Raw genomic sequence first — 230,686 nt, 5'->3', positions numbered from 1 at the left:
CTTCGATGGCGTCGGCGATGGTGGTCAGGGCCTCTTCATCGACCTCCCCCTGAATCAACAGGGCGAAGCGGGTGCCGCCAAATCGGTACAGCACAATGGGACGCTCTGGCAGGCTCAGCGGGTTGAGGGCCCGGCTCAGGCGCTGCGCGGTGGTCTGGATAATGGTGTCGCCAGCCTGGAACCCCACCTGTGAGGTGACCTGGTGAAAGCGGTTCAGGTTAAGCAGCCCCAGCGTCAGAGGACGCTCCGGATGCTGACGAATCATCTGCTGACCGTCCTGATCAAACTGCTGGCGATTGGGCAGCACGGTGAGCTGGTCGTGGGTCGCCCGGTGGCGCAACTCCGCTTCTGCCCGAATGGCAGCGGTGATGTCGCGCAGATGCACCTGGACCTGCTTAAGGTCCGCCAACATGACTGCCCGGGCCGTCAGGTGTCGTCGGCCCAATGCGTACTCCCAATCGTAATCGCTCTTGTGTTCCATCAGCATGGTGCCGAGATGGCGGGTCAGATCCGGGATCAGGTTGGCGGGCTCCGGAGTGACGCTGAGCGCTTTAGCCAGCTGCTCGGCAGCGGGATTCAGGGAGAGCAGTTGGCCCTGCAGCGTGACACTGAGGATTGGATCTGGATTTCGTTCGGCAAACGCGGAAAGACGGCGGCGTTCGGTGCGCTCTGCCAGCAGCCGGGAGGCCACCAGACCCGTGCTCATTGAGACCACCACAATCAGAAGCGCAAACAGCAGGGCAAAGGTGGTGCTGGCCCGGGTGCTGCTCTGAGTCTCTATCAGGCCTTGAGTTGCGCGCTGGTTGAGCTGCTGCTCCAGTTGGGTAAGCAGGGGAGCCAGTTGCAGGTGCAGATTACTGATCTGGCTCAACAGGCGCCGCGTCTGTTCCCAGTCGACGGGCGTTTCCGATAAAGCCTGATCAAAACGCTGAGCCAGTTGATGGATTTCAGTCTGAAGATGATCAATCTGCGCCACATTGGGGTGGCCGGGAAGCCGCCTGTCCAGATTGCTGATGACCTGAGCGATTCGGTGCTGGATAAGGTAATAGCTGGTGAGGTAACGCTCCCGCTCCTGCTCCGCATAGTACTCGTAGAGCAGCCGCTCTGTTGCCAGATGCTCCTCTCGCAGGGTGCGGATATCCACCAGTTCGGCAAGCCGCTCCGTAACGGTCGCTTCGGCGATCGAGTTGGTCAGTTGGCCACTGCTGTAGACCTGCCAGGCAAAGGCGGCGCTGGCGATGAGCATCAGGGATTGAGCCAGTAAAAGGCGCGCGCGAAAGGGGGGCCACAGCATATCGATCAATGTCCTTATCTTACGAGTGCACGGCGAAAAATTGTCTTACTGCTTACAACATAGGGATCGTGGCAGGAACTGCAAGAGGCAAGTAGGCAATCGAGTCAACGGGGTTGGTTTGTCGCCTCTCCGATGCATTGAGTTATACCTACTAGCTAGGGTTGCTCAAGTCGTGTGAGCTGGAGGCAGTATGTTGAAGCACGGGCGCTGGCAGTGGTTGGCCGCTCCTCTACGATGGGGACTGGTCGTAATTGGGTTGCTGGGGGGCGTCAGTATGACCGCCTGCAGCGAGCAGTCGAGCAGCGATACGGCACCGGATCCTGCTCCGGACCCAGACCCCGCACCAGACCCGGCTCCGGACCCAACGCCGGACCCGGACCCTGAGCCTGAGCCAGACCCCGATCCTGAACCCGAGCCGGATCCTGGTCCTGGCCCGCTTCCGCCGCCGGATCCCTCTCCCGACCCGACGCCACCGCCGGACCCCGAACCTGACCCTGAGCCAACACCGACGCCGGACCCGGATCCAGACCCGATCCCACCGCCGGTGCCCGATCCAGACCCGGATCCGACACCAGAGCCAGACCCTGAGCCAGAACCAGAACCAGAACCAGAACCAGAACCGACTCCGGACTGTCCACCTTTGGCCAGCGGCGAACTGCCCATCGTGCCCTGCAAAGTGGGGTTTGGTATGGACACGCCGGCGGGCAGTGGGCGCAACTTGAACCCTCCCAAAACCACGGTGCATCGGGTCACCAACCTGGAGGCAAGTGGCAGCGGCACGCTGAAATCCTGCATTGATGCGTCCGGGCCCAGAGTGTGCGTGTTTGAGGTCAGCGGCACCATCGATATGACGGCGCTTGGGATGGTCTCCATCAATAACGATTACCTGACTATCGCTGGCCAGACCGCCCCAAGCCCGGGGGTCATGATCCGCGGTGCCTCGATTCGGATTGAAGCCAGTGATGTGCTGATTCAGCACATCCGGATACGGACCGGAGATGCGATAGAGGGACGAACCCCCGGGGATCGGGATGGGATCTACGCCATCGGCAAATCGGATGATCCCAACCGTCAGCCCCATAACGTGGTGTTTGACCATATCTCGGTGAGTTGGGGTATCGACGAAACCTTCACCGTTAAAGACACCGCGAAAAACGTGACGATTCTCGACAGCATTGTCAGTGAAGGACTCTGGTACAACATGCACCCGAAGGGGGGCCACTCCAAGGGCCTGATGATGTCCGCCGAGAACATGCTGGTACAGGGCAACCTGATTGCCCACCACGATGACCGAGCGCCGCTTGAGACCACGCCCAGCGCCATTACGGTCAACAACGTCACCTACAACACCCGGCAGGTTGGGATGCGGCTCTCTCCGCTCTCCAATAACGCCAATCATGACGGGAAAGTGCGTACGACAACGATTGCCGGCAATGTCCGATTGACCGGGCCAAGCTCTGATCCCAACCGGGATTCCGCCTGGGTGGTGGTGAACGAAGACCGGGACGGCTCAAAGATCTACATCGAGGATAATCTTTGCGATGGCTGGGAAAACCCGGATTGGCCCTGTGTGAGGGTGGACTCCAGTAAAGGCAGCAGTTTCCGGGTGAAAGAGCCGCCGCTCTGGATTGAGGGGCTGCATGTACTGCCAGCGGTCCAGACTTTGGATTCTGTGCTGGCCAACGCCGGAGCCTGGCCAGCGGATCGGGATCCGGTGGATGCCAGGATTGTTGCCGATGTGGCTGACCGGACCGGCACCATCGTCAACTGCGTCGGACCGGGCACCATCTACTATCCAGTGGCCCAGGTTGACAGTGCAGGCAGTCGCTCGGTCACCGGGGGGATCCCCGATTGCGACAGCAGCAAGAGCGCCTACGTAGGCCGAACGGTGGAGATCTTTGAGGGCACAGGCTCTGGTCAGAAACGAGAGGTCGGCAGTCAAAGCTGCAGTGGCAATACGGTCACCCTGAACGTGACCACCGATTGGGACACCCGACCGGACAGCCAGGCCCAATTCCGGATCCACATCCCTTGTGACATTAACGCCGGAGGGTGGCCGGATATGGCCGTCAACAAACGGGCGCTGACCCTGCCGGAGAACCCTAACTCATTGACCGAGTCCGGCTATACCGAATTGGAGCTTTGGTTACACCAGAAGGCCAGGGAGATCGAGTAGTCCCGGAGGGCGACAGAGGGAAAGGAATTGCTCTGTCGCCCCGATAGAACCTTGCTATACCTTAAGACTAGCCAAACGGCAGGTGTGCGACGGGCGGGTGAATTCCCGGGAGGCAGTATGACGTGGCGCGATTGGCTTAGCCTTGGAAAAACCGGACTGAAGGTGCTGTTGCTAGCCCTTCCTATTTTTGCACTGACATCGGTCAACACCGGATGCAGTGAGCAATCCTCTTCCTCGCCAGAGCCCACTCCGGACCCTGACCCGGATCCCGATCCGAATCCGGACCCTGATCCGGATCCAGACCCGGATCCGGATCCTGACCCCGATCCCACACCGGATCCGGACCCAGACCCGGATCCGGGACCGACACCGGATTGCCCGGCACCGAGTAACGGTGAGTTGCCCATCGTTCCCTGTAACGTCGGATTCGGCATGACCACCCCGGCAGGAAGCGGCCGTAACCTGAGCCCACCAAGCACCACGGTTTACCGGGTGACCAACCTCAACGCCAGTGGCGAAGGCTCTCTTAAAGCCTGTATTGATGCTTCCGGTCCACGCACCTGCGTGTTTGAGACCAGCGGCACCATCGACCTGACCGATTTGGGGATGATCTCCATCAACAACGATTACATCACCATTGCCGGTCAGACAGCCCCGGCACCGGGGATCATGCTGAGAGGCGCTTCAATACGTATCGAAGCGAGCGATGTGTTGATTCAGCATATTCGGGTTCGAACTGGCGATGCGGTTGAGGGACGAACACCGGGGGATCGAGATGGGCTTTACGCCATTGGTAAATCGGATGACCCCGACCGTCAGCCCCATAACGTGGTGTTTGACCATGTCTCAGTCAGTTGGGGCATCGACGAGACCTTCACCGTGAAGGACACTGCGGAAAACGTGACAATTCTCGACAGCATCGTCAGCGAGGGGCTGTGGTACAACATGCACCCGAAAGGGGGGCACTCCAAAGGCCTGATGGTCTCCGCTGACAATATGCTGCTCAGGGGCAACCTGATTGCCCATCACGACGACCGAGCGCCGCTGGAGACTACGCCCAGCGCCATTACGGTCAATAACGTCACCTACAACACCCGGCAAGTGGGGATGCGGCTCTCTCCGCTCTCCAATAACGCCAACCACGATGGCAAGGTGCGTACAACCACGGTGGCCGGGAATGTTCGCCTCAAGGGGCCAGACTCCGACCCGGATCGGGATTCTGCCTGGGCGGTGGTCAATGAAGATCGCGACGGCTCCAAGATCTACATCGAAGACAACCTCTGTGATGGCTGGGAAAACCCCGAATGGCCCTGTGTTCGTGTGGACAGTGAAAAGGGCGCCAGCTTCCGGGTGAAAGAGCCACCGTTGTGGATCGAAGGGTTGGTGGTGCTGCCAGCCAGCCAGACCCTGGACTTCGTGCTGAAAAATGCCGGGGCCTGGCCCAAGCAGCGGGATGAAGTGGACAGCCGAATCATCGACGACGTCATCAACCGGACCGGGCACATCATCAACTGCGTCGGATCGGAGGATTTCGAGTATGACGGCAGAAAGATCGATTGCTCCATCAATGCGGGAGGGTGGCCGGATATGGCCGTGAATACCCACACCCTGACGCTGCCGGAAGAGCTCAATGCCCTGGATGACTCCGGGTACACCAACCTGGAAGTGTGGCTGCACCAAAAAGCCAGCGCTATCGAATAAGGAGAGAGGCATGAAACACCCCATTCGAGTGTTTATCGCTGGCGTCGTCGGCCTGATTTTTGCCCTGGTGGGCCCCGGTGCGATCCCCAGCGCCGGGGCAGCCAAGCCGGATAAGCCGCCGGGACAGGAGAAGCCGCCGAAGGAGAAGCCGGAAAAACCCGGGAAGCCGGACCCGGATCCTGATCCGGATCCAACACCAGACCCGGACCCCGACCCGGATCCAACACCGGACCCGGACCCCGACCCGGATCCAACACCGGACCCGGACCCCGACCCGGATCCAACACCTGACCCGGACCCTGACCCGGATCCAACACCGGACCCGGACCCTGATCCCGATCCTGGCCCAGGTCCTGACTGTCCGGATCGGCCAGACGGAAAACTGCCCATCATCCCTTGTACCGAAGGGTTTGGTATCACCACACCGGCGGGCAGCGGCCGTAACCTGAGCACGCCCAAAACCACCGTCTATCGGGTGACCAGCCTGAATGCCTCCGGCTCAGGCACCCTAAAAGCCTGCACCGACGCATCGGGGCCCAGGGTGTGCGTGTTCGAAGTCAGTGGCGTTATCGACCTGACAGAGCTGGGGATGCTCTCCATCAACAACGATTACATCACCATTGCCGGACAAACGGCACCGAGTCCGGGCATCACTTTGCGGGGGGCCTCCATCCGCATTGAAGCCAATGATGTGCTGATGCAGCACATCCGCATCCGTACCGGTGACGCCCTGCAGGGGAGAACCCCGGGAGACCGGGATGGGCTCTATGTGATCGGTAAGAGTGATGACCCGAATCGTCAGCCCTACAACCTGGTGTTTGATCATATCTCGGTCAGCTGGGGCATCGATGAAACCTTTACGGTGAAAGACACCGGGCGGGATGTCAGCATCCTCAACAGCATTGTCAGCGAGGGGCTCTGGTACAACATGCATCCCAAGGGGGGGCACTCTAAGGGACTGATGATCTCGGCGCCCAATATGCTGGTACAGGGCAACCTGATTGCCCACCACGATGACCGGGCACCGTTGGAAACCACCCCCAGCGCTATCGTGGTCAATAACGTCACCTACAACACCCGTCAGGTGGGGATGCGGTTGTCGCCGCTTTCCAATAACTCAGCCCATGACGGCAAGGTGCGCACCACCACAGTGGCAGGGAATGTCAGGCTGAACGGTCCGGATTCCGACCGGGATTCCCCCTGGCTGGTGATCAGTGAGTCGCGCAGCGGCTCCAAGATCTACGCCGAGGACAACCTGTGTGAAGGGTTCGACAACCCCGACTGGCCCTGCGTCAAACCGGACAGCAGCTCGGCAGAGAGCTTCAGGGTGAGTTCGCCGCCGCTGTGGCTGGAAGGGCTCAAGGTCCTGCCAGCCTCCCAGACCCTGGACTATGTGCTGGACAATGCCGGAGCACGGCCAGGCGATCGGGATGAAGTGGACAGTCGCATCATCGACGAAGTGGCCAACCGGACCGGAACCATCGTCAACTGCGTTGAACAGGGCACCATTCTCTACCCGTCTGCGCAGGTCTCCAGTGCAGGCAGTTCAAGAGTGGCGGGCGAGATCCCGGATTGCGACAGCAGTAAAACCGCCTACGTTGGGCGTACCGTCGAGATCTATGAAGGCAAAGGCGCGGGGCAGGACCGTAAAGTCACCAGCCAGAGCTGCAGCGGGGATACCGTTACACTCAACGTGAACAGCAACTGGGGCACCGTTCCCGACAGCAGTTCCCGCTTCCGCATTCACATCCCCTGCGACATCAATGCGGGCGGCTGGCCCGATATGGCGGAGAACACCCGCAAGCTGACTCTGCCGTCAGACCCTAACGGCATCAGCGAATCCGGCTACACCAACCTGGAAGTCTGGCTGCACCAGATGGCCAAAGCGGTGGAATAGCCCACCCCGAAAACCAAAAAAGCCCATCCTTTCGGATGGGCTTTTCAAACGCGTTTGGTGGAGTCGGCGGGAGTTGAACCCGCGTCCGAAATACCTACACCGTCGGTCCTACATGCTTAGCCATCTCATTTAGTTAACCCGTACGACGCCGAGTGGCAGGCTTCGCTAGGGCGAGTCCGATTAGTTTTAACGCTTCACCTACGGACAAAGGTTCCACGCGATCCTACAGGGTTTGACTGCCTTGAATCCTCAGCCAGCAGGCGGGGCTTTGGAGGCAGGCTCTCTACTGCTTATTAGGCAGCGAGTGCGTAGTTTTCGTCGTTTGCGACTATTTTTTTGCGGCTTTTTACGTGGCCAACCGCCCCACGGCATGCACCTTGGGCTTTAATATCCCGTCGAATCCTAAATCGACCCCAAGTACGGCAACAGTCTAACACGCCCGGCGCGAGGGCGCCAAGCGATAACTGGATAGATAACCAGCGCTCAGCGCATCGAGCCTTTCATAACGCGGGCTTTCTCACGCTGCCAGTCACGCTCTTTGCTGTCCTGGCGCTTGTCGTGCGTTTGCTTACCCTGAGCCAGGGCGATCTCAAGCTTGGCGAACGACTTCTTCCAGTACAGGGCTACTGGCACGATGGTCAGGCCCTTCTGCTCCACCTGACCGATCAGACGGTCCAGTTCACGTCGGTTCAGCAGGAGCTTGCGCGGGCGCATAGGCTCACACACCACGTGGGTGGAAGCAGTATTGAGCGGGGTGATGTTGCAGGCCACGAGGTAGGCCTCACCACGCTGGATGATCACATAGCAGTCGGTCAGGTTAACTTTACCTGCCCGCATCGATTTGACTTCCCAGCCCTGTAGGGCCAGACCCGCCTCAAACTTCTCCAGAAACTTGTATTCGTGCTTGGCTTTTTTGTTCAGCGCGATGGTGGAGGAAGTGGACGTGGATTTCTTTGCGTTTTTCTTTGCCATAGGCGCAGCATTATACCTGTCCAATGGCATTTTGGTATCGTCTTCGCTGTGGCAAAATAGCGCGATTCTGAATTTGGGAGAGGTAAGATGCCCGAGATCAATCGCAGCGCTCTGGTGCGCTTCAGTGCGACGCAGATGTACGCTCTGGTGAATGACGTGGCGGCGTACCCCCAGTTCCTGCCGGGCTGTGTGGGTTCTGAAGTGCATCACGCGGATGAGAGCGAGATGCGGGCGTCCGTGTCGGTGCGCAAAGCCGGTATCGCTCAGACCTTTACCACCCGCAATTCGCTGGTGACCGACTCTGAGATTGCCATGGCGCTGGAGTCCGGCCCCTTCAAGGAGCTTCAAGGGGTTTGGCGTTTCCTGCCCCTGCGTGAAGACGCCTGCAAAGTGGAGTTGAGCCTGAACTTTGAGTTCTCCAATGCGCTGGTCGAGAAGGCGTTTGGCAAGGTGTTCAACGACCTGGCGCAAAACATGGTGCAAGCGTTCTCCGAGCGGGCCAAGGAGGTCTACCGTGGTTGATGTGATGCAGGTCGAGGTGGTGTACGCCCTGCCGGGAGAAGCCTTTGTCCGCAAGTTGGCGGTGCCGACGGGCAGCACAGCGGAGGCGGCCATTGAGGCGTCCGGTGTGTTGGAGCGTTACCCGGAGATCGATCTGGGCCAGCAGAAGATTGGGATCTTCAGCCGTACCGTTAAGCTGAGCCAGGTGCTGGAAGCCGGGGATCGGGTGGAGATCTATCGTCCCCTGATCGCGGACCCCCGCGAGGTTCGCAAGCGCCGCGCCGAAAAAGCCAAAGCGGAGGGGCGGGCGGATAAGGTGACTGGCGGTAAGCCTAATCCGTTGCGGGCCAAGCCGGAGTAACGGTTTCTATCCCCAACAGCAAAAAGGGCGGCCAGAGGCCGCCCTTTTTCAATTCTGTCCAGTTCAGGGACGTCCGCTTTGCAGCGGCGTGTAGAACTCGGCGCTCAGTTCATAGTCACCCTCGATGGAGACCACGGCATCATCGGTGAAACGCACCACCAGCTCTTTGCGGGTGAGTTCGTTGGTGCGGCCGTTTTTGAACTGGTAAACGTAGTACCAGGTATCGGAAGCGAAGCTGTCACGCAGTACCGGGCGACCCAGAACAAACTCCACCTGTTCCCGGTTCATGCCGATACGCAGCTTTTCCACCTGGTTTTGCTCGATAAAGTTCCCTTGGGGAATGTCGATCTTGTAGACCATCCAATCGAAGACCGAGCAACCGGTGACACCGGCACTGAGTGCGGCGGCCACCATCAGCATCCTGAACTGCTTCATCCTAATCTCTGCGTTACCTTGGCGTTAAAGAGGCATCATAACCAAGCCGGGGGGACAAAAAAAGCTCCCCGAGGGGAGCTTTTCCTTGTCGTGATGCTTACATGGCAGCCTGGAAGATGGCGCAGATCTCCTCATGGGAGGCCTGTTTGGGGTTGGTCAGGCCGCAGGCATCGTTGAGGGCGTTGGTTGCCAGCGTGGGAATGTCTTCTGCCTTAACGCCCAGTTCGGTCAGGTTGGCCGGGATCTGGATGTCGGCGGAGAGTTTGCGGATGGCATCCAGCGCTGCTTGTGCCGCTTGCGCTTCGTTCATGCCCTGAATATCGACGCCCATGCAGCGGGCGACACCGGCCAGTTGGCGTGCGGCGACATCGGCATTATAGGCCTGGACATGGGGCAGCAGGATGGCGTTGCAGACGCCGTGTGGCAGGTCATAGAAACCACCCAACTGGTGCGCCATGGCGTGCACATAGCCAAGGCTGGCGTTATTAAAGGCCATGCCTGCCAGGAACTGGGCGTAGGCCATCTGTTCGCGGGCTTCCAGGTCGCTGCCATCTTCAACAGCACGGCGCAGATACTGGCTGATCAGGGCGATCGCTTTCTCAGCACAGGCGTCGGTGATGGGGGTGGCGGCGATAGAGACGTAGGCCTCAACCGCGTGGGTCAGTGCATCCATCCCGGTGGCGGCGGTCAGCGCTTTGGGTTTGGCCAGCATCAACTCCGGATCGTTTACGGAGAGGATAGGGGTGGTGTGCTTGTCGACGATCGCCATTTTGATGTGGCGGGATTCGTCGGTGATGATGCAGAAGCGGGTCATTTCGGAGGCGGTACCCGCGGTGGTGTTGATGGCCACCAGCGGCGCCTGGGGCTTGCTGGAGCGATCCACCCCTTCGTAGTCACGGATGTCACCGCCGTTGGTGGCGACCAGTGCGATGCCCTTGGCGCAATCGTGGGGAGAGCCACCGCCAAAAGAGATGACAAAATCGCACTGATGCTGGCGCCACAGAGCGAGCCCTGACTCGACGTTGCCGGTAGTGGGGTTGGGCTGCACGCCATCAAACACTACGGACCCAATACCCTTCTCACCCAGTGCTTCGGTGAGCTTGCCAACTAACCCCAGTTCAACCAGAGGCTTATCGGTAACCACCAGGCCTTTGGTAAAGCCCAGGCTGGCGATGTCGTTAATGGCATCGTCCAGTGCGCCTTGGCCTAAGGTGTTGACAGAAGGGATAAAAAACTTAGTTGCGGACATGGCGTCCTCCTAGTTTTAAGCTTGAAAAAATCGGGTTCAAACTGGCTTCATGGAGGTAACGCTAGCATTCGGATAATGGCGCCGGCGTGATCCGGATCAGGCTTTCGGGCTAGGAGGCCCAATCCAGATCACAACCGACTCCAACCGGTTAATCTGTGTCCAGCACCAGCAGCTCCCGGGCGTTGGCCAGGGTGTTGTCGGTGATGGTGTCGCCACCCAGCAGTCGGGCAAGCTCCTGCAATCGCGCCTCGCCGAGCAGGGCCGTCATCCGGGTTTCGGTGCTCTTACCCTGGCTCTGCTTGGCCACAAACATGTGGTTATGGCCATTGCCAGCCACCTGGGGAAGGTGGGTCACGCAGAAGACCTGAGTGGACTGGCCCAATTGGCGCAACATGCGCCCAACCACCGCAGCGGTGGGGCCGGAGATGCCTACGTCCACTTCGTCGAAAATCAGGGTCGGAGTGGCGACCTTCTTGGCGGTGATCACCTGGATTGCCAGACCGATTCGGGAGAGTTCACCGCCGGATGCGGACTTGGCGATGGGCTGCAATGGCTGGCCCGGGTTGGTGGTGACCAGGAACTGCACCCGGTCGCCGCCGCTGGGACTGATGGCATCGGCCCGGTGTTCGACATTGATCTGGAAGCGGGCGTGGGGCATCGCCAGCGCTTTGAGGTTTTCGGTTACCAACTTATCCAGTTCACGGGCATAACGCTGACGGCTCTTGTTGAGCTTAAGGGCGTGCTCCGCCAACTGTGCGTGTGCGGCTTCCCGGCTTTGCTCCAGCTGTTCAATCTGCTCGTCGCTGCTGGCCAGGTCCGCCAACTCTTCCGCCAGGTTCTGGTGATGCTCGGCCAGTTCGTTGGCAGGCACCATATGCTTACGGGCGAGGCTCATGGCCCTGGAGAGTCGGTTTTCCAGTTCGGTAAAGCGCTCCGGATCCATCTCCAGCCGGTCGCGGTAGCGCTCCAGTTCACTGCTGCTCTCCTGCACCTGGATCAGCCCTTCATGCAGCATATTGGTGATGTCGCCCAGCGCTGGGTCCTCTTCTGCAAGGGCTTCCACCTGGCTGATCGCCTGCTGCAACAGAGACTGAACATTGACCTCATCCCCATCGCTGAGCAGATAGAGGGCGCGCTGGCTCTGTTCCAGCAGGGTGCCGCAGTTGGCCAAGCGACGGTGTTCCACCTCGATCGCTTCAAACTCACCGGGTTGCAGCGCGAACTCGTCCAATTCCTGAACCTGATACTCCAGCAACTGGGCGCGAGCCACTCGCTGGGCCTGCTGTTCACGCAGTTGCTTAAGCTGAAGGTCAATGGAGCGCCACTGCTGGTAGGCGTCCTGGCAGCCCTGCAGCAGCCTGTGATGGCCGGCGTACTGATCCAGCAGCGTAAGCTGAGTGTCGCTGTGCAGCATGCCGTGGTGGGCGTGTTGGCCGTGGATGCTGATCAGGTTTTCTCCCAGGGCTTTCAACTGGGAGAGAGGGACAGGATTGCCGTTGATCCAGGCGCGGGAGCGCCCTTCTGCACCGATGCTGCGTCGGAGGATGCACTCCTCCTCTTCGTCCAGTGCATTGCTGCGCAGCCAGTCGATGGCAGCGGGGATCTGGCTGACATCGAACCGTGCAGAAATCTCTGCACGCTCTGCGCCCGGGCGCACCATGGCTGCTTCTCCCCGACCGCCAAGACAGAGGCTCAGTGCATCAATGGCAATGGATTTACCGGCACCGGTTTCCCCGGTGATGGTGGTCATGCCGGGGGCAAAGTCCAGTTCCAGAAATTTTACGATGGCAAAGTTGGCAACCGTCAGTTGAGTGAGCATGGCGCATCCCTGTGTGGATAAACAGCACTGTACGGGAATACAGTATATGCAGATTTTTTGTCCGGTAAAGCAGCAGGAAAAGAAAATCGTGCACACACTGAGAATTTGCCCGAGAGGAGTGGGGAGATGAGTGCCGTCGCCGTGGTCACTGGCGCCAATCGGGGGATCGGTTGGCATACCGCTCAACAGTTGGCGTTACTGGGTTACCAGGTGGTGCTGACCGCCCGCTCAGCGGCGGCCGCAGAGCGGGCGGCGGCCCAATTGAGAGAACAGGGGGGCAGGGCATGGCCCTTTGAGCTGGATGTGCGGGATTCGGTGGGGGCAGCCAGACTGGCCGCCTGGCTTGGCAATCATCTGGGCCGGGTCGATCTGCTGATCAACAACGCCGGCGTGTTTCTGGATGACGCCGTTTCTTTACTGGATCTGGACGATGCCACCCTGCACACCACGCTGAACACCAATCTTCTCGGCCCCATCTACCTTTGTCGGGCGCTGGTGCCTATGATGCTGGCGCAAAACTATGGCCGAATAGTGAACCTTTCCTCCGGTTATGGAGCGCTCAATGATATGGGGCCCAATATCGCCGCCTACCGCATCTCCAAGGCGGGGCTTAACGCGCTGACTGCGGTGTTGGCGGCTGAGCTGACCGGCACCAATGTGAAGGTCAATTCCGTCTGTCCGGGGTGGGTGAGAACCGATATGGGCGGGCCAAAGGCCAATCGTGATCCAGCGGAGGCTGCTGCGGATGTGGTTTGGGCCGCCACCCTGGACGATGACGGCCCCAGCGGGGCGTTTCTGCGCTACCGGGAGCGCATCCCCTGGTAGTTCAGAACAGTTTGCTGCCCCAGCCCAGCTTGCTTCGCAGCACCTGGAAGTAGCTGTGTCCTTTGGGGTGGATCAGACGCAGCGCGTGGTCCGCCTTACGAATGACGATTTCATCCCCCGGCAGTGCGGACAGGGTGATGTGCCCGTCGCAACTGACCTCCAGTGGCCGGTCCTTCATATCTGGAGATGCGATCAGCTTCACCTCGCTGTCGCCGTCCACCACGATGGGGCGGCCGGACAGGGTATGGGGGAACATGGGCACCAGAATCACCGCGTTGAGGTTAGGGGTCAGAATGGCGCCGCCGGCAGAGAGCGAATAGGCAGTAGAACCGGTCGGGCTGGAAACGATCATGCCGTCAGCGCGCTGGCTGTACATAAAATGCCCGTCGATGTAGACCTCAAACTCGATCATATGGGCCACTTTGCCGGGGTGCAGAACCGCTTCGTTGACTGCGGTGTTGGAGGCTTTGAGTTCGCCATGGCGGTAGACTTCCGCCTGCAGCAGGAATCGACGCTCCGCGTCGAACTCTCCGGCCAGCACCCGCTCCAGCGGGCCCTCGAAGTGCTCTGGGTCCAGGTCGGTCAGAAAGCCCAGGTTGCCTCGGTTTACACCGATCACCGCCACATCGAAGCGGGACAACACCCGGGCCGCGCCCAGCATGTTGCCGTCACCGCCGACGACGATGGCCAGGTCGCAGCGTTGGCCCAGTTCAATCAGGTCTACCCGCTCCGCTTTGTCGCAGCCGAGTTGCTTCGCCACCCGCTTTTCCAGCAGTACCTCGTAGCCCTGCTTACGCAGCCAGTAGAACAGCCGGGTCAGGGTCTGGTTGGCACCGTCGTGATCCGGTTTGCCAATCAGGCCGATGGTATGGAAGGGATTGGTCATGATGATGTTGGCACTAGCCCTTGAAGTGGCAGAGTTCGTCCCCATAATAGGCTCAGTGATTTATTGAATAAAGTGGTTTTGCCTGGAGTTGAGATGGCTGACAAGCAGGAAAAAGTAGCGCCGAATGAGGAAATTGAAGCAACTGAAGCCCAAGCGGTAGAAAACGCCGCAGAGGATCAGGTGCAGGCTGAAGACGCTGCCGCTGAACGCATTGCCGAGTTGGAAGCGGAGCTGGTCAAGGCACAGGACACCATCGTCGGGCAGAAAGACAGCGTCGTCCGCGCTGCCGCTGAGGTGGAAAACATCCGCCGTCGCACTGCCCTGGATGTGGAGAAGGCACACAAGTTTGCCCTGGAGAAGTTCGCCAACGAACTGCTGCCCGTGATCGACAGTCTTGAGCGCGCTCTTGAGGTGTCTAACACCGAAGATGAGGCGATTAAGCCGATGCTGGAAGGGGTCGAACTGACGCTGAAGAGCATGCTGGCGGCCGTAGCCAAGTTTGGTATTGAGGTGGTTAACCCGGTGGGTGAAGCCTTCAATCCGGAGCTGCATCAGGCGATCTCCATGCTGCCGAGCGAAGAGTTTGCGGCCAACACTGTGATCTCCGTGATGCAGAAAGGCTACGCTCTGAACGGTCGTCTGCTGCGACCGGCAATGGTGATTGTCTCCCGCGGTTCCGATACGCCGTCCGTAGACACCCAGGCCTGAGCCAGACTGATATGAAAAAGCCGCCCCCTGGGCGGCTTTTTTTGTACCTTGCGCCCGGATTAGGGCAAAGAAAAAGCCTCCCGGATGGGAGGCTTTGCAGGGAATGATGACTTAATTGGCGGCGTCTGTTCAGCCTTTCTTGTGCTCGGCAACCACACCGTCAGCGCGCATCTCTTTGTAGAGTACGTCAGCCAGTTTCAGGTAGTTGGCCCAGCTGGCGGACAGCTTGGTAAAGCCGGTTGCCGCGTAGCTGCCGGTGTCGCCGGTGGCGGGCAGGTCCTGAATATCGAACATGGAGCCGCCTTCAACAATGTGGGCTTCCAGTGCATCAAACATCACGTTGAAACCGATGCGAGCCGGCTCCTCGTAACCGATGGACTGGTACTTGGACTGGCGGTAGAACTTCTTCAGAGACGCGTCGGTGATCTGAGCTTTCTCATCCGCGAAGATCTCGTCGTAGTAAACGTCGACGATCTGCTGAGTCTTGGTGTCCACCACAAAGCGCAGCATGGCGGTCAGGCCGGTCCACTTGCCCTTCTCATCCAGCAGTTTCTCAGCCTGCTGATAGAACTTCATGGTGGTGCCTTCGGCGTTGATGCGGCTGTGGATCTTGGCGGTCAGCGGCACCATGGACTGCTGAATGGAGTTGGAGGCGCCAGCGACGATATCCAGTCCCAGGTACTTGATGCGGTTGGGCTCTTTCAGCTTGTTGGCCAGCTTGGGATCCCAGTCGGGGTTGAGTTCGAAGGTCAGCTTGTCCTCTTCCACCATCAGGCGCTCCATGGTCAGAGAGGATTGAACCCAGGCGGTGCCCTTCTTCTTACCCATGGAGAAATTGTACTCGGACATGCGCTTCGGCACGCCCTGATACAAACGGGTGTAGTAGTTGGGGCGGCCTTCCTCGTTAAACTCGGCGAAGATCACGTCATCCGGGTTATTGCTGTTCAGAACCACGGTCATGGAGCCCATGTGGCCCTGACGGAAGCGGGCTTCCTCGTAGTAGTAATCGCCTTTGAGCAGACCCAGCTGGGGCTGAATAGACCACTTCAGCTTGAACTCTTCCTCACCGCCCTGCTTGGCACCAACAGTCTGGTACTCCGGCTTGGAGCCATCCGCACGGGGCAGGTCATTAACGGCGCGCAGAATGCCGTTGGAGGAGACGGTGGCACCGGAAACGGCATCGATCCCTTCATGGCCGTTGTTGGCCACGATTTGGGGCAGCAGACGCTCGGCATTGAGGAACAGGGATTCGGTCTCGTTGTGAGACTTGGTCTTGATCTCCTGGATCTTGCCCTCTTCAACAACGACGGTCAGCACGATCTCGCTCTTTTTGCCTCTGGCAGACACTTCATGAGTGCCATCGACGTATTTGCCAGCGGGGGCAGTAGAGGCGCAGCCGGAGATGGCCACAGCCACAGCGGAGCTCACCAGGCACAGCTTAATGCGTTTAAAGTGGTTCACGTTCTCACCCATAAGTCTTTTTAATGACGATTTGTTATGAGTGAGGATAGGGATCCTCGCGCGAGGAACAATTGCGGAAAACCACTATATACGGGGGGGATATATCAAAATTGTGATCCCGATCCTCCTATATTTTGTGGGGTCGAAATTTTTTGGCTGTGCTAAAATGCATCACCTAACTTTTTCAAAGAGTGGTCTGATGAAAATCAAAACAATTGCGGTTGCATTAGCACTGCTACTTCCCACCTTTCATGCTTATTCGAACACGGATGCGATAGCTGATAAATTGCCTGGCAAAGTTGACCCGGATAAAGGCATGGACAGCCAATGCAAACAGGATGGAATAATCCAGATTGGTGATGATTACAGTAGTCTCACCACTCTGAAATATTTTGGCACCTCCATCTCCATCCATATCTATGACGCAGGCGACAGCGATGTGGAAAAGGCGTTGTGCGAGAGTCTTGGTATCGTCAAAAGGCTGCACCACCTGGGCTCGGACTACCAGACCTATGAAGGGGTGGTGAACATTCGCTCCATCAATAATGCGCCGACAGAGCAGCACAAAATCGACCCTGAGTTGGTGGAGTTAATCCAGGCAGGCATCGATTGGCACCGCATCTCCAAGGGCTACTTCAACATTGCTGTGGGGCCTGTTGTGCAGGAGTGGCGACGTCAACGTAATGCCTGCGCGGCTCCGACAGAGGCCGACAATGGCTGCAGTCTGCCCAGTAAGGAAGCACTAGCTGAAGCCTCAAAACACATTGATATCAGCAAGATAGAACTCGACGCCAAGGCGGGCACCATCACCATGGCAGAGGGGATGAGCCTGGACCTGGGTGGCATTGCCAAGGGCTGGATGGCAGAGAAGGTGCTGGATCATCTGGTGGAGGCGGGCGTGCGCTCCTTTGTCATTAACGCCGGTGGCAACATCCGGCACTGGGGTCTGCATCCCGAGGGGCGCGATTTTGTGACCGCGATTGAGGATCCGATCTGCAAGAAGTATGACTTTGAGCGCCCGGGCTGTGACCAGATAGATGGCCAGTTTCATGAAATTGTTGCCGGAGAAAACCTCACCATTGTTTCCAGTGGGAATTATCTGAAATATTACCGCGTCGGTGATAAAGAGTATCATCACATTATCAATCCCAATACAGGCGCTCCAAAAACGGAAGGCGTTTCTGTGTCGGTCGTGATGAATGACCAGCATATTTATGCTGATGTACTCTCTACTACGCTGTTTTTGATGCCCGAAGCGGAAGCCATGAAAATGGCGGAAGAGTTACCTTATCTGGAAGCGGTCTGGTATCTGGATGAACAAGGCAATAAGGTAATGACCAGCGGCTTTGAAAAGTATCGGGTTAAATTGAACTAAACTTTAAAAAGGTGTTCCAGGTGAACACCTTTTTATTTTTTGTCTTTATAAACAAAAGCCCCGAATTAAACGGGGCTTTTTCATTGTTCAGATTCAGAACCGAAAACTCAGAACTGGTACTTCAAACCAACAGCGACGATATCATCATCGAACTCGCTGTAATCATCGATACGGTATTGGCCCAACTCAGTGTGCATGGTCAGCTGTCGCGCCATTTTGTATTCGGCGCCCAGAGCCCATTGGGTCATGGAGGGGGCGTCACCGCCGGTAAAGGCGCCCGCTTTGTAGATCTCGTTTACCACTCGGCCGGTGCCGGAATCATCCTGACCAAACTGCGCTTTGAACTTCCAGTTGTTGTGCTGGTATACCGCGTTGACGATATAGCCAAAACCTTCCCGATCTTCGTAGTGGGTGGTGTCTTTGTTGAAGCCTTCCAGTGCCTGGGTGTCCTGCACAATCAGGCCCAGCTTCAGGTTGTTCAGTTTGTACTGAGCCACACCGCGGATCGCTTCGATCCCCTCAATGCCATCGCCGTAGGCTGCAGCCAGGTACAGGTTGCTGTTGGAGAACTGCTTGTCGCCGTAAGTGATTGCCACCTGGTAGTTGCTGTCATAGGGGCTGTCGGCGTCGTCTTTCAGAATCACACTGGCACCAAGGTGAATATTGTTCCATTTGGCAGAGCGGTACTCCAAGGAGTCGCCATGGCGTTTGTTACCGGCAAATACGCGGTCCATGGTCATGGTAGTCAGACCGAAGATGTCGGCACCGCCTTTGATCATCTTCAGTACCGGGTCGATGCGACCGAAGGAGATGGCACCCGCAACGTCGTGCTTCAGGCCCACGTAGGTGGGACGGGAGGAGAAGGTGTTGCTGCTGTCGTCAGCGTTCAGGCCCACTTCTGCACGGTAGAAGAACTCAGTGCTTTCGGAGATCTTCTCGGAGCCGCGCAGACCCAGACGAGTGAAGTTGTTTTCCAGCAACCAGCCTTCCTGACCGGTCTGCTGAGTACCCACGCCCGCCGAGCTGTAGGTCAGGGAGTAATCCAGGGTGCCATAGAACGTCGGCATGTCCGCCTGGGCGGAAGCGGAGAGCATCAGGGCGGCGCTGCAAGCCGCGGCGAGAGTGGAGCGTTTGATAGTGTTCATCGGTTATCCCAGTGTGTCGGGCTCTTTGTGGCCCATATTCCATCTGGGTGCCGTGCAGAGTGTTGCGCTTGTAGGCACCCGCCGAGAGATTGCTGCCCCGAGGGGCGGTATTGACGGGATGGATTACACCTGAGCGGGGTTTGAACCGGATATAGTGGTTTTCCGAAGCCCCCTGTGCGCAGTGAGGCGGGTCACGGGAGTTGCGCAAAACAAGCGAAAGAATCGGTCACGGAAGGAGAGCGGATTGGTGAAGCGGGTCACATTACGGGCGGGGATAGCGCGAACGGTGTTCTGCATCCCGGGTTGACGGCTCTCGGCTCGCAGCCGCCAGTTCAGGCTGACTAGTGGTTTTCCGCAATTGGCGGTTGAATGTGACCTTAATGGGATACGAACGGGTGAAAATGGGTGAAAATACGGGCTCATTCAAAGCGTGAATCGGGATAGAGACACCGTACCGATGAGTCCGGTTGGGAGCTGACGTTGCCGTTGATCAAATTGTGCTGTTATCGCGCCTTGCGAGGCTTTCGGAGTGTTTTGGGGCTGCTTGCCCTGATCCTCTCCTGTCCGCTGTTGGCGTCAACTGAGGTGTCTGTGGCGGTGGCCTCCTTTGACCGACCCGAGGCGGTACAGCAGCGCTGGCAGCCCACGCTGGATTACCTGAACCAGGGCCAGTCCCAATATCACTTCGTTCTTCGGGCCATGCCGCCGGCTGAGCTGGAAGCGGCAATGGAGCGTGGTCAGATCCACTTTATGATCCAGAACTCCGTGAAGACGGTGCAGTTCAAGGAGAAGTTTGGTGCCAGCCAGTTGTTGACAGCGGCGCCGCTTTGGACCGATTCCGCCGACAAAGCCATTGGCTCCGCTGTGGTGATGCGTGCTGGAGAGGCGATCTCCTCGATTGAGCAATTGGCCTCTCTGCGAGTGGTTTCCACCTCCCCCCATGCCTTTGGTGGCTACCTTGCTTACTTGCGGGAGCTGGCGGACAGGGGCTTCAGCCCAACCTCCTTTTTTGATGACCTGCAGTTTGTTGGCTTCCCCCAGCGCCAGTTGCTTCAGCGTCTGTTGGATGGCACCGCCGATGTGGCGATCCTGCCAAGCTGTCTGATGGAAAGCGCCGAAGTGGAGGGCCGGATCCCCGTTGGTGCCCTCACTGTGGCGTTGGATCGTCGCCCGGCGGATTTCCCGTGTGGTGTTAGCAGCGCGCTCTATCCCTATTTCACCCTCTCTATGCTCAGTCCTGCAGACAGCGAAACCGCCACTTATCTGGTGCGACGATTGCTAGAGTTGGCGCCGGATGACCCGGCAGCTCAACGGGGGCGTTATCAGGGCTGGACCGTCCCGATGGACGACCGCGAGGTGTATGCCCTGCTGAAATCCATCGGCCTGTGGCCATTTGAAACGGACTGGCACTACCTGGCGGGACGGGCAATGCCCTTTGCTATTGGTCTGGCACTGCTGCTGTTGGCGGGCTATTTCCACCATTTGAGGGTTAAGGCCCTGGTGGCTCGCCGCACCACGGAACTGCGGGAAGAGATGGCGGAGCATGAGCAGACACAACGCCGCCTGACCGAGCAGGAGCGCGCATTCTATAAGGCGCAACGCGTATTGCTCACCGGAGAGATGGCAGCGGGGATCGCTCACGAACTGAATCAGCCGCTGGCCAGCATCCGTTACCTGGCACAGGGCTGCGGCTACCGCCTGGAGAAGGGCGCTGACTCGGCCGAGCTGAAAGAGGGGTTGGGACGCATTGGCCGACAGACGGAAAAAGCCCAGGGAATCATTCAACGCTTGAAGAGCTTCTGCGCCCGGCCCATGACCAACGAGTCGGTCGCGCTCGATTCGCTGATCGAGGAAACTCTGGAGCTGATGGCTACGGATTTCCGGCGCTTCGACTGTCAGCCCGAGGTCACACTGCCCCGGCAGGGCGGGATGACGGTTCCGGGCGATGGGGTGCTGATCCAGCAGGTGCTGGTTAACCTTATCCGCAATGGCCTGGATGCGATGGAAGCGCTGATCCCCTCTCAACGCCAGCTCTCTATTGCGCTGGCCCCGGAGGCGGATGGCTGGCTGGTGACGATTCGGGACCACGGCTGTGGGCTGTCGGACGAAGCGCTGGACCGGCTGTTCTTCCCATTTGAAAGCAGCAAGCCGGATGGGCTGGGGCTGGGAATGATGATCTGCAAACGGATCATTGATGAGCACCAGGGTTGGATCCAGGCCCGCAATGCGGAGCCGGGACTGGAGATAAGAGTATGGCTACCAGGGGAGCGCCATTGATGGATGCGATCTTTGTCATTGATGATGAAGCGGATGTACGGGAGGCCCTCAGCTGGATGTTGGAGGGGTGTGGCTACCAGGCCCGCTGTTTTGCCTCCGGCCCGGAATTTCTGGCGGCGCTGGAACCGGGCACGACCGGAGTGGCCATCATCGACATTAAGATGCCGGGGATGGATGGGCTGGCGTTGCAGGCCGTCCTGAATGAACAGGGCTGCCTGTTGAGTCAGATCTTCCTGACCGGCAACGCCACGGTGCCGAAGGCGGTACAGGCGCTGCAGAATGGCGCACTGGACTTCCTCGAAAAGCCGGTGGACGGCGATAAGTTGATTGGCTTGATCGAGCAGGGACTGACCCGCTCCAACCAGCTGGCGGAAACCACCCGTCAGCGGGCGGACCTGGAGCAGCGCCTGGCGTCACTGACGCCGAGAGAGCGCGACCTGATGGAGCGTGTGGTGGCGGGCAAAGCCAATAAGGTGATCGCCGCCGAACTCTTTATTGCTCAGCGTACGGTGGAGATCCACCGCCACAATCTGTTTGAAAAGATGGGGGTCAGCAACGCCGCCGAACTGGCGCTGCTGTTGGGGCGGCATCAGGCTCAGGGCTGAAGCTGTACCGTATCCTGCTGGGCCATCTCGGCTTCCACCCGGGGCGCCGGAGCCACGTAGTCCGGGCTCAGTTGGGCCAGGCTGGTTTCGATCTCGGCATACTTGTGGGCCACCCAGCGGGGCAGGCCAAAGGGGACGGAGAGCGCATCCTGGCGTGGGTCACGGGGGCTGATCACCACTTCAATATTTTCCAGGCCGATATCGTGGGCCAGCACGAACAGCTCTTCAATGTAGCGGTCACCCATGGCCAGACAGCCCTGGGAGACATCGCTGCCATGGATAAAGATGTTGCCGCCCAGGTCTCCCCGTTGCTCCAGGGCGCCGTAGTGGCGGTCCATGGCGTTGGGGTAGTCAATTCTCAGTGAGAGGTGGTATTGGCTGTTGGGGTTGGCGGCATCGATCCGATACACCCCTTCCGGCACCTGGAAATCCCCCTGGCGCATCTTGGGCCGCAGACTGCCGCTGGCCTCAAGAATCGGGTAGGTACGCAGTTCCTGCCAATCCCCTTCAGAACCCTGCAGCCAAATCTCGAGACGACGGTCGGCTTTGATCGCCACCAGCTTCATCGCTACGGGGGTGAAGTCGTCGGGAAGAATGGCAAAAAAGGGCGCCAGGCGAACGCGGGCATCGGGGCCGTATGTGGACAAAACCTGCTCTACGGTGCGCTCACTGGTGCGGCCAAAGGCGGGCAGAGCCAGGAGCAAACAAAGCAGTATGGTCAGCAGGATTTGAAACACAGAGCCTCCTAAGGTCAATTGGCGCAGGAGTGTTTCACAGCTTGCAAGACGAATCAATTGGTCAAACGGCCCCCAATACTGAAAAGAATTGCACAAAAAAGCCCGCTTTGGCGGGCTTTTTTCTTGTGATTAAGGCGCTTACGGCTGTTGGCGGGTGGTGGCCAGCACGATCTCGCGAATGCAGACATTTTGCGGTTGGGCGTAGGCGTATTGGATGGCGTTTGCCACATCCTGAGCAGCCAGCACACCCCCCATGTCGGTTTTCCAGTCGTCGTAGCCCGCCTTGATGGCGTCACTGGTGGTGTGGCTCAGCAGTTCAGTCTCAACCGCACCGGGAGCGATGGTGATCACCCGGACATCATCCAGAGCTACCTCTTCGCGAATGTTTTCGGAGATGGCGTGGACGGCGAACTTAGTGCCGCAGTAGGCCGCGTGGTTCGGGAAGGTCTTGCGGCCAGCAATGGAGCTGACATTGATGATGGTGCCATGTTTGCGGGCGCGCATATCGGCCAGTACGGCATGGATGCCGTTGAGCAGGCCCATCACGTTCACATCAAACATCTGCTGCCATTCGTTCGGGTTCTGTTCATGAGCCATGCCCAGCAGCATAACGCCGGCGTTATTGATCAGGGCATCCACCGGACCAAACTGAGCTTCCGCTTCGGCAATGGCGGCGGCCATCGCTTTGCCGTCGGTGATGTCCACCTTACGACACAGGGTGTTGGGCAGACCCAGCGCCTCAAGGCGATCCAGGCGGCGGGCAATCAGCAGCAGCGGGTGACCCGCAGCGGACAGGGTACGGGCGGTAGCTTCACCGATGCCGGAGCTGGCGCCGGTAATCACGATCAAAGGCTTGGACATGGGGGTCTCCAAAGGACGTTAAGGGGCGGTTGATTCCGCGATGACGCGCACTATAGAGAGCTTAGACATTGGGATAAAATATTATCTTTCTGGATCAGAGATAGGTTTTACCTATGGATTTGCGCCGCCTTCGCGCCTTTGTGGCCGTGTTTGAAACCGGCAATATGACGGTCGCCGCCGAGCGTTGTTTTGTCACTCAACCCTCCCTGTCGAGCGCCATCAAACAGCTGGAGGAGGAGTTGGGCACCACCCTGTTTCTCCGCCACAAGCGTGGCGTGGACCTGACCGACAGCGCGCATCAACTCTACCCCCTGGCCCGGCAGGTGCTGGCTCAGGCGGAGCAGTTGCCCGTCCTGTTTCAGGCCCGCCAGACCCGCCTGAAACTGGGGATTGCCAACTTTCATGACATCAGTCCCCGTCGGCTGGCAGAGTTTTTGCGCCGGGCCCAGACGGCGGAGCCCCGACTGGAGTTATCACTGCTGGACCATGACGCCTCCGGTTGGGATGCCCGAATCACCCTTGATGTGTTTAAGCGACCTCAGGATCTGTTTCTGCCGTTATGGGAGGAGGACTACCGCCTCTGTGTGCCGCTGGAACACCCGCTGGCGGCCAAGTCCGAGGTCAGCATCGCCGATCTGAACGATTACCCCTTTATTGAGTGTGCTGCCTGTGAAGCCCATCAGCAGACACTGAGTTTGCTGGCCAGCGCCGGGTTCTCTGTGGACCTGGTGGCCAAGGCCACGCACAAAACCCAGGTTAGGCACCTGGTGGAAGCGGGGATTGGGATCTCATTCCTGCCCAGCGGCGTGTTGGAGGGGAGCGCGGTGTTGAAGGCGGTGCCATTGGCGGCGCCAAGGATGTTCCGTCGTATCGGACTCTGTGTGGAAGCGGACAGAGCGGACAGCGAGGGGCTGGCCGCTCTGTTGGCGGTGGCTCGCCAGGCTTAACCGGCGCTGCGGCTGGGGGCGAGGCGGGCGATCAGCTTCGGCCCCAGTTGCTGGACCAACAAGCCACAAACGATCAGCGCCAGACCCATAAAGGTGGCGGGGACGATCGTCTCGCCCAGGAAGGTGGAGATAAAGAACAGGGAGAGGAACGGACCCAGAAACACCAGGTTGGTGAGCGGGGCCGTCTGCTCCGCCGTGCGCATCGCCTTGAGCCACAGTACGAAGGTGAAGCCCATCTCAAACAGGCCGACGTAGGTGGCGCCCGCCAGTCCCTGCCAACTGGGCAGCGACAGCTCGCCGCGCCAGGCGCACACCGCCAGAATGCACGGCAGGCCGATCAGGAAACTCAGCAGCAGACTGATCACCGGATCCCCCTTATCCCGGGTGTTGACGATCCAGTAGAGTGACCACAGCAGAGTGGAAAGCAGCGCCAGCGCCACCCCCATCGGACGTTCAAACTCCAGTGCCATCAGGTCGCCGCCGGTGGCGATCACCACCACACCGAAATAGGCCAGCAATGCCGCGCCAACGTCCCAGCTTCTGAGCTTCTGTCCCAGCATCGGCACTGCGAGAAGACTCAGCAGAATGGCCCAGGTGTAATTCAGAGGCTGCGCCTGTTGCGCCGGCAGCATGTCGTAGGCGGCAAACAGCACAAGGTAATAGAGGAAGGGATTCAGCAACCCGCTCTGCACGTACACCAGCGGATTGGAGAGAAACTGGCCCTTAAGTCGCGACAGTTTGCCCTGCACACCCAGAATAAGGGCCAGCACCACGGTGGACGCCAGGGAAGCAAACAGCAATAGCTGGGCAGGGGTCATCTCCGCCAGAGACAGCTTGAAGGCGGTGGCCACAGTGGACCACAGCAAAACGGCACCGATGCCGTAAGTCATCGCGCGGGCTTGGTTTTTAACCATTTCGAACCGCTCACTCGAACAACGTGGTGGGAATTGTAGAAAGTATACTATTTCAACAATGTGGACTCGAGACGAAATTTTAATGAAAGCCCCTTGAAAATGTGCGCCACCTCCCCCATTTCGCATTCCAGTTGCGGGGCATCCAAAAAAATTTGGATCCGGCCCCTTGAAAGGGGGTCCCCCTGGCCCCAAATCCCAGTTAACAGTGAATAACCGCATCGGTTTCAAGTTTTATTGGAGGCTCTACGATGGGCAAGATCATCGGTATTGACCTGGGTACCACCAACTCTTGTGTGGCCATTCTGGATGGTGACAAACCTCGCGTAATTGAAAACGCTGAGGGTGATCGCACCACCCCTTCTATTATCGCGTACACCGATAACGAAACCCTGGTGGGTCAGCCTGCCAAGCGTCAGGCCGTGACTAACCCCCACAACACCCTGTTCGCCATCAAGCGTCTGATCGGCCGTCGTTTCAAAGACGAAGTGGTTCAGCGCGACATCGGCATCATGCCGTTCAAGATTGTTGAAGCGGACAACGGTGACGCCTGGGTAGAAGCTAAAGGCCAGAAAATGGCGGCACCGCAGGTGTCTGCTGAAGTGCTGAAGAAGATGAAGAAAACCGCCGAGGATTACCTGGGCGAAGAAGTGACCGAAGCGGTAATTACCGTTCCGGCCTACTTCAACGACTCTCAGCGTCAGGCCACCAAAGACGCAGGCCGCATCGCCGGTCTGAATGTTAAGCGCATTATCAACGAGCCGACCGCCGCTGCACTGGCGTACGGCATGGATAAGCGCCAGGGCGACAATGTGATCGCGGTATACGACCTGGGTGGCGGTACCTTCGACATCTCCATCATCGAGATCGATGAAGTGGATGGCGAGCACACCTTTGAAGTACTGGCCACCAACGGTGACACCCACCTGGGTGGTGAAGACTTCGACAACCGCCTGATCAACTACCTGGTTGAAGAGTTTAAGAAAGAGCAGGGCATTGACCTGAAAAACGATCCGTTGGCGATGCAGCGTCTGAAAGAAGCCGCTGAAAAAGCCAAGATCGAGCTGTCCTCTGCTCAGCAGACCGAAGTGAACCTGCCGTACGTTACTGCAGACGCTACCGGTCCGAAGCACATGAACATCAAGGTTACCCGTGCCAAGTTGGAAGCTCTGGTTGAGGATCTGATCCTGCGCTCCCTGGAGCCGCTGAAAGTGGCCCTGCAGGACGCGGACCTGTCCGTATCCGACATCAACGACGTGATTCTGGTGGGTGGTCAAACCCGTATGCCGAAAGTACAGCAAGCCGTTGCTGACTTCTTTGGCAAAGAGCCGCGTAAAGACGTCAACCCGGATGAAGCTGTCGCCATGGGCGCCGCTATCCAGGGTGGTGTACTGTCTGGTGACGTGAAAGACGTACTGCTGCTGGATGTGACTCCGCTGTCCCTGGGCATCGAAACCATGGGCGGTGTGATGACCGCGCTGATCGAGAAGAACACCACCATCCCGACTAAGAAGTCTCAGGTGTTCTCCACTGCGGAAGACAACCAGTCTGCGGTAACCATTCACGTGCTGCAGGGTGAGCGTAAGCAAGCCAATGCCAACAAGTCTCTGGGTCAGTTCAACCTGGAAGGCATCCAGCCGGCTCCGCGTGGTCTGCCGCAGATTGAAGTGGCGTTCGACATCGATGCCGACGGCATTCTGCACGTGTCCGCAACCGACAAGAACACTGGCAAAGAGCAGAAGATCACCATCCAGGCCTCTTCCGGTCTGTCTGATGATGAGATCAGCAAGATGGTGAACGAAGCCGAAGCGCACGCTGAGGAAGACAAGAAGTTCGAAGAACTGGTGCAGGCCCGCAACCAGGCTGACGGTCTGGCTCACGCCACCCGCAAGCAGGTTGAGGAAGCGGGCGAAGCCCTGCCGGCCGAAGACAAAGCCAAGATCGAAGAAGCGATCGCGGCGGTGGAAGAGGCGACCAAGGGCAACGACAAAGACGCCATCGAAGCCAAGACCCAGGAGCTGATCCAAGCCTCTGCTAAGCTGATGGAAATTGCTCAGCAGCAAGCTCAGGCTCAAGGCCAGGCTGAGGGCGGTGCCCAGCAGCAGAAATCCGCGGATGACGTGGTTGATGCTGAGTTCGAAGAAGTGAAAGACGACAAGAAGTAAGTCTGAACACTGAAACTGCACTGCAAGCGGGCGACCGGCCATCCCGGCCGCCCGCTTTCGTATTAAAAAAGAAGACGGCGATCTGACATGTCAAAACGCGATTACTACGAAGTGCTGGGAGTGGGCCGGGACGCCAGCGAGCGGGACATCAAAAAGGCCTATAAGCGCCTGGCGATGAAGTACCACCCGGACCGCAACCCCGGTGATGCTGCTGCGGAAGCCTCCTTTAAAGAGGTGAAAGAGGCTTACGAGATCCTGACTGACGACCAGAAACGGGCAGCCTACGATCAGTTTGGCCACGCGGGTGTGGATCCAAACCGTGGTGGCGGCGGCTTTGGTGGCGGCGCGGACTTCGGTGACATCTTCGGCGACGTGTTTGGCGACATCTTTGGTGGCCGCCGCGGTGGTCGTCAGCAGGCGCGCAGTGGCGCGGATCTGCGTTACAACCTGGAGCTGTCTCTGGAAGAGGCGGTGAAGGGCTGTAAGAAAGAGCTTAAGATCCCCTCTCTGGCCTCCTGTGATACCTGCCATGGCAGTGGCGCCAAACCGGGCACCAGTGCCAACACCTGTGGTACCTGTCACGGTACGGGTCAGGTTCAGATGCGTCAGGGCTTTTTCGCGGTTCAGCAAACCTGTCCGAGCTGTGGTGGCCGAGGTAAGGTGATCACCGATCCCTGCACCAGCTGTCGCGGTCAGGGCCGGGTTGAGAAGACCAAGACCCTATCCGTGACCATCCCGGCCGGGGTGGATACCGGTGACCGCATCCGTCTGGCCGGTGAAGGTGAAGCGGGTGAGATGGGCGCTCCAGCAGGTGACCTGTACGTACAGGTGCACATCAAAGAGCACCCGATTTTTGTCCGTGATGGCAATAACCTCTACTGCGAAGTGCCGATCTCCTTTGCCAATGCGGCGCTGGGTGGCGAAATTGAAGTGCCGACCCTGGATGGCCGAGTGGCGCTGAAAGTGCCTGCGGAAACCCAGACAGGCCGTATGTTCCGCCTGCGTGGTAAGGGCGTGAAGTCGGTGCGCAGTCATGCGGTGGGCGATCTGGTGTGTAAGGTGATCATCGAAACTCCGGTAAACCTGACCGAGCGTCAGAAAGAGTTGCTGCGGGAGTTGGATGAAACCTGTGCCGCGTCTGCCAAGCGCCACAAACCTAAGGCGGAAGGCTTCTTTGATGGTGTGAAGAAGTTCTTTGATGACCTGACCAGCTAAGCGTCATCGGTTGCCAAAAACGCGTCCCTGAGGGGCGCGTTTTTTTATGAGCCCTTCAAGCAACATCGCCATCCTCAAACGTAAAGCTGTGCAAATTTGAGGGATTTTGTTCACCATTGCGAATGAAAGTGATTCGCATTACATTGGTTTCTGATACGCTTCCCGCTTCAATTTCTGTGTATTGATTAAGGAAACCAAATGGCAGCGTTACGCTGGCTCCACCGCTGGGTGGGACTGGTCACCGGAGTGGCTTTTACGATTTTGACCCTCACCGGCGTTTATCTGGGTGCGGAGGAGTGGTGGCGTCAGATCACGGCCCATGGCCAGTCCTTCCAGCCGCAGACTCTGTTGCAGCAAGGACAGACCCTGGATCGCCTTAGTGAAGTCAGGGAGGCAGCGGGGGAAACGGTCACCGGTCTGGCGGTGCCAACGTCGCAGTACCCCTTCTACCGGATCACTGCCGGTCGCAGTCAATATGACTACGCCGCGAGCGATGATGCGTTGCTGGCGCACAGCGAACGTGGCCAGGGCGGGTTGGGCTCGGTGATGATGGATCTGCACCGCACCTTTATGCTGGGACGGGACCCTGTACTGGGCACACTGACGGGTCCGGACCTGGCCGCCATCATCACCTTGATCGGTGCAGGGCTGGGCCTGATTGGTTTGGTTCTCTGGTGGCCGTTGCGCCGAGGGTTCCGCTGGCGGACTGCGGTTATCCCAAGAAATACCCGTCGAGGGGAGCTGTTTAAGAACCACGTCCATGGCGCTACTCTGCTGAGCCTGCCCCTGCTGCTGCTCTGCATCACCGGTGCGGCGGTGACCTACCGGTCCCAACTGGTTCAGTGGCTGGATGCCAAAGAGGTGGAGTATCGCTATCTGCTGGATACCCCGGTTCCCGCTGGCGACACCTGGACTGAACGCCTGGCGGCGGCGCAGCGCCTGATCCCAGATGGAGAGTTTCAGCGAGTCAGTTGGCCCCGCTTTCGTGGTGAGCCCAAGCCCCGGGAGGGCGTCGACCTGACTCACACGGTACAACTGGCCTTTGCGACCCCGGAGGATTGGTTTGGTGTGCCAAACAGTCGGGTGTTTCTCGATCTCAACAGTGGGCAGATACAGGCGGCTTATCGTTTTGACCAACTGAGCCTGGGGCAGAAGCTCTACCGTTTTATTGTGCCTCTGCACAGCGGCCGTCTGATGCCCAGCGGCTACACCCTGACCATCACCCTGCTGTGTGCCTGGATGAGTTGGGTGATGATCACCGGGATGGTCGCGATGATTCAGGGGATGTGGCCAAAACGGCGTCGAGCCCCTCGAGTCGCTAAAGCGTAAATCCAGCCAGAAAAACTGAACCAAGCTCAGAAAAAGCCGCCTCTTTGGTGGCTTTTTCTTTTGTTATCGCTCTGTTAGTTTCAGGGCTTGTGACCAAGGAGGGACAAAATTATGAAGCCATGGATATCGGCTTTTCTCCTGCTGTTCAGTGTGGCCACCTGGGCTAAGCCAGCAGACATCACGGCGTTCAGTCGAGCCGACCAGTATACCGAAGTAAAGATCTCACCGGATGGCGCGCATCTGGCGATCAAGATGCCGATCGACGGCAAACAGGTACTGGCCATTCTTGACGCGAAGACCAAAGAAACCCGCCACATTGCTCGCTTTAGTGGGGAGAAGCAGGTTGGTGCCTTCGATTGGGGAAACGATGAACGCCTGATTGTTCAGCTCGACTATTTTCGCGGTCTGCTGGAGCGCCCCGTTACTGCGGGTGAGTGGTTCGCGTTTAACCTGGACGGAAAACGCACCAGAAATATCTTCGGTTACCGCGCCGGAGGCCCGGAAACCGGAACCCGAATCCGTAATGGGCAATCGATCAAGGGCTATGGGGAGATTGTGGACCTCCTTCGGGATGACGATGACGAGATCCTGATCAGCTCTACCCCGTTTGATCAAGTCGCCGATGCCAGCCCTTTTCTTTACCGCCTGAACATCTACAACGGCAGAACCCGAAAGGTGACTCGCTCGCCCGTTCCTGAGGCCACCTTCCTGATCGACCACCAGGGACGTGCCCGGTTTGTTTCGGGGATCAGCGAGAAAGGCGTCAGCCAGATCTATTACCGCAATGACGAGGACAGCGACTGGGAGTTGCTCCGAGAAAATGCGAAAGCGGACCTGGATTTGCGTCCGTTGGCGTTTGCCGGTGACAACGAAGTCTATGTTCGAGCCTCAGCAGATGCCGATCTGACCGGGGTGTACAAGCTGAATATGACCAATGGTGAGAGCCAGTTGCTGTTCCGGGATAAGGTGGCCGACCCCAGTCATTTTTGGCTGAGTGCGGATGGCCGACATCTCTATGCCCTGGAGGTGGAGGCGGATTACCCCGAATATGTGTTTATCGATAAGGCTCGCCCGGAAACGCAAATGCTGAAAGACCTGCTGGCGGCATTTCCCGGTAAGCAGGTGCGTATTGTCAGCCAGACGCAAGACGGCAGTAAATCGGTTGTCCTTGCCTTCAGCGATCGGGATCCCGGCGGATTTTACCTCTATGACGACAAGGCAAAAGCACTGAGCAAGTTGGTGAGTCGCCGTCCCTGGGTAGACCCCTCGCAGTCGGCAGAGATGAAGCCAATTGAGTTCACCGCCCGGGACGGGCAATTGATTCGAGGTTTTCTGACTCTGCCTCCCGGCCAGGAAGTGAAAAATCTGCCACTGGTGGTGAACCCTCATGGTGGCCCTTATCAGGCGAGAGACTGGTGGGAATACCGTTCAGAAACGCAGCTGTTGGCCAGTCGTGGTATGGCGGTGTTGCAGGTGAACTTCCGGGGTAGCCCGGGTTTTGGTAAAGCTTTCCAGCAGGCGGGCTACCGCCAGTGGGGCGGGACAATCCAGCATGACATCATCGATGGTACCCGCTACCTGATTGAGCAGGGGATTGTTGATAAGGAGCGTATCTGCATCTTTGGCGCCAGCTTTGGCGGTTATTCGGCGATGCAGAGCGCCATTCTGGAACCGGACCTGTTTGCCTGCGCCATCGGATTTATGGGGGTTTACGATCTGCCGCTGATGTTCGAGGAGGGGGACGTTCCGGATAGCCAATATGGCGAGAACTATCTTCAGCGGGTACTGGGTGAGGACATGGCGCAACTAAAAGCGTTCAGCCCGGTCTATCAGGTGGAGAAACTCAAAGCGCCGGTTCTGTTGATCCATGGCGACAAGGATGAGCGGGCGCCCATTGAGCATGCGGAGCGGCTGAAAGCGGCACTGGAAGCCAGAAAGCACCCGGTGCAATATGTGGCGATGGATAAAGAGGGGCATGTCTTCTACAACGAGCAGAACCGTGCCGAGATTTACGAAACCCTGCTGGGCTTTTTGGAGACCCACCTGAAGCTCTGAGCAGTTAAGAGGCGTTATAGGTAATCGATATGCGTTCATTGGCGGTTGTAGCCGTGGTGCTGGCGCTGGCCGGGTGCACCAATCAGTCCCCCACCGGACGGGGGCAAACTCTGCTGTTCTCTCAGGAGCAGATGCGGGAGATGGGAGCGCAGTCATTCGCGCAGATAAAGCAGCAGGAGAAGGCCTCCACCGATAAGGCGATCAACGCCTACGTTCGCTGTGTTGCCGATGCGGTGACGGATCCGGCTCTGCTGGCCACCATCGACCCAAACCAGAAGGAAACCTGGGAGGTGGTGGTGTTTGAGTCGGATCAGGTCAACGCCTTTGCGCTGCCCGGTGGCCATATTGGCGTCTATACCGGGCTGCTTAAAGTGGCGAAAACCCCGGATCAGCTGGCGACGGTACTGGGCCACGAAGTGGCGCACGTACTGGCTGACCACGGTAACGAGCAGGTGTCCCGGGCGCAGATGACCAATGCGGGCCTGGAGATTGTTCAGATCGCACTGGGGGCCAGTGGCACAGAAAACCAGGATCTGATCATGGCGGGCCTGGGTTTGGGCGCTCAGGTTGGGATCGCCTTGCCGTTTGGCCGACAGCAGGAGAGTGAAGCGGATGTGGTGGGGCTGGAGTTGATGGCCAAAGCGGGCTTTGACCCGGCCGCCAGTGTCGAGTTGTGGCGCAATATGGCCAAAGCCAGTGGCGGCGCGCCACCGGAGCTGCTCTCCACCCACCCTTCGCACAGCACCCGAATCCAGGATCTGCAGCAGATGCAGGCACAGGCTCAGGGCTGGTATCAGCAGGCGAAGGGGCAGGGAAGGCACCCTGGCTGTCGAGTCCCACGTTGAAGGGTGGTACACTGCCCGCTCTTTACCGCGACAAAAAACGCAGGAACGCACAATGACCTTTGACTCTGTTGAACAGAAAGTGAGCTACGGTGTAGGCCGTCAGATGGGCGAGCAACTGGCTGGTAACAGCTTCGATGGCGTAGACATCGCTGCCGTCCAGGCTGGCCTGGCCGACGCCTTTGCTGGTCAGCCCAGCGCCGTACCGGGCCCGGAGCTGCAGGAAGCTTTTGCCGTGATCTCTCAGCGCCTGGCTGAAGCTCAGGAAGCCAAAGCCAAAGCGGCTGCTGCTGAAGGCGAAGCGTTCCTGGCTGACAACGCCAAGCGTGAAGGCGTTCAGGTGACCGCTTCTGGCCTGCAGTACGAAGTCCTGGCCGAAGGCGAAGGCGACAAGCCGGGTCTGCAGGACACCGTGCGTTGCCACTACCACGGCATGTTTATCGATGGCCGTGTGTTTGACAGCTCTGTTGAGCGTGGCGAGCCGGCTGAGTTCCCGGTGAGCGGCGTTATCGCTGGTTGGACTGAAGCGCTGCAGCTGATGAGCCCCGGCACCAAGCTGAAGCTCTACATCCCGCACCAGCTGGCCTACGGCGAGCGCGGTGCTGGCGGCGCTATCCCGCCGTTCTCCGCCCTGGTATTCGAGGTGGAGCTGCTGGCCATCGCCTAAGGCCGCAAACCCATAACCAAAAGGAAGCTTCGGCTTCCTTTTTTGTTGCCCGCAAAGCCGATATAGTGCGGAGCGTCACACTGAGTTAGAGAAAGGAGTACCGCCGTGCACGCGATTCGAGTGGCCATTACCGGAGCCAGTGGCCGAATGGGCCGAACCCTCATTGAAGCCGCCATCGACAACGAGGGAATTGAGCTGGGTGCGGCCATCGAACGGCCCGGTTCCTCCCTGATCGGAGTGGATGCCGGCGAACTGGTGGCGCGTGGTCGCCTTGATGTGGCGCTGGTGGACGATGTGGCGGCGGTGATGGACCAGTTTGACGTTCTGGTGGATTTCACTTCGCCGGAATCCAGCCTGGCGTTTCTTGAGTTGTGTCAGGCCAATGGCAAAGCGATGGTGATTGGCACTACCGGCTTCAGCGATGAGCAGAAGGCGCGCATCGCGGAAGTGGCGCAATCCCTGCCAGTGGTGCTGGCACCCAATATGGCGGTTGGGGTTAACCTCCTGTTTAAGCTGCTGGAAGTGGCGTCCGAGGTGATGGGCCACTACACCGACATTGAGATCATCGAAGGACACCACCGCTACAAAAAAGACGCGCCTTCCGGCACCGCCCTGAAGATGGGCGAGGTGATTGCCGAGACGCTGGGGCGTGATCTGAAAAGCTGTGCCATCTATGGCCGTGAAGGTATCACCGGCGAGCGCGACCGGGAGACCATCGCCTTCTCGACCATCCGGGCAGGCGACATTGTGGGCGAGCACACCGCCCTGTTTGCCGATATTGGGGAGCGTCTGGAGATCACCCATAAAGCCTCCAGCCGCATGACCTTTGCTAATGGCGCGATGCGGGCAGCCCGTTTTCTGGCCCAGCAGCCCCATGGTCTGTACGACATGCAGCAGGTCCTGGGATTGAAGGCGTGAAACAAAAAGGCCCGCAATATGCGGGCCTTTTTGTTGAGGAAATCTGTAGTCAAAACCGGATCCGACTGGTATACTGCGCGGAATTTGCCAAAAATTCCTATTTTAGGGGTTCCGGCAAGCGACCCTACAGCCATAAATGGCTAAGAATTAACAACTTATAATTATTTCTGGTGGGAGGTCAAGTTGAATAAAACTGCCCTGTTAGTGCTCCAGGATGGCACCGTTTTCCGTGGTAAATCCATTGGGGCGAACGGTTCATCCGTCGGAGAAGTCGTTTTTAACACTTCCATGACCGGCTATCAAGAAATCCTGACTGATCCCTCCTATTCCCGACAAATCGTCACCCTCACTTATCCTCACATTGGCAACACCGGCACCAACGCCGAAGACACCGAATCCTCCGCGATTCATGCCATGGGCCTCGTGATCCGCGATCTTCCCGTCCTGGCTTCCAACTTCCGAAACGAAGAATCCCTCTCTGATTACCTCAAGCGCCACAACATTGTGGGCATCGCTGATATCGACACCCGCAAGTTGACCCGCATCCTGCGCGAGAAAGGCGCACAGGCTGGCTGCATCCTGGTGGGCGAAGATTCCGAAGCCAACATCGCTGATGCGCTGGCTCAGGCTCAGGCATTCCCCGGCCTGAAAGGGATGGATCTGGCGAAGGAAGTGACCGTGTCCGATTGCTACAGCTGGCGTAACGGCAGCTGGAAGCTGGTGGGTGGTCTGCCCTCTGATACCCCCGCCGAGGAGCTGAAATACAAAGTGGTGGCGTACGACTACGGCGTGAAGCAGAACATTCTGCGCATGCTGGTGGATCGTGGTTGCGATGTGACGGTTGTACCGGCTCAGACGCCGGCGGCTGATGTCCTGGCGATGAAGCCGGACGGCGTGTTCCTGTCCAACGGCCCGGGTGACCCGGAGCCTTGTGACTATGCCATTGAGGCGATCACCGAGATTCTGAAAACCGAAACCCCGGTATTCGGTATCTGCCTGGGCCACCAACTGCTGGCTCTGGCCTCAGGCGCCCAGACCGTGAAGATGAAGTTTGGTCACCACGGTGGTAACCACCCGGTTCAGGACCTGGACCGCAGCACCGTGATGATCACCGCTCAGAACCACGGCTTTGCCGTGGACGAAGCGACCCTGCCGGCCAACCTTCGTGCCACCCACAAGAGCCTGTTTGATGGTTCTTTGCAGGGCATTCACCGCACCGATAAGCCGGCGTTCTCCTTCCAGGGTCACCCGGAAGCGAGCCCCGGTCCGCACGATGCCGCCCCCCTGTTCGATCACTTTATCGAACTGATGGATGAGTTTAAGGCCCAGTAAGCACAGAGAAGAATAACGATGCCGAAACGTACAGACATTCAAAGCATTCTCATCCTGGGCGCTGGCCCGATTGTAATTGGCCAGGCCTGTGAGTTTGACTACTCCGGCGCTCAGGCCTGTAAGGCGCTGCGCGAAGAGGGTTACCGGGTTATCCTGGTGAACTCCAACCCGGCCACCATCATGACCGACCCGGAGATGGCCGACGCCACCTACATCGAGCCGATCCACTGGGAAGTGGTACGCAACATCATCGCCAAAGAGCGTCCCGACGCTATCCTGCCCACTATGGGCGGCCAGACCGCACTGAACTGTGCCCTGGAGCTGGAGAAGCAGGGCGTACTGGAAGAGTTTGGTGTAGAGATGATCGGCGCTACCGCCGACGCCATCGACAAAGCGGAAGACCGTGCCCGCTTTGACAAAGCGATGAAATCCATCGGCCTGGAGTGCCCCCGTGCCGGGATCGCTCACTCCATGGAAGACGCGCACAAGGTGCTGGATCAAGTGGGCTTCCCCTGCATCATCCGCCCCTCTTTCACCATGGGCGGCACCGGCGGCGGTATCGCTTACAACATCGAAGAGTTCGAAGAGATCTGTACCCGTGGTCTGGACCTGTCCCCGACCAACGAACTGCTTATCGACGAATCCCTGATCGGTTGGAAAGAGTACGAGATGGAAGTGGTTCGCGATAAGGCGGACAACTGCATCATCGTTTGTGCCATCGAAAACTTCGACGCGATGGGGGTTCACACCGGTGACTCCATCACCGTGGCGCCGGCTCAGACCCTGACCGACAAGGAATACCAGCTGATGCGTAACGCCTCCATGGCGGTACTGCGTGAAATCGGCGTGGAGACCGGCGGTTCCAACGTACAGTTCGGCGTGAATCCGAAAGATGGTCGCATGGTGATCATCGAGATGAACCCGCGGGTGTCTCGTTCCTCTGCTCTGGCCTCCAAGGCGACCGGCTTCCCGATCGCCAAGATCGCCGCCAAGCTGGCAGTGGGCTTTACCCTGGATGAGCTGTCCAACGACATCACCGGCGGTGCGACTCCGGCCTCCTTTGAGCCCTCCATCGACTACGTGGTCACCAAGATCCCGCGCTTCAACTTTGAAAAGTTCGCGGGCGCCAACGACCGTCTGACCACTCAGATGAAGTCCGTGGGTGAAGTGATGGCCATCGGCCGTACCTTCCAGGAGTCCATGCAGAAAGCGCTGCGCGGTCTGGAAACCGGCAAAACCGGCTTCGACCCCATCGTTGATGTGAATGAGCCGGAAGCGCTGGCCAAGATCCGCTACGAACTGCAGGATGTGGGCGCTGAGCGTCCCTGGTACATCGCTGACGCCTTCCGCGCCGGCCTGTCCATGGAAGCGGTGTTCAAGATCACCAACATCGACCCCTGGTTCCTGGTTCAGATTGAAGAGCTGGTGAAGCTGGAAGAGAAAGTGAAAGAGGGCGGCTGGACCTGCCTGACCGCTGACTTCCTGCGTACCCTGAAGCGCAAAGGGTTCTCCGATGCCCGTCTGGCCACCCTGCTGGGCGTGTCCGAGGGCGAAGTGCGCAAACTGCGCCACAAGTTTGAGCTGTTCCCGGTGTACAAGCGGGTTGATACCTGCGCCGCCGAGTTCTCTACCGACACCGCCTACATGTACTCCACCTACGAGGATGAGTGTGAGGCGAACCCGTCTGACAAAGACAAGATCATGGTGATCGGTGGTGGCCCGAACCGCATCGGTCAGGGCATCGAGTTTGACTACTGCTGTGTACACGCGGCACTGGCGATGCGCGAAGACGGTTACGAGACCATCATGGTTAACTGTAACCCGGAAACCGTGTCCACCGACTACGACACTTCCGACCGTCTCTACTTTGAGCCGGTAACCCTGGAAGACGTGCTGGAGATTGTCCGCGTTGAGCAGCCCAAGGGTGTCATCGTTCAGTATGGCGGTCAGACCCCGCTGAAACTGGCACGTGCTCTGGAAGCCGCTGGCGTGCCGATCATCGGTACCTCCCCGGACGCCATTGACCGCGCCGAAGACCGTGAGCGCTTCCAGCAAGCGGTTGAGCGTCTGGGCCTGAAGCAGCCGGAAAACAGCACCGTTACCGCGCTGGAGCAGGCGGTTCGCGATGCGGAGCGCATCGGTTACCCGCTGGTGGTTCGCCCCTCCTACGTACTGGGTGGTCGCGCTATGGAGATCGTTTACGACGAGCAGGATCTGCGCCGTTACTTCAACGAAGCGGTGAGCGTGTCCAACGAGTCTCCGGTACTGCTGGACCGCTTCTTGGATGACGCGACCGAAGTGGACGTGGACGCGGTATGCGATGGCACCGACGTGGTTATCGGCGGCATCATGGAGCACATCGAGCAGGCTGGGGTTCACTCCGGTGACTCCGGTTGCTCACTGCCTCCCTACACCCTGAGCGCTGCCATTCAGGACGAGATGCGCGAGCAGGTTCGCAAGCTGGCACTGGAGCTGGGCGTAATTGGCCTGATGAACGTACAGTTCGCGGTGAAAGACAACGTGATCTACCTCATCGAGGTGAACCCGCGTGCCGCCCGTACCGTGCCGTTCGTGTCCAAAGCCACCGGTGTACCGCTGGCCAAGATTGCAGCCCGCGTTATGGCTGGTAAGAGCCTGCAGGAGCAGAACTTTACCCAGGAAGTGATTCCGCCGTACTACTCCGTCAAAGAAGTGGTGCTGCCGTTCAACAAATTCCCGGGTGTGGATCCGCTGCTGGGCCCTGAGATGCGCTCCACCGGTGAGGTGATGGGTGTGGGAGACACCTTTGCCGAGGCTTACGCCAAGGCGCAACTGGGTGCCATCAAGGATGTGCCGAAGAATGGCCGTGCACTGCTCTCCGTGCGTAACGGTGACAAGCGTCGCGCGGTAGACCTGGCTCAGAAGCTGGTTGAGCTGGGCTACGAGCTGGACGCCACTCATGGCACTGCGGTAGCACTGGGCGAAGCGGGCATCAACCCGCGCCTGGTGAACAAGGTGCATGAAGGCCGTCCGCACATTCTGGACCGCATCAAGAACGGCGAGTACAGCTACATCGTGAACACCACAGAAGGTCGTCAGGCCATCGAGGATTCCCGTCAGCTTCGTCGCGGGGCGCTTCAGCACAAGGTGAACTACACCACCACCATGAACGCCGCCTTCGCCTCCTGCATGGCCCACACTGCGGACGACCGCAGCACGGTGACTTCTGTGCAGGAGCTGCATAAGCGCAGCCTGGGTTAAACTCCGATAGTGGGGCAGGGGGGCCCAATGCCCCGCCTGAACCCCAACAGAACAAAACGCCGGACGGGATGACCCGCCGGCGTTTTGCTATTACAATCTGGGGCAAAGGTGACATTCCCCCATTTTCAAAACGCGCCCGAAGCGTCCGGCAATGCCTGGACGGGGCGTGTTTTTGCTGGAGAAAACGAAGACTATGAGTCAGGTACCGATGACTGTCCGCGGCGCAGAGATGCTGCGTGAAGAGCTGGACCATCTGAAACACACCCGACGCCCCAAGATCACTGAAGCGATCGCGGCGGCTCGTGAACTGGGTGATTTGAAAGAGAACGCGGAATACCACGCCGCTCGTGAAGAGCAGGGGCTGACCGAAGCGCGCATTCGCGATATCGAGAGCAAGCTGTCGGTTGCGCAGATCATCGACATTACCAAGATCCCCAACAACGGCCGTGTGATCTTTGGTGCCACCGTGACGCTGCTGAATGTCGAAACCGACCAGGAAGTGACCTACCGCATTGTTGGCGACGATGAAGCCAACCTGAAAGAGGGTCTGATCTCCGTGAACTCCCCCATCGCCCGTGCCATGATCGGCAAGGAGCTGGATGACGTTCTGGTGGTGAAGGCGCCCTCTGGCGACATCGAATATGAAGTGGTCGAGGTAAAGTACCTCTGATCCCTTAGGCCACAAAAAAGCCGCCCCGGGGGCGGCTTTTTTGATGGCTTACCGTGCTTTCGGGAGCTCGATTTTCGAGTCCTTGGTAGGACGGTACAGCACCTGGATGTGGCCAATAACCTGAACCTCGGTGGCTCCGGTTTCGCGAACGATGGCGTCCATGATGGCACGCTTCATTTCGCGGTCTTCACTGGCGGCTTTCACCTTGATCAGTTCGTGGTGATCCAGCGCCTGTTCAATCTCGGCCAGAACCCCTTCGGTCAGGCCATTGGCGCCAAGCAGAACTACCGGGCGCAGATTGTGGGCCAGCCCTTTCAGGTACTGCTTTTGCTTGTTGCTCAGTTGAGTCATCAGGCACTCTTTTTGACGTGGTGGACTTGAAAAGCGCGTATTCTAACGCCATCTATAGCCTATTACTAATGGTAGCGGTCGTAAATTCGGCCGTCTGCCCGGATTACTCGGAGACGTTCCCGGCGGCATGACAAAGAAAAAACACAGTGCCAGTTCCAAACGCTGGTTGACCGAGCACTTTGACGACCAGTACGTAAAGAAAGCCCAGAAGCAGGGACTGCGCTCCCGGGCGGTGTTCAAGCTGGAGGAGATCCAGGGCAAGGACCGCTTGCTCAAAGCCGGCATGAAAGTCGTTGACCTGGGCGCGGCACCCGGCGGCTGGTCTCAGTACGCGGTGGAGCAGGTCGGGCAGTCCGGCATGGTGATCGCGTGTGACATTTTGCCGATGGACCCAATCGCTGGTGTCGACTTCCTGCAGGGTGACTTTCGGGAAGAGGCGGTGCTTAATGCACTATTGACGCACATTGGTGACGACAAGGTCGATGTGGTGATGTCCGATATGGCGCCCAACTTCTCCGGTGCGGGCGCGGTGGACCAACCCCGTGCCATGTATCTGGTCGAGTTGGCGTTCGATATGTGCCATCAGGTGTTGAAGAAAAACGGCGCGTTTGTCGTGAAGGTTTTCCAGGGCGAAGGGTTCGATCAATACCTTCAGGAAGTCCGTTCCTGCTTCACCAACGTAAAGATCCGTAAACCCGACAGCTCGCGGGCGCGTTCGCGAGAGGTCTACATTGTGGCAAGCGGTTACAAAGGGTAAGCTAGCCCAGATAAACCAAGGAATATGCGAGGTCCCATACCTTGAGTGACATGGCAAAAAATTTGATCCTGTGGCTGGTGATTGCCGTGGTGCTGATGACGGTTTTCCAGGGGTATTCCCCCTCGTCCCGCACCAACAATGCCATGGATTACGGCACCTTCATCAGTGCCATCAATGACGGACAGGTCGGCTCCGTAGAGTTCCAGCCCGATGGCACCACCATCAAAGGCCAGACTCGTGGCGGCGAAAAGTTCGTTACCTACATGCCTATCTATGACGAAGATCTGCTCAACGACCTGTACAAGCAGAACGTTCAGATTAAGAGCTTGCCGCCGGAGCAACCCAGCGTGCTGGCGCAGATCTTCATCTCCTGGTTCCCCATGCTCCTGCTTATCGGCGTGTGGATCTTCTTTATGCGTCAGATGCAGGGCGGCGGTGGCAAGGGCGCGATGTCCTTCGGCAAGAGCAAGGCCCGCCTGATGAGCGAAGACCAGATTAAAACCACCTTTGCCGACGTGGCCGGTTGCGACGAAGCCAAGGAAGAGGTGGCGGAGCTGGTGGATTACCTGCGTGACCCGAGCAAGTTCCAGAAGCTGGGCGGTAAGATCCCTACCGGTGTGCTGATGGTGGGCCCGCCGGGTACTGGTAAAACCCTGCTGGCGAAAGCCATTGCCGGTGAGGCGAAAGTGCCGTTCTTTACCATCTCCGGCTCCGACTTCGTTGAGATGTTCGTGGGTGTGGGTGCATCCCGTGTTCGTGACATGTTTGAACAGGCCAAGAAGTCTGCCCCCTGCATCATCTTTATCGATGAGATCGATGCGGTAGGCCGTCAGCGTGGTGCGGGTTTGGGTGGTGGTCACGATGAGCGTGAGCAGACCCTGAACCAGATGCTGGTTGAGATGGATGGCTTCGAGGGTAACGAAGGCATCATCGTCATTGCCGCCACCAACCGTCCGGATGTACTGGACCCGGCTCTGCTGCGTCCTGGCCGTTTCGACCGTCAGGTGACCGTCGGCCTTCCGGACGTGCGTGGCCGAGAGCAGATCCTTAAGGTGCACATGCGTAAAGTGCCCCTGGCGGAAGGTGTGGACGCCGCGCTAATCGCACGTGGTACGCCGGGCTTTTCCGGCGCGGACTTGGCCAACCTGGTGAACGAAGCGGCGCTGTTTGCTGCGCGTGCTTCCAAGCGCCTGGTGGCGATGGAAGAGTTCGAGAAAGCCAAGGACAAGATCATGATGGGTGCCGAGCGTCGCTCCATGGTGATGTCTGAGGACGAGAAGAAGATGACCGCCTACCATGAGGCTGGCCACGCCATTGTGGGCCGCATGGTGCCGGAACATGACCCGGTTTATAAGGTGTCCATCATTCCTCGTGGCCGTGCTCTGGGTGTCACCATGTACCTGCCGGAGCAGGATCGTTGGAGCCACTCCAAGCAGCATCTGGAATCGATGATCTCCAGCTTGTATGGCGGTCGTATCGCAGAGCAGTTGATCTACGGCGATGATAAGGTGACCACCGGTGCCTCCAACGACATCGAGCGTGCTACTGAGATTGCCCGTAAGATGGTGACGCAGTGGGGTCTGTCCGAGAAGCTGGGACCGATGAACTACGCCGAAGAGGATGGTGAGGTGTTCCTGGGTCGCTCCATGGCCAAGGCCAGCCACATGTCCGATGAAACGGCGAAGATGATCGATGAAGAGGTGAAGGACTTCATCGACCGCAACTACCAGCGGGCGCGCACCATCCTTATCGAGAACATGGATATTCTGCATTCCATGACCGATGCGCTGATGAAGTACGAGACCATCGATGCCAAACAGATTGATGATCTGATGGAGCGTCGCGATGTACGCCCGCCGGCTGACTGGAGCGACGACGACGCGGGTAACGATACCCCGTCCGGTGGCGCCAAGGCGGATGACACTGATGCACAGGTTGAACCGGTAGCAGTGAAAGCCGACGCCAGCGCGGACAAGGGCAGCGAAGCCCCGGCCAAGTAAGGCTGACCTATCTGAAAACCCCGCCTGGCGGGGTTTTTTGTTTGAGGAAGAATCAAAAATGAAGATGCAATGCGGTCAGCGGGTGCTGGATCTCTCCGAGCCCCGCATTATGGGCATCGTCAATGTGACCCCCGACTCCTTCTCCGATGGCGGACACCATCATCAGACCGACGCGGCCATCGCCCACGGCCTGAAGTTGGTGGAGGAGGGCGCCGCCATTCTGGATATCGGCGGTGAGTCCACCCGCCCGGGGGCGGCCGATGTCCGGCTTGAAGAGGAATTGGCCCGCACCATTCCGGTTATCCGCGGGCTGCGCGCACAGCTGAGCGACGACATCCTTATCTCCATCGACACCTCGAAGGCGGAAGTGATGCGTCAGGCGGTAGCGGCAGGCGCCGATATCATCAATGATGTGCGTGCGCTGAGAGAGCCGGGTGCGGTGGAGGCGGCAGCTCAAACCGATGCACTGATCTGTCTGATGCACATGCAGGGCCAGCCACGCTCTATGCAGGATGATCCCCATTACCAGGATCTGTTTGGGGAGATTGGTTCCTTCCTGTCAGAGCGAGTGGCAGCATGTGAGGCACAGGGGATTGCCAGAAATCGGCTGATTCTGGACCCCGGGTTTGGCTTTGGCAAAACCCTTGAACACAACTATCGTCTGTTGGCGGATCTGGCCCCCCTCCAGGCGCTGGGCTTGCCGTTGTTGATCGGCCTGTCACGAAAGCGGATGATTGGCGACCTGCTCGGCCGCGCCGTTGAGGAGCGGGTTGTGGGCAGTGTGACAGCATCGCTACTGGCGGCTCAGCAGGGCGCGCAGATACTTCGGGTGCATGACGTGGCTGCGATGCGTGATGCCCTGATGGTGTGGCAGGCGGTGCGGGGCCATCGTTAAGGGCCCCCTCTTACCGTTTTAGAAGGGAGCGGGTGAGCCTGCTCCCGTCATTGGGTTCAAAAGCGGGGGAATTTCACCCGCATTGCATAATGTTTCAGCGAACAAGCCATCAAGACAGGAAATCTTAACGCTGGCTCTTGTCACTGAAAGATCAGTTCGATATTATCTCGCCCGCTTTCGAAGGAGATGCGTATGGCCTTGAGACGCCCTATGGTGGCTGCCAACTGGAAAATGGATGGTAGTCTACAACTGGCGACAGAGCTGTTTGACAAGTTTCAACAGCTTAAGGACGATTCCGTTGAGGTGGTCCTGTGTCCGCCAAGCATCTACTTGGATGGCGTGCAGAAACAGTACGAAGCCAGCCGGGAAACGCTTTCCGACTGCATGATTCGTCTGGGTGGCCAGAATCTGAGCCACCACGAATTCGGCGCTTATACCGGCGAAATCTCCGGTAAAATGCTTAAAGAATTCGGCTGCAGCTATGTTATCATCGGTCACTCCGAACGCCGTCGTATGTACGGAGAGACCAGCGATATCGTGGCGGATAAATTCGCCATGGCACAGAAGATGGGATTAACTCCGATTCTCTGTGTTGGGGAGTCCCTCCCGGCTCGCGAAGCGAACCGCACCTTTGAGGTGATTGCCGGAGAGTTGGACGCCGTGATTAAAAAACACGGTACCCTGGCTTTCGATAACGCGGTGATTGCCTATGAGCCTCTCTGGGCCATTGGTACCGGTAAGAGCGCCACCCCTGAGCAAGCTCAGGAAGTGCACGCTTTCATCCGTCGGCGTTTGTCTGAAGTGTCGCCCTATATCGGTGAGAACATTCGGATCCTGTACGGTGGCAGTGTTAAAGCCAGCAATGCGGCTGACCTGTTCTCCCAGCCGGATGTCGACGGTGGATTAGTCGGCGGTGCGAGTTTGAATGCCAGCGAGTTTACTACGCTGTGTCGCATCGCCTCAGAAGCGGAATGAGCGAAGATGTTCGAGATTCTGATGGTTGTTTACCTGTTGGTGGCGCTGGGCATTATTGGCCTGGTACTGATTCAGCAGGGCCAGGGTGCCAGCATGGGAGCCTCTTTTGGCGCCGGTGCATCTGCCACTCTGTTTGGTTCCAGTGGTTCAGGTAACTTCCTGACCCGTGCGACCGCCATTTTGGCGACCGCATTCTTCGTACTGAGCCTGGTGCTGGGTCGCATGTCTGCCCACTCTGCCAAGCCGGCCGAAGATTGGAACGAAATCAATGTTCCCGTTGTGGAACAGCCTGCCGATGTACCGGCTGGCGACGTGCCTAACTGAGCACATTAAAAAACAGTTAACTCTGTGCCGAGGTGGTGGAATTGGTAGACACGCCATCTTGAGGGGGTGGTGAGCATTGCTCGTGCGGGTTCAAGTCCCGCTCTCGGCACCATTTTTCGAAAGCTGGAACGTCCGGTTTTCAGTCAAAATATTGCGTCAGGATAGCCATCTGGGTATACTGGTCGCCGACTTTGACGCGGGGTGGAGCAGCCTGGTAGCTCGTCGGGCTCATAACCCGAAGGTCGTCGGTTCAAATCCGGCCCCCGCAACCACTTTCCGATAGCGCCTTAGGCGCAACGCGCTCCAAACGCTGCTCAATTGGAGTCCGAATTGGAATCTTCCGGTATCAAAACCTGACTGCCCGGTTCTGATGCCGCCTCGTGGCCGATGGCCTTGTCGAATCGACAAAGAAACCGTGGCGAGGACGGTGGTGGTCTCAAGGGACTGCCGATGTGCATGGCGCATCGAACAGGGTTCAGTCATCCTAAAGCCCCGTTTCAAACCGGGGTTTTTTGTTATCTGTACTCTTCGGTTTGGCTATCCTAGATAGTCGGGTGACTGGGCTTTTTAGCCCTTTTTTTGTTTTAGAGGGGAAACCCATGTCAACAATGGAACAGCGCCTGACTGAGATGCTGAGAGAGCCCGTTGAGGCCCTTGGCTACGAGCTGTGGGGTATCCAGTACGTGCGTGCTGGCAACCACTCTACGTTGCGCTTGTTTATCGAACATCAAAACGGCATCACAGTTGATGACTGTGCTGCCGTCAGCCGCCAGGTTGGCGCGGTGCTGGATGTGGAAGATCCCATCACCACCGAATACAACCTGGAGGTTTCTTCTCCCGGGCTGGATCGGCCTCTGTTTACCGCCGAACACTACCAACGCTACATGGGTAGTGAGGCGGTCGTGGTGCTGAATATGCCCATGGAAGGAAAGCGGAAGTGGCAGGGAGAGATTGTTGCTGTTGAAGGCGACATGGTGACACTGCGACACAATGAGAATGATCAGGTAGTGGCCCTGCCCAATGTGCAGAAAGCCCATGTGATCCATAAGTTTTAATGATTTCAGGGTGAAACGAGGCTGACAATGAGCAAAGAGATCCTGTTAGTTGCCGAGGCGGTGTCCAACGAGAAGGCCGTGCCCCGGGAGAAAATTTTTGAGGCGCTGGAGTTTGCCCTGGCGACCGCAACCAAGAAAAAGCACGAGATCGAGATCGACGTTCGCGTTGCCATCGATCAGAAGACCGGTGAATTCGACACCTTCCGTCGTTGGGAAGTGATCGAAGACGACGCCGAGATGGAGGTTCCGACCCGGCAGGTGTACCTGTCCTCTGCTCGTGCCATGGAAGAGGATGAGTCCATCCAGGTGGGCGATTTTGTTGAAGAGCAGATCGAATCCATCACCTTCGACCGCATCACTACCCAGACCGCGAAGCAGGTTATCGTGCAGAAAGTGCGCGAGGCTGAGCGTGCCCAGGTCGTTGAGCAGTTCAAGGATAAAGAGGGTGAGCTGGTTACCGGTGTCGTGAAAAAGGTAAACCGCGATTCCATCATCGTGGACCTGGGCAACAACGCCGATGCCATCCTGTTCCGTGAAGAGATGCTGCCTCGTGAGAACTTCCGTCCGGGTGACCGCGTTCGCGCGCTGCTGCACTCCGTACGTCTGGAGTCCCGCGGCTCTCAGCTGTTCCTGTCCCGTACCCGTCCTGAGATGCTGATCGAACTGTTCCGCATCGAGGTGCCGGAGATCGGTGAAGAGATGATCGAGATTGTGGGCGCTGCTCGCGATCCGGGTTCCCGCGCCAAGATCGCGGTGAAGAGCAATGACAAGCGCATCGATCCGGTCGGCGCTTGTGTAGGTATGCGCGGTGCCCGAGTTCAGGCCGTTTCCGGCGAACTCGGTGGCGAGCGTATCGATATCGTGCTGTGGAATGACAACACTGCGCAGTACGTGATCAACGCCATGGCCCCGGCGGACGTTTCCTCTATCGTGGTAGATGAAGACGCCAGGTCCATGGATGTTGCGGTAGAGAAAGACAGCCTGGCTCAGGCTATCGGCCGCAACGGTCAAAACGTACGTCTGGCTTCCCAGGTAACCGGTTGGGAACTGAACGTCATGACCACCGAAGAGATGCAGGAGAAGCATCAGGCGGAATCCACCAAGCTGGTCACCCAGTTCGTTGAGTCCCTGGACATCGACGAAGAGTTCGCCGGTGTTCTGGTGGACGAAGGCTTCACCAGCCTGGAAGAGATCGCCTACGTACCGGTTAACGAACTGCTGGAGATTGAGGGTCTGGACGAAGATATCGTTGAAGCACTGCGTGAGCGTGCTAAAGCGGCATTGACCACTCGTGCTCTGGCTTCTGAAGAGGCCCTGGACGGCGCCGAGCCGGCAGAGGACCTGCTGAACCTTGAGGGGATGGAGCGCCACCTGGCCTACGTACTGGCCAGCCGCGGTGTGGTGACTCTCGAAGATCTGGCGGATCAGGGCATTGACGATCTGAGCGATATCGAAGAACTGAGCGAAGAGAAAGCGGGCGAGCTGATCATGGCCGCACGTAACATCTGCTGGTTCGGAGACGAAGCCTGATTCGATCAACGGAGGAATAGTAAGAATGACAGCGAAAACGGTAGAAGCGCTGGCAGCCGAAGTTGGCAAGCCGGTTGATCGCCTTCTGGCCCAGTTTGCCGAAGCAGGGGTCAGCAAAAAAGCCGGTGACGCAGTCAGCGAGGATGAGAAGCAGACACTGCTGACTCACCTCTCTGAGCAACACGGCGGCAAATCCGAGCCCACTCGTATGACCCTGCAGCGCAAGACCCGCTCAACCCTGAGCGTGGCCAGCGGCGGTGGCAAGAGCAAGTCCGTACAGGTAGAGGTGCGTAAGAAGCGCACCTACGTCAAGCGTAGCGCGCTGGACGATGAGCAGGCGAAGCGTGAGGCCGAAGAACTGGCCCAGCGTGAAGCTGAAGAACAGGCGAAGCGTGAGGCTGAAGAAAAAGCCAAGCGTGACGCGGAACAACAAGCGAAGCGCGAGGCTGAAGAAAAAGCCAAGCGTGACGCGGCCGAAAAAGCCAAGCGCGACGCTGAAGCGAAGCGTGCGGCGGACGAGGCAAAAGCCGACCCGGCCACCAAGGCCGCGGAAGAGCAAGCCAAGAAAGAGGCAGAAGCATTGTTAAAAGCCCAAGAAGCCGAAGCAGCACGTAAGGCTGAAGAGCTGGCCCAGGCCAAGGCCGAAGAGGCCAAGCGTCTGGCGGAAGAAAACGCCCAGCGCTGGGCCGAAGAGGAAGCCAAGCGTAAGGAGCTGGAGAGCGCGGATTACCATGTAACCACCTCTGCGGCTGCTCGTGCGGCGGAAGACCAGCAGGACGCTCGTGCCGAGCGTAGCGGTCCTCGTCGTAAGAAGAAAGCCGCTGGCGACAAAGGCCCGGGTGGTCGTAATGACCGTCGTGGCGGCCGTGGCAAGCGTGGCGTTAAAGCCCCGTCCACCATGCAGCACGGCTTCCAGAAGCCCGCTGACAAAGTGGTTCGCGATGTCGTGATTGGCGAGACCATCACCGTGGCCGAGCTGGCCAACAAGATGGCCGTAAAAGCGACCGAAGTGATCAAGACCATGATGAAGATGGGCACCATGGTGACCATCAACCAGGTGATTGATCAGGAAACCGCTCAGCTGGTGGCTGAGGAGATGGGTCACAAGGTGGTTCTGCGCAACGAGAACGAACTCGAAGATGCGCTGATGGCCGATCGTGACACCGAGGCGGATACCGTTGAGCGTGCACCGGTAGTGACCATCATGGGTCACGTTGACCACGGTAAAACCTCTCTGCTGGACTACATCCGTCGTGCCAAGGTTGCTGCTGGCGAAGCCGGTGGTATTACCCAGCACATCGGTGCCTACCACGTAGAAACCGATACCGGCATGATCACCTTCCTGGATACCCCTGGTCACGCTGCGTTTACCAGCATGCGTGCTCGTGGTGCTCAGGCCACTGACATCGTGGTACTGGTTGTGGCGGCCGATGACGGCGTAATGCCGCAGACCATCGAAGCGATTCAGCACGCCAAAGCCGCGGGTGTACCGCTGGTTGTGGCCGTGAACAAGATGGATAAGGAAGCGGCGGATCCGGATCGTGTTAAGAACGAACTGGCTCAGCACGAAGTGATCCCGGAAGACTGGGGTGGTGAACACATGTTTGTTCACGTATCCGCCAAGTCCGGTATGGGCATCGACGAACTGCTGGAAGGCATCCTGCTGCAATCCGAAGTTCTGGAACTGACCGCCCGCAAAGAGGGCATGGCCCGTGGCGTCGTGATCGAGTCCCGTTTGGACAAAGGTCGCGGTCCGGTTGCTTCCGTACTGGTTCAGGAAGGTACTCTGCGTCAGGGTGACATCGTTCTGTGTGGTCTGGAGTATGGCCGCGTTCGTGCCATGCGCGATGAGAACGGTCAGTCCATCGAAGAAGCTGGCCCGTCCATTCCGGTTGAAATCCTGGGTCTGTCCGGTGTTCCGGCAGCCGGTGACGAAGCCACCGTGGTACGTGACGAGAAGAAAGCTCGCGAAGTGGCACTGCACCGTCAGGGCAAGTTCCGCGAAGTGAAGCTGGCGCGTCAGCAGAAGGCCAAGCTGGAGAACATGTTCACCAACATGACCGAAGGCGATGTGTCCGAACTGAACGTGGTACTGAAAGCCGACGTACAGGGCTCTCTGGAAGCGATTGCCGACTCCCTGCTGAAGCTGTCCACCGACGAAGTGAAGGTGAACATCATCGGCCGTGGTGTGGGTGGTATCACCGAAACCGACGCCTCTCTGGCTGCGGCTTCCAACGCCATCATCGTGGGCTTCAACGTCCGTGCTGACTCTGTTGCCCGTAAGACCGTGGACAACGAGAATCTGGACCTGCGCTACTACAGCGTGATCTATGATTTGATCGACGAAGTGAAGCAGGCGATGAGCGGTATGCTGGCGCCTGAGTTCAAGCAGGAGATCATCGGTCTGGCCGAAGTACGTGACGTGTTCAAGTCTCCGAAGATCGGCGCGGTTGCCGGCTGTATGGTGACTGAGGGTGTGGTTAAGCGTAACGCCCCCATCCGCGTACTGCGTGACAACGTGGTTATCTATGAAGGCGAGCTGGAGTCCCTGCGTCGCTTTAAGGATGACGTCGCGGATGTCCGTAACGGCATGGAATGTGGTATCGGCGTGAAGAACTACAACGACGTTCGCGTAGGCGACCAGATTGAAGTGTTCGAAACCGTCGAAGTGAAACGCACCCTGTAAGGTGAATAAGAGGGGCTCCGGCCCCTCTTTTTGGTGGAAGATTATGGCAAGAGAATTCAGTCGTACCCGCCGTGTCGGCCAGCAACTTCAGCGTGAACTGGCGATGATCATGCAGCGCGAGATCCGCGATGAGCGCCTCGGCATGGTGACGGTAAACGAAGTGGAAGTGTCCCGCGATATGGGATACGCCAAAGTGTTTGTCACCTTCCTGGACGACAGTCCGGAAGCGGTCAAACGCCAGATGGAAGCGCTGCTGGAACTGACGCCTCAGATCCGCATGCTGACCGCCTCTCGCGTAAAAATGCGCGTGATGCCGGAGCTGCGCTTCACCTACGACAAGTCCCTGGTTGAGGGTATCCGCATGGCCAGCCTGGTAAGTCAGGCTCGCAGTGAGGATGACGCCAAGGCAGACAAATTCGGCAAAGACGAGGAGGAGCAGTAATGGCTCGTCGTCGTGCTCGCGGCCGTCCCGTTGATGGCGTTCTGCTGCTGGATAAGCCGGCTGGCATCAGCTCCAACGATGCCTTGCAGAAGGTGAAGCGGATCTACAACGCCGCGAAAGCCGGTCACACCGGCGCTCTGGACCCTCTGGCGACCGGCATGCTGCCGATCTGCCTGGGGGAAGCCACCAAGTTCTCTCAGTACTTGCTGGATGCGGATAAGCGCTACACCGTTGTGGCCAAGCTTGGCGTTCGCACCACCACCTCCGATGCGGACGGTGAAGTGGTGTCCGAGCGTCCGGTTAATGTCACTCTGGAGCAGTTGAACCAGGCACTGGAAGGCTTCCGTGGTGAAACCATGCAGGTGCCTTCCATGTATTCGGCGCTGAAGTACCAGGGCCAACCCCTGTACAAGTACGCCCGTGAAGGCATCGAAGTGCCTCGCGAAGCTCGCCCGATCAACGTCTATGAGCTGGAGCTGCTCCGCTTTGACGGCGACGAGGTGGAGCTGGATGTGCACTGTTCCAAGGGCACCTACATCCGGACCATCGTTGATGACCTGGGTGAGGTACTGGGCTGTGGCGCCCATGTGATCTTCCTGCGTCGTACCCAGGTGGCCGGTTACCCCTATGCCCGCATGGTGACGCTGGAGCAGATCCAGAACCTGCTGGACCAGGCGCTGGATCAGGATCGCAAACCCAAGGAGCTGCTGGACCCGCTGCTGCTGCCGATGGACACCGCCGTGGCAACCCTGCCCGAGGTGAACATGAACGAGCTGGTGGCCAGCTACCTGCTGCAGGGTCAGCCGGTGCAGATCCCTGGCGCCCCTCAGGAGGGCTCCGTTCGCCTGACTGTGGGCGAGCAACGGGCGTTTATCGGCCTCGGCGCCATCGACGACGATGGCCTGGTGGCACCGAAACGCCTGATCAATTTGCAGCAGGGTTGAGCCGGACCGGCTAACCCGCTACAATCCCCCGCCTCCGTGCTGAGTTAGTGATCGGCCGGAGGCCATTTACGTTTTTTTGGAGATATGACTATGTCACTAAGCGCAGAAGCTAAAGCTAAGATCCTGGCTGAATTCGGCCGCGGCGAGAACGACACCGGTTCCCCGGAAGTTCAGGTTGCCCTGCTGACCGCCCAGATCAACCACCTGCAAGGCCACTTCAAGCAGCACATCCACGACCACCACAGCCGTCGCGGTCTGCTGCGTATGGTTGCCCAGCGTCGTAACATGCTGGACTACCTGAAGCGCAAAGATGTTGCTCGCTACCAAGAGCTGATTGCCAAGCTGGGTCTGCGTCGCTAAGTCGAAGCCAAGTTTGGGAAAAGGGCGCCTCCGGGCGCCCTTTTCTTTTGCCTGTACAAACGCTGAAGGGGACGGGCAAAACTCGCCTATCTTTCGGCGGTGTTTGAAGTATACTAACGGGCGAATTTCAAGGTAAAAAACGCATTAAGGAATCGACAGTGAATCCCGTTATTAAGAGCTTCCCTTACGGCCAGCATACGGTCACCCTGGAAACCGGCGTCATTGCCCGTCAGGCAGACGCAGCCGTTCTCGCCAGCATGGGCGACACCACTGTTCTGGTAACTGTGGTCGGTAAGAAAAGTGTTCAGCCTGGTCAGGACTTCTTCCCTCTGACCGTGAACTACCAGGAAAAGACCTACGCTGCCGGCAAGATCCCGGGTGGTTTCTTCAAGCGTGAAGGTCGTCCGAGCGAAGGTGAGACTCTGACCGCGCGTCTGATCGACCGTCCGATCCGCCCGCTGTTCCCGAAAGGCTTCATGAACGAAGTCCAGGTGATCGCCACTGTCGTTTCCGTTGAGCCTGCCGTTTCTCCGGATGTGGTTGCGATGATCGGTACTTCCGCTGCTCTGGCCCTGTCTGGTATCCCGTTCAACGGCCCGATTGGCTGTGCCCGCGTAGGTTACCGTGACGGCGAGTACCTGCTGAACCCGTCCGTTGAAGAGCTGAAAACCTCCAAGCTGGACCTGGTTGTTGCCGGTACTGAAAGCGCCGTACTGATGGTGGAATCTGAAGCTGAAGTACTGTCTGAAGAAGTGATGCTGGGTGCCGTGATGTTTGGTCACCAGGCGCAACAGACCGTGATTCAAGCCATCAACGAACTGAAAGCCGAAGCTGGCAAGCCCACTTGGGATTGGACCGCTCCGGTTAAGAACGAAACTCTGGCTGCCAAGGTCGCTGAGCTGGCTCAGGCCGGTCTGGGTGACGCCTACCGCATCACTGAAAAAGTGGCTCGTCTGGAAAAGGTTAACGCCGTTAAGGCTGACGCTAAGGCCGCCATCCTGGCCGAGAACCCGGAGCAGGACGAGCAGGAGCTGTCCAACCTGCTGAGCAGCCTGGAGAAGTCCGTTGTTCGTAGCCGCATCATCGGTGGTGAGCCGCGCATCGACGGCCGTGACACCAAGATGGTCCGTGCCCTGTCCGTACTGCCGGGCGTTCTGCCCCGTACTCACGGTTCCGCCCTGTTTACCCGTGGTGAAACTCAGGCGCTGGTTGCGGCCACCCTGGGCACCGAGCGTGACGGTCAGATCATCGACGAACTGATCGGCGAGCGTACCGACCGCTTCATGCTGCACTACAACTTCCCTCCGTTCTGTGTGGGTGAAACCGGCTTTATCGGCTCTCCGAAGCGTCGCGAAATCGGCCACGGTAAGCTGGCTAAGCGTGGTGTTCAGGCCGTAATGCCGACCGCCGAAGAGTTCCCCTACACCGTGCGTGTGGTTTCCGAGATCACCGAGTCCAACGGTTCCTCCTCCATGGCTTCCGTGTGTGGTACCTCTCTGGCTCTGATGGACGCGGGTGTGCCGATCAAGGCTTCCGTTGCCGGTATCGCCATGGGTCTGGTGAAAGAGGGTGAAGACTTCGTGGTTCTGTCTGACATCCTGGGCGACGAAGACCACCTGGGTGACATGGACTTCAAAGTGGCCGGTACCCGTGAAGGTGTGACCGCACTGCAGATGGACATCAAGATCGAAGGCATCACTCAGGAGATCATGCAGATCGCTCTGAAGCAGGCCAACGAAGCTCGTGTTCACATCCTGGGTGTGATGGACGAAGCTCTGCCGGCTCCGCGCTCTGAGCTGTCCATGCATGCGCCGCGCATCACCACCATCAAGATCCACCCGGACAAGATCCGCGAAGTGATCGGTAAAGGTGGCGCCACCATCCGTGCACTGACCGAAGAGACCGGCACCACCATCGAGATCGAAGATGACGGTACTGTGAAGGTGGCTTCCACCGACGGTGCTGCTGCTGCCGAAGCGATCCGTCGCATCGAAGAGATCACCTCCGATGTGGAAGAGGGTCGCATCTACAAAGGTAAAGTGGTTCGCATCGTAGACTTCGGTGCCTTCGTTAACATCCTGCCGGGCAAAGATGGCCTGGTACACATCTCCCAGATCTGCGAAGAGCGCGTGAACAACGTCTCCGACCACCTGGAGATGGGTCAGGAAGTGGACGTTAAGGTGATTGAAGTGGACCGTCAGGGCCGCATCCGTCTGTCCATGAAGGAAGCTGCTGCCAAGCCGGCCGCAGAGTAATCCTGAAAAGACTGAAAAAAAGGGAGCCTTGGGCTCCCTTTTTATTCAGCCTTCTGGGTTAGACTGGAAGGCAATCTGGTCCAGGTAAGGAACCAAACACTATGACCCAAAAACGATGGATACCGCTGGTCGCTGCATTGAGCCTGGTTCTGGGTGGTTGTGCCACTACCGGCAACGGCGTGGATGGTGGATCCGCAGTGCTGCCGCTGGTCACGCCGCAACAGCCGGACCAACAGCTCGAAATTGCATTGGCCAAGTTGACGGAGCTGCTTCAGGTCCCTGACCTTACGGATGACCAACGTGCCCGCTTTCTCTATGAGCGCGCGATTAGCTACGACCGTGTTGGGCTGCGCACCCTGGCCCGAATCGATTTTACCCGAGCCCTGCAGTTGCGGCCGGACATTCCGGATATCTACAACTTCATGGGGATCTATTACACCCAGTCCCAGGAGTTTGATCAGGCCTATGAGGCCTTTGATGCCGTACTGGAGTTGGACCCGGCCTACAGCTACGCCTACCTGAACCGGGGTATCGCCCTCTATTACGGTGGCCGCCCCGCTTTGGCGGTGTCGGATCTGGAAACCTTCTACCTGGATGACCAGAACGACCCCTACCGGGTAATCTGGCTCTATCTGGCTGAGTTGAAGACCGATCCCGAGGGGGCCCAGGCCCGGCTCAGCTACAATCGGACTCAACTGGAAGACAGTGACTGGGCAACCGGTCTGGTGGATCTCTTCCTGAACCGGATCGAACCCAATGCCCTGCTGGCCAGCAGCCGGCAAGGGGTCGAAAGCCAGCGGGCTTTTGCCGAGCGCCTGTGCGAAGCCTATTTCTATCTGGGCAAGAAAGCGCGTCAGGAGGGTCGCCCGCAAGAGGCGGTGAACCTCTATAAACTGGCGCTGGCCACCAACATCTACGAGTTTGTGGAGCACCGCTACGCCCTGGTCGAGATGCGGGAGATTGCTGAGGAAGCGATGCAGTCGGCAGAGCCAGCCGCAGAGTAAGTTCCGGCCCATTGAAGAACGCCACCCCAAGGGGTGGCGTTTTCCGTTGTGGTCAGCAAAAAACCATTCTGTTTACTATGTTTAGGGGTCATCACCGGGTGCACTTAGGAGGCGCCATGACTCCCTCTCCAGACAACCGTCAGATTGAGCGTGAGGTGATTGAAGCGCTCATCAAGTTTGGCCTGATTCTGATCCTGCTAATCTGGTGTTTTCAGATCATTCGCCCCTTCTTTATGCCGGTATTGTGGGGGGCGATCCTGGCCGTTGCCCTTTACCCCCTGCATCTCAAACTTTCCGTCCAATTGGGGGGCAAACCAAAGTGGTCGGCAACCCTGATCACGCTGCTGGCCCTCTCCATCCTGTTGGTGCCTACCTTCTTTGTGGCAGGCGCCATGCTGGGCGGGGCCAGTGATGTGGCTCAACAGCTGGAGGCGGAGACCTTTACCGTTCCTCCGCCCACCACTCAGGTTCGCGAGTGGCCTTTGGTTGGTGAGAAAGCGTTTGAGGCCTGGCAGCTGGCATCGCATAACCTGGAGCGGTTCCTTAGTGCCCATGCCGAATCGCTTAAGCAACATCTGACCACCGTACTCCAGACCTTCGGTGGGGTGCTTTCCACTGTCGCCATGTTTACGTTTTCGATCCTGATCAGTGGTGTCTTTATGGCTACCGGGCCCGCCTGTGGCAAGGGGGTTCAGTTGATGGCCGATCGGGTGACCGGACACCCCAACTCCCCTCTGCCGGAGATGGCGGCGAAGACGGTCCGCAGCGTGGCCCAGGGCGTCTTGGGTGTGGCCTTTATTCAGGCGATGGCGGCGGGACTGGGTATGGCGCTGATGGGCGTCCCCTTTACCGGGCTGTGGACTCTGCTGATCCTGATTCTCGCCATTGCACAACTGCCCCCCATTCTGGTGCTGGGACCGGTGATCGCCTACGTATTTTCGGTTTCCTCCGGCATGCCTGCCATCCTGTTTACCGTTTGGGCCATTCTGGTCAGTGCCAGTGACGGACTGCTCAAGCCGCTGCTGCTTGGTAAGGGCCTGAACGTGCCGACACTGGTGATTCTGCTGGGTGCCATCGGCGGCATGATGCTGTCCGGCATTATTGGCCTGTTTGTTGGGGCCGTAGTATTGGCGCTCGGCTACACCCTGCTAGAAGCCTGGCTCACCGGAGCGGGGCTTGCCGTCGAATCGGAAGCCCCTGCTGAAGGGGAGCGCCCCGATGAGTGAAAAACCGAAAACCGACCACGACGTTGAGAGCCCAGCCCCTGAAAGTGATGCGTCTGCGGGCAAACTGGTGCGCAACACCTCCCTGACGTTGCTGCTGCTTTGCGCTCTCATCTTTGCCTGGTATCTGGGGGCGGAGCGCTACACACCCAGTACTGACAATGCCCGGGTCAGGGCCTATGTGTTGCCGGTTGCCAGTCAGGTTGCCGGGCGCATTGATGAAATACTGGTGGTCAACAACCAGGTGGTGGAGCAGGGGGAGGTGTTGCTGCGCATCGAGCGCGAGCGCTACCAGTTGGCGGTGCGAAAAGCGGAGGCAGAGCTGGCTCTGGCGGGACAGGAGGTGGGCGCGGGCACGGCCAATGTGGCCTCTGCTCAGGCCCGTCTGATTGAAGCGGTCACCAACCTGAATAACATCAAGGCCGATGTGGCACGAATACTGGCGGTTGCGGAGGAGGGCTACGTCTCCCAGACCGATGTGGATAGGGCCCGGGCTCAGTTGAGTAATGCGCAGGCTGGCGTGGATAAAGCGCAGGCGGACCTGGAGGTGGCCAAGCAGCAGGCGGGCATCGACGATGAACGCAACCCGAAAGTGCAGCGGGCGCTGACCGCGCTGGGCCAGGCCAGACTGGACCTGGAAAACACCGAAATCAAAGCGCCCCGCCTTGGGCTGGTTTCCAACCTGCGTTACGACGTCGGGTATTACGCCAATCCCGGCCAGCCCCTGATGACCTTTATCTCGACCCGGGATGTGTGGGTGGAGGCCTATCTGCGGGAAAACAACCTGGAGCATATTGAGCCTGGCAACGAAGTGGAGATGGTGCTGGATGCCGCCCCGGGACGGGTGATCAAAGGGGAAGTGGTGTCCGTCAGCTACGGTGTTCAGTTTGAAACCGGCAGTAGCGTGGGCACTCTGCAGGATCCGGTAACCACCACCGGCTGGCTGCGTGACCCGGAGCGGTTTCCGGTTCTGATTCGCTTTGCCGATGAGGAGAGCCGGGGTTTTCAGCGGGAAGGGGGGCAGGCGGATGTCATCGTTTACACCGAGTCATCGGGCTTTCTCTACTGGATAGGTAAGGCCTGGATCCGTTTGTTGAGCCTGATCAGCTATGTCTACTGACACTCTGGTTGAACAGCACGGCCCGGGCTACTGGCGTCAGCGTGCCATCTTTCGGTTTGGCACCGGTGTGGCGACGGCGATGATATTGGCGGCGAGCTTTGAGTGGAGCCTGTCGATGATCACCCCGATCTTTGTCGCCATGCTGCTGGGGCCCCCCGGTGTGCGTCTTCCTCATGGGGCCTACTCCAAACTTCTGCTCGCTGTCGCGTTTACTTTCGCGGTTGGTATTGGGCTGGTGGCGCTGCTGCCCTATGCCCTGATGTTTGTTCCATTGCAGACACTGCTGCTGTTCCTCACTTTTTATCGGGCGGAGCGGGGGATGAATCCGCTGATTGTGGTGATGCTGCTGATCGCCATTCTGATGTTTCCCTCGCTGGGGCTGATGGGGCGAAACCTGGCCATTGGGTTTGCCTTGGGTTTTCTTGGTTCCCTCGCCATCGCGCTGGCGCTCTGCGCGCTGTTTTATGCCTGGATCCCCTCCGGTCCGGCGCCGAAGCCGACGCCTCCGGTGCTGCCTTCGGAAGCGGAGGCCTACCGCAATGCCTGGCTCAGCACCCTGCTGGTGCTGCCGCTGCTGCTGTTTTTCTATCTGACCGATCGCTCCGGGGATCTGCTGGTATTGATTCTTGTGGCCATTCTCAGTCAGAGCCCCGGACTGGCGGCGGGCAGCAAAGCGGGTCTGGGGATGATTGTGGCGAACCTGGTTGGCGGGGCCGCGGCGATGCTGTTCTACAACCTGCTGGTGGCCGTCCCCACGTGGATCTTCTTTGTCCTGCTGATGTGGCTGACGGCGCTGCTGTTTGGCCAGGCGATCTTTACCTCGCCGAAGGGCAAGGTGTTTGCCACCGGTTTTACCACCCTGTTGATCCTGATCGGCTCCACCACCTTTTCCGGTGGCGGCGAGGCCAGTACCAAGCTGATTCTGCGAATCGGGCAGATGCTGATGGCCACCGGATACCTGGCTTTGGGGGCCTGGGTGATGGGGGCGTTGGGCTGGATCCCGCGTTCGTCGGACTAGGTCCCTTTTTCTACACTCTCCGTGACGCTATAATGCGCGGTCTTTTCCGCCATCAGGCCCTTCAACCAGATTAAGTGATCCAATGAGTCAACACGCCCAGGAAGTGGCGAAGCGCCGGACCTTCGCCATCATCTCTCACCCGGACGCCGGTAAGACCACCATCACCGAGAAGGTGCTGCTGTTCGGACACGCGCTGCAGAAAGCCGGTACCGTTAAGGGCCGTGGTTCAGGTCAGCATGCCAAATCCGACTGGATGGAGATGGAGAAGGAGCGTGGTATCTCCGTGACCACCTCCGTGATGCAGTTCCCCTACAACGAGGCGCTGGTCAACCTGCTGGATACCCCCGGACACGAAGACTTCTCCGAAGACACCTACCGCACCCTGACGGCGGTGGATTCCTGTCTGATGGTGATCGACGCCGCCAAGGGTGTGGAAGATCGTACCCGCAAGCTGATGGAAGTGACCCGTCTGCGCGACACGCCCATCCTCACCTTTATGAACAAGCTGGACCGGGACATCCGTGACCCGATGGAGCTGTTGGACGAGGTGGAGAACGAGCTCAAGATCATGTGTGCGCCCATCACCTGGCCCATCGGCTGCGGTAAAGAGTTCAAGGGCGTGTACCACCTGTACCGTGATGAAACCATCCTGTACCAGACCGGCCAGGGTCACACCATTCAGGAAGTGCGCATCATCAAGGGCCTGGACAACCCGGAGCTGGATCAGGTGGTCAGCGACGAGTTGGCGGCACAGCTGCGTGATGAGCTGGAGCTGGTGCGCGGCGCGTCCAACGAGTTTGATCTGGAGCTGTTCCTGTCCGGTGATCTGACTCCGGTCTTTTTCGGTACCGCACTGGGTAACTTCGGCGTGGACCACATGCTGGATGGCCTGACCGAGTGGGCACCGGCACCGCAGCCCCGTACGACCGATGAGCGTGAGGTGGAAGCGAACGAAGAGAAGTTCTCCGGCTTCGTGTTTAAGATCCAGGCCAATATGGATCCCAAGCACCGTGACCGCATCGCCTTTATGCGCATCTGCTCCGGCAAATACACCAAGGGCATGAAGATGCACCATGTGCGTCTGGGTAAAGACGTCAGCATCTCCGATGCGGTGACCTTTATGGCGGGCGACCGTTCCCACGCGGAGGAAGCCTTCCCGGGCGACATCATCGGTCTGCACAACCACGGCACCATCCAGATTGGTGACACCTTCTCTCAGGGTGAAAAGTTCAAGTTCACCGGGATCCCGAACTTTGCGCCGGAGATGTTCCGTCGTATCCGTCTGAAGGATCCGCTGAAGCAGAAGCAGCTGCTTAAAGGTCTGGTACAGCTCTCTGAAGAGGGTGCAGTGCAGGTCTTCCGTCCCATCGACAACAACGACCTGATCGTTGGCGCGGTTGGGGTGCTGCAGTTTGACGTGGTAGTGGCCCGTCTAAAGTCCGAGTACAAGGTGGAAGCGGTGTACGAGCCGATCAACGTGGCGACCGCCCGTTGGGTGGAGTGCAGCGATGCCAAGAAGCTGGACGAGTTCCGCCGTAAAGCGTCTACCAACCTGGCTCTGGACGGTGGTGACAACCTCACCTACATCGCCCCGACCATGGTGAACCTCAACCTGACCCAGGAGCGCTACCCGGATATCGTCTTCCATAAGACCCGGGAGCATTAATTGCCGTCGGTATGAGCAGAGAGAAGGGCGCAGTCGCGCCCTTTTTTGTGTCCTGTCACTCTGGTTTTACGCTTTTCCGATCGTTATCTGCTTCTCCGGCCCTTGAGCTATTCTCCGACTCTCTCTAAATTGGTTTCATCTGAAACTAGTTTCAAGGATGATGGCGATGGCCGAGTTGCACTACCTCCACGGTTTTGGCAATGAGCACGAAACCGAAGCCCTGACCGGTGCTCTGCCGGTGGGGCAGTTCAGTCCCCAGCGATGCCCCTACAACCTGTATGCGGAGCAGCTGACCTCCACCGCGTTTACGGCACCCCGCGCCGCCAATCGCCGAACCTGGATGTACCGGTTACGCCCCTCCGTGGCGATGGGGGAGTTTGCGCCCCGGCACCACGAGATGTGGAAGACCGCCCCGCAAAACGTGCCGACACCGCCAAACCCGATGCGCTGGGATCCGCTGCCTTTGCCGGAGAGCCCAACCGACTTCATCGATGGCCTGGTGACGGTCGCGGTTAATGGAGACGCCAAAGCGCAGCATGGCATGGGGATCCACGTCTATCGTGCCAATGCGGATATGGGCAATCGGGTGTTCTACAACGCCGACGGCGAACTGCTCTTTATCCCCCAACTGGGTGCACTGCGGGCGGAAACCGAGCTGGGCATTCTTGAGGTCGGCCCCGGGGAGATCCTGGTGATCCCCAGAGGCATCAAGTTCCGAATCCGTCCGCTGGATGGGCCGATCCGCGGTTACCTGTGCGAGAACTACGGCGCCCCGTTTATCCTGCCGGAACGCGGCCCGGTGGGCGCCAACGGTTACGCCAATGACCGGGACTTTCAGTACCCCGTCGCCTGGTTCGAAGACCGGGAGGGGGAGTTTGAGTTACTGGCCAAATTCTGTGGCGGCTTGTTTGCTGCGCCCGTCAGCCACTCACCGCTGGATGTGGTGGCCTGGACCGGCAACAGCGCGCCCTATAAGTACGACCTCTCCCGCTTCAACGTGATGAACACGGTGAGCTTCGACCACCCCGACCCGTCCATCTTTACGGTACTGACCAGCCCCAGTGACACTGAAGGTTGGGCCAATGCGGACTTTGTGATCTTCCCGCCACGCTGGATGGTGGCAGAGCACACCTTCCGACCGCCCTGGTATCACCGCAACATCATGAGCGAGTTTATGGGGCTGATTGAGGGGGTCTATGATGCCAAGGAGACCGGCTTTGTGCCCGGCGGCATGAGTCTGCACAACGCCATGACGCCTCACGGCCCGGAAGCGGAAGTGTTCGATAAGGCAAGCAGCGCACAGCTTCAGCCCCAGCGCTACCAGGACACCATGGCTTTTATGCTTGAGTCCCGTTATGTCATCGAGCCCACCCGTTTTGCTCTGGACACCGAGCTGCGGCAACGGGATTATCAGCAGTGCTGGAACGGACTGACTAAGCATTTCAATGGAGAGCGCTAAGACGCTCAACAGTAAGGGAACCACCATGCATACATTGAACGAAACCCACGATCTGGCCCTGACCAGTTGGGTCGACAGCGCCAATCGCCCGGGTTGCGATTTCCCCATTCAGAATCTGCCTTTTGCCAGTGTGCGTCGTCGTGGCAGTGACGAGTCGTTCCGCGGTGCCGTCGCGATCGGCGACGTTGCCCTGGATCTGGCCGCCGTCCGTGATGCCCAGGTGTTTGGCGGTGAGATTGCCGAACTGGTGGCGCTGGCGGCGCAACCAAAGCTCAATGGGTTTATGGCGAAGGGCGCTGCGGCCTGGTCGTCACTGCGCCTGGCGTTGTCCCGTGCTCTGCGTTCCAACTCGGTGGAGCAGGGGGCTTTGGAAGCTTGCCTGATCCCGCTGGCAGAACTGGAGTATGACCTGGCGATGAACATCGGTGATTACACCGATTTCTACACCTCCATTCATCATGCAACGGCCGTTGGCTCCCTGTTCCGCCCGGACAACCCGTTGCTGCCCAACTATAAGTGGGTGCCCATCGGCTACCACGGCCGGGCGTCTTCCATCGGCGTGTCGGGTCAGGCGTTTCATCGTCCCAAGGGCCAACTCAAGGCCCCGGATGCTACAGAGCCCAGCTTTGGCCCCTGCAAGCGCCTCGATTATGAGCTGGAGGTGGGTATCGTTATCGGTCAGGGCAATGCGCTGGGCGAGCCGATCAGCATTGAGCAGGCGGAGCAGCATGTGTTTGGCCTGTGTCTGCTGAACGACTGGTCTGCCCGTGATATTCAGGCCTGGGAATACCAGCCGCTGGGGCCGTTCCTCTCCAAGAGCTTTGCGTCCACCCTCTCCCCCTGGATCGTGACTCTGGAAGCGTTGGCCCCCTACCGTGCCGCATTTACCCGCCCGGAGAGTGACCCACAACCCTTGCCCTACCTGACAGCGGAAGCCAACAGTGCTGGCGGAGCGGTGGATATGCAGCTGGAGTGCCTGATCCAGACTCCGGCCATGGCGGAGCCGGTACGCCTGTCTCGTTCCAACTTCCGAGACTCTTACTGGACCATCGCTCAGATGGTGACTCACCATACGGTGAACGGCTGCAATCTCCAGGCTGGTGATCTCTTCGGCTCCGGCACCCAGTCCGGGCCCAATCATGAAGAGGCGGGCTCACTGCTGGAGCTGAGTCGCGGTGGCAAGACCCCCATTACTCTGGCGGGTGGCGAAACCCGCACCTTCCTTGAGGATGGGGACACCATCATCATGAAAGCGGTGTGCGAGAAGCCGGGTGCGCCCCGTATCGGATTTGGCGAGGTGCGCAGCACCGTACTGCCGGCACGATAAGACGAAGACAGAAAAAAGCCCCGCATTGCGGGGCTTTTTTGATCCTTCAGTTCGCTTCCAGTTTGTCCAGCAGGGCCAGCAGTTGGGCTCGCTCCTGCTTATCCAGTGCCCCTAACCGCTGCTGCTCCCAATCCAGTGCATGAGGCACCAGTTGCTCATACAGGGCCACACCCGCTTCGGTCAGATGTAGGTGGGCCTGCCTCTGGTCCTGACTGTCTCGTTCCCGGACCAGCAGACCCCGCTCTCCCAGTCGCTGCACCGCCCGGGATATCTTGGTTTTGTCCATTCCAGTGCGCTCCGCCAGTCCCTTGCTGGTCAGCGGCGCGTGCTCTGCCAGTTGCGCCAGGATCCGCCACTCCGGAATGGTAATGGCAAAGGGCGCTTCGGCGTAGATGGCGGACAGCTCCTGACTGAGCCGGTGCGCCAGATCCGCCAGACGGTAAGGGATAAAATGCTGAAGCTTCAAAGTGGACTGGGCGCTGCTCATGGTCTGGAATCGGGATACACAGGGCCCTCTATCATCTCGGTTCAGGCTGCCTCCCGCAACCCGCTTTGCCACGGTTGTTGAGTACACCGGTTGTGCACTTCCTGATACAGTGAGGCCAGCTGATAGATCCAAGGAGTTGCTGATGAAGTGGTTACGTCACTGGTGGCAAAAGTACTGCGCGTTTCTGGACAGCCTGGGATTCACCCCGGAAAACAAACGCTGTTGTGTGCCCCTGTCTGAGCGGGCGCAAGAGGCGATAAAGCGGGGCGAGCGTGCTGATTGACAGCCACTGCCATCTCGACCTCCCCGCCTTTGACGAAGATCGCGACGCGGTACTGACGCGAGCGAAGAAGGGGGGCGTCGGTGCCCTCATCGTGCCAGCGGTGGACCGCCATAACTGGGATGCTGTAACCGCGCTGGCTGGGCAGAGGCAGGGAGTTCGTATCGGTACAGCACTGGGATTACACCCCTGTTTTACCCATCAGGCGGAAGACATCGAGGCGCTGGCAGAACGGCTGGCGAGTCAACCGGAGCTGGTCGCCGTAGGGGAGTGTGGTCTTGATGCGGTATCCGGCGCAGCTCCGATGCCGGAGCAACTCCGCCTCTGCGAGGCTCAGCTGGCACTGGCGCGTCAGCATCAACTGCCGGTGATCCTTCATGTGCGCAAAGCCCATAACGAGATGCTGACTCTGTTGGCCAGGCACCCCCTGCTGGCGGGAGGCGTGGTGCATGGATTCAGTGGCAGCCTGGTTCAGGCCCAGCAATATTGGCGTCGAGGTTTTCATCTGGGGGTTGGGGGCGTGATCACCTACCCAAGAGCCAACAAAACCCGGCAGGCACTCGCTCAGGTTCCGGTAGAGGCGCTGTTGCTGGAAACCGACAGTCCCGATATGCCGCTCAACGGCTATCAGGGGCAGCGTAACGAGCCAGCCCGTGTCGCTTCGGTACTGACGGTATTGGCAGAACTTCGTCAATGCGACGCCCCGGCTCTTGGGCACCAGCTAACCCTTAATGCAGAACGGCTTTTTTTCCTCCCTTGAAATTAACCTCCTATTAACTTAAATCCACATGCGGCTGCTATGGTTATCCCTATCTCCCCGATTTACGGATGGCCGTTGTGAACCTTGGCAAAGTTATTTTTGTTAAATTTCATCACTATCCGTTACAAAGATCCCTTTTTTGCAGGAATGGTGGGGATTTCTTTCCCCTTTGCCCTTATAATCGGCGCCGAATTTTCTTCAAATTACAATAATGTAATAAAAGTCCAGAACACGAGGTTTACAGGTTAATGAATATCGTGATGAGTCTGGTGGGGATCCTAACCCTGCTGCTGATTGCCTTCGGGCTGTCCAACAACCGCAAAGCCATCAACTGGCGTACCGTGGGTGGCGCTTTTGCCATTCAGGCCAGCTTGGGGGCTTTCGTTCTTTACGTTCCAGTCGGTAAAGATATCCTGGGTGGTATCTCTGGGGCGGTATCCAGCGTTATTGGCTACGCCAACGACGGCATCAGTTTCCTGTTTGGTGACTTGGCCAAGTTCAAGGTGGGGTTCATCTTCGCCATTAATGTTCTGCCGGTTATCGTCTTCTTCTCCTCTCTGATTGCGGTGCTCTACTACCTGGGCGTGATGCAGTGGATCATCCGTATCATCGGTGGTGCTCTGCAGAAAGCGCTGGGCACCAGTCAGCCGGAGTCCATGTCTGCTACCGCTAACATCTTCGTGGGCCAGACTGAAGCGCCGCTGGTGGTTCGTCCCTTTATCCCGACCATGACTCAGTCTGAACTGTTCGCCATCATGGTGGGTGGTCTGGCGTCCGTTGCCGGTTCCGTACTGGCCGGATACGCCGGTCTGGGTGTGCCGCTGGAGTACCTGATTGCCGCGTCCTTTATGGCGGCACCGGGTGGTCTGCTGATGGCCAAGATGATGCATCCTGAGACTGAAGAGCCGAAGCAGCACATGGAAGACATCGGTGAGCCTGAGGACAAGCCTGCCAACGTACTGGATGCCGCTGCTGCGGGTGCCTCTTCCGGTATGCAGCTGGCCCTGAACGTGGGTGCGATGCTGCTGGCTTTCATCGGCTTGATCGCGCTGGTCAACGGTCTGATCGGCTGGGCCGGTGGTCTGCTGGGCTGGGGTGACGCTGCCGTGACCCAAACCTTTATGGCCCTGCAACAGGTTGCGGGTTCTACCCCGGCCTTTGCCGAATTTGCCAATGGCCTGGCTGCCCAGGCTGAGCAGCCTGTTGCCGAGATCGGTAGCTGGATTGCCGGTGTTGACCGTGACGTGCTGATCAACGCTCTGAACGGCCTGACTCTGGATGGCAACCAAGCCGGTGCTGTGCAGGCGGTACTGGGTGCGGCCCAGTCCAACCTGACTCTCGAACTGATCCTGGGTTACGTCTTCGCGCCGCTGGCATTCCTGATGGGTGTGCCGTGGGAAGAAGCTACCGTAGCGGGTTCCTTTATCGGTCAGAAGATCGTGGTAAACGAGTTCGTGGCTTACGTGAACTTTGCCCCGTACCTCACCGGTGACCTGCTGATCAACGGCGCGGTAATGACCGACCGCACTCAGGCGATCATCGCGTTTGCGCTGTGTGGTTTTGCCAACCTCTCCTCCATCGCGATTCTGCTGGGCGGTCTGGGTGCCATGGCGCCGAACCGTCGCCATGATCTGGCTCGTCTGGGTCTGCGTGCCGTGGTGGCAGGTTCACTCTCCAACCTGATGAGTGCGACCCTGGCCGGTTTGTTCCTCTCCCTCTAATTGTTGGGCAGGTTCACAAAAGGCGACCCTTGGGGTCGCCTTTTTGTTGGCTCATGGCAGGGGGTGAAGACGATTCAGATAAAAGCGTCTACTATGGCGTTGCGAAAGTGTGATCAATCGCACACCGATTGAGCGTTTGCTCCTTGCTTTCGCCTGCGCATGTTGCGCAAAAGCGACAAGTGGATACAATGCGCGTGCCTGCATGGATAGTGGGTCCTAGACAAAAAAACGATCTGTAAAACACAGGGGTTAATGATGAACAAGTTCACTTCTCTGGCTGTTGCGGGCGCTGCCGCTCTGGCCATCTCCGCTCCGGCTTCCGCCGAGCAGTACTACGGTTTTGCTACTGCTTCCGTAAACTACCTGGATTGGACCGATAAAGCGGAAGACCGCGCTTCCTTCGGTGGTAAGAAAGATTTCTACTACATCGAAGTTGAAGGCGGCGCTGGCTTCTCCTGGGGTGACGTATACGGCTTCTTCGACATCGAAAACCCGCACGCTCTGGGTGACGAAGATGCAGGTGCCCGTGGCTTCCGTCTGGCCACCAAAGGCTCCATCGCTGTAAACCTGGGCTCCTCCAACTGGAACCTGTACAGCCACGTTTACCACTTCGAAGACACTGGCTTCTCCGACACCAACCTGGTAATCGGTACCAGCTACGACTACTTCACTGACTTCGGTTTCTGGTTCAAGCCCTTCATCGGTGCTCACATCGAAAACCAAACCTTCGCGGGCAACGGCTTCAACGGCTACATGGCTGGCTGGGTACTGGGCTACGACTTCGAGATGGGTGGTCAGAAGTTCTCCATCTCCAACTGGCACGAAACTGAATTCGGTCGTAAAGACCAGTTCCGTAACGGCGCTGACGGCCGCGAGCTGGACAGCTACGGCCAGAACGGTGCGGTTGCCCTGTGGTGGCACCTGCCGAACAGCAAAGTTACCACCGGTATCCAGTACCGCTACTACGATCAGAAGCTGGGCGATGCCAACTACGGCGACGCTCTGATCTACACCCTGAAGTACAACTTCTAAGTTGCTTCTCAGGTGAAAAAAGGGTCTGCCAACGGCAGACCCTTTTTGTTATCATCGCCGTGTATTTTGCGGGAAAAAGGATTTTTCGCGAAAGTTGGTGTTCCCCCTTCCGGGCTCCGCTTAAGTCTTCAAGGAACCAAGTCCGCGTCGCCTTTGCTGTGACGAGTGCTGGTTCGTCGTACCCCCATTCCGGGCCGGTATCACAAAACGACCTCACACTGTCCCTGCTGGGCGAGGGAAGTTATCTATACTGCGTACAATCAACCGGAACTGGGAGTTTTCCATGAGCGATTTGACCGCTGCTGCCCTGCGCGCCCTGTCCCTAATGGACTTGACCACTTTGAATGACGACGACACCGACGAGAAGGTGATCAAGCTTTGTCATGACGCTAAGTCCCCGGCTGGCAACACTGCCGCAATCTGCATCTACCCCCGTTTTATCCCCATTGCTCGTAAGACGCTGAACGCCATCGGTGCCCCTGAAATTCAGATCGCCACCGTGACCAACTTCCCCCACGGTAATGACGACATCGATATCGCTGTAGCTGAAACCAAAGCCGCAGTCGCTTACGGTGCGGATGAAGTGGATGTGGTGTTCCCCTATCGCGCTCTGATGGCTGGCAACGAGACCGTGGGTTTCGACCTGGTTAAGGCCTGTAAAGCCGCTTGCGGTGACCAGGTGCTGCTGAAGGTGATCATCGAAACCGGTGAACTGAAAGAGGAAGCGCTGATCCGTCGTGCCTCTGAGATCAGCATCGACGCGGGTGCGGACTTCATCAAAACCTCCACGGGCAAGGTGCCGGTTAACGCTACCCTGGAATCCGCCCGCATCATGATGGAAGTGATCAACGCGAAAGACACCTCCGTGGGCTTCAAGCCGGCGGGTGGCGTTCGCAACGCGGAACAGGCTGCTGAATACCTGGCTCTGGCCGAGTCCATCCTGGGCCCGGACTGGGTATCTCCCCGCACCTTCCGTTTTGGCGCCTCCAGCCTGTTGGCCAGTCTGCTTCAGACCCTGGGCCACGGTGAAGGTCCTGCGGACAGCAACGCTTACTGATCCTACCGGGGCCGCCTCGCGGCCCCACTCTGACGTGGGGAGCAAAGGATGTTTCTACCGCAAGAGATCATTCGTAAGAAGCGCGACGGCCACGAGCTGAGCGCTGAAGAGATCCGATTTTTCGTTAATGGGATCGCCGATAACAGTGTCAGTGAAGGGCAGATCGCCGCGTTTGCGATGGCAGTGTTCTTCAATGACATGACCATGGCGGAGCGGGTCGCCCTGACTACCGGCATGCGCGATTCCGGTACCGTTCTCTCCTGGGACCACCTCAATCTGGATGGCCCCATTCTCGATAAGCATTCCACCGGTGGGGTAGGGGATGTGGTGTCCCTGATGTTGGGGCCCATGATTGCCGCCTGCGGTGCGTATGTTCCGATGATTTCCGGCCGGGGCCTGGGCCACACCGGTGGCACCCTGGATAAGCTGGAATCGATCCCCGGCTACGACATCATGCCGGACAACAAACGCTTCGGTGAGGTGGTAAAATCCGCTGGTGTGGCCATCATCGGTCAGACCGGGGAACTGGCCCCCGCCGACAAGCGTTTCTACGCCACCCGCGACATCACCGCGACCGTTGACTCCATCTCCCTGATCACCGCCTCTATTCTCTCCAAGAAGCTGGCCGCTGGCCTGGATGCGCTGGTGATGGATGTGAAAGTGGGCAGCGGGGCGTTTATGCCCACCTACGAGGCGTCTGAGCAGTTGGCTCAGTGCATTGTGGAAGTGGCTAATGGCGCCGGTGTGCCCACCTCCGCTCTGCTTACCGACATGAACCAGGTGCTGGCCTCCAGCGCCGGTAATGCGGTAGAAGTGCGCGAGGCGGTGAATTTCCTGACAGGCGCCCACCGCAATTCCCGTTTGCACCGGGTAACGCTCTCTCTGGGGGCGGAACTGCTGGTGCTGGGCAAACTGGCCCGGGATCCGGAGCACGCCTGGCAGATGCTGGAGCACACCCTGTCCAGCGGCGCCGCTGCCGAGCATTTCGGCAAGATGGTGGCCGGGCTGGGTGGCCCTGCCGATTTTATGGATAGCCCCGATCGCTACCTGCCCAAGGCAAAGGTAGTGCGTCCGGTTTATCCTGAGCATAAAGGGATCGTTACCGCGATGGACACCCGCGCCATTGGTATGGCCGTGGTGAACCTGGGCGGGGGCCGTAAAGTGGCCAGCGATCTCATCGACCATAAGGTCGGCTTTGACAATCTCTGCGCCCTTCGCCAGGAGGTGGATAGCCACACCCCGCTGGCAGTACTGCACGCCAATGATGACGCGCAGTGGGAGGCCGGGGCTCAGGCCCTGCGCGAGGCCATCACCCTCGGTGACAAGGCCCCTGCGGCAGATCCGGAAGTGTATCGGCTGGTTCGTAACGAGAACCGCTGACAGGAGGAATCATGACTCGAGCCATTGTGCTTATGATGGATTCATTTGGCGTAGGCGCCACCGCCGACGCCGCCAAGTTTGGCGATGAGGGGGCCGATACCTTTGGCCACATCGCTCAGGTGTGCGCCGAAGGTGGCGCAGAAGTGGGCCGTTCCGGTCCGCTGCACCTGCCGCACCTGACCCAGTTGGGTCTGGCTCGGTTGGCCTTTGACAGCACCGGTTCCGTGCCTGCAGGTTTTAACCTGGAAGCGGAAGTGACCGGCGCCTACGGTTACGCGGCAGAGCTCTCTTCCGGTAAGGACACGCCCAGTGGTCACTGGGAGATGGCGGGTGTGCCGGTTCTGTTCGAGTGGGGCTACTTCCTGGATAAGGAGAACAGCTTCCCGAAGGAACTGACCGACAAGATTCTGGCCCGTGCCGGCCTCGACAGCTTCCTGGGCAACTGCCACGCTTCCGGCACCACCATTCTGGAGCGCTTGGGCGAAGAGCACATGCGCACTGGCGCGCCGATCTTCTACACCTCTGCCGACAGCGTGTTCCAGATCGCCTGTCACGAGGAAACCTTTGGTCTGGAGCGCCTCTATGAGCTGTGCCAGATCGCCCGCGAGGAGTTGGAGCCCTACAACATCGGTCGTGTGATTGCCCGTCCGTTTGTGGGCAACGGCGCCATGGAGTTCGCTCGCACCGGCAACCGTCGCGACTACGCGGTAGAGCCGCCGTCACCGACCGTTCTGGATAAGCTCAAAGCCGCTGGCGGCGAAGTGATCTCCGTGGGCAAGATCTCCGACATCTACGCGCACTGTGGCATCACTCAGAAGCGCAAAGGCACGGGTCTTGAGGCACTGTGGGATGAAACCCTGGCCGCCGTAGACGATGCGGAAGACCGCAGCCTCATCTTCACCAACTTTGTCGATTTCGACTCCTCCTATGGCCACCGCCGGGACATCACCGGTTACGCCGCTGCGCTGGAGTATTTTGACACCCGACTGCCGGAACTGATGTCCCGACTGCAGCCGGGCGACGTGGTGTTTATTACCGCCGACCATGGCTGTGATCCGACCTGGACAGGGACCGATCACACCCGTGAGCACGTGCCGGTGATCGTTTTCGGACCCGGAATCAAACCCGGTTCCCTCGGCAAGCGAGAGACTTTTGCCGATATTGGCCAGTCCCTGGCCAGCCACTTCGGGCTGGAACCCATGGATTATGGCAAATCCTTTCTATAACAACGGAATAATGGGGTCATTTCATGGCAACGCCGCACATTAACGCACCCGCTGGTGCATTCGCTGAAACCGTTCTGTTCCCGGGCGATCCTCTGCGTGCCAAGTACATCGCAGAAACCTTCCTGGAGAATGTAGAGCAGGTTACTGACGTTCGTAACATGCTGGGCTTTACCGGCACCTACAAGGGCAAGAAAGTGTCCGTAATGGGTTCCGGCATGGGCATCCCGTCCTGCTCCATCTACGCCAAGGAGCTGATCACCGAGTACGGTGTGAAGAACCTGATCCGCGTAGGCAGCTGTGGCGCTATCTCCACTGACGTGAAGGTTCGCGATGTGATCGTGGCCATGGGCGCCTGCACCGACTCCAAGGTGAACCGCATCCGCTTCAAGGACAACGACTTTGCCGCCATCGCCGATTTCGGCCTGCTGCGTAATGTTGTGGACGCGGCTGAGAAAGCTCAGATCCCGGTTCGCATCGGTAACGTGTTCTCCGCTGACCTGTTCTACACTCCGGACCCGGAGATGTTTGACGTGATGGAGAAGATGGGTGTTCTGGGTGTCGAGATGGAAGCGGCCGGCCTGTACGGCGTTGCTCACGAGTACGGCGCCAACGCGCTGTGTGTTGTGACCGTATCCGACCACATCCGCACCGGTGAAGCCACTACCGCGGAAGAGCGTCAGACCACCTTCAACGACATGATCACCATGACGTTGGACTCCCTGCTGTAATCCCAGCAGAGAAGAGAAAAGAAAAGGGGACGCTTGAGCGTCCCTTTTTTTGTGCCTTTAAACGGTACGGAAGCGTTGGATCAGTGTCGACAGGTTGACCGCCAACTGGCTCAGCTCGCCGCTGGACTGGGACACCTGCGCTGTCCCCTTGCTGACCTGTATCGCCGCATCGTTGATGTTGGTGATGTTGTGACTGAGCTCTTCGGTGACAGCGGTTTGCTGGTCGGTCGCGCTGGCCACCTGTATCGCCATATCATTGATCTGGCTGATGGCGCTGGTGATCTCCCGGATGGCACTGCTGGCTTGCTGTGCCTGCTCGACACTGGTCAGCATCTTGTCACGGCTGGCCTGCATCACCACTCCGGCGGCCTGAGCCCGCTGTTGCAACTGGTCGATGGTGCTCTTGATCTCCTGAGCGGAATCCTGAGTGCGGTGGGCCAGGGTGCGGACTTCGTCAGCCACCACCGCAAAGCCCCGGCCCTGATCCCCCGCCCGGGCCGCTTCGATGGCGGCATTGAGCGCCAGCAGGTTGGTTTGCTCGGTGATGTTGGCGATCACTTCGACGATCAGAGAGATGTTCGCGGTGTCCTGCTGCAGTTGCTGGATCACCTCGTTGGCGGCCTGGATCTCCGACTCCGACTGGTGGATCGCCGCCACCGTGGCGTCGACAATTCGGCTGCCTTCGTCCGCCGCCTGAACGCTGAGGCGGGCCTGCTCGGCGGTTTGTGCAGTGCTTCGGGCGATTTCACCGATGGAGCTTTGCATCTCGGTCATTGCGGTGGCCACCTGATCCACTTCCCGGTGCTGATTCTTCATGCCGGTAGCGGAATCGTTGGCAATGTAGCTGACCTCTTCCACCGCTGCGGCCAGCTGTACGGAAGCAGCGCTGATTTGGCCAATCATATCGTTGAGTTGGTCACGCATGGCCACCAGCACCTGAGCCACCTGCGCAAACTCACGGCTATTGAAACGGTGTTGCTCGATGGACACCGTCAGGTCACCGTTGGCGATGGCGGAGAGGGCCTCTGCCGTGGCGTTGAGGGGGCGTAGGATACGGCGCAGCAGGAACAGGGCGCTCAATACCAGGCCCAGTATCATCAGCACCGACACCGCGATCACGACCCGCTCCTGCTGTGCCATGGCCAGGCCAGCGGCCACCTTGGCCTCGGCCACTTTCTGGTTCTCCAGCTCGATAAGCTGAATGACGCCCTGTTCAACCCGGTTGTAGATCTCCCACGAGGCCATGGCGCTGAGCATGGCGGCGGCGTCGACGGCGTTGGGGTTGGAGATAAAGTCCCGATGCAGTTGAGCGAAGTTGGCCAGAGCCGGGGCCATGGGGTTCAGCAGTGCCAGAGCATCCGCTGAGGCAATCTCACTGAGCCGGGTGGTCTGCTCATTGATCAGAACAACCTGCTCGTTAAGCCAGTTGCGGGAGGCGTCGCTGGTGGGCAGATGTTGCACCTGGCGCAAGCTGAAGCCCAACTGCTCCCGGCGCAGTCCGGAAACGGTATTCAGCAACTCAGAGGCGAGGGTGCTGGTGTGATAGAGCTGTTCCAGATGATGGATCTGGCGCTGAACCTGGTTGCTGAAGTGGTAAACCAGGGCCAAAGAGGCGCTGAACAGGATCAGCAGCCCCAGAAACAGCGCGATTAGCAGCTGCTTGATAGAGAGAATTCGGTGTTTCACAGGGGGTCCAAAGAAGCGGTTTGAAAAACGCTGTCAGTGTATCAGCGGACCGGCCCAAAACTGTGACGAGAAGAGAATTCGAGCAGAAAAAATCTTTCTAAATCATTAGGATGGGTGCGTTGTTTCTTTGGCGGAGTCACGCTCTTGACGCGCTTTTTGGGCCTGTCGACGTGCCTTTACCCGGCTCTTTCGTTGCGCTTGCTGGTAAGCGTAACTGGCGCGCTTAAAGGAGAGTGCCCGGGCCAGCAGTACCCCCACCAGACCCGCCAACAACAGCATCAATTGCTGTTGGTTGTGATGCTCCTGATGAAGTGTCCGGTTGTCCCGGAAAAACAGGGAGCGATTGATGCGGATCCGAAGATAGCCCAGTACCTCATCCTCCTGGCGGACCGTGGCCGTCAGCGGAGCGAAGCGATTGAGAGCGGATTGCAGCGTCTCCTCATCCGGCAGTTGCGCCTCCGGGAACAGGGATTGGCTGAACGCCAGACGCTGCCCTTCATGGCTGAACACCGTGGCTGAGATCACCCGGGGATCCGCGACCAGGGACTCGACCAGCCAGCTCAGTTGCTCCGGTTCATCCACCTTGAGCGCGGTTGCCGCGGCGTGAGCCGCCTGACGAACCAGGCTGTCCGCCAGTTGATCGGTCTGACGGGCCAGGAGATTGTGGGTCTGGCGCTCACTGCTTACCCAGATCTGCAGGATAGCTACGATCAGGATCAGTGCGATACCAACCTGAAAAAACCGCCAAACCCGCATTCGATTGCGCCACAGCATTCCTGAACCGATCCATTTCCATCTCAATATCTCTCTTTATAATGGGTAGCGACCAAGAACAGAAGAGATACAAGGATTTATCATGCCCGGTCTTGCTCCAGATACTCCGCTGTTGCCGCAACTGGCGACCGACCTGCTTCCCTGGCAACCGGGCTTGCCCACCTTGATGCTGATTGGACGCAACCTAACCCAATCACACGCTGATGCGGTGTTGAACCACTGTGGCCCGTTAGCGGTGGTGGTCGCCGAGCCCCTGCCCGGAGGGCTTGAGCGCGTGGGTTGGCAGGGAGAAGCCCGGCCAGGCTTACCCAACCTGGAGGGGGAGTGTGAACTGCAGTGGCTGCCCGCCAACCTGCCTTCACTCCGTCAGCCCGGTTTGCTGGTGATGGACATGGACTCTACCGCCATTACCATCGAGTGCATCGACGAAATCGCCCGACAGGGCGGGGTGTACCAAGAGGTGGCCTCAGTCACGGCGGAGGCGATGGCTGGCGGACTGGATTTTGCCGAATCACTGCGCCGCCGTGTGGCGATGCTGAAAGGGATCCCCCGCTCGGTGCTGACCAACATCGCCGCTGAGCCTCCACTGATGCCGGGGTTGCTGACCCTGTGTCAGACGCTGAAGCGACATAACTGGCGATTGGGGCTGGCCTCCGGTGGCTTTAACGAGGTGGCCGCAGCGGTTGCCGAGGCCGCGGGCATCGATGTGTTTGAGGCCAATGCCCTGGCGCTGGAGGGGGAGCGTTTCTGCGGAGAGGTGGACGGTCCCATCGTGGACGGTGCCCGCAAAGCGGCCATTCTGGCTGAGCTGGGCGAAGCCTGGGGCATAGCACCCGACCAGTGGGTTGCGATGGGAGATGGCGCCAACGATCTGCCGATGCTGGGGCGGGCGGCGTTGGGGGTTGGCGTACACGCCAAGCCCAAGGTGGCAGCCCAGGCGGATGCGTCGATCCAACGACTGGGCCTTGAGGCGGTATTGGGTCTGCTGCGCCCTTAATTCAGCTGAAAGCGGCAGAGGATCTCATCGGTGATGTCGATCAACTGGCCACAGCCCTGAACCTGCCAAAGCATGTCTTCCAACTCCCGGGCACGGTGCAGGGCGTGAGTACTGATGGCGGCGAGATCCTGCTGCAGGTAATCCAGATCGGGACGATTGGCAGCAAATACCCGGGCTCTAAGGGCAATAAACCGCCCCTGCTCCAAGGCGGGCTCGATAAAGTAGCGCACATCATCCGCATCCAGCCCCGTTGTCAGTCGCAGCACTTCGCCCGCGTTCCCCTCCGCCGGTAACTTCACCAGACACTCCCACAACGGGCTGGGGTCCGCATCCGGACGCTTGAGTTCACTCAGCAGGGCATTCAGGCCACCCTGCTCCCAGAGCCAATCCAGATTTTCCGGCAATTGTGGCGCCAGGCGGCTGAGCAGGGCATTGCCAGCGATCGCCTGACCCACCATATCCCAGGCCTGCCGGCCGTGACGTTTGTGAGCAAAAACGGGCAGACAGTGCAGCCGTTTCAGCATCAGGCTATTGAGCGCGTCTGTGATCTGCCGGTGCTGACGGGCACTGCCAACCTCCGACAGCTTGGCGCGGTTCTGGCTCAGCAGATGGGAGAGGAACACCACGCCGGTATGCCCGGTACTGCCCTCCGCTTTGATGTGCAGTGTGCGGCCATCTTTTTGTGCCCGCACCAACCGGTAGGGCATCCCCTTCAGCTTCAGTTTTCCCGCCAGGGGTTGAAGCTTGGGCAGTTCCAGTTCGAGTTTGGTGTCACGTTCCAGCGCGATGGTCAGAGGCTGGGCCAACTGCAGTTTGATCCCCCGGGGTGAGACATCCAGTGTCATGGCGGCAAAGGTTTTGCGGCCCGTGGTCACCAGAGCCTGGGTGCGAAGGCCAAACCGCGCCTCCCGACGCAACTCCTTGTGCTGAAGGGGAAGAACACGAACCGGGTCTTTACTCAGGCGAGCCATCCCAAAGCGTCGCAGCGCATTGGCATCCTCTCCAGCCGGGCGCTGGCGGTATCGCTCTACCGCGTCAACAGAGGTGATATCCTCCAGCGTCAGTGCCAGGCAGACCTCCTTCAACTGCTGCTGCACCAGCGGGTCCGCAGGCCGTCCTGAAAGGGGGCAGCGCAGCGCCAGCTCTCTGTCTTCGGAGGAGAGTGAGTGGGCGCTCATTCGATGCACCCGGAAGCTGCTCCGTTGCGACGCCACCGCGAGGAAGGGATCAAGGAGTTCACTCTGCTCAAGCTCATGCAGGGTGGCGCTGAAAAACAGTACCTGCTCCTGCTGGATGTGCTTAAAGCTGAACAGCAACCGATGGGCCGGGTTGTCCGGCTCCTGCAGCAGGCGGGAGAGCCTCAGAGTGCCCAGTGAGGCACTTAACTGACCCACGCCACGTTCATCCTGCCAATAGCCAAGACGGTCCTGGTTCTCTTCACTGACCAGGGTGAACATCGGCGCCAGCTGTTGGTCCGTCATTTTGAAAAACAGTGGCAGAGCCGTGAGCTTGGGCAGGTAGTGGCGTTCATAGCCGTGGCTGCGGGTGGTGGCGATCAGGTGATTGATCTCCGGCGTGGTCCGCAGACTACACGCTTGTATCACCCGGCTTAGCTCCTGCTCCGTCCCGTCAGCCGAGTCCTGTCGCTTGAGTCGGACGTACTGGTAGCCCTTGCGACGCTGAATCTTAAGGATCTGGTAGGGTAAACCCTCGGTAATGGCAGGAGCGAGAAACTCCTGCCCTAGAGCGGTAAAGGCCACCATCAGAGGCAGTTTGGGGTCCAGGCGGTACCCCTCGGGCAGACGAACCTGGCAACCACCGACGGAGATATCCAACGTCAGCCCCTCGGTACCGGCCTGGCCACCCTGATGCACACGGATCGCGGTCGTGAAGGTGCGACGGGTTTCCCCCCGTGTGATGTAATGTCCGAGCAGTTGAGGCACGGTATGTCCGACGGGCAGCACCGATGAGGCTGGTGCTTTTGGGGTGTCGGGCTGATGCCGTGTGGGTTTGATGTCGTTGAGCAGGGTTTCAATCGCACCCACCGTCAACCGGTTGCCGTAAAGCCGCATCAACTCTTCCAGGCGGCTGGCTGCGGCGTCGGTCAGGAAGTGCGTGATGCCACCAAGTTCATGCTCCCGGCAGCCGCTGACGCGATCCCGAAGGTCGAGCACCTGGCGACTGGTTTGATTCAGTCGCTGCATCTCCATCTTCACCAGAAACCGCTCAGAGCTGGGCAGATCCTGGCAGAGTCGCTGAAACATCTGGTCAAAATCAGCCTCTTGCAGAAGGGGCTTGAGTTGCTCAATCAGTGCCTGGTGCTTGTCCATCGGTCTTCGGTCTTGTCCCATTATTCACCGCGCATTGTAACCCTGAACGACCATCGGTGATAATGGCCGCCATCGTCCAGAATATTGAAATTGCTATGGCAAAAGCAAAATCCGCCTATGTCTGTAATGACTGTGGCTCTGACCACCCCCGATGGCAGGGGCAATGTAATGCCTGCGGTGCCTGGAACACCCTGACTGAGGTGCGCCTCGGAACCGCCAAGGCGGCCCGAACCGAGCGCTACAGCGGCTATGCTGGCGCGGGATCCAGTCAGGTGCAGACCCTGTCGGAAATTGATCTCTCTGAAGTGCCGCGGTTTGGCAGCGGCTACTCCGAGCTTGATCGGGTGCTGGGTGGCGGTGTGGTGCCCGGTGCGGCCATTTTGATTGGTGGTAACCCCGGTGCCGGTAAGTCCACCCTTTTGCTGCAGGTGATGTGTCAGCTCTCCCAGCAAATGGGCGCCCTCTATGTGACCGGTGAGGAATCTCTGCAGCAGGTGGCGATGCGTGCCAACCGCCTGTCACTGCCCACGGACAAGCTGAAGATGCTGTCGGAAACCTCGGTGGAGCAGATCTGCCTGGTGGCGGAGCGGGAGAAGCCCGCCATCATGGTGATCGACTCCATTCAGGTAATGCATATGGCGGATGTGCAGTCTGCGCCGGGCTCGGTGGCCCAGGTGCGGGAGAGTGCCGCCTACCTGACCCGCTTTGCCAAGCAGAACAACGTGGCGATCTTTATGGTTGGCCATGTGACCAAAGACGGCACCCTGGCGGGCCCCAAGGTGCTGGAACACTGCATCGATTGCTCCATCCTTCTGGATGGCAATGGCGACAGCCGTTACCGCACCCTGCGCAGCCACAAAAACCGTTTCGGTGCGGTCAATGAGCTGGGGGTGTTCGCCATGACCGGTTCCGGGCTGAAGGAGGTTGCCAACCCCTCCGCCATCTTCCTCTCACGGGGGGAGGAGCAGGCTCCGGGTTCGGTGGTGATGGTGGTGTGGGAAGGCACCCGACCGCTGCTGGTGGAACTGCAGGCGCTGGTGGACCACAGTCAGCTGGCCAATCCCCGCCGGGTGGCGGTGGGTCTGGAGCAAAACCGTCTGGCGATGTTGCTGGCGGTACTGCACCGCCACGGCGGCATGATGATGTCGGATCAGGACGTGTTCGCCAACGTGGTGGGCGGCGTTAAGGTGGCGGAAACCGGTGCTGATCTGGCGCTGCTGGTCTCCATGGTGTCCAGTTTCCGGGACCACACTCTGAACCGGGATCTGGTGGTGTTTGGCGAGGTGGGCTTGTCCGGAGAGATCCGCCCCGTCACCAACGGTCAGGAGCGACTGGCGGAAGCGGCCAAGCATGGTTTCCGTCGTGCCATCGTCCCCAAGGGGAATGCGCCCCGCCAGCACATTGAGGGGATGGAAGTGATTGCCGTCAGCAAGCTGACCGAAGCGCTGGAAGCGATCTGAATCTGTGCCATAGCTCCGGATTGCAGCAATGATACTGGCCTCATCATGGCGACATGATGGGGCCGTTTTTAAAGGGAAGGAAGAGTTGGATGTTTAAGAAGTTATTGGCTTCTGTCGGCATTGGGGCAGCCAAGGTGGACACCCTGATCCTGAGTGAGCACCTGGTACCGGGTGGCGTGCTGAAGATTGAGATTCAGATTGCAGGTGGTGATGTGGCTCAGACCATCAACGGGTTGGACCTGCGGCTGATGACCATGGCCGAGGTGGAGCACCAGGATGGTGAGAGCCAGCAGGCGTTGCAACTGCATCACTGGCATCTGGATGAGACCTTCATCATCGGCGAAGGGGAGCAACTCAGTGACCAGTTTGAACTGACACTGCCGCTGGAAACCCCGTTGACGGCGCTGAACTGCCGCCGAAACCAGACCCAGGTATGGCTGGAGACCGGACTCGACATCGCTCAGGGCCTGGATGGCCGGGACCGGGATGCACTGCGCATTGGGCCGACCCGGGAGATGGTAACGGTACTGGAGGCGGTGGCTGAGTGTGGGTTTTCGCTCTACAGCGCTGACGTAGAGAAGGGCCAGCTGCGCGGTCCCGATTTTGCGTCCAGTGTGGGTTGCTATCAGGAGCTGGAGTTCCGCCCCGCTGGCTTTGGTTCGGTCCGCTTTAAAGAGGTCGAGGTCTCCTTCGTGGCCCAGCACGGTATCACCCATGTGATGCTGGAGGTGGATCGCCGCTTTGGCGGTGACGCGCTGCGCTGCTTCAGCGTGCCGGATGGGGAAAGCCCGCAGCGTATCGACGCTGAAGTGCGTCGTATCCTGGGCTGAGGTCCCGGCTTCACAGAAAAAAGGCCGCCCATTGGGCGGCCTTTTTGCGATTTATTGACTCGGCTGTCGCCAGCGCCAGGCCAGGAACAGCAGAGTCAGCGCGATAAGATAGAGCGGGCGCTGACCATACTGTCGGAACGGCGTATCGGCCTGTTCCAGAGCGACGGTTTCTCGCAATACGCCGGTTTCAAACTGGGGCAGCTGCGCCAGGATCTGGCCATGCAGATCAACGATGGCGGTGATGCCATTGTTGGTCACCCGCAGCAGGGGACGGCCCAGCTCCAGCGCCCGCATCCGGGCGATGGCCATATGCTGATGAGGCCCGATGGAGTTGCCAAACCAGGCGTCATTGGAGACGGTCAGCAGCAGATCGGTATCGGCGTGCACATTGGCCCGAACCAGCTCAGGGAAAGCGATCTCGTAGCAGATTGCGGGCGTCAGGTGCCGGTTGGCCGCAGTCAGGTTGGGCTGAACAAACCCGCCCCGGCTGAAGGAGGACATCGGCAGATTGAAGAAGGGTGCCAGAGGACGCAACCAGTCCTCCATCGGCACAAACTCCCCAATCGGCAGAAGCTGATGTTTGTGGTAGCGGTTGGGGTCATTGGGGCTGAACTCACCCTGATGCTCTTCCGGTCCCAACACCAGCAGGGAGTTATAAAAGTGCTTATCGGCATCCATGCTGATGATGCCGGTGATCACCTCGGTCTCCCGAAACGCCACCGCCCGCTCAAACTGATGCAGGAACTCGCTGACCATCGCTTCCGGCGCCGGAACTGCCGCTTCTGGCCAGATAACCAGGTCGGCGTCCATATGGGGACGGCTCAGGTCCTGGTATTTCAACAGCGTGGGCCACAGCATCTCCGGTCGCCACTTCATGCTCTGTTGGATGTTGCCCTGCACCAGGGCGACGTCCAGCGTGCCATGCTCACTGACCTGGGGCGGCGTCAGTTTGGCGCCCAGTGCCAGGATTGCCACCGCCAGAGGAAAGCCAAGATAGGCCCAGCGACGGGCCAGAACCGGCACCAGGGCTGCCGCACTGAGGCTTACCAACAAGCCGACGCCCAGTACGCCGATATAGGGGACAAGCGGGGTCAGCGGGCCATCGGTCTGGCTGTAGCCGAGCCAGAGCCAGGGGAAGCCGGTCAGCATCCAGCCCCGAACCCACTCGCTCAGAAGCCATAGCGCCGGAAACGCCAATACCCGGCTGAGCGGTGTGCCACTGAAATAGCGGTTGAGCAGCCCCATCACCAGCGCCGGGTACAGCGCCAGATAGAGGCAGAGCAGCGCCATCAACAGCAGGGAAACGATCAGCGGCAGGCCGCCAAACTGGTCGATGCTGACATGCACCCAGCGCAGACCAAAGGCAAACTGGCCGAAGCCGTAGGAGAGCCCGAGCAGGGCAGCGTGCTTCACCGTGGCCCCCTGGCTCAGCCAGAGCAGGGCGGTGAGGGAGAGTGGCAGCAGAGGCCAGAGGTCGTAAGGCGCGAAAGCCAGATGGCTTATCGCCCCGCTAAGCAGGGCGATAAACGCGGCAATCCAGGGATTTGCCATTAGGAGTCCTTATGGTGGGATCAGGCAGCGGGAGCGTCCTCGTTGGCGGTACCGTTCTCACTGTCGCTTTCACTGTCACCGATGCGAACCTGAAGTTGCACCAGACGACGGGTGTCGGCGTTCACCACCTTGAATTCGAAACCGCTCAACTCGATGGTCTCACCCCGCTCCGGCAGATGGCCGAACGCGTGGCTGACCAGGCCGCCGACGGTGTCGTACTCCTGATCAGAGAAAGTGGCCTTGAAGTGCGCATTAAACTCCTCAATGGGGGTCAGCGCCGCCACTGCCCAGACCTGCCGGCTGACCCGGCGGATATGAACGTCGTTGTCCTCTTCCAGATCGGTCTCATCCTCGATGTCACCGACGATGGCTTCCAGTACGTCCTCAATGGTGATGAGGCCGGAAACGCCACCATATTCGTCCACCACGATGGCCATGTGGTAACGGTCGGAGCGGAACTCCTTCAGCAGCACGTCAACGCGCTTGCTTTCCGGTACCACCACCGCAGGGCGCAGGATCTGCTCCAGTTTGAAGTCGGCGTCATTGCCGAAGCCAAAGGCGAGAAGGTCCTTAGCCAGCAGGATCCCTTCGATATGATCCTTGTCCCGATCGATGACCGGGAAGCGGCTGTGGGCAGAGTCAATCACGATGGGCAGAAACGCCTCAACAGACTGATTCTTTTCGATGGTGATCATCTGGGAGCGGGGGATCATCAGGTCGCGAACCTTAAGGTCAGAGACCTGCAGTACCCCTTTGATCATCTCTTTGGTGTCTTGATCGATCAGCGCACGCTCTTCCGCGTCCTGAATCACATCAACAAGCTCTTGTCGGTTCTGCGGCTCGCCACCAAAGAAATGGCTGAGACGGTCCAGCCAGCCCTTTTTGGCGTGGGTCTGGCTCGACGGGGGTTGGTCTTCGTTCATATTGTCCTGTGGGTTTTGGATCTGACAGAGAGATTACCGCTCTTGATAGGGATCGGCAATGCCGATCTGCGCCAGCAGTTGACGCTCAAGCGATTCCATCTCTTCCGCCTCGTCATCCTCGATGTGATCGTAGCCGATCAGATGCAGACAACCATGGATCACCATATGGGCCCAATGGTCCATCGGTGCCTTGTGCTGCTCCTCCGCTTCCCGAGCCACAACAGCTGCGCAGATCACCAGATCGCCCAGCAGCGGCAGGTCGATGCCCGGCGGGGCTTCGAAGGGGAAAGAGAGGACATTGGTAGGCTTATCTTTACCACGGTAGTCCCGGTTCAGCTGCTGGCTTTCCGCTTCGTCGGTGATGCGGATGGTCAGCTCGGCATCGGGACGGTCGGCCAGAGCCAGAGCGGCCCAGCCTTCCAGCTGGGCCTGGGAGGGCAGGTTGTCGGCCTCAATGGCCAGTTGCAGATCCAGATCCATTATTGGGCCTCATCCGGATTTTGCGCTGCCAGTTGCTCGGTCCGGCGCTGACGCTCCTGCTCCGCTTTCTTGCTGCGCTCAGCTTCCTCGTAAGCCTCGTAGGCTTCCACCACCTGAGCCACCACCGGGTGACGTACCACGTCGCCACTCTGGAAGAAGTTAAAGCTGATGGTGTCGACGTCGCGCAGTACCTCAATGGCATGACGCAGACCGGAGCGGGCGCCCCGGGGCAGGTCCACCTGAGTGATGTCACCGGTGATCACCGCACGGCTGTTAAAGCCGATACGGGTCAGGAACATCTTCATCTGCTCAACGGTGGTGTTCTGACTCTCATCCAGAATGATAAAGGCGTCATTGAGGGTACGACCACGCATGTAGGCCAGCGGGGCCACTTCAATGACATTGCGCTCAATCAGTCGCTCCACCCGCTCAAAGCCCAGCATCTCGAACAGGGCGTCGTAAAGGGGGCGCAGATAGGGGTCAACCTTCTGAGACAGGTCACCGGGCAGGAAGCCCAGTTTTTCGCCCGCTTCCACCGCAGGACGGGTCAGCAGGATGCGGCGCACCTCCTGACGTTCCAGCGCGTCTACCGCTGCTGCTACCGCCAGGTAGGTTTTACCGGTACCGGCCGGGCCGATGCCGAAGCAGATATCGTGGGTAATGATGTTGCGGACATACTGAGCCTGGTTGGGGTTGCGGGGCTTCAGCACGCCACGCTTGGTCTTGAAGAAGACCTCCTTGCCCATGGCGCTGTCGTCCTCCGCTTCCAGCGCCACCAGTTCCTGAATCGCCAGGTGCACCCGCTCCGGATCCAGGTCCGGAAGCTGGTTTTTCACTGGGGCGGTATCCACGTACAGCGTCTTCAGCAGCTCAATGGTGCCCTGGGCACGATGGGGTTGGCCGACGACGACAAAGTGGTTGCCACGGTAGCTGATCTCGACGCCGAGGCGGCGCTCAATCTGCTTCAGGTTATCGTCAAACGGCCCGCACAGCGCAGCCAGTCGCTGGTTATGTGCAGGCTCTAGAAAGACCTCTAAGGTCAGCAGTTTATTGCTCACAGTGTCCCTTTAGGGCTGGTAAGTCGCCACGCCCAACTCGTCCGGCTGACCGTTGGGGCGATTCTTCAGGATCTCTGCGGGGCGAAGCTCGCGGCGCAGGTCCATCTCCTGTTCGGTACGGATCAGGTTACCACGCAGAGAGTGGGGCAACACCTCGGTGATCTCCACATCCACAAAGGTCCCGATCAGTTCGACGTCACCCTCAAAGTTAACCACACGGTTGTTCTCTGTGCGACCCCGAAGCTCCATGGCGTTCTTTTTGGAGACGCCCTCAACCAGAATGCGCTGCACGCTGCCCAGCATGCGGCGGCTGAACTGCATCGCCTGCTGGTTGATGCGCTCCTGCAGGATGTAGAGGCGCTGCTTCTTGGTCTCTTCAGACACGTCATCCACCATATCGGCCGCCGGGGTGCCCGGGCGGGGGCTGTAGATGAAGGAGAAGCTCTGATCGAACTCAATGTCAGCGATCAGCTTCATGGTGTCTTCGAAATCCTGGTCGGTTTCGTTGGGGAAACCCACGATAAAGTCGGAGCTGATATGGATATCCGGACGCACTTTACGCAGACGACGGATGATCGACTTGAACTCCAGCGCGGTGTGGTTGCGCTTCATCATGGTCAGGATGCGATCGGAACCGCTCTGAACCGGCAGGTGCAGGAAGTCCACCAGTTCTGGCACATCGGCGTAGGCGTCGATGATGTCCTGGGTGAATTCAACCGGGTGGCTGGTGGTGTAACGCAGGCGGTCGATGCCGTCGATGGCGGCGACGTAGCGCAGCAGATCGGAGAAGCGGCAGATCTCACCGTCGTGGGTTTCGCCACGGTAGGCGTTCACGTTCTGACCCAGCAGATTGATCTCACGGACACCCTGTTCCGCCAGTTGGGCAATCTCATACAGAACGTCGTCCAGCGGACGGCTGACCTCTTCACCACGGGTGTAGGGCACCACACAGAAGGTGCAGTACTTGTTACAGCCTTCCATGATGGAAACAAACGCGGTGGCGCCTTCTGCGCGGGGCTCCGGCAGACGGTCAAACTTCTCGATCTCGGGGAAGGAGACATCCACGACGCCTTTCTCACCAGCCTGGATCTTAGCGATCATCTCAGGCAGACGGTGCAGGGTTTGCGGACCGAATACGATATCAACGTAGGGAGCGCGCTCACGGATGGCATCGCCTTCCTGGGAGGCCACACAGCCGCCAACACCGATCACCAGGCCCGGATTGATGTCCTTCAGCGGGCGCCAGCGGCCCAACTGGTGAAACACCTTTTCCTGCGCTTTTTCGCGAATGGAACAGGTGTTCAGCAGCAGAACATCCGCCTCTTCGGCTTCTTCGGTGAGGGTGTAACCGCCAAAAGCATCAAGCAGATCCGCCATTTTGGCTGAATCGTACTCGTTCATCTGGCAGCCCCAGGTCTTAATGTGCAGTTTTTTGCTCATCAATCAGCGTCGCTCCGGAAAAAATAGCGAAGTATTTTATACCCGAATGTCGACGCTGGCCAGTTGTTGCGCGGCCTCAGGGTTGGCAGTGACGGGGGTTGAAAGCCATGTCGGCAGTGCCGTTGGCGTGAATCTCTTCCTCTTCAGACTCTTGGGCCACCTGATAATGCTCGCCCCATTGCGACAGGGTGTCATGAACCTGGCGCTGGATGTCCAGTACCAGCTCATAACGGATGGTGGCGCGTGCGAGGTTGATCTCATCCACGATGGAATTGCTTTCGCGTTGGCCGTAAACGGTGTATTGGGCGTCAACCGCTTGGGCGATCGGGGCCATCAACGTCAAACTCAGAATCAGCGGGAGCGGTTTCATAACAGTGTCTCCTTGGTCTCTTCCCTTACTCAGACAGGTTGAGCATAGAGGTCGGTTGCGTCTTGCTCCGGGTCAGATGTAAGCGGATGTGAGTAGAATCGCTGTCATTGACCTTTTATTACTTAACCCCGGCTTTTGACATAGAATGGGGCCATCTTTTTACCGTTCTGAAATCGCATCGATATGGAGCAGTACGACATCCTGATTGTGGGCGCCGGCATGGTCGGGGCCGCCAGCGCTTGTGCCCTGGCCAAGCGAGGTTTCTCGGTGGCCATTGTGGAGGCTTTTGAGCCCCAGCCCTTCTCGCCTGAGCAGCCGCTGGATCTGCGGGTCAGCGCCATTAGCGCCGCTTCAGAGCGTCTGCTTGATGACCTTGGCGCCTGGCAGGCGATCGCTGCCATGCGGATGGCGCCTTATCAGGTGTTGGCGACCTGGGAGTGGCAGCGTAGTGAAGTGCGATTCGATGCCAGCGAAACGGGGCGCAGCCACCTTGGGCATATCATCGAGAACCGGGTGGTGCAGCTTGGCTTGTGGCAGGCGATGAGCCAGCACAGCAACATCAGGCTGTTAACCGGAACGGCTCCCTCAAAGGTGTGGCAGGAAGCCGATGGCGCCTACCTGACGGTGGGCGACCAAACCCTGAAGGGGCGTTTGATTCTGGGGTGTGACGGTGCCCGTTCCCGGGTACGCGATGCCGCTCAAATCGGCCTGACCGGCTGGCAATACCGGCACCATTGTCTGGCGGTTAACATCAAGACGGCCTCCCCTCAGCAGGCGATCACCTGGCAGGAGTTTACCCCGTCCGGCCCGCGCGCCTTTCTGCCCCTGGCCGGTCCGCACGGCTCTCTGGTCTGGTACGACAGCCCCGAAAAAGTGGCGCAGCTGATGCGGCTCGATGACACCGCCCTGAAGGCGGCCATTGTTCAGGCCTTCCCCGAGCGCCTGGGTGAGTTCACCATTGAGGGGCGGGGCAGCTTCCCGCTGACCCGTCAGCACGCCCAGCACTATTTCCGTGACCGTCTGGTGCTGTTGGGCGACGCCGCTCACACCATCAATCCGTTGGCGGGGCAGGGGGTGAACCTGGGCTTTAAGGATGTGATGGAGCTGGCCACAGTGCTGGGCCACGCTCTGGACTGTGGCGAAGCCTGGGACAGCCTTGAGGTGCTCGCCCGTTACGAGCGTCCCCGTCGTCGGGACAATCTGTTGATGCAATCCACCATGGACCTGTTCTACACCCTGTTCTCCAATGACCGCTTGCCACTGAAACTGGTGCGTAACCTGGGGTTGATGGCGGCGCAGAACGCCGGACCGGTCAAAACCCAGGTGATGCGTTACGCCATGGGGCTATAAGGGCCAGTGCGGAAGCTCTGGTTCAATCCCGCTTTTAATCAGTCACTCCGGCTGACGCTGGCGTTGATTCTGGCCCTGGGGATGGCCTATCCCCTGGGGCTGGTTGGCCCCACCGCACTGTCGATGCTGGCACTGCCTGCGGTGCTGGTGTCCGCACTTGACCAACCCTCTCCCCACTGGTGGCGACGCATCGCCTTTGGCATTGGCGGCTTTGTTCTGGCCAGTGGCCTGACCGCTACCCTGACTCACCATACGCCCGCCTTGTTGCCCGCCTGGTTTGCCCTGCTCGGGCTGGTTCTGGGCGGTCTGGCGGCCTGGGGTGAGTTGGCCGGACGGCTGGGGATAGGAATGCTGGTGATGGCGGTGGCTGGCCTTGCGACCGCACCTCAGGGGCCGCCCTGGCTGTTGGCATTGAACTTTGGCGCCTGTGTATTGTGGTTGATGGTCTTCAGTGCGCTTTGGTATCGGCTTTGGCGCCACTATCCGCTGCGGCAAAGCCTGGCCGACACCTATCGGAGCCTGGCGAAGATCCTGCTCGACCGGCCCGGCCAATTGAGGGCAAAGGGGTTGCCGGTGGAGTTTGATTCCGCCCTGGGGGAGCAGATTGCGCTGTGTCGCCAGCAACTGCAGGCGTTTGGTCGCCAGGGGGACATTGCGCCACTGCGTAACGCCTTTGTCGCGGCGGTGGATCTGCAGGAGCGGCTTCAGGCCACCCCCCATCCGGAGCAGGCCAAGGCGCTGTTTACCCGACCGGACATCTACCCGCTCTACCGTGATTGGACCCGTGCAGTGGCGGTGCAGTTGCGGCGGTTAGCGCGGGACCTGTCTCAACAGCGGCCATTGACCAGCGATGATCGCCACCAGGCGTTTGCCGAACCCTTGATTGCCGCTTTGCAGCCCCTGGCGGAAGCGGGTGGCCCCCGAGGCATGGTGGCCTACTACATGATTGGCAATGTTCGTCGTATCTCCCGCCTGGCGGAGCGGGTCGCGCCCCTGTATCAGCGAGACCTTTTGCCCGTCACGGAGCCAGATTGGCGAACCCGCCTGCGCAGCGTCTGCCGCTGGTCCTCTCCAGTGGCCCGTGGAGCGGTGCGGCTGGCGGTGTTGCTGGCTGCCGGCTCAGCGATCAGCCGCGCTATCGGGCTCGACAACAGTTACTGGATTCTGACCACCATCGTGATGGTGACCCAAAGCAGCTATGTGGCTACCCGCAATCGGGTGGGGCAACGGGCCGCGGGCACCTTTGCCGGGCTGGCCATCGGCGCCCTGCTGGTGTGGTTGGGTTTCCACGCCGAAGCGGCGCTGGTTCTGGCCCTGCTGCTGGTGCCGGTGACGTTGGCGCTGAGGCCGATCCACCACGGATTAACCATCACCAGCGCCACCACCATGTTGGTGTTGATGTTCGAATACTTTGGGGTGGGGGGCGATGCCATCCTGCTGCCGCGAATGCTGGATACTCTGATTGGCTGCGTGTTGGTGTTTGTGGCATTCCGCTGGCTTTGGCCACAGTGGCAGGGGGGCCGCCAGAATGTCTTGCGCAAGCAGGCGCTGGCCCATCTCCATCGCTACCTGCAACGGGTGCTGATGGCGCTTGAGGGAAAAGAGGTTGAACCGGTGCAACTGGCCAGAAGCCGTCGCCTGGCTTACGAACAGGGCATCAGCCTGACCGCCAGTTTCCAGCAGATGAAACAGGAACCGGGTTACCGTGATGAGGCCACCAGCCTGGCGTTGCTGGCTCAGTACAAGGGGGCCATGAGCCAGATTAACGCCGTGGTGCCCTTTGCCCGTCGTGGTGTGGTGCTGGAGCCGGAAGTGGCTGAGCGCCTGCGACAGAGCTTCGATGAGGCCTATAAGGTCTGGGCGGCGACCCTGGAGGGGCAGCCCCACAAGTGGCCACCGCAGCTGGATGAAGCGTCAAGCTGGCTGTCGGAGCAGTTGATGCAGCAACAGCCCAACCGGGCGGGCTTTGTGCTGTACCAGATGGCGCTGCTGCTGGAGCGTTACCAGCGCCTCAGCGGCTTGCTGGCGGCCCAAACCGGATCTGTGCCTGACACCCCCCTTCAGGACGGTTCTCCAGGCTAAATTGCCAGCCGTAGCGGTGGCAGAGATCCGTGACGATAAGCAGCCCCAGCCCATGCCCCTCATCGGAACCTTGTGACTCGTCCAGTCCCAGACCGGGATCGCTGATGGTCAGGCTCTCCCAATCCTGATGGATCTGAATGGTCCCCTCCGGTGTGGCGCCGATGGCGTTTCGCACCAAGTTACCTACCACCATGGCCACCACCGCTTCACTCGCCTCAATGGTGGGTTCGCCGGTTACCGTCAGGGCAAACTCGATTGGCTTACCCTGAGCGGCGGGCCGGTTCTGTTCCAGAATCGCCTCCAGTTCCGCCTGGCTCAGTAACCGGCTAAGACGCTCCTCATGGCGCTCGTAACGCACCAAGCTGAGCAGCGCCTCCACGGTTTCCTCCATTCGGGTTGCGGCACTGACGATGCGCTGCTGCTGACGTTGCCTGAAGGCGGGCTCTCCACCGCTGTCCAACAAACGGGCGGCACCACGGATGATGGTCAGCGGGGTACGCAACTCATGGCTGGTGTAGCGGGCAAATGCCTGCTCTCGCTTCAGCAGGCGATTAACCTCACGGCGATAATGGTTCAACTCATCCGTGAGGATCTGGAACTCCCGGGCTGCTCCGGGCGTAATGGTAAAGGGGCGCTCTGGATCGCCCTGGTGCGCCACCAATTGATGACTCAGGTCGTTGACCGGTTTGATCAGCCTCGCCGACAGTCGGATCAACACCGCGCCCAGGCTGGAGAGCAGTATCGCTGTGATCGCGATGATCACCAGGCTAATCAACCCCCCTTCATGTTCGGTTAACTCCAGGGGTTCGGCGTGTGCAAGAAGATAGATGGGCTTTTGCTCATCGCCCTGGTAGTACCGGTCAACCAGAATGAAAAACTCGCCATAGTCGGTCTGAATCTCTGCCTGCTCGCGGACCGCATAACGATACTGATCCGGAATAAACGCTGGCAGCGCAGCTGGGTCGTTGTAGGCAAAGGTCACTTCATCCAACTGCTGAGGGCCGGTTGCGCCAGTCAGGTACAGTGCCTCGGCGAACCCGCGATTGGCCTCCAGATGGCGCAGGCTGACGTTATCCTCTGCCAGCATGATCGCTTCACGGATCAGCAGGTAGAGCACCAGGCCGACCAGAACCGCCAGTCCGGCAAAGACCAACGCCAGCTTTCGTGTCATGGTTGAGGTGGAACTGCGCTTCATGATTCCGGGATCTCCAGGCGAAAGCCGATCTTGGGTACGGTCACCAGCATCGGTATGGCAAAGGGACGATCAAGCTGATTACGCAGCTGGTAGATGTGGCTGCGCAGCACCTCGTTATTGGGTTCACCATCCGGCCAGAGCGTGTCACACAGGGTTTCCCGGGTGACGATCTCTGGCGCTGAGCGGCAGAGCAGGTCCAGGATCGTGTAGGTGGTGGGATTCAGGGCCAGAGGGCGCCCCTGTCGAGTCGCGGTCCGGGTTCGCGGGTTCAGCACCAGCTCCCCAAACTGGCGCTCCAGCGGCGTCACCTGACCCCGGTAGCGTCGTACCAGTGCACAGAGACGGGCCTGCAGAATGTCCAGATCAAAGGGTTTTGCCAGGTAGTCATCTGCGCCACAGTCGAAGCCGATAAGGGTGTCCTCCCGGCTGCCCAGAGCGGTCAGCATCAGAATGGGGGTACGCTTGCCCTCCTGACGCAACGCCTTGCACAGGGTTCGGCCATCCATTCTGGGCAGCATCAGGTCCAGGATGATGGCATCAAAATCCTGCTCCCGGGCCAGTTTCAGGCCCAACTCACCATTGTCGGCGTAATCCAGCACCACCCCCTGTGCCTCAAAGAAATCAAAGATGATTCCCGCCACGTCCCGGTTGTCTTCCACCAGTAGAAGTCGTTTTAACACCTGTTCTTTCATACCGCGCTGTTCACTGTCGTTAAGGTGCCGCCGCCATCGTGAAAAAAATGTCGACGACGTTTTTTTCACGATGGGTTTGGAGAATGGGCGCCACCGGCCACTCGGCCAGCTTGCCAACATTGTGAGAGAGCGATGCTGAAACTGAAAGCGCTACCTGCGGATGAAATCGCCCCCATCACCCTGAGTGTGATAGTTCCCCTCTATAACGAAACCGAAGTGCTGCCAGTGCTGCACCGACGTTTGACCGCAGTGCTGGATGCGCTGCCTGACCGTTGTGAGATCGTCTATGTGGACGATGGCAGCGCCGATGACAGTCATCAACTGGCCCAGCGCCTGCCCAGAAGCAGCAGTGACCACCTGTGTCTCTCACTGAGTCGCAATTTTGGCAAAGAGGCCGCCATGAGTGCTGGCCTGGCTTACGCCCGGGGGCAGGCGGTGATCCTGCTGGATGCCGACCTTCAGGACCCACCGGAATTGATCCCTGAGATGCTGGCCAAATGGCGGGCAGGGTATGACGTGGTCAATATGCAGCGGCGTCGTCGATTGGGGGAAAGCTGGTTTAAGCGCACCTCGGCGGCGGCCTACTACCGCATTCTCAACTGGTTGTCCGATATGCCCATTCCGGAGAATGTCGGCGACTTTCGCCTGCTGAGCCGTCAGGTCGTGGACCAACTTAACGCGCTGCCAGAGCGCAGTCGTTACATGAAGGGACTGTTTGCCTGGCCGGGTTTTCGTCAGGTGACACTCCAGTTTGACCGCGACCCCCGCGAAGCGGGCCAAACCAAGTGGAACTACCCCAAGCTGGTGGGGCTGGCGATGGATGGCATCACCGCCTTCAGCATCAAGCCGTTGCGGCTGGCCACCTGGACCGGACTGACCATCGCCATCAGCGCCTTTCTCTATGGTGCCTGGGTGGTGGCCAAAACCCTGATATGGGGTGAGCCGGTGGCAGGCTATCCCTCTCTGATGGTGGCGGTTCTGGCTCTCGGGGGCGTCCAGTTGCTTGCTATGGGGCTGCTGGGTGAATACCTCGGGCGGGTCTATATCGAAACCAAAGGGCGGCCCAACTATCTGGTGGAGGAAGTGGTAGAGCTGCCCCGTAGCGTGCTGCATCGTGCCAAGGAGGTGCAGCAATGATCCGCACCCGTACCCTCTGGTTCCTGGCCGCTTTTGCCCTGTTGCTCCGCCTGGCGACATTGGGGGCCTACCCACTGATGGACACCACGGAGGCGCGCTACGGTGAGATGGCCCGCATCATGGTGGAAACCGGTAACTGGCTGACGCCTCAGTTTGATTACGGCGTGCCGTTTTGGGGTAAGCCGCCGCTGCACACCTGGATGAGTGCCGGAACCATGGCTGTGCTGGGAGACAACGAGTTTGCCGCCCGGGTACCGCACTGGATCGCTGGACTGCTGACCCTGGGCCTGGTGGTTTCTCTTGCACGACGCCAACGCATCAATCCGGCTCTGACAGCGCTGGTACTGGCCAGTTGTGCCATCTTCGCCGTCGCGGCTGGCGCTGTGATGACCGATATGGCGCTGACCCTGGGGCTGACTCTGGCGATGATGGGGTTCTTTCTGGGTTGGCTGGGGCACTACCGTTGGGGGTACGTGGCGTTTGTAGGGTTGGCTATCGGTCTGCTGGCCAAGGGGCCAGTGGTGATTGTCCTGATGGCGCTGGCGGTTGGGCCCTGGCTGATGATGCAGCATGGATTCAAGGGCGCGTTTGTGGCGCTGTGGCAACGCTTTCCGCTGTTGTCCGGCACTCTGCTGATGCTGGCAGTTGCCGCCCCCTGGTATGGGCTGGCGGAGCAGGCCACGCCGGGCTTCCTGAACTACTTCCTGGTGGGAGAGCACTTCTCTCGCTTTGTGGAGAGTGGCTGGCAGGGAGACCTGTACGGTTCTGCTCACGATGAGCCCAGGGGCACCATCTGGCTGTTCTGGCTCTACAGCGCTTTGCCCTGGTCGCTGCTGCTGCCCTGGGTGGTATGGCGTCGACGCGGTCAGTTGGGGCCGATCGATCGTCCCTGGGTCAGTTTCCTGCTGTTGTGGATGGTTGCCCCCATGGTGCTCTTTACCCTGGCCGGCAACATTCTGCCCGCCTATGTGCTGCCGGGCATTCCGGCGATGGCACTGTTGATTGCCACACTGGTCCGTGAGCGGGAGGTCCCGGTCGTGGCGGGTGCCAGTCTGGTGACGCCCCTGTTGCTGGTGGTGGCGATGGTGGCTCTGACCGGTTTCGGATTGAGTGAGAAGAAGAGCGACAAAGCGCTGCTGACGGAGCTGCCGGAAGCGCCGTTGTACTACTGGCAGAAACGCCCCTTCTCCGGTCAGTTCTACTCCGGAGGACAGGCCAGACTGGCCCGTTCCCTCTCTGAACTGCCAACGCAGGGGACCTTCTACCTGGCAGGCCGTCCGGGCTCGCTGGCTCAGCCTCTGGAGAGCGCTAGCTACCAGTGTCAGCCGCAGCGCCAGAGCGGCAAACGGGTGCTCTACCGCTGTGAGGCGACTCAGTGAGCCGCCGGTTCCTGCAGTTTGCTCTGGTTGGCGCGGTGGGGTTTGGTGTCGACAGCCTGGTATTCATCCTGTTGTGGCAAGTGGCGGGAAGCTCGGTGCAACTGGCTCGGGTGGTGGCCTTTGTCGTGGCCGCCACGACCACCTGGTACTGCAATCGGCGCCTGACCTTCGCCGACCGACCGGCGCAACCCTGCCTGACACAGTGGCGACGGGCATTGACCAGTGCGCTGTTGGCGGCACTGCCCAATCTTGGGGTGTTTCAACTGCTGTTGATGTTGCTGGGCCACCAGGGGTGGGCGCCCTATATCGCGATGGTCGGTGGGGTGCTTGCGGGTATGGGCGTGAACTACTTTGCCAGTCAGATCTGGGTCTTTGCCCCGGCGTCTAAGTCCAGCCCCTGAGTCTCTCCCCTCACTGACATTTTCCCATCCTGATCCCCGGTGCCTCTTCAGGCACCGGCTGCTGCGGCATATTGTCGCACCCTGTCGCACCATCCTTGGCCTTTTCCCCAAAGGGAGTAAAACGGCGTTATCCCATGGCACTTGCCCCGCGCTGAGCAATCAAAAGGATTGAGTTTTCATGCCTGTTAGCAAGTATTTGGCCGTTGCCGCGGCCGTAAACCTGGCGTTGGCCATGCCGGCTTTCGCCGATAAGAACAGTGACTGTACCGAGGAGGGCCGTTGCGACGAATACCAGGTCATCACCGCCGAGGTGATGCAATCTCCTCTGACCGTAGTGACCGATCCCAAACTGCCGCGACAACCGCTGCCAGCCTTTGATGGCTCCGGTTTCCTGCGCACCATTCCCGGCTTCAATGTGATCCGCAAGGGGGGCGCTGGCGGCGACATCACCCTGCGTGGCATGGCTGGCTCCCGGGTGAATATCGTCAACGACGGCCAGCAGGTGGGCGGCACTTGCGGTGGCCGTATGGATCCGCCCACCAACTACATCTCTCCCGATACCTACGAGCGGGTCGAGGTGATTAAGGGCCCGCAAACCGTGAAATACGGTCCGGTGGGCTCTGCCGGGACCGTGCTGTTTGAGCGCGACCATTTCGGCTTGCTGGAACCGGGCACCGAAGGGCGCGCCAGCATGACCTTTGGCAGCTTCGAGCGTAAGGATTACGCGATGGAGCTGGTCACCGGCACTGCCGACCACTACTGGCGCATCGATGCCAACCACTCCGAGAGCGATGACTTCAAGGATGGTAATGGCGACACCATGCAGTCGAGCTACGACCGTGACAACTTCCACACTGCCATCGGCTGGACGCCGGATGCGGAGTCGGTGGTGGAGTTGAGCTACGGCTTCTCCTCCGGTTCGGCGGAGTACGCGGACCGCGCCAACAAGGCGCGACAGATCGACAATGAGAACGCCACTCTGCTGATGCGCACAGGGTCTGATCTGGATTGGCTCAAGCTGGTGGAGTTCCAGGGTTACTACAACCAGAACGACCACATCATGGATCAGTTCGATAAGCCGGATAATACCGCTCCCGGTGCCAACCCTCGGCGCACCAATATCGGTGGCCACCTCTGGTTCGAACTGACGCCGAGTGACAATTGGGAACTGCTTCTGGGCATCGACTACCTGGACAGCACCCAGGATATGCGCAACGGCCTAAGCCTGGACGAACTGCTGGGCAATGCGTTTGAGGACGTCTACAGCAAAGAGAACCTGGGCCTGTTGTTGGAGTCTGACTGGCAGGTGGGCCCGGGTAAGATGGTGGCCGGTGCCCGATATGACCGCTACGAGCAGACTTTGCTGGGCAGTTGGTCCGGCGCCAACAAAGTCAATGAGCGTACTGAAAACCTGGTCAGCGGTTTTGGCCGCTACGAGTGGCTGTTGGAGCAGCACCAGCTGTACGCCGGTGTGGGTTATGCCCAACGCGTCGCCGACTACTGGGAGATCATGAAGTCCGGTCAAAACCTGATTCTGGATCCGGAGCAGACCACTCAGTTGGATGTGGGCTGGATCTACCAAGGGCCGGTGGAGCTGTCTGCCTCACTGTTCTATGCCGACATCCAGGACTACATCCTGATCGACAACAACATGCCCTCAGCGCGCAATGTTGACGCCACTCTATGGGGCGGTGAACTGGGGATGAACTACCGTTTTGCCCAGTACTTCAAGCTGACTACCACCGTGGCCTATACCCATGGTGACAATGACACCGACAAGGTCGCACTGGGTCAGATCTCTCCGCTGGAGGGGCGTATCGCTCTGGATTATGAGAACGACAACTGGGTGTTCGGGGCGCTGTGGCGTCTGGTGGACAACCAGGATCGCGTGGCCGTGGGGCAGGGCAACATCGTGGGGCAGGACCTGGGGGAAACCGCAGGCTTCGGTGTGCTCTCCCTGAATGGTGCCTGGAAGCACGGTGAGTCTATCCGCCTGAGCTTTGGCATCGATAACGTCTTTGACAAAGCGTACGCCGAGCACGTCAGCAAGGCGGGCTCCGGCAATGACATGCTGCCGCCCGAGGAGCGCACCATCCGGGTCAATGAACCGGGACGCAATGCCTGGGTGAGGCTGGACTACCAGTTCTGAGAATTCATCAACCTCGTCAAGTAAAGCGGCTCCGAAAGGGGTCGCTTTTTTTTGCCCCTTGTTGTCCAAGGCGGTCATTGCAGTGTGGGTGGCTTGATTGTGACGTTGTGAAGTAAAGGCGAGAGGAGTCAGTTGGTTGGGCAAAAACGACAAAAGCCCGCACAAGGCGAGCTTTTGGAAGATGGCTGGGCTACCAGGATTCGAACCTGGGAATGGCGGGATCAAAACCCGCTGCCTTACCGCTTGGCGATAGCCCAACTAGGGTGAACAACCGGAGTCGTTCGAAAGATGGCTGGGCTACCAGGATTCGAACCTGGGAATGGCGGGATCAAAACCCGCTGCCTTACCGCTTGGCGATAGCCCAACTGGGGGGAACAACCGAAGTCGTTCAAAAGATGGCTGGGCTACCAGGATTCGAACCTGGGAATGGCGGGATCAAAACCCGCTGCCTTACCGCTTGGCGATAGCCCAACTGGGGTGATTGCTGATGCAATCGAAAAATGGTGGCTATGGCGGGACTTGAACCTGCGACCCCAGCATTATGAGTGCTGTGCTCTAACCAGCTGAGCTACATAGCCACGGAAACCGTGTTGATTGGGTGGTACCCAATCGATGCCCGACAATGTCGCACATCTAAAAGATGGCTGGGCTACCAGGATTCGAACCTGGGAATGGCGGGATCAAAACCCGCTGCCTTACCGCTTGGCGATAGCCCAACAGATGGTGCGGAAGGAGAGACTTGAACTCTCACGCCTCGCGGCGCCAGAACCTAAATCTGGTGCGTCTACCAATTCCGCCACTTCCGCATCGCAAAAATGGTGGCTACGGCGGGACTTGAACCTGCGACCCCGGCATTATGAGTGCCGTGCTCTAACCAGCTGAGCTACGTAGCCATCGTTTCTTGCCTCCCATCGCTGGGAGCGGGGCGTATTATGCTTAGTCCCCCCCACAGCGTCAACTGCTTTTGCGGCGAAATCTTTCCAAACGGGACCGTTCGCGTGGAAAATAGTCAGACTAGGTAAAGATGCAGCAATTCGCCCTCACGGGTGATGAAAAAGCGATCGGCCCCGGCGTCCGATTTTGCCAGAAAGTGGCTGGCAGGGAAGGCTGAACGACACAAAAAAAAGCCCGGCATAGCCGGGCTTTTTCACAGTAAAAAGGCGAACTGCTCAGACGTTGAACAGGAAGTGGATCACATCGCCATCTTTTACGATGTAGTCCTTACCTTCAGAGCGCTTCTTACCCGCTTCCTTGGCGGCGTTCTCGCCCCCCAGGGCGATGTAATCGTCATAGGCGATCACTTCAGCACGGATGTAGCCACGCTCGAAATCGGTGTGGATCTTACCGGCGGCCTGCGGACCGGTGGCGCCAACAGGGATGGTCCAGGCGCGCACCTCTTTTACACCGGCGGTGAAGTAGGTTTGCAGGTTGAGCAGATCGTAACCGGAGCGGATCACACGATTCAGACCCGGCTCTTCAATGCCCAGGTCCGCCATAAACTCTTCGCGCTCTTCATCTTCCAGTTCGGCGATCTCGGATTCGATCTCGGCACACACCGGAACCACAACCGCATTCTCCTGGGCGGCGATTTCACGCACCTGGTCCAGGTAGGGGTTGTTCTCGAAGCCGTCATCGTTCACGTTGGCGATGTACATGGTCGGCTTGAGGGTCAGCAGACCCATGTACTGGATGCGGGCTTTCTCTTCCGGCTCCAGAGCCACGGAGCGGGCCATACCGCCTTGCTCCAGCACCGGCAGCACCTTCTCCAGTACCACCATCTCGGCTTTGGCGTCTTTGTCGCCGCCTTTGGCGCGCTTGGCCAGACGCTGCAGCGCTTTCTCTACGGCGTCCATATCAGCCAGAGCCAGTTCGGTGTTGATCACCTCAATGTCCTCAGCCGGGTTCACGCCACCCGCAACGTGCACGATGTTGTCGTTTTCAAAGCAGCGAACCACGTGACCGATGGCATCGGTTTCACGAATGTTGGCCAGGAATTTGTTGCCCAGGCCTTCGCCGGTGGAAGCGCCTTTTACCAGGCCGGCAATGTCCACGAACTCCATGGTGGTGGGCAGCACTCGCTGGGGGTTGACGATTTTGGCCAGGGCATCCAGGCGCTGGTCCGGCACCGGTACCACACCGGTGTTCGGCTCAATGGTACAGAAGGGGAAGTTGGCCGCTTCGATGCCGGCCTTGGTCAGCGCGTTAAAGAGAGTGGATTTGCCCACGTTCGGCAGACCCACGATACCGCATTTAAAACCCATGGTGTTGTTAACCTTTACGTCAGTTAGGCCGGTTGGGCCGTGAAGGTATGAAGTCGATTTTGAGCCTTGGTGATGCCATCGCGCAGCAGAATGTCGATACTGCGGCTGGCTTCATCGATGGCCTCCTCAATGGCGCGTTGCTCCTGCGCCGGGGCCTTGCCCAGGACGTAGCCGGATACCCGGTTACGATCGCCCGGATGGCCGATGCCGATCCGCAGACGATAAAACTCTTTGTTGTTGCCCAGGGCCCGGATGATGTCCTTCAGACCGTTGTGCCCACCGTGACCGCCGCCTTTCTTAAAGCGGGCCACGCCCGGGGGCAGGTCCAGTTCATCGTGGGCCACCAGGATCTCTTCCGGCGCCAGGCCATAGAAATTGGCCATCGCCCCAACGGCTTTGCCGGAGAGGTTCATAAAGGTGGTGGGGATCAGCAGACGCAGATCCTGGCTGCCGGATTGGATACGTCCGGTCAGGCCGAAAAATTTGCTTTCGCTTTTCAGCGTCACGTTATGGGCGCGGGCCAGTTCATTGACCAGCCATTCACCGGCATTGTGACGGGTATGGGCGTATTCGGGGCCTGGGTTCGCCAGGCCCACGATCAAACGGATGTTGTTGCTCACCGTTACTCTTGTGTCTCTTCGCTGTCAGCCTCGGTGTCACCTTCACCCTCTTCACTGCCACCTTTCGGCGGCTGGATGCTGAGTACCGACAAGTCATTGTCGGATCCGGCTTCCAAGTTGGGGATCTCAACACCCTTCGGCAGTTTCAGGTCCGACAGGTGCAGGGTGTCCCCGGTGTTCAGGTTGAGGATGTCCACCTCGATAAATTCAGGCAGGTCCTTGGGCAGGCAGCGTACCGTCACCTCGTTGACAAGGTGCATGACGGTGCCTCCGGCGCGGACGCCGGCCGAGTCCTCTTCATTGGCAAAACGCAGTGGCACGGTGGCGCTCATCGCCTCGCCGCGCTTAACGCGTTGGAAATCCACATGAAGCAGTTTGGGCTTATAGGGGTGGCGCTGCATCGCTTTCACGATCGCTTCCACCTTTTTGCCATCGATTTTCAGGGTCAGGATTTGGCTGTAAAACGCCTCCTGTTCCTGGGCTTGGTTGACTTTGTTGTGGTCCAGTGTAATGGCCACAGGAGCTTCGTCTGCACCGTACAACACTGCGGGCAATCGTTCTGCCCGCCGCAACCGGCGGCTCGCACCGGTGCCTTTCTCGGTACGGACTTCAGCGTCGAATTCAAAATGCGACATGGTCCGTTCTCCTTGTGTGGGTGTCATACCCCGCCTCGCGACCAAGACAGGGTTTTATCCTTTTAGACGAGTCCCGGCAGATCACCAAGGGAAATGCCGGCGCGGTAGTCTACCACTTTGATGGCGAATCGCTCAAACCAGCAGGAAAAATGGGGGGAGGGGCGGCGTTACAGGGTTGGCGCCAAGCTAAAAAAAAGCCCGCCATATCGGCGGGCTTGTTCCGGCTGTGCCTTATTGTGCGCGTTGCAGAGTCACCGGCGGGTAGGCCATCTCTACCAGCTCAGTGCGGGCATCGCGGATGTACTCGATTACCGACAGAGCGTCGGTGTTGCACTCGGCACCGGCCTGATCGCAATCCGGTGCGCCATCAGCATAGACCGCGCTGTAGCCGCTGCCATCGAACACCACCTTCTCAACCGGGTAAACCGCGGGTTCGCCGTTCACCAGGATGATGTCAAAACGCTTGGCGCTTTCCGCCTGGGCGTCATACAGAGCGGTCCAGTCGTCATTACCGTTGGCGTTGTAGTTGGTCATCACCACGTTGTAGGTGCGGCTGTCTTCCAGGGCTGCCCATTGCGGATCCGCTTCGGTGCCGGTGCGCAGTTCCAGCGTGTCGATGTGACCGGATACCTGAGCGTCAGTCTCCTTGAACAGGTAGCGGGCTCCCCCGATGTAGGGGAACTTACCCATATGAGCGGAGTCCGGCAGAGCCAGGGTGATGGTCTCGTTGAGCAGTTGGCGGATTTCGGCTCCGGTCAGCTCCAGCACGGACAGGTAGTTGGAGAAGGGCAGCAACTCCAGCGCGACGTTACCTTCGTAGTAGGCGCCTTCATCAATATTGGTGCGAACGCCACCGGCGCCCACCAGCGCGAGGTCGACCTCCATACCGGTCAGGGCGACCACTTCAGGCAGGTTGGCCCAGTAGAGCTGCCCTTCGGCCACGATCGGTGCCACCCGGGAGCCATGCTCGTCGATGCCGTTATCGCCGGGGCGACGCTCATGGAGCAGCGTCTGGGGAACCTGGGCAATCACTTCACCATAGGCTTCGTCCAGAGCGGGCTTGTAATAGGTATCGATGTGCGTGCGCAGGGATGGGTCTTCCGCCTGAATGCGGATGTTGTCCTGAGCGGCAATAAAGTTCTCAACCTCGGCGTGGGCGGCGCCCACCAGACGGTCACTCTCTGCGCGCTGGCTTTCGGCGTAGAAGGTTTCGGAGGAGAGCAGGGTGTTGCCACCGCCACACTGTTTCACGGCGCCCTGGGCATCAAACTCCACCTGGGCCTGGCCTACCGCCTGGGCATATTGACCCGCCTGGACCACACAGGTGATGCCACCGTTGGGCGTCTGCACCAGCTGCGCGTACTGCACGTCGCTTTCGGCCATGCCCAGGTTGCTGAAATCACCCAGCAAGGAGTGGGAGTGGCCACCCACGATCACATCGATGCCATCAACGCCTTCCGCCAGGGCGATGTCGCGGCTGGTCCCCAGGTGGGTCAGCGCGACGATCTTGTTGACACCCAGTGCCTTCAATTCGTTGACGGCGGCCTGAGCGGTCTCAATCTCGTTCTGGAAGGTGACGTCACCGACGTTAGGGGAGATGGTGGGCATGTCCTGCAGCACCACGCCCAGAACGGCGACCAACTGCTTGTCTTTGGGCAGGTTGGTCAGGTCGGTCAGACGGGTCTTCTCGTTGCCATCAAACGCGTAGATGGCGTAAGGCTTCAGGTTGCTGACCTCGGCCAGGTTGGCGTCTTGGCTGACGTCCATGTTGGCACCCAGTACCGGGAAGGTGACGTTGTTGATGAACTCCGCCAGGGTGGCGTTGTCCAGGTCAAATTCGTGGTTGCCCACCGCCATCGCATCCAGACCCATGCGGCTCAGAATGTCGGCGTTCATGCGACCGTTGTTCAGCTTGAAGTAGCCGGTGCCTTGCCAGGCATCGCCACCATGCAGGAACAGCAGGCTCTGGTCCTGACGCTCAGCACTCTCTTTGATGTCATTAACGGCGCTCAGCAGACGCGGGTGGCCACCAAACTGGTTATACACCGCCTGGCCATCACGCAGTGACGGATTGGCAAAGCTGCTGTTGATGGGATCGAAGTTGGAGTGGGTGTCGTTGATGTGGGCGATGGTGAGCGAGAAGGCAGTCGCCGGGTTGTTGTTGTCGGAGCTGCTGCCACAACCGGCCATCAGGCCTGCCAGGGCAACGGCAACACAGGTGCGTTGTAGGTTCATCAATCTGGTCTCTTTATTATGGTGAAACTGGGTCGCCACTCCGTGGCGGCCTATGTGTATCACCCAAAAAAGATGCGGATGTGACAGGGAGTCGGAGCCGTGATCGGGATCACGAAGTTATTTCGGCGGGTGGGAAAGGGAAGGGGCGGAGAAAACAAAAACGCCCCGCATAGGCGGGGCGTTTGGTGCAAGCTTGAGGCTTAGTGCTCAAACATCGCAGAGATGGACTCTTCGTTGCTGACGCGGCGGATCGCTTCGGCCAGAACCTGGCTCATGGTCAGCTGAGACACTTTACCAGTGGCCTTCATCTCATCCTGCAGCGGGATGGTGTCGGTCACGATCACTTCGTCGATAACAGACTCGCGGATGTTCTGGGCGGCATTGCCGGAGAACACCGGGTGAGTGGCGTAGGCAAACACGCGGCGGGCGCCATGCTCTTTCAGGGCCTCAGCGGCTTTGCACAGAGTGCCACCGGTATCGATCATGTCATCGACGATGATGCAGTCGCGGTCCTTCACGTCACCGATGATGTGCATCACCTGAGACACGTTGGCACGCGGACGACGCTTGTCGATGATGGCCAGGTCGCTGTCGTCCAGCAGTTTGGCAACGGCACGGGCACGTACAACACCACCGATGTCCGGAGAGACCACAACCGGGTTGTCCAGGGCTTTGGCGCGCATGTCTTCCAGCAGCACCGGGCTACCGAACACGTTGTCCACCGGTACGTCGAAGAAGCCCTGGATCTGCTCAGCGTGCAGGTCACAGGTCAGAACGCGGTCAACACCCACGCTGGACAGGAAGTCGGCAACCACTTTGGCGGTGATCGGCACACGGGCGGAGCGTACACGACGGTCCTGACGGGCGTAACCAAAGTAGGGGATAACGGCAGTGATGCGGCCGGCAGAGGCGCGACGCAGGGCGTCGACCATTACCACCAGTTCCATCAGGTTGTCGTTAGTGGGGGCACAAGTGGACTGGATAATGAATACGTCAGCGCCGCGTACGTTTTCATTAATCTGGACGCTGATCTCTCCATCGGAGAAACGACCCACTTCGGCTTCACCCAGGGTGGAGTACAGGCGTTGGGCAATGCGACTGGCAAGTTCCGGCGTGGCGTTGCCGGCAAAAAGCTTGATGTCGGGCACAGGTAGAACCTCAGGCTTATTGACTTGGGTGGAAGACCGCGCGCCTGGGATTGAGGACCCAGCGGCGTGCTGGTCATTCTCCGTATACTTCTACTTCATCTGATCGGCAAGATTCCGATACGAGTGTCAAAAATGCCTCTGGGGCACCCTCCGGTCCCGCCGGAAGGTGGGATGCGACCGCTCAGCCTGGACACACTGAAACGCATTGGACGCAATCCGGATTATGGCTGGGCTACCAGGATTCGAACCTGGGAATGGCGGGATCAAAACCCGCTGCCTTACCGCTTGGCGATAGCCCAGTGGACTGTTGTTTTACTGACCCAGTTTAGCCTGCAGCGGCGACAGGTTGCAGCCTTTAGCCACAAATCCCCGCCATTGGGCGGGCAGTTGAGCCAGGGCGGCCTGCGCCTGGGTTTGGTCGGAAAAACGCCCAAACACACAGCTGCCGGTACCGGTCATTTTCGACGGCGCGTATTCTATCAACCAGCTCAACGCCTTTGCAACTTGGGGGTAGGTGTCGCAGACCACACTTTGGCAGTCGTTCTGCCAGCGTTCCGGCTGAGTTTCCAGGGCGGCAATCTTGGGGGTGTTCCGGGTCAGGTGCGGATGGCCAAACACCGCAGCCGTGCTGACCTCCACATCAGGTACGACCACCAGGTACCAGGGCTCATCCACTTCGACCGGGCGTAACTTCTCGCCAACACCGTCCGCCATGGCGGCGCGACCGCGGACGAATACCGGTACATCGGCGCCCAGAGCCAGGCCCAGCTCCGCCAGTGTGTCTTCGTCTACCTTGGTGTCCCACAGATGATTGAGTGCCACCAGAGTGGTGGCGGCATCGGAGGAGCCGCCGCCCAGTCCGCCACCCATAGGTAACCCCTTATCCAGATGGATAAGGGCGCCTTTATGGGTTCCGGTATGGGACTGCAGACGACGAGCGGCACGGACAATCAGGTTGTCATCATGGGCGACACCCGCCACCTCTGGAGTGAGCGCGATCTCACCGTCCTCGGTGATCTCAAAACTGAGGCGATCGCCCACGTCGAGAAACTGAAACAGCGTCTGCAGTTCGTGGTAGCCATCGGGCCGACGGCCATTGATATGCAGGCAGAGGTTAAGCTTGGCCGGGGCGGGCCAGAAGGCGCTGGTGGACATCAGGGTTCCGGTTGCCAGTGGGAAAGGGCCAATTTTAAGCGTTGATCGCCCCGGCGCAACTCGATCTGCACCGGCACCTTGTAGCCAGATAGCTGCTGCCAGCCCAGGTAGCGCAGCTGCCAGCGCTCTCCGGTTTGCGGATGCACCAGCGCCAGGGAAGACACATCACCAAAATCGTCGTACTTTACGGATTCTGCCCCGCGGGTATCGCCAAGAAGATATCGGCTGATCTGTGACAGAGGCAGGGGCCAGCCGGTCAGTCGTTCGATAAGCTGATCAGCACTATGGCCCTGATGAGTTTCTCCGTCGAAGCGAACCTGGGCTTTACCGGGCTGGCTGTTCAGTACCAGTACCGTAGTGCCCAGTGGCGTAGAGAGGCGGAGATCATCCTGTCCGGAGCTGGTGCGATGGCGCCAGCTAAGATTGGCTGAGAGCCGTTCATCAGGCTGAATCACGGCGAGTTTGCCCCTCAGGTGCCAGTTGGGGGCATCCGCTGCCGGCGCCTCCCCAGGGGGTGTTGGAGTGGCACAACCGGAAATGAGAATAATGAAGAATAAAAGCGGTAACGATTTGAACGGTAGGTTAAGCATTTCTTTCCAACTTTGTGCGCCACGCCTCAGAGATGAGGTTGCGAGCGGTCAGACGTCCCGGTTTTATTTCCATCGCAATCCGCTTTGTGCATAAAATTGTTGAGCCGCCACGGATTGCCAGAAAGATAAGGGCGAGTTAGTTACGAAGCCATGACGTTAGTTGCTATTGGAATCAATCACAAGACCGCCAGCGTGTCGTTGCGGGAAAAAGTGGCCTTTGGCCCGGACATCCTCACCGATGCCCTAAAGAGTCTTGCGGATCAGACCCGAACCGGAGAGGCGGTGATCCTCTCCACCTGCAACCGCACCGAGCTGTACACCAACCAGGTTGAGTGTGAGCGACTGATTCAGTGGTTGAGTCAGTTCCACAACCTCAATGAGTCTGAGCTGCGCGAGTGCATCTATCTGCACACCGGGCAGTCGGCGGTGCATCATCTGCTGCGGGTTTCCGCCGGCCTGGATTCTCTGGTGCTGGGAGAGCCCCAGATCCTCGGCCAGATCAAACAGGCTTTTGCAGACGCGAAGCGCGTCGGCACCATCGCCCATACCCTTGATCGACTGTTCCAGCACACCTTTAAGGTGGCCAAACGGATCCGGACCGAAACCGAAATCGGTTCCTCTGCGGTCTCCGTGGCTTTTGCTGCTGTGAACCTTGCCCGTCACATCTTTGATGACCTGTCCCGCTCACGCGTGCTGCTGGTTGGTGCCGGTGAAACCATTGAACTGGTGGCCCGTCATTTGAGCGAGCAGGGGGTGACCAACATGGTAGTGGCCAACCGTACCCTGGCCCGTGCCGAAGGCATGGCGGCGGAGTTCGGTGCCAAAGCCGTCACCCTTCCGCAGATCCCCGAGCACCTGGCGGACGCGGACATCGTGATCTCCTCCACCGCATCGCCGCTGCCCATCCTGGGTAAAGGGATGGTGGAGAACGCCCTGAAAGCACGCCGTCACCAGCCGATGCTGCTGGTGGACATCGCGGTACCCCGGGACATTGAGTCTGAGGTGGCGGATCTGGAAAGCGCCTACCTCTATACCGTGGACGATCTCCAGGGCATCGTTGAAAAGAACATGGCTTCCCGCCTGGAAGCGGCGGAGCAGGCTGAACTGATTGCTCACGACCAATCCAGCGAGTTTATGAGCTGGCTGCGCAGTCTGGACTCGGTGGCGACCATCCGGGCTTACCGCAACCAGAGCGAGCTGCTTAAGCAGGATGCGTTGCTGAGGGCCCAGGAGCGTCTGGCCCAGGGAGCTGACCCTGAAGCGGTGATGCTGGAGTTGGCCAACAAACTGACCAACAAGCTGATCCACTCCCCGACGCAGGCGCTGTCCAAGGCGGCCCGCTCCGGTGACCTGGATAGCCTGGAGCTCTTGCGCGGTGCCCTTGGCATCGACGACAATTAAGTCATTCTCCATCCCCATTTAGGATGCGAAACGGAAGCCTTAGGCTTCCGTTTTGTTATTTCGCCACGTTTAGGTGGCCGCAATTAAGGTATCCGATGAAGCCGACCGTTTACGCCAAACTGGAAGGGCTGCTGGAGCGCTATGAAGAGGTTCAGGCGCTGCTGGGCGAGCCCGATGTGATCGCCGATCAGGAGCGTTTTCGTGCCCTTTCCAAGGAGTACGCTCAACTTGAAGCCGTCGCTAAGGCTTTCCTGGCGTTTCAGCAGAACCAGGAGGACATCGAGACAGCCACTGAGATGCTGGCTGATCCCGAGATGAAGGAGATGGCTGAAGAGGAGCTGGCGGAAGCCCGTGCCCAGACCGAGGCGCTGGAGGAGGAGCTTCAGATCCTGCTGCTGCCGAAAGATCCCAATGACGATCGCAGTGCCTTTGTGGAGATCCGCGCTGGCGCAGGCGGGGACGAAGCCGCCATTTTTGCCGGTGACCTGCTGCGCATGTACAGCCGCTACGCCGAACAGAAGGGCTGGTCCGTCGAACTGATGTCGGCCAGTGAAGGTGAGCATGGCGGCTACAAAGAGGTGATCGCCAAGTTCAGCGGTGACAGCGTCTATGGCGAGATGAAGTTTGAATCCGGTGGTCACCGGGTGCAGCGTGTGCCAGCCACCGAGTCCCAGGGGCGTATCCATACTTCGGCCTGCACCGTCGTGGTGATGCCGGAGGTGCCGGAAGCGGAAGCGATTGAGATCAACCCGGCTGATCTGAAGGTGGACACCTTCCGGGCGTCCGGTGCCGGAGGCCAGCACGTCAACAAAACCGATTCCGCTGTGCGTATCACCCACATCCCCACCGGCACCGTGGTGGAGTGTCAGGATGAGCGTTCCCAGCACAAGAACCGCGCCAAAGCGATGGCGGTGCTGTCCGCACGCTTGCAGGCTGCCGAAGATGAGAAGCGTAAGGCGGAGGAGACCAACACCCGCCGCTCTCTGGTGGCCTCAGGCGATCGCTCCGAGCGGATCCGCACCTACAACTACCCTCAGGGGCGGGTGTCCGATCACCGCATCAACCTGACCCTGTATCGCCTCACCGAGGTGATGGAGGGCGAATTGAGCGCCCTGATGACCCCCATTCTGCAGGAACACCAGGCGGACCAGCTGGCGGCTCTGGCGGAGGAGGCGTAAGTGCGTCTGGATGCGTGGTTGAGTCAGGCCAGCACCCGGCTGGAGGGGCGGAGTGAGAGCCCCCGGCTGGATGCGGAGTTGCTGCTTCTGTCCCGGCTGGGCAAACCGCGCAGCTTCCTCTTTTCCTGGCCTGAGCATGAACTGCCGCCAGCTCTGGTGGCCAATCTCGAGGGGCTGTTGGCCCGTCGTGAAGCGGGGGAACCCGTGGCCCACCTGACCGGTCAGCGCGAGTTCTGGTCCCTGCCTCTGAAGGTGAACGCCACCACCCTGATCCCCCGCCCCGATACCGAAGCCCTGGTGGAAGCCGCCCTTGGATTGGGCCTGCCAGAACAGGCAGAGGTGGTGGATCTGGGCACCGGCACCGGTGCCATCGCGCTGGCACTGAAAAGTGAACAGCCCAGCTGGCAGATCTCCGCAGTGGATCGCATTGCCGATGCGGCTGCACTGGCTCAGGCCAACAGCGCGGCGCTCGATCTGCCCATCAGGGTGTATGAGGGCAGCTGGTTCGAGCCTCTGAGCGGTCAACGCTTTGACCTGGTGATCTCAAACCCCCCTTACATCGACCCGGATGATCCCCATCTGGAACAGGGCGATGTGCGCTTTGAGCCCCGCTCCGCCCTGACTGCAGAGGAGCAGGGGCTGGCGGATATCCGCTACCTGGCTTCTGCCGCACAATCCCATCTGAAGCCGGGTGGTGTGTTGATGGTGGAACATGGCTGGGACCAGGGCGAAGCGGTTCGCGCGATCTTCAACCAGGCAGGGCTTAAGCGGGTGGAAACCGGACGGGATCTGGGCCAACGAGAGCGTTTCACTCTGGGTTTCCTGGCCGGGAACGAGTAATCTAGGCGCACTCTTTTACGGAAGGAAATTCAACGATATGGAATGGTTCTATTCCCTTTACCCTGGCCTGAAGCACCTGCACATGACCCTGATCGCTGCCAGTGTCGGCTTCTTCATCCTGCGCTTTGTCTGGTTGATGATTGACTCGCCACTGCTGGGCCGCAAGTGGGCCAGGATTGCGCCTCATGTACTGGATACCTTCCTGCTGCTCTCGGGTGCGCTGCTGTGTGTGGCGATCGCTCAATATCCCTTTGAGGCTCCGTGGCTGACCGAGAAGATGATGGCTCTGGTGGCCTACATTGCGCTCGGGGTGATCACCTTCAAGCTGCAGCGGGGCAAGCTGTTCCGGCTGGTGGCCTTCTTTGGCGCCTTGGGCTGGGTCTACTACATGGCGGTATTGGCGATGACCAAAACGCCGATTCTGCTGGGCTGAGGCTCACGGATACCATAAAGGGGGCCAGGACGGCCCCTTTGTGCATTATGTTTGCGCAACCAAAATAAGGAGATTGGCATGTCTGAAGTGATGATCACCAACCCGGCGTCGGTGCTGGGGTTGTTGATGGTGGTCCTGGGCGCGGTCTTTTACACCTCCACCAGCACGCATCCTTTCTGGCGCCGCTTTTACCGATACATTCCTGCGCTGCTGCTCTGTTATTTCGTTCCGTCGCTGCTCAACACCTTTGGGGTGATCGATGGCGGTGACAAATCCCTGTATTACGTGGCATCCCGTTTCCTGCTGCCTGCCGCTCTGGTGCTGCTCACCCTGAACCTGGACCTGAAAGCGATCGCTTCCCTTGGTCCCAAGGCTATCGTGATGTTTCTGGCGGGCACCGTAGGCATCGTCGTGGGGGCGCCCGTCGCGCTGCTGCTGGTCTCATCGCTGTTCCCTGAACTGCTCAATGGCAATGGGCCTGATGCGGTGTGGCGCGGCATGACAACCGTCGCGGGCAGTTGGATTGGCGGGGGGGCCAACCAGACCGCGATGAAAGAGATCTATGGCGTCGGGGACACCATCTTCTCTGCCATGGTGGCGGTTGATGTTCTTGTGGCCAACGCCTGGATGGCGGTGTTGCTGGTGATGGTGCCTCGTGCCCATGCCTGGGACAAAAAAGTGCAGGCGGATACCACGGCACTGGAGACCTTGCAGCGTCGCATGGCGGCCTGGCAGGAGGAACATGCGAAAATTCCCCTGCTTCGTGATCTGATGATCATTCTGGCAGTAGGCTTCGGGGCTACCGGTCTGGCACACTATGGGGCCGACTGGCTGGCGCCCTGGTTCGCCGCCCACTTCCCTGAACTGGAGAAGTACAGCCTGCATTCCAGCTTCTTCTGGCTGATGGTGATGGCCACCACATTAGGGGTGCTGCTTTCCCTGACCCGGGCGCACAAACTGGAAGCGGTAGGGGCATCCCGCGTGGGGTCCGCCTTTATCTATGTGCTGGTGGCCACCATCGGTATGCATATGGATATCGGTGCCATACTGGATTCGCCGCTCTACTTCCTGCTCGGTGCTATCTGGATGCTGGTTCACGCCACCATTATGCTTGGTGTGGCAAAGCTGATTCGGGCGCCGCTGTTTTATATGGCGGTTGGCAGTCAGGCCAACGTCGGTGGTGCCGCTTCGGCACCGGTGGTGGCTTCCGCGTTTCACCCGGCATTGGCGCCAGTGGGCGTTTTGCTGGCGGTGCTGGGTTACGTACTGGGCACCTATATGGCCTGGTTCTGCGGGCAGATCCTGCAGGCCATGGCGCAATAAGATTTGTATGACGGTGGGCTCCGGCCGGCCGTAAGTTGACCAAAGTGAGGTAATGATGGACGCGATCTCCATCCGAGTCGGCCAATGTGAAGTGGCCAATGACAAGCCTTTCGTGCTGTTTGGCGGCATGAATGTACTGGAGTCCCGGGATCTGGCGATGCGGATTGCTGAGCACTATGTGCAGGTGACTGAGAAGCTGGGGATCCCCTACGTGTTTAAAGCCTCCTTTGACAAGGCCAACCGCAGCTCCATCCACTCCTATCGCGGTCCGGGCATGGAAGAGGGTCTGAAGATCTTTGAGGAGATTAAGCGCACTTTCAACGTGCCGCTGATCACCGACGTGCATGAAACGCACCAGGCGGCACCGGTGGCGGAAGTGGTGGATGTGATCCAACTGCCTGCGTTCCTGGCTCGTCAGACCGATCTGGTGGCGGCCATGGCCAAAACCGACGCCGTAATCAACGTGAAGAAGCCGCAGTTCCTGAGCCCCGGCCAGATGAAGAACATCGTGGAGAAGTTCCGTGAGTGCGGCAAAGAAGAAGTGATCCTCTGTGAGCGTGGCGCCAACTTTGGTTACGACAACCTGGTGGTGGATATGCTCGGCTTCCGCACCATGAAGGAGAGCTCTGGCGGCCTACCGGTGATCTTCGACGTAACCCACGCTCTGCAGTGCCGTGACCCGCTGGGTGCCGCGTCTGGTGGCCGTCGTCGTCAAACCGTTGAGTTGGCCAAATCCGGCATGGCTACCGGCCTGGCGGGCCTGTTCCTGGAAGCCCACCCGGACCCGGACAAGGCGCTGTGCGATGGCCCGAGTGCGCTGCCGCTGGCGATGCTGGAGCCCTTCCTGGCTCAGCTAAAAGCGCTGGACGACCTGATCAAGGCGCAGCCGGAACTGGACATTCAGTAACGTGCGCCGACTCACCAAGAGAAAGCCCGGGCATTGCCCGGGCTTTTTTTTGTTCGTAACCATTCTGGATACAAAAACGCCGCCCCGAACCTGAGCCCGGGACGGCGCTTTCATGAAAGCGTTATTCGCTGTCTTTGCTCTCTTCCTGGCGCTCGGCGCGAGCGACTTTCAGAGAGGGGTTTACGTCCATGTTAAACAGTGACTGATGCACTTCATCCAGTTGAACCTGCAGCTGGGCCTGAACTTCCTGGTTGATCCCATCACGGTCGAAATGAATCGGTTCCGGTTGCAGGGCAGGGGTGGTGATCAGGGTGGCCAGCAGTGCGATGGTGGTCATGGGACGTCTCCTGCCGAAAGGCAAAATAAGTGTCGAATTCGGCGCAAAATTTAACCTTCCCGGGTGCCGGTGACAAACGAAATAATGTAAGATTCCGCATTAGATTAAGTAATCAATAAACGTGAGATGGATCACCATGTCCAGGCGTCTTCCCCCCCTTAATGCGGTTAAGGCCTTTGAAGCGGCAGCTCGCCACCTGAGTTTTACCCGGGCGGCCGAAGAGCTGTTCGTGACGCAGGCGGCAGTCAGCCACCAGATCAAAGCGCTTGAAGAGTTTTTGGGATTAAAATTATTTCGCCGACGTAACCGTTCACTCCTGCTGACTGAGGAGGGGCAGAGCTACTTCCTCGATATTAAGGATCTGTTCACTCAACTGGCGGATGCCACCGAGCGTTTGCTGGCACGCAGTGCCACCGGATCCCTCACCGTCAGCATGACCCCCTCCTTTGCTATTCAGTGGCTTGTGCCACGATTGGCTCGTTTTTCTGAACAGCACCCCGAGGTGGACGTTCGGATTAAGGCGGTGGATGAGGATGAAGCCTCGCTGACCGATGATGTGGACGTCGCCATCTACTTTGGACGCGGCAACTGGCCGGGACTGCGGGCGGACAAACTGCGCAGCGAGTGCCTGGTGCCGGTCTGCTCTCCCCGGTTACTGCAGGGGGAGAACCCCCTGCGTGAAATCGCGGACCTCTCCCGCTTTACCCTGCTTCATGATATGTCCCGGCGGGACTGGAAGGCCTGGGTGAAACAGGTGGGGGCCAGCGCCAACGTGAACTCCGGACCCATCTTCAGCCACTCCTCGCTGGTGCTGCAGGCGGCGATTCATGGTCAGGGCGTTGCCCTGGGTTCTTCGGTTCTGGCGCGACCGGAGGTGGAAGCGGGACGCCTGGTGTGCCCCTTCGGTGATGTACTCAAAAGCAAAAATGCCTACTACCTGGTGTGCCATGAAAACCAGGCGGATCTAGGCAAGATTGAAGCGTTCCGAGAGTGGATGCTGCAGATGTTCAGTGACGAGGCCCACAGTGATCTTATCCCCTCTGCCGATTGACGCCTTTCCCGATATCTACCGTCTCGACGGTGACCCGATGGCCCCCAACCTGGTGCTGCTGGCCCACGGGGCCGGGGCGGGCATGGACCACCCCTTTATGACCCAGTTTGCGCAGGCGCTGGCTGGGGGTGAGATTGCCTTGATCCGATTCGAGTTTCCTTACATGATCCGCGCCCGCAACGAGGGCAAGCGTCGCCCGCCGGATCGTCTGCCCAAGCTGACCGAGTGCTACCAGTCCTGGATCGAGGCGCTGGCCGACAGCGGGCGGTGTCTGTTCCTGGCAGGCAAGTCGATGGGAGGCCGGGTGGCCACCGTCTGCGGTGCAGAAGCCCCGGTGGCGGGGGTGATTGCATTGGGTTATCCCTTCCATCCCGTCGGCAAGAGCGAGCCGGAGAAGTGGCGTTGGGAGCCGGTGCACGCCTGTGCCTGCCCCATGCTGATTTTGCAGGGGGAGCGGGACAGCTTTGGCTCGAAAGCGGAGCTGTCGCAGCATACGTTGCCGGAGAACGTCACTCTGCATTACCTGCCCGATGGTGACCACAGCTTTGTGCCGCGCAAGATGAGCGGCGTGACTGAACAACAGAATCTGGCCCGGGCCGCCGAACTGGCCCGAGCCTTTATTGAAGGACAACAACAATGAGTCGAACCTTTCTGCTTCTGGCGGCCCTGCTGGGCCTTTTGGCGACCGCATTGGGCGCGTATGGCGCACACGGCCTGCCCGGTAAAGTGAGTCCCCACTTGCTGGCAAGCTTTAATACTGCGGTGCAGTACCAGTTTTTCCATGCGTTGGCGCTGATGGTGGTTGGCCTGTGGCTGATGCATCAGCACAGCCGTCTGCTGGTGGGCGCGGGCATCGCGTTTCTGATTGGCATGCTGGGATTCTCCGGCAGCATCTATGCTCTGGTGCTGGTAGGCAGCAAAGGGTTCGGTCCCATCACGCCGATGGGTGGCATGACCCTGATGGTGGGCTGGGCGCTGCTGGCCGTGGCTGCCGTGATGAAAGGGGGCAAGAGTGAATAAGGTTGTGCTGCACTGCCGTGCGGGGTTCGAGAAGGACTGCGCGGCGGAGATCCAGGAGTTGGCTAACGAGTACGGGATCTTCGGTTATCCCCGACTGGAGCGTAACAGCGGCTTTATTCTGTACGAGTGTTACCAGAGCGGTGATGCGGAGCGCCTGATCCGGGAAGTGCCTCTGCGCAGCCTGATCTTTACCCGGGCCTGGTTTGCGGTGGTGGCCGAGCTGAAAGAGATGGATCCGACCGACCGCGTGTCTGCCGTGCTGGCGGCCGCAGAGGATCTGCCCAAGGCGGGCAAGCTATGGGTGGAGAGTGGCGAGGGGGATGCTTACCACTCCCTGCTGACCTTCTGCCGTAAGCTGACGGTGCCTTTGCGTCAGGCGATGCGTCAAGCCGGGCTGCTGACCAAAACCGAGAAAGAGAATATGCCCCGCATCCACCTCTTTCTGACCGACAACCAGAACGGCTACCTGGGCTACAGCCGTTCCGATAACGGCTCGCCGCACTACATGGGGATTGAGCGTCTGAAGTTTCCGCCTGAGGCCCCAAGCCGTTCCACACTGAAGCTGGATGAAGCGATCCGCTACTTCATGACCGAAGAGCAGGAGGCCGAGCGCCTTCAGTCGGGCATGCGTGCGGTGGATCTGGGCGCCTGCCCGGGCGGCTGGACCTATCAGCTGGTGCGTCGCGGTCTGTTTGTTCATGCGGTCGACAACGGCCCGATGGCGGACAACCTGATGGAAAGCGGACAGGTGACCCACCATATGGAGGATGGGTTCAAGTTTGAGCCGCAGCGGAAAAACATCACCTGGTTGGTGTGCGACATGATTGAAAAACCGGATCGGGTCGCGCAACTGATGGGCAGCTGGTTTGCTCGCCGCTGGTGCAGCGAAGCGATCTTCAATCTGAAGTTGCCCATGAAGCAGCGTTACGCCGCCGTATGCGAATGTTTGAGCCAGTTAACGGAAATCCTCGACGCCTCCGGGGTAGGGTTTGAGATACAAGCGAAACACCTGTACCACGACCGCGAGGAGATCACCGTTTACCTCCGCCGTCGTGACTGATTAAACGAGGAGGGCGGATGGCCTGGACGACACTTTATGCGCTGCTTGGCACCCTTATCTGGATGCTTCCCGCTGCGGTGGTGGCCCGTTTGGAGCGTGCCCAAGGGGTGACTCAGGTGCTCTGGATTCTCAGTGCGGTGGTGTTCTCCTACCTGGCCTTACTCTGTTATCTGTTCCGCCCACGGGATACCCAGGTGTCCGAACTCCGTGAACGGCCCTGATGCTGAAATGGCAAAAGAAAAGGCTCCCAGATTGGGAGCCTTTTTCGTATTGGTTGGCGATTACAGACGAGCCAGGATGGCGTCGGTAAAGGCTTTGGTGCCAGCGTTGCCGCCCAGGTCGCGGGTAACCGTCTCACCTGCAGCAATGGTGTCACGAACCGCATCACGGATGCGGGCCGCTTTGTCGGACATGCCCAGGTACTCCAGCATCTGGACGGCGCCCAGGATCAGAGCGGTGGGGTTGGCCAGGTCCTGGCCAGCGATGTCCGGCGCACTGCCGTGTACCGCTTCGAAGATCGCAGCGTCGGTACCGATGTTGGCGCCCGGGGCCAGGCCCAGACCACCGACCAGACCGGCACACAGGTCGGACAGAATGTCACCAAACAGGTTGGTGGTGACGATCACGTCAAACTGAGACGGGTCCATCACCAGCTTCATGCAGGTGGCGTCCACGATCATCTCTTCGGACTCGATGTCCGGGTAACGCTCAGCCACTTCACGGGCCACTTTCAGGAACAGGCCGGAAGTGGACTTCATGATGTTGGCTTTGTGAACCGCAGTGACCTTCTTGCGACCCTCTTTACGGGCCAGTTGGTAGGCGAATTCACAGATGCGCTCGGCGCCTTCGCGGGTGATGATGCTCATCGCCTCGGCCGTGCTGCCATCTTCGGTAACACGCTGACCGGCACCGGAGTACATCCCTTCGGTGTTTTCACGGATGGTGATGATGTCGACGTTGTCGTAGCGGGCCTGGGTGCCTTTCAGAGAGAGCACCGGGCGAACATTGGCGTACAGGTTGAAGCGCTTACGCAGGCTCACGTTGATGGAGGTGAAGCCTTCACCGATGGGAGTGGTCAGCGGGCCTTTCAGGGTTACGCGGTTCTTTTCAATCAGCTCCAGGGTGCTGGCCGGGACCAGTTCACCATGCTTTTCCAGCGCCGCCAGACCCGCGTCGGCGAATTCGTAATTGAAGTTACAGCCGGCTTTGTCCAGTACCTTGAGGGTGGCTTCGACAATGTCGGGTCCGATCCCATCGCCGGGGATCACGGTAATGCTTCTTGCGGACATGGTTACATCCTTCCACGTTGAACTTGTTGGATCCTTGGCCCTTCTTATTCCTCGTCAGGATGGTTCCCTGTGACGGGGAGGCGGGGCTTTGTTAGCATGTTGCGGGGCATATTCTAACGATTTTTGCAGCTAACTAACACCTAGCTGAAGGTATAAGTCACAAAAATGGACATTTTGAGAGGTAACTCGGTGCGACGGAGATTGCTGACACTGGTGCCCCTGGTGGGGCTGACATTGGGGAGCGCGTTGGCGGAGCCGGTAACGCCGCAAAGGGTAATGGAATTCAAAAGCCTGAAGGATCCGGTGATTGCGAGCAGTGGCGTCGCCGTGGCTTTTACTGCCCAACCGGACCGTGGCAACCCGGAGGGGCGGATCCGGTTGGCCAACGGCGAATTGATTACCGTAGAACGGGCTAAAAAGCCGGAGCTGACGCCAGATGGCCGTTTTGCCCTGTTTGAGCAGCCGGTAGCACTGCTTGAGCAGGAAAACGCCAGCGCCAAGGCGCGCAAAAAGCTCAAATCCGGCCGGGTACTGGTCAATGTGGAAACCGGCGAGCAACTCGCCTTTGAACGGGTAAAGAAGGCCGCATTCAGTGATGATGGCCGCCTGCTGGTACTCCTGTTTGAGCCGGACGAGCCAGAGTCGAAGGACAAAGAGAACGGCGACGAGGAGAGTGCGGAGCCGGAGAAGCCGAGCATCGACGATAAGGAACTCGGCAGCCGACTGCTGGTACGGGACCTGAATCGTGGTGAAACCGTTGAGTTTGAGGCGGTTCGGGATTTTGCTCTGTCTGAAAAGGGCGGTGCACTGGCATTCAGCACCAGTGTTGAAGCGGGTAAAGGCAACGGCGTATTCCGCCTGGATGAAGCGCTGAAGGCTCAGCCGGTGTTTGAGCAGGACGGGCAGGGCACCGGGGCGTTAGCCTGGGACCGCAACGGCAAGCAACTGGCATTCACCTGGGGCGACCTGACTGAACTGCCACGCCACCGTGAGCATCGCGTCGGACTTCTCTCCGATGGCGAATTGCGCTGGCAGGACCTCAACCACGCCGACTTTATGGTGTCCGGCCATAGCGGCCTCAGTTTCAGCCGTGACGGAGAGCGTCTGTTTATTGGCCGTCAGGCGCGGGTCGCCAAGGTACCCGAGAAGCCCAAGTTTGAATCTGAAGCCGACCTGACCGATACCGATCGCCTGCTGGCCCGGGCCGATCTGGTGCTGTGGCATGGCGACGATGAGCAGATCAAAACCCGGGAGATGAATCGTTACGACAAGGAGCTCAAGCGCACCTTTCAGGGAGTCTGGCACCTGAAGCGAGACCGCTTCGTTCAACTTACGGATGCGGAGGTGCCGGATCTTGAGCTGGCGGATAACGCCCGTTACCTGTTGGCCAGTTCCGATAAGCCCTACCGCAAGATGATCTCCTGGGCCGGCTTCTATCGTGACTGGTACCTGGTGGACCTTAACAGCGGTGACCGTCGGGCACTTGCGGTTCAACTGGGCAGCGACGACAAGCCCACACTCGGCCCGAACGATGGCCACGTACTCTGGCATGTCCGTGACGCCCTGCATCACCACGACATCAAAAAGAACCGAACCCGCCAGTTGGCAAGCGGATTTGCCAATGAAGACCACGACTACCCCAGCCCGGCGCCGGGTTACGGCTTTGGCCCCTGGCTGGCAAACGATGCCGGGGTGCTGGTCTATGACAAGTTCGACATATGGCGCTTTGATGCGGCCAGCGGCAAGCTTAACCGTCTGACCAAAGGGCGCGAGAACAGCACGCTCTATCGGGCTCTGGAGACCGATAAGGACGCGCTGTTTGTTGCCGCCGATGCCGAGTTGCTGGTGCACAGCACCAACGAGCAGAGCAAGGCGGAGGGGCTGCATCGTCTGCCTCTGGCAACCGGAGACATGACGCTCTGGCAGCAGGGGGATTACCGCGTCAAGCTGGTGGGTAAGGCTGAGGCCGCCGAGACACTGGTGCTGAGCTTTGAGCGTTACGACCAGTATCCCGATCTTTATCTCAGCAACGGCCCCCAGGGTGAGCCTAAGCGTCTGACTCAACTGGGTGAGCAGCTTGAAGGCCTGGATTGGGGTGAGGCCAAACTGGTGCGCTGGCAAACCGAGGATGGGGTGGATCTGAAAGGGGTGCTGATTACCCCTCCGGGCTATGACGGCAAAGTGCCGCTGCCCACCATGATCTACTTCTACCGCTTTATGAGCGATCGCCTCCATGCCTTCCCGCAGATGGCGATTAACCATCGTCCCAACTTCCCCTGGTACGCCAGTGATGGCTACGCCATCTTCCTGCCGGACGTGGTGTTTGAAGTGGGAGAGCCGGGTCCCGCTTCCCTGAAAGCGCTGCTTTCCGGTGCCCGCAAGCTGGTGGAAATGGGCGTGGCGGATCCCAAGGCGATTGGTCTGCAGGGGCACTCCTGGGCGGGCTATCAGAGCGCTTACATCGCCACGCAGACCGACTTCTTCGCGTCCGTGGTCACTGGTGCTCCGGTATCCAACATGACCTCCGCCTATACCGGCATCCGTCTGGGCTCCGGCCTGGGCCGCCAGTTCCAGTATGAGGCGGGCCAGAGCCGTATCGGAAAGACCCTCTACGAAGCGCCGGAGCGCTATATCGAAAACAGCCCCATCTTCTACGCGGACAACATCAAGACGCCGATGGTGATCATGTTTGGTGATGTGGACGATGCGGTGCCGTGGGAGCAAGGGATTGAGCTGTATCTGGCGATGCGCCGTCTGAACAAACCGGTGGTGATGCTGCAGTACCAGGATGAACCCCACCATCCGAAGCAGTACCCCAATAAGCTGGATTACAGCGTCAAGATGAAGGCGTTCTTCGATTACACCCTCAAGGGCGCGCCTGCCCCTGACTGGTGGGTCAGTGGCCAGCCTTTTTCCAAACCGGATAAGTAAGGGCGAGTGCCCAACAGAGAATGAGAAACGGCCGCTGATGCGGCCGTTTTTTTAGTCTTGCAGCTGAGCCAGCGCGGTTTCTCCCCAGGCGATCAGTACACCATCTCTGAACAGCAGCGGGGTGGTTTCATCCAGTGTGGTCTCACCGTCGCCTTTGGTTCTGTGGGTGCGATAACGCAGTACCTGAATCCCGTGGCCCTCTTCATCCTGCAGGGCTTCGGAGAAATCCGGGCTGCCGAGGCGCTCCATCACCATCGCTTTACTCAGGCCAGGCTCCAGCGTGGCGATGGTCGCTACATTGTGTTTCTGACGGTCATCCCAATCCATGTTGTCCGGCGTGGAGGGGGTCTCTTCCCAGAGCGCGATGACCACCACGACAAACACCAGGTAAAGGCCGATAAAGCCCGCCACGATCGGCACAAGCCGAGACTTTCCCTGAGACATTGTTGTTAACCCGTTGTTGCGAATGGGCCTAGGTTAGCAGTGGAGCGCGGACATTCAAAGGTATCAGCAAGACCGATCGTTTGATGAATATTGTTACTGAAGGATAAAGATCACCTAACCGTGCAAACGGGATGGACAAAAACCCACTGACGTTGTTACAAACCTTCATCTCTGCGGTATTTTGTCCGCAGGGCATGACAACGATAAATAGTTAAGACTTATTTCAAGATGCAATCACTTCTAAAACGCTTTACTCAGGGCAGCCTCGTGCTGCAAATCCTGGTCGGCATTGTCGCCGGTATCGCTCTTGCCAGTATCAACCCGGCATGGGCCAAGTCGGTCGCCCTTTTGGGTGACCTGTTCGTTTCCGCGCTGAAAGCGGTGGCGCCGGTGCTGGTGTTTATCCTGGTCGCCTCCTCCATCGCCAACCAGAAGCCGGGCCAGCATACCCATATGAAGCCGATCGTCGGCCTCTACCTGCTGGGCACCTTTGCGGCGGCACTCACCGCCGTGCTGCTGAGTTTTGCTTTCCCCACGACGCTGGTGCTGGTGACTGACCAGGCTACCCTTGCGCCGCCGGAAGGGATTGGCGAGATCATGCACAACCTGCTGTTCAAGGTGGTGGATAACCCGGTTAATGCCCTGCTGACAGGCAACTTCATCGGCATTCTGGCCTGGGGTATTGCGCTGGGCCTGGCGCTGCACCGCGCTTCCGATGCCACCAAGCAGGTGTTCCACGATGTGTCTGACAGCATCACCCAGATCGTGAAGGTGGTGATCCGCTTTGCTCCGCTGGGTATCTTTGGTTTGGTGTCCAACACCCTGGCGACCACCGGTTTCGGTGCGCTGCTGGGTTACTCCCACCTGCTGGCGGTTCTGCTGGGTGCCATGGCGATCATTGCGCTGGTGGTGAACCCGCTGATTGTGTTCGTTAAAACCCGCGAAAACCCCTATCCGCTGGTGCTGCGTTGTCTGCGTGAAAGCGGCGTGACCGCCTTCTTTACCCGCAGCTCTGCGGCTAACGTACCGGTTAACCTGGACCTGTGTAAGCGCCTGGATCTGCATGAAGACACCTACTCCGTCTCCATTCCCCTGGGCGCCACCATCAACATGGGCGGTGCGGCGATCACCATCACCGTACTGACTCTGGCTGCGGTACACACTCTGGGCATTGCTGTGGACATCCCCACTGCGCTGCTGTTGAGCATCGTCGCGGCCGTTTCCGCCTGTGGGGCGTCCGGTGTGGCAGGGGGTTCTCTGCTGCTGATCCCGCTGGCGTGCAGCCTGTTTGGCATCGATAACGCGGTGGCGATGCAGGTGGTGGCCGTGGGTTACATCATCGGCGTACTGCAGGACTCTGCGGAAACCGCATTGAACAGCTCCACCGACGTCATCTTCACGGCGGCGGCGGATAAGGCGGCCAGCCGTCAGGGCTAAACCCTGTGCGTGATATATAAAGCCCGGCGGATGCCGGGCTTTTTTGTGGGCGTGTTACAGGGGCACTTTCAGAGCCTGACGGACCAGGTTGATCTTGGAAAGGTTGTAGCGGCTCAGATGGCCCAGCCAGTCTTCCGGCCCCAGCAGGGCATGAAGGATGGCGGTGTCGCTTTTCCCCTGGCTGGCCAGCGCCTGGGCGCGCTCACACAGCTGCTCCAGATAGCGCAGCTTTGCACTCAGAGCCTCGTGCCCGCCTGCCACCGGTCCCCGGTGAGGGCAGAGCAGAGTATCGAACTCCAGAGCCAGCACCCGGCGCAGGCTGTCCATCAGTTGCGTCAGGTTTTCATCACTGCGCAGATAGCGAAGTTTGCGGGAGAGGTAGAGGTCGCCGCTGAACAGCCACCCCTGTTTGGGCAGGTGGTAGCAGGTCAGGTCTTTGGCGTGCCCCGGGGTCGCGATGGGGTTGATGGGGCTGCCGTCAGAGAGCGCCAGTTGGGCCGCCAAGGGGGCGGTTTCCACCGGTTCTGGTCGTCCCCAGATCAGCCGTTGCAATGGCGGCGTGCGAAACCCCCTGGCCAGTTTGGCCCGGCCCGGTTCCGGGGCCATCGGCGTCAGCTTGAGATGCTGACTGAGACGAGCGGCATTACCGCTGTGGTCTTCGTGATGGTGGGTTAACAGCAGTTGTCGAACCGGGCGTTCGTCCACAAAGCGTTTGACCGGGCTCCATTGATTGGGGGGCCCGGTGTCGATCAGCGTGTCATCGATGCGGTAGACGATGAACGTGGTATTGATACCAAAACCGAATCGGCCCACCCTGACCCCCTCAATGGGGCCGATGTGGAAACGCTCACGCTCTGCCATCGGTTACCAGGGGATCTCGCTGCCGTCGTAATTGAGGAAGCGGCCGGAGTTGGAGAGATCGAGTTGCTCCAGCACCCGCCGAATGCCCAGTACCGAGGTTTGGGGGGAGATCAGGGCATTGGGACCGCCCATCTCAGTCTGCACCCAGCCAGGATGGAGCAGCGCCACACTGACGCCCTGATCCGCCAGGTCAACAGAGAGGCTTTTGCCTATGGCATTCAGGGCCGATTTTGACGCCCGATAGAGGTAACTGCCGCCGCTGCCGTTGTCGGTAATGGAACCCATCTTGGAGGAGAGCAGCGCCACTTTGGCCCCTCGGGACAGGTTCACCATCAGGGTCTGGACCAGCAGCAGGGGAGCCAGCACATTGACCGCCATCACCGGTGCAAAGTCGTCGGCCTGGATCTGCCCCAGCGCCAACCCCTTCGGGCCATAGACACCGGCATTGCTGATCAGCAGGTCAATCGACTGGTCACCCAGGTAAGCTTTCAGGCCTTCCAGCTGTTCCGGCTGAGACAGATCCAGTGCCACCAACTCCAGCGTGCTGGGGTGCGCCTCTGCCAATGCCTGCAGGGCCTGGGCCTGCTCCGGATGGCGGCAACAGGCGATGACCCGGCTGCCCTCGGCGAGGTACTGGCGAACACACTCCAGGCCAATGCCACGATTGGCCCCGGTGACAAGTACGGTATGACTCATGAATGACTCCCTACTCTGAACTGGCTCAAATTAAGATTAAGCTCGAGATCCTGTTTTAACTGGACCAGGCGATAACTGAGCCGCGCTTCCTCCTGGTGCGCGTGCAGTCGCTCTCCCAGCTTGCCTTCGACAGCGCCTTCGGCAAACAGCGCTTTTAGCGTAGGAAAGCGGCCTACCAGCTCCATCGCGGTCTTTTTTCCGATCCCGGGTACGCCTGGAATGCCGTTGCCGCTGTCCCCTGCCAGCGCCCAGTAATCAAGAAGCCGGGATTGTGGCACCCCCACTTTTTCCGCCAACCGTTCCGCATCGATCCACTGGCCTTCAAAGTGATCCCACTGGGCGATACCTGGGCCAATCAGTTGACCAAATCCCTTGTCGGTGGAGAGGATCACCACCTCACCGCCTGCGGAGGCCACCTTTCGGGCAATGGTGGCGACCAGGTCATCCGCCTCAAGATCCTGCTGACGTACCGAGCGCACCCCGATACCGGCAAACGCATCGTCCAGCAGAGGCAGTGCCTGGGCCAGGTCTTCCGGCATCGGCTTCCTGTGGGCTTTGTACTGGGGGTAGAGCTGACGCCGCCAGCTGTGGTCGTGGCCGCCATCCCAAACCAGGATGGCGTGAGTGGGCTTGTGTTGGCGCAGGGCCTTCTCCATGGCGCCGAGGCAGCGCCGCTTCAGGTCTTCGCTGGACTCGCCGGGTACGGCGGCATGAAGCCGCCGTATCAGGTTGAGCCCATCCACCAACAGCAGTTTGGGTTTCATCGGTTGCGGATCTCGTAACAGGGGTGATAGATGCTGCCGGGCAGTTTCATGCGGCCCTGGTCCACAAAGGCACTGAGCAGGGTATCCAGGCGGGCCATCATGGTGGGGTCTCCCTGAAGCTGGAAGGGGCCCCGCTGGCGAATCGCTTTCACACCCTTGGCCTTGACGTTACCGGCGACGATGCCGGAGAACGCTTTGCGCAGGTGGCCGGCCAGCATCGCTTTATTGCCCATGGGGCGCAGGTTGAGGTTGGCCATGTTGTCGTGGTCGGGCTCGAAGGGCAGCTGAAACTCCGGTTCAACCTTAAGCCGCCAGTTGAAGGCAAAGGCGTCGTCGGTGGTTAATCTGAACGCTTTAACGTCCGCCACCTTCTGTTTCATAAAGCGGGCGACCGCCTGAGGGTCATCGATAATGATGTGGTAACGGCTCTGTGCTTCGGGGCCCAGGGTGGCGCCGATAAAGGCATTGATCTCATCGAAGTAGGCCCGGCTGCTCTCCGGCCCGGTCAGTACCACGGGAAGGGGTTGCTCCCGGTTGTCGTCGTTCAGAAGGATGCCGAGCAGGTAGAGGAGCTCCTCTGCTGTTCCGACACCGCCGGGGAAAATGACGATGCCGTGAGCGAGCCGGACGAAGGCTTCGAGGCGCTTCTCAATGTCCGGAAGAATGACCAGCTCATTGACGATCTGGTTGGGGGGCTCTGCGGCGATGATGGAGGGCTCGGTCAGGCCGAGAAAGCGGCCATTGCGGATACGCTGCTTGGCATGGGCAATGGCGGCGCCCTTCATCGGCCCCTCCATGGCACCCGGACCGCAACCGGTGCAGATGTTCAGATCCCGCAGTCCCAGTTCGTAGCCCACTTCCCGGGTGTACTGAAACTCCACTTCGTTGATGCTGTGTCCGCCCCAGCACACCACCATATTGGTTTCGCCGCCGGGGCTGATCACTTTGGCGTTGCGCAGGATTTCGAACACCACATTGGTGATGTGGACGGAGTTGGTCAGGTTGATGTGTTGGAGATTTTCGTAACGATCACTGATGTAGAGAATGTCCCGCAGAACGGCAAACAGGTGCTCCTGAATGCTGCGGATGATCTCGCCATCGACAAAGGCCGCTTCCGGCGGTTGGGTCAGTTCCAGTTTGATGCCCCGCTCGCTGCGCAATACCCGAACTTTAAAATCCTGGTAGCGCTCGAACAGAGCGGTACTGTCATCGCTGGTGAGTCCGGAGGCCAGTACCGCCAGGGAGCAGTTGCGGTAGAGTTGGTAGAGTTCTGACGCGGCGCTCTCGCGCAGCCGTTCCACTTCCAGTTGGGACAGTTGATCCAAACTGCCCCGGGGACGCACTTGTACCTGCATGATCCCCCCCTTTTTTATCGTTGTCGTTAGCTGTCGATCTCGACCCGGTCACGACCCTTGCGTTTGGCACGGTAAAGGGCGGCGTCGGCTCGCTCGAAGGTCTCCTGCATGGTTTCATTTCCGGTCACCAGTGCGGCGCCGATGGAGATGGTGATGGAGAGTTTCTCGTTACGGAACTTGAACGGAATCGCTTTGATCCGCTCACGGGTACGATTGAGGATCTGCCCTACCTGGTCCGCCGACACGTCCGGCAACAACAGCACGAACTCCTCTCCCCCGTAACGGGCCACAAACTCCCCTTTCCGCAGGGAATTCTTCAATGCCATCGCCACCACCTGCAGGGTCTTGTCTCCTGTAGTATGGCCAAAGCTGTCGTTGATTCCCTTGAAGTGGTCAATATCCGCAACGGCAACCCAAAGGTCATTACCGTAGCGACGGACATTTCGGTACTCCCGTTTCAGGCGCTCATCCAGCGCAGCCCGATTGGGCAGTTGGGTCAGCGCGTCCAGCATATTGAGGCGCTGCTGCTCAATCAGTTGATCCTTGTAACCACTGGCCTCGGCAGCCAGGGCACCCAACTCCTTGCGCATCTTTTCCATGCTGCCCTTAAGGCGGGCAAACTCGCGGGTATCCTCTTCGTCCCGCTTGCGCAGCAGCTCCCGGATGGCGGTCAGTTCATGACTCACCAGGGATTTGAGCTGGTCCAACTCCGTGGCGTTGCGAACCGAATCGCCGATCTCCAGGCACTGAGAGGAGAGCTGGCGATTGAATTCGCGCTGATGGCCAAAGCTGCGCAGGGAATGGTTCCAGTTCTCAGCAACGGCTTCCCGCACCGCATTCAGGGCATCGTTCAGGGCATAGAGAAACTGCTGTGACGCGCTCTTCTCCTTGGCGATGTCCGCCATCAGCAGGGTGAGTACCTGCTGGTAGGCCTCCAGCAGCTGCTCTGCGGTGATATCACCGGCCAGCTCCGCCTTGATGGCGGCGATCACATCCCGGCTCTCGGCGCGGAAATCGATCTCGCTGAGCAGTTGGGCCAGTTCATGGGCCAACTGTCGGTGGCGAGGGGTGATCGGCAGCGGTTCCTCGCTGGCCATGCGCTCTTTGAGCAGAGACTCGTAATAGCCAACCAGCCGGGTCATCTGCGGCAAGAACTCCCACAGGGTGTGGACCGGCTTCTGGACATCCTGCTGGAAGAAGTGCAGTTCCCGCTGTATCTGGTCCGGAAGGCTCGCCAGCTGAGACAAGCGTCTTGCCAGGGATTGCAGGGCTTGCTGGCTACTGCCGATCTCCCGCTGGGTCAGCTGATACTGATTTTGCAGGGCACGGCAGAGGTTGGTGAGCTCCGGCAGGATGCTATCGATATCAGGATTGTCGGCCAACTGAGCGCGCAGCTTGGCAAGACGGTTGTCCAGCTCCAAATTCTGTCCTTTGCAATTGATGCTCAGATGGTGGAGACACTCCACCAGGGCTTTTATCTGGCGATCATGCAGCTCCTGATAGTCCTTGAGCTGCTGCTGAGCGACCTTGGCACGCTTAAGCTGGTGCGCCAGAGTGTCCTGAGCCTGGGTCGAGGGAGTCGCCTCTTTCATTCGTGATTAAATCCACAGCACGCCTGACAGCGTTAGTAACTGATTTTCTTATCTGATCACATGGTATCTAAGGCTGTGACAAGTGCAAGCCCGCCATCAATGCTGAGCGATCTTTGCCTCGTTATTGACCTCATGTTTGAACTGTTCAGCCTGTGTCGCGGTTCCAGGCCAACGGAGATCTTCATGACCATTGCTGACCAGACAGCGAATGACACCATGCTGAATCCCCTTAACGGCGCTGGCATAGAGTTGTTCAGGGTTGAGCAGCGGGGCGCTCAATGCCACTGGACGCAACTGTACGAACTGATGAGAACCGGTGCGGTTGGCGAGATCATCGGCACTCCAAAGCGCCAGTTGTGTCAGTTCCAGCGCTTGTTCCGGAGGCAGCCGCAGCAGTGAGCCGGGCTGGAACGGCAGCGGGATGATGCCTGCGCTGATGGGGCCCTGGAAGGTCAACTCCCCATTGAAACCGGACTGCAGACGGTCGAACAGGCGCAGAATCTCACTCTCCATTGGGACTTCGCTTCGAATGATGATGGCGGCGAGCCCCAGGCTGGGTTCGAAGACGTCATCCACCCACTCTTCGCTTCTTAAGTGTTCGATCAATTGCTGCCGCTGGCGGGTGAACTGTGCCTGGCCGGTACGCAGCTCAGAAGCGGCGAAATCGCCCAGTTTCAGCAGGATAAGATAGCCGGATTCGGAGCGCTTCAGGGCCTGGAACAGGGCGCGTCGATTGCCAGCGCCAGTATCCTGGTAGGTGTGAACCTGGTGGTGAAGTTCGGACAACTGAGTGCCCTTGTGGCGGTGGCGGGACCACAACAGCAGCAAGCTGAGGCTCAAGGCAATCAAAAGCAGGACAATAAGAAGGCGCTGATTTTGCAGGTTGTTCAGCAGCGCCTTGGAGTGGTTCAGGGCCTCTCCCTGCTGTTGCAACTGGTTGCGCAGTTGCTGCTCCGCAAGTTGATTAGCGGCAGTCAGTCCGCCACCGGAACCAGGGACTGAAATCGGGATGTCTGCCGCCTGGCGCAATTGAGCCCAAGCCTGTTCTGTGCGGGAAAGTGCCCGGTTCGCCTCCGCCATCACCATCAGCAGGGCACGCTCATTGGTTTTGTCCTCTTCCTGACGGCTCTGGACCAGCAGCTCTTCTGCCAGTAACAGGGCATCGGTCCATCGGCCCAGCGCCAGATAGGTCTGGCTGAGCGCCTGACGGGAGTTGAACATCAGCTCTTTGTGCTCCCGCTCAGTGGCAGCCGCCAAAGCCAGTTGCAGGTACTCAAGGGATTTGTCCGGCTCGCCAATGTCGAGATAGGTCAGGGCGATCGTGATGCGCAATCGGGCTATCGCCAGCACCGATTCGTTTTTGAGCTCCAGATCCAGGGCCAGCATAAGGTGCTGTAGGGCCTGGCCGGGATCGCCCATTTCCCGGTGTATTGTACCCAGTTCAAAAAGCGCCTCAGACAGGAACTGCGTGTTGTTCAGGGACTCAAGCAATGCGGCAGAGTTATGAGCGTGCTCCATCGCCCGGCCATACTCTCCGATGGTGCGATAGAGGCGGGCAAGCTCCAGTTCCAGCTTGCCCGGAAAGGTTGGGGTGGTGACATGCTTCGCCAGATTGAGCGCGGCCATATAGTGCTCTGCTGCCAAACGGGGTTGGTCGGCAAAGCGCAGTGCGCGTCCCAGCTCACGTTCGGTCTCGGCCAAAGTGCCCTTGTCACCGAGGGAGATGGCTCGCTGCCGCGCCTGACCAAGGCGCTCTATCGCTTCAGGCAGTCTGCGCAGATAGCGTAGGAGGGAGCCGGAAAGAGTGAGGATCTGAACCTGCAGGCGCAGGCTTTCTTGATCGTTCTGCCCCGTGAGGGCGACGTTGGCAGCATCGAACTGCTGCAGGGCATAGTCAAACTTGCTGCGCATGGAGGCGGAGTACAACCCCTCCAATAGCATCTGGCGTGCTTGCTGGATCGGTGTGTGCTGGCGCTCGGCAAGACGCAACAGAATCTGCTCAACCTCCGGCTTGTGGACCAGCTCGTAGTGGGCGAAACCGACGAGCAGCAAGCGCTCGGTTTCCAGAGCCGGGGTCTTGGCGCTCTTGTTCTGCCACTGCGCCAGAAGCCCTTCCGGATCCACCTGAACCTGAGGCCAACCGTTACGGGCATCCGTCTGGCTGAATGCCCACGCCGAAACCGACATCCACCCCAACAACAACACTAGCCCTGCCCGGAACATCCCCTTCCTCATCTGGATCCCTGTTTCGTCACTGGGTATAGTGCCAGCCCGACATTTCCATAACAACTATAACGATGCTGAAAAGGATTTTGATATGAGGACGTTATCAGGGGCCCTGATGGCGATGGTTTGCGCGGCTGCGCCAGCCTGGGCCGACGTGGCATACCACATCGACATCGACCGCCCGGACCACCATCTGGCCACCGTAGAAGCGACCTTCCCCATGGCCCAGGCAGGCGCGCTGGAAGTGAAGTTGCCGAACTGGCGAACCGGTCGTTACCAGCTGTTGCCGATGGCGGATGGGATCCGTCAGTTTGATGCGGTGGATGGTAAGGGCCAGTCGCTGAAATGGCAGAAGACGGCCCGGGCCACCTGGTCTATCGCGCTTGAAAACCCCTCCGAAGTGACCATTCGCTACCAGGTGCATGCCACGGAGTTGGGGGATCGCAGCCGCCACATCGATGACACTCACGCCTACCTGGATGCGTCCGGCGTGTTTATGTACAGCCCGGCGTTTCGCAATGAGCCCCTGAGCGTTGAGCTGAATGTGCCCAAAGACTGGCGCAGTGTGTCGGGTATGGACTCAGAGGGAGAGCATCAGTTTGTCGCCCCCAACTACGATGTGTTGGTGGACAGCCCGATTGAGACCGGCATCCACCAGGACTTTGCCTTTGAGGTGGATGGTCGTAACTACGAGTTGGTGATCTGGGGGGAGGGGAACTACGACACCGAGCAGATGGTGGCGGACCTCAAAGCGCTGGTTGCCGCCGGTGGTGCCTACTTCGGTCACGACTACCCCTATGAGCGTTACGTCTTTATGGTGCACGCCACCACCGGTGTCCGGGGGGCCACCGAGCACCTGAACTCCACGGTGATCCAGCGTCCCCGCTGGACGTTCGCCAAGCGTGAAGAGTATCTGAGCTTTATCGCCACCGCCTCCCATGAGCTGGTGCACACCTGGAATGTGAAGGCGTACCGTCCCCAGGGACTGGTGCCCTACGCCTATCAGTCCGACAACTACACCCCGCTGCTTTGGCTGGCGGAGGGGGGCACCAGCTACCTTCAGAATATCTGGCTGGTACAGGCTGGCGTGATGACGGTAGAGGAGTACCTCGAGGACATGGCCAAACGACTGGTGCGTCATCAGGCGACACCGGGTCGGGAGCAGCAGAGTGTGGCGGAAGCCAGTTTCGACAACTGGATCGCCCGTGGTGGGGATTACGGCACCAACCATAGCGTCAGCATCTATTCAGAGGGTTTTCTGGCCAACTGGGCGCTGGATTTCTGGCTGCGTGAAGGCGGCAGCGGCATCGATGCGCTGCACCGTGCCCTCTACCAGGACCACCGTCTGCCTGACGCCTATGACAACCGCTCTCTTCAGTCCCTGCTGAGCCAACTGGGTCAGCGAGACGTGATGCCCTTCTGGCAAAGCCACATCGATGGTCCGCTGCAGCTGGATATCGACGGGTTGCTGGCTCAGGCTGGTCTGCAGTTGAAGCTGGCGGATAAGCAGAAGCTGGATCTGGGGCTGAGAGAGGATGGCAAAGGTACCCTGACCCGAGTTCGTCGGGACGGTCCGGCCTGGGAAGCGGGTCTGACTCCAGGGGATCAACTGGTGGCAGTGGATGGCCAGCGTTACGACAGCAAGCTTTGGACCCAGACGTTGGCGCAGTACCAACCGGGACAAGCCGTTACCGTCACGGTATTTCGCCGTGATCGCCTGATGGAGCGGAAGCTGGTGTTGGGCAGCGAGCCGGATGGCAACGCGAAGATCGTGCCGCTGGAATCGGCGACCGAGCCGCAAAAAGCCCGCTTCGCTGACTGGCTGGGCGTGGACTGGCCCTTTGATAAGTGACCAGCAGCGGAATGAAAAAAGGGAGCGCCATGGCGCTCCCTTTCTGTTGCGAGTCTTAAACCCGCTCCTATGGGGGGATGGTAATCGTTAGCTCGGGCTTTTGTCCGTAGAGTTGGGATTGCTTAATAGTCTTCGAAACGGATAAGCAGATGTGCCACCAAATCGAATCCATCTTGATGTTGTCCGCCGGTCTGTCACGGCGAAAGCCGTCCACCTTCGCCGACTCGCGGCGCCGAGCGTGAGCGACTGGGAATGAAGCCGAGGGCCAGGGAAGGCCCGAGTGGCCAGCCGAGCATGGAATCGAGTCTGGCCAGAGCTGAAATGGGAAGGAGAGGGAGCGAGGGGCATTCGCTGCGCCGGAGGCAAAGGGGAGTCCAGAGGGGCGATAGCCCTTCTGGCGGCCGCCGGGCCGCTCCCGGCAACAGGGGGTAATGGTGCCTCTAGAATCACATGCCTGTGGCATCCCCGAAAACAAAAAGCCCCCTTAAAGGGGGCTAATCAAAGCCACCTGCATAGCAGGTGGGTATTTACATAAGCCGGGCTTAGATGCTTTCGTCAACGCCACCCATGGCGGCCATCAGATCCGGCCACATCCGCTCAAACTCACCACACATCAGGGCAAAGTCAGCGTCCAGGCGGGCAGCCAGGTCAGCCTTGTCGATGTCGTCGTTCTGATCCTGCAGCACATCCGCAAACTTAATCCGTTTAACGGAGAGGTCGGCGTTCAAGACGAAGCTGACCGACTCGGCCCAGTCCAGACCCACTTTGACCGCCAGCAGACCGGCATCCAGGTGCGCTGTGACTTCGTCGCTGTCCAGCGGCAGATCTTTCAGTTTCACGCTGCCGCCGTTTTCCGCCAGGCTCTTCAGCTCCGCTTCCTCCAGCAGAGTCAGGTTATTGCCGATGTTGCCGGTGCGAACCCAATCGGTCATCGCCTCTTCCGGCAGGGTGTTAGGCATCAGCGGGGCCACCGGCAGAGAGCCGATCGCCTGACGCAGCAGGGAGAGCAGCTCTTCCGCGCGGGCAGCGCTGGAGCTGTCCACCAGGATCAACTGCTGACGGGGCAGGATCAGGGCGCGGATACGCTTGCGACGGCTGAAGGCACGGGGCAGAAGCATCGCCACGATGTCCTCTTTCATCGCTTCCTTCTCCGCCTTACGAGCGGGACGGCCCTGTTCGTTTTCCAACTGGCCAACGCGCTCGTCCAGCTCCTCCTTGATCACCGAGGCCGGGAGCATCTTCTCCTCTTTCTCGATGGCGATCAGCAGGTTGCCGTCGGCGACATGAACCAGGCCACCGCCTACCTTGGGTCCCAATGCGGCAACGAAGCCCAGTTTGCTCATCTCCTGGCTGCCAGCGGGGGTGAAGGTCAGTGCCTCCATCTGCCGCTCCAGTTCATCCGCCTGCCACTCGGTTGGCTTGGTCAGGCGATAGGGCAACGCGTTTTTAAACCACATAGGGGATCCTGTCTGCTTGCATATTCGATGGGGCGGCAGTGTAGGGGAAAAGCGCTATCCCGAGCAAATTCCAACGCTGACGCCAGCGCCATTCGCTTGGTATCCTAACGACGTTGCCCCTCTGACACCCTGATTTATGAACCTATTTCATACCGCTGACTGGCACCTGGGCCAGTTACTGCACGGCCATAGCCGCGCCTATGAACACCAGCAGTTCCTCACCTGGCTGCTGGACACCCTGGAAGCGGAGCAGGCGGATGCCCTGCTGATCTGCGGGGACATTTTCGACAGTGCGAACCCGCCCGCTTATGCCTGGCAGATGTTGTATCGCTTTCTGGCAGATTGCCGACGCAGGATGCCCAATCTTGACCTGATCCTGGTGGGGGGCAACCACGATTCGCCCGCTAAGCTGGATGCGCCTCACAGCCTGCTGGCGAGCTTTGGCATCACGGTGATTGGTCAGCTCCCCCGCACAGAGGAGGGGGAGCCCGACTGGTCGCGCTTGATCCTGCCGCTGACCGATGCCAGCGGAGATGTGGCCGCCTGGTGCCTTGCACTGCCGTTCTTGCGCAGTGCCGACCTGAACCTGGCGGACCCGGCGCTTAATGAGGCTGAGGACAAACTGATCGCTGGCGTAACCCGCTTGTATCAGCAGGGCGCAGAGTTGATGCAGGCCAAATCGGAGCCTCATCAGGCATTGATCGCCACCGGTCACGCCTATCTGGCGGGCACCGAGCTGTCGGAACTGTCGGAGCGTCGAATCCTCGGCGGCAACCAACATGCCCTGCCGGTCTCCGGTTTCCCCGACGCTCTGGACTACCTGGCTTTGGGGCATCTTCATAAAGCGCAACGGGTCGATAAGGCCGGTAAGGTGCGCTACAGCGGCAGTCCCATCCCCCTCTCTCTGGCGGAGGAGCATTACCCCCATCAGGTGAGAAAGCTCTGTTTCGATGGCAACCAGCTGCAATCGGATGAGGCACTGCGGGTACCCCGGACCGTGGAGATCCTCAGGGTGCCCGCCAAGCCTGCGCCACTGGCTGATGTGCTGGAGGCGATCGCCGCCCTGGATCTGCCTGAGGCGCCCTTGGCCACCCAGCCGTTGCTGGAAGTCCGCATAGCCCTCGACAAACCGGAGCCCCGCTTGCGGGAGCAGGTGGCCGCCGCGCTGGATGGCCGGGCGGTACGTCTGGCCCGGATCCAGGTGACCCACCCGGGGCAGGAGGAATCCACCACCGCCCTGGCGGAGGGGCTGTCTGAGCTGACCCCGGAGCAGGTGTTTGTCAGCGGTTATCAGTCCCGCTTTGGCGAAGACCCTGCGCCGACCCTGATGGCCGCGTTCTCTGAGTTACTGAATGAGATGGAGGAGCAGGCATGAAGATTTTGGCCATTCGGGGCGAGAACCTGGCCAGCCTGGCTCGTCCTTTTGATATTGAGTTGGCGGAGGGGCCGCTGGCTCAGTCCGGCTTGTTTGCCATCACCGGCCCCACCGGGTCGGGCAAAAGCACCTTGTTGGATGCTCTCTGTCTGGCGCTCTATGACCAGACGCCGCGCTACACCACCGGCCGTCAGGGCGCAGAAGTCGGGGCTCGTGATGGGGACAACAAGCTGTGGATCAAGAGCAACGACGTCAGGCAGATCCTGAGCCGGGGTAAGGCGGAAGGGTGGGCCGAAGTGGATTTCGTCGGCACCGACGGCGACCGCTACCGGGCCCGTTGGACCGTACGTCGTGCCCGGGGCAAGCTTGATGGCCGTTTGCAGAGCCAGGAGATGAGCCTCACCCACCTGGCCACCGGCAAGGTAGAGAGCGGCAAAAAAACCGAGGTGCTGGAGAGCATTGAGACCAAAATTGGGCTGAGTTGGGACCAGTTCCGCCGCGCGGTGTTGCTGGCTCAGGGGGACTTCGCCGCGTTTCTGAAAGCGACTCCGAAAGCCCGCTCTGAACTGCTGGAGCGGTTGACGGGCACGGAGATCTACAGCCGCATCGGCAGCGCCGCCTTTGAGCGGGGGCGCCGGGCGGAACAGGAGCTGGATAAGCTGCTGGAGGCCCGGGACAGCCTCGAACTGATGGATGAGGAGGCGCTGGCGGCGCTGGCCGCAGAGCTGACTGCGCTCACCGAAACGCTGCAAAGGGGCCAGGGGCTGTTGGCCGAAGCGGGAAGAGTCACCACTCTGGCAGAGCAGTGCCAGGGTCAAGAGGTTCGGATCCAGGCTGCTGCAGACAAGGTGGCGGAGCTTGAGGCCCGGCAGGGGGAGTTTGACGCCCTGGCGGAGCAGCTCCAGGTGTTTGACCGGGTGCAGTCTGCCCGCCCCCTCTATCAGGAGTTGAGCCAGCTGGATGTGGCCATGGCAGAGTCGGAGCCCAAGCTGGTGCGTCAGCGGGACGCCAGTCAGGCCAACCAGGCGCGCATGGCCGAGTTGGAGGGTCAACTGCCGGTTCTTCAGGCCGCCTTTACCGAGGCGGAGCAGGGGTGGCAACGCTGGCAGGGGCAGAGAGGCGAGGCGGAGCAGCTGCTGAGACAGCAGCAGGGCGTCAGCCAGGAACTGACCCAGTTGCAGTCCCGGCTTGACCCCTTAAAGGCCGCGCTGAAGCAGAGTGAAGCCCAGGCTGCGGAGCAACAGCATCGACTTGCTGCCCTGCAGCAGGAGCGTCAGCAGTTGCAGCAACTCCGTGAAGGGCACCCGGAGCTGGTTGCGTTGGCCGGTCAGTGGCCCCAGTGGCAGAAACGGCTGCTGGCACTGGGCCAGGACAGCGAGCAGTGGCACCGGTTACGGCAACAGCTGCGGCAGCTGCAGCCTGCGCTGGTACAGGAGCAGGCGGAGCTGAATCAGCTGACCCAACTGCGAGATCGACTGAACCGGGAGGAAGGGACGCTGGCCCAGGCGCTTTCCGAATGGCGTGCACAGGAGCCGGAAAACCGGGAAGCAGAGTCATTGGCAGAGCAGGAGCAGACCCTCCGTCACCTGGTGCATCTGCTGGAGCTGGAGAAGCGCCTGCAGCCCGAGGAGCGTCGCCGGATGGCGCTGGAGCAGGCATTGACCGAGCTGACCGAACAGCAGAGTCAGTGGCAGCCGCAGCGGCAAAAGCTGGAGCGGCAAATCGAAGCCAATACCATCGCATTTACTGAAGTTCAGCATCAAATCCAGCAGGCTCAGGCCACATTGGCGCTGGAACAGTATCGCCCCATCCTTGAGGACGGCGAGCCCTGTCCCCTTTGTGGTGGCACCGACCATCCCTATGCGTCCCAGCGTCCGGCCGTTGATGCGGTGCTCTCGGGAATGGCAGGGCGACTGGAAGCCTTGAAGCTGGAGATTGAGCGTGACCGGGCCACTCTGCACCGGGGATTGGCGCTGGCGGAGCAAGCCGGACGCAATGCCCAGCAGTGGCAGCGGGAACATCAAGAGCTGTCTCAGGCCCTGACTCAGCTGCGGGAGGCGCAACAGGGCGTGCTTGAGGCGCACCCGCAATGGCAGGGGCTCTCCCCCAGCCAACTGCATCACACCTACCAGCAACTGGAGCAGGCGCTGACTCAGGCACATCGTCAGCAGCAGCAGTGGCGCCAGTGGCAGCAGCAGGATAACCAGTTCCAGAAGCAACTGGAGGAGTTGCGCCAGGGTTTGGCGAGCGCACAGCAGCAACACCATCAGTGGGAGCTGTCGGTGAAGCAGGGGCAGGAGCGTCAGAGCCAGTTGGAGGCGGAACTGGCCCGACTGCAAACGGCACTGAAATCGGAGCAGGGGGAACTGGCCTCGGTGTTGCCTCAACTGCCCTGGTCTGAACTGGCTCAGTATCCGGCTCAACTGCCGCCACTGGTGGTGCAGCTGGACCGGGAGCTGGAGCAGCTGAGCCGGGCCCAAGCCCGATTGACTGAGCTGGAACAGGCGCTTGAGCATTGGCAGACAGAGAGTCAGACGCTGGCACTGGCGTTGCAGGAGCAACGAACCAGCATCGGAGTGCTGGAGCCCAAGCGTGCGGAGCTCGATGAGCTGGCGGAACAACTGGAGGGGGCGCTTCAGCGCTGCCTGGAAGGGGAGGCGCTGGAGGCGCGTCATCAACGTCTGTCCGATGCCTGGAAACGGGCTCAGACCTCATTGACTGAGGCGGAGCAGGCGCTGAATGGCGCACGAACAGAGCAGGCGGCGTTGGCCTCCGCCCTGACTCAGCTTGAGGAGAGTCGGGCGGCACAGCAGGCGCAGCGACGGGAGTGCGTGGCGCGCTGGAGTGCCCTGTTGCAGGAGCTGGGATTGGCTGAGCAACAGGTTCTGGCCCTGATGGGGCGGGACCACACCTGGCGACACGCTGAGCAGCAACGCGTTTCCGAATACCATCTGGCGTGCGAGGGCGCGCGCCGAGACCATCAGGGCGCCATTGCGGCATTGGCGGAGCGGCAGGCCAGCCATCAGACAGCTCAGGCCCAATGGCTGCAGAAGCTGGCTGAAAGCGAATTTGATGCGACGGACCTGGCGCAGCTGAAACAGGTGCTGGCGGTGCTGGAACGGCAGCAGTTTGAGCGTCGTCATCGGCAGGCGCAGCAGGCCAGCCTGAAGGAGCGGGCCGCACAACTGAGCGCACAGGCGCTGGAAGCGGAGCAAGCCTGTCGGGTTTGGCTGGAGCTGAAAGAGGTGATCGGCTCCGCCGACGGAAGTCGCTTCCGGGCGATGGCACAGTCCCTGACCCTGTCGCAGTTACTTCAGTTGGCCAACACCCAGCTGGCGGAGCTGGCGCCCCGTTACCGATTGCAGCAAACCCCGGGCAACGGCCTGGATCTGCAGGTGGTGGATGGCGATATGGGAGAGGAGATCCGGGCCATTGAGAGCCTGTCCGGCGGGGAGACCTTCCTGGTGTCCTTGGCCCTCGCCCTGGCGCTGTCGGCCCTGACCACCGGAGGCGGGCGGATCGGCTCCCTGTTTATCGATGAGGGGTTCGGTACTCTGGACCCGGATTCTCTGGAAATGGCCCTCTCCTGCCTGGATGCGTTGCAGGCAGCGGGGCGTCAGGTGGGGGTGATCTCCCATGTGCAGACACTGGTTGAGCGAATCGGCACGAGAGTGCAGTTGAGCGCCGCAGGAGGGGGCACCAGTCAGTTACGCGTTGTTGAGCGATAAGTTCGAACAACCCCTTGTTAAACGGGTGTTAATGCTATTGAATGCCGCTCAGGATTGTCACAAAACTGTCACGGCGGGTTGACATTTAACTGTCACAAAGCCTTGGCACACTTTGCGGCGTTTTCTCCTGAACCGGAAAACACCCGTTTAACAAGGAATAGAAATCATGTCTCTGAATCGCACTTTCCTGGCTGCCGCTGTGGCTGCCGCAATCCTGCCTGCTACCGCTGCCGCCGATGTGAACGTGTACGGCCGCCTGAACCTGACCGCTCAGTATGCTGACCTGGGTGGTGACAACAGCGAGGGTGAAACCCGTATCGCTTCCCACTCCTCCCGCCTGGGTGTGAAGGGCAGCCATGAGATCTCCCAGGGCCTGGAAGCCATCTACCAGGCGGAGTTTGGCATCAACGTGGTTGACGGCAGCGACGTGTTCTCCAACCGTAACCAGTTTATCGGCCTCAAAGGCGGCTTCGGTACCACCACCATCGGTCGCCGCGACACCGCGCTGAAGCGCTCTCAGGGCAAGGTTGATCAGTTCAGCGATTACGAAGGGGATATCAATGCCCTGTTCCGTGGTGAGAACCGTGCTTCCCAACAGATCTCCTACGCCACGCCGAGCATCGCCAACCTGTTCACTGCGGAAGTCACCTACGTTGCGGAAGGGGACAGTAAGCAGTTGGGCGAAAGCGGCTTCTCCGTAGCCGGTATGGTGGGTGACGCCAACTACAAGAAGCAGCCCTTCTACGCGGCTGTGGCCTACGACAGCAAAGTGCACGACTACGACGTACTCCGTGTCACCGTTGGCGGTAAGATCGCTGGCTTCGAACTGGGCGCCATGTACAACGACCAGGAAAAAGTCTCCACCGGCGCATCCTATGACGGCTTTATGGTGTCTGCCGCCTACAGCCTGGGTGCCACCAAGCTGAAAGCCCAGTACCAGGATGCGGATGGCAGGAACAAGTTTGCCGATTCCGGTTCCGTTTACTCCGTGGGTGCAGAACACAAGATGTCCAAGCAGCTGCGTCTGAACGCCTACTACACCGGTACCAGCTACGACACTCAGGACAACGACAGCGTGTTTGCCGTCGGCCTGCGCTACGACTTCTGAGTTATTGTCGCAACCGGTAAAAAGAGGGCCATTGGGCCCTCTTTTTATTACACTCCTTGTCAGGAATTCATATTTCTGTCATTTGTTGGACAGATAATCATCCGCGAACTGTCACTCGTGGATCCAAAAGCCTGTTATGACTGCCAATATCCTGATTGTTGAAGATGAATCCGCCATTCGCGAAATGCTGACCTTTGTGCTGGAGCAGCACGGGTTCCGCACCACCAGTGCGGCGGATTATGACCAGGGCCTCAGCGCCATCAGCGAACCGTACCCCGATCTGGTCCTGCTGGATTGGATGCTGCCCGGTGGCAGCGGGATCCAACTGGCCAAGAGCCTGCGTCAGGACGAACACACCCGTCAGATCCCCATCATCATGCTGACCGCTCGCGGTGAGGAGGAGGATCGGGTTCGCGGCCTGGAAGTCGGCGCCGACGACTACATCACAAAGCCCTTCTCTCCCAAGGAGCTGGTGGCCCGCATCAAAGCGGTACTTCGCCGCTCCGCGCCGACTCGTCTGGAGGAGGCAGTCGAGGTTCAGGGATTGCGCCTCGACCCGGTTTCCCACCGCGTGACGGTGGAGGAGCAGGGGTTGGACATGGGGCCGACCGAGTTCCGTCTGCTGCACTTCTTTATGACGCACCCGGAGCGGGTATACAGCCGTGAGCAACTGCTGGATAACGTCTGGGGCACCAACGTCTACGTGGAAGATCGCACCGTCGATGTTCACATCCGCCGCTTGCGCAAAGCGATTCAGGAAACCGGGCACGATAAGCTGATTCAGACCGTCCGTGGGGCCGGTTACCGCTTTTCCACCAAAATCTGAGGGTTCATGGGGCAAACCTACTTGGACGTAAAACATGTTTGAGTCCTACTCCGGCTACCGTTTGCTGTTGAAGCTGGTGATGTGGATGGCCCCCTGGGCGCTGTTGGGCCTGCTGCTGGATCAGCTGGCCCTTGCTCTGCTTATCGGCTCATGGTTACTGCTGTTCTGGCACTACCGTCACCTCAATAAACTGGCCCACTGGCTGTGGCATGACCGCCGCCTGACACCGCCCCATGGCAGTGGCAGCTGGGAACCGATCTTCAATGGCATCTACCGGCTTCAGGGCAAGAACCGTCGTCGACGCGCCCAGTTGGCCCGCCTTTTGTCCCGGTTTCGGGAAGGGGCCGAGGCGTTGCCTGACGCTGCCATGGTGTTGGGGCCGGAGGGGCAGATCCTCTGGAGTAACCGCCTGGCGGAGCACCTGCTGGGGATCCGCTGGCCTCAGGATGCCGGCAACCGCATCCACAATCTGCTGCGCCATCCCCGCTTTGTTAAGTACTGGAACAAACGCCGCTTCTCCGAACCGTTGGAGCTGGTCTCCCCGGTCAATGGCAGCTGGCTGCTTGAGGTGCGGATTATGGCGTATGGCGACAGCCAGCGCCTGCTGATTGCCCGGGATGTGACCCGCCTGCGCCAGTTGGAGCAGATGCGCCGGGACTTTGTTGCTAACGTCTCCCATGAGCTGAAAACGCCCCTTACCGTGCTGCAGGGCTATGTTGAGATGATGCAGATGACCTGCGAGCCGGAATCGATGCAGGGGCGGCAGTTCAAGGCGATGGAGGAGCAGTCGATCCGGATGAAAACCCTGATTGACCGGCTGCTGACCCTCTCACGAATCGAGTCGGCGACGGATCTCGATCTGGAGCATATTGTTGATGTTCCTGCCCTGATGGCGACCCTTCAGCAAGAGGGGGAATCCTTGGCCTCCGGCAGTCACAGACTGGTGTTTGAGGTGGATCCGGACCTGAAGGTTTTTGGTGACGAGATGCAGCTGCACAGCGCCTGCGCCAACTTGGTTCAGAACGCCATCCGCTATACGCCGCCCGGAAGAGAGATCCGGGTCAGCTGGTCCCGAAATGGCGAGCGGGCCCGGTTTGAGGTTCAGGACCAGGGCGAGGGGATCCCTCCGGAGCATCTGCCCAGACTGACGGAACGCTTCTACCGGGTGGATAAGGCGCGCTCACGGGATACCGGGGGCAGTGGCCTGGGTTTGGCCATCGTTAAGCATGCGCTGAACCACCACAACAGTCAGCTGGAGATCCAATCCGTGGTGGGTAAGGGCAGCCGTTTTGCCTTCGAACTGCCTGCTACCCTGGTGGTGCCGAGAAAAGCCAGCTGACTCCGCTGTTCATTATTGCGACATCAAACTGTCACCGAATTGTCATCTGCCCTGCCGATACTGCCTTTGTGATTGGTAACCCGATACCGGATAACTCTGGAGTTACTTATGAAAATCAAACACCTCGTCGGCGCTTTGAGTTTGACTCTTGCCGGTCTTTTCAGTGCCTCCTCGGCTGCCGCCATCGACCCGGCGCTGGCGGATTATCAGAAAACCAGCGGGGTGGCAGGGAACCTCTCCTCGGTGGGATCCGACACCCTGGCCAACATGATGACCCTGTGGGCCGAGGAGTTCCGCAAGCAATACCCCAACATCAATCCCCAGATCCAGGCCGCGGGCTCCTCCACTGCGCCACCGGCGCTGACTGAGGGTACCTCCCAGTTCGGGCCGATGAGCCGTAAGATGAAGCCGAATGAAGAGGAAGCCTTTATTAAGCGCTATGGCTACAAGCCGACTCCCATTCGTGTGGCCATCGATGCGTTGGCGGTATTTGCCCATAAGGACAACCCCATTGAGGGGCTGACCATTGAGCAACTGGATGGGATCTTCTCCTCCACCCTGCGCTGCGGCGGCAGTCCGGTGAGTCGTTGGGGTGATCTGGGCCTGAGCGGTTCCTGGGCCAATCGGGACATTCAGCTGTATGGCCGCAACTCGGTGTCCGGCACCTACGGTTACTTCAAGAAGAAAGCGTTGTGTAAAGGGGACTTTAAGCCCAGCGTCAACGAGCAGCCCGGCTCCGCATCCGTGGTGCAGTCGGTCTCCACCTCGCTGAACGCCATTGGCTACTCCGGCATCGGCTACAAAACCGCAGGCGTACGTGCGGTGCCGCTGGCCAAGTCCGGTTCTGAGTTTGTGGAAGCTACAGCGGCCAATGCGGCCAGTGGCCAGTACCCCCTGAGTCGTTACCTCTACGTGTACGTCAACAAACACCCCAACCGCCCGCTGGACCCGATGGTGGCGGAGTTCATCAAGTTTATGCTGTCCAGACAGGGGCAGGAGGTTGTCCAGAAGGATGGCTATGTGCCCCTGCCGCAAACGGTGATCGCCAAGGATCTCGAGCGACTGGGTATTCCCTTGTAACGCCTCGGATTGGTAAGCAACGCCCCGCTGATGCGGGGCGTTTTGCTTTGAGGGCGCTCCCTTGGGCTTTCGGTTACACTGAAGTCCCTTTCTCTTTCATGATCAACGCTATGGCTTACTGGCTGTTTAAAACCGAACCGGATACCTTCTCTATCGATACCTTGAGAGCCCAGGGCACCAGCTGCTGGGAGGGCGTTCGGAACTATCAGGCCCGCAACCTGATGCGTGATGAGGTGAAGGTGGGGGATAAGGTGTTTATCTACCACTCCTCCTGCAAGCATGTCGGCGTGGCGGGGATAGCGACGGTTTCCAGGGAAGCTTACCCGGACCCCTATCAGTTTGATCCCGAGAGCCCCTACTTCGATCCCAAGTCAGACCCAGACAACCCGCGCTGGATCATGGTGGACGTCTCCTATGAGCAGCATCTGCCCCTGATCAGTCTGGCGTCCATCAAAGCCAATCCGGAGCTGTCCGAGATGGTGTTGGTCAAACGCAGCCGACTGAGCATCCAGCCGGTTACGGAAACGGAGTGGCAGGCGATCCTGGCGATGATGAATCGCTGAGAGAGTGAAGCCCGCGTCTGAGACGCGGGCTTCTTCGTTTTCTCTGCCTGTCAGGGCACGCTTACCCTTTTAATCGGTAACCGATTTCCGCCGGTCGCTGCCCGGACATGGATACTCAGAGAGGGTGGCGGACAAGCGTAATGACGCTCCCGGTTACTCTCCCCAACTCAGTTGCCAGCCGATGGAGTGCAGGTGCTCCGCTTCCTGTTCCAGGTCCGCCAACAGGAGGGCATCATCGGTTAACGCTTCCGGCAGGGTGAGGTGTACTGCTCGCTTCTGCCAGGTCAGCGTGGGCAGGGCAACATGGTGGCGGCGACCCAGGTGCCAGATCACCGACAGGCGCAGACAGACCAACAAGCCCAGCATCTGACTGCCTTTGGCCAGTTCCAGGTTGGGCGGTTCGCACTCGTCCAGCCGTTTGCGGTGCCAACGTCCGAGAAACGCGAGCAGTTGCTGCTGCTCCAGATAGAATCCGGCCATATTACTGTTGGCCAGTATGTACTCGGAATGGCGCTGTACCCCTTTGGAGTTCAGTGCCAATCCCACCTCATGAAGCTGTCCGCCCCAGTACAGCAACTCCTCCAAGGCGTCGTCTGCGCTGGATTGGGCGCGATAGCAGTGACACGCGGTGTCCGCCACCCGCTTGGCGTGGCGCACGTCCACATGATAAAGCCGCTGCATCGCTTCCACCGTGTGCTGGCACACCGAAGGCTGGGGAGCCCGGTTGGCCATCTCAAAGATCACCCCTTCCCGAAGCGCCGCGTCACAGAATCCCATCTCCTGGATCTCCAGCGCCCGGAAGCACCCCAGCAACACGGCCAATCCTGCAGGCAGTACCGGCCGTCGGCTTTCGGACAGGTAGGTCATCCCCATCTTGTCGATGTGACCCGCATCCGCCAGTTTACTCACCAGCTTCTCCAGGGATTTTCGGGTGATCAGTGGCTGCTCAAACTCCTGAAGGCAGACCTGTGTCAGTGCCTTGATGGTGCCAGAGGTGCCAAGGGCGGCCTGCCACCCTTGTTGCTGGTAGCGCTCCAGCAGGGGTTCCAACCGTTGCTGCGCCGCCAGAATCGCTTTTTCAAACCGCTTGATGCTGAGTTTGCCCTGATCGAAATACCGGTCCTGGAAGCTGACGCACCCCATGTTGAGGCTCTCCAGCTGAAACGGTTCGCCATCCTGGCCGATGATCAGTTCGGTGCTGCCACCGCCGATGTCGATCACCAGGGTGGGCACATCCAACTCCTCGGCGTGGCTGACGCCGTGGAAGATCAGGCGTGCCTCCTCGCGTCCGGCAATCACCTCAATGGGTTGGTCGAGAATCAGGCGGGCTTGCTTGAGAAAAGTGTTGCGGTTGGGGGCCTGGCGCAGGGCATAAGTGGCGACCAGGCGAAGGTCACTGATCTGACTCTCCTGCAATCGCTGAGCAAACTGCTCCAGGCACTCCAGTCCCCTCTGCATGGCGTCGTCGGCGAGGTTACCCGCCTTATCCATCCCCTCCGCCAGAGAGACGCGCTGCTTGACCCGGTGAAGGATCTGCACGTTGTTTTCCATCACCCGTGCGATCGCGAGGTGAAAGCTGTTGGAGCCCATATCGATGGCGGCGATGGTGGCGCCAACCTGGGCGGGTCGATGAGTCTGTGGCATGGCGTTACCGTTCAGAGGCTTAACTTCAGAGTGCCAAAGGCTTTTGCTCCACTTCCACCAGATAATCGTAGATGGCGATCTGGCTGCGCACCTTTTTCCGGTTGCCCCGCGCCACGTACTCGTTGTCCTGCGCCCGGTTCAACACCCGTGCCTTGGTGGTGTCCTGCCATTGAATGGCCAGGATATCCAGGATCTGCCGCTTCAGGTGGGGGGCATAGATGGGACACCCTACCTCAATACGGTTATCGATATTGCGGCCCATCCAGTCGGCGCTGGTGATGAACACCTTCGGGTCTCCCCCGTTTTCAAACACCATCACCCTGGGGTGCTCCAGGAAGCGGTCGACCACGGAGATCGCCTTGATGTTTTCCGACACGCCGGGCACTCCGGGCAGCAGCGCGCACATGCCGCGGATGATCAACTGCACTCGAACGCCATTGCGGGAGGCGTCATAGAGTCGTTTGACTAGGCCAGTGTCCACCAGGTTGTTCACCTTCAGGGTGATGCCAGCCGGTTGGCCCGCCAGTCGGTTTTGCACCTCCCGATCGATCAGGCTGTAGAGCTTGCGGCGGGCGTCCACCGGTGAGACCAGCAGGTGCTGGAACTTCACCCGACGGTAGGGGTGCTCGATAAAATCGAACACCGCCTCCACCTCCCGGGTGAGCTCCGGGTCGCGGGTAAACAGCGCAAAGTCGGTGTAGACCTTGGCGGTTTTCTCATGGAAGTTGCCGGTGCCGATGTGGGCGTAGTGCACCATCTCCCCATGCTCCACCCGGCTGATCAGGCACAGCTTGGAGTGGATCTTCAGGGTGGGGATACCGAAGTTGACCTTCACCCCGGCATCGGTCAGATGGCGGGCCCACTCGATATTGGCCTCTTCGTCGAAACGGGCGCGCAGTTCTACCACCACAGTAACGTCTTTGCCGTTTTTGACGGCGTCGGTCAGGGCGTTGATCACCTGGGAGTTGGAGGCCACCCGGTAGATGTTGATCTTGATGACCTTAACGGCGGGGTCATAGGCGGCCTGGCGCAGCCACTCGGTCAGGTGGCTGAACTTGTGGTAGGGGTAGTAGAGCAGCACATCACTTGCGGTGATCGCGTCAAAACCGGTTTTGAAGTCGGTGAACTGCCGGGTGGAGAGCGCCGGCAGCTTTTTGTGCTCCAGGTATTTGCGGCCCGGGTTCGGGAAGGACATAAAATCCCGGAAGTTGTGGTAGCGGCCCCCGGGGGTCACGGAGTCGTAACTGGCTACCCCCAGTGATTCACGCAGGATATCGAGCATGGTTTCCGGCATCTCCCGGTCGTGGACCAGACGCACCGGTTCGGCGGTGAGTCGCTGCTTCAGGCCGGAGGACATCTTCTCCAGCAGGCTCAATTCAATCTCATCGGAGAGGTCATACTCCGCATCCCGGGTCAGCTTCATTGAGTAACAGCGCAGGGAATCGAACTCCAGGATGCCGTCGAACAGCTCAGCCAGACAGTGGCGAATGATGTTGTCGAGCAGGATCAGTGTCTTACGGGCTTTGCTGCCTTCAGAGGGCAGTTGCACAAAGCGGGCTAGCTTACCGGAGGGCACCGGGATAAAGGCGTAGCGCACCTTGTCCTGATGGCGGATCTCGGTGGTCAGATAGGTGATGCCATCCTCCAGGCACATATCCAGGTCGGTGTCCTTGGTCAGCAGGATGGGGATGATATGGCGGCGGATCTTGTCGCGGAAATGGCGCTTAAGCCATCTCCCCTGGCCTTCGCTCAACTGGGTTTCGTTGACCAGGAAGATGTTACGTCGGGCCAGGTCCAGCAGAAGTTGACGGTAGATGTCGTCAAACTGGGTCTGGAGGGTCATTACTTTGGCGTTGATCTCCGCCATCAGGGTGCGGGCCGCCTGGCCACCCCCTTTGGCCTCCGCGATCAGGATGCGGCGGCGCAGGTCCGCCACCCGCACCCGGAAAAATTCGTCCTGGTTATTGGAAAAGATGCCAAGAAAACGAACCCGTTCGATTACCGGGTTTTCCGGGTCAGCCGCTTCCTGCAGCACCCGTTCGTTAAAGGAAAGCCAGCTGAGTTCTTTGTCCAGGTAGGGAAAAGTGATTTGTGCCGACATGGTGCCCCTTAGTGTCCCTGAAGGTGTGTACGTCGCGGCAGTCTGGGTCATCAAGATGTCATCCAGATGAAATCCCGACATGATACTGACGATACTATCACCGCTTGCTTCGGGATCCATCGCGACTTTGGCTTAGGTTCGACCCAATAAGCCTTCGTATTTGCCAATGATATCTATAGGTTACCTCTGGTATTCTGCACAAGCGTGATCGGGGTCAAGTCGCCGGTGTATGTCACCGGACTGTCATATAAACGACATATAATGCCGCATCGTATTAAAGAGCACCCCGCAGCGGGCCGAAAGGAAAGGGATGGAAGTCGCGAGCGCAGAACGGTTTAAAGGCAGTCAGCGTCGCCGTATCAAAGACAAGTTGGCTGAACTGAGCATCACCGCAGGCGGTATCATGGTGCTGGTGGCGCTTATCCTGATCTTTTTCTACCTGCTCTACGTTGTTGCCCCCTCCTTCAAAAGCGCCAGCATCATGCCCCGTGCCGAGATGGAGCCGATCTCCGAAGCCGCTACCATCAAGTTAGGGCTGGATGAAGCCAACGCCTGGGCCTATCGCTTTAACCGAGGCGGGGAGGCGGAGTTCTATCCACTGGACAGCGGTGAGCCAATGCGTTTACCCCTGGGGGTGCCGGATGGGGTTCAGATCGCCAGTAGCGCGCTCTCCCAACCCGCCACAGCAACGGCGGCGCTGGGGCTGGATAATGGCCAGGTGCTGGTGGCCAAGGCCCAGTTTGATATCAGTTACCCCAATGACATCCGCACCATCCATCCCGGTGTACGTTATCCCCTGGGGGACGCTCTGGTTACGCTGGATGCCGATGGCGAAGCGATCTCGGCACTGGCGTTTGAGCGCAACGACGATGCCACCACCTTTGTCTGGGCGGGCGCAGACGATGCGCAGATGACCCTGACCCGGCTGGCGGCGGAAGTGGACTTCCTGACCGATGAGATCACCTGGGTTCGTGACGACGTCACCCTGCCTCGTCTGCCCGCTTCGGTGGATGAACTGCTGATCAGCCCCGATCAGCGTCAGCTGTTTGTGCTGGCCAACAACGAGGTCGGTGTCTGGAATATCCGCAACCTGGACTCTGTGGCGAAAACCCAGCAGCTTGTCGCCGCCGAGCCCGGGGCTCAAATCACCGATATCGCCCTGCTGGCGGGCGCCAGTTCTCTGCTGGTGGCCAACGACAACGGCGTGGTCAGCCAGTGGTTTATGGTGAACTCCCCCGAGGGTCGCCAGTTTGCCCGTATCCGCGATTTCCACCATGGCGCGCCCATTACCGCGCTGACCACCGAGTACTTCCGCAAGAGTTTTGCCGTTGGCGACATCGAGGGTGGCGTGGCGCTGTACTACACCACGTCGGAGCGGGAACTGCTTGATGTCCGTTTCGACGGAGAGCGACTGCATGACGCCGCCTTTAGTCCACGCTCTAATGGTCTGGTGCTGCAAAGCGGTGACACCATTCGCGTATTCCAGGTGGACAACCCGCATCCGGAGGTGTCGTTCAGCGCACTGTGGCAGAAGGTGTGGTACGAGGGGTATCCCGAGCCCGCTCATGTGTGGCAATCCACCTCAGGCTCCGACGATTTTGAAGCCAAGCTGGGCCTGATGCCTCTGGCGTTCGGCACCCTGAAGGCGGCACTTTACGCCATGCTGTTTGCGGTGCCCCTGGCGATTGCCGGAGCCATCTACACCGCCTACTTTATGTCTCCCAAGGTGCGTGGCTTCGTCAAACCGACGGTGGAGATCATGGAAGCGCTGCCCACGGTGATTCTGGGTTTCCTGGCGGGACTCTGGCTGGCGCCGCTGGTGGAAGCCAATCTGCCCGGGATCATCCTGCTGTTGCTGGCCTTGCCCCTGACCATGCTGGTGGCGGCCTTTGCCTGGCACAAATCACCGGAGTGGATCCGAAACAGTCAGTGGGGGGAATACCGGGAACTGCTGCTGTTGCCACTGCTGTTATTGGTGGGCTGGTTGGTGATGGCCGCCAGTCCCTACCTGGAACTCTACCTGATGGGGGGCGATGCCCGGGGCTTCGTCACCAACACCCTGGGGATCACCTTTGATCAACGCAACGCGCTGGTGGTGGGGCTGGCGATGGGCTTCGCCGTGATCCCCACCATCTTCTCCATTGCGGAAGATGCGGTGTTCTCCGTGCCCCGTCATCTGATCAATGGCTCTCTGGCCTTGGGGGCAACCCAGTGGCAAACCCTGACCCGTGTGGTGCTTCTGACCGCCAGCCCCGGCATCTTCTCCGCGGTGATGATGGGCTTTGGCCGAGCGGTGGGGGAGACCATGATCGTGCTGATGGCCACCGGTAATACCCCGCTGATGGAGTGGAACATCTTTCAGGGGATGCGCACCCTGGCCGCCAATATTGCGGTGGAGATGCCGGAATCGGCCATTGACAGCACCCACTACCGGGTGCTGTTCCTGACCGCCTTTGTACTCTTTGTTTTTACTTTTATTTTCAACACCCTGGCTGAGTACATCCGTCAGCGGCTGCGTGAAAAATACAGCACCTTGTAGGGATGAGCATGGGAAAGTGGTTTAAATCGGGAAGCCCCTGGATCTGGATGACCGCCGGTGCGGTCAGCCTGTCCCTGGTGGCCGTGCTCGGACTGCTGTTGCTGATCGCCTGGCGGGGCTTGACCTACTTCTGGCCCTCCACCCTGTACCAGTGGGAGTTGCAACACCTGGATGGTCGTCAGGAGCAACTCATTGGTGAGATCTACGATCGGGAGTGGGTGCCTGTGGAGCGCTTGCTTGATGCAGGCATTCCTCTGGTCACTGACGAGGAGTTTGTTGAGCGCCTGCTGGTGAAAACCGGCAACCGTGAGTATGTGCCACTGGATTTCCGTTGGGTGCTGGCGCCCACCATCGTCTCCACTGAAACCCCGCAGGATCTGGCCGTGATTGAGCGCAGCCGCAACGGCAACTTTTACGGTTTCCCGGTGGCGTTGGTGGAGGGAGAACGGACCATCCGGGGTCCCGAACTGACGGCAGCGCTGCCCAAAGCGATTGAGGCCGCCAATGCTCTGACTGAACAGGCGGACAAACTGCAGCGCTCCGACATCGGTCGCATCAACCACCAGCTTGAAACGCTCCGCCTGGAGGAGCGCCGGTTGCAACTGGAGGGTAAGGACACCGAGGAGGCGTTGGCGCAGATCGCGGCCCGCAGAGACGCGCTCAATCAGTCCTACCTTGAGTTGGAACGAGAGCTGTTCGGCCTGCGTGCCCAGGCGGGGAAAAATGCGCTGCTGGTGACCGATATGCGCGGTGAAACGGTGCGTCTGCCCCTCAGTGAAGTAAAGGGGCTGACCTTCTCCAACGCGCTGTCACTGCCCGGTAAGGCCTGGCACTGGCTGAAGTCGGTGGGCCAGTTTGTGGTGGATGAACCCCGGGAAGCGAACACCGAGGGTGGGGTCTTTCCAGCCATCTTTGGCACCGTCTTTATGGTGTTGTTGATGGCGGTGATTGTGACCCCCTTTGGCGTGATGGCGGCGGTTTATCTCCATGAGTACGCCCATAAAGGACCCATCACCCGGCTTATCCGCATCGCGGTGATCAACTTGGCCGGGGTACCTTCCATTGTCTATGGCGTCTTTGGCCTGGGCTTCTTTGTCTATATGGTGGGGGGCTCCATCGATCAGCTGTTCTATCCGGAGGCGCTGCCCAATCCGGTCTTCGGTACGCCGGGCGTACTGTGGTCGGCACTGACGCTGGCGATTCTGACCCTGCCGGTGGTGATCGTCTCCACCGAGGAGGGGTTGAGTCGCATCCCCTCCGCCGTGCGGCAGGGCAGTCTGGCTTTGGGAGCGACCAAAGCGGAGACCTTGTGGCGCATCGTATTGCCGATGGCCAGCCCAGCCATTATGACCGGCCTTATCCTGGCTGTGGCCCGGGCGGCGGGCGAAGTGGCGCCGCTGATGCTGGTTGGTGTGGTGAAGCTGGCCCCGCAACTGCCGGTGGATGGCAACTTCCCCTATGTGCACCTGGACCGAAAGTTCATGCACCTGGGCTTCCATATTTACGATGTTGGGTTCCAGAGTCCCAATGTCGAAGCGGCTCGACCGCTGGTGTACGCCACGTCGTTCCTGTTGGTGACGGTGATCGTTGCACTGAACCTCACCGCCATTGGCGTGCGTAACCACCTGCGGGAGAAGTTCCGCGCTTTTGAACATTAAGCGAGGACGATCTTTATGTTGTCTATCGAAACCGCGGTAAGCCGTAATCGACCCCTGGATCTGACGTCATTGAGTCCTGAACAGACCGCCTTTGAGATTCGGGATCTCAACCTCCACTACGGTGATAAACCGGCGCTGGAGGGGATTGAGATGAAGATCCCCAAAAACCAGGTGACCGCCTTTATCGGCCCCTCCGGCTGCGGCAAATCCACCCTGTTGCGCTGCCTGAACCGGATGAATGACCTGATTGATGGTTGTAAGGTCTCGGGCGAGATTCTGCTGAACAACAGCGACATTCACCATCGCAGCGTGGACGTGGCGGCACTGCGCCGTAATGTCGGCATGGTGTTCCAGCGCCCCAACCCCTTTCCCAAGTCGATCTACGAAAACGTGGTGTACGGATTGCGCCTGCAGGGTATCAACGATCGTCGTCGCCTGGATGAAGCGGTGGAAAAAGCGCTCAAGGGCGCGGCCCTGTGGGACGAGGTGAAAGACCGCCTTGGCGACAACGCCTTTGGTCTTTCCGGCGGGCAGCAGCAGCGTCTGGTCATCGCCCGGGCCATTGCCATTGAGCCTGAGGTTCTGCTGCTGGATGAGCCCACTTCGGCGCTGGACCCGATCTCCACCCTCACCATTGAGGAGCTGATCACCAGCCTGAAGAGCCGCTTCACCGTGGTGATCGTGACCCATAATATGCAGCAGGCGGCGCGGGTATCGGACAACACCGCCTTTATGTACCTGGGCAAGCTGATCGAGTACAGCGACACCAACACCCTGTTCACCACCCCGGCTAAGAAACAGACCGAGGATTACATTACCGGCCGTTACGGCTGACGACGGAGATTTCATGGACAACCTGAATCTGAGCAAGCACATTTCCGGCCAGTTCAATGCGGAGCTGGAGGATGTCCGTAATCGGGTGATGGCGATGGGTGGCCTGGTGGAGGAGCAGTTGACCAACGCGCTGTCCGTCCTTCACAGCGGCGATGATGAATTGGCCCGCAAAGTGGTGGCACGGGATCGCAAGGTCAACACGCTTGAGGTGTCCATCGACGAGGAGTGCACCCGAATCATTGCCAAGCGCCAGCCCGCCGCCTCTGACCTGCGTCTGGTACTGGCGATCTCCAAGACGGTTTCCGATCTGGAGCGCATCGGTGACAGTGCTGAGCGTATCGCCCGTCTGGCAACGGAGCATCACTCAAAGCGTCAGCGCGGGATGCTGGTGTCGATGGAGGCGATGGGACGTCACACCCTGAAGATGCTGCACGATGTACTGGATGCCTTCGCCCGGATGGATGTGGAGGCGGCGATGCGGATCCACAAAGAGGACGCTAAGGTCGATAACGAGTACGAGGCGGTGGTGCGCCAGTTGATGACCTTTATGATGGAAGACCCCCGCTCCATCCCCAATGTGCTGGATGTGCTCTGGGCGGCCCGGGCTCTGGAACGGGTAGGGGACCGTTGCCAGAACATCTGCGAATACATCATCTACTACGTCAAGGGTAAGGATGTGCGCCACCTGGATATGAACCAGGTGGAAGACCTGCTGAAGTGATCCCAGCCCTGTTATCAACAAAGCGCCCGGCCAATGCCGGGCGTTGTTGTGTTCAGGGTGTGGCTTAAGCCTCATCCTCGGGATAGTGATCCTTCACCCAGGTTTGTTCCTCCATCGGCGGGCGCACGTAGCCTCGGCTGTCGAGCGGGGGTAGGGTGATCTCCGGGTAGTCGATCTTCTCGTAGGGGATCTGGCTCAGCAGATGGCGGATGCAGTTCAGGCGGGCTTTGCGCTTATCGTCGGAATCGATGACGTACCAGGGGCTGTGACGGGTGTCGGTATGGGCAAACATCCGGTCTTTGGCCTGAGAGTAAAGCTGCCATCGGGTGCGGGACTCCAGATCCATCGGGCTGAATTTCCAGCGCTTTACGGGGTCATTGATTCGCTCCAGAAACCGCTGTTCCTGCACCTGATCGGAAACGGAGAACCAGTACTTGATCAGGATGATGCCGGCGCGGATCAGCATCCGCTCAAACTCAGGACAGGCGCGCAGGAAGTCGTTGTACTCCGGCTCAGTGCAGAATCCCATCACATGCTCTACGCCCGCACGGTTGTACCAACTGCGGTCAAACAGCACCATCTCACCTGCGGCTGGAAGATGCGCGACATAGCGTTGGAAGTACCACTGGGTTTTTTCGCGGTCAGAGGGGGCTGGCAGCGCGGCGATACGACAGACCCGAGGATTCAGCTTCTCGATGATGCGTTTGATGGTGCCCCCTTTGCCAGCGGCATCCCGCCCCTCAAAGATGACCACCACCTTCAGCTTCTCCCGCTTAATCCACTCCTGCAGAGCCACCAGCTCCACCTGCAGAGATTTCAGCTCCGCTTCGTAGTGCGCCTTTTTCATGCAACCTCCTTGATGGCATACCCTCTAACTGTAACCAAACCATTGGATATGAAAAAGAAAACCCAAAAGATGTAGCGGCAATTGCTGCAGTTGATTGGTACTATTGTGAGCAGGGTTTTTCAAATATGGCCAGGTGGGCCGGGGAGAGAGCATGAGAGGGATCCAGCTAGCGATGGGTGTCGTGGCGTTAATGATGGCCGGGTGCGGCAAGGTGGCGCATCAGCCGGATCTGCCGCCCCCCAGCGTACAGGTGCGCGCCGTGGCCCTTGAGCAGGTACGCCCGTCTGCTGAATTTGTTGGTCGTACCCAGGCGTTTGAGGATGTGCACATTCAGGCTCAGGTCTCCGGTCAGTTGGTTCAGCGCCACTTTACTGAGGGGGATAAGGTCAGTCAGGGCGACCTGCTGTTCTCCCTCGACCCGGAGTCCTTCCAGGCCCAGGTGAACCAGGCCAACGCGGTTCTGGCGCAGGCGGAAGCGGCACGGGATGTGGCGGTAATCAACTGGGAGCGGGGTCGCCGCCTCCACCCGGACGGTGTGATCTCCGATACCGATATGGATGAGCTCACCAGCCGTAAACTGCAGGCGGAAGCTCAGGTGGTGCAGGCGAAGGCGGGTCTGGATGCGGCCGCGCTGCAGCTGGAGTACGCCCAGGTACGGGCCCCCATCACGGGCCGCATCTCCAACGCCTTTGTCTCCACCGGGGATTTGATCACCCCGCAAACTCAACTGGCCACACTGGTTCAGAGCGACCCCTTCTGGGTGACGTTCCAAGCCTCAGAGCGCCAGATGGCCGCCGCTCGCACCTTCACTCAACAGAACCCGGATCAGGCGGTACGTTTGTCCGATCTCGATGTGGAGATGCGGATGCCGGATGGCGAGATGTATGACCAGATCGGCTTCATCGATTTCGTCGACAACCGGGTGGATGCGGCCACCGGTACGGTGAATCTGCGTGCCAAGTTCACCAATCCGGACGGCTGGGTGCTGCCCGGTACCTACGTCACCCTGGTGATTCGTCCCCAGGAAACCGAAGCCCGTCTTCTGGTACCCCAGGCTTCCGTTCAGGAGGACCAGCAGGGTCGCTACGTGATGGTGCTGGGCGAAGGCAACCAGGTGAATAAGCGCATGGTGACTCTGGGCCAGCGCTATGGCGTTCAGTGGGCGGTTCTGGAAGGGCTGAAAGAGGGCGAGACCATCGTGGTGGAGGGGCTGCAGAAGATCCGTCCCGGCGCCGTGGTCAACCCGGTGGTACAGGAGATTCAACCCTTTAAGCAGGACGCTCAGGGTTAAGCCGGGAGAGCCACTATGATTAGCCAGTTTTTTGTCTCCAGGCCCAAATTTGCCTTTGTTATCTCGATTGTCCTGACCCTGGCGGGGCTGCTTTCCATTCCGGTGCTGCCGGTGGCGGAGTTCCCCAATGTGTCGCCGCCGCAGATTGCGGTCAGCACCAGCTACCCCGGTGCCAGCGCCGATGTGGTGAAGGACACCATTGGCCAGGTGATTGAGAGTGAAGTGAACGGGGTGGAGGACATGATCTACATGGAGTCCAAGTCCTCCAACGATGGCTCCTATTCACTTACCGTGACCTTTGAAGTGGGCGTTGATGCCGATATGGCTCAGGTGAACGTCCAGAACCGGGTGCAGCAGGCGCTGCCGCGATTGCCTGCAGAGGTGACCCAACAGGGGGTGAAGGTTAAGAAGAAGAGCCCCAACTTCCTGATGTTGGCCAACCTCTATTCGCCCAATGGCACCTTTGATGGCCTCTACCTGACCAACTACGCCGGCCTCAACATCAAGGACACCCTGGCGCGGGTCAGCGGCGTGTCGGAAGTGCAGATCATCGGTGGCATGGATTACGCCATGCGGATCTGGCTCAACCCCAACACCATGGCTTCCCTGTCTGTCACCACCTCCGATGTGATTTCGGCGCTGCGTGAGCAGAACATTCAGGTGGCCGCGGGCCGGATTGGTGCGGCGCCGGTCGACCCTGACCAGCAGTTCCAGTACAGCCTGCAGACTCAGGGCCGTCTCTCCCATCCGGAAGAGTTTGCAGAGGTGGTGATCCGCTCCAACCCCGATGGTTCCAAAATCGTGGTGGGCGACGTTGCCCGGGTGGAGCTGGGCAGTCAGTTCTATGACGCTCAGGGTAAGTTGGATAACGCCCCCAGCGCCATCATCGCGGTTTACCAGAGCCCCGACGCCAACGCTCTGGAGGTGGCCAAAGGGATCCGTACCGAGATGGCACGCCTCTCCGAGGGCTTCTCTGACGACCTGACCTACGACATCCTCTATGACACCACTGAGTTTGTGGAGGTCTCTATCCAGGAGGTGGTGGAAACCCTGTTTATCTCCGTCGGCCTGGTGGTGCTGGTGGTGTTCATCTTCCTGCAGGATTTCCGCTCCACTCTGGTGCCGGCCATCGCCATTCCGGTATCGCTGGTGGGCACATTTGTGTTCCTGCTGATGTTCGGCATGACCATCAACACCGTTTCTCTGTTCGCCCTTATCCTGGCGATCGGGATCGTGGTGGATGACGCCATCGTGGTGGTGGAGAACGTCACCCGACTGATGGAAGAGAAGGGGATGGACCCCCGCACCGCCACCATCGAGGCGATGAAAGAGGTGACCGGCCCCATCGTCGCCACCTCGCTGGTGTTGCTGGCGGTGTTCGCGCCCACGGCGGTGATGCCGGGCATCACCGGTCAGATGTACGCCCAGTTCTCGGTTACCATCTGTGTGTCGGTGCTTATCTCCTCGATCAACGCCCTGACCCTGTCCCCCGCGCTGTGTGCGTCGCTGCTGCGACCGCCCAAACAGCATGAAACGGGTTTCCATGCCGCGTTTAACCGTCACTTTGATCGCCTGACCGGCAGCTACAGTGGGCTGGTCGCCAGTCTTATCCGCAAATCTTCACTGGTGATGCTGGCGTTTGTGGCAGCGATTGGTGCCACCGCCTATCTGGGCGTCAGTCTGCCCTCCGGCTTTGTCCCCTCTGAGGACAAGAAGAGCTTTATGGTGGATCTGCAGTTGCCCGATGGCGCGTCCCTGAACCGGACCGAAGAGGTGATGAAGGATCTGGTGGCGTTGACGCTCGAGCAACCCGGCGTTTCCAACGTGATTCACGCCTCCGGCTTCTCGGTGCTGACCGGCTCCGTAGCCTCCAACGGGGGGCTGTTGGTGGTGGTTCTGGATACCTGGGAGGACCGCACCGCACCGGAGCTTTCTGATAAGGCGATTCTGCGCAGCCTGCAGGCCAAGTACTCGGCGGACCCCAGGGTCAATGCCATGGCCTTTGCGCTGCCACCACTGCCCGGCGTGGGTAATGTAGGCGGTTTCGAATTTGTTCTGCAGGACACCATGGGCCGCAGCGCAGCGGAACTGGCGTCTGTGATGCGGGGATTGATCATCGAGGCCAATCAGGAGCCAGCCATCGCGATGGCGTTCTCCAACTTCCGGGCTGATGTACCGCAGATGTATGTCGATGTGGACCGGCAGAAGGCCAAGGTGCTGGGGATCCCGCTGACCGAAGTGTTCTCCACACTGCAGACCATGCTCGGCGGTGCCTACATCAACGACTTTAACCGCTTCGGCAAAACCTTCCGGGTGATGGCTCAGGCGGAGATGGATTTCCGGAATTCGGAACAGGACATCAGCAAGTTCTATGTGCGTACGTCCGCTGGCGAGATGGTGCCGCTTTCCACTCTGGTGACCATCACCCCAATCCTGGGGCCGGAAGTGGTGTCCAGTTACAACCTCTATGGCTCGGTCACCATCAACGGCATCCCGGCACCGGGTTTCAGCTCGGGTGAAGCGATTGCAGCGATGCAGCGAGTGGCGGACCGGGTTCTGCCGGCGGGGTACCAGTATGAGTGGACCGGACAGACCTATCAGGAGATTAAGGCTGGCAACCTGGCGCCCTTTATCTTCTCTCTGGCGCTGGTGTTCACTTATCTGTTCCTGGTGGCGCAGTATGAGAGCTGGACCATTCCGCTGGCGGTAATGCTGTCGGTGCCGGTGGCGATTCTTGGGGCCTTCCTCAATGTCCTGATTGCCCAGGCCGACGTGAACCTCTATACCCAGATTGGTCTGGTGCTGTTGATCGGGATGGCATCGAAGAACGCCATCCTGATTGTGGAGTTTGCCAAGCAGCAGAGGGAGGCGGGGCACAGCATTGTCGATGCCGGTCAGGAGGCTGCGCGTATGCGTTTCCGCGCCGTACTGATGACCGCCTTCTCCTTCATCCTCGGGGTATTGCCGCTGGTGCTCGCCAGTGGGGCAGGGGCAGCCAGCCGCCACTCACTGGGTTATGCCGTCTTTGGCGGAATGATTGCAGCAGGCATCGTGGGAACACTGCTGGTGCCGGTGTTCTACGTGGTATTGCAGCGATTGAGGGAGCGCTTCAAGGGGCAACCCGCCTAATCGGGGATTTCTCCGCTTATTCTTCGATAAAGCCCGCCAATATGGCGGGCTTTTTTTTGTTGTCGGCCTTGCGGGGAAAAACGGTGTTGGTCCGACCCTTTGCACTTAATTGGTCAGACCCTCTCTCCTTGCAAACCCCCGTCCTGCCGGGCTTTTCGATGGTCGAGTGATGTATTTCATTTCCAACCGTTGCCGTGTTTTGTCGTGCCGTCAGAGGCAATCCCCAGCGGCGCCAGTTTACGTTAACGTCAAATTAAAACGGTCGTTTCACGCCCTGTTTAAATGGTGAGCTGCTCAAAAGCCCATCAACCGTGGACTTTGAGGCTACCGTTAAGGTCAGGGGCAAACATTTAAGGCAAGGGTCATTGACAGATTTGTCACCTGGATGCAGGGGGTTGTTGTCAACCAATGTGTACGGAGTGACTTTAAAGTACGTAATTTAATTACATTTGGTGCTTTGTTTTTCATCGGGGTCAAACCGCAGTGAAACGGACGTTTAAAGTTAATGCTCCAATCTCGGGTGTTCTTGTGAAACCCTTCAAAACAGTGCTTTGGGGCAAATTTGTGAAAATAGTGTGATTTCTGTCTTGATTTTTCATGCACCATAAAGCAGCTTAAATTTCACTCTTGAGCACCAGGACGGTGCAATGACCACCAAAGTCCAATAGAAAGAAACGTGGTTCTAAACTTTCATATGAAATTTCCGGTTTGGAGGAGCGAATGAGCCAGGCAGCCGTAGAGTCGAAAGACGCCATCATTAAGCGTGGTCAGTTCGTGGCCGGTGAGGAGAAAATCGTCAGTGCTGAGGCACTGTCGTTTCTGGCCGAGCTGGCTCAGCGTTTTGCACAGCCCCGTCAGGCATTGCTGCAAAAGCGAATTGAGCGTCAGGCCCGAATTGATGCGGGCGAGTTGCCGGACTTTCTGCCGGAAACCCGCAATGTGCGTGAGGGCAACTGGCAGATCCTGGGTATCCCCTCGGATCTTCAGGACCGTCGAGTCGAGATCACCGGCCCGGTGGATCGCAAGATGGTCATCAACGCCCTGAATGCGGACGTCAAAGTCTTTATGGCGGACTTTGAGGATTCGCTGGCACCCAGCTGGGAGAAGGTGGTTCAGGGTCAACAGAATCTGAAAGATGCGGTGGATGGCACCATCGAGTACACCAACCCGGCTAACGGCAAGGAGTATCGTCTCAAGCCGGATCCGGCGGTGTTGATCTGCCGGGTGCGCGGCCTTCATCTGGATGAGGCACACCTGAGCTGGCAGGGAGAACCGATGTCGGGAGCGCTGGTGGACTTTGGCCTGTACTTCTACCACAACTACCGGGCTCTGCTGGCCAAAGGTTCTGGACCGTATTTCTACATCCCCAAACTGCAAAGTCATCTTGAGGCGCGCTGGTGGGCCGAAGTGTTCGCTTACACCGAAGAGCGTTTCTGCCTGAATCCGGGCACCATCAAGGCCACCTGCCTGATTGAGACTCTGCCCGCAGTGTTCGAGATGGACGAGATCCTTTACGAACTGCGCAACAACATTGTCGGCCTCAACTGCGGTCGCTGGGATTACATCTTCAGCTACATCAAAACCCTGAAGAACTACCCGGATCGGGTGCTGCCCGACCGCCAGGTGGTCACCATGGATAAGCCGTTCCTGTCCGCCTATTCCCGCCTGTTGATCAAGACCTGTCACAAGCGCGGCGCGCTGGCGATGGGGGGAATGGCAGCATTCATCCCCGCCAAAGATCCGGAGCGTCAGGCTCAGGTGCTGGCCAAGGTGAAGCAGGACAAGGAGCTGGAGGCCCGCAATGGTCACGACGGCACCTGGATCGCTCACCCGGGCCTGGCCGATACCGCCATGGCCGTCATGAACGAATACATCGGTGATCGTCCCAACCAGCTTCAGGTGTCCCGTGACGTCGACGCCCCGATCACCGCCGAGGAGTTGCTGGCGCCCTGTGAGGGCCAGGCCAGCGAAGCGGGGATGCGCGCCAACATCCGCATTGCGGTGCAGTACATCGAAGCCTGGATCTCCGGCAATGGCTGCGTACCGATTTATGGCCTGATGGAGGACGCCGCCACGGCGGAGATCTCCCGGGCTTCCATCTGGCAGTGGATCAAACACGGCACCCATCTGGACAACGGCCAGCTGGTTACTGCCGAGCTGTTCCGCTCCCTGCTCAAGGAGGAGCTGGCCGTGGTTCGTGAGGAACTGGGCTCAGAGCGCTTTGACGGCGGCCGTTTCGACGAAGCCGCAGAGATTTTCGAGCGCCTCACCTGTGCTGACGAACTGACGGATTTTCTGACCCTGCCCGGGTACCAGATCCTGACCCAACCCACACTCGCTCAAGGATAAGCATTTTTAAGGAGTCCCAAATCATGGCCACTTACCAGAACGATATCGATACCGCCAACAGCTTGATTGAAACCCAGGGGCAGACGTGGGGTGTGAACGCCGAAAATGTCGCGCGTATGAAGGCTCAGAACCGCTTTAAAACCGGTCTGGATGTTGCCCGCTACACCGCCAAGATCATGCGTGAAGATATGGCCAGCTACGATGCCGACCCGGCCAACTACACCCAGTCTCTGGGTTGCTGGCACGGCTTTATCGGCCAGCAGAAGCTGATCGCCATCAAGAAGCACCTGACCACCACCAAGGGGCGTTACCTCTACCTGTCTGGCTGGATGGTCGCAGCGTTGCGCAGCGAGTTCGGTCCGCTGCCGGATCAGTCCATGCATGAGAAAACCTCCGTGGCCTCCCTGATTGAGGAGCTGTACACCTTCCTGCGCCAGGCGGATGCCCGTGAGCTGGGTGGTTACTTCCGTGCGCTGGACGCGGCCCGTGAGGCGGGCGATAAGGCCAAGGAAGCGGAAGTTCAGGCCAAGATCGACAACTTTGAAACCCACGTTGTGCCGATCATCGCTGACATCGACGCCGGTTTTGGTAACGAGGAAGCCACCTACCTGCTGGCCAAGAAGATGATTGAAGCCGGTGCGTGCTGCATCCAGATCGAGAACCAGGTATCCGATGAGAAGCAGTGTGGTCACCAGGACGGCAAGGTGACCGTTCCCCATGCGGACTTCCTGGCCAAGATCCGCGCGGTTCGTTATGCCTTCCTGGAACTGGGCGTGGATGACGGCGTGATTGTGGCCCGTACTGACTCTCTGGGCGCCGGCCTGACCAAGCAGATTGCGGTCACCAAGGAGCCGGGCGATCTGGGCGACCTCTACAACAGCTTCCTGGATGGCGACTACGTGAACAGCGCCGACGACATCGAAAACGGTGACGTGGTGGTGAAGGCGAATGGCAAACTGCTGAAGCCGAAGCGCCTGGCCAGCGGCCTGTTCCAGTTCAAGCCCGGTTCCGGTGAGGACCGTGTGGTACTGGACTGCGTAACCTCCCTGCAGTACGGCGCTGACCTGCTGTGGATTGAGACTGAGAAGCCGCACGTTGGTCAGATCGCTGGCATGGTGAACCGCATCCGCGAAGTGGTCCCCAACGCCAAGCTGGTTTACAACAACAGCCCCTCCTTCAACTGGACTCTGAACTTCCGTCAGCAGGTGTTCGATGCCTGGGAAGCGGCGGGCCGCGATCTCTCCGCCTATGACCGCGCGAACCTGATGAGCGCCCAGTACGACGACACCGAACTGGGAGTTGAGGCCGATGCCAAGATCCGCTCCTTCCAGGCCGATGCGGCCCGTGAAGCGGGGATCTTCCACCACCTCATCACGCTGCCGACCTACCACACTGCGGCGCTGTCCACCGATAACCTGGCCAAGGGCTACTTCGGTGATGAGGGGATGCTGGCCTACGTGTCCAACGTACAGCGTCAGGAGATCCGTCAGGGCATCGCCTGTGTGAAGCATCAGAACATGGCCGGTTCCGATATGGGAGACGATCACAAGGAGTACTTCTCCGGTGACGCCGCCCTGAAAGCCGCCGGTAAAGACAACACCATGAACCAGTTCTGATCCCCTGTTTGTTTGAGTTCCCACGTTGCTTGTGCTTTGGGAGGACTTAGGTCCTCCCCTTTTTTTTGCCTGTTCGTTGTGGGCTGGTCGAACGCTGGTAACCCCATGTTGAGCTCTTGGCGGAAACGCTATAGCTGTGGCGAATCTGCTGCCTGAATGATGAGCATTTGTTGTGCATTGCAAGCGGAGGTGTCTCTACGCAACATGTGGAATATTTCGATACAAGTTGTGGTTTTTCCGACCGTTTTTCCGATTTTTCGTTGAGGTGGCGTTCAGCCATACCTTTTACAGTGGCCCTATTTTCCCCGTCCCGCCCGGATGGGTGCTCATAGGGATCCAACTGCATGAATTTTGTTTCCAAGCGGTGGCTGGTGCTGCTGTTACCCATCGGTTTGCTCGGCTGCGAGCGAGCTTCTGCTCCCATGGCTCCGCCGCCACCAGCGGTGGAGGTGACGGTGGCGACGCAGCAGGATTACCAACCAGTCCGCCGTTTTTCCGGTCGAATTGAGGCGATCGAGGATATCCGCATCAGTGCCCAGGTCTCGGGCTATCTGACTCAACGGTTCGTGTCTGACGGTCAGGTGGTGAAAGCGGGCACCCCGCTGTTTGAGATCGATCCTCGTCCCTACCGGGCGGCAATGAGTGCCGCCAAGGCCACGCTGGCGGAAGCGAAAGCGTCCCGGGACATTGCTCAGGTCAACCTGACGCGCAACCAGGCGTTGCTGGGCCGGGGCAGCGTCAGTGAATCCGACATCGATAACCTTCGGGCCAGCCTGGCGATGGCCGATGCGCGGGTGCTGCAGGCGGAAGCCGCATTGGAGAAAGCGCAGTTAGACCTGGCCCACACCCGGGTCACCGCGCCAATAAGCGGGCAGGTGGGCGCTGCCATGGCAGCAGTTGGGGATCTGGTGGGGCCGCAGTCCGGTCCGCTGATGACCCTGGCGCAGCAGGACCCCATCCGCACCAGTTTCCGCATCTCCGAGCGGGAGCGTCTGGCCATGGTGCTCAATGGGTTGATGGACGATGACAAGGTGGCGGTAACGCTGGACCTTGGCCATGGCCAAACCTATCCGAAACCCGGCAGCATCACCTTCTTCGACAACCGTATCGACCTCGCCACCGGCACCCTGGCGCTGCATGCGGATTTTGCCAACCCGGAGGGCGTATTGCTGCCGGGGCAGTTTGTTCAGGTTCAGGTACGTCCCCATCAGGCTCTGAGCGGTGTGGTGATCCCCAACCGGGCGGTACAGAACGATCAGCAGGGCAGCTTTGTGATGGTGGTGGCTGAGGACAGCACCGTATCCCGCCGCAACGTGGAGCTGGGCAGCCGCCTGGGTCAGGAGATTGTGGTGTTGAACGGGCTGGCTGCGGATGAGCAGGTGGTGACCTCCGGACTGCACCGGGTACGCTCCGGTGGCCAGGTCACCGTGATGGGTGATGGCGTATGATTTCGCGCTTCTTTATCCATCGCCCCAAGTTCGCCATCGTTATCGCCCTGGTGATGGTGCTGGTGGGGCTGATCGCCATGCGCACCATGCCGGTCAACGAGTTTCCCCGCATTACGCCGCCGGTGGTGCAGGTTTCGGCCATGTATCCGGGCTCCAACGCCGAAGTGGTGGAACAGACCCTGGCCCAGCCCATTGAGGAGGCGGTCAACGGGGTGGAGAACATGCTCTACATGCGCTCCCGCTCCGCCAACGACGGTGGCTATTTTCTGGAGGTGACCTTCGACATCGGCACCGATCCCGATATGGCGACCGTACTGGTGCAAAACCGGGTGAACGAGGCGACTCCCAGGTTGCCGGTGGACGTTCGCGAGCGTGGCATCAAGGTGGCCAAGAAGTCGCCGGATCTGCTGATGGCGATGACCGTTTACTCCCCCAACGAGACCCACGATGACATCTTCCTGACCAACTATGTGGCCCTGAACCTGGAGGAGCAGCTCAAGCGCATCCCCGGGATCTCCGATGTTTCCCTGATTGGTGGGGCCCGCTACTCCATTCGGGTCTGGCTCGATCCGGAGCGGATGGCCCGCTACGGCCTGACCACCAGTGACGTGCATCGCGCACTGGCGGAGCAGAATGTGGTGATGCCAGCGGGTCGCATCGGTGGGGCGCCGGATCTGGACCAGCCTGCCATGACCATCCCCCTGGTGACCCAGGGCCGCCTGAAAACGGTGGAGGAGTTCGAGCACGTGATTGTGCGGGCGGACTCTGATGGCAGCACGCTGTTCCTGAAAGACGTCGCCAGTGTCGATCTCGGCAAGGAGATGTACGACTTCGAAGCCACCCGCAATGGTCAGCTGGCGGCGATGCTGAGCCTGACCCTGCAGCCCGACGCCAATGCCCTGGAGACCGGTCAGCAGGTTAAGGCGTTTCTGGCCTCTGCGGCGGAGCAGTTCCCCGACGACATGGCCTACGACATCGTCTATGACACCACGGTGTTTGTCGAGGAGTCGATCGCCTCGGTGCTGGCCACGCTGGTGCAGGCGGTGCTGCTGGTGGTGCTGGTGACCTACCTGTTCCTCGGTTCCATGAGGGCGACCACGGTGCCGCTGGTGGCGATACCGGTCTCGCTGATCGGCACCTTCGCCTTTATGCTGGCGATGGGCTTCACCATCAACACCGTGACCCTGTTCGGCCTGATCCTGGCCATCGGCATCGTGGTGGATGACGCCATCCTGGTGATTGAGAACGTGGAGCGCAACATGCGGGAGAACCCCGCATTGAGTGGCGCCCAAGCCACCATCAACGCCATGAAAGAGGTGACCGGCCCCATCATCACCTCCACGTTGGTGCTGCTGGCGGTGTTTATCCCGGTGTCCCTGCTGCCTGGCATCACCGGTGAGATGTACGCCCAGTTCGCGGTCACCATCGTGATCTCCGTGGTGCTCTCCAGTGTTAATGCCCTGACCCTCTCTCCCGCACTCTGCGCCATGCTGCTGAAGCCGGGGAACAACCAGGGGCCGCGCTGGTATCAAGCCTTTAACCGCGGCTTTGACCGCCTCACCGATCGCTATGGTCGTGTGGCCGCGGTGCTGGTGCGCAAGTCCGGTCTGCTGATTGGCCTGTTTGCCGCTGCCGTGGCGTTGCTGGCGCTCATCACGCCCTCCATCCCCACTGGCTTTGTGCCGGAGGAGGACAAGGGGATGATGCTGGTGAACGTGCAGTTGCCGGATGGCGCTTCACTGCGCCGCACCGTTGAGGTGGCGGATGAGCTGGAAGCGGTGCTGATGAGCTACCCGGAGGTGGACGCCGTGGGCGCGGCCCGTGGCTTTGGCCTGCTCTCTTTCTCCCTTCAGTCCAACACCGCAACCTTCTTTGTTCGTCTGCATGATTGGGCGGACCGGGAAGCGGGGCTCAGAGAGATCACCTACCGCCTGAATGTCTGGGCCGCGACCCAGTACCACGATGCCCAGGTGATGGCGTTTGGTACCCCGGCCGTGCCCGGTGTGGGCAATGCCAACGGCTTCGAGTTTATGCTGGAAGACACCCGAGGGCGCCCACGCGAGGAGCTGGCGGCGGTGATGGATGACTTTATCCGGGCCGCGAATCAGCAGCCGGAGCTGACCCGTGTGTTCAGCTTCTTCCGCGCCAATGTGCCTCACTACTACGTGGACGTGGACTATCTGAAAGCCCGTCAGTTGGGGATCCCGATCACCGAAATCTTCTCCACCCTGCAAACCAACCTGGGGGCGATGCGGGTCAACGACGTGACCCTGTTCGGCAAGTCCTACCGGGTGAACATGCAGGCGCAGGCCGAGTTCCGACGGGACACTGAGGATCTAGGACGCTTCCATGTGCGCAGCGCCAGCGGCGAGATGATTCCGCTCTCCACTCTGGTGACCCTGTCGCCGACACTGGCGCCGGATGTGGCCTGGCGTTACAACCTCTACAACGCGGCCACCATCACTGGCCAGGCGGCCCCGGGCTATGCCTCCGGTGAAGCGCTGGCAGCGATGGAGCGGCTGGCGGCCCAGATGCTGCCCGATGGCTATACCTACGAGTGGACCGGCATGGCGTTCCAGGAGAAAGCGGCGGGGGATCTGGCGCTCTACGCCTTCGCCCTGGCCCTGCTGTTTATCTACCTGTTTATGGTGGCTCAGTATGAATCCTGGACCATGCCGACGGCGATCATCCTGGTGGTGCCGATGGCGGTGCTGGGGGCGATGATGGCGCTGAAGTACGCCGGACTGCCTCTGAACCTCTATGCCCAGATGGGTCTGGTGCTATTGATTGCGCTGGCGGCCAAGAACGCCATCCTGATTGTGGAGTTCGCCCGTCTGAAGCGGGAGGAGGAGGGACGCCCCATCGAAGAGGCGGCGGTGGAAGCGGGCAAGCTGCGCTTCCGGGCCGTGAACATGACCTCCTGGTCCTTCATCTGCGGGATGATCCCGATGGTGCTGGCTTCCGGTGCCGGGGAACTGTCCCAATGGTCGCTGGGGTGGACGCTGCTGGGTGGGTTGCTCTGTGTGTTGCTGGTGGGCACCTGCTTTATCCCGGGCTTCTTCGCTCTGTTCCAGCGCCTGCGGGAGCGGACAAAGGGCGGTGACGCCACCGTCACCCCGGAGACCGCGCACTCCGCTTAAACGCCTATGACGAAAAGCCCCACCTAACCGGTGGGGCTTTTTTGATTCTGAAGAAAGCGGTCAGCGTCGGCCAGAAGCTCCGGCATCAGGGTTTCAAAGGTGTCGGCAATGGCCACTTCTAATCGCCAGATCTCTGGGATGGCGTCCCGCAATCGCTGGGGCTGGGAGAGGCGCCGGGCAATGTTGTAAAGCGCCCCATCAATGTTCCGGGCGTGTTGATACTGAAGCAGCCAGTCCGTGCGGCTCATCGCTTCCAGCACAGGCAGGAACCGCTCTGGCAATGGGCTGGCCTGAGCCATCTCCGTGTAACAGTACTGACTGAAGCTCGCCAGGGGCCAGGGGTGGTAGTGCGGCCAGTGCTGCGCGAGTTGATGGTCAAACGCCAGGTCGAGGCAGATCCCGGCCATTCGCCGGTGGATGGGGTTGAACGCCGATTTCAGCGCCAATACCCGATGGTCGCTGTCCAATCTGGCATCAATAAATCGGTGAAGCAGCATGCCGGTGCGGATGGGTTCGGGCCAGTCGGTCAGCGGTCCCCTAACAAAATCCGCACCTACCGCACCAGCCAGGCTGGTCTGAGTGTGGTCGGCAATCAGCAGATGTGCGAGGAAGTTCACGATATCACTTGCTCAAAATAAAACCGATTATTACATTATCTTAACGCCAACGGATGGCGTGTTTAGGGTTCGGGTCATGAAGACCCTGTCCCGAGAATTGACCCATACTCAGGGAAAGGAGTTCCCATGGCGATCAAATGGCTGCAGGACCATATTCAACGCGTTTTTCGACGTCGACAACGCATTGAGCTGGATATCCCCTTCGAAACCCACGACGTTCCAGGCAGCATGCGTGAGCTGTTTGAGCACCACCGCGAGCACCCTCGCCCCTCTCAACACGATCAAGACCGTTAAACGCCGACTTGATCCCGGTCCGGCCTCTTTTTAGACTAGCGCCCCCGCCCGTGCATGGGCGTCCACTAATCGCTGAGAGAGTGCCGAACCGATGCAGGTATCCGATTTTCACTTTGATCTGCCCGATGAGCTGATCGCCCGTTATCCCACCAAAGAGCGTACGGCTTCCCGTCTGCTCCACCTGGATGGGGAAACTGGCGCGCTGCGCGACGGCCAGTTTCCGGACCTGCTCGATCTGATCCACCCCGGCGATCTGATGGTGTTCAACAACACCCGCGTGATCCCGGCCCGCATCCACGGCCAAAAAGCCTCCGGCGGTAAGATCGAAGTGCTGGTGGAGCGGGTACTGGACAGCCAGCGTGTACTGGCGCACGTGCGCTCCTCCAAATCCCCTAAACCCGGCACTGAGCTGCAGTTTGAGCAGGGCGTGACCGCCACCATGGTGGCCCGCCATGATGCTCTGTTCGAGCTGGCTTTTGCCGGCGACGACACCGTACTGAACATCCTGGATCGCATCGGTCATATGCCGCTACCGCCGTACATCGATCGCCCGGACGAAAACAGCGACCGTGAGCGCTACCAGACCGTCTACAACCAGCGCCCTGGCGCGGTGGCGGCTCCGACAGCCGGTTTGCACTTTGATGAGGCGATGCTGGCCGCCCTGAAGGCCAAGGGCGTGGAGATCGCCTACGTGACCCTGCATGTGGGCGCGGGCACCTTCCAGCCGGTGCGGGTGGACAATGTGAAGGACCACCACATGCACTCAGAGTTTGCGGAAGTGAGCAGCGAAGTGGTGGATGCGGTGAAGCGGACTCGTGCCCGCGGTGGCCGGGTGATTGCGGTGGGTACCACTTCGGTACGCTCGCTGGAGTCAGCCGCCAAGGCATCCCGCGAGCAGGGCGAAGTGCTGGCCCCCTATGCTCAGGAAACCGATATCTTCCTCTATCCCGGTTGCGAATTCCTGTTGGTGGACGCCATGCTCACCAACTTCCATCTGCCGGAATCGACCCTGATCATGCTGGTGTCCGCCTTTGCCGGTCAGGACAATGTGATGAACGCCTATCAGCATGCGGTTGACCAGAAATACCGCTTCTTCAGCTACGGCGATGCGATGTTTGTGACCAAACGGGAACAAAACACCACCGCTTGAGCGTGCTTACGTCACGAAAACCTCATTTTTCTGGCCGGGACGCTTGAAGCGCGCCCCGGCCGGCCCCATTTTACCCCTAATGTGCCGTAAAACACGGCCTACACTAGACCATCTCCGGACTGTTTCTCTGGTACGAGGTATTGATGAAATTTGAACTGATCACCACTGATGGACGTGCTCGCCGCGGTCGCCTGACCTTCGAGCGTGGCACGGTGGAAACGCCGGCGTTTATGCCGGTTGGCACCTACGGCACCGTTAAGGGCATGACACCGGAAGAGGTGGAAGCCACTGGCGCCGAGATCTGCCTGGGTAACACCTTCCACCTTTGGCTGCGCCCCGGTAACGAGATCATGCAGAAGCATGGTGATCTCCACGACTTTATGAACTGGCACAAGCCGATTCTGACCGATTCCGGTGGTTTCCAGGTGTTCAGCCTCGGTGACATCCGCAAAATCACCGAAGCAGGCGTGCACTTCCGTCACCCCATCAACGGCGACAAGATCTTCCTCGATCCGGAAGGCTCCATGGAGATCCAGTACTACCTGGGCTCCGACATCGTGATGATCTTCGACGAGTGCACCCCCTATCCGGCGACCGAAGAGGAAGCGGGTACCTCCATGCGGATGTCCCTGCGCTGGGCTCAGCGCTCCCGTGATGCCTTCGACAAACTGGGCAACAAGAACGCCCTGTTCGGCATCATCCAGGGTGGCGTGTACGAGTATCTGCGTGATGAGTCCCTTGAAGGGCTGATGAACATCGGCTTCGACGGTTACGCCATCGGCGGTCTGGCCGTGGGTGAGCCGAAAGAGGACATGCACCGCATCCTGGAGCACATCTGCCCGAAAATCCCCGAAGAGAAGCCGCGCTACCTGATGGGCGTGGGCAAGCCGGAAGATCTGGTGGAAGGGGTGCGTCGCGGTGTCGATATGTTCGACTGCGTGATGCCGACCCGTAACGCCCGTAACGGTCACCTGTTTACCACCGAAGGGGTGGTGAAAATCCGCAATGCCAAGCACCGCGACGACACCTCGCCGCTGGACGCGGATTGCGACTGCTACACCTGTAAGAACTACACCCGTGCGTACTTGCACCATCTGGACCGCTGTAACGAGATCCTCGGGGCACGCCTCAACACCATCCACAACCTGCGCTACTACCAGCGGGTGATGGAGGGTTTGCGGGGGGCCATTGAGCAGGGTACCCTAGACGACTTTGTGGCCGAATTCTACGCCCGCCAAGGCCGGGAAGTACCGCCGTTAAACGATTGATATCAAAATAACTAACGAGAGAGTTAACGCTTATGTTTATCGCAAACGCCTACGCCAATACCGGTGCCCCGCAAGGTGGCGGCATGGAGATGATCATCATGCTGGCGGTGTTCGGCCTGATCTTCTACTTCATGATCCTGCGTCCGCAGAACAAGCGGGTTAAGGAGCACAAGAACCTGGTTGAGTCCCTGAGCAAGGGCGATGAGGTTCTGACCAACGGTGGTCTGGTGGGCAAAATCGTTAAAGTGACTGCTGACGATGACTACCTGGTACTGGCTCTGGGTGAAAACACCGAAGTGACCATCAAGAAAGACTTCATCACTGCGGTTCTGCCGAAAGGCTCCGTGAAGTCTCTGTAATAGAAGAATAAGACCACCAAGTAATTAAGGGGCACCGGCGTGTTGAACAAATACCCGATGTGGAAAAACCTGATGGTGATCTTCGTGATCGCCATCGGGTCGCTCTACGCCGCACCCAACCTCTACGGGGAAGACCCGGCGCTGCAGATCTCTGCAACCCGGAGCGTGGCACTGGACAGTGCCACCCTGGACAACGTCCAGTCTGCCCTGAAAGAGAAGGGACTGACGGCTAAGAGCGTCGTTATGGAAGAGGGTCAGATCCTGGCGCGTTTCAGCAACGCCGAGGATCAGATCGAAGCCAAGGAAGTGGTAGCCCAAGCATTGGGTAGCGATTACATCGTTGCTCTCAACCTGGCGCCGGCCACCCCTGAATGGTTGAAGGCATTGGGTGGTAACCCGATGAAGCTGGGCCTGGACCTGCGCGGCGGTGTGAACTTCCTGATGGAAGTGGACATGAACGAAGCGGTCCACAAGCAGCAGGAGCAGATCGTCACCGATTTCCGCGCTGAACTCCGTGAGCAGCGCCTGCGCTACTCCGGCGTACGCGTGGTGGGCGATGGCGTGGAAGTGCGCTTCCGTGACGCTGCTGTAGCCCAGGAAGCCTACAGCTACCTGCGTAGCCGCAACCCCAACCTGGTGTTCAGCCAGCCCGATGATCTGGTGATCATGGCCACCCTCTCTGAGCCCTATCTCAAGGAGATCAAAGAGTATGCCCTGAACCAGAACATCAACATTCTGCGTAACCGTGTGAATGAGCTGGGTGTGGCGGAGCCGGTGGTTCAGCGTCAGGGTGCCGAGCGCATCACCGTAGAACTGCCGGGTGTACAGGACACTGCTCGGGCCAAGGAGATTCTGGGCGCGACCGCGACCCTGGAGTTCCGCATGGTTGCCCAGAACGTGGATCTGAACGCTGCAACCCGCGGCATGGTCCCGCCGGGAACCCGTCTGTATGAAGACCGTGATGGTCGCCCCGTGGTGCTGGATCAGCAGGTTATCCTGACCGGTGACCACATCACCGGCGCGCAATCCGGCTTCAGTGAAACCAGCCAACCCCAGGTGAACATCAGCCTGGATGCCGCTGGCGGTAACAAGATGGCGGACTTTACCCGTGACAAAGTCGGTTCCGCCATGGCCACCGTCTTTATCGAGTACAAGCCCACCGGTGAGCGTAACGAAGACGGCAGCCCTCAGTTCGATAAGATCGAAGAGGTGATCAACGTCGCGACCATCCAGGCTCGCCTGGGTCGTAACTTCCGCATTACCGGTATCGGCTCTCCGGCCGAAGCTCACAACCTGGCTCTGCTGCTGCGTGCCGGTGCTCTTATTGCGCCGATCACCATCGTGCAGGAGCGCACCATCGGTCCGTCTCTGGGTCAGGAAAACATCAACAACGGTATGGCCGCGCTGATGTGGGGCATGCTGGCGGTGGTGGTCTTTATGGCCATCTACTACCGCAAGTTTGGCCTGATCGCCGTTGGCGCTCTGATGGTCAACCTGATCATGATTGTGGGTGTGATGTCGATGATTCCGGGGGCCACACTGACCCTGCCGGGCATCGCCGGTATCGTATTGACCGTAGGTATGGCGGTGGATGGAAACGTGCTGATCTTCGAGCGTATTCGTGAGGAGATCAAAGCGGGACGAACCATCCAGCAGGCGATCCACGAAGGCTACGGTAACGCGCTGTCCACCATTGCGGATGCCAACATCACCACGCTGATCACCGCACTGATCCTGTTCGCCGTGGGCACTGGCCCGGTGAAAGGCTTCGCCGTGACCCTGATGATCGGTATCGCAACCTCCATGTTCACCGCCATCGTCGCTTCCCGCGCCGTGGTGAACGCCTTGTGGGGCGGTAAGCGCCTCAAGAAGCTGGACATCTAAAGGAGCGTTGCGATGTTTGAGATTTTTAAAGTCAAAGGCACCATCGACTTCCTGAAACACGCGAAAGTCGTGAGCCTGATGTCCATCGTGCTGGTAGTGGCGTCGCTGATCAGCCTTGGCGTGCGCGGCATCAACTGGGGTCTGGACTTCACCGGCGGTTACGTCATTGAAGTGAACTACGCCGAAGCGGTATCCCCCAGCGACCTGCGCCGAGCGGTCGAAGGGCAAGAGATCGAAGGGGCCGTGGTTCAGCAGTTCGGCAGCGCCCGTGACCTGATCGTTCGCATTCCGCCCAAAGCGGGTGAAGGCAACGAACTGGTGACCAAAGTGGAAGCCGCCGCAACCGGTCTGGGCAACGGTGCTGAGATCAAGCGCGTTGAATTTGTTGGCCCGCAGGTGGGTAAAGAGCTGGCAGAGCAGGGCGGTCTGGCCGTTCTGGTGGCGCTGATCTGTATCCTGGCCTACGTGGCAGCCCGCTTTGAGTGGCGTCTGGCACTGGGTGCGGTAATCGCTCTGGCGCACGATGTGATCGTGACTCTGGGTGTGTTCTCCGTGTTGCAGTTGGAGTTTGACCTGACCGTACTGGCCGCTCTGTTGGCGGTGGTGGGTTACTCCCTTAACGACACGATTGTGGTATTCGACCGCGTCCGGGAGAACTTCCGTAAGATGCGGAAGGGCAGCCCGGAACACGTGGTCAACACCTCGGTGACTCAGACCATGAGCCGTACCATCATCACCACCGGCACCACGCTGGCGGTGGTTGTGGCTCTGTTCCTGCTGGGTGGCTCCATGATCCACGGTTTTGCCACCGCGCTGCTGCTGGGTATCGGTGTGGGGACTTACTCCTCCATCTATGTGGCCAGCTATGCCTCTATCCGCCTGGGCCTGACCCGCGAGCATATGCTGCCGGTACAGGTGGAGAAAGAGGGTGCGGATCAGGATCCGCTCATGCCCTGAACCACACAAGTCACTTGACAAGCCACCCTTCGGGGTGGCTTTTTGTTAGATGGCTCGGAAGGGGTTGACTGTCGTCAGTCCTAAGACAAGGAGAAGATGTCCGCGATGGATAGTTATGTCGAGCTGTATCGAGCAGCCAATATGATTGAGGCCCATGCGGTAAAGGGATTTTTGGAACAGCATGGGATCCTGGTGCGTGTGCTGGGTGAAGCCCTGGGCGGCGCGGCCGGCGAACTGCCGGTGGACAGCCAGGAGGTGCGACTGCTGGTGGAGCGCTGCCAGCAGAGCCGTGCGCTGGAACTTTTGAATCGTTACCAGCAGGAGCTGGCGCCTTGGCAGTGTGACGCTTGCGGTGAACAGAACGATGGCCACTTCGAGGTGTGCTGGCGCTGCGGCGCAGAGCCGGAGGCCTGATGCGCTATTTTCCCCTGTTTCACGACACACGGGAACTCTCTCTGGTGGTGATTGGTGGCGGTGAAGTGGCCGCCCGTAAGCTGACCCTGTGGAGTCGCACCGAGGCTCGCCTTACCGTTATTGCCCCCCGTGTAGTGCCCGCCGTTGAACAGTTGATCCGTCAGGGACGGGTGCGCCATTTGGCCCAGTTTTACCATGCTGCTCAGTTGGTCGGCCACCAGGGGGTGATCGCCGCGACCGACGATCCCGCCCTGAATCGCACCGTCAGTGACCATGCCCGTGAGCGCAGCCTTTGGGTCAATGTGGTGGATGATCCGGAAGCGTGCAGTGTCATTACCCCCGCACTGGTGGACCGGGCCCCCGTAGTTGTGGCAATCGGCAGTGAGGGTGGAGCGCCGGTGCTGGTGAGGACGATCCGGGCCCTGCTTGAGGGCATTCTGCCGGAGTCCCTGGGCCAGCTTGCCCGCTTTATTGGTGAACAACGGGGCCGGGTGATGAACAGCCACGCTGAACCCCGTCAGGTGTGGCAACGGTTTCTCAGCCGAAATGGGCTGCGCTGGAGTGACAACACCCCTAACTGCCTTGCCGTGGCGGAAGCCGGCACCGATATGCCGGGACAGGTGTGGCTGATTAACCCTGAAATCGACCCTGTAACGCTCCCTATCGCCGCGCTGGAGATACTGCAGGGGTTGGATGGCATCTATGCCCCCGGGGCGATACCGGAGGCGCTGGACCGCTTCTGTCGCCGCGACGCGGAGCGGCAGAGCCTGGAAGAACCCCAAGAGATCCTTGGCCGGGTCAGTGCCGGCGCGCAGTTGTTGTTGGTGCTGACGCCAGAGCAGCAGACTCAGTGGCACCCACTGCTTGAGGCGCTCAAGCCGGGCCAGTTCCAGCCGGGCGCCGTTAAACCGGCTGCAGACTGAGCCGCTGGACCAGCCTGCCCTTACCTTCCAAACGGGCTAACACCCTCTCCACATGGCGGCGGCTGCCGCTGAAATGACGCACATCATGGCCCTGCCCGGCGGGGCCTCGCCATATCCCCTCTACACGCCAGCGAAGCGCGTGTTCCAGTACGGGAGGGTTGAGGGGGGCGGAAGAGGGAGACAGAAACAGCATGGGTACGATTGGGTTAGTGAAGGTTTCAAAGCACAGTCTGCCGGTTGGGCGTGACGGTTTACGGTCTGAACAGTGACAAAATAAAAACGGAGCCCGAAGGCTCCGTTTTCCGTTTCCGTTGAAGCTATCAGGCTTCTTCAACGTCAGCCGGCAGTTCCTGCTTACCGATCACGCCGGTTACCAGGAAGGCAACCACAGCGGCGGTAACCACACCACAGGCGGTGGATACGGTCATGTTCAGACCGAAGCCCAGAGTGGCGTTGTTCAGGATGAAGGTGGTCACCACGGAGGTCATGAACATGGCCGGAATGGTGGTGATCCAGTGCAGTTTGTCGGCACGGGCCAGGTAAGCGCTGGCGGTCCACAGCATCATTACGGCAGTCAACTGGTTGGCGAAACCGAAGTAGCGCCAGATGATGCCGAAGTCCACCTGAGTCAGCACAGCACCGATGGCGAACAGCGGAGCGGCGATGACCAGACGGTTCTTAACGCTGGTCTGGCTCATGTTGAAGTACTCAGCCAGGATCAGACGGCTGGAGCGGAACGCGGTATCACCGGAGGTGATGGGCAGAATCACAACACCCAGGAAGGCGATGATGCCACCGAATACGCCCAGCAGGCCGAAGGAAGCGGAGTAAACCACGTTACCCGGGCCACCGTTCTTCACCGCTTCAGCCAGGGACTGAACATCCGGGAAGTAGGACAGGGCCAGAGCACACCAGATCAAGGCGATAACGCCTTCACCGATCATGGCTCCGTAGAATACGAAACGGCCGTTCTTCTCATTTTCCATGCAGCGGGCCATCAGCGGAGACTGAGTGGCGTGGAAGCCGGAGATGGCACCACAGGCGATGGTGATGAACAGGGCAGGCCACAGCGGCATGTCGTTCGGGTTCATGTTGGTGAACATGTCGCTCACCTGGTAACCCGCCATCAGGCTGTGCTCGCTGGAGACGATCAGGGCACCGATCAGGCCAACGGACATGAAGATCAACAGGGCGCCGAAGAAGGGGTAGAAGCGACCGATGATCTTGTCTACCGGTACGATGGTGGCGATCACGTAGTAGGTGAAGATCACGGCGACCATCATGCCCAGGCTAACGGTCATGCTGGTTTGCTCGTTGATCAGACTGGTGATCATGCCAGCCGGAGCGGATACGAATACCACACCCACCAGCAGCAGCAAGACAATGGCGAACAGGTTCATAAAGTGCTTGGCGCCGCTACCCAGGTATTTGCCTACGATAGAGGGAACGGAAGCACCGCCGTTGCGTACGGACAGCATGCCGGAGAAGTAGTCGTGAACGGCACCGGCGAACACACAGCCGATAACGATCCACAGCATCGCCGCCGGACCGTACAGGGCACCCATGATGGGGCCGAAGATGGGGCCGACGCCCGCGATGTTCAGCAGCTGAACCAGGTAGACCTTGTTTTTGGACATGGGCACATAGTCCACGCCATCGGTCTTGGTGTGCGCCGGAGTTTGGCGCTGTTCATTGATGCCGAACACCTTCTCAATGAAGGCACCGTAGATGAAGTAGCCGGCGAGCAGCAGGCCGACGCAAGTGAAGAACCAGAGCATTGTTGTTGTCCTCATACAGAGATTGGCGCCAGTGTACTGATTGAACGGAACTCAATCTTGCGCTATCTGGCGAGCGGTCTGAGTGAGGGAGTGAGCGGAATCGCCAGCGCCGTAAGCGGTTTGAGCGGGGCAGTCAGTGGCGAGCAGAACGACGTTAGCGGTCCCTCTGGCAGCGCGAGCGGATGGCGGGCGAAGTAAGCGGTCGGTGGGAAGGTTGAGTGGTGGCAGAGCCAGGTTCAGCGGTTTCGGTAGACCGGCCTGACCGCCAGATAAAGCAACGCCGCGATAAACGCGGCGTTGTAGATTCAGGCCTTAAGGGTAGCGACCCGGCCCTTTAACTTGCCCCCTGCGGCAAAGGTCACGACCCGCCTGGCCGTGATCTCATGTTCTTCACCGGTTTTCGGGTTCCGTCCCGGCCTGGGGTTTTTGTCTCTTAAGTGAAAGACGCCGAACCCACTCAGTTTGACCTCTTCGCCCTTTTCCAGTGACTGACGGATCTCCTCGAAGAAGGTATCTACCAGGATCTTCGCGTCAGCCACTTTGAGATGAAGATGGTCGACCAAATGAGCCGTCAGATCGGCCTTGGTCAGAGACATGCCAGTACCTCACTCAATTACCACATCAAAAAGCACCCCGCAGGGGTTACCTGAGTGTAGTAAGGCTTCAGCGATGTGCCACAAGGGTTACTGAAATCCGAAGGTTTGTTTTAGTGCTTTCATATAACGGCGACTGACCGGCAGCTTTTGGCCACTGTGGGTTTCGATCTCACCGTAGCCTCCCTCCTGGAGTGCGATGGCCGCAATCGCCTCCGGATTGACCAGGTACTGACGGTGGCAGCGGATAAGCGCAGACCGCTCCTCCAGCACCTTCAGGGTCAGCTGGGTATGGCTGGTTTCCTCCGCAGTGGCGACATGGACGCCGCTCAGATCGGAGAACACGTACTCCACCTGCTCAATGCGCACCACCTTCAGTGTGTTGCGCTGGTAGCAGGGCAGGTGTCGGATGCGCTGCTCCAGCACCGGGGCCAGATCCTGCGGCGCCTGAGCCGCCCGTACCCGCTCAAGGGTGGTGGCGAGGCGGGATGCCGCGACGGGCTTCAGCAGGTAGTCAAAGGCGTTCTTCTCAAAGGCGGCGACCGCGTGCTGATCGTAAGCGGTCACAAACACCACCCGCGGCATGGTGGCCGGGTCCAGCATCGCCAGCATCTCCATACCGGTGATCTTGGGCATCTGAATATCAAGAAACACCAGGTCCGGCTTGAGCTGGTTAATCTGCGCCATCCCTTCAACGGCGTTATTGGCCTCGCCAACGATCTCAATGTCGTCGTGGGCCTCAAGCAGAATGGCCAGTTCTTCGCGAGCCAATGGCTCATCATCAATCAGCAGGGTTCGAATCATGCGAGTTCTCTCTTCGGCAACCGCACCTGGATCTCGGTTCGGACATGGGGCTCACAGTGCACCTCCACGCCGTATTCATTGCCGTATTCGTTCTTGATGCGCTTATCGACGATGTTCATCCCCAGTCCGTCAGAGTTGGTCTTATTCTCATACGCACCGGCATTGTCACTGACCCACAACGTCAGTGTGTTTTCATCTTCCCGCGCGCCAATCTCGATTTTGCCCGGCTCCAGCAGGGTTGAGGTGCCGTGCTTGATGGCGTTCTCCACCAGGGGCTGCAGAGTGAAGGTAGGCAGACGGCACTGCTTCAGGGCCTCGGGCACCTGAATTGATACCTGCAGCCGCTCGCCGAAGCGGGCCTGTTCAATGGTGAGGTAGGCGTGGATATGTTCCAGTTCCTCCGCCAGAGTGATCTCCCCGGTGCCCCGCTTGAGGTTGCCACGCAGAAACGCCGCCAGGTGTTGAATCAGTTCCCGGGCTTGTTCCGGTGAGCGGCGGGTGATGGCCGCCAGAGTGTTCAGGGCGTTAAACAGAAAGTGAGGGTTCACCTGCGCGTGCAACAGCTTGAGCTCCGCCTGGGTCAGCAGGTTTTTCTGATCCAGGTAGCGTCCGGTCAGGATCTGGTTGGAGAGCAACCGAGCGATCCCCTCTCCCAGAGTCTGGTTCAGACTCAAAAACAGTCGCTTCTTGGTCTCGTACAGTTTGATGGTGCCGATCACCTCATTGTCGCCCCGAAGCGGCACAATCAGGCTGGAACCCAGTTGGCAATGGTCCGAGAGAGAGCAGCGATAGGGGCGCTCAACGCCGTCGGCAAACACGACCTGGTTGGTGGCGATAGCCTCCAGCGTCATCTTGGAGGAGATGGGGGTGCCGGGGATGTGGTGGTCGGCACCGGTGCCGATAAAGGCCATCAGCTTCTCCCGGTCAGTAATGGCCACCGCACTGACTTTGGTCTCCTCAAAGATGATGCGGGCCACTTTGGCCGTGGTTTCCTGGTTGAACCCGTTCACCAGAACGCCGACGGTTCGCTCCGCGATCTTCAGGGCTTTGGCGGAGTGCACGGAGGAGAGCTTTTCGGCAATGGCGCGCTGGTCTCGGATCATGCTCATAAAGAGCGCGGCCCCCAGTGAGTTGACCAGCATCATCGGCAGCGCGATGGTTTTCACCAGCGCCACCGCGTCACCGAAGGGGCGCGCCACCGCCAGGATGATCAGCATCTGCAGGGTCTCGGCGCTGAGCGCGGTAAGCGCGACCCGACGGGGATCGAACAGCCCATCCAGGTTACCGCCCCGCACCAGGCGTTGGTGGATCAGACCGGCCAGCAGGCCCTCTGCGGTGGTGGAGATGGCGCAGGCGACGTCGGTAAAACCGCCGAGCGAGTAACGGTGCAGACCGCCGGTTAACCCCACCAGGGTGCCGACAACCGGCCCGCCAAGCAGGCCCGACAAGATGGCGCCGATGGCTCGGGTGTTGGCGATGGCGCCGTGGGTGGCTTCGCCAAAGTAGGTGCCCATGATGCAGAGCAGAGAGAAGGCGACGTAGAGCATCAGCTTGTGGGGCAGGTGCACCGCCAGATCGACCATCGGCCGCAGCACGGGCGTTTTGGTCAGCAGGTAGGCCATTACCAGGTACAGGCTCATCTGCTGGGTCAGACTGATGATAAGGTCGAGAACTTCCATCCGGCTTTCACATGGGGGGGCGACGATGCAGAAGTTGGAGCCGGATCACCGAACCGGCACCAAAAGATGCATATCATCTACCCATTAACTGATAAGGAGCGATTTATGAGCAGTGTACACGCCCACGAGTTTCTGGCTATGGTTGCCGACTGCGCCGAGCCCAAAACCCTCGAGCAGCTCAAAGAGATGGCCAGCGCGCGTTTTGGCGCCGAGGTCCGTTTCCACACCTGCAAGGCGGAAGATCTGACCATCAGCGCCCTGTTGGACTTCCTGCTGGCACGGGACAAGCTCACCCAGGTGGGCGACGGTTACCAGGTAAACGCCGCCCGGGTGTGCAACCACGGCTGAACTCAGTCGACGTTGTCCTTGGGATAGGGCAGCTTCAGCTGGCCAAAGCGGATCACGATGACCGCGGCGGCCAGCACCAGCGCGGAGAAGGCGATCGCCAGTACCCGCCAGTCGTCCATCGATTTCATGTCCAGAATCAGGTAACGCGCCAGTGCCACGATGGCGATGTAGATGGGCATCCTGATGGGCAGTTTCCCCACCTCCGCATAGTTGGCCACCATGGCCAGCACTTCCAGATAGATGAACAGCAGCAGCAGATCGCCCAGTTCGACGGTGCCGCGGTTAAACATCAGCATCACCTCTTCAAAGATGGCGAACAGCGTGGCGATGGAGATGATGATGAGGATGCCGTGCTCGGCGATCTTCAGGCTTTTACTGCCAAAGCGTTGATACAGTCCTTTCATTGACTTGATCCGTTGGATTGACTGAGAACTAGTTTACTGGCAGGGAATCCAACTGCCCACGGGGTAAGCTGTGATCCTCTCCGCAGTTTCGGTGCCCGGAGACGACAGCTTGTCCAATCTGGAACGCCTTAAGGATCAATGACTCGGGAGATAGATCTCCAATCGCTCCTGCCAGTTTCGAATGGGGGCGACCGAAAGGGCCATGGTTGGCACCTCCAGACAGTCTCCCGTCGCCAGGGCAAAGTGCGCCTCATCGATGGCCAGCACCGGATGCTCTCCCAGGTGGATCACTTCGCCGGTATTCAGGTTTGCCTGCTGGGTAAAGGGGTTGCGGTTGTGGAAAGCGTAGAGCCGGCAGCTGTAAGGGTCCTGATACAGCAGCAGGTCGGGAAAAGAGGCGCTGAGATGCAGGTGCGCGGGCAGTGAGGGCAGGTCGACAGGGGGCAACGGGATCCAGGGCATAATACTCTCCGACGTCAGACAACCTGATTTACAACGCAAAAGCTGTACCAGAGTGTAGACGGCCCGCAGCGAAAGGGGAGAGGCGTTGACCAAACCGACGCTGCCTCAAAATGGGGCCCACTGTCATGGCAATGTCATCATGGTGAGGCACAGTAGGGCGTCGACTCGAAACGGGTGACGAACCTGTGAACATCGCTTCTCGTATTTTTCGCCGGGCCGCTACGCCCGGTTTTTTTTCGTCCATGCTTTGTATCAGAGAATGCCCGTTTTGAAAGGAGAGGGGATGAACGCGGTAACCACTCGTCATCAGCGCTGGCTTCATCCGCGCCAGTTGCCCTATTTCTGGGTCGGGTTGCTCTGCCTGATTTCGGCACCGGCCGTGGGACTGATGTTGCTTGGTTGGTTCGCGCTGGTGCGAACCTCGCGCTGGTGGCAATCCAGCCGTTCCGGCGCTTCTCACTGACATTCAGGCACAAAAAAAGCGCCGTATCGCTACGGCGCTTTTTATCCCGTTCAACGCTTAGCGCTTCAGGGATTCAGTCAGGTGGGCGCGCATCTTGCTGACGATGGCAGCAGTCACTTTGGGGGCGCCTGCGACGATGTTGCCGCTGACCAGCTGGCCGTGGCCACCGACAAAGTCGCTCACCAGACCACCAGCCTCGCGAACCATCAACTCACCGGCTGCGATGTCCCAGGGCTTCAGACCGATCTCCCAGAAACCGTCCAGACGACCGGCGGCCACGTAGGCCAGGTCCAGAGCGGCGGAACCGGCACGACGCATGTCAGCCACATCGTTGAACAGCTCGTTGAAGATCGCCATGTAGGGCTCAAGGTGCTGACGCTGTTTGAACGGGAAGCCGGTTCCCAGAACGGTGCCTTTCAGGTCACGCTTGTTGCCTACGCGGATACGGTAGCCGTTCAATTGAACGCCGGCACCGCGGCTGGCGCTGAACAGTTCGTTGCGGATCGGATCGTAGATAACGCCGTGCTCAATCTTGCCCTTGATCTGCAGAGCAACGGAAACGGCGAAGTGGGGGATACCCTTCATGAAGTTGGTGGTGCCATCCAGGGGATCGATAATCCATTGGAACTCATCGTGTTCGCCAGTGATGGTGCCGCACTCTTCACCAATGATGGTGTGCTTCGGGTAGGCCTTTTGGATGGTGGCCACGATGGCACGTTCCGCATCCCGGTCTACGTTGGTGACAAAGTCATTCGCGCCTTTCTGTTCGGCTTCTACTTTGTCCAGATCTTCATAAGCACGGGCAATTACATTACCCGCGTTGCGCGCAGCGCGCACAGCGATGTTCAGCATCGGATGCATATATCGATACCCCAGGATGTGAAAGAACGGTGAGCCGGGCCAGGCACTCGCCTGCGGCAGGGCGCAAAATACTACCGTCAATGCACCACCAGTGCAAGCAGGAACCCGGATCGCCGTGCGTATTTCGTCGGATAAACCTCTAGCATAGACGGTGGCTGTGGTAGACTTCGCGCCCACAGAATTTTGACCTATCGGCAACGTCATGCTCAGTAACGTCCGTATTGTATTGGTGGGCACGACCCACCCAGGCAACATTGGCTCCGCCGCCCGGGCCATGAAAACCATGGGCCTGTCCCAACTGTTCCTGGCGGAACCCAAGGCGGAGCCGGACGGCCAGTCCATTGCTCTGGCCGCGGGCGCGTCCGACCTTCTCAAGAACCTTGTGGTGACTGACGATCTGGCGTCCGCCATTGCCGACTGCTCTTTGGTGATTGGCACCAGTGCTCGCAGCCGAACTCTGAGCTGGCCGATGCTGGACGCCCGTGAAGCCGGGGTCAAACTGGCCTGTGAAGCGAATTCCGGTCCGGTGGCCCTGGTATTCGGTCGCGAGAACTCCGGTCTCAGTAATGAAGAGCTGCAGATGTGCCATTACCACGTGTGCATTCCCGCCAACCCAGAGTACAGCTCGCTTAACCTGGCGCAGGCGGTGCAACTGCTCAGCTATGAAACCCGCATGGCCCATCTGGCGCAGGAGGCCGCTCCGGAAGCAGAGCCGGAGGAGGCTTACCCAAGCCAGGGGCAGATGGAGGGGTTCTATCAGCATCTGGAGCAGACCCTCAACCACACCGGCTTTATCATCAAGGCTCATCCGGGGCAGGTGATGAACAAGCTGCGTCGTCTGTTTAACCGGGCCCGACCGGAGCAAACCGAACTGGCCATTCTGCGGGGCGTATTGACCTCAGTAGACAAGGCGTCTGGTCGAAAATAAACCGATCGCACCGAAGCTGTTGCTGCCCTGTCACGCTGCGACGGAGCAATGCTGTGATCTGGTTCAAAAAACCGGTTGATACAATCGGTCAGATCCCGGGGTTCCGGTCATTGATCCCGAGCGGTCAATGGGGTTAAATACCCGGGCCCGCCGCCGGGGTATTCCCGAGTTTAAACCCGACTGAAATACTGGGTTTAATACTTGACTAAAATAGTCGGGTATGTAGACTGGGCGGCAGACAGTAGGAAGGAAGTTGGCATGAGACTCACATCGAAAGGCCGCTACGCGGTGACAGCCATCTTGGACGTGGCACTGCACTCCCCAGAAGGGCCGGTGCCCTTGGCAGACATCTCTGAGCGTCAGGGGATCTCCCTGTCCTATCTTGAGCAGCTGTTTGCCAAGCTGCGCAAGCATGGACTGGTTTCCAGCGTGCGTGGACCGGGTGGCGGTTATCTGCTCGGTCGCCCGGCTGGCGAAATCGCTGTCGGCATGGTCGTACATGCCGTGGACGAATCCGTTGATGCCACCCGTTGCCATGGCAAGAGCAATTGCCAGGGCGGTGCCCGGTGCCTGACCCACTCCCTGTGGGGCGATCTGAGTGATCGCATCTCCAGTTTCTTAAATGGCATCAGCCTGGCCGATTTGATGGCCAACCGTGATGTCCAGGTGGTCAGTCTGCGTCAAGAGCAGGCCCAGACCCGAGTTCAGGCACGGGCCTGAACACACTCTTTTATGTCGTACTTCGCCGGTACCATAGCTGACCGGCCCGCAAGCGGAGAAGAAGATGAAACTCCCGATCTATTTTGATTATTCCGCCACTACACCGACCGACCCGCGAGTCGCTGAGGAGATGATCAAATACCTGACTCCGGACGGAAATTTCGGTAACCCGGCGTCCCGCTCCCACCGTTTCGGCTGGCAGGCCGAAGAGGCGGTAGATGTGGCCCGCAACCAAGTGGCAGAGCTGATCAATGCGGATCCCCGCGAGATCGTGTTCACCTCCGGTGCGACCGAATCCGACAACCTGGCGATCAAAGGTGTGGCCCACTTCTACGGTAAGAAGGGCAAGCACATCATCACCAGCAAGACCGAACACAAAGCGGTACTGGACACCTGCCGTCAGCTCGAGCGTGAAGGCTTCGAGGTGACCTATCTGGAGCCCGATGCCAACGGCATCATCCCGCTGACCCGTTTCGAAGAAGCGATGCGTGAGGACACCATTCTGGTTTCCATCATGCACGTGAACAACGAGATCGGTGTGATTCATGATGTTGCCGCCATCGGTGAACTGTGCCGCGCCAAGGGCATCCTGCTGCACGTGGATGCGGCTCAGAGTGCCGGTAAGATCCCGCTGGACGTGAAGACCATGAAGATCGACCTGATCTCCATCTCCGGCCACAAGATGTACGGTCCCAAGGGCATCGGTGCCCTGTACGTTCGCCGTAAGCCGCGTGTTCGTCTGGAAGCCCAGATGCACGGTGGCGGTCACGAGCGTGGCATGCGCTCCGGCACCCTGGCGACTCACCAGATCGTCGGTCTGGGTGAAGCCTGCCGCATCGCCAAGGAGGAGATGGCCTCCGAGAACGATCGCATCCTGGCGCTGCGTAACCGTCTCTGGAACGGCATCAAGAATATGGAAGAGGTTTACATCAACGGTGACGCGGAACAGCGTGTGGCCGGTAACCTCAACGTCAGCTTCAACTTTGTTGAGGGTGAGTCCCTGATTATGGCGCTGAAGGACCTGGCTGTGTCCTCCGGCAGTGCCTGTACCTCCGCCTCTCTGGAGCCGAGCTACGTGCTGCGCGCCCTGGGCCTGAACGATGAATTGGCCCACAGCTCCATCCGTTTCTCCATCGGTCGTTTTACTACCGAAGAGGAAGTGGATTACGCGGTGGACCTGATCAATAACGCCATCGGCAAATTGCGTGACATGTCCCCTCTGTGGGAGATGTTCAAGGATGGGGTGGACCTCTCCAAGGTGGAGTGGACCGCTCACTAAGGGTTTTCGGGGGTCCCGCCAAGGCGGTGGGATCGCCCTCACGAACAGAGTAAGTATTGGAGTTAGTCATGGCTTACAGTGATAAAGTTATCGACCACTATGAGAACCCGCGGAACGTAGGCTCGTTCGACAAGAACGATCCGAACGTGGCTACCGGCATGGTGGGTGCCCCCGCCTGCGGCGACGTAATGAAGCTGCAACTGAAGATCAGCGAACAGGGCGTTATTGAAGACGCCAAGTTCAAGACTTATGGCTGTGGCAGCGCCATCGCTTCCAGCTCCCTGGTCACCGAATGGGTGAAGGGTAAAACCCTGGAAGAGGCGGAGCAGATCCAGAACACCGCCATCGCCGAAGAGCTGGCACTGCCGCCGGTGAAAATTCACTGCTCTATCCTGGCTGAGGATGCCATTAAGGCCGCCATCGCCGACTACAAGAGCAAGCACGACAAGTAATCAAGCTGGAGCTGTACCCATGGGCATTACTCTGACCGAAGCCGCTGCCGAGCGCGTCAAAGCCTACCTCGCGAATCGGGGCAAGGGGATTGGCCTGCGGTTGGGTCTGAAAACCTCCGGTTGTTCCGGTCTCGCTTACGTACTGGAGTTTGTCGACGAACTGAGCCCGGGTGATGAGGTGATTGAAGCCCATGGGGTCAACCTGATCGTTGACGCCAAAAGCCTGGTTTACCTCGACGGCCTTCAGGTGGACTTCATCAAAGAGGGCCTCAACGAGGGCTTCAAGTTTGACAACCCCAACGCCAAAGGGGAGTGTGGTTGCGGCGAGAGCTTCACCGTCTGACCATGAACTACTTCGAACTCTTCGGCCTGCCCCTGGGTTTCGAAATTGACGGCGCCGCCCTGTCCAGCCGCTATCGCGAGCTGCAACGGGCGGTTCATCCCGACAATTTCGCCTCTGCCCGTGAGCAGGAGCGCCTGATGGCGGTGCAGAAAACCGCCGAAATCAACGACGCCTTCCAAACCCTGAAATCCCCCCTGACCCGCGCGGAGTACCTGCTGCGCCTACAGGGACTGGAGCTGCGGGGTGAATCCACCACCATTAAAGATCCCATGTTCCTGATGGAGCAACTGGAGCTGCGCGAAGCCCTGGCGGAACTGCCCGACAGCGCCGACCCGGACAGCGCGGCGATGGAGCTGGAAGCGCGCCTCACTGCGGATCGCAAGCAGATGTATGGCGAGTTCCAGGCCCAGTACGATGCCCAGCAATGGGAAGCGGCGGCGGACACGGTGCGTAAACTCAAATTCATCCATAAACTGGAAGACGAGCTTTCTCTGCTGGAAGAGCAGTGGGCTCTGTGAGCGACGGATAACACAGCATCATGGCACTACTCCAAATTGCCGAGCCCGGTCAGAGCGCTGCGCCGCATCAGCACAAGCTGGCGGTGGGCATCGATCTGGGCACCACCAACTCTCTGGTGGCTGCGGTACGCAGCGGCCAGGCTGACACCTTGCCGGATATGGACGGTCGTCATCGCATGCCCTCCGTGGTCCGCTACCTGGATCAGGGCGTGGCCACCGGCTTTGAAGCCCGGGCTGAAGCGGTCACCGACCCCCATAACACCATCGTTTCCGTAAAGCGTTTCCTGGGCCGCTCTCTGGCGGATGTGCAGGGACGTTACCCGAAACTGCCTTACCAACTGGTGGCGTCTGAAAACGGCCTGCCGCTGTTTGAGACCCGCCAGGGACGCGTCAATCCGATTCAGGTTTCCGCCGAAGTTCTGCGACCGCTGATTCAGCGGGCCGAGTCGACACTGGGTGGTGATCTGACCGGCGCGGTGATTACCGTACCGGCCTATTTCGACGACGCTCAGCGTCAGGGCACCAAGGACGCCGCTGAACTGTTGGGCGTCAAGGTACTGCGTCTGCTCAATGAACCCACCGCTGCTGCCATCGCCTACGGCCTGGACTCCGGTCAGGAGGGGGTGATTGCGGTTTACGACCTGGGTGGAGGCACCTTTGACATCTCCGTTCTTCGCCTGAACAAAGGCGTGTTCGAGGTGATGGCCACCGGTGGCGACTCCGCCCTGGGTGGTGATGACTTTGACCACCTGCTGGCGGACGAACTGGCTCTGCGCTCCGGTGTGGATGCCAATCAGGCCTCCATGCAGCGCGCCCTGATGATGGAAGCGTGCCGAATTAAGGAAGCGCTGACCGATGCGGATGCCGTTCAGGCGCAACTGGGCGACTGGCAGGGCACGGTGACCCGTGCCGAGTTCGACGCACTGATCCAGCCGCTGATCAAACAGACCCTGCTGGCCTGCCGCCGCTGTCTGAAAGACGCTGGCGTCGATAAGGACGAGGTTCTGGATGTGGTGATGGTGGGCGGTTCTACCCGCGTGCCTGCAGTACGCAGCGCCGTTGGGGAGTTCTTTGCTCGTCCGCCGCTCACCTCCATCGACCCGGACCGTGTGGTGGCCATCGGTGCCGCCATTCAGGCGGACATCCTGGCGGGCAACAAGCCGGATTCCGATATGTTGCTGCTGGACGTGCTGCCGCTCTCCCTGGGTCTTGAGACCATGGGCGGCCTGACCGAGAAAGTGGTTCCTCGTAACACCACCATTCCGGTGGCCCGTGCCCAGGAGTTCACTACCTTCAAGGATGGCCAGACTGCAATGGCGATCCATGTGGTTCAGGGTGAGCGGGAGATGGTGGAAGACTGCCGCTCTCTGGCGCGATTTGTCCTGCAGGGCATTCCGCCGATGGCCGCTGGCACTGCGGTAATTCGTGTCACCTTCCAGGTGGATGCGGATGGCCTGCTCAGCGTGACCGCGATGGAGAAAACCTCCGGCGTTCATGCCAAGATCGAAGTGAAGCCCTCCTTCGGCTTGTCCGATGGCGAGGTAATGGAGATGCTGAAAGACTCCATGACCCACGCCAAAGAGGACATCACCAAGCGGATGCTGACCGAGCAGCGCATCGAAGCGGGTCGGGTGATTGAAAGCCTGAGCCGTGGGCTTGCCGAAGACGGTGATCTGCTGCTGAATGCCGAAGAGCGTGCGGATCTGGAAAACCGCATGAAAGACCTAACAACCCTGTGCGAGGGCACCGACGGTGAAGCCATCAAGGCCGCCATCGAGGCCCTGGACAAGGCCAGTGGCGACTTCGCCGCTCGCCGCATGGATCTGGCCATCCGCCGCGCGCTGTCTGGTCAGTCCGTGGATAACGTATAAGAGGATACGATGCCGAAACTCGTGTTTTTACCCCACCAGGAACTGTGCCCGAACGGTCTGGAAGTGGAAGCCCAATCCGGTGAAACCATCCTGGATGTGGCGCTGAAAAATGGCATCCACATTGAGCACGCCTGTGAGAAGTCCTGTGCGTGCACCACCTGCCACTGTGTGGTTCGCGAAGGCTTCGATTCGCTGGAAGAGAGCGACGAACTGGAAGACGACATGTTGGATAAGGCCTGGGGTCTTGAGCCGGAATCCCGTCTCTCCTGCCAGGCGAAAGTGGCGGATGAGGATCTGGTGATTGAGATCCCCCGTTACACCATCAACCAGGTATCGGAACACCACTAAGGAGATCCCCATGGGCCTGAAATGGATTGACGTGCAGGACATTGCCATTGAGCTGTCGGAGCAAAAGCCCGAAGTGGACCCCACCCAAGTGCGCTTTACTGATCTGCGCGAGTGGGTGATGGCACTGGATGAGTTTGATGATGATCCCAACCACTGCGGTGAGAAGATCCTCGAAGCCATCCAACAGGCCTGGATCGAAGAGATGGATTAACGCAAACGGAGCCTTCGGGCTCCGTTTTTGTTGCTGCACCAAAATACCGCGTTTGCACCTTTTTGGGCGCATTTGCGCCGCAAAACGCCCAAAATCCCTCAATCCCCGTCATCAGGCTCCCCAGCTCACCATTGAAAGCAAATTCTCATTTTGAGGACTTTTTGTGATCCATGAGTAAGTTAGGAAATTTGCTCCCCGATTGGTGAGAAAAAAACCAACCCGGGGGGTTTTTTTTATATGCAACAAACTTTATGTTTGTCTCCGGGTTGTCGCTTTCTTAGCCAGGGCGCCTTAAAAAGGGTCGGCTCTGAGCACCTTAACGTAAAACATAAAAACACCGTGCGGAGACAACAATGACTCCAATTGTCCGCAGTATTGAACCAGAACAGGTATCGGCGCCGGATCACTCCGGATTACCGCATTGGCAGTTACGCTTTCTGCTTCGTAAACTGAGCCTTAGACGGGGCGAACACGTCATTTTAATGGGTACGCAGGATCTCGGCACCATCGAGATGCTGGCACTGGCCGTTGGCAGTGCGGGCAAGGTGACCCTGCTTGCTGAGCCCGGTACCAGTGAGGCCGCGTGCCAGAGCCTGCAACGGGAGCTCAGTCTGCTGCCTCAGGTGCACGTGGTTGCACCGGGTCCCAGTCTGGATACTCAGCAGTGCGATGCCATCTGCATCCTTCCCGAGCGCCTGACCGAGCCTTATGAGCCGCTGATGGATCAATCCTGGCGTCGATTGGGTAATGGCGGTCGATTAATGCTCACTCTGCCTCATGGAGAGGGAAATCAGCTTCATTCGGCGATCGAGTGCGCGAATCAGAAAGGGTTTGTGACCCGCTATCGCCGTAATTGCGACAAACATTGCGCTTGGGTGGGTGTGAAATACGCCGCCAAATGGTGATGGTCAGCAAGAAAAGTCAGAGATTTGAGAGCCGGGCACTGCCCGGCTTTTTGCTGTCTGTGACAGGGGGCTGTGTTTGGCGCGGCAGTTAGCATATAATCCGCGCCGAGAAATTACTGTCCGAATACAACATGGAGTGGACAATGGCCCTTGAGCGCACTTTTTCCATCATCAAGCCTGACGCCGTAGCGAAAAACCTGATCGGCGCCATCTACAACCGTTTCGAGTCTGCTGGTCTGAAGATCGTAGCCTCCAAAATGGTTCACCTGACTCGCGAGCAAGCCGAAGGCTTCTACGCTGAGCACAAAGAGCGTCCGTTCTTCGGTGCTCTGGTTGATTTCATGACTTCCGGCCCGATCATGGTTCAGGTTCTGGAAGGCGAGAACGCGGTACTGGCTAACCGTGAAATCATGGGTGCCACCAACCCGGCTGACGCTGCTCGCGGTACTCTGCGCAGCGACTACGCCAACAGCATCGACGAGAACGCGGTACACGGTTCCGACGCCCTGGCTTCTGCCGAGCGCGAAATCGCTTACTTCTTCGCTGCTGAAGAGATCTGCCCGCGCACTCGCTAAGCGATACGCAGGACAAAAAAAAGCGCCCAATCGGGCGCTTTTTTTATGGACGTTTCAGCGTCACTCCTGATCTTTGCTGATCCGGATTTTGCGCTGCTTCTGACGGTGTTCCCACAGCTTGCGGGCGACCTGCTGCATGTCGGTCGCCGGGTCGCTCAGGTCAACAATCTCCAGACCCAACAGGGACTCAACGATGTCCTCCATGGTGACCAGGCCCATCACGCTGCCGTACTCATCCACTACGATGGCGATCTGAGTGTGCTTCTTCAGCAGGGACTCAAACAGGTTCATCAGGCGGGCGCCCTCGGGCACCGCAACAATATTGTGGCGGATCGACTTCAGCGGGGCATCCGGGGTGTGCTTCTCGGCCAGCAGGGCTTCAGAGCGGTTGATGTAACCCACGATGTCATCGCTGTCCTCTTCAAATACCGGGACGCGGGAGAAGCGGCGCTTACCGTGCAGGTGAGTAAACTCGGTCAGGGTCATGTTCTGATTGACGGAGTGGATCACGGTGCGCGGAGTCATGATGGCGCTGACCGGCACAGAGCGGGCTTTCAACATCTGCTTCAGGATGTTGGATTCCTGTTCGTTCAGTTCACCGGATTCCGCACCGATGTCCGCCATGGCGCTCATCTCGGCGCGGACGTAGTGGCCCGCCTCGCCTTTACCCATCAGGGAGGTGATGCGCATGGACAGCCAGATCAGCGGCTTACAGACGATAACCATCCCTTTCAGAATGACCGCAGCGGTCGGCGCCAGGGTACGCCAGTAGTTGGCACCCAGGGTTTTCGGAATGATCTCGGAGAAGAACAGGATCCCGAAGGTCAGCACGGCAGAGAAGATGCCCAGTGCTTCGCTGCCAAATACCACGGCAGCCTGTGCACCCGCACCGGCGGCACCGGCGGTGTGAGCGATGGTGTTCAGAGTCAGGATCCCCACCAGCGGAGCTTCAACATTGTCTTTCAACTCGGCCAGGTTGGCGGCCGCTTTCGGGCGCTCAGCACGCAAGCCCGCGATATAGGACGGGGTTACGCTAAGCAGAACCGCTTCGAAGATACTGCAGATAAACGACACGCCGATGGCGACGGTGACGTAGATGATCAAAAGTGTCATTGCCGGGTTGGCCTTACAATTAAGGAGAGCCTAATTAAAAAGAGGGCGCATTTTATCACGACTTAACCCCACCAGAGGAAGCATACTCTGCAATGGGGAAGGGGAGTCGGCACCGAAACGCCGGGCCGGACTGGACTCACCGGCATTTGGGCCTGTACAATTGCGCGCCATTTTCGGCGGGTTTTATCACGAGGCGACCGATGACAGACAAAATCAACTTGCTCAACCTGGATCGTAAAGCGATGCGCGCGTTTTTTGCCGAGATTGGCGAAAAGCCGTTCCGCGCCGATCAGGTGATGAAGTGGATCTATCACTTCGGTTGCGATGACTTCGAGCAGATGACCAACATCAATAAAGCGCTGCGGGCCAAACTGGCCGAGCGTGCGGTTATCGTCGGCCCCGAAATCAGCACCAGCCAGCACTCCTCTGACGGCACCATCAAGTTTGCCATCGACGTGGGTAACGGCCAGGAGGTGGAAACCGTCTACATCCCGGAGGCGGACCGCGCCACCCTGTGCGTTTCCTCCCAGGTCGGTTGTGCTCTCGAATGCAGCTTCTGCTCCACCGCCCAGCAGGGTTTTAACCGCAACCTGAGCGTGTCCGAGATCATCGGTCAGGTATGGCGTGTGGCCAAGTACCTGGGTCTGAAGACTGAGACCGGCGAACGCCCCATCTCCAACGTGGTGATGATGGGCATGGGTGAGCCGCTGCTGAACCTGTCCAACGTGGTGCCGGCAATGGACATCATGCTGGATGACTTCGGCTTTGGCCTGTCCAAGCGTCGTGTGACCCTGTCCACCTCCGGTGTGGTACCGGCACTGGATAAACTGGGCGACATGATCGACGTGGCCCTGGCAATCAGTCTGCATGCGCCCAACGACGAGCTGCGTGATGTGCTGGTGCCGGTCAACAAGAAGTACAACATCGAGACCTTCCTGGCCTCTGTTCGTACCTACCTGGGTAAGTCTTTCGCCAACAAAGGCCGGGTGACCGTTGAGTATGTGATGCTCGATCACATCAACGACAGCACCGAGCAGGCGCATGAACTGGCCAAGGTGATGAAGGACACGCCGTGTAAGATCAACCTGATCCCCTTCAACCCTTATCCGGGCAGCCCCTACGGTAAGAGTTCCAACTCCCGCATCGACCGTTTTGCCAAGGTTCTGATGGAGTATGGGATGACCGTAATCGTCCGCAAAACCCGCGGTGATGACATCGACGCGGCCTGCGGTCAGCTGGTGGGGGACGTGCGTGACCGTACCAAGCGCCTCCTGAAAAAACGTATGCAAGAGGACGGCATTTCGGTCACAATGGTCTAACCTCCTGTTTGGTAAAGGGCCAGGCTCAAAATGAACCGCAAATGGCTGATGGTGATGGCCGGGATTTGCCTCACCGGATGCGTACAAAAAACCACATACAGCGGTACTGAGCAGCCGGTTGTTGAACCCACTTACGATGCCGTTGCTGCGGCCCGGGAGCGGATTGCCCTGGGCCTGACTTACCTGCGCCGGGGCGACATGGAGCAGGCCAAATACAATCTGGATCGTGCGATCAAACAAGCGCCCGATCTGGATGATGCTCACCTTGCCCTCGCGTATTACTTTGAAACCGTCTCCGACACAGAGCAGGCGGAACGAGCCTATCGTCGCGCCCTGAGCGCCAACCGAAACAACGCCGACGCCGCCAACAACTATGGGGTATTCCTCTGTCGCCAGGGGCGATACAAGGATGCCGACACCTGGATGCGGCGTGCCATCAACAATCCCGACTATATTCGCCAGGCTCAGACCTATGAGAACCTGGGTATTTGTGCCCGCGAAGCGGGTTGGAACGACAAGGCGCTAACCTACTTCGAACAGGCGCTTAACTATGACCCCCGTCGTGCCGCTTCTTTATTGGAAGTGGCCGAGCTGGCCTTCGGCTCTGAACAGCCCGCCAAGGCCCGGAAGTACCTCGGTCGTTACCATGACAGTGGTAACGAATCACCCCAGAGTCTGCTATTAGGGGTGGAATTGGCGCTCGAAGCCGAGGATACTGATGCGGCTCGCCGCTATGGGGTGCTATTGTTGGCCAAATACCCCGCATCTGAGCAGGCGAAAACTTACCGAACGAAGTTTTACTGATGAGTGACGAATTGAACCACGAAACCCCCATTGAAACTCCCGGCCCACTTCTGAAGGCTGCACGGGAGCGTGCGGGTTTGACGACGCAGCAGGTGGCACAGCGCCTGAACCTGCGTCACTCCGTGGTGCAGGGGATGGAGCAGGACAGCTTCGAACCCGGCACTTCGGTCACCTACATTCGCGGCTATGTCCGCAACTACGCTCGCCTTGTTGGCCTGGACGAAGGTCGCCTCAATCGGGCGCTGGATGCGCTTCACCAGGTGGAGCCCACGCCGAATATGCAAAGTTTCTCCCGCCGCACCAACCGGGAGAAAGCGGACAATCGCTGGATGATGGCCACCTGGATCATCGCCGCGGGCATCGTGGGTATGGTGGTCTGGTGGTGGTTGTCCAACGCCGACAGCCGTCAACTGGCTCCGCAGTCCAGTGCGCCCAAGGTCGAGGCGCCTGCCGCTGAAACCTCCGCGCCTGCCACTGAGGTTGAGCCCGAAGCGATGGAACCCGTTGAGTCGGAGCAGGTGTCTGAACCTGAGTACCCGGACAGCGAATCCGCTGGTGAAATTGAGATGGGTGCGGTCGCGCCGGAGCCCGAACTGCCGGTTCAGCAGGAGACCGAGCAAGCGCCGACCGAAGCGGAGCAGAGCGCTCCGGTTCAGGAGTCCGTTTCCGTGCCCGCCGCCTCTGAATCCGAAGCCGCCCTCAGCACTCTGAGCATCAATCTGCGCGCTGAGTGCTGGATGTTGGTGCAGGACGCCAATGGCGAGGTGCTGCTGGAGGGCCTGAAGCTCGAGGGCTTTAACACCGAGCTGCAGGGCGAAGCCCCCTTCAGTCTGCGTCTGGGTGCTCCGGAAGCCGTATCCCTGGTGTACAACGGCGAGTCCGTTGACCTCTCCTCTTACCGTGCCGGTCGGGTGGCTCGCCTGACTCTGCCGCAGTAACTCCGATATGCAACACGAAAGCCCCATTATTCGTCGCAAGTCCACCCAGATTTGGGTGGGCAATGTGCCGGTTGGCGGTGATGCCCCCATCTCCGTCCAATCGATGACCAACACCCGCACCACGGATGTGGATGCCACTGTTGCCCAGATCAACGCGATCCAGAAGGCGGGCGCCGACATCGTACGGGTGTCTGTGCCGACCATGGACGCTGCCGAAGCGTTCAAGCTGATCAAGCAGCAGGTGGACATTCCGCTGGTGGCCGACATCCACTTTGATTACCGCATCGCCCTGAAAGTGGCGGAGTACGGTGTGGACTGTCTGCGCATCAATCCGGGTAACATCGGCCGCGAGGATCGCATCCGCGCTGTGGTCGACTGTGCCCGCGACAAGAACATCCCGATCCGCATCGGTGTGAACGCCGGCTCTCTGGAGCGTGATATCCAGGAGAAATACGGCGAGCCGACTCCGGCCGCATTGGTGGAATCCGCCATGCGTCATGTGGACATCCTCGATCGCCTCAACTTCGACCAGTTCAAGGTCAGCGTGAAAGCCTCTGATGTGTTCCTGGCGGTAGAGTCCTATCGTCAGCTGGCCAAAGAGATTGTTCAGCCGCTGCACCTGGGCATCACCGAAGCGGGCGGCGCCCGTGCTGGAGCGGTGAAGTCCGCCATCGGTCTGGGGATGCTGCTGTCCGAAGGGATCGGTGACACCCTGCGTATCTCTCTGGCCGCCGATCCGGTGGAAGAGGTGAAGGTGGGCTTCGATATTCTTAAGAGCCTGCGCATTCGGGCTCGCGGCATCAACTTTATCGCCTGCCCCTCCTGCTCTCGTCAGGAGTTCGATGTGATTGGTACCGTGAACGCGCTTGAGCAGCGTCTGGAAGACATCACCACTCCGCTGGACGTGTCCATCATCGGTTGCGTGGTCAACGGCCCCGGTGAGGCGCTGGTCTCCGACCTCGGCCTGGCGGGCTCCAACCGCAAGAGTGGCTACTACGTTGGCGGTGAGCGCCAGAAAGAGCGTCTGGATAACGACAACCTGGTTGAGCTGCTGGAAGCGAAGATCCGGGCCCGGGTTGCCGAAAAGACCCAGCGCATCGACGTCAAAGAAGAAGACGTCTGATCCCACTCCCGCTGCCCGCCCCTTTTCCAATGGGCGGGCGCTTTCTATAATGGCGGGTTCTTGCGAATTCAACCTCCAAATCATTACGGGTAAATCGTGGCAAAACAGATCCAAGCGATCCGCGGCATGAACGACTGCCTGCCGGCGGACAGCCAGAAGTGGCAACAGGTGGAGCGCTCCCTGCGTGAGCTGGTAGCCAGCTTTGGTTATCAGGAGATCCGCACTCCCATCGTTGAGATGACCGGCCTGTTCAAGCGCGCCATCGGCGAAGTGACCGACATCGTCGAAAAAGAGATGTACACCTTTGAGGATCGCAACGGCGATTCCCTGACCCTGCGTCCGGAAGGCACCGCGTCCACCGTCCGTGCCGGTAACGAGCATGGTCTGCTGTACAACCAGGAACAGCGCCTGTGGTACATGGGCCCGATGTTCCGCCACGAGCGCCCGCAAAAAGGCCGCTACCGTCAGTTTCACCAGTTCGGTGTGGAAGTGTATGGTCTGGCGACTGCTGACATTGATGCCGAAGTGCTGATGCTCTCTGCAGCACTGTGGGAGCGTCTGGGCGTGAGCGATCACGTTCGCCTGGAGCTCAACACCCTGGGCAACGCCGATGAGCGTGCGGCTTACCGTGATGCGCTGGTGGTGTTCCTGGAGCAGCACAAAGAGAAGCTGGACGAAGACAGCCAGCGTCGCCTCTACACCAATCCGCTGCGCGTGCTCGACTCCAAAGATGAGCAGGTTCAGGCGCTGCTGACCGGTGCGCCGGTGCTGATGGATTACCTGGGCGAGGAGTCCAAGCAACATTTCCACACTCTGTGTGAACTCCTGAACGCCGCAGGCATCGAATTTACCGTTAACACCCGACTGGTTCGCGGCCTGGATTACTACAACCGCACCGTATTTGAGTGGGTGACCGACAGCCTGGGCTCTCAGGGCACCGTATTGGCCGGTGGCCGTTACGACAACCTGGTGGGTCAGCTGGGCGGTAAAGACACCCCGGCGGTGGGCTTTGCCATGGGTATGGAGCGTTTGGTACTGCTGCTGGATACCCTGGGCAAATTTGATGCCCTGCCGCGCAGTGTGGACGTCTACCTCTGTGCCATGGGTGACGGAGCGCAAGCTGCGGCCCTGCAACTGGCTCAGGAGTTGCGCCAGACAGTTTCTGGCCTTAAGGTGATGACCCATTGTGGTGGCGGAAACTTCAAGAAACAGATGAAGCGCGCCGACAAGAGTGGAGCCGAGCTGGCTCTGATCTTGGGTGAGGATGAACTGAAACAGGGACTGGTGACCGTGAAGCCTCTGCGCGGAGGCGAACAGCGTCAACTGTCCCGGGACGCACTGGCCATGGAACTGAAGGCTCTGGTGCAGAATTAAGGGGAACCCCGTGGATATTTACAGCACTGAAGAACAACAAGTAGAAGCGATCAAGCGATTCTGGAAAGAGTACGGCACCTCCATCATCGGTGGTGCAGTGCTGGGTCTGGGGGGACTGTTTGGTTGGAACACCTATCAGGATTACCAACAGGGTCAGCGCGAAGCGGCCTCTGCTGCCTACAGTCAGGTGGTGGAGCAAGCCGGACAATCCCGCGATCTCCTCGATACCGCGGTTGCCCAGTTTAAAGCGGAACACGGTGATTCCGGTTACTCCGCATTGAGCCAGCTTCTGCTTGCCCGCGCTGCGGTTGAAGCGGGTGATCTGGCCAAAGCCGAAACCCTGCTGACCGATGTGCTGCCGTCCCTGGACAGCGCAACTGCCCCGCTGGCGACCCTGCGTCTGGCCCGCGTGCAGATGGCTCAGGACAAGCTGGATGCCGCCCAGGCCACTCTGGAGAAGATCACCAACAGCGCGTTTGCCGCTCAGCGTGATGAGCTCAAGGGTGACATCCTGGTTGCCAAAGGCGAACTGGAAGCGGCCCGCGCGGCGTACCAGTCTGCGATGGACGCCGGTGGCGCGCAGACCAGCCCTGCTCTGCAGATGAAACTGGACGATCTGGCCTAAGGAGTCGTGCCGATGTTGCTGGCAAGAAAAGGATGGCTGGCAGGCCTGATCGGTGGGGCTTTGATGCTGGGAGGCTGTGCCTCCAGTGACGACGAAGCCGAAGTGATTGCGCCGCTGCCGGAGATTGCGAATCCGATCGAGACCTCTGTGCAGTGGACCGCCCGGGTAGGTAAAGGCATTGAGGACTTCTGGTCCTCGCTCTCCCCCGTTGTGGCGTATGACAAGGTGTTCGTTTCCGAGCGTTTTGGCCTGGTCAGCGCGTTTGACCAAGCCACCGGCGAAAAGGTGTGGGAATCCAACCTGCGTCGGGAGTTTGCTCAGGGTGCGCTCCAGAAAAACAAAGGCGCCCGCCTCTCTGGTGGGTTGAGCGTTGGCTTTAACAAGGTCTTTGTTGGCAGCGAAAACGCGGTACTGTTTGCCCTCGACGCCGAAAACGGCGAGGTGGTGTGGCAGGCGAATACCCGTGGTGAAGTGCTGTCTGACCCGGAAGTGGTTGGCACCAACGTCATCGTTAACACCGGTGCCGGCAAGGTACAGGCGTTTGATGTCGACAGTGGCGAATTCAAGTGGCAGATGGATCTGACCATGCCGTCACTGGTGCTGCGTGGCTCTTCCGGTATTGGCCAGGCTCAGGGCGCGGCTCTGGTGGGCACCCCGGATGGTAAGATCACTGCAATCATTGCCGACAACGGTGCCCCGGTGTGGGAAGCCCGACTGGGTGAAGCTACCGGCGCCAACGAACTGGAACGCGTCGTGGATGTAGATGCTGCGCCTGTTGTGCTGGGCGATACCGTTTACGGCGTGGCTTACAACGGCAACCTGGCGGCGATTGAACTGCGCAGCGGTCGCATTCTGTGGGCCCGTCAGTACTCCAGCTACTCCCCGCTGGCGATTCGCGGCTTCGACATCTACCTGACTGATGCTCGTGGCTCCGTGTTTGCCATCGACCGTCGTAACGGTCTGGAGAAGTGGGCAAACAGCGAATTGACCGGCCGCATGGTCACCGCGCCTCAGGTGCTGGGTGACTATCTGGTGGTTGGCGACTTCGAGGGTTACCTCCATATCCTCAGTCGCGAAACCGGCGCATTGCTGGGCCGAGTCCAGGTGGACAGCAGCGGCTTGTATACGCAAGCGGTGCGGGATGGAGATACACTCTACATCCAGACACGGGCGGGACGCATAGCTGCGGTGACAATTCCCTGATCTGGCTGTACACTATGCCGCCCCCGATATCCCGGGGGCGTTTTTATTTTATTCGAGAGGTTTGCACGCGATGATCCCTGTGGTGGCCCTGGTTGGACGTCCCAATGTGGGCAAGTCGACCCTGTTTAACCGGTTAACCGGCACCCGCGATGCCCTGGTGGCTGACTTTCCCGGCCTGACCCGGGATCGCAAGTATGGCCAGGCCAATCTGGCGGGCCATGACTTTATCGTGGTCGACACCGGTGGCATCGACGGCACCGAGGAAGGGATTGAGACCAAGATGGCCGAGCAGTCCCTGCGCGCCATTGAGGAAGCGGATGTGGTGCTGTTCCTGGTGGACGCCCGCGCAGGCCTGACTGCCGCTGACGAAGCGATCTCCAAGCACCTGCGCAGCCGTGAAAAGCGCACGCTGCTGGTGGCGAACAAGACCGACGGCATCGACGCCGATGCGGCGGTTGGCGAGTTCTACGCCCTGGGTTACAGCGAGATCCATCAGATTGCCGCCGCTCAGAACCGCGGTGTGTCCTCCCTGATCCACTACGCACTGGCCCCGATGGCGGAAGCCCTCAAAGAGGAAGCCGGTGAGCTGGATGAACTGGATGAGGACGCCTGGGACGTTGAAGACCCGGAACTGATGACCGAAGAGGAAGCGGAATCTCAGGCGGAACGCCTGCGCGCGCTGCCCATCAAGCTGGCGATCATCGGCAAACCCAACGTGGGCAAATCCACCCTGACCAACCGCGTCCTCGGCGAGGAGCGGGTTGTGGTGTACGACATGCCCGGCACCACCCGTGATTCCATCTACATCCCGATGGAGCGCGATGGCCGTGAATACGTGCTGATCGACACCGCCGGTGTGCGTCGTCGTAAGTCCGTGTATGAAGCGGTGGAGAAGTTCTCCGTCATCAAGACCCTGCAGGCGATTGAAGACGCCAACGTGGTGCTGCTGGTGGTGGACGCTCGTGAAGGCCTGTCCGATCAGGACCTCTCCCTGCTGGGCTTCGCCCTCAATGCTGGCCGTGCGCTGGTAGTGGCGGTGAACAAGTGGGACGGTCTGGATATGGGCGTGAAGGATGAGATCAAGCGCGAGCTGGATCGTCGTCTGGGCTTTATCGACTTTGCCAAGCTGCACTTTATCTCTGCACTGCACGGCACCGGTGTGGGCCACCTGTTCGAATCCGTACAGGAAGCCTACGACAGCGCCACCCGTCGTACCTCCACCTCCATGCTGACCAAGATCATGCATATGGCGCAGGACGACCACCAGCCGCCGATGGTGCGTGGCCGCCGCGTGAAGCTGAAGTACGCCCACGCCGGCGGATACAACCCGCCGATCATCGTGGTGCACGGCAACCAGGTGAAGGACCTGCCGGACTCCTACAAGCGCTACCTGATGAACTACTACCGCCGCTCGCTCAAGATCGTCGGTACCCCGATCAAGGTGCTGTTCCAGGAGGGTGAGAACCCCTTCGACGGCAAGCGTAAAAAGCTGACCGCCAGTGAGCAGCGCCAGCGCAAACGCGTGCTGGGTCACCTGAAAAACCGCCGTAAGTAACGGTGTTGCAAACAAAGAGGAGCCCCAGGGCTCCTTTTTTCTGTCCCCGATTCCAATTTTGGATCCCGGTCTCCCCTTTTTTCGAAAATTGTGTGCGGCCTGTTAACGGTGGTGACTGTTCAGGTAAAAGTCGAAGATAGTTTCCGCCTTTGTAGAGAAAAATCCCTACAATATCGACAGGTTAGTGAAGAAGATGTCCGGCACCGGCATGAAGGATCTGCAGTTTTCCACCCTGGAGTGGCTCAATTTGATGCCGGAAGCGGCCGTGGTACACGACGGCGTTGGCATTCTCGCCATGAACGCGCTGGCAGAGCCCCTGCTGATGGAGAACGGGGTGTTGGACCAACTGCGTAAGGTTCAGGCCGAAGGACGCACCAGCTACCGCTCTGCGCACGGTATGCTGCATCTCAACCTGGCCAGTTCTCGCCTCCCTGCTCACGACGCCTGGCTGACGCTGATGAGCCCTCTGTGTGAACAGGGTCATCTCTATCAGCAGTTGGTGGACCGCAACCCCTGCGCCTTTATGGTGCACCGCCGCTTTAAGCCCCTGTTTGCCAATCCCGCCTTTGCCCGTCTGTTTGACTTTAAGTCGGTGGAAGAGGTGCTGGAGCTGCCAAGCCTGCGCCGCATCATCGGCGAGGATCATTGGCCGGAAGCCCAGCGCAACTACGAGCGATTGCTGGATAAGGGCACGCTGGGCAAAACCCAGGTGGTGGAGCACTTCACCTTAAATGGTCGCTCCCTGCATGCTCACCTGGTGGACTTTGTGTTGATTTGGGATGATGAGCCCGCCGTGTGCACCATCGTCAGCAACGTCTCCAACGAAGTGCGCCAGATTGAGAAGCTGAAAGCGCTGGCGTTGACCGATCCGCTGACGGGCCTATCCAACCGCCGTCACTTCTTTGAATACTCCGAGCCCTATCTGGCCCGTGCGGTGGAGCAGGGCAATGGGCTGGCGCTGATCCTGATGGACATTGACCACTTTAAAGGGATCAACGACCGCTTCGGCCACCCCTTTGGTGACCGGGTGCTGACCAAGTTCGGCCAACGTCTGGTGGGGCTGGTGGAGGATGAAGCGCTGGTGGCTCGAATTGGCGGCGAAGAGTTTGCCCTGCTGATGCCGCTGCGTCCCAACCAGTGCGTTGATGAGCTGGCGAAATGCCTGTGCCGGGCGATTGGCTGGCAGGAAGCGTACGACAACGAGATGATCTCGGTGGAAGTGTCCGTGGGTGCGACTGCCTGGCGTGGCCCCCAGGACCGGCTGACCGATATGTACCTGAGGGCGGATAAGGCGCTGTATCAGGCCAAGGTGGACGGGCGCAACCGCAGCTGCTCCACCGAACAGCCTATGGCACTGAATTAAACAGGGCGGATCTCAGGGCCTTCATTGGCCAACGTCCGCCGCTATCTCGACTAAGCTTTTCCCCTTGGAACCGGTTCTTCTTTCGCGCGGAGAGAGGTGTACCATGCATTCGAACCAGGGGCTCGACCTGACCACCCTCAGTGACCACTTCAGTGGTCCGCTTATCACTCCCGACCATCCTGAATATGACACCGTGCGCCAGCTGTGGAACGCCATGGCGGACAAACGCCCGGCGCTGATCGCCCGCTGTCAGAACGAAGAGGATATCCAGGCCGCTCTGGCCTTTGCCCGAACCCATGATCTGGAGATCGCCCTGCGCGGTGCCGGGCATAACATCGCGGGCAACGCCAGTTGCAACGGCGGCATCCTGATTGATCTGTCCCTGATGACCAAGGTGACGGTGGACAGGGAAAACCGGATTGTTCATGCCGAACCCGGTGCCACCCTTGGCGACATCGATGCCGCCAGTCAGGCGCACGGTCTGGCGGTCCCGCTTGGGATCAACTCAACCACCGGCATTGCCGGGCTGACACTGGGAGGCGGCTTTGGCTGGCTGACCCGGCGTTTTGGCATGACGGTGGACGCCCTGACCGCGGCCCGGGTGGTGGGAGTGGACGGCGACCTGTGCACCGCCAGTGTCAATGAGAACAACGAACTGTTCTGGGCGCTGCGGGGTGGTGGAGGCAACTTTGGTGTGGTCAGTCGTTTCGATTTCAGCGCCTACCCGGTAGGCCCCGAGGTGTTTGCCGGTTTGGTGGTGTTCCCGTTTGAGCAGGCCAGCCAGGTACTCAATCGTTACCGCAGCTGGATATTGACCACACCCGAGACTTTCAACACCTGGGTGGTGATCCGCCATGCGCCGCCCTTGCCCTTCCTGGACCCCTCCGTCCACGGCACCAAAGTGGTGGTGATGGCCGTGTGCCACAGCGGCGATATTGCCGAGGGCGATGCTCTGGCGCAGACGCTGCAAAGCTTTGGCGAGCCGGTTGGCGCGCATCTGGGGCCGATGCCCTATGTCGACTGGCAGCAGGCGTTTGATCCCCTGCTGACGCCGGGAGCCCGCAACTACTGGAAGACCCACAACTTCACCGAGATGACCGAGGAGCTGGTGGAGGTGGCGCTGGATTATGGCGAAGGGTTGCCCGGGCCGGAGTGCGAAGTGTTCTTTGCGGTGATTGCTGGCGCGGCAAACCGCATCGCTCCGGACGCCACCGCCTGGGGGGCGCGAGACGCCCGCTTCGTGATGAATGTTCACGCCCGCTGGCAGGATGCCGCTGACGACGAGCGATGCATCGAATGGGCTCGGGCACTGTTCAGGGCCACCGCAAGTTACGCCTCGGCAGGGGCGTATGTGAACTTTATGACCGAAGAGGAGGGCGGTCGGGTCGAGGACGCGTATATGGGCAACTTTGCCCGGCTCAAAGCGGTCAAGCAGCAGTATGACCCGGATAACCTGCTGCACCTCAATCAGAACATCCGGCCGGACTAGACCAGACCGGATTACATCGAAAAGGGGCCGCTGTGGCCCCTTTTTTTATTCCCGTATGCAGCGTTACTCGGTGTCGGTAATCTGCAGCCCCAGACTGCCCTGATGCAGCCGGGCGGTAAGGCGTTGCCCCACCTCAACCTGTTCGGTGGACTTGATGGTCTGCCCCTGCTCATCCTGCAGGATGCTGTAGCCCCGGGACAACACCGCCAACGGGCTGACCGCTTCCAGCGCCGCCACCTGGCCAGCCAGGGTCAATTGGCTCTGGTGCAAGTGTTGCGACATGGCGCGATTCAGGCGGTGGTCCAGCCCGGTCAGCTGCTGGGCCAGCCCGGCCAGTCGTGGGGTGGGGTGGAACCGATTAAGCCGCGCTTCCAGCCGCTCCACCTTCTGTGCGCGTGCCCCCAACTGGCTGGCCATCGCCCGGTCCAGTCTTAGGCTCAGCTCATCCAGACGCTGGGCGTGCTGCTCCAGCTTGCGGCTGGGATGGTTGGCGTTCAGGCGGGTGGCCAGCAGGGCAAGACGCTGCCGTTGATGGCGCAGCTGCCCCACCATGGCCTGGGCCAGCCGCTGACGGTCCCGACCCAGCCGGTCCAGCCTCAGCCCCGCATCCTGACTCAGCAGCTCCGCTGCGGCAGAGGGCGTGGGGGCGCGCAGATCCGCCACGTAGTCGGCGATGGTGGTGTCCACCTCATGGCCGACGGCGCTGACGATGGGCAGCATCGAGTGGTAGATGGCCCGCGCCACCGCCTCCTCGTTAAAACACCAGAGATCCTCCAGACTGCCGCCGCCCCGGGTCAGCAGAATAGCGTCCACCTCGTTGCGGGCGTTGACGGTCTGAATCGCCTGACAGATCTGCGCCGTGGCCTCCGCGCCCTGAACCTGAGTGGGGTAGACGATCACCTCCAGCATCGGGTCGCGCCGCTTCAGTACCGACAGCACATCCTGAATCGCCGCGCCGCTGGGGCTGGTGATCACCCCCAGCCGCTTAATGGGGTGGGGCAGGGGCTGCTTCGCCTCCATGGCGAACAGGCCCTCGCTGGCCAGTTGCATCTTCAGCGCCTCGAAACGCTGCTGCAGCAGGCCATCTCCCGCCGGCTGCATCGACTCCACCACCAACTGCAGATCCCCGCGCGGCTCATACATGGTCAGGTTGGCGCGCACCAGCACCTGCATGCCGTGTTCCGGTCGGAATCCCACCCGGGCGGTGCGGCTTTTGAACATGGCGCAGCGCAGCTGACTGCGGTCATCTTTAAGGGTGAAGTACCAGTGACCGGAGGCGGGCATCGCCAGGTTGGAGATCTCTCCAGAGAGCCAAACCCGGCCCCATTGCTGCTCCAGCAGGGCTTTAATCTGACGGTTAAGGGCGGAGACGGTATAAACGGCGTTGGAGGAGGACAAAAGGCGTTTTCGCTGTGGTTCGTGAAGATGATCGACAATTGGTATCAACTTTCGTTTGTCGGGGCAAGGGCAAGTCGCTATAATGCGACCGCAATATTTTACCTCTCCAAATCATAAATTCGGTGGAATGTTGCATATGCTCCGCATCAAACAAGAAGCTCTGACGTTCGACGACGTCCTCCTGGTTCCCGCCCACTCTACAGTTCTGCCCAATACTGCCAATCTCGGCACTCAGCTGACCAAAACCATCAGCCTCAATCTGCCTCTGCTGTCCGCAGCAATGGATACCGTGACTGAAGCCCGTCTGGCGATCGCCATGGCTCAGGAAGGTGGCATCGGCTTTATTCACAAGAACATGAGCATCGAGCAGCAAGCTGCTGAAGTGCGCAAAGTGAAGAAGTACGAAGCCGGTATCGTGCAGGACCCGATCACCGTTACCCCCGACGTGAACATGCGTACCCTGCGTGAGATGGCGGAAGTAAACGGTTTTGCCGGTTACCCGGTGGTGGCCGAAAACAACGAACTGATCGGCATCATCACCGGTCGTGACGTTCGCTTCGTGACCGACCCGGACCTGACCGTAGCCGAAGTGATGACTCCGAAAGAGCGTCTGGTTACCGTTCGCGAAGGTGCCCCCCTCACCGACGCTCAGGCCCTGATGCACAAGCACCGCATTGAGAAGGTGCTGGTGGTGGACGACCAGTTCACCCTGAAGGGCATGATCACCGTAAAAGATTTCCAGAAAGCCGAGCGCAAACCCCACGCCTGTAAGGACGAACTGGGTCGTCTGCGCTGTGGTGCCGCTGTTGGCGCCGGTGCCGGTAACGAAGAGCGCGTTGCTGCCCTGGTGGAAGCGGGCGTTGACGTTATCCTTATCGACTCCTCCCACGGCCACTCCGAAGGCGTTCTGCAGCGCATCCGCGAAACCCGTCAGGCGTTCCCGGACGTTCAGATTGTCGGTGGCAACGTGGCCACTGCCGCAGGCGCTCTGGCTCTGATTGAAGCCGGTGTGGATGCAGTGAAAGTGGGCATCGGCCCGGGCTCCATCTGTACCACCCGCATCGTGACCGGCGTAGGTGTTCCGCAGATCACCGCCGTTGCCGAAGCCGCCGCCGTATGTAACCAGCACGGCATCCCGGTAATTGCCGATGGTGGTATCCGCTTCTCCGGCGACATCGCCAAAGCGATCGCCGCTGGCGCTTCCGTTGTGATGGCTGGCGGCCTGTTCGCCGGTACCGAAGAAGCCCCGGGTGAGATTGAGCTGTACCAGGGCCGTGCCTTCAAATCCTACCGTGGTATGGGCTCTCTGGGCGCCATGACCAAAGGTTCCTCCGACCGTTACTTCCAGTCCGACAACGCGGCGGACAAGATGGTGCCGGAAGGAATTGAAGGTCGCATCCCCTACAAAGGCAAACTCAAAGAGATCATCCACCAGCAGATGGGCGGCCTGCGCTCCTGTATGGGTCTGACCGGCTGCGCCACCATCGAAGAGCTGCGCACCAAAGCGGAGTTCGTTCGCATCTCCGGCGCCGGTATCAAAGAGAGTCACGTTCACGATGTGACGATCACCAAAGAAGCGCCCAACTATCGTCTGGGATAATCGCATTCAGAAAGTGGGCCGGGTTACCGGCCCACTTTTCAACATCATTAGAAAGAGAAAGAACATCTCATGAGCAACATCCATGACCACCGTATCCTGATCCTGGACTTCGGTTCTCAGTACACCCAGCTAATTGCCCGCCGCATCCGTGAAATCGGCGTGTACTGTGAGCTGTGGGGCTGGGACGTTACCGAAGAGCAGATCCGCAACTTCAACCCGACCGGCATCATCCTCTCCGGCGGCCCGGAATCCGTAACTGAGCCGGGCTCCCCCCGCGCCCCTCAGTACGTGTTCGACGCTGGCGTACCGGTACTGGGCGTGTGCTACGGCATGCAGACCATGGCCGAGCAGCTGGGTGGTAAAGTGGCTGGCTCCGACCTGCGTGAGTTTGGCTACGCCCAGGTGAAGGTGATCGAGCCCACCAAGATGTTTGAAAACATCGAAGACGCCCTTGCCGAAGACGGCAAAGCGCTGCTGGACGTTTGGATGAGCCACGGTGACAAAGTGGTTGCCATCCCGGAAGGCTTCAGCAAAGTGGCCGAAACCGAAACCTGCCCGTTTGCCGCCATGGCCGACGAAACCCGTAACTTCTACGGCGTTCAGTTCCACCCGGAAGTGACCCACTCCAAGCAGGGCAAGCGCATGCTGGAGCACTTCGTACTGAACATCTGTGGCTGTGAAGCTAAGTGGACCTCCGAAGCGATCATCGAAGACGCCATCGCCCGCATCAAAGAGAAAGTGGGTGGCGACAAGGTGATTCTGGGTCTGTCCGGCGGCGTAGACTCCTCCGTGGTAGCGATGCTGCTGCACCGCGCCATCGGCAGCCAGCTGACCTGTGTGTTCGTGGACAACGGCCTGCTGCGTCTGAACGAAGGCGATCAGGTGATGGAGATGTTTGGCGACCACTTCGGTCTCAACATCGTTCGCGTTGACGCTGAGCAGCGCTTCCTGTCCGCCCTGGAAGGCATCGAAGACCCGGAAGCCAAGCGTAAGATGATCGGCCACACCTTCATCGAAGTGTTCGATGAGGAAGCCGGCAAGATCCAGGACGTGAAATGGCTGGCCCAGGGCACCATCTACCCGGATGTGATCGAATCCGCTGGCGCGGCCACCGGCAAGGCACACGTGATCAAGTCCCACCACAACGTGGGCGGTCTGCCGGAAGATATGGAGCTGGGTCTGGTTGAGCCGCTGACCGAGCTGTTCAAAGACGAAGTGCGCAAGATCGGTCTGGAACTGGGTCTGCCCTACAACATGCTGTACCGCCACCCCTTCCCGGGTCCGGGTCTGGGCGTACGTGTACTGGGTGAAGTGAAGAAAGAGTACTGCGACCTGCTGCGCCGTGCCGACGCCATCTTCATCGAAGAGCTGCACAAGGCTGACCTGTACAACAAGGTTTCCCAGGCGTTCACCGTGTTCCTGCCGGTACGCTCCGTTGGCGTAATGGGCGATGGCCGTAAGTACGACTGGGTTGTCTCCCTGCGTGCCGTGGAAACCATCGACTTTATGACCGCCCACTGGGCCCACCTGCCTTACGACTTCCTGGGTCGCGTATCCAACCGCATCATCAACGAAGTCAACGGCATCTCCCGCGTGGTGTACGACATCTCCGGTAAGCCGCCGGCGACCATCGAGTGGGAATAATCCCCTCGCTGGCCTGAAGGCAACGAGATAACAGAAAGCCCCAAGCGATTGCTTGGGGCTTTTTTGTGTCCCGACGTCAGGTGGCGGTTACTGACTCAGGGCGTCATACACCACGTTGCCGTCGAACAGGGTGCGAAGTACCTCGGTTTCCGCTACCTCCCAGGGAGTTTCACCGTTCGCGACCTCAATGATGTTGCGGTCCAGAATGATCATATCCGCCCGCTTACCCACCTCGATGGAGCCGGTTATGTCATTCTGACGCAGCGCCCTGGCGCCGTTGATGGTGTAGGCGGCCACCATATCCGCAAAGTCCACACGCTCAGACTCGTTCATCACGAAGCCCTCCTCATTGGCCCGCAGATAGCCCTGAATCATATGGTAGAAGGGCAGTGGCTCGCGGGTGTCCACGGGGGCGTCGCTGCCTGCCGCCAGGTTAGCGCCGTTGGCCCAGACGGTTCGGGTAGGGTAGACGTTCTGCATCAGGTAGTTGGCCGGGTTGTAGAGGTCTTCCGGTTCCAGACTGTCGAGCTGGTCGATAAAGGGGTTGATGGTGAGATCGTAGAGGTACTCCGGCCAGATCCAGCCGTAGGTAAAGGCGGTGTAGATCCCCAGTTCCCCGATGCGAACCTGGTCATCCGGATGCACCACCTGCAGGTGAGCCAGCTGATGGGGCAGGCTTTCGGCACCCGCCACGTTCTTCGCCGCTTCCAGCGCGTTGATCGCCACCCGGGCAGCACGGTCACCAATGGCGTGGATATGGATGGTGTAGTCAGCGCCAGCCAATTTCGGCACGCTGTCCATCAACACCGCTTCCGGGGTTTCCAGCAGACCAAAGCTGATTTGGCACTGTTGGGGATGGTGGCCCTGCTCATCGATAAAGGCGGCCACTTCTGCGGCTTCATCGAACTGCTCCGGTTGCGCCCTCACTTCGGTACAAACGGCTCCATCCAGATCCACATACCCCAACAACTCAACGGTCAGCGCCTCCTCATCGAACTGGATGATCGGTTGCTCATAGCGCTCAAGCATGGCGGCGTTGGGCAGCGTCGGTGGGTAGGTAAAGGGGTTACCCTCAATTACGCCGTCGGCGAAAAACTTCACGGTGTCCGCCTTGATGTAGTCGTAGGGGTCGAACTCCGCTCGGGCTTTATCCAGGGCCGCAAACAGGGCGTCCTGCTCCGGGTACTCCTTGGCGAATGACTGGTAGTGCAGGGCGGCCGTGGCGCGGAAGGTCAACATATCCTGCTCAGCCATATAGGAGAGGATCTCGATACTGCCTGGCCCTGCTGCCGCATCCTGAATCGAGGTGATGCCGTAATAGTTCAGCTTGGCCGCCACCTCCGGCAGGATCGGCTTGTACAGCTCCAGGTCGTAATCCAGCAGGCTGGGGAAGTCGATCAGATCCCGGGCCCCTTCGGTCAGGTTGCCATCCGGTTCGCCCAGCTGGTCTACGCCGATATTGATCGCGTAGTCGGAAAAGTGCTCGGCGATGGTTGCCGCAGACAAGCCCACAACCTCTCCATCCGGGGATGTGGCCCGGGCCAACGCCACTGAGTTCGCGGCACCGTGGTGGCCATCGCTGCCCATCAGAAAGATGGCGTGGTCAGTGGATACGGCATCCAGAGCGGCCCGAATGGTGGGGTAGCGGGCATTGGGCTCACTGCCCACGAAGGGATTCCATTGGTACACCACCACATCGCTGCCGCTGGGGTACTGGTACTTATCGAAACACTGATTGAGGAAGGTCACCAGCTCATCCAATGAGAGCCCCTGGCTGTCCAGGTCACAAGCATCCAGCGCCACAATCCCGAGGGGGTGGATATGGATATCGTGCAGGCCCGGCATCGCCATCTTGCCGTTGAGATTGATAACTTCGGTGGTGGTGCCGATGTGCGCCTCAACCCCGTCAGCATCACCGACATAGACAAAACTGCCGTTCAGAATGGCGACGGCGGCGGCGACTTGTTGTCCCTCATCCACCGTGTAGATGTAACCGTTGGTATAGACAGTGTCCGCAGGCGTGTGCTGATAAGCGGTGTCACCGCCACATCCCTGAATCAGCAGTGCTGTGGTTACCGCCAGGCCGAGAGGCCAGTTGTGGTGTCGCATTGGATCCCTCCGATTGGTTCCACTGGTGAATGTTTAACCTAATCGGGTGTTTAGCATTAAGCAACAGGATTCCAGTTATTGCTGTAAAAAAAGTGGAAGGGTGGCGGTTTTATCAGGGTTTATTTTTAGGGGGTCGGAGCGGGTGGCGATTAAACTTAACAACTGGTTTGCACGCAGCGGATAGGGCAATGGGTGATACAATCGCTTGGCGTTCACTGTTTAAGGATGATTTGTGAATAAGCCGCCTATCCCCCCACACCTGATGATGCGTAAACAGCCCAAGCAACTGCGTACCCGCAAGTTGATCGAAACCATCTTCGCCTCGACCTCGGCGCTGGTAATTGAGCGTGGGTTTGCCGCGGTGAACACCAATGCGATCGCCAAACACGCCAATGTGGACATCACCTCGCTTTACCAGTTCTTCCCCAACAAAGAAGCGATTCTCTATGCCATTGCGGACCGCTGGCTGGAGCATGTCCGGGCGGTGTGTCAACGCTTTCAGGAGGAGGCGTATCAGGCGCTGGATTGGCGGGCGTTTTTCCTGCGTCTTAATCACGAGGTCAACACCATTCCCGAGCATGGCACCCACTACGCTTCTCTCAGCACACTGTGGGAAACCCTGCCGGAGTTCGCTGAGCTGGAGCGTTACCATCAGCAGTGGATTGTGGCATTTCTCTGCGGCGAACTGCGCCGGTTCGGGGCGACCGCACCAGCGCAGACGCTGCAAGAGCGGGTGCTGTATCTCTATCTGAGCACCGATGGGATCGCCGAAGTGATGGGCACCTACCCGGAGCCCACGGCCAGTGCGCTGCGACAGTTGCAGTACCAAACCTGGGAATACCATCTCGCGCCGTTATTGGATAAGCAATAAGCCCCAGTTCTGCCCGCCGCATGCGCGTTACCCTAACCTTCGATAAGTGGTGTCTCGAATTGGTAGCGTGGGTTTTGAGCCCACGGTTATGGTGCTTTGGATATGGCGCGGTCCGTGGGCTATAAGCCCACGCTACGAAGACACGCTACGAAGAGACAAAAAAACATCCCTTCCGTGTTGCCACGAAAGGGATGTCAGGGCACTTAAGAATTAAGCGTTTGTCGACCGGGGGATGATGAGCCCCGGCGACGCTGGCGACGTCAAATGGGATGATGACAGCCGGAGCGGATGAACTCCGGCACGAGTGTCGCCAGTTATCGCCTTACTTCTTAAGTTCGTGCGGCCACTCTTTCTCAACCCGCTCGGAGATGAACTGGTCCTTGTCGCCTTGCATCTTCTCCAGGTCCAGACCGGCCAGAGGCTGGGCTTTCGCTTTGGTGTCTACGGTAGTGATATCGAAGACATAATCCGGCGCGTACTTCGCCACCAGAACCGCTGCTTCAGCCAGCGCCGCATCGATGATTTCGTTGGACTTGGTCAGCAGACGTACCGCTTCAGCCTTGTTGTGAGCGTGGATACCGTGAGAGGCAGTCGCGCTGTCCCAGAACCACTGAGCGTTACGGATCTTGGTCAGCAGGCTGTTCATCTCGCCGGCCAGCTCGGTGCCCGCTTTCAGGGCGCCTTCGTAGTTGGCTTTGGCTTCGCCGATGCTCTTACCTTCCGCCAGACCTTCAACACCGTTGGCAGACCAGATGGCTTGCGCAGTGAAGTGCAGCTCAGTCAGGCGAGCGTCAGTGCCGTTCTCACCGAAGCGCAGCGCTTTGATCTCATCCTTGCGGCCTTTCATCATCGGCTCAAAGGACTCGGCGCTGTGACAACCCAGACAGCTGCTCGGCAGGTTGTTGGCGTCGAAGCGGACGTTGTGACGGGAGTACTCCATGCCACTTTCATTTTCCGCTTTCGGCATGTGACAGGTGGCACAGGTGAAGTCGAGGTGGCTGGACATCACGTGGCTGGTACGGTCAACCAGGTTTTCATACTCAGGGTGCTGAGTCTTCAGGTTCGGCGTACCGGAGATGGCGTTGGTCCAATCCTTGTAGCCTTTGTAGTCGAAGTAAGCCAGCTGGGCTTCAGCGGCAAAACCTTCATACAGACCGTCGGTGCCCTCGTAGCTCACTACGGAGGCGTAGTCGGTGTTCACACCGGGCACCCAGTAATCCCAGGGGTACTTCACTTTCTTGGAGTCGGTGCCATCGAAGTAGTATTCCACGTGGCACTGAGCACACACCTGGTTGGCCTTCTCACCGGCATCCTGAGCTTCGAAGGTGCGGCCGATGGCGGTCATGGCGCGGTCGGTGTAGGGGCGGGACAGACGGATCTGGTCTTCACCCAGCTCGTGACAGTCGGCACAACCGATGGTGTTGGCCATCTCATGGCCCCAGGTGGACCAGGAGTTGTTGGAGAAGTTGGCTTCGCCCACTTCGTCATACATGCGGGCGATATCCGGGGTCTTACAGCCCCAGCAGCTGGCGGGCATCGCTTCGCCAACCACCACGCCATCCACCAGCATCGGGCTGCCGGTACGCAGGGTGGAGATCACGTCGGTCAGGGCAAAGTGGTGACCACGGGCGCGGTTGTAGTCCTTGGCAAAGCCGTAGCCCGCCCAGGCAACCACCAGGTTCGGGTTCTCTTCCAGCAGGTCGGTCGGGCCGGCTTCCGGAGTATTCTGTTCGGTTTCTGCCCAGGAGGTGTGCTGCTCAGGGAAGGTTTCCGCCCAGTTGGCGCTGTTGTAGAAATCAATGGGCCCTTCAGAAGGGGGGATTTCGCAGCTGTTGGTTTCCGGGTTGAGTACAGTGCCTTCGCCACACTCTACCGCCGGCGGCGGCTCAACCGGAATGACTTCACACACATTGGTGTTTGGATTCAGTACGGAACCTTCGCCACATTCGACCTGGATGGTGTCGTCGTCATTACAGCCAGCAAGTGCTGCTGAAACCGCAACGGCTACCAGCAATTTATTCAGTTTCATCATATCCCTCTGCAAACTCTTGTGTTGTTAGCAATAGGCCCATTGCGTTAACGATTTAATCACCGGGATTTATTAAACGGCAACGCCGATAACGGCAAATAAATAAAAGTGTGAGCCGTGTAATATCAAATACCTCTTTAGAGGTATATCGAAAGAGGTATACCCAGTGAGATCGCACAGACAAACCTGATTCGAGGAAGATTTATCGACTCATATTCAGAAAGATGCAGTGGAATGATCTGGTTGGGCGGCAGGGACAACACCTCAGAAAGTGGGTGTGCAAAGGCGATTTAATCACTGTTTTTCCGATGTAAAGGCATCAGGTAAACCCGTTTTGAACCACCGGCTCTGATGGCTTTTTTCTTTTCAATAAATGAGAGTTTCGGGCCACGCCAAATATGAATTTAATCTAATTTAATGAATGCTGATTTTATTTCCGGGTAATCCAATCGATACCGATGCGAAGAAAATGAGAGTAAATAAACAAAGCAAAAGCAGGATAAGGAGGGAGAGTAAGAAGGCCCTCTAAATAAGCAAGGAATAAGGAAGTGGAGAGTGCCGGGTGCGCCGAGCGCGTGAGACAGGCAGCAGGACGCGCTGTGCCGCCATCCCGTTTGGTTATCGCTGCATCGGGGTTGCTGCCCTGATCAGAAGCAATTCAACCGAATCCCCTGCTAATGGCCCCTTTATACGGCGCACCTTCCGAACCGCCGGTACCCAACGGCACCATCGGATGGGATCCGGTTGCCGATTCAGCATAAGCTGCGTTGTTGCTGGGTTGTGATCCTGCCCGGGATCACTAGGATCGGCGCCAAAATTCGCCCGCAGTGATAAGAGGCCCCCAACGTGAAACCCAATCACGCCCTACATGAAGACCTGTTTGCCCTCGCCATCGGCATTCTGACCCTCTCCTTTGCCATCGTCCTGCTGAAGCAGGCCGGAGTGCTGGTGGGCGGCGTTGCGGGATTGGCGCTGCTGGTCAGCCAACTCTCCGGCTGGGGCTTCGGTGCGCTGTTCTTTGCCATCAGCGCCCCCTTCTACCTGATGTCCTGGTTTCGTATGAGCCGGGGCTTCACCATTAAAAGCCTGGTTACGGTTGGACTGGTGTCCTGGCTGACCGACCTGCTGCAACACACCATTGTGATTCAGGGGCTGACGCCGCTGATGGCGGGCGCCATTGGTGGTGTACTGTGTGGCGTGGGTTTGCTGGTGCTGTTTCGTCATCACTCCAGTGCTGGCGGATTTAATGTGCTGGCCCTCTACTGCCAGGAACGCTTTGGCTGGCGGGCCGGTTACCTGCAGATGGGGCTGGACCTGATGATTCTGCTGGCCACCGCGCTGCTGTTCTCTGTGGAAACCCTGCTGGCCTCCACCCTCTGTATTGTGCTGATGAACCTGGTGCTGGGCTTTAACCACCGTCCGGGGCGCTATGTAGCACAGCCGGGGATGGCGTCATCCTGATGACGCGTAAAGCGCAGAGTAAATGAAAAACGCCACCGTAAGGGTGGCGTTTTTGCTTTGGTGGGTTGGTTGGATGGAGAGATGGGCGCCGCATTGGCGGCAGCAACCAAAGGGGCGTTGCCCCCCTGGACTCCCTTTTGCCTCCCTGCGGTTTGCGCTGCGCGCAAGCCCTCGAAGTCGGCGAAAGAACGGGTGGGTTACTCGTCCTCGGAGGGCTGAATTTGCCACAGCTTCCCGTGGGCCAAAGGCCCACGCTACGCGAAACTCCGCCTCTCCGGTTCAGGATGCTGATCTTGCCGTAGCGTGCTGCCTGTGGCGCACGGACTGAGCTACCTAGCCGCCCCAGAACAGTCCGATTACCTGCTGAGTGGTACGAACGCCGGGTGGCGTAAATAACCAGGCAAAGGCCAGCCCGTTAAGCAGAACCGTTGTCCAGAAATTGAAGCGGAAGAGGGGCTTCTGAGTCTTGTGTCTTAGGAATTGCTGGGCCAGCAGGGCACCTGGCCAGCCGCCAAGCAGGGAAAACATATGGAGCGTGTTTTCCGATACTCTCCAGCGGTCATTTTTGGCGGCGTATTTGTCCTCAGCGTAGGCAAAGAAAGTGATCACGCTGGCGACTAGATAGAGCACAAGAAAGACCGGATGGAGATGGCTGTAGAGGACAGCCGCGACCACGCCGCCCAGAAACAGCAGTGACAGCACAATGGAAAAGAGCTGTGGTTGGTTCCTCTCCCTTTTGACCAACCGCTCACCCGGGAGGGTGACCTCGCTTGCACGGTGGCGCCCCTCTTTGTCTGTTGCAGGGGTATAAGTCACCAGTTGGCCCAACTCGGGCCGACCAAGCCTTTGGTTCAATGCGGTGATGTGCAGAAACACCCTATCGCCGCCACTGCAGGGTTCGATAAACCCATACCCCTTGTCATCATCCCAGAAGGTGACTTTCCCTTTTATACGCATCGTCGACACAATCCCTTGCCTAACGGAAGCCCTATAAGCGTTATACAAAGCCCGATGTATGACCTCAAGGCGCTCGCCTCAATCTCTGTATCTTTAACCGCCAGAGCGAAGTAATAAAGCGGTGAAGAGGCTTATTGGTGATTGAGGAGTGGATAGGGGGATTGGGGGTGTCTTCGTAGGGATGTGGAGAGGGGAATTTGTAGAGTTGTGGATGCCTGCGGCATGAGGGTTTAGTGGGGTGGAGAGATGGGCGCCGCGTTGGCGGCAGCAACCAGAGGGGCGTTGCCCCTCTCGACTCCCCTTTGCCTCTCTGCGGTTTGCGCTGCGTGCAGCCCTCGAAGTCGGCGAAAGAGCGGGTGGGATATTTTGATGTGTAAGGCTAGTATCGCCCCATTCCAGCCGTTCAGAAGCTCTGCGATAACTCCTAAAGCAGGTGTGCCGTAGGCGTCACCTGGATTTACTTGTTAAGTTCAAAATTGCACGAACCTTCGTCTATCTGGTACCAGAGGACAGAAATATCAAGTGTGTCTAAGCACTCAAGTAGCTCTGTATTTTCTATTGGGCCAGGTAAAACCATCCACTTCTCAATACCCTCTGAGCCAGCAGAATGCATACATAGCTGGCCTACAGCAGTGTAAATAGATTGAGTATCAGTTGCTGTTTTTACCTCGTAGATCCTTTGAAGTTCACCTGCTGTTTCGAGTGCTAAGTCTATTTTTTGTGTGTTGTATGTGAAGCTATTTTTTACAGTGCTTTCAACATATTCTTTGAGCTCATCTACGACAAGTCCGTGATTGACTGTAGCCTCAACAACTTTTCTAGCCGTTAGCTTTTTCTTACCATTGAACTCTGAAGAGAAGAACTTTGCTTTCTTTGCAGTGACTTCTTTGCTCTTTATCTTCGAGAGCTTTGTATTGAGAGAGGTTACAACATAAGGTTTGATTTTGACCCATAGATCACTGTCATTTAGTTTTTGGAGTTCATCAAAAACGTGTTGATTTGAAGAGGATAATTGCTGAGGGTTACCATCGTCATCCTTCCAGCCTATTCGGTTATTCTCTAAGTGGCTATCAAAGTGATCTCTCAAATTCTTAAGGCTGTTTTTGAACTCTTCTTCAGTCTTTCCAATACCAAATGTGTTATAGAACTTTGAATATGCTTCTTTCCATGAAGCTGCTTTCAATGAGGCTGGCGGGCTGTCTGTTCCCATCCTTGATAAGAAGTATCCTACTTCTATCAGTCCTTTTTCTAGATTACTACTCATATCTCTCTTTTGAACTTAACGCTCCGCTAAGCGGAAGCAGTTTGGTTGGCTAAAATCAGCGAGGCACGAGCAATGGCCAACCGAACGATTTCGATCCGCCTGCAGCGGTTTGTTAAGTACGCTCTGGAAGCGGATACTTCAGCCGCACATCTTTAGTTTGAATTTCTCTTGGCCCCTTCGTTGGGTCATGAAAATACCAAATATTAAACTTCCGCTCGTTTGGCCTTGTGTCATGTCGTAAAGATTCCCAGCCAAGGTGACTAGCAACATTGGATGCTACTTTAAGTTTCGCAGGCGAGCTCGCTTTCCCCTGGAATGCACTCATCACTGAGCCAAGTAGAAAATCAGCGATTTGGATTTGCTCAGATTCTTTCGAATCCTTGGTTACAACAGCTCTGATAGGGACATTACCATTGAACTCGTTTTTGAGCATGCTATTTGCAATCTTGTGAAAGGCTTCATCAGCCTTTTTGTATCTCGAGGGCAATGGATCGACTTCAATCCTGAACTCACAGTCACGACTGGGATGAGCTCTATTAATTGCGTTGATTTTTGTCTGTATCAACTTAGTAAAATGCTTCCTCATGGCTAAATCATAATCACCGCCATGATATTTCTTATCAACTACACCCTTGCGAACGACAATACAGTGAAAAGCTAGCCACTGGTGCTTGAAGAACATATCAATTAAGTCTTCATAGAAATTGGCATAATGTTTCTTATGTGCTTTTTTCCATTTTATCTCACTGTCATAATTGTGCTGTTCTCTTAGCTCTCTTATTAATCGAGCAAAATCTCCCCTTCGTTGGTATTTCATCCAAAGGGAACCGAACCCATAGTACGCTTGGCCGTCGACGCCCGACTCATCGCAGGCTACATGCCAAATCAACTTTCCATTCTGCATTCAACCTCCGAATTGTTGGGCCTACTTGGCACTTAACTGGGTATTAGTGCGAATTCCGAATAACAGGGTGAAAGTGAGAATTTGCAATAACACCGGCGAAAGTTCGCCCAAGCTAGCAAGTGTTCTTTGTTCAATCAAGTGATTAGGTTCTGCATCGGTCGTTCTCTTGGTGAAACAGAGTATCCACCCGGTGAAAGTGCGCCATCACTCGTGAGTGACCGCTCCTGGCGCCATTCCAGCCATTACTTATCCTATTTGGGTTTACCTATCCCCAAACAACTCCCCAATAATTTCCCCAACCTGATAACTCCGCTTTGCCGAAAGCCGCTTTAATGGCAGTTCCGCTATTTCACAAACGGATTCCACCAGTGCATCGCGCTTTTGGGTTTTGCTGCGTTGATGGCTGTTGTCATCCAATTCGATGGCCAGGGTGATTTCGGTGGTGCGGCTGTCGCAGAGGACAAAATCAAAGTGCTTCTGGCTGACTTTTCGAAAGGCGCGGATCCAGTCTTTGCTGCCCTGTTTATGGTCGGGTTTAACCACATCGGCGATACGCACTTTGGCAAAAAGTTGGTAGTGACTATCGCTCTGGCTGGCGTTGAACTGGGTAATGGCGGTTTGCAGTACGCCGTAGAAGGATCGCTCCGCCGGAGTCAGCAGTGGACCCCGTTTGATATAGCGGGAGGGGGCAGGGCGGTTCAGGTAGGCATTCAGCCCGGATAGCAGCACCAGCAGCAGCCCAAACAGAATCAGCCATTCCATGGGCAGGTCCCGTTATTATCTCATTAGGGCATCCACTCTATCCGGTTCAAGATTTCCCTTAAACGGTTGAATTCGGTTCTTTTTTGGCTTCTGAGTGAAGTGTGGGCGGGGTGGCAAGGGGCGTTCGAATGGGGCTTGGAAAGCCTAAGAAAAAACGCCTTTTTATCGGGTATCGGATAAGAAGGCGTCTCGTTTTTAGTGCATCCACCTGAGCATAGAGGGGGCGATTCAGGACTTTCCAAACAGCTTGCTGATCATCCCCATAATGCCCTGGGGGCCACCGGCCAGTTCCAGCAGGCTGCCACCGCTGCTGGCGCTGTCCAGAATGGCGGGGATCGCCTGGGTCAGTCCGGCTTCGGCGTCCGCCTGCTGCAGCCCCAGTTGGCGGGCAAAGCCGTCGATCTTCTGCTGGCCAAACACCTGGGTGAGTTGCTCGCCTGAGATGGGGGCGTTGGCGCCGTCACCGAGCCAGCTTTGCGCCAGTTCCATCAGGCCAGCGCCGTTCAGGCTTTCCAGTATGCTGCCAAGGTCGATGCCGCTGCCGTCAGCATTACCGCCCAGCAGGCTGGCGAGGGCGCCGATGATGTCATCCTGGGCCAGATGGCCCGCGTTGGTGCCGCTTTCTGAAAACAGTTGGGCACCCAGTTTAAGCAGTTGTGCCATGTCCATAGGGAGTCTCCTAACGTCGGACCGCCTTCAAGCCTAGCTGAGTCTGTCGATTTAGCGCTCTCTTTGGGGGTGGGCTTTGATGGAGGCGTAGCGTGGGCTTTCAGCCCACGGCTGACTGTGCAGCTTACTGGCACAGTTGGTGTGGGTTGCGTTCCGCTGTAGGAGAGGAAACAAAAAAAGGGCACCGAAGTGCCCTTTGACGGAGGTTAGGAAAATCAGAACGCCAGCTTGGCCTGACCGTACACGAAGCGACCGTACGGGTTATCCAGGTCGGAGATGCCGCCGGTGTCGTTGGAGCCGTCGATGGGACGGTCCTTGTCGAACAGGTTGTCTGCGCCCAGGGTCAGGGTCAGGTTGTTGAAGCCAACGTAGTTGACCCGCAGGTTAAAGGTGGTCATGGAAGGCACCTCATCCTGGAAGCCGAAGTACTGACCGTAGTAGTCGTCGTAACGGCCACGGTAGACGATGCTCATGGAGGAAGCCCAGTCACCGTAATCCCAGCCCAACTGAGCGGTGTTGCGCAGACGCGGCTGCTGCCAGGTGCCTGCCCACTCTTCGCCTTCCACCTCATAGCTGTCGAGGTAGTAGGTGCTGTTGTTGAGCGACAGCTCACCAAGCGCGCCGAGGCCGATGATGTAGTTCAGGCCCATGTTGTAGCCGGTAACGCTGCGGGAACCCAGGTTGGTGGAGAAGGTGTGGATCTCCAGAATCTCACCGGGGAACGCGCCTTCAGCCGGGCCACGGATAACCGCGGTGCCTTCCGGCAGCTTGCCCGCTTCTTCCAGACGCAGGATCTCGGTGGCGCTCAACTTCTCGATACGATCCTTATGCTCGATGTTGAAGTAGTCCAGCGTCAGGCTCAGGTTGTCCACCCAACCGATGCTGTCAAAGTCCAGCACGATACCGGCGTTGTAGGAGGTGGAGGTTTCCGGATCCAGGTCCGGGTTACCGCCGCTCACCAGACGGGTCTGCACGCCACCACAGTCTTTCGGGGTGTTCGGGTAGCTGTCGTCGTCCGGGTTACAACGCTGCGGGTCGGTGACACGGGTGAAGCCGGTGCTGGCACCGTCCAACTCATACAGGTTGGGGGCACGGAAGCCTTCGGAGTAGGACGCACGCAGCATCAGACCCGGAGTCGGGGTGTAGCTCATGGCCACTTTCGGGGTGGTCTTGGTGCCGAAGTCGGAGTAGTCCTCAAAGCGACCGGCCACCTGCATGTCCCAGTAACCGAAGTCGTTGTCCATCAGCGGGATGGCGAATTCCACGTAGGCGGAGAATTGGTCACGTTCGCCGGCCGCGTCGGAGCCACCGGTACCTACCAGGTCACCGGACTTCAGGTTGTCACTGGAGATGTCCTGCAGTTTCTCTTCGCGGTACTCCAGACCAGCCGCCATGCCCACGTAACCGGCCCACAGCTCAAACAGTTCGCTGTTGGAGATGGTGAAGTCAGCACTCCAGGTGGTGTAGGTGGATTCCTGGAAGGTGCTGGCGCGCAGGTAGTCGGCCATCTCGTCGGAGATCACGTCCAGCGGGTTCAGCCACTCTTTGACGCCGTCGCCGTTGAGGTCCACGCCTTCGTTCAGGGCTTCGGTGGCGCGAGAGGCGGACACCATGTTGCCGGAGCGGTTCAGGGTGTAGGACTTGTTGAACACGATGCCAGTGGAGTAGCTCCAGTCATCGAACAGGTAGCCGTCCAGGCCCACCAGTACGCGGTAGCTGTTGCTCTCTTCGTGGGTGGTACGCGGGCCCACTTCTTCAAAACGGCGGCGGAAGGTCAGTTCACTGCCGTCGTAGTCGGCGCCGTTATCCCACACGCCGTCGCCGGAAGCGATCTGGTCGTAGATGGGGTTGTTTTTGTCGATGACAACGCCATCGTTATCGGCAAACCAGGGGGCCGGGGCGGATTGGTAGCTGCTCTCGGAGTTGGACAGCAGAGTTTCCACCTTGAAGATGTGGTCGGCGTTCAGCTCGTGAGTCAGGTTGGCCATCAGGCCCCAGCGCTCAATCTCAGGCAGTACGCTGTTCACCGGCATGTAGTCATAGCTGCAGGTGCCTTTGCCGTTGTTCTCGGAGCAACGGTCGGAGGTGGCCTTGTAATCGCCACCCGGTACCCAGACGGTGCCCGCCGGAGTGGCGGAGCTGGAGAAGTCGAAGTAACCGTTGTTGGCGCTCAGGCCCAGATCGGAACCCAGAATGCCGTCCCGCTTATATTGGGACACCATCATGGTCAGGCTGGTTTTGTCGTTGGCAACACCGGCGAAGACGCTGTTCTCGATCTCGTCCATGTTGGAGCCATCGGTAGTGGTGCCGTAGCGAGTGCTCAGCTCCACGCCCTCGTAATCTTTACGCAGGATGATGTTCACTACCCCGGCGATGGCGTCGGAGCCGTAGATCGCGGACGCACCGTCACGCAGGATCTCAACGCGCTCAACCGCAGCCAGCGGAATGGTGTCGATGTTAACGAACATCTCGGCGGTGCCGGTCATGGTCGGACGGCCGTGCGGCGCCATACGGCGGCCGTTCAGCAGGGTCAGGGTGCTGCCCACACCAAGGCCGTTCAGGTCCACACCGGAGGCGGCACCGGCAAAGCCGTTGGTTTGACGTACGTCCTGAGTGGACTGGTTGGCAGGCACCTGCTTCAGCAGGTCAGCGATGTTGGAAACACCGGATTTTTCAATAAAGTTGCGATCGAGGATCTCCACCGGCGCAGCGGATTCGACGTCGGTACGCGAGATGCGTGAACCGGTTACCTCAATACGTTCTACATCGTCTTTTACTGCCGGGGCTTCTTCAGCCACTGCAGTGCCAGCACTCATCCAGGCCAATGAGCCCAAAGTGGTGGCGAGTAACCCTTGGCGTACTGCTTTGGATACCGATGATTCCATTGCCATTACATTAACTCCCTAACGTCCGCCCCGAACCGGCGGCCACTTGTGATTATTTTTATCCCAGAAGCAACACAAGTCGCTTACATGCCGATACTTCATGTAAAGCAAGGTTGTGTCAACTAAGCCACTGTTTTAAAAGATTTAAAAAAGTAGCAAAAACGTAAAAGTAAAGTTTTTCAAATGGGATTTGAGAGGGGCTTGGCCGTAAAAATGGGCTCTTGGCGGCTGTTGGTCGTTAACATTCGGTTCAGGAATAATTTTTGATTGATTTTGGTAATGACGTCAAAGAAATCCGGGTCGCACAGAGTTGCAACAACTGGCGGTCGCTGGCAGGGAGCGGATGGGGGAATGTTATCGGTTGAGGGGAAAGGTAAACGGGTTGTCTGGCTGGGGGCGCGAAAGCGCAACAGCATCCTGAACCAGAACGCGGCTGTGACGATGAACAAGCCCGGCTATCTCCTCCGCACTGCCGGTGAGCTGGCCCTGACGCCAGTGGCTCAGATGGGTTTGATAGAGGCCTGCGATGGAGAGCGCCACGGCACGCTGTGGCACCTGCCACTGAACATCGGGAAACGCCACATCCAACCGTTCGCTCAGGTGACGGATTAACGCCTGCTCAATCTGCTTCAGGGCGGGCTCTCCGTCAGCTCCCAGGGTGTCGCCAAGAGAGCGATGCATCGAACGCTGACCCTCAAAGCGGGCAAACATCGCCACCAGTGAGGGGGGCGCCTTACTGTGTTGCCAATCCTCCGGGCTGTTCAGTTCGCTCAGAAGCGACGCAAATCGGCGTTGGTGCAGGTGGGTCAGAATGTTGAGCTTGGCACTGAAATGGCGATAGAAGGTGCTGCGGCTGACGCCCGCTTCGTCGATCAACTCCTGAATGGTGATGTGCCGATATTCGCGCTGACCCAGCAGCGTCATAAAGGCGTTCAGAATGCGGTTTTGGCTGGTCATGGAAAGCGGGAAACACCGATGTAAAGACAACCGCTTAGGGTGGAAAAGGGCAGGGAGGTTCCCACTGGAGCGGCAAACTGTCTGAAGGATCACAAAAGCGGCAGCCGGTGGCGGGAATGGGACAGATCCTGGGTTTTGTTTCTCGGTTTGCGCTGGCCGCATTTCTTACCCTTTGGCCCATCGACACCCAAGGGTGGGTTATGAGGGATCACCATGAGCGTAACTGAATGGCTGGCGATGGCGCTGGCATTGGGACTGGGGTGCTGGGCGCTGCTCAGCGGCCCGCGTCGTTTCGGAGTGGGGCTGACCGCCGCGTTGGCGCTACTGGCCTGGGGGTTGGCGCTGACCCCGCTGCTCTGGCTTGGTCTGGCGGCGGTTGCCCTGTTGCTGGGGTTGGCCGTGGCGTTTCCACAGCGTCGCCCCTTTGTCTGGCTGCAGGGCAGTGAGCATCGTCCGAGGGATTGGAGCCGATGGCGCGACATCACCCAATGGTTGCTGGTGGGGGCCATGGCGGCGGCAGGGGCTCAGTATGCCCTGCATGTCTGGCAACTGGACAGCGGCATACCCAGCGTGGCGCGGCCCGATGTGGTGGACGCCTTCCTGCCCATTGCCGGCCTGATCCAGCTAAAAGGGCTGTTGGAGTTGGGGCTGTGGGATGCCCACCATCCGGCGGGGCTGGTGATGCTTTTGGCAGCCATCGGCCTGAGCCTGACGGTCAAGCGCGCCTTTTGTGGCTGGGCATGCCCCATCGGCTGGATGGGAGAACAGGGCTATCAACTGCGCCGTCGGCTGCTGCCGCTCAATTGGCGCGAGCGACTGGCGGCGATGCCGAACTGGCTTAATCGCAGCGTCAGTATCGTCACTCTGGTACTGGACTGGGCCCTGCGCCTGGTGAAGTACGGCATCCTGGCCTGGTTGGTGAACCTGTTGCTGGCGGGCATGCCAGCAATGATGGTAGCGCGCTATCTTCAGGGGCCCTACCACCAGGCGGCGGATCTGAAGATGTGGGCGCTGTTTACCCAGCCCTCGGCCGGGATGCTGATGGGGCTGGCTGTGGTCGTACTATTGGCGCTGGTACGCCGCAACGGCGTATGCCGGTATCTCTGTCCCTATGGGGCGCTGATGGCGATGGTCGGTGCCCTGAGCCCCTATAAGATCCGCCGGGATACCGCACGCTGTCTGCGGGAGGCCAAAGGGATGAACTGTGACAAGTGCCACCGCGCATGCCCCTCCCGAATTCATGTGGAGGTGGTGGGCACAGTACACAGCGATGAGTGTCATGCCTGTCAGCGCTGTGTGGCGGCTTGTCCGGTCAAAGGGGCGGTGACCCTGAGTGCCCCGGGGCGTCGCTGGCCCTTGTCACCCCGGGCGATGGTACTGGTGATCATCGGCTTCCTGTTTGTGATGCCGTTGTTCTTCTATGCCGCCGGGCTGTGGGGCAGTGACACCTCGCCCATGATGCGGATGATGCTGTGGCAGCGGTTGGAGAATCTGCCCCTCTTTTAATTTCCCTTCCGCCCAAAACGCCTTCCTCTGAAGGCGTTTTCTCTTTTCGTTGTGGCCCTGAACTGAAGCGCACGCTACGAAACCTTCCCCTTATAACGCCCGGCTGAATGTGTTTTTGATTTGTCAGCGACTTTGAAAATCACGCAAATTCATACCTTTTGTGCATATATTGGTTTTGCGCTGGATGACAGTGCAAAAACGGGTGCTTTAATCCGACAATCCTCCATTTTTCCTCGCTTTTAAGGTGATGGCGAATGAGCGCCACCAGAAAATAGCTGGGCAGAGTCATTCTAAAAATCTGGGGTTTTGTTCTGTCGGTTTGTTTTAGTCACTGATGGTCATTTGTTTCGATTAAGAGTCGATAGTGACTGCTGTCCACCGTGGTGATGCGGCCATAAGTTCATGATAATAAATGGAAAGTGCTCATTTTTGTCAGGGGTTTCATTTTTGGGAATTCGGGAGCGGCTTTATCTCTTTATCGCCTTGACCTTGCTTGTAAATATATGCCTTTGGTGCATTTTTATTTTTTGATGAGGATGGTGAATTGTCATATTTCTGTCATGAAATATCTATCTGCATGTTTTGATTGAAAAAAGTTCAGAATGTCAAAAAGTGCAATTGTGCAATATGCATGTTAAATATGAAAAGCGATCAAATAATGCATTGGATAAAATTAACTGGCGTGCAACAGAATGGACTCAGAGCGGTAGAACCGCCAATTAGCGTTGCCCCGGTTTGGCCTTGCTGAAGGGAGCAACGATACGACTACGACCAGGGAGCTGTCTTAGTGCAGCTAAGGGAATAAAGTTGAAACTAAAGCATCTGACCATCGCCACCTCGGCGGCACTCTATGCCGCTGGTGTGTTGGCCTCGGGGCAAGCTGCCCCTCATACCTCCGGTGGTATCACGGTGGATCCCTTCGACCTCACTGCTGAACAGTACGCCGAGATTCAGTCTCATCAGCAGCGCTTGCAGAACCGTCCGGGGCTGACCAGTGGCCCGAACCAGCATATCGGCAATAACGCCAAGGTCCCCTTCGTTCACGAAGATGGGCTGACCGGTGAACACACCTACATCATCCAGCTTGATGAGCAGCCGTTGGCGACCTACCACGGCGGCATTCCCGGCCTGAATGCGACGGCGCCGGGCAGTGCTCCCTCCGTCTTTGGCCAGAGCAGCAAGCTGAATGTTCACAGTGGCGACAGCCGCAGCTACCTGCAGTACCTGAGCAGCCGTCAGGCCGATGTGCACAGCGCCATCACCGGCGCCCTTCGGACTCACCAGCCGATCAAGCAGTCGTTCCAGTTCGCCTTCAACGGCATGAGTATGAGCCTGACTCAGCAGCAGGCGGCGCGAGTGGCCAAGCTGCCGGGCGTCCGCGCGGTGACCCGCTCCACCATCCTCGAACTGCACACCGATGTGGGCCCGCAGCACATCGGTGCGGACCAGATCTGGAACGGTAACGCCACCTCCGGCAGCAGCTTCACCGGTAAGGGCATTATCGTCGGTATCCTGGACACCGGCATCAACACCGCCCACCCCTCGTTTGCTGCGAAGGGGGATGATGGCGTAGTGATTGAAAACCCCTTCGGCACCGGCAACTACGTCGGGGATTGTGAGCAGGAGGCCTTTGCCAATCTGTGTAACGACAAGCTGATTGGGGTGCGTTCCTATCCCATGATCACCGACACCTATGGGGATCCGGCTTTCCGGGGCGAACACCCACTGGCGCCTTGGGAGATGGTCCGTCCGGCCAACGGTGAAGACTACAACGGCCACGGCTCCCACACCGCATCCACGGCGGCAGGTAACGTGCTGTTTGACGTGCCCTACCAGATGTCAGAAGCGGGTTATGGCGAGGAGATCACCGGCCGGGATACCGATCTGGTGTTCCCCCGGGTGTCCGGTGTTGCCCCTCACGCCAACATCATCTCCTATCAGGTGTGCTGGGCCGGCGGTGGCGCGGCACCCTATTCCGGTTGTCCGGAAGAGGTGACCCTGATGGCCGTCGAGGATGCGATTCGCGACGGTGTGGATGTGATCAACTACTCCGTGGGTGGCGCTGAGCGTCTGCCCTGGGCGTCCCCCACTGAGCTGGCCTTCCTGGCCGCCCGCGAAGCGGGGATCTCCGTGGCCACCTCTGCCGGTAACGCCGGATATGGCTGGATGGACCACGTTTCTCCCTGGCTGACCTCCGTTGCCGCCACGACTCATGGTCGGGTGGTGGATTCGGGCGAGAAGCGCATTGAGAATTTTGAAGGGGGCGAAAGCAACCCTGCCAGTTGGGGCATGAGTGCCAAGAGCCTCACTGGTCCTTACACCGGTCCTGTGGTGTCCGCCGCCGATTACGGTGATGGCAACTGTGACAGCGAGTTTGCGGCGGGCACCTTTGCCGTTCTTCCCGATGGCACGCCTCTGGCGGAAGCCCCTATCGTGGTGTGTGGCCGCAGCGACCAGCCCCGAATCGCCAAGTCCGACAACGTCAAAGCGGGCGGCGCGGGCGGGATGATCCTGTATAACACCCAGCCGGACTGGGATTACGGCGATTCACGCTATCAGAAGGTGGACGATTTCTACTCCCTGCCTTCTGCCCACATCGGCAACTATGACGGGGGACAAATCCTCAATTGGCTGGCCACCGGCACCGGTCACCGCGCCACGCTGACTGATGGCTCCCTGTTTGCCACTGAGCGTCCGGCCGACCAACTGGCGCTGTTCTCCTCCCGTGGGCCCAGCACCACCAACCCCAATGTGCTGGCGCCGAGCGTCGCGGCTCCGGGGGTGGACGTGTTTGCCGCCTACGCCAATGACCGCCTCCTCACCCTGGAAGGCTTTGGCATGAACTGGGCGATGATCAGCGGTACCTCCATGGCGTCGCCCCATGTGGCGGGTGCTCTGGCGCTGATCAAAGCCGCTCATCCGGACTGGACGCCGGCGCAGATCCAATCTGCACTGGCCACCACAACCACCAAGGTCGCGGTCGAGGTGGACGACTACGGCAATACCGGTCCGGTCAGCTTTGACGATGCCGGTGCCGGGGTGATCAACGTGGATCAGGCGGTGAACGCCACCCTGGTTCAGGATGAAACCATCGCCAACTACCAGTCCGCCAACCCGCTGAGCGGGGGCGACGTCCGCACCCTCAATACCCCCTATCTGGTAGACCGGGACTGTAAGGGAACCTGCACCTGGTACCGTACCTTTACCGCCACCGAAAGCGGCAACTGGAGTGTGACTGCCGAGGAGGTGGATTACTTCGGTGCTTCACTGATGAAGCTGGAGGTCACGCCGACTCAGTTCTCTCTGGAAGCGGGTGAAACCCAGCGCGTGATGGTTACCGCAACTCTGCCGGATGTGGACTACCAGACCGACTCGCCTCTTGGTCCGGGCAACTCTGCCGGTGCCACCTTCTACGGCAAGCTGATGCTGGCGCCGTCTGATTCCGCCAAGCCGGTACAGACTCTGCCGGTGATCGCCGCTTATGACCGCGCAGCTCTGCCGGTTCTTGTTCAGGCGGATGTGGGCCGTGATGAAGGAAACCTGCTGACTCCAAGTGTGATTCTGCCGCCTTCCAGCGCCATCGACGCCAACGTCTACGGCATGGTTGCGGGAGAAACCAAAGAGTACGCTCTGCAGATGAACACGCTGTGGCCCTGGGACATCGTGGATGCCCTGCCCAGTGCGGAAAGCCAGATCGGTTACCGCATGTTCACCGTGCCGACCGGCACCAAGCGTCTGGTGGTGGAGATCGCCGAAGAGGACGATTGGGCGCGCTTTGGCAGCCGGATTGACCTCGGCCGCGATGTGAATGGCGATGGCCTGATCAATTGGGGCGAAGAAGCGATCTGCATCTCCGACTGGCGTCTGGCTGACTACTGTGCCATCAACAATCCCGAGCCGGGTGAGTACTGGTACATGGTCTCCAATGTGAAGTACGGCCTCGGTTGGTGGGACCCTTACGATGAGGCACACCGTATCGTCACCAACGTCGTGGTGATTGGCGACCAGGTGACCGACCGCCTCAGCGTCAGCGCCACTGACAGTGACGGCGTCAGCGCCCAGCAGCTGCAATTGAATTGGGCTGTTGAGGGCGTCAGCGAAGGTGAGACCCTTCACGCAGTGGTGGAGTTGGGCACTGACAGCCTGAACCCCGGAGACATCGGCATGCTGCCGGTTCGTCTGCAGCGCGCTGAGCAGGACGTTCAGTTCAGTGCCAGCCACGACGGTGCCCGGGTGGGCGATGTGGTGGAGTTTGAAGTGGTGCAGCAGGCCAACCTGTTTGGCAGCGAGCGCAACATCACGCTCAGCGTGGAACTGCCCACCGGCCTGACCCTGATTGAGGAGAGCCTGCGAGGCAACGAGTTTGCCACACCGCTGTTGAGCGTTGACGGCAACCGTGTGGTGCTGGAAGGCACTCAGGTCTCCTCCAAGGACGCGCCGCGCACCTACGAGTACAGCACCAATCTGGATGACCCCATGTGTCGTCTGCCGTTCAGCAACTATCCGCAGTTTGTGGATCTGCCCGGCATCGGTGTGGGTCAGTTGCCGGCCTTCAGCAACGAATGGGACCAGCTGTTTGAGATCCCGGACTTTGTTGGAGCGGACAAGTACTTCCCGCATATCCCGCTGTACGGCGTCCAGCCCAAGGACACCACCAACATTATCACCATCGAAGGCGACGGCCTGATGCGCTTCGACGCTCACGCGCTGTTGCACCTGCCCGGCTACAGCCTGGCCTACGATGGTGCCCGTGACCTGATGGTGGCGCCTTTCTGGCGTGCCAATGCGGTGTCCATCAATGAGTCCGGTATCGACCTGGATACCTTCCAGCCCTATGAGTACGGCGTATACGCCGCCTCACTGAACGGTGGCGCCTACCTGGCCACTCAGTGGAAGCGGATGTACAACGCTGAGTCCAGCGGTGGTCCCTGGGGTGGTCTGGTGGTGGATAAGAGCACTCACTTCGACTTTATGACCCTGGCGTCCAGCGTCATCGACTTCACTCCGGGCGTGTATGAGCTGTTCTTCTCCTACGCCGAGATGGACAGCAACCTGGGTGAGCACACTGTGGGCCTCAAGGGGTACGAAGGGGTGCGTGGCTTCTGGTATCCGGTGAACGGCTACCACTACGATGACTACGCCATCAATGAGCCGGAGAAGCTGGGCAGCAACCTGCTGGTGTGTGCCAACTACCAGGGTCCGGAAAGCACCCGGGCGGTAATGCGCTTCGCCGCGCTGGTGACCCCGGAGGCGGTAGCCAGCAGCCTGCCGGTGACCCTGACCGCTCAGGCTGACGGTGGCAACACCGTTACCCGTACTCACACCCTGGATGTGGGTGGCAACATCACGGTGTTCGGCCTGGCCGATCAGGTGATGGAGGAGAACACCACGCTGTCCGGTCTGACCGTGGACTACGTGCACAACGGTAACCGCGCTGTGGCCCTTATGGTGGAAGGGGAGAATGTGAATGCCGAAATCGACGGCATGAGCTTCAGCCTGACACCGACTGAGCATTGGCACGGGACTTCCCTGGTCTCCGTGACGGTGTACGATGCGGCCAATCCGCAGGATGCTGCCAGCACCCAGTTTGTGCTGACCGTGAACTCTGACGGGGTTGAGCCGCCGGCTGAAGAGCCGGGCAACGGTGGAGGCAGCAGCAGCGGCAGCATGAGCTGGTTCCTCCTGATGCTGTTGCCATTGGCGTGGCGTCGTTACCGCGCATAAGACTGAAATGGCGCCCTTCGGGGCGCTATTTTTTTGACTTTTATCGCTTGGCAGCGTGGGTTTTGTGCCCACGCTTTTGCGTTGGGGAACCTGTACCCCGCGCTCGGTGAGGCCGGCTGGCGTCTATGCTGAATGGGCCAAAAAACGTCAATAAGGAGCGAGTGATGGCCAATCCGGTGGGGTGGTTTGAGATCTACGTGGCGGACATTGAACGGGGCAAGGCGTTCTACCAGTCGGTGTTTGGGGTGGAACTGTTTGAGCTGAATCCTGGTGGCGACGAGGGGCCGGTGATGTGGGCGTTCCCGTGGGAGGATAACGGGCCGGGTGCGGCCGGAGCGATCTGTCACTTCGAAGGCGTAGAGCCGGGCAATAACAGCACGCTGGTCTACTTCAACTGTGAGGATTGCGCGGTGGAGGCCGCCCGTGTGGTGGCGTCCGGCGGGCAGGTGGTGCGCGACAAGATGAGCATCGGTGAGTACGGCTTTATCGTGCTGGCGCTCGATCCGGACGGCAATATGATTGGGTTGCACTCAATGGCCTGAGCGTCGCGCAGTAGCGGCCCCAAAAAAGGGTGACCCCCGTCAGTATCCGTACTGACGGGGGTCGTTTTGTTTTTGTTTTTTGTAGGGCACAGAGGCGCCGCCGCAGCGGACCGCTGTTCAGTGGAACTCGATTCCCTGTTCCAAAGATTTGAGTCGGGCCAGGGAGAGCAGCGGCAGTTCAAGCTGCTCGGCGATGCCCCGGCCTTCCTGGAAGGACTTTTCAATCACGATGCCCAGACCCGCCAGTTCGACACCGGCCTGTTCGCAGACACTCTTCATCCCCAGCAGGGCCTGGCCATGGGCCAGGAAGTCGTCCACAAACAGCACCTTTTCACCGGCGTTCAGGTGGCGCTTGTCGCAGGTCAGGGTGTACTGGGTGTTCTTGGTGAAACTCTTGACGGTCTCGGTGTACAGCTCGGCACTGTCGAGGATGCTGGCGGCCTTCTTGCACACCACCAGCGGCTTGCCGAGGGCCAGTGCGGTCAGGGTGCCGATGGCGATGCCACCGGCCTCAATGGTGACCACCTTGTCGATGCCCGCATCCCGGTAGTGCTCGGCAATGGCCTTAGCACACCAGTTAAGCAGCGCCACATCCACCTGCTTGGTTAGGAAGGCGCTGGCATCAAGGGCGGCGGCGCTTTTTACCACGCCCTCTTGCAAAATCCGCTGTTGTAATGGGTTCATCTCAGGTCTCACAAAAATCGGTTAGAGCATCAGCAGGTAGGCGACAAAGATCAGCGACAGTGCGTAGATGATGGGGTGCACTTCGCGGCCTTTGCCCGCCACTACCATGGCGAACGCGTAGCTGATAAAGCCCATCGCCATACCGTTGGCGGGGGAGAAGCTCAGAATGGTGAACATGATGGTGAAGAATGCCGCGATGCGGGACTCTTTCTTGTCCCACTGGATCTGGCCCAGGCGGCCCACCATGTAGATCCCCACCACGATCATAGCCGGGGCTACGATAGCGGTAGAGAACAGGGAAAATACCGGGTAGAGGAACAGGGATAGCAGGAACAGAATCGCCACCATCACTGCCGCCAGGCCGGTCTTCGCACCCTGCGCGGAGGCGATGCCGGATTCAGAGAAGGCGGTGATGGAGGTGGTGCCCAGCATGGTGCCTGCAACGGTGCCACCCGCGTCCGCCACCAGGGCCGCACGGGCGTTCGGCACCTTGCCGTTTTTGTCGATGATGCCAGCGTCACGGCCCACCCCAACGATGGTGGAGAGGCCATCGAAGAAGTCGACAATAAAGAAGATGATGACGATAAACAGCAGGTCAAACAGCTTGTCTGCGGTCAGGAATTCGAAGTTGAAGATCTGGCCAGCGGTGGGGGCCAGGCTCGGCGGTGCGGAGAACCACTGCTCCGGCAGGGGGGCGTACTGAGTGCCGAGGAACGCGTCGCTCAGCAGCGTCAGCACAATGGAGGTCATAAAGGCGATAAAGGTGGCCAGTTTGACGTCCCGCACCATGCAGCCCAGTGCCACAAAGAGGCTGATAAAGGCGATGGCGATCTGCGGATTGCTGATGTCCCCCATGCTCACCAGAATGATGGGGTTGGAGACGATGATGCCGGCGTTTTTCAGACCCAGGAAGGCGATAAAGAGACCGAGAGAAACGGTGATCGCCAGCTTAAGGTCTTCCGGAATCGACTCAATCATGTACTTGCGGATGCGCGTCAGCGAGAACACCAGATAGACGATGCCGGACAGGAAGATGCCGAACAGGGCCTCATGCCAGATCAGGGCCACGGAGCCGGACAGCAGCATCCCTTTGAAGAAGCCGTTCATGCTCATGCCGGGCGCCAGCATCACCGGGTAGTTGCCAAACAGGCCCATGATCAGGGTGGCGAACGCCGCAGCCAGTGCGGTGGCGGTAAAGACCGCGCCTCTGTCCATCCCTTCAATGCCACCCAGAATGGCCGGGTTGACCGCCAGGATGTAGCTCATGGCCAGGAAGGTGATGAAGCCCGCGTACAGCTCGGTACCAACGGTGGTTTTGCGCTCGGAGAGCTTAAAGGTGGAGTCCAGCAGGGGTGAGCGTCCTGCTCGATTCAGAATGGAGGTGATCGCCACAGTGTTTGCCTTTCGGTTTGAATGTTTTCAGGGCAATTTACCGGCGGTATCACTGGAGCCACCCGTCGCGGTAGCGATGGGCGGAGATTGGACTGTAGTCACAAGATTCGGTCTTGTGGTAGAGACTTCTGGACCCGATTTCCAGAGATATACAGCGCAATAAATTGTTGGGCGCGCATTCTACTTATGCGTGCGTCAGGTGCAAGTGCTAATGGCAAAAATGCGTGCCCGGTTAGGTTTTTAGCCTTCAGCCGGTGGCGCGGTGGCGATCCCGCACTGACCATTGAAACTGGCGTTTGGCGCGCTCATCGTCCCACTGCACTGCCCCTTTGCGCCGCCCCTTGCCGGTGAGTTGCAGCTCGCCGTTATCGTCCCACTCCAGGTACCCCAGCCGGGCCAGCATGGCCAGCAGCGCGCGGGGATGCAGCGACAGACGCTCGGCAAACTCTTCGGTGCTGAGGTGTTCGACGGCGCGGGGGGATGAGGTGTTGGTCATCGGCACGGACTCCGGAGTGGATGCGGGGGCGTGGGCACGCTCCCGTTGGGTTTGCGCGTGGGCCTTAATGGCGGGCAGGGCGTCGGTCAGCGCCGCTTGCAACGGTTCCTGCGGATAGTGCCGCTGGGCGGGAAAGCGCAGCAGCGGTAACCCGGTGGCCTG

At 59.1% G+C, this 230,686-nt stretch carries 193 protein-coding genes, 10 tRNA genes, 1 other RNA gene and 1 riboswitch (2 of these 205 only partly in view); of the genes, 128 read left to right on the top strand and 76 right to left on the bottom strand.

Annotated elements, in window-relative coordinates; translation table 11 throughout:
* Together KUV52_RS02735 and KUV52_RS18805 are read right to left on the bottom strand one after the other, a co-directional pair.
* Positions 1-1,294 carry the 5' portion of a putative bifunctional diguanylate cyclase/phosphodiesterase gene (locus tag KUV52_RS02735; protein ID WP_222524388.1) on the bottom strand. Its footprint begins 1,019 nt before the window's first position, so only the first 1,294 of its 2,313 coding nucleotides appear in the window; it begins with the start codon at positions 1,292-1,294; the stop codon falls past the left edge of the window.
* A 269-nt stretch (positions 1,295-1,563) separates the two neighbouring features.
* Positions 1,564-1,932, bottom strand: coding sequence for a hypothetical protein (locus KUV52_RS18805; RefSeq protein WP_261389833.1), 369 nt, complete (start codon positions 1,930-1,932; stop codon positions 1,564-1,566).
* 2 nt (positions 1,933-1,934) lie between these two features.
* On the opposite strand from KUV52_RS18805, the gene KUV52_RS02730 reads away from it, so the two are divergent.
* From KUV52_RS02730 to KUV52_RS02720, 3 genes are all read left to right on the top strand, one after another.
* The gene (locus tag KUV52_RS02730) at positions 1,935-3,470 is read left to right on the top strand and encodes a pectate lyase (protein WP_261389832.1); all 1,536 of its coding nucleotides are present in this window, start codon (positions 1,935-1,937) and stop codon (positions 3,468-3,470) included.
* Between the two features lie 117 nt (positions 3,471-3,587).
* The gene (locus tag KUV52_RS02725) at positions 3,588-5,171 is read left to right on the top strand and encodes a pectate lyase (protein WP_222524387.1); all 1,584 of its coding nucleotides are present in this window, start codon (positions 3,588-3,590) and stop codon (positions 5,169-5,171) included.
* A 10-nt stretch (positions 5,172-5,181) separates the two neighbouring features.
* Positions 5,182-7,068, top strand: a complete 1,887-nt coding sequence (locus KUV52_RS02720; protein ID WP_222524386.1) for a pectate lyase — start codon at positions 5,182-5,184, stop codon at positions 7,066-7,068.
* Positions 7,069-7,123: 55 nt separating this feature from the next.
* Here KUV52_RS02720 and ssrA read toward each other — a convergent pair.
* Together ssrA and smpB are read right to left on the bottom strand one after the other, a co-directional pair.
* Positions 7,124-7,483: a transfer-messenger RNA gene (gene ssrA, locus KUV52_RS02715) on the bottom strand.
* Positions 7,484-7,551: 68 nt separating this feature from the next.
* Positions 7,552-8,040 carry an SsrA-binding protein SmpB gene (gene smpB, locus KUV52_RS02710; protein ID WP_222204679.1) on the bottom strand — a complete coding sequence of 163 codons (489 nt, stop codon included), beginning with the start codon at positions 8,038-8,040 and terminating at the stop codon, positions 7,552-7,554.
* 87 nt (positions 8,041-8,127) lie between these two features.
* Between smpB and KUV52_RS02705 the strand changes: the two genes are divergently transcribed.
* Positions 8,128-8,562, top strand: coding sequence for an SRPBCC family protein (locus tag KUV52_RS02705; RefSeq protein ID WP_222524385.1), 435 nt, complete (start codon positions 8,128-8,130; stop codon positions 8,560-8,562).
* Positions 8,555-8,902 (top strand): RnfH family protein, encoded by a 348-nt coding sequence (locus KUV52_RS02700; RefSeq protein WP_315900178.1) that lies wholly within the window; start codon positions 8,555-8,557, stop codon positions 8,900-8,902. Before KUV52_RS02705 ends, KUV52_RS02700 begins: the two co-directional genes overlap by 8 nt.
* 63 nt (positions 8,903-8,965) lie before the next feature.
* Here the strand turns inward: KUV52_RS02700 and KUV52_RS02695 are convergent, their stop codons facing one another.
* The 3 genes from KUV52_RS02695 to recN all read right to left on the bottom strand — a co-directional run bounded on the left by KUV52_RS02695 (position 8,966) and on the right by recN (position 12,405).
* Positions 8,966-9,337, bottom strand: coding sequence for an outer membrane protein assembly factor BamE (locus tag KUV52_RS02695; protein ID WP_222524384.1), 372 nt, complete (start codon positions 9,335-9,337; stop codon positions 8,966-8,968).
* Between the two features lie 97 nt (positions 9,338-9,434).
* The gene (yiaY, locus tag KUV52_RS02690; protein ID WP_222524383.1) at positions 9,435-10,586 is read right to left on the bottom strand and encodes an L-threonine dehydrogenase; all 1,152 of its coding nucleotides are present in this window, start codon (positions 10,584-10,586) and stop codon (positions 9,435-9,437) included.
* 148 nt (positions 10,587-10,734) lie between these two features.
* Entirely contained in the window at positions 10,735-12,405 is a 1,671-nt protein-coding gene (gene recN, locus KUV52_RS02685; RefSeq protein ID WP_222524382.1) for a DNA repair protein RecN, read from the bottom strand.
* 126 nt (positions 12,406-12,531) lie between these two features.
* On the opposite strand from recN, the gene KUV52_RS02680 reads away from it, so the two are divergent.
* Complete coding sequence (locus KUV52_RS02680; RefSeq protein ID WP_222524381.1) at positions 12,532-13,230, top strand: SDR family NAD(P)-dependent oxidoreductase; 699 nt, start codon at positions 12,532-12,534, stop codon at positions 13,228-13,230.
* A 1-nt stretch (position 13,231) separates the two neighbouring features.
* On the opposite strand, the gene nadK is transcribed toward KUV52_RS02680, so the two are convergent.
* On the bottom strand, positions 13,232-14,116 hold the full coding sequence (gene nadK, locus KUV52_RS02675; protein WP_222524762.1) for an NAD(+) kinase: 885 nt from the start codon (positions 14,114-14,116) through the stop codon (positions 13,232-13,234).
* A gap of 93 nt (positions 14,117-14,209) precedes the next feature.
* On the opposite strand from nadK, the gene grpE reads away from it, so the two are divergent.
* A complete protein-coding gene (grpE, locus tag KUV52_RS02670) occupies positions 14,210-14,824 on the top strand; it encodes a nucleotide exchange factor GrpE (protein ID WP_222524380.1) in 615 nt (204 codons plus the stop codon).
* Positions 14,825-14,953: 129 nt separating this feature from the next.
* Here the strand turns inward: grpE and KUV52_RS02665 are convergent, their stop codons facing one another.
* Positions 14,954-16,297 carry an FMN-binding protein gene (locus KUV52_RS02665; protein WP_222524379.1) on the bottom strand — a complete coding sequence of 448 codons (1,344 nt, stop codon included), beginning with the start codon at positions 16,295-16,297 and terminating at the stop codon, positions 14,954-14,956.
* A 187-nt stretch (positions 16,298-16,484) separates the two neighbouring features.
* Here KUV52_RS02665 and KUV52_RS02660 point away from each other — a divergent pair, with 187 nt between their 5' ends.
* The gene (locus tag KUV52_RS02660; RefSeq protein ID WP_222524378.1) at positions 16,485-17,660 is read left to right on the top strand and encodes an FAD:protein FMN transferase; all 1,176 of its coding nucleotides are present in this window, start codon (positions 16,485-16,487) and stop codon (positions 17,658-17,660) included.
* A 107-nt stretch (positions 17,661-17,767) separates the two neighbouring features.
* Here the strand turns inward: KUV52_RS02660 and KUV52_RS02655 are convergent, their stop codons facing one another.
* Positions 17,768-18,805, bottom strand: a complete 1,038-nt coding sequence (locus KUV52_RS02655) for a porin (RefSeq protein ID WP_222524377.1) — start codon at positions 18,803-18,805, stop codon at positions 17,768-17,770.
* A gap of 534 nt (positions 18,806-19,339) precedes the next feature.
* On the opposite strand from KUV52_RS02655, the gene KUV52_RS02650 reads away from it, so the two are divergent.
* Positions 19,340-21,082 (top strand): PhnD/SsuA/transferrin family substrate-binding protein, encoded by a 1,743-nt coding sequence (locus KUV52_RS02650; RefSeq protein ID WP_222524376.1) that lies wholly within the window; start codon positions 19,340-19,342, stop codon positions 21,080-21,082.
* Entirely contained in the window at positions 21,058-21,687 is a 630-nt protein-coding gene (locus tag KUV52_RS02645; protein WP_261389831.1) for a response regulator transcription factor, read from the top strand. The genes KUV52_RS02650 and KUV52_RS02645 overlap by 25 nt, the downstream gene beginning before the upstream one ends.
* Here KUV52_RS02645 and KUV52_RS02640 read toward each other — a convergent pair.
* Complete coding sequence (locus KUV52_RS02640; RefSeq protein ID WP_315900179.1) at positions 21,678-22,424, bottom strand: murein L,D-transpeptidase family protein; 747 nt, start codon at positions 22,422-22,424, stop codon at positions 21,678-21,680. The two genes, KUV52_RS02645 and KUV52_RS02640, sit on opposite strands and share 10 nt — an antisense overlap.
* A gap of 138 nt (positions 22,425-22,562) precedes the next feature.
* Positions 22,563-23,285, bottom strand: coding sequence for an SDR family oxidoreductase (locus tag KUV52_RS02635; protein WP_222524375.1), 723 nt, complete (start codon positions 23,283-23,285; stop codon positions 22,563-22,565).
* 113 nt (positions 23,286-23,398) lie between these two features.
* Between KUV52_RS02635 and KUV52_RS02630 the strand changes: the two genes are divergently transcribed.
* Positions 23,399-24,232 carry a LysR family transcriptional regulator gene (locus KUV52_RS02630; protein ID WP_222524374.1) on the top strand — a complete coding sequence of 278 codons (834 nt, stop codon included), beginning with the start codon at positions 23,399-23,401 and terminating at the stop codon, positions 24,230-24,232.
* Here the strand turns inward: KUV52_RS02630 and KUV52_RS02625 are convergent.
* Positions 24,229-25,146, bottom strand: coding sequence for a DMT family transporter (locus KUV52_RS02625; protein WP_222524373.1), 918 nt, complete (start codon positions 25,144-25,146; stop codon positions 24,229-24,231). The genes KUV52_RS02630 and KUV52_RS02625 overlap by 4 nt on opposite strands.
* Positions 25,147-25,394: 248 nt before the next feature.
* Between KUV52_RS02625 and dnaK the strand changes: the two genes are divergently transcribed.
* The 10 genes from dnaK (at position 25,395) to greA (ending at position 39,576) form a co-directional block, all read left to right on the top strand.
* On the top strand, positions 25,395-27,308 hold the full coding sequence (gene dnaK / locus KUV52_RS02620) for a molecular chaperone DnaK (RefSeq protein ID WP_222524372.1): 1,914 nt from the start codon (positions 25,395-25,397) through the stop codon (positions 27,306-27,308).
* Between the two features lie 87 nt (positions 27,309-27,395).
* Entirely contained in the window at positions 27,396-28,523 is a 1,128-nt protein-coding gene (gene dnaJ, locus KUV52_RS02615) for a molecular chaperone DnaJ (RefSeq protein WP_222524371.1), read from the top strand.
* A gap of 198 nt (positions 28,524-28,721) precedes the next feature.
* Complete coding sequence (locus KUV52_RS02610; RefSeq protein ID WP_222524370.1) at positions 28,722-29,852, top strand: PepSY-associated TM helix domain-containing protein; 1,131 nt, start codon at positions 28,722-28,724, stop codon at positions 29,850-29,852.
* A gap of 111 nt (positions 29,853-29,963) precedes the next feature.
* The gene (locus KUV52_RS02605) at positions 29,964-31,907 is read left to right on the top strand and encodes an alpha/beta hydrolase family protein (RefSeq protein ID WP_222524369.1); all 1,944 of its coding nucleotides are present in this window, start codon (positions 29,964-29,966) and stop codon (positions 31,905-31,907) included.
* A gap of 29 nt (positions 31,908-31,936) precedes the next feature.
* Positions 31,937-32,752: a M48 family metallopeptidase gene (locus KUV52_RS02600; protein WP_222524368.1), complete on the top strand. Its 816-nt coding sequence runs from the start codon at positions 31,937-31,939 to the stop codon at positions 32,750-32,752.
* Between the two features lie 52 nt (positions 32,753-32,804).
* Positions 32,805-33,416, top strand: a complete 612-nt coding sequence (locus tag KUV52_RS02595) for an FKBP-type peptidyl-prolyl cis-trans isomerase (protein ID WP_222524367.1) — start codon at positions 32,805-32,807, stop codon at positions 33,414-33,416.
* Positions 33,417-33,521: 105 nt separating this feature from the next.
* Positions 33,522-34,334, top strand: coding sequence for a 4-hydroxy-tetrahydrodipicolinate reductase (gene dapB / locus KUV52_RS02590; protein WP_222524366.1), 813 nt, complete (start codon positions 33,522-33,524; stop codon positions 34,332-34,334).
* 183 nt (positions 34,335-34,517) lie between these two features.
* Positions 34,518-35,666 (top strand): glutamine-hydrolyzing carbamoyl-phosphate synthase small subunit, encoded by a 1,149-nt coding sequence (gene carA / locus KUV52_RS02585; RefSeq protein ID WP_222524365.1) that lies wholly within the window; start codon positions 34,518-34,520, stop codon positions 35,664-35,666.
* Between the two features lie 18 nt (positions 35,667-35,684).
* Entirely contained in the window at positions 35,685-38,906 is a 3,222-nt protein-coding gene (gene carB / locus KUV52_RS02580) for a carbamoyl-phosphate synthase large subunit (RefSeq protein WP_222524364.1), read from the top strand.
* 193 nt (positions 38,907-39,099) lie between these two features.
* Positions 39,100-39,576, top strand: coding sequence for a transcription elongation factor GreA (greA, locus tag KUV52_RS02575; RefSeq protein WP_222524363.1), 477 nt, complete (start codon positions 39,100-39,102; stop codon positions 39,574-39,576).
* A gap of 48 nt (positions 39,577-39,624) precedes the next feature.
* On the opposite strand, the gene yhbY is transcribed toward greA, so the two are convergent.
* Positions 39,625-39,927: a ribosome assembly RNA-binding protein YhbY gene (gene yhbY / locus KUV52_RS02570; protein ID WP_222524362.1), complete on the bottom strand. Its 303-nt coding sequence runs from the start codon at positions 39,925-39,927 to the stop codon at positions 39,625-39,627.
* Between the two features lie 127 nt (positions 39,928-40,054).
* Here yhbY and rlmE point away from each other — a divergent pair, with 127 nt between their 5' ends.
* From rlmE to fahA, 21 genes are all read left to right on the top strand, one after another.
* Entirely contained in the window at positions 40,055-40,684 is a 630-nt protein-coding gene (gene rlmE, locus KUV52_RS02565; protein WP_222524361.1) for a 23S rRNA (uridine(2552)-2'-O)-methyltransferase RlmE, read from the top strand.
* Between the two features lie 41 nt (positions 40,685-40,725).
* On the top strand, positions 40,726-42,684 hold the full coding sequence (gene ftsH / locus KUV52_RS02560; protein ID WP_222524360.1) for an ATP-dependent zinc metalloprotease FtsH: 1,959 nt from the start codon (positions 40,726-40,728) through the stop codon (positions 42,682-42,684).
* A gap of 64 nt (positions 42,685-42,748) precedes the next feature.
* Positions 42,749-43,579, top strand: a complete 831-nt coding sequence (folP, locus tag KUV52_RS02555; protein ID WP_222524759.1) for a dihydropteroate synthase — start codon at positions 42,749-42,751, stop codon at positions 43,577-43,579.
* A gap of 192 nt (positions 43,580-43,771) precedes the next feature.
* Positions 43,772-44,554: a triose-phosphate isomerase gene (gene tpiA, locus KUV52_RS02550; RefSeq protein ID WP_222524359.1), complete on the top strand. Its 783-nt coding sequence runs from the start codon at positions 43,772-43,774 to the stop codon at positions 44,552-44,554.
* 6 nt (positions 44,555-44,560) lie between these two features.
* The gene (secG, locus tag KUV52_RS02545; protein WP_222524358.1) at positions 44,561-44,878 is read left to right on the top strand and encodes a preprotein translocase subunit SecG; all 318 of its coding nucleotides are present in this window, start codon (positions 44,561-44,563) and stop codon (positions 44,876-44,878) included.
* A gap of 26 nt (positions 44,879-44,904) precedes the next feature.
* A tRNA-Leu gene (locus KUV52_RS02540) sits at positions 44,905-44,990 on the top strand.
* Positions 44,991-45,073: 83 nt separating this feature from the next.
* A tRNA-Met gene (locus KUV52_RS02535) sits at positions 45,074-45,150 on the top strand.
* Positions 45,151-45,477: 327 nt separating this feature from the next.
* The gene (rimP, locus tag KUV52_RS02530; protein ID WP_222524357.1) at positions 45,478-45,933 is read left to right on the top strand and encodes a ribosome maturation factor RimP; all 456 of its coding nucleotides are present in this window, start codon (positions 45,478-45,480) and stop codon (positions 45,931-45,933) included.
* A gap of 27 nt (positions 45,934-45,960) precedes the next feature.
* Positions 45,961-47,463 (top strand): transcription termination factor NusA, encoded by a 1,503-nt coding sequence (gene nusA / locus KUV52_RS02525; protein ID WP_222524356.1) that lies wholly within the window; start codon positions 45,961-45,963, stop codon positions 47,461-47,463.
* Positions 47,464-47,488: 25 nt separating this feature from the next.
* The gene (gene infB / locus KUV52_RS02520) at positions 47,489-50,149 is read left to right on the top strand and encodes a translation initiation factor IF-2 (RefSeq protein WP_222524355.1); all 2,661 of its coding nucleotides are present in this window, start codon (positions 47,489-47,491) and stop codon (positions 50,147-50,149) included.
* Positions 50,150-50,192: 43 nt separating this feature from the next.
* Positions 50,193-50,591 carry a 30S ribosome-binding factor RbfA gene (gene rbfA, locus KUV52_RS02515; RefSeq protein WP_222524354.1) on the top strand — a complete coding sequence of 133 codons (399 nt, stop codon included), beginning with the start codon at positions 50,193-50,195 and terminating at the stop codon, positions 50,589-50,591.
* Positions 50,591-51,535 carry a tRNA pseudouridine(55) synthase TruB gene (gene truB / locus KUV52_RS02510; RefSeq protein ID WP_222524353.1) on the top strand — a complete coding sequence of 315 codons (945 nt, stop codon included), beginning with the start codon at positions 50,591-50,593 and terminating at the stop codon, positions 51,533-51,535. Before rbfA ends, truB begins: the two co-directional genes overlap by 1 nt.
* Positions 51,536-51,625: 90 nt before the next feature.
* Entirely contained in the window at positions 51,626-51,895 is a 270-nt protein-coding gene (gene rpsO, locus KUV52_RS02505) for a 30S ribosomal protein S15 (protein WP_222524352.1), read from the top strand.
* A gap of 158 nt (positions 51,896-52,053) precedes the next feature.
* Positions 52,054-54,150 carry a polyribonucleotide nucleotidyltransferase gene (pnp, locus tag KUV52_RS02500; protein ID WP_222524351.1) on the top strand — a complete coding sequence of 699 codons (2,097 nt, stop codon included), beginning with the start codon at positions 52,054-52,056 and terminating at the stop codon, positions 54,148-54,150.
* A gap of 101 nt (positions 54,151-54,251) precedes the next feature.
* A complete protein-coding gene (nlpI, locus tag KUV52_RS02495) occupies positions 54,252-55,154 on the top strand; it encodes a lipoprotein NlpI (protein ID WP_222524350.1) in 903 nt (300 codons plus the stop codon).
* A 116-nt stretch (positions 55,155-55,270) separates the two neighbouring features.
* Entirely contained in the window at positions 55,271-56,380 is a 1,110-nt protein-coding gene (locus KUV52_RS02490) for an AI-2E family transporter (protein WP_222524349.1), read from the top strand.
* Positions 56,373-57,497 carry an HlyD family secretion protein gene (locus KUV52_RS02485; RefSeq protein ID WP_261389829.1) on the top strand — a complete coding sequence of 375 codons (1,125 nt, stop codon included), beginning with the start codon at positions 56,373-56,375 and terminating at the stop codon, positions 57,495-57,497. Before KUV52_RS02490 ends, KUV52_RS02485 begins: the two co-directional genes overlap by 8 nt.
* A complete protein-coding gene (locus KUV52_RS02480; protein WP_222524348.1) occupies positions 57,487-58,515 on the top strand; it encodes a DUF2955 domain-containing protein in 1,029 nt (342 codons plus the stop codon). Before KUV52_RS02485 ends, KUV52_RS02480 begins: the two co-directional genes overlap by 11 nt.
* 82 nt (positions 58,516-58,597) lie before the next feature.
* Complete coding sequence (prfC, locus tag KUV52_RS02475) at positions 58,598-60,181, top strand: peptide chain release factor 3 (RefSeq protein WP_222524347.1); 1,584 nt, start codon at positions 58,598-58,600, stop codon at positions 60,179-60,181.
* Positions 60,182-60,347: 166 nt separating this feature from the next.
* On the top strand, positions 60,348-61,640 hold the full coding sequence (hmgA, locus tag KUV52_RS02470) for a homogentisate 1,2-dioxygenase (protein WP_222524346.1): 1,293 nt from the start codon (positions 60,348-60,350) through the stop codon (positions 61,638-61,640).
* Between the two features lie 25 nt (positions 61,641-61,665).
* The gene (gene fahA / locus KUV52_RS02465) at positions 61,666-62,967 is read left to right on the top strand and encodes a fumarylacetoacetase (RefSeq protein WP_222524345.1); all 1,302 of its coding nucleotides are present in this window, start codon (positions 61,666-61,668) and stop codon (positions 62,965-62,967) included.
* Positions 62,968-63,013: 46 nt separating this feature from the next.
* Here fahA and KUV52_RS02460 read toward each other — a convergent pair whose 3' ends face one another.
* Positions 63,014-63,454, bottom strand: a complete 441-nt coding sequence (locus KUV52_RS02460) for a MarR family winged helix-turn-helix transcriptional regulator (protein WP_222524344.1) — start codon at positions 63,452-63,454, stop codon at positions 63,014-63,016.
* A gap of 142 nt (positions 63,455-63,596) precedes the next feature.
* Between KUV52_RS02460 and KUV52_RS02455 the strand changes: the two genes are divergently transcribed.
* From KUV52_RS02455 to deoD, 8 genes are all read left to right on the top strand, one after another.
* Entirely contained in the window at positions 63,597-63,737 is a 141-nt protein-coding gene (locus KUV52_RS02455) for a hypothetical protein (protein WP_222524343.1), read from the top strand.
* Positions 63,727-64,494 carry a TatD family hydrolase gene (locus KUV52_RS02450; RefSeq protein ID WP_222524342.1) on the top strand — a complete coding sequence of 256 codons (768 nt, stop codon included), beginning with the start codon at positions 63,727-63,729 and terminating at the stop codon, positions 64,492-64,494. Before KUV52_RS02455 ends, KUV52_RS02450 begins: the two co-directional genes overlap by 11 nt.
* 248 nt (positions 64,495-64,742) lie before the next feature.
* On the top strand, positions 64,743-66,215 hold the full coding sequence (locus tag KUV52_RS02445; protein ID WP_222524341.1) for a NupC/NupG family nucleoside CNT transporter: 1,473 nt from the start codon (positions 64,743-64,745) through the stop codon (positions 66,213-66,215).
* Positions 66,216-66,470: 255 nt separating this feature from the next.
* Positions 66,471-67,247 carry an outer membrane protein OmpK gene (locus KUV52_RS02440; protein ID WP_261389828.1) on the top strand — a complete coding sequence of 259 codons (777 nt, stop codon included), beginning with the start codon at positions 66,471-66,473 and terminating at the stop codon, positions 67,245-67,247.
* Between the two features lie 283 nt (positions 67,248-67,530).
* Positions 67,531-68,304, top strand: coding sequence for a deoxyribose-phosphate aldolase (deoC, locus tag KUV52_RS02435; RefSeq protein WP_222524339.1), 774 nt, complete (start codon positions 67,531-67,533; stop codon positions 68,302-68,304).
* 48 nt (positions 68,305-68,352) lie between these two features.
* Positions 68,353-69,684, top strand: a complete 1,332-nt coding sequence (gene deoA, locus KUV52_RS02430) for a thymidine phosphorylase (protein ID WP_222524338.1) — start codon at positions 68,353-68,355, stop codon at positions 69,682-69,684.
* Positions 69,685-69,695: 11 nt separating this feature from the next.
* Positions 69,696-70,910 (top strand): phosphopentomutase, encoded by a 1,215-nt coding sequence (locus tag KUV52_RS02425; protein WP_222524337.1) that lies wholly within the window; start codon positions 69,696-69,698, stop codon positions 70,908-70,910.
* Positions 70,911-70,933: 23 nt separating this feature from the next.
* Entirely contained in the window at positions 70,934-71,638 is a 705-nt protein-coding gene (gene deoD, locus KUV52_RS02420) for a purine-nucleoside phosphorylase (protein WP_222524336.1), read from the top strand.
* A 57-nt stretch (positions 71,639-71,695) separates the two neighbouring features.
* On the opposite strand, the gene KUV52_RS02415 is transcribed toward deoD, so the two are convergent.
* Both KUV52_RS02415 and KUV52_RS02410 read right to left on the bottom strand, forming a co-directional pair.
* Positions 71,696-73,324 carry a methyl-accepting chemotaxis protein gene (locus KUV52_RS02415; RefSeq protein WP_222524335.1) on the bottom strand — a complete coding sequence of 543 codons (1,629 nt, stop codon included), beginning with the start codon at positions 73,322-73,324 and terminating at the stop codon, positions 71,696-71,698.
* A 105-nt stretch (positions 73,325-73,429) separates the two neighbouring features.
* Positions 73,430-74,098, bottom strand: coding sequence for an AhpA/YtjB family protein (locus KUV52_RS02410; protein WP_222524334.1), 669 nt, complete (start codon positions 74,096-74,098; stop codon positions 73,430-73,432).
* Positions 74,099-74,180: 82 nt separating this feature from the next.
* Between KUV52_RS02410 and serB the strand changes: the two genes are divergently transcribed.
* Positions 74,181-75,095 (top strand): phosphoserine phosphatase SerB, encoded by a 915-nt coding sequence (gene serB / locus KUV52_RS02405; protein WP_222524333.1) that lies wholly within the window; start codon positions 74,181-74,183, stop codon positions 75,093-75,095.
* Here the strand turns inward: serB and KUV52_RS02400 are convergent.
* The gene (locus KUV52_RS02400) at positions 75,092-77,425 is read right to left on the bottom strand and encodes a PilZ domain-containing protein (RefSeq protein WP_222524332.1); all 2,334 of its coding nucleotides are present in this window, start codon (positions 77,423-77,425) and stop codon (positions 75,092-75,094) included. The genes serB and KUV52_RS02400 overlap by 4 nt on opposite strands.
* A 95-nt stretch (positions 77,426-77,520) precedes the next feature.
* Here KUV52_RS02400 and radA point away from each other — a divergent pair, with 95 nt between their 5' ends.
* Both radA and KUV52_RS02390 read left to right on the top strand, forming a co-directional pair.
* Entirely contained in the window at positions 77,521-78,885 is a 1,365-nt protein-coding gene (radA, locus tag KUV52_RS02395; RefSeq protein ID WP_222524331.1) for a DNA repair protein RadA, read from the top strand.
* A gap of 89 nt (positions 78,886-78,974) precedes the next feature.
* On the top strand, positions 78,975-79,715 hold the full coding sequence (locus KUV52_RS02390; RefSeq protein ID WP_222524330.1) for a sporulation protein: 741 nt from the start codon (positions 78,975-78,977) through the stop codon (positions 79,713-79,715).
* Positions 79,716-79,766: 51 nt separating this feature from the next.
* Here KUV52_RS02390 and lnt read toward each other — a convergent pair whose 3' ends face one another.
* The 6 genes from lnt to KUV52_RS02360 all read right to left on the bottom strand — a co-directional run bounded on the left by lnt (position 79,767) and on the right by KUV52_RS02360 (position 85,537).
* On the bottom strand, positions 79,767-81,266 hold the full coding sequence (lnt, locus tag KUV52_RS02385; protein WP_222524329.1) for an apolipoprotein N-acyltransferase: 1,500 nt from the start codon (positions 81,264-81,266) through the stop codon (positions 79,767-79,769).
* 20 nt (positions 81,267-81,286) lie between these two features.
* Positions 81,287-82,189, bottom strand: coding sequence for a CNNM family magnesium/cobalt transport protein CorC (gene corC / locus KUV52_RS02380; protein ID WP_222524328.1), 903 nt, complete (start codon positions 82,187-82,189; stop codon positions 81,287-81,289).
* A 33-nt stretch (positions 82,190-82,222) separates the two neighbouring features.
* The gene (gene ybeY, locus KUV52_RS02375; RefSeq protein WP_222524327.1) at positions 82,223-82,669 is read right to left on the bottom strand and encodes an rRNA maturation RNase YbeY; all 447 of its coding nucleotides are present in this window, start codon (positions 82,667-82,669) and stop codon (positions 82,223-82,225) included.
* Positions 82,669-83,727 (bottom strand): PhoH family protein, encoded by a 1,059-nt coding sequence (locus KUV52_RS02370; protein WP_222524326.1) that lies wholly within the window; start codon positions 83,725-83,727, stop codon positions 82,669-82,671. Before KUV52_RS02370 ends, ybeY begins: the two co-directional genes overlap by 1 nt.
* Before the next feature lie 9 nt (positions 83,728-83,736).
* Positions 83,737-85,167 carry a tRNA (N6-isopentenyl adenosine(37)-C2)-methylthiotransferase MiaB gene (miaB, locus tag KUV52_RS02365; protein ID WP_222524325.1) on the bottom strand — a complete coding sequence of 477 codons (1,431 nt, stop codon included), beginning with the start codon at positions 85,165-85,167 and terminating at the stop codon, positions 83,737-83,739.
* 76 nt (positions 85,168-85,243) lie between these two features.
* Positions 85,244-85,537, bottom strand: a complete 294-nt coding sequence (locus KUV52_RS02360) for a hypothetical protein (RefSeq protein ID WP_222524324.1) — start codon at positions 85,535-85,537, stop codon at positions 85,244-85,246.
* Between the two features lie 183 nt (positions 85,538-85,720).
* On the opposite strand from KUV52_RS02360, the gene KUV52_RS02355 reads away from it, so the two are divergent.
* A complete protein-coding gene (locus KUV52_RS02355) occupies positions 85,721-86,887 on the top strand; it encodes an FAD-dependent oxidoreductase (RefSeq protein WP_222524323.1) in 1,167 nt (388 codons plus the stop codon).
* A 6-nt stretch (positions 86,888-86,893) separates the two neighbouring features.
* Positions 86,894-88,969 carry an FUSC family membrane protein gene (locus tag KUV52_RS02350; protein WP_222524322.1) on the top strand — a complete coding sequence of 692 codons (2,076 nt, stop codon included), beginning with the start codon at positions 86,894-86,896 and terminating at the stop codon, positions 88,967-88,969.
* Here the strand turns inward: KUV52_RS02350 and KUV52_RS02345 are convergent.
* Together KUV52_RS02345 and KUV52_RS02340 are read right to left on the bottom strand one after the other, a co-directional pair.
* Complete coding sequence (locus tag KUV52_RS02345) at positions 88,899-90,164, bottom strand: sensor histidine kinase (RefSeq protein ID WP_222524321.1); 1,266 nt, start codon at positions 90,162-90,164, stop codon at positions 88,899-88,901. The two genes, KUV52_RS02350 and KUV52_RS02345, sit on opposite strands and share 71 nt — an antisense overlap.
* The gene (locus tag KUV52_RS02340; RefSeq protein ID WP_222524320.1) at positions 90,161-90,856 is read right to left on the bottom strand and encodes a response regulator transcription factor; all 696 of its coding nucleotides are present in this window, start codon (positions 90,854-90,856) and stop codon (positions 90,161-90,163) included. Before KUV52_RS02340 ends, KUV52_RS02345 begins: the two co-directional genes overlap by 4 nt.
* A 132-nt stretch (positions 90,857-90,988) precedes the next feature.
* Between KUV52_RS02340 and KUV52_RS02335 the strand changes: the two genes are divergently transcribed.
* The 4 genes from KUV52_RS02335 (at position 90,989) to KUV52_RS02320 (ending at position 95,922) form a co-directional block, all read left to right on the top strand.
* On the top strand, positions 90,989-91,993 hold the full coding sequence (locus KUV52_RS02335) for a glycosyltransferase family 2 protein (RefSeq protein ID WP_222524319.1): 1,005 nt from the start codon (positions 90,989-90,991) through the stop codon (positions 91,991-91,993).
* Positions 91,990-93,372 (top strand): ArnT family glycosyltransferase, encoded by a 1,383-nt coding sequence (locus tag KUV52_RS02330; RefSeq protein WP_222524318.1) that lies wholly within the window; start codon positions 91,990-91,992, stop codon positions 93,370-93,372. Before KUV52_RS02335 ends, KUV52_RS02330 begins: the two co-directional genes overlap by 4 nt.
* A complete protein-coding gene (locus KUV52_RS02325) occupies positions 93,369-93,773 on the top strand; it encodes a GtrA family protein (RefSeq protein ID WP_222524317.1) in 405 nt (134 codons plus the stop codon). The genes KUV52_RS02330 and KUV52_RS02325 overlap by 4 nt, the downstream gene beginning before the upstream one ends.
* 178 nt (positions 93,774-93,951) lie before the next feature.
* On the top strand, positions 93,952-95,922 hold the full coding sequence (locus tag KUV52_RS02320; RefSeq protein WP_222524316.1) for a TonB-dependent copper receptor: 1,971 nt from the start codon (positions 93,952-93,954) through the stop codon (positions 95,920-95,922).
* A gap of 182 nt (positions 95,923-96,104) precedes the next feature.
* On the opposite strand, the gene KUV52_RS02315 is transcribed toward KUV52_RS02320, so the two are convergent.
* From KUV52_RS02315 to lolB, 15 genes are all read right to left on the bottom strand, one after another.
* A tRNA-Gln gene (locus tag KUV52_RS02315) sits at positions 96,105-96,179 on the bottom strand.
* Between the two features lie 32 nt (positions 96,180-96,211).
* Positions 96,212-96,286: transfer RNA gene (locus KUV52_RS02310), tRNA-Gln, on the bottom strand.
* Between the two features lie 32 nt (positions 96,287-96,318).
* Positions 96,319-96,393: transfer RNA gene (locus KUV52_RS02305), tRNA-Gln, on the bottom strand.
* Positions 96,394-96,423: 30 nt separating this feature from the next.
* Positions 96,424-96,500 (bottom strand) — tRNA-Met (locus tag KUV52_RS02300).
* A 63-nt stretch (positions 96,501-96,563) separates the two neighbouring features.
* Positions 96,564-96,638, bottom strand: a tRNA-Gln gene (locus tag KUV52_RS02295).
* 5 nt (positions 96,639-96,643) lie between these two features.
* Positions 96,644-96,728 (bottom strand) — tRNA-Leu (locus KUV52_RS02290).
* Between the two features lie 10 nt (positions 96,729-96,738).
* Positions 96,739-96,815 (bottom strand) — tRNA-Met (locus KUV52_RS02285).
* A gap of 276 nt (positions 96,816-97,091) precedes the next feature.
* Entirely contained in the window at positions 97,092-98,183 is a 1,092-nt protein-coding gene (gene ychF, locus KUV52_RS02280; protein ID WP_222524315.1) for a redox-regulated ATPase YchF, read from the bottom strand.
* A 23-nt stretch (positions 98,184-98,206) separates the two neighbouring features.
* A complete protein-coding gene (gene pth, locus KUV52_RS02275; protein ID WP_222524314.1) occupies positions 98,207-98,803 on the bottom strand; it encodes an aminoacyl-tRNA hydrolase in 597 nt (198 codons plus the stop codon).
* Between the two features lie 2 nt (positions 98,804-98,805).
* Complete coding sequence (locus KUV52_RS02270; RefSeq protein ID WP_222524313.1) at positions 98,806-99,438, bottom strand: 50S ribosomal protein L25/general stress protein Ctc; 633 nt, start codon at positions 99,436-99,438, stop codon at positions 98,806-98,808.
* Positions 99,439-99,669: 231 nt separating this feature from the next.
* Complete coding sequence (locus tag KUV52_RS02265) at positions 99,670-101,673, bottom strand: bifunctional metallophosphatase/5'-nucleotidase (RefSeq protein WP_222524312.1); 2,004 nt, start codon at positions 101,671-101,673, stop codon at positions 99,670-99,672.
* Positions 101,674-101,873: 200 nt separating this feature from the next.
* Positions 101,874-102,821 carry a ribose-phosphate pyrophosphokinase gene (locus KUV52_RS02260; protein WP_222524311.1) on the bottom strand — a complete coding sequence of 316 codons (948 nt, stop codon included), beginning with the start codon at positions 102,819-102,821 and terminating at the stop codon, positions 101,874-101,876.
* A gap of 224 nt (positions 102,822-103,045) precedes the next feature.
* Positions 103,046-103,120 (bottom strand) — tRNA-Gln (locus KUV52_RS02255).
* 13 nt (positions 103,121-103,133) lie between these two features.
* A complete protein-coding gene (ispE, locus tag KUV52_RS02250) occupies positions 103,134-103,976 on the bottom strand; it encodes a 4-(cytidine 5'-diphospho)-2-C-methyl-D-erythritol kinase (RefSeq protein WP_222524310.1) in 843 nt (280 codons plus the stop codon).
* Complete coding sequence (gene lolB / locus KUV52_RS02245; protein WP_261389827.1) at positions 103,976-104,566, bottom strand: lipoprotein insertase outer membrane protein LolB; 591 nt, start codon at positions 104,564-104,566, stop codon at positions 103,976-103,978. Before lolB ends, ispE begins: the two co-directional genes overlap by 1 nt.
* 150 nt (positions 104,567-104,716) lie before the next feature.
* Between lolB and hemA the strand changes: the two genes are divergently transcribed.
* The 6 genes from hemA to kdsA all read left to right on the top strand — a co-directional run bounded on the left by hemA (position 104,717) and on the right by kdsA (position 110,648).
* A complete protein-coding gene (hemA, locus tag KUV52_RS02240) occupies positions 104,717-105,967 on the top strand; it encodes a glutamyl-tRNA reductase (RefSeq protein ID WP_222524308.1) in 1,251 nt (416 codons plus the stop codon).
* Positions 105,968-106,062: 95 nt separating this feature from the next.
* Positions 106,063-107,145 carry a peptide chain release factor 1 gene (gene prfA / locus KUV52_RS02235; RefSeq protein WP_222524307.1) on the top strand — a complete coding sequence of 361 codons (1,083 nt, stop codon included), beginning with the start codon at positions 106,063-106,065 and terminating at the stop codon, positions 107,143-107,145.
* Positions 107,146-107,985: a peptide chain release factor N(5)-glutamine methyltransferase gene (gene prmC, locus KUV52_RS02230; RefSeq protein WP_222524306.1), complete on the top strand. Its 840-nt coding sequence runs from the start codon at positions 107,146-107,148 to the stop codon at positions 107,983-107,985.
* 37 nt (positions 107,986-108,022) lie between these two features.
* On the top strand, positions 108,023-108,418 hold the full coding sequence (locus KUV52_RS02225) for a SirB2 family protein (protein WP_222524305.1): 396 nt from the start codon (positions 108,023-108,025) through the stop codon (positions 108,416-108,418).
* A 78-nt stretch (positions 108,419-108,496) separates the two neighbouring features.
* Positions 108,497-109,741, top strand: a complete 1,245-nt coding sequence (locus KUV52_RS02220; protein ID WP_222524304.1) for a DUF819 domain-containing protein — start codon at positions 108,497-108,499, stop codon at positions 109,739-109,741.
* Between the two features lie 55 nt (positions 109,742-109,796).
* Positions 109,797-110,648, top strand: a complete 852-nt coding sequence (kdsA, locus tag KUV52_RS02215; protein ID WP_222524303.1) for a 3-deoxy-8-phosphooctulonate synthase — start codon at positions 109,797-109,799, stop codon at positions 110,646-110,648.
* A 121-nt stretch (positions 110,649-110,769) separates the two neighbouring features.
* On the opposite strand, the gene KUV52_RS02210 is transcribed toward kdsA, so the two are convergent.
* Positions 110,770-110,985 carry a hypothetical protein gene (locus KUV52_RS02210; protein ID WP_222524302.1) on the bottom strand — a complete coding sequence of 72 codons (216 nt, stop codon included), beginning with the start codon at positions 110,983-110,985 and terminating at the stop codon, positions 110,770-110,772.
* Between the two features lie 136 nt (positions 110,986-111,121).
* Here KUV52_RS02210 and KUV52_RS02205 point away from each other — a divergent pair, with 136 nt between their 5' ends.
* The 5 genes from KUV52_RS02205 to KUV52_RS02185 are packed head-to-tail and all read left to right on the top strand — an operon-like array spanning position 111,122 to position 114,337.
* Complete coding sequence (locus tag KUV52_RS02205; RefSeq protein WP_222524301.1) at positions 111,122-112,036, top strand: transcriptional regulator GcvA; 915 nt, start codon at positions 111,122-111,124, stop codon at positions 112,034-112,036.
* Entirely contained in the window at positions 112,011-112,676 is a 666-nt protein-coding gene (locus tag KUV52_RS02200; RefSeq protein ID WP_222524300.1) for an alpha/beta fold hydrolase, read from the top strand. The genes KUV52_RS02205 and KUV52_RS02200 overlap by 26 nt, the downstream gene beginning before the upstream one ends.
* Positions 112,673-113,056 carry a DUF423 domain-containing protein gene (locus KUV52_RS02195; protein WP_222524299.1) on the top strand — a complete coding sequence of 128 codons (384 nt, stop codon included), beginning with the start codon at positions 112,673-112,675 and terminating at the stop codon, positions 113,054-113,056. Before KUV52_RS02200 ends, KUV52_RS02195 begins: the two co-directional genes overlap by 4 nt.
* Positions 113,049-114,116, top strand: a complete 1,068-nt coding sequence (gene rlmM / locus KUV52_RS02190; protein WP_222524298.1) for a 23S rRNA (cytidine(2498)-2'-O)-methyltransferase RlmM — start codon at positions 113,049-113,051, stop codon at positions 114,114-114,116. Before KUV52_RS02195 ends, rlmM begins: the two co-directional genes overlap by 8 nt.
* Positions 114,117-114,133: 17 nt before the next feature.
* Positions 114,134-114,337 (top strand): hypothetical protein, encoded by a 204-nt coding sequence (locus KUV52_RS02185; RefSeq protein ID WP_222524297.1) that lies wholly within the window; start codon positions 114,134-114,136, stop codon positions 114,335-114,337.
* 60 nt (positions 114,338-114,397) lie between these two features.
* On the opposite strand, the gene KUV52_RS02180 is transcribed toward KUV52_RS02185, so the two are convergent.
* Entirely contained in the window at positions 114,398-115,405 is a 1,008-nt protein-coding gene (locus KUV52_RS02180) for an isocitrate dehydrogenase (RefSeq protein WP_222524296.1), read from the bottom strand.
* A 189-nt stretch (positions 115,406-115,594) separates the two neighbouring features.
* Between KUV52_RS02180 and KUV52_RS18975 the strand changes: the two genes are divergently transcribed.
* Positions 115,595-118,336 (top strand): prolyl oligopeptidase family serine peptidase, encoded by a 2,742-nt coding sequence (locus tag KUV52_RS18975; protein WP_222524295.1) that lies wholly within the window; start codon positions 115,595-115,597, stop codon positions 118,334-118,336.
* A gap of 51 nt (positions 118,337-118,387) precedes the next feature.
* Here the strand turns inward: KUV52_RS18975 and KUV52_RS02170 are convergent, their stop codons facing one another.
* Positions 118,388-118,756, bottom strand: a complete 369-nt coding sequence (locus tag KUV52_RS02170; protein WP_315900180.1) for a DUF3192 domain-containing protein — start codon at positions 118,754-118,756, stop codon at positions 118,388-118,390.
* Positions 118,757-119,008: 252 nt separating this feature from the next.
* Between KUV52_RS02170 and sstT the strand changes: the two genes are divergently transcribed.
* Positions 119,009-120,217 (top strand): serine/threonine transporter SstT, encoded by a 1,209-nt coding sequence (gene sstT / locus KUV52_RS02165; protein ID WP_222524293.1) that lies wholly within the window; start codon positions 119,009-119,011, stop codon positions 120,215-120,217.
* 54 nt (positions 120,218-120,271) lie between these two features.
* Here sstT and KUV52_RS02160 read toward each other — a convergent pair whose 3' ends face one another.
* The 6 genes from KUV52_RS02160 to KUV52_RS02135 all read right to left on the bottom strand — a co-directional run bounded on the left by KUV52_RS02160 (position 120,272) and on the right by KUV52_RS02135 (position 127,720).
* Positions 120,272-121,078, bottom strand: coding sequence for an MBL fold metallo-hydrolase (locus KUV52_RS02160; protein WP_222524292.1), 807 nt, complete (start codon positions 121,076-121,078; stop codon positions 120,272-120,274).
* 3 nt (positions 121,079-121,081) lie between these two features.
* The gene (locus KUV52_RS02155; protein ID WP_222524291.1) at positions 121,082-121,774 is read right to left on the bottom strand and encodes an SDR family oxidoreductase; all 693 of its coding nucleotides are present in this window, start codon (positions 121,772-121,774) and stop codon (positions 121,082-121,084) included.
* Complete coding sequence (gene xni, locus KUV52_RS02150; RefSeq protein WP_222524290.1) at positions 121,771-122,538, bottom strand: flap endonuclease Xni; 768 nt, start codon at positions 122,536-122,538, stop codon at positions 121,771-121,773. The genes KUV52_RS02155 and xni overlap by 4 nt, the downstream gene beginning before the upstream one ends.
* Positions 122,535-123,893, bottom strand: coding sequence for a nucleotide 5'-monophosphate nucleosidase PpnN (gene ppnN, locus KUV52_RS02145; protein WP_222524289.1), 1,359 nt, complete (start codon positions 123,891-123,893; stop codon positions 122,535-122,537). Before ppnN ends, xni begins: the two co-directional genes overlap by 4 nt.
* 26 nt (positions 123,894-123,919) lie before the next feature.
* Positions 123,920-125,485 (bottom strand): GGDEF domain-containing protein, encoded by a 1,566-nt coding sequence (locus KUV52_RS02140; protein WP_222524288.1) that lies wholly within the window; start codon positions 125,483-125,485, stop codon positions 123,920-123,922.
* Between the two features lie 96 nt (positions 125,486-125,581).
* Entirely contained in the window at positions 125,582-127,720 is a 2,139-nt protein-coding gene (locus tag KUV52_RS02135; RefSeq protein WP_222524287.1) for a tetratricopeptide repeat protein, read from the bottom strand.
* Between the two features lie 82 nt (positions 127,721-127,802).
* Between KUV52_RS02135 and KUV52_RS02130 the strand changes: the two genes are divergently transcribed.
* Positions 127,803-129,563, top strand: coding sequence for a M61 family metallopeptidase (locus tag KUV52_RS02130; protein WP_222524286.1), 1,761 nt, complete (start codon positions 127,803-127,805; stop codon positions 129,561-129,563).
* A 542-nt stretch (positions 129,564-130,105) separates the two neighbouring features.
* Here the strand turns inward: KUV52_RS02130 and rdgC are convergent.
* Positions 130,106-131,020, bottom strand: a complete 915-nt coding sequence (gene rdgC / locus KUV52_RS02125; RefSeq protein WP_222524285.1) for a recombination-associated protein RdgC — start codon at positions 131,018-131,020, stop codon at positions 130,106-130,108.
* A 136-nt stretch (positions 131,021-131,156) separates the two neighbouring features.
* Between rdgC and KUV52_RS02120 the strand changes: the two genes are divergently transcribed.
* From KUV52_RS02120 to KUV52_RS02090, 7 genes are all read left to right on the top strand, one after another.
* A complete protein-coding gene (locus KUV52_RS02120) occupies positions 131,157-132,395 on the top strand; it encodes an exonuclease SbcCD subunit D C-terminal domain-containing protein (RefSeq protein ID WP_222524284.1) in 1,239 nt (412 codons plus the stop codon).
* Entirely contained in the window at positions 132,392-136,123 is a 3,732-nt protein-coding gene (locus tag KUV52_RS02115; protein WP_222524283.1) for an AAA family ATPase, read from the top strand. The genes KUV52_RS02120 and KUV52_RS02115 overlap by 4 nt, the downstream gene beginning before the upstream one ends.
* A gap of 166 nt (positions 136,124-136,289) precedes the next feature.
* Positions 136,290-137,231: a porin gene (locus tag KUV52_RS02110; RefSeq protein ID WP_222524282.1), complete on the top strand. Its 942-nt coding sequence runs from the start codon at positions 136,290-136,292 to the stop codon at positions 137,229-137,231.
* 136 nt (positions 137,232-137,367) lie between these two features.
* Positions 137,368-138,057 carry a phosphate regulon transcriptional regulator PhoB gene (gene phoB, locus KUV52_RS02105; protein ID WP_222524281.1) on the top strand — a complete coding sequence of 230 codons (690 nt, stop codon included), beginning with the start codon at positions 137,368-137,370 and terminating at the stop codon, positions 138,055-138,057.
* Between the two features lie 34 nt (positions 138,058-138,091).
* Positions 138,092-139,396 carry a phosphate regulon sensor histidine kinase PhoR gene (gene phoR / locus KUV52_RS02100; RefSeq protein ID WP_222524280.1) on the top strand — a complete coding sequence of 435 codons (1,305 nt, stop codon included), beginning with the start codon at positions 138,092-138,094 and terminating at the stop codon, positions 139,394-139,396.
* Between the two features lie 108 nt (positions 139,397-139,504).
* The gene (locus KUV52_RS02095) at positions 139,505-140,476 is read left to right on the top strand and encodes a PstS family phosphate ABC transporter substrate-binding protein (protein WP_222524279.1); all 972 of its coding nucleotides are present in this window, start codon (positions 139,505-139,507) and stop codon (positions 140,474-140,476) included.
* A gap of 110 nt (positions 140,477-140,586) precedes the next feature.
* On the top strand, positions 140,587-141,039 hold the full coding sequence (locus KUV52_RS02090; RefSeq protein WP_222524278.1) for an EVE domain-containing protein: 453 nt from the start codon (positions 140,587-140,589) through the stop codon (positions 141,037-141,039).
* 153 nt (positions 141,040-141,192) lie between these two features.
* Here KUV52_RS02090 and ppx read toward each other — a convergent pair whose 3' ends face one another.
* Complete coding sequence (gene ppx, locus KUV52_RS02085; RefSeq protein WP_222524277.1) at positions 141,193-142,683, bottom strand: exopolyphosphatase; 1,491 nt, start codon at positions 142,681-142,683, stop codon at positions 141,193-141,195.
* Positions 142,684-142,708: 25 nt separating this feature from the next.
* A complete protein-coding gene (gene ppk1 / locus KUV52_RS02080) occupies positions 142,709-144,784 on the bottom strand; it encodes a polyphosphate kinase 1 (protein ID WP_222524276.1) in 2,076 nt (691 codons plus the stop codon).
* 310 nt (positions 144,785-145,094) lie between these two features.
* On the opposite strand from ppk1, the gene KUV52_RS02075 reads away from it, so the two are divergent.
* The 4 genes from KUV52_RS02075 to phoU are packed head-to-tail and all read left to right on the top strand — an operon-like array spanning position 145,095 to position 150,536.
* A complete protein-coding gene (locus KUV52_RS02075; RefSeq protein ID WP_222524275.1) occupies positions 145,095-147,323 on the top strand; it encodes an ABC transporter permease subunit in 2,229 nt (742 codons plus the stop codon).
* A gap of 8 nt (positions 147,324-147,331) precedes the next feature.
* Positions 147,332-148,981, top strand: coding sequence for a phosphate ABC transporter permease PstA (pstA, locus tag KUV52_RS02070; protein ID WP_222524274.1), 1,650 nt, complete (start codon positions 147,332-147,334; stop codon positions 148,979-148,981).
* 15 nt (positions 148,982-148,996) lie between these two features.
* Positions 148,997-149,815: a phosphate ABC transporter ATP-binding protein PstB gene (pstB, locus tag KUV52_RS02065; protein WP_222524273.1), complete on the top strand. Its 819-nt coding sequence runs from the start codon at positions 148,997-148,999 to the stop codon at positions 149,813-149,815.
* A 13-nt stretch (positions 149,816-149,828) separates the two neighbouring features.
* A complete protein-coding gene (gene phoU, locus KUV52_RS02060) occupies positions 149,829-150,536 on the top strand; it encodes a phosphate signaling complex protein PhoU (RefSeq protein WP_222524272.1) in 708 nt (235 codons plus the stop codon).
* Positions 150,537-150,600: 64 nt separating this feature from the next.
* On the opposite strand, the gene ppk2 is transcribed toward phoU, so the two are convergent.
* Positions 150,601-151,383 (bottom strand): polyphosphate kinase 2, encoded by a 783-nt coding sequence (gene ppk2 / locus KUV52_RS02055; RefSeq protein WP_222524271.1) that lies wholly within the window; start codon positions 151,381-151,383, stop codon positions 150,601-150,603.
* Between the two features lie 151 nt (positions 151,384-151,534).
* On the opposite strand from ppk2, the gene KUV52_RS02050 reads away from it, so the two are divergent.
* From KUV52_RS02050 to KUV52_RS02025, 6 genes are all read left to right on the top strand, one after another.
* Positions 151,535-152,674, top strand: coding sequence for an efflux RND transporter periplasmic adaptor subunit (locus KUV52_RS02050; RefSeq protein WP_222524270.1), 1,140 nt, complete (start codon positions 151,535-151,537; stop codon positions 152,672-152,674).
* A 15-nt stretch (positions 152,675-152,689) separates the two neighbouring features.
* Entirely contained in the window at positions 152,690-155,803 is a 3,114-nt protein-coding gene (locus KUV52_RS02045; RefSeq protein WP_222524269.1) for an efflux RND transporter permease subunit, read from the top strand.
* A gap of 720 nt (positions 155,804-156,523) precedes the next feature.
* Positions 156,524-158,152 (top strand): malate synthase A, encoded by a 1,629-nt coding sequence (gene aceB, locus KUV52_RS02040; protein WP_222524268.1) that lies wholly within the window; start codon positions 156,524-156,526, stop codon positions 158,150-158,152.
* Positions 158,153-158,175: 23 nt separating this feature from the next.
* The gene (locus KUV52_RS02035; protein ID WP_222524267.1) at positions 158,176-159,768 is read left to right on the top strand and encodes an isocitrate lyase; all 1,593 of its coding nucleotides are present in this window, start codon (positions 158,176-158,178) and stop codon (positions 159,766-159,768) included.
* A gap of 344 nt (positions 159,769-160,112) precedes the next feature.
* On the top strand, positions 160,113-161,216 hold the full coding sequence (locus KUV52_RS02030) for an efflux RND transporter periplasmic adaptor subunit (protein WP_222524266.1): 1,104 nt from the start codon (positions 160,113-160,115) through the stop codon (positions 161,214-161,216).
* Positions 161,213-164,356, top strand: coding sequence for an efflux RND transporter permease subunit (locus KUV52_RS02025; protein WP_222524265.1), 3,144 nt, complete (start codon positions 161,213-161,215; stop codon positions 164,354-164,356). The genes KUV52_RS02030 and KUV52_RS02025 overlap by 4 nt, the downstream gene beginning before the upstream one ends.
* A 23-nt stretch (positions 164,357-164,379) precedes the next feature.
* On the opposite strand, the gene KUV52_RS18970 is transcribed toward KUV52_RS02025, so the two are convergent.
* Positions 164,380-164,973 carry an ACP phosphodiesterase gene (locus KUV52_RS18970; protein WP_222524264.1) on the bottom strand — a complete coding sequence of 198 codons (594 nt, stop codon included), beginning with the start codon at positions 164,971-164,973 and terminating at the stop codon, positions 164,380-164,382.
* Between the two features lie 126 nt (positions 164,974-165,099).
* Between KUV52_RS18970 and KUV52_RS02015 the strand changes: the two genes are divergently transcribed.
* The 8 genes from KUV52_RS02015 to KUV52_RS01980 all read left to right on the top strand — a co-directional run bounded on the left by KUV52_RS02015 (position 165,100) and on the right by KUV52_RS01980 (position 172,222).
* Positions 165,100-165,267: a hypothetical protein gene (locus tag KUV52_RS02015; protein ID WP_222524263.1), complete on the top strand. Its 168-nt coding sequence runs from the start codon at positions 165,100-165,102 to the stop codon at positions 165,265-165,267.
* A gap of 91 nt (positions 165,268-165,358) precedes the next feature.
* Positions 165,359-166,417, top strand: coding sequence for a tRNA preQ1(34) S-adenosylmethionine ribosyltransferase-isomerase QueA (queA, locus tag KUV52_RS02010; protein ID WP_222524262.1), 1,059 nt, complete (start codon positions 165,359-165,361; stop codon positions 166,415-166,417).
* A 143-nt stretch (positions 166,418-166,560) separates the two neighbouring features.
* Positions 166,561-167,685, top strand: coding sequence for a tRNA guanosine(34) transglycosylase Tgt (tgt, locus tag KUV52_RS02005; RefSeq protein WP_222524261.1), 1,125 nt, complete (start codon positions 166,561-166,563; stop codon positions 167,683-167,685).
* Between the two features lie 32 nt (positions 167,686-167,717).
* A complete protein-coding gene (gene yajC, locus KUV52_RS02000; protein WP_222524260.1) occupies positions 167,718-168,044 on the top strand; it encodes a preprotein translocase subunit YajC in 327 nt (108 codons plus the stop codon).
* A gap of 39 nt (positions 168,045-168,083) precedes the next feature.
* Complete coding sequence (gene secD / locus KUV52_RS01995) at positions 168,084-169,928, top strand: protein translocase subunit SecD (protein WP_222524259.1); 1,845 nt, start codon at positions 168,084-168,086, stop codon at positions 169,926-169,928.
* Between the two features lie 12 nt (positions 169,929-169,940).
* The gene (gene secF, locus KUV52_RS01990) at positions 169,941-170,885 is read left to right on the top strand and encodes a protein translocase subunit SecF (RefSeq protein WP_222524258.1); all 945 of its coding nucleotides are present in this window, start codon (positions 169,941-169,943) and stop codon (positions 170,883-170,885) included.
* Between the two features lie 96 nt (positions 170,886-170,981).
* On the top strand, positions 170,982-171,299 hold the full coding sequence (locus KUV52_RS01985) for a DUF2007 domain-containing protein (protein ID WP_261389826.1): 318 nt from the start codon (positions 170,982-170,984) through the stop codon (positions 171,297-171,299).
* Positions 171,299-172,222, top strand: coding sequence for a bifunctional precorrin-2 dehydrogenase/sirohydrochlorin ferrochelatase (locus tag KUV52_RS01980; protein WP_222524257.1), 924 nt, complete (start codon positions 171,299-171,301; stop codon positions 172,220-172,222). Before KUV52_RS01985 ends, KUV52_RS01980 begins: the two co-directional genes overlap by 1 nt.
* A gap of 320 nt (positions 172,223-172,542) precedes the next feature.
* Here KUV52_RS01980 and KUV52_RS01975 read toward each other — a convergent pair whose 3' ends face one another.
* From KUV52_RS01975 to KUV52_RS01960, 4 genes are all read right to left on the bottom strand, one after another.
* A complete protein-coding gene (locus KUV52_RS01975; protein ID WP_222524256.1) occupies positions 172,543-174,000 on the bottom strand; it encodes a carbon starvation protein A in 1,458 nt (485 codons plus the stop codon).
* A gap of 305 nt (positions 174,001-174,305) precedes the next feature.
* Complete coding sequence (locus KUV52_RS01970) at positions 174,306-174,596, bottom strand: integration host factor subunit alpha (RefSeq protein ID WP_222524255.1); 291 nt, start codon at positions 174,594-174,596, stop codon at positions 174,306-174,308.
* Between the two features lie 87 nt (positions 174,597-174,683).
* The gene (btsR, locus tag KUV52_RS01965) at positions 174,684-175,397 is read right to left on the bottom strand and encodes a two-component system response regulator BtsR (protein ID WP_222524254.1); all 714 of its coding nucleotides are present in this window, start codon (positions 175,395-175,397) and stop codon (positions 174,684-174,686) included.
* On the bottom strand, positions 175,394-177,076 hold the full coding sequence (locus tag KUV52_RS01960) for a sensor histidine kinase (RefSeq protein ID WP_222524253.1): 1,683 nt from the start codon (positions 177,074-177,076) through the stop codon (positions 175,394-175,396). The genes btsR and KUV52_RS01960 overlap by 4 nt, the downstream gene beginning before the upstream one ends.
* A gap of 105 nt (positions 177,077-177,181) precedes the next feature.
* Here KUV52_RS01960 and KUV52_RS01955 point away from each other — a divergent pair, with 105 nt between their 5' ends.
* Complete coding sequence (locus KUV52_RS01955) at positions 177,182-177,424, top strand: YecH family metal-binding protein (RefSeq protein ID WP_222524252.1); 243 nt, start codon at positions 177,182-177,184, stop codon at positions 177,422-177,424.
* A 2-nt stretch (positions 177,425-177,426) separates the two neighbouring features.
* Here KUV52_RS01955 and KUV52_RS01950 read toward each other — a convergent pair whose 3' ends face one another.
* Together KUV52_RS01950 and KUV52_RS01945 are read right to left on the bottom strand one after the other, a co-directional pair.
* A complete protein-coding gene (locus KUV52_RS01950) occupies positions 177,427-177,828 on the bottom strand; it encodes a phosphate-starvation-inducible protein PsiE (protein WP_222524251.1) in 402 nt (133 codons plus the stop codon).
* A 135-nt stretch (positions 177,829-177,963) separates the two neighbouring features.
* Positions 177,964-178,290, bottom strand: a complete 327-nt coding sequence (locus KUV52_RS01945; protein WP_222524250.1) for a nitrite reductase (NAD(P)H) small subunit — start codon at positions 178,288-178,290, stop codon at positions 177,964-177,966.
* A 283-nt stretch (positions 178,291-178,573) separates the two neighbouring features.
* Here KUV52_RS01945 and KUV52_RS01940 point away from each other — a divergent pair, with 283 nt between their 5' ends.
* Positions 178,574-178,753 (top strand): hypothetical protein, encoded by a 180-nt coding sequence (locus KUV52_RS01940; protein ID WP_222524249.1) that lies wholly within the window; start codon positions 178,574-178,576, stop codon positions 178,751-178,753.
* A gap of 57 nt (positions 178,754-178,810) precedes the next feature.
* Here the strand turns inward: KUV52_RS01940 and suhB are convergent, their stop codons facing one another.
* On the bottom strand, positions 178,811-179,614 hold the full coding sequence (gene suhB, locus KUV52_RS01935; protein ID WP_222524757.1) for an inositol-1-monophosphatase: 804 nt from the start codon (positions 179,612-179,614) through the stop codon (positions 178,811-178,813).
* A 202-nt stretch (positions 179,615-179,816) separates the two neighbouring features.
* On the opposite strand from suhB, the gene trmJ reads away from it, so the two are divergent.
* The 11 genes from trmJ (at position 179,817) to ndk (ending at position 187,764) form a co-directional block, all read left to right on the top strand.
* Positions 179,817-180,542 carry a tRNA (cytosine(32)/uridine(32)-2'-O)-methyltransferase TrmJ gene (trmJ, locus tag KUV52_RS01930; RefSeq protein WP_222524248.1) on the top strand — a complete coding sequence of 242 codons (726 nt, stop codon included), beginning with the start codon at positions 179,817-179,819 and terminating at the stop codon, positions 180,540-180,542.
* Positions 180,543-180,800: 258 nt separating this feature from the next.
* Entirely contained in the window at positions 180,801-181,262 is a 462-nt protein-coding gene (iscR, locus tag KUV52_RS01925) for a Fe-S cluster assembly transcriptional regulator IscR (RefSeq protein WP_222524247.1), read from the top strand.
* A 64-nt stretch (positions 181,263-181,326) separates the two neighbouring features.
* Positions 181,327-182,541 (top strand): IscS subfamily cysteine desulfurase, encoded by a 1,215-nt coding sequence (locus KUV52_RS01920; RefSeq protein ID WP_222524246.1) that lies wholly within the window; start codon positions 181,327-181,329, stop codon positions 182,539-182,541.
* Between the two features lie 68 nt (positions 182,542-182,609).
* Complete coding sequence (iscU, locus tag KUV52_RS01915) at positions 182,610-182,993, top strand: Fe-S cluster assembly scaffold IscU (RefSeq protein ID WP_222524245.1); 384 nt, start codon at positions 182,610-182,612, stop codon at positions 182,991-182,993.
* A 19-nt stretch (positions 182,994-183,012) separates the two neighbouring features.
* Positions 183,013-183,336, top strand: a complete 324-nt coding sequence (gene iscA / locus KUV52_RS01910; RefSeq protein WP_222524244.1) for an iron-sulfur cluster assembly protein IscA — start codon at positions 183,013-183,015, stop codon at positions 183,334-183,336.
* Between the two features lie 2 nt (positions 183,337-183,338).
* Positions 183,339-183,854 (top strand): co-chaperone HscB, encoded by a 516-nt coding sequence (gene hscB, locus KUV52_RS01905; RefSeq protein ID WP_222524756.1) that lies wholly within the window; start codon positions 183,339-183,341, stop codon positions 183,852-183,854.
* Between the two features lie 20 nt (positions 183,855-183,874).
* Complete coding sequence (gene hscA / locus KUV52_RS01900) at positions 183,875-185,725, top strand: Fe-S protein assembly chaperone HscA (RefSeq protein WP_222524243.1); 1,851 nt, start codon at positions 183,875-183,877, stop codon at positions 185,723-185,725.
* Between the two features lie 9 nt (positions 185,726-185,734).
* Complete coding sequence (fdx, locus tag KUV52_RS01895; RefSeq protein ID WP_222524242.1) at positions 185,735-186,073, top strand: ISC system 2Fe-2S type ferredoxin; 339 nt, start codon at positions 185,735-185,737, stop codon at positions 186,071-186,073.
* A 10-nt stretch (positions 186,074-186,083) separates the two neighbouring features.
* A complete protein-coding gene (iscX, locus tag KUV52_RS01890; RefSeq protein WP_222524241.1) occupies positions 186,084-186,284 on the top strand; it encodes a Fe-S cluster assembly protein IscX in 201 nt (66 codons plus the stop codon).
* 353 nt (positions 186,285-186,637) lie between these two features.
* Entirely contained in the window at positions 186,638-187,189 is a 552-nt protein-coding gene (locus KUV52_RS01885; RefSeq protein ID WP_222524240.1) for a hypothetical protein, read from the top strand.
* Between the two features lie 143 nt (positions 187,190-187,332).
* Complete coding sequence (gene ndk / locus KUV52_RS01880) at positions 187,333-187,764, top strand: nucleoside-diphosphate kinase (RefSeq protein ID WP_222524755.1); 432 nt, start codon at positions 187,333-187,335, stop codon at positions 187,762-187,764.
* A 60-nt stretch (positions 187,765-187,824) separates the two neighbouring features.
* Here ndk and KUV52_RS01875 read toward each other — a convergent pair whose 3' ends face one another.
* Entirely contained in the window at positions 187,825-188,877 is a 1,053-nt protein-coding gene (locus KUV52_RS01875; protein ID WP_222524239.1) for a CNNM domain-containing protein, read from the bottom strand.
* A 200-nt stretch (positions 188,878-189,077) separates the two neighbouring features.
* On the opposite strand from KUV52_RS01875, the gene KUV52_RS01870 reads away from it, so the two are divergent.
* The 10 genes from KUV52_RS01870 to KUV52_RS01825 all read left to right on the top strand — a co-directional run bounded on the left by KUV52_RS01870 (position 189,078) and on the right by KUV52_RS01825 (position 200,670).
* On the top strand, positions 189,078-190,196 hold the full coding sequence (locus tag KUV52_RS01870) for a bifunctional tRNA (adenosine(37)-C2)-methyltransferase TrmG/ribosomal RNA large subunit methyltransferase RlmN (protein ID WP_222524238.1): 1,119 nt from the start codon (positions 189,078-189,080) through the stop codon (positions 190,194-190,196).
* A 30-nt stretch (positions 190,197-190,226) separates the two neighbouring features.
* Positions 190,227-191,000: a type IV pilus biogenesis/stability protein PilW gene (pilW, locus tag KUV52_RS01865; protein WP_222524237.1), complete on the top strand. Its 774-nt coding sequence runs from the start codon at positions 190,227-190,229 to the stop codon at positions 190,998-191,000.
* A complete protein-coding gene (locus KUV52_RS01860) occupies positions 191,000-191,938 on the top strand; it encodes a RodZ domain-containing protein (protein WP_222524236.1) in 939 nt (312 codons plus the stop codon). The genes pilW and KUV52_RS01860 overlap by 1 nt, the downstream gene beginning before the upstream one ends.
* A 7-nt stretch (positions 191,939-191,945) precedes the next feature.
* Positions 191,946-193,061 carry a flavodoxin-dependent (E)-4-hydroxy-3-methylbut-2-enyl-diphosphate synthase gene (ispG, locus tag KUV52_RS01855; RefSeq protein WP_222524235.1) on the top strand — a complete coding sequence of 372 codons (1,116 nt, stop codon included), beginning with the start codon at positions 191,946-191,948 and terminating at the stop codon, positions 193,059-193,061.
* A 96-nt stretch (positions 193,062-193,157) separates the two neighbouring features.
* Positions 193,158-194,435, top strand: a complete 1,278-nt coding sequence (gene hisS / locus KUV52_RS01850; RefSeq protein ID WP_222524234.1) for a histidine--tRNA ligase — start codon at positions 193,158-193,160, stop codon at positions 194,433-194,435.
* Positions 194,436-194,445: 10 nt separating this feature from the next.
* On the top strand, positions 194,446-195,060 hold the full coding sequence (locus KUV52_RS01845; protein ID WP_222524233.1) for a YfgM family protein: 615 nt from the start codon (positions 194,446-194,448) through the stop codon (positions 195,058-195,060).
* A 12-nt stretch (positions 195,061-195,072) separates the two neighbouring features.
* The gene (bamB, locus tag KUV52_RS01840) at positions 195,073-196,263 is read left to right on the top strand and encodes an outer membrane protein assembly factor BamB (protein ID WP_222524232.1); all 1,191 of its coding nucleotides are present in this window, start codon (positions 195,073-195,075) and stop codon (positions 196,261-196,263) included.
* A gap of 70 nt (positions 196,264-196,333) precedes the next feature.
* Positions 196,334-197,818: a ribosome biogenesis GTPase Der gene (gene der / locus KUV52_RS01835; protein WP_222524231.1), complete on the top strand. Its 1,485-nt coding sequence runs from the start codon at positions 196,334-196,336 to the stop codon at positions 197,816-197,818.
* Positions 197,819-198,011: 193 nt separating this feature from the next.
* The gene (locus KUV52_RS01830) at positions 198,012-199,181 is read left to right on the top strand and encodes a sensor domain-containing diguanylate cyclase (RefSeq protein ID WP_261389854.1); all 1,170 of its coding nucleotides are present in this window, start codon (positions 198,012-198,014) and stop codon (positions 199,179-199,181) included.
* 103 nt (positions 199,182-199,284) lie between these two features.
* Positions 199,285-200,670, top strand: a complete 1,386-nt coding sequence (locus KUV52_RS01825; RefSeq protein WP_222524229.1) for an FAD-binding oxidoreductase — start codon at positions 199,285-199,287, stop codon at positions 200,668-200,670.
* 63 nt (positions 200,671-200,733) lie between these two features.
* On the opposite strand, the gene xseA is transcribed toward KUV52_RS01825, so the two are convergent.
* Positions 200,734-202,068 (bottom strand): exodeoxyribonuclease VII large subunit, encoded by a 1,335-nt coding sequence (xseA, locus tag KUV52_RS01820; RefSeq protein WP_222524228.1) that lies wholly within the window; start codon positions 202,066-202,068, stop codon positions 200,734-200,736.
* Positions 202,069-202,204: 136 nt separating this feature from the next.
* Here xseA and guaB point away from each other — a divergent pair, with 136 nt between their 5' ends.
* Both guaB and guaA read left to right on the top strand, forming a co-directional pair.
* Positions 202,205-203,668 carry an IMP dehydrogenase gene (gene guaB, locus KUV52_RS01815; protein ID WP_222524227.1) on the top strand — a complete coding sequence of 488 codons (1,464 nt, stop codon included), beginning with the start codon at positions 202,205-202,207 and terminating at the stop codon, positions 203,666-203,668.
* 69 nt (positions 203,669-203,737) lie between these two features.
* A complete protein-coding gene (gene guaA, locus KUV52_RS01810) occupies positions 203,738-205,312 on the top strand; it encodes a glutamine-hydrolyzing GMP synthase (protein ID WP_222524226.1) in 1,575 nt (524 codons plus the stop codon).
* A gap of 87 nt (positions 205,313-205,399) precedes the next feature.
* Here guaA and KUV52_RS01805 read toward each other — a convergent pair whose 3' ends face one another.
* Positions 205,400-207,421: an amidohydrolase gene (locus KUV52_RS01805; protein ID WP_222524225.1), complete on the bottom strand. Its 2,022-nt coding sequence runs from the start codon at positions 207,419-207,421 to the stop codon at positions 205,400-205,402.
* Between the two features lie 232 nt (positions 207,422-207,653).
* On the opposite strand from KUV52_RS01805, the gene KUV52_RS01800 reads away from it, so the two are divergent.
* Positions 207,654-208,292, top strand: coding sequence for a TetR/AcrR family transcriptional regulator (locus KUV52_RS01800; RefSeq protein WP_222524224.1), 639 nt, complete (start codon positions 207,654-207,656; stop codon positions 208,290-208,292).
* A 322-nt stretch (positions 208,293-208,614) separates the two neighbouring features.
* Here KUV52_RS01800 and KUV52_RS01795 read toward each other — a convergent pair whose 3' ends face one another.
* Complete coding sequence (locus KUV52_RS01795; protein WP_222524223.1) at positions 208,615-210,321, bottom strand: ammonia-forming cytochrome c nitrite reductase subunit c552; 1,707 nt, start codon at positions 210,319-210,321, stop codon at positions 208,615-208,617.
* 846 nt (positions 210,322-211,167) lie between these two features.
* On the opposite strand from KUV52_RS01795, the gene KUV52_RS01790 reads away from it, so the two are divergent.
* On the top strand, positions 211,168-211,782 hold the full coding sequence (locus KUV52_RS01790) for a YitT family protein (RefSeq protein WP_222524222.1): 615 nt from the start codon (positions 211,168-211,170) through the stop codon (positions 211,780-211,782).
* Positions 211,783-212,115: 333 nt separating this feature from the next.
* Here the strand turns inward: KUV52_RS01790 and KUV52_RS01785 are convergent, their stop codons facing one another.
* From KUV52_RS01785 to KUV52_RS01755, 7 genes are all read right to left on the bottom strand, one after another.
* Positions 212,116-212,739, bottom strand: coding sequence for a DUF1294 domain-containing protein (locus KUV52_RS01785; RefSeq protein WP_261389851.1), 624 nt, complete (start codon positions 212,737-212,739; stop codon positions 212,116-212,118).
* Positions 212,740-213,196: 457 nt separating this feature from the next.
* Positions 213,197-214,003, bottom strand: a complete 807-nt coding sequence (locus KUV52_RS01780; RefSeq protein WP_222524220.1) for a hypothetical protein — start codon at positions 214,001-214,003, stop codon at positions 213,197-213,199.
* A 112-nt stretch (positions 214,004-214,115) separates the two neighbouring features.
* Complete coding sequence (locus KUV52_RS01775; protein ID WP_222524219.1) at positions 214,116-214,907, bottom strand: DUF3800 domain-containing protein; 792 nt, start codon at positions 214,905-214,907, stop codon at positions 214,116-214,118.
* A gap of 261 nt (positions 214,908-215,168) precedes the next feature.
* Positions 215,169-215,669: a DUF2726 domain-containing protein gene (locus KUV52_RS01770; RefSeq protein WP_222524218.1), complete on the bottom strand. Its 501-nt coding sequence runs from the start codon at positions 215,667-215,669 to the stop codon at positions 215,169-215,171.
* Between the two features lie 228 nt (positions 215,670-215,897).
* Positions 215,898-216,338, bottom strand: coding sequence for a YidB family protein (locus KUV52_RS01765; protein ID WP_222524217.1), 441 nt, complete (start codon positions 216,336-216,338; stop codon positions 215,898-215,900).
* 215 nt (positions 216,339-216,553) lie between these two features.
* On the bottom strand, positions 216,554-219,229 hold the full coding sequence (locus KUV52_RS01760) for a TonB-dependent receptor plug domain-containing protein (protein ID WP_222524216.1): 2,676 nt from the start codon (positions 219,227-219,229) through the stop codon (positions 216,554-216,556).
* A gap of 348 nt (positions 219,230-219,577) precedes the next feature.
* Positions 219,578-220,180, bottom strand: a complete 603-nt coding sequence (locus KUV52_RS01755; protein ID WP_222524215.1) for a TetR/AcrR family transcriptional regulator — start codon at positions 220,178-220,180, stop codon at positions 219,578-219,580.
* 213 nt (positions 220,181-220,393) lie between these two features.
* On the opposite strand from KUV52_RS01755, the gene KUV52_RS01750 reads away from it, so the two are divergent.
* The 3 genes from KUV52_RS01750 (at position 220,394) to KUV52_RS01740 (ending at position 227,952) form a co-directional block, all read left to right on the top strand.
* Positions 220,394-221,686 carry a 4Fe-4S binding protein gene (locus KUV52_RS01750; protein WP_222524214.1) on the top strand — a complete coding sequence of 431 codons (1,293 nt, stop codon included), beginning with the start codon at positions 220,394-220,396 and terminating at the stop codon, positions 221,684-221,686.
* Between the two features lie 807 nt (positions 221,687-222,493).
* Positions 222,494-227,410, top strand: a complete 4,917-nt coding sequence (locus KUV52_RS18965) for a S8 family peptidase (protein WP_315900181.1) — start codon at positions 222,494-222,496, stop codon at positions 227,408-227,410.
* Between the two features lie 164 nt (positions 227,411-227,574).
* Positions 227,575-227,952: a VOC family protein gene (locus tag KUV52_RS01740; protein ID WP_222524213.1), complete on the top strand. Its 378-nt coding sequence runs from the start codon at positions 227,575-227,577 to the stop codon at positions 227,950-227,952.
* Between the two features lie 117 nt (positions 227,953-228,069).
* Here the strand turns inward: KUV52_RS01740 and KUV52_RS01735 are convergent, their stop codons facing one another.
* The 3 genes from KUV52_RS01735 to KUV52_RS01725 all read right to left on the bottom strand — a co-directional run.
* Positions 228,070-228,636 (bottom strand): xanthine phosphoribosyltransferase, encoded by a 567-nt coding sequence (locus tag KUV52_RS01735; protein WP_222524212.1) that lies wholly within the window; start codon positions 228,634-228,636, stop codon positions 228,070-228,072.
* A gap of 21 nt (positions 228,637-228,657) precedes the next feature.
* Complete coding sequence (locus tag KUV52_RS01730; RefSeq protein ID WP_222524211.1) at positions 228,658-230,028, bottom strand: NCS2 family permease; 1,371 nt, start codon at positions 230,026-230,028, stop codon at positions 228,658-228,660.
* A 75-nt stretch (positions 230,029-230,103) separates the two neighbouring features.
* A riboswitch (purine riboswitch) is annotated at positions 230,104-230,203 on the bottom strand.
* A gap of 72 nt (positions 230,204-230,275) precedes the next feature.
* Positions 230,276-230,686, bottom strand: partial view of a DUF2726 domain-containing protein gene (locus KUV52_RS01725; RefSeq protein ID WP_222524210.1) — the 3' portion only. Its footprint extends 378 nt past the window's final position; only the last 411 of its 789 coding nucleotides appear in the window; its start codon lies beyond the right edge, outside the window; the stop codon is at positions 230,276-230,278.

Origin of the sequence: Ferrimonas balearica (assembly GCF_019802055.1) — a bacterium.
Taxonomy (GTDB): Bacteria; Pseudomonadota; Gammaproteobacteria; order Enterobacterales; family Shewanellaceae; genus Ferrimonas; species Ferrimonas balearica_A.
This window is presented reverse-complemented; position numbering and strand designations above follow the sequence as displayed.

What these genes read in the sequence shown, in the direction of transcription:
- pstA (WP_222524274.1), top strand. Translation starts at nt 147,332, where the DNA reads ATGGGAAAGTGGTTTAAATCGGGAAGCCCCTGGATCTGGATGACCGCC.
- KUV52_RS02180 (WP_222524296.1), bottom strand. Translation starts at nt 115,405, where the DNA reads ATGTCCGCAAGAAGCATTACCGTGATCCCCGGCGATGGGATCGGACCC.
- ychF (WP_222524315.1), bottom strand. Translation starts at nt 98,183, where the DNA reads ATGGGTTTTAAATGCGGTATCGTGGGTCTGCCGAACGTGGGCAAATCC.
- KUV52_RS01825 (WP_222524229.1), top strand. Translation starts at nt 199,285, where the DNA reads ATGCATTCGAACCAGGGGCTCGACCTGACCACCCTCAGTGACCACTTC.
- yiaY (WP_222524383.1), bottom strand. Translation starts at nt 10,586, where the DNA reads ATGTCCGCAACTAAGTTTTTTATCCCTTCTGTCAACACCTTAGGCCAA.
- KUV52_RS02490 (WP_222524349.1), top strand. Translation starts at nt 55,271, where the DNA reads ATGACTCCCTCTCCAGACAACCGTCAGATTGAGCGTGAGGTGATTGAA.
- dnaK (WP_222524372.1), top strand. Translation starts at nt 25,395, where the DNA reads ATGGGCAAGATCATCGGTATTGACCTGGGTACCACCAACTCTTGTGTG.
- KUV52_RS01985 (WP_261389826.1), top strand. Translation starts at nt 170,982, where the DNA reads ATGTCCGCGATGGATAGTTATGTCGAGCTGTATCGAGCAGCCAATATG.
- KUV52_RS01785 (WP_261389851.1), bottom strand. Translation starts at nt 212,739, where the DNA reads ATGCGTATAAAAGGGAAAGTCACCTTCTGGGATGATGACAAGGGGTAT.
- KUV52_RS01885 (WP_222524240.1), top strand. Translation starts at nt 186,638, where the DNA reads ATGACTCCAATTGTCCGCAGTATTGAACCAGAACAGGTATCGGCGCCG.
- KUV52_RS02130 (WP_222524286.1), top strand. Translation starts at nt 127,803, where the DNA reads ATGAGGACGTTATCAGGGGCCCTGATGGCGATGGTTTGCGCGGCTGCG.
- xni (WP_222524290.1), bottom strand. Translation starts at nt 122,538, where the DNA reads ATGAAACCCAAACTGCTGTTGGTGGATGGGCTCAACCTGATACGGCGG.
- KUV52_RS01945 (WP_222524250.1), bottom strand. Translation starts at nt 178,290, where the DNA reads ATGCCCTGGATCCCGTTGCCCCCTGTCGACCTGCCCTCACTGCCCGCG.
- KUV52_RS02655 (WP_222524377.1), bottom strand. Translation starts at nt 18,805, where the DNA reads ATGAACACTATCAAACGCTCCACTCTCGCCGCGGCTTGCAGCGCCGCC.
- KUV52_RS01755 (WP_222524215.1), bottom strand. Translation starts at nt 220,180, where the DNA reads ATGACCAGCCAAAACCGCATTCTGAACGCCTTTATGACGCTGCTGGGT.
- ppnN (WP_222524289.1), bottom strand. Translation starts at nt 123,893, where the DNA reads ATGCAGGTACAAGTGCGTCCCCGGGGCAGTTTGGATCAACTGTCCCAA.
- KUV52_RS02210 (WP_222524302.1), bottom strand. Translation starts at nt 110,985, where the DNA reads ATGACCACCATCGCACTGCTGGCCACCCTGATCACCACCCCTGCCCTG.
- KUV52_RS02115 (WP_222524283.1), top strand. Translation starts at nt 132,392, where the DNA reads ATGAAGATTTTGGCCATTCGGGGCGAGAACCTGGCCAGCCTGGCTCGT.
- nlpI (WP_222524350.1), top strand. Translation starts at nt 54,252, where the DNA reads ATGACCCAAAAACGATGGATACCGCTGGTCGCTGCATTGAGCCTGGTT.
- KUV52_RS02155 (WP_222524291.1), bottom strand. Translation starts at nt 121,774, where the DNA reads ATGAGTCATACCGTACTTGTCACCGGGGCCAATCGTGGCATTGGCCTG.
- KUV52_RS02645 (WP_261389831.1), top strand. Translation starts at nt 21,058, where the DNA reads ATGGCTACCAGGGGAGCGCCATTGATGGATGCGATCTTTGTCATTGAT.
- recN (WP_222524382.1), bottom strand. Translation starts at nt 12,405, where the DNA reads ATGCTCACTCAACTGACGGTTGCCAACTTTGCCATCGTAAAATTTCTG.
- prfC (WP_222524347.1), top strand. Translation starts at nt 58,598, where the DNA reads ATGAGTCAACACGCCCAGGAAGTGGCGAAGCGCCGGACCTTCGCCATC.
- phoB (WP_222524281.1), top strand. Translation starts at nt 137,368, where the DNA reads ATGACTGCCAATATCCTGATTGTTGAAGATGAATCCGCCATTCGCGAA.
- trmJ (WP_222524248.1), top strand. Translation starts at nt 179,817, where the DNA reads ATGCTCAGTAACGTCCGTATTGTATTGGTGGGCACGACCCACCCAGGC.
- KUV52_RS02725 (WP_222524387.1), top strand. Translation starts at nt 3,588, where the DNA reads ATGACGTGGCGCGATTGGCTTAGCCTTGGAAAAACCGGACTGAAGGTG.
- KUV52_RS01975 (WP_222524256.1), bottom strand. Translation starts at nt 174,000, where the DNA reads ATGCTCTGGTTCTTCACTTGCGTCGGCCTGCTGCTCGCCGGCTACTTC.
- KUV52_RS02705 (WP_222524385.1), top strand. Translation starts at nt 8,128, where the DNA reads ATGCCCGAGATCAATCGCAGCGCTCTGGTGCGCTTCAGTGCGACGCAG.
- btsR (WP_222524254.1), bottom strand. Translation starts at nt 175,397, where the DNA reads ATGATTCGAACCCTGCTGATTGATGATGAGCCATTGGCTCGCGAAGAA.
- fahA (WP_222524345.1), top strand. Translation starts at nt 61,666, where the DNA reads ATGCATACATTGAACGAAACCCACGATCTGGCCCTGACCAGTTGGGTC.
- deoD (WP_222524336.1), top strand. Translation starts at nt 70,934, where the DNA reads ATGGCAACGCCGCACATTAACGCACCCGCTGGTGCATTCGCTGAAACC.
- KUV52_RS02695 (WP_222524384.1), bottom strand. Translation starts at nt 9,337, where the DNA reads ATGAAGCAGTTCAGGATGCTGATGGTGGCCGCCGCACTCAGTGCCGGT.
- KUV52_RS01775 (WP_222524219.1), bottom strand. Translation starts at nt 214,907, where the DNA reads ATGCAGAATGGAAAGTTGATTTGGCATGTAGCCTGCGATGAGTCGGGC.
- KUV52_RS02320 (WP_222524316.1), top strand. Translation starts at nt 93,952, where the DNA reads ATGCCTGTTAGCAAGTATTTGGCCGTTGCCGCGGCCGTAAACCTGGCG.
- hmgA (WP_222524346.1), top strand. Translation starts at nt 60,348, where the DNA reads ATGGCCGAGTTGCACTACCTCCACGGTTTTGGCAATGAGCACGAAACC.
- KUV52_RS01940 (WP_222524249.1), top strand. Translation starts at nt 178,574, where the DNA reads ATGAACGCGGTAACCACTCGTCATCAGCGCTGGCTTCATCCGCGCCAG.
- prfA (WP_222524307.1), top strand. Translation starts at nt 106,063, where the DNA reads ATGAAGCCGACCGTTTACGCCAAACTGGAAGGGCTGCTGGAGCGCTAT.
- carB (WP_222524364.1), top strand. Translation starts at nt 35,685, where the DNA reads ATGCCGAAACGTACAGACATTCAAAGCATTCTCATCCTGGGCGCTGGC.
- KUV52_RS02400 (WP_222524332.1), bottom strand. Translation starts at nt 77,425, where the DNA reads ATGGACAAGCACCAGGCACTGATTGAGCAACTCAAGCCCCTTCTGCAA.
- queA (WP_222524262.1), top strand. Translation starts at nt 165,359, where the DNA reads ATGCAGGTATCCGATTTTCACTTTGATCTGCCCGATGAGCTGATCGCC.
- ndk (WP_222524755.1), top strand. Translation starts at nt 187,333, where the DNA reads ATGGCCCTTGAGCGCACTTTTTCCATCATCAAGCCTGACGCCGTAGCG.
- rdgC (WP_222524285.1), bottom strand. Translation starts at nt 131,020, where the DNA reads ATGTGGTTTAAAAACGCGTTGCCCTATCGCCTGACCAAGCCAACCGAG.
- nadK (WP_222524762.1), bottom strand. Translation starts at nt 14,116, where the DNA reads ATGACCAATCCCTTCCATACCATCGGCCTGATTGGCAAACCGGATCAC.
- KUV52_RS02680 (WP_222524381.1), top strand. Translation starts at nt 12,532, where the DNA reads ATGAGTGCCGTCGCCGTGGTCACTGGCGCCAATCGGGGGATCGGTTGG.
- KUV52_RS02410 (WP_222524334.1), bottom strand. Translation starts at nt 74,098, where the DNA reads ATGCTGTGGCGCAATCGAATGCGGGTTTGGCGGTTTTTTCAGGTTGGT.
- iscA (WP_222524244.1), top strand. Translation starts at nt 183,013, where the DNA reads ATGGGCATTACTCTGACCGAAGCCGCTGCCGAGCGCGTCAAAGCCTAC.
- ppx (WP_222524277.1), bottom strand. Translation starts at nt 142,683, where the DNA reads ATGCCACAGACTCATCGACCCGCCCAGGTTGGCGCCACCATCGCCGCC.
- iscU (WP_222524245.1), top strand. Translation starts at nt 182,610, where the DNA reads ATGGCTTACAGTGATAAAGTTATCGACCACTATGAGAACCCGCGGAAC.
- KUV52_RS01960 (WP_222524253.1), bottom strand. Translation starts at nt 177,076, where the DNA reads ATGGAAGTTCTCGACCTTATCATCAGTCTGACCCAGCAGATGAGCCTG.
- hscA (WP_222524243.1), top strand. Translation starts at nt 183,875, where the DNA reads ATGGCACTACTCCAAATTGCCGAGCCCGGTCAGAGCGCTGCGCCGCAT.
- hemA (WP_222524308.1), top strand. Translation starts at nt 104,717, where the DNA reads ATGACGTTAGTTGCTATTGGAATCAATCACAAGACCGCCAGCGTGTCG.
- truB (WP_222524353.1), top strand. Translation starts at nt 50,591, where the DNA reads ATGGCTCGTCGTCGTGCTCGCGGCCGTCCCGTTGATGGCGTTCTGCTG.
- KUV52_RS02445 (WP_222524341.1), top strand. Translation starts at nt 64,743, where the DNA reads ATGAATATCGTGATGAGTCTGGTGGGGATCCTAACCCTGCTGCTGATT.
- ispE (WP_222524310.1), bottom strand. Translation starts at nt 103,976, where the DNA reads ATGTCCACCAGCGCCTTCTGGCCCGCCCCGGCCAAGCTTAACCTCTGC.
- KUV52_RS01760 (WP_222524216.1), bottom strand. Translation starts at nt 219,229, where the DNA reads ATGGCAATGGAATCATCGGTATCCAAAGCAGTACGCCAAGGGTTACTC.
- KUV52_RS02110 (WP_222524282.1), top strand. Translation starts at nt 136,290, where the DNA reads ATGTCTCTGAATCGCACTTTCCTGGCTGCCGCTGTGGCTGCCGCAATC.
- guaA (WP_222524226.1), top strand. Translation starts at nt 203,738, where the DNA reads ATGAGCAACATCCATGACCACCGTATCCTGATCCTGGACTTCGGTTCT.
- KUV52_RS02625 (WP_222524373.1), bottom strand. Translation starts at nt 25,146, where the DNA reads ATGGTTAAAAACCAAGCCCGCGCGATGACTTACGGCATCGGTGCCGTT.
- pilW (WP_222524237.1), top strand. Translation starts at nt 190,227, where the DNA reads ATGAACCGCAAATGGCTGATGGTGATGGCCGGGATTTGCCTCACCGGA.
- bamB (WP_222524232.1), top strand. Translation starts at nt 195,073, where the DNA reads ATGTTGCTGGCAAGAAAAGGATGGCTGGCAGGCCTGATCGGTGGGGCT.
- deoA (WP_222524338.1), top strand. Translation starts at nt 68,353, where the DNA reads ATGTTTCTACCGCAAGAGATCATTCGTAAGAAGCGCGACGGCCACGAG.
- KUV52_RS02635 (WP_222524375.1), bottom strand. Translation starts at nt 23,285, where the DNA reads ATGTCCAAGCCTTTGATCGTGATTACCGGCGCCAGCTCCGGCATCGGT.
- greA (WP_222524363.1), top strand. Translation starts at nt 39,100, where the DNA reads ATGAGTCAGGTACCGATGACTGTCCGCGGCGCAGAGATGCTGCGTGAA.
- miaB (WP_222524325.1), bottom strand. Translation starts at nt 85,167, where the DNA reads ATGAGCAAAAAACTGCACATTAAGACCTGGGGCTGCCAGATGAACGAG.
- KUV52_RS02605 (WP_222524369.1), top strand. Translation starts at nt 29,964, where the DNA reads ATGAAGCCATGGATATCGGCTTTTCTCCTGCTGTTCAGTGTGGCCACC.
- KUV52_RS01920 (WP_222524246.1), top strand. Translation starts at nt 181,327, where the DNA reads ATGAAACTCCCGATCTATTTTGATTATTCCGCCACTACACCGACCGAC.
- KUV52_RS02630 (WP_222524374.1), top strand. Translation starts at nt 23,399, where the DNA reads ATGGATTTGCGCCGCCTTCGCGCCTTTGTGGCCGTGTTTGAAACCGGC.
- KUV52_RS01875 (WP_222524239.1), bottom strand. Translation starts at nt 188,877, where the DNA reads ATGACACTTTTGATCATCTACGTCACCGTCGCCATCGGCGTGTCGTTT.
- corC (WP_222524328.1), bottom strand. Translation starts at nt 82,189, where the DNA reads ATGAACGAAGACCAACCCCCGTCGAGCCAGACCCACGCCAAAAAGGGC.
- KUV52_RS01870 (WP_222524238.1), top strand. Translation starts at nt 189,078, where the DNA reads ATGACAGACAAAATCAACTTGCTCAACCTGGATCGTAAAGCGATGCGC.
- deoC (WP_222524339.1), top strand. Translation starts at nt 67,531, where the DNA reads ATGAGCGATTTGACCGCTGCTGCCCTGCGCGCCCTGTCCCTAATGGAC.
- radA (WP_222524331.1), top strand. Translation starts at nt 77,521, where the DNA reads ATGGCAAAAGCAAAATCCGCCTATGTCTGTAATGACTGTGGCTCTGAC.
- KUV52_RS02440 (WP_261389828.1), top strand. Translation starts at nt 66,471, where the DNA reads ATGAACAAGTTCACTTCTCTGGCTGTTGCGGGCGCTGCCGCTCTGGCC.
- rlmE (WP_222524361.1), top strand. Translation starts at nt 40,055, where the DNA reads ATGACAAAGAAAAAACACAGTGCCAGTTCCAAACGCTGGTTGACCGAG.
- KUV52_RS02195 (WP_222524299.1), top strand. Translation starts at nt 112,673, where the DNA reads ATGAGTCGAACCTTTCTGCTTCTGGCGGCCCTGCTGGGCCTTTTGGCG.
- KUV52_RS02015 (WP_222524263.1), top strand. Translation starts at nt 165,100, where the DNA reads ATGGCGATCAAATGGCTGCAGGACCATATTCAACGCGTTTTTCGACGT.
- lolB (WP_261389827.1), bottom strand. Translation starts at nt 104,566, where the DNA reads ATGCTTAACCTACCGTTCAAATCGTTACCGCTTTTATTCTTCATTATT.
- sstT (WP_222524293.1), top strand. Translation starts at nt 119,009, where the DNA reads ATGCAATCACTTCTAAAACGCTTTACTCAGGGCAGCCTCGTGCTGCAA.
- KUV52_RS02460 (WP_222524344.1), bottom strand. Translation starts at nt 63,454, where the DNA reads ATGAGCAGCGCCCAGTCCACTTTGAAGCTTCAGCATTTTATCCCTTAC.
- KUV52_RS02045 (WP_222524269.1), top strand. Translation starts at nt 152,690, where the DNA reads ATGATTAGCCAGTTTTTTGTCTCCAGGCCCAAATTTGCCTTTGTTATC.
- suhB (WP_222524757.1), bottom strand. Translation starts at nt 179,614, where the DNA reads ATGCATCCGATGCTGAACATCGCTGTGCGCGCTGCGCGCAACGCGGGT.
- KUV52_RS01795 (WP_222524223.1), bottom strand. Translation starts at nt 210,321, where the DNA reads ATGAAACTGAATAAATTGCTGGTAGCCGTTGCGGTTTCAGCAGCACTT.
- KUV52_RS02030 (WP_222524266.1), top strand. Translation starts at nt 160,113, where the DNA reads ATGAATTTTGTTTCCAAGCGGTGGCTGGTGCTGCTGTTACCCATCGGT.
- KUV52_RS02335 (WP_222524319.1), top strand. Translation starts at nt 90,989, where the DNA reads ATGCTGAAACTGAAAGCGCTACCTGCGGATGAAATCGCCCCCATCACC.
- ybeY (WP_222524327.1), bottom strand. Translation starts at nt 82,669, where the DNA reads ATGGATCTGGATCTGCAACTGGCCATTGAGGCCGACAACCTGCCCTCC.
- KUV52_RS02095 (WP_222524279.1), top strand. Translation starts at nt 139,505, where the DNA reads ATGAAAATCAAACACCTCGTCGGCGCTTTGAGTTTGACTCTTGCCGGT.
- rimP (WP_222524357.1), top strand. Translation starts at nt 45,478, where the DNA reads ATGTCAACAATGGAACAGCGCCTGACTGAGATGCTGAGAGAGCCCGTT.
- ispG (WP_222524235.1), top strand. Translation starts at nt 191,946, where the DNA reads ATGCAACACGAAAGCCCCATTATTCGTCGCAAGTCCACCCAGATTTGG.
- secF (WP_222524258.1), top strand. Translation starts at nt 169,941, where the DNA reads ATGTTTGAGATTTTTAAAGTCAAAGGCACCATCGACTTCCTGAAACAC.
- phoU (WP_222524272.1), top strand. Translation starts at nt 149,829, where the DNA reads ATGGACAACCTGAATCTGAGCAAGCACATTTCCGGCCAGTTCAATGCG.
- KUV52_RS02225 (WP_222524305.1), top strand. Translation starts at nt 108,023, where the DNA reads ATGGAATGGTTCTATTCCCTTTACCCTGGCCTGAAGCACCTGCACATG.
- serB (WP_222524333.1), top strand. Translation starts at nt 74,181, where the DNA reads ATGCCCGGTCTTGCTCCAGATACTCCGCTGTTGCCGCAACTGGCGACC.
- infB (WP_222524355.1), top strand. Translation starts at nt 47,489, where the DNA reads ATGACAGCGAAAACGGTAGAAGCGCTGGCAGCCGAAGTTGGCAAGCCG.
- KUV52_RS01740 (WP_222524213.1), top strand. Translation starts at nt 227,575, where the DNA reads ATGGCCAATCCGGTGGGGTGGTTTGAGATCTACGTGGCGGACATTGAA.
- rpsO (WP_222524352.1), top strand. Translation starts at nt 51,626, where the DNA reads ATGTCACTAAGCGCAGAAGCTAAAGCTAAGATCCTGGCTGAATTCGGC.
- KUV52_RS02600 (WP_222524368.1), top strand. Translation starts at nt 31,937, where the DNA reads ATGCGTTCATTGGCGGTTGTAGCCGTGGTGCTGGCGCTGGCCGGGTGC.
- KUV52_RS02050 (WP_222524270.1), top strand. Translation starts at nt 151,535, where the DNA reads ATGAGAGGGATCCAGCTAGCGATGGGTGTCGTGGCGTTAATGATGGCC.
- der (WP_222524231.1), top strand. Translation starts at nt 196,334, where the DNA reads ATGATCCCTGTGGTGGCCCTGGTTGGACGTCCCAATGTGGGCAAGTCG.
- KUV52_RS01970 (WP_222524255.1), bottom strand. Translation starts at nt 174,596, where the DNA reads ATGTCTCTGACCAAGGCCGATCTGACGGCTCATTTGGTCGACCATCTT.
- KUV52_RS02595 (WP_222524367.1), top strand. Translation starts at nt 32,805, where the DNA reads ATGACCTTTGACTCTGTTGAACAGAAAGTGAGCTACGGTGTAGGCCGT.
- KUV52_RS02330 (WP_222524318.1), top strand. Translation starts at nt 91,990, where the DNA reads ATGATCCGCACCCGTACCCTCTGGTTCCTGGCCGCTTTTGCCCTGTTG.
- KUV52_RS02265 (WP_222524312.1), bottom strand. Translation starts at nt 101,673, where the DNA reads ATGAACCTACAACGCACCTGTGTTGCCGTTGCCCTGGCAGGCCTGATG.
- KUV52_RS02360 (WP_222524324.1), bottom strand. Translation starts at nt 85,537, where the DNA reads ATGAAACCGCTCCCGCTGATTCTGAGTTTGACGTTGATGGCCCCGATC.
- KUV52_RS02485 (WP_261389829.1), top strand. Translation starts at nt 56,373, where the DNA reads ATGAGTGAAAAACCGAAAACCGACCACGACGTTGAGAGCCCAGCCCCT.
- guaB (WP_222524227.1), top strand. Translation starts at nt 202,205, where the DNA reads ATGCTCCGCATCAAACAAGAAGCTCTGACGTTCGACGACGTCCTCCTG.
- KUV52_RS02270 (WP_222524313.1), bottom strand. Translation starts at nt 99,438, where the DNA reads ATGTCGCATTTTGAATTCGACGCTGAAGTCCGTACCGAGAAAGGCACC.
- lnt (WP_222524329.1), bottom strand. Translation starts at nt 81,266, where the DNA reads ATGGCAAATCCCTGGATTGCCGCGTTTATCGCCCTGCTTAGCGGGGCG.
- KUV52_RS02355 (WP_222524323.1), top strand. Translation starts at nt 85,721, where the DNA reads ATGGAGCAGTACGACATCCTGATTGTGGGCGCCGGCATGGTCGGGGCC.
- KUV52_RS01750 (WP_222524214.1), top strand. Translation starts at nt 220,394, where the DNA reads ATGAGCGTAACTGAATGGCTGGCGATGGCGCTGGCATTGGGACTGGGG.
- KUV52_RS01770 (WP_222524218.1), bottom strand. Translation starts at nt 215,669, where the DNA reads ATGGAATGGCTGATTCTGTTTGGGCTGCTGCTGGTGCTGCTATCCGGG.
- aceB (WP_222524268.1), top strand. Translation starts at nt 156,524, where the DNA reads ATGAGCCAGGCAGCCGTAGAGTCGAAAGACGCCATCATTAAGCGTGGT.
- KUV52_RS01980 (WP_222524257.1), top strand. Translation starts at nt 171,299, where the DNA reads ATGCGCTATTTTCCCCTGTTTCACGACACACGGGAACTCTCTCTGGTG.
- KUV52_RS02035 (WP_222524267.1), top strand. Translation starts at nt 158,176, where the DNA reads ATGGCCACTTACCAGAACGATATCGATACCGCCAACAGCTTGATTGAA.
- KUV52_RS02720 (WP_222524386.1), top strand. Translation starts at nt 5,182, where the DNA reads ATGAAACACCCCATTCGAGTGTTTATCGCTGGCGTCGTCGGCCTGATT.
- yhbY (WP_222524362.1), bottom strand. Translation starts at nt 39,927, where the DNA reads ATGACTCAACTGAGCAACAAGCAAAAGCAGTACCTGAAAGGGCTGGCC.
- iscX (WP_222524241.1), top strand. Translation starts at nt 186,084, where the DNA reads ATGGGCCTGAAATGGATTGACGTGCAGGACATTGCCATTGAGCTGTCG.
- KUV52_RS02390 (WP_222524330.1), top strand. Translation starts at nt 78,975, where the DNA reads ATGTTTAAGAAGTTATTGGCTTCTGTCGGCATTGGGGCAGCCAAGGTG.
- rbfA (WP_222524354.1), top strand. Translation starts at nt 50,193, where the DNA reads ATGGCAAGAGAATTCAGTCGTACCCGCCGTGTCGGCCAGCAACTTCAG.
- hscB (WP_222524756.1), top strand. Translation starts at nt 183,339, where the DNA reads ATGAACTACTTCGAACTCTTCGGCCTGCCCCTGGGTTTCGAAATTGAC.
- pstB (WP_222524273.1), top strand. Translation starts at nt 148,997, where the DNA reads ATGTTGTCTATCGAAACCGCGGTAAGCCGTAATCGACCCCTGGATCTG.
- KUV52_RS02665 (WP_222524379.1), bottom strand. Translation starts at nt 16,297, where the DNA reads ATGGGTGAGAACGTGAACCACTTTAAACGCATTAAGCTGTGCCTGGTG.
- KUV52_RS01805 (WP_222524225.1), bottom strand. Translation starts at nt 207,421, where the DNA reads ATGCGACACCACAACTGGCCTCTCGGCCTGGCGGTAACCACAGCACTG.
- iscR (WP_222524247.1), top strand. Translation starts at nt 180,801, where the DNA reads ATGAGACTCACATCGAAAGGCCGCTACGCGGTGACAGCCATCTTGGAC.
- KUV52_RS01830 (WP_261389854.1), top strand. Translation starts at nt 198,012, where the DNA reads ATGTCCGGCACCGGCATGAAGGATCTGCAGTTTTCCACCCTGGAGTGG.
- KUV52_RS02455 (WP_222524343.1), top strand. Translation starts at nt 63,597, where the DNA reads ATGAAGTGGTTACGTCACTGGTGGCAAAAGTACTGCGCGTTTCTGGAC.
- tpiA (WP_222524359.1), top strand. Translation starts at nt 43,772, where the DNA reads ATGGCCTTGAGACGCCCTATGGTGGCTGCCAACTGGAAAATGGATGGT.
- yajC (WP_222524260.1), top strand. Translation starts at nt 167,718, where the DNA reads ATGTTTATCGCAAACGCCTACGCCAATACCGGTGCCCCGCAAGGTGGC.
- KUV52_RS02480 (WP_222524348.1), top strand. Translation starts at nt 57,487, where the DNA reads ATGTCTACTGACACTCTGGTTGAACAGCACGGCCCGGGCTACTGGCGT.
- phoR (WP_222524280.1), top strand. Translation starts at nt 138,092, where the DNA reads ATGTTTGAGTCCTACTCCGGCTACCGTTTGCTGTTGAAGCTGGTGATG.
- folP (WP_222524759.1), top strand. Translation starts at nt 42,749, where the DNA reads ATGCAATGCGGTCAGCGGGTGCTGGATCTCTCCGAGCCCCGCATTATG.
- KUV52_RS02425 (WP_222524337.1), top strand. Translation starts at nt 69,696, where the DNA reads ATGACTCGAGCCATTGTGCTTATGATGGATTCATTTGGCGTAGGCGCC.
- dnaJ (WP_222524371.1), top strand. Translation starts at nt 27,396, where the DNA reads ATGTCAAAACGCGATTACTACGAAGTGCTGGGAGTGGGCCGGGACGCC.
- KUV52_RS01955 (WP_222524252.1), top strand. Translation starts at nt 177,182, where the DNA reads ATGAGCAGTGTACACGCCCACGAGTTTCTGGCTATGGTTGCCGACTGC.
- tgt (WP_222524261.1), top strand. Translation starts at nt 166,561, where the DNA reads ATGAAATTTGAACTGATCACCACTGATGGACGTGCTCGCCGCGGTCGC.
- ppk2 (WP_222524271.1), bottom strand. Translation starts at nt 151,383, where the DNA reads ATGAAAAAGGCGCACTACGAAGCGGAGCTGAAATCTCTGCAGGTGGAG.
- KUV52_RS01950 (WP_222524251.1), bottom strand. Translation starts at nt 177,828, where the DNA reads ATGAAAGGACTGTATCAACGCTTTGGCAGTAAAAGCCTGAAGATCGCC.
- KUV52_RS02090 (WP_222524278.1), top strand. Translation starts at nt 140,587, where the DNA reads ATGGCTTACTGGCTGTTTAAAACCGAACCGGATACCTTCTCTATCGAT.
- KUV52_RS02610 (WP_222524370.1), top strand. Translation starts at nt 28,722, where the DNA reads ATGGCAGCGTTACGCTGGCTCCACCGCTGGGTGGGACTGGTCACCGGA.
- ppk1 (WP_222524276.1), bottom strand. Translation starts at nt 144,784, where the DNA reads ATGTCGGCACAAATCACTTTTCCCTACCTGGACAAAGAACTCAGCTGG.
- KUV52_RS02140 (WP_222524288.1), bottom strand. Translation starts at nt 125,485, where the DNA reads ATGAAAGAGGCGACTCCCTCGACCCAGGCTCAGGACACTCTGGCGCAC.
- grpE (WP_222524380.1), top strand. Translation starts at nt 14,210, where the DNA reads ATGGCTGACAAGCAGGAAAAAGTAGCGCCGAATGAGGAAATTGAAGCA.
- KUV52_RS02075 (WP_222524275.1), top strand. Translation starts at nt 145,095, where the DNA reads ATGGAAGTCGCGAGCGCAGAACGGTTTAAAGGCAGTCAGCGTCGCCGT.
- smpB (WP_222204679.1), bottom strand. Translation starts at nt 8,040, where the DNA reads ATGGCAAAGAAAAACGCAAAGAAATCCACGTCCACTTCCTCCACCATC.
- kdsA (WP_222524303.1), top strand. Translation starts at nt 109,797, where the DNA reads ATGGACGCGATCTCCATCCGAGTCGGCCAATGTGAAGTGGCCAATGAC.
- KUV52_RS02220 (WP_222524304.1), top strand. Translation starts at nt 108,497, where the DNA reads ATGTCTGAAGTGATGATCACCAACCCGGCGTCGGTGCTGGGGTTGTTG.
- KUV52_RS01780 (WP_222524220.1), bottom strand. Translation starts at nt 214,003, where the DNA reads ATGAGTAGTAATCTAGAAAAAGGACTGATAGAAGTAGGATACTTCTTA.
- KUV52_RS01765 (WP_222524217.1), bottom strand. Translation starts at nt 216,338, where the DNA reads ATGGACATGGCACAACTGCTTAAACTGGGTGCCCAACTGTTTTCAGAA.
- KUV52_RS01735 (WP_222524212.1), bottom strand. Translation starts at nt 228,636, where the DNA reads ATGAACCCATTACAACAGCGGATTTTGCAAGAGGGCGTGGTAAAAAGC.
- KUV52_RS02120 (WP_222524284.1), top strand. Translation starts at nt 131,157, where the DNA reads ATGAACCTATTTCATACCGCTGACTGGCACCTGGGCCAGTTACTGCAC.
- KUV52_RS02025 (WP_222524265.1), top strand. Translation starts at nt 161,213, where the DNA reads ATGATTTCGCGCTTCTTTATCCATCGCCCCAAGTTCGCCATCGTTATC.
- KUV52_RS02205 (WP_222524301.1), top strand. Translation starts at nt 111,122, where the DNA reads ATGTCCAGGCGTCTTCCCCCCCTTAATGCGGTTAAGGCCTTTGAAGCG.
- KUV52_RS02135 (WP_222524287.1), bottom strand. Translation starts at nt 127,720, where the DNA reads ATGAGGAAGGGGATGTTCCGGGCAGGGCTAGTGTTGTTGTTGGGGTGG.
- nusA (WP_222524356.1), top strand. Translation starts at nt 45,961, where the DNA reads ATGAGCAAAGAGATCCTGTTAGTTGCCGAGGCGGTGTCCAACGAGAAG.
- fdx (WP_222524242.1), top strand. Translation starts at nt 185,735, where the DNA reads ATGCCGAAACTCGTGTTTTTACCCCACCAGGAACTGTGCCCGAACGGT.
- KUV52_RS02345 (WP_222524321.1), bottom strand. Translation starts at nt 90,164, where the DNA reads ATGAAGCGCAGTTCCACCTCAACCATGACACGAAAGCTGGCGTTGGTC.
- secG (WP_222524358.1), top strand. Translation starts at nt 44,561, where the DNA reads ATGTTCGAGATTCTGATGGTTGTTTACCTGTTGGTGGCGCTGGGCATT.
- KUV52_RS02160 (WP_222524292.1), bottom strand. Translation starts at nt 121,078, where the DNA reads ATGGCAGAGCGTGAGCGTTTCCACATCGGCCCCATTGAGGGGGTCAGG.
- KUV52_RS02660 (WP_222524378.1), top strand. Translation starts at nt 16,485, where the DNA reads ATGAAAATCAAAACAATTGCGGTTGCATTAGCACTGCTACTTCCCACC.
- KUV52_RS01860 (WP_222524236.1), top strand. Translation starts at nt 191,000, where the DNA reads ATGAGTGACGAATTGAACCACGAAACCCCCATTGAAACTCCCGGCCCA.
- KUV52_RS02185 (WP_222524297.1), top strand. Translation starts at nt 114,134, where the DNA reads ATGGCCTGGACGACACTTTATGCGCTGCTTGGCACCCTTATCTGGATG.
- KUV52_RS02340 (WP_222524320.1), bottom strand. Translation starts at nt 90,856, where the DNA reads ATGAAAGAACAGGTGTTAAAACGACTTCTACTGGTGGAAGACAACCGG.